Here is a 224619-nt window from a genome sequence, read left to right as displayed (position 1 = left end):
CCGGCGGCGATCATCGGTACCACCGCCGCCGGAATGCCGATGGTGGTGCCGGTGAGCCAGAAGGTAAACGGAATGATGGCCGCCATCAGCACCAGAAACGGTAACGAGCGCCCCATATTGACGATCCAGCTCAGCACCCGATGCACACCGCGCTGCGGAAACAGTCCGCGCGGCGAGGTGTTAAACAGCACCACGCCAACCACGCCACCGAGGCTCACCACAAACAGCATCACGATGCCGACCATCAACGCGGTTTCACCCAGCGCCGGCAACATCAGTGCCGGAATTTCAGGCCAGGGCGTGTCCTGGCTTATCACGGATACGCTCATACCGCCTCCCGTAACGGCGGCACGCTGACAGCAACGCTGGCCGCCAGGCCATACTGTTCCAGCTGCGTCAGCAACCGTGCCAGCGGCACCTGCTCCTGCTGAAAATGAATGCCCACCTGCAACCGTCCGGCCTGGATGCCATTGACCCGCTCGACATGCGCACCCAGCAGATCCACCTTTAAAGCGAACTGCTGGCTGATGCGCGAAATCCAGTCGCTGGCCACCGCGACATCGGTACGGTAGCTAAGCTGCAGCACCAGTCCGGCATCACTGACTTGTGCCGTCAGCGGCAGCAGCCGCTGGCCGAGCGCGCTGTCCGGCTGTGCCAGCAGCGCACTGACGGTGCCATACTGCACTATCTCTCCATCGCGAATCTCGGCAACCGCATCCGCCGCCTGACGTACGGCATCCATTTCATGGGTGATCAGCACGATTGCCAGCCGGTAGTCGTCACGCAGTTTTTTCAGCAGCTCAAGGATGGTGACCGTCGCTTCCGGATCGAGACCGGAGGTGGCTTCGTCGGCCAGCAATACAGACGGACGCAGCGCCAGCGCGCGGGCAATACCGATGCGCTGCCGCTGCCCACCGGAGAGCTGGGCGGGAAAGGCGCTGGCTTTGTGGCTCAGCCCGACACTCTCCAGCAGCTCGCCGACGCGGGCGCGGATATCGCGCTCTACCACACCGAGATAGCGCAGCGGCAGCGCGATATTTTCCCAGGCACTTTTACGCTGCAGCAGCGCGGAAGACTGAAATACCGTGCCGATAGCGCGACGCGCGCGGCGCAGCGCTTCGCCATCCAGCCGGGATAAATCGCTGCCGTTGACCCGGATGCTGCCGCCACTCGGCTGCTCCAGCAGGCTGATGCATTTCGCCAGCGTAGATTTTCCGGCACCGCTCGGTCCGACCACCGCGGTGATGCTGGCTTCCGGCACCTGCAGCGTGATGTTTTTCAGCACGTCGGTGACGCGACCGTCCGGCGCACGGTAGTGCTTACTCAGGCGCTCGATTTCGATCATATGACCTCCTGCTGCTGCGCGCTGCGTACGCGATAGCCAGCACCCGGATGCGGCGCACTGAGCTGCGGCCCGGCGGCAAACAGCTTTTCGCGTAGCGTGCCCGCGGCGTAATCCTGTTTGTAAACGCCGCGTTTTTGCAGCTCCGGAATCAGCAGCTCGACCACATCCTCAAAGATTTCATGGGTCAGCGCATACGCCAGGTTGAAACCATCCACGTCGGTCTCTTCTACCCAGCTCTGCAACTCATCCGCCACCGTTGCCGCACTGCCCACCAGCAGCGGGCCAAAACCGCCGATGCCCACCCAGTCGGCCAGCGCTTTCACCGTCCATTGACGATCGGGATCGGCAGTAGAGAAAGTTTCAACCGCTGACTGAATGGCATTGGTGTGCAGGTATTTCAGCACCTGGTCCGGCTGATATTGTCCAAAGTCGATGCCGGTCCAGCCAGAGACCAGCGCCAGCGCGCCTTCGTAGCTGACCCAGTTTTTATACTCCTGCCACTTCGCCTGCGCCGCCCGATCGGTTTCACCGACAATCACCGTCTGCAGGTTGAAGATCAAAATACTGCGGGGATCGCGACCGGCTTCGGCTGCACGACGCCGGATGTCGGCCACGGTTTTCTTTAACAGCACTTTGGACGGCGCGGCGACAAATACACATTCTGCGTGCTCAGCGGCAAACTGTTTGCCGCGGCTCGATGCACCGGCCTGATACAGCACCGGCGTGCGCTGCGGCGAGGGTTCACACAGATGGATGCCCGGTACGTTAAAGAAGGTACCCTGATGGTTAATCGGATGGATTTTGCCGGGATCGCTGAAAATACGACGCTGACGATCGCGCAGCACCGCATCCTGCTCCCAGCTGCCTTCCAGCAGTTTATAGACCACCTGCAGGTACTCATCGGCATAGTCATAGCGGCTGTCATGATCGGTTTGCGCTTTATGACCAATGTTGCGCGCGCCGCTCTCCAGATAGGAGGTAACGATGTTCCAGCCAATGCGGCCTTTGGTCAGATGGTCCAGCGTCGACAAACGGCGCGCGAACGGATAAGGATGCTCAAACGACAGCGAGGCGGTTAAACCGAAACCAAGGTGCTCTGTGACCAGCGCCATCGGCGTAATCAACGCCAGCGGATCGTTCACCGGCACCTGAGTGGCCTGGCGTATCGCCGCGTCACCGTTGCCGTTCAGCACATCGTAAATGCCGAGCACATCGGCAATGAACAGGCCGTCAAACTTGCCGCGCTCGAGCAGGCGCGCCAAATCAACCCAGTATTCCAGATCTTTATACTGCCATGAGCGGTCACGGGGATGGGCCCAGAGTCCGGGCGACTGGTGACCAACACAGTTCATATCAAAGGCATTCAGGCGTATTTCGCGTTGCGATGGCATAGCAATCTCCATAGCGAGGCCGTGGTCGTGCAACGACCCGGCGTTCGTCAGTTAATTTTCAGGATGTTGAGTGTTCAGGAGGCGGAAGGGGGACATCGCTCAGCGTGAGCGACAGGCAATACCCTAAGAATTTCATCCGCTACGGCGGCCGCGTGATCGGCTACCTGCGGCAACCCCATCAGCTCACCAAAGCGGGCGCGCGCCGCCGGGCCCACGACAAACAGACGTGCGTTGGGCTGGCCGTACCGGTTGAGGGTGCGCGAGTGGTGATCCACATCAATGCCGAAGCCGAGCGCATCGGCGCGGATCAGGCCCTGCTCGCTGAGCGATTGCAGCAGCGGCTGGCTGGTCGTCAGCGCTTCATGTCCCGGTCCGGTCGTGACAATCAGTTTATCCAGCACATGGTTTTGCCGGGTGCCATCGCGCTGACGCAGGGTGATTTCCAGCTGCTGCGGATGAGCGTGAATCGCCACGAGGCGAGCGGCCAGTACCTGCAAGCTACCCTGCTGCTGTCGCCGGGCGATGACGGCGGCGACCTGTGGGGCAATGCGATAGCGATGCACATCCCACCATGAACGCAGATGACGCGCAAAGCGTCGCTGTTCAGGCAGCGGGAGTGACTGCCAGATGGCTTGTCCCTGCACACGCACCTCATCAAGCACACGCTGCCACGGCAGCTGCTGCGCGGCAGCGCGAGCGACTTCATCACGAATATGCCGCAGCCAGCGGCGCGCGCTGGGCTGAGATTGCGCGCCCAGTGTCCACTCCGGCCATTCGCCGCTGAGATTGGCGCGTGACAGTTGTCCGCGCCGTGAGAACGCCAGCAGCGGCCCCTGATGGTCACGCGTCGCCAGCGAAGCCACCACGTCAGCCATGCTCAGGCCGGTGCCGACAATCGCCACTGATGCGTCAGGCTCAACGCTATCCAGCACGCCTGGCTGCCACGGGTTGGCAATCAGCGCCGGATGGTCGGCAAACGGCTGTAGCATACGTGGCAGCGACGGCGGTGGATGGCTGATCGCCAGCGCCAGGATGTCGCCAGTCAGGGTTTCACCGTTACTCAACAGCAGTTGTTGCCCTTCCCATGCCAGCGCACGCGCCTGAACGTGACGCAGAGTGACATGCGGATGCGCCTCAGCGGCGGTATCAAACTGCCGCGCCAGATAGCGGCCAAACAGCGCGCGCTGCGGATACACCGCGCCATCGGCGCAGTGTGCTGCTGAATCCAGTGAACATTCCGGTTGCTGACGATACCAGCGATCAAAGGCGCCCTGCTCTTCTCCGCTGAGCTGCATACGCGCAGCCGGCACGTTGATGCGGTGTGCCGGTTCCGGCGTGGAATAGGCAACACCGGCGCCGAGGCTGGCGCGCGGTTCGACCACTGTAATCAGTAGCGGCGCGAGCGACGTGCGGGCGAGGTGAATCGCCATCGCTGTGCCGCTGAAGCCCCCGCCGACAATAATGATGTGCGCTGTTGCCATCGCCTTCTCCTGCATCAGCTGGCGCTCGTCTGTTTCGCCGATGGGCGCTTATCGCCGCCGATGGTTTCACCAAACGGGCCAGTGTTAATGGTACGGGCGCGCTGCTGCTGACCGTGAGCCAGCGGTAACAGCGGCAGCAGCAATTCAGCCACGCGATGTGCCTCTTCCAGATGCGGATAGCCCGATAGAATGAAGTTAGTCACGCCGAGCGCCTGGTATTCCCGGATGCGTTCAGCGACCTGCTGCGGGCTGCCCACCAGTGCCGTGCCGGCACCGCCGCGCACCAGTCCGACGCCTGCCCACAGATTCGGCGCAATGTAGAGATTATCGCGCGAACCGTTGTGCAGCGCACTCATGCGCGCCTGACCGGCGGAATCCATGCGGGCAAAAATCTTCTGCGCCTGAGCGATAGTGTCGTCATCCAGATGGGCAATCAGTTTATCCGCCGCCGCTCGGGCTTCTTCTTCGGTTTCACGCACAATCACATGCAGGCGGATACCGTATTCGAGTTTCCGGCCGCGTGACTCAGCGCGCTCACGCACGACCGCCAGTTTTTCTGCTACCTGCGCCGGTGGCTCGCCCCAGGTGAGATAGGTGTCAATCTGCTGCGCCGCCACGTCGATCGCTGCCTCCGATGAGCCACCAAAGTAGAGCGGTGGACCGTTTTCCTGCACCGGTGGAAACAGCACCTCAGCGCCTTCAACCTGAATATGCTCGCCCTGATAATCCACTTTTTCGCCGCGCATCAGCTGGCTATACACATCCAGAAACTCGCGAGTCACTTCATAACGTTCACTGTGGTTGAGGAAGATGCCGTCGCCTTTGTTCTCCACCGGATCGCCGCCGGTGACCACGTTAATCAGCAGACGGCCTTCCGACAGACGATCCAGCGTGGTGGCCATGCGCGCTGCCAGCGTGGGTGGCTGCAATCCCGGACGGACGGCGACCAGATAGCGCAGCCGGCGCGTCATGGGTGCCAGCGCGGAAGCCACCAGCCAGGAATCCTCACAGCTTTTCCCTGTCGGAATGAGGACGCCGTAAAAGCCCAGATTGTCGGCGGCCAGCGCGACCTGCTGTAAATAGGCTAAATCAACCGGGCGTCCGCCTTCTGTGGTACCCAGGTAACGGCCATCGCCGTGCGTCGGCAGGAACCAGAAGACATTTATGCTCTCGTGCGCAGAATCGGCCATTATGCTTATCCTATATAACTTTATGAGAAAACGTTCATTCATTACTTTCTATTTGGTTATATAGGCGTAAGCGAAAAGCATGCCAGGTTTTATCGAAACAGAGATTGTGCATTTTCAGTCAGTTAGGTCATCAGAGCGCGTAATATCTGTTGCAATTGCAACGCAACGCCAACAGCATTTGCTGCATATGCAACTGCTTATGCTTTTTTCCTGCTGTTCATTGCCACTTGCCGGGTTTAGCGTGATGGCAGACCTTTACAGGAGCCATCTCATGCTGACACCTTACAATCAACCGGATTCACCTCGCCTGGTCGACCCGGCATCGCTGGCTTTCCAGTCGCTGCTGGATAAATTCGCCCCCACCGACGCCACGGTGCTGATTGTGGGCGAAACCGGCACCGGCAAAGAGGTGGTCGCGCGGTATCTGCATCACCACAGTCCACGCCGGCATGCCCCGTTTCTGGCCGTCAACTGCGGCGCCCTGACAGAAAGCCTGGCAGAAGCTGAATTGTTTGGACATGAGAAAGGTGCCTTCACCGGCGCGACTCAGGCGCACCCTGGCTGGTTTGAAGCGGCGCAGGGCGGCACGCTGCTGCTGGATGAGATCGGTGAACTGAGCCTGCCGCTGCAGGTTAAACTGCTGCGCGTCCTTCAGGAGCGTGAAATTACGCGCGTCGGTTCACGCAAGGCCATCAAAATAGACGTGCGGGTTATCGCCGCAACCCATGTCGATCTGGCCCAGGCAATTCGCGAACGGCGTTTTCGTGAAGATCTGTTTTATCGCCTGAATATCGCCGTTGTTCCCCTGCCACCGCTGCGCCAGCGTCGCGAGGACATCCCGCTGCTGGCCCAGCATTTCCTCTCCCTTTACGCACGCCGACTTGGCCGTCCGGCGCGTCGCCTTTCTTCTGACGCGCTGGAAGCGCTGCGCGACTACAGCTGGCCCGGCAATATTCGTGAGCTGGAGAATACGCTGCACAATGCGGTGCTGCTCAGTCGCGATGAGACATTGACACCGACGCAGCTGCGGCTGGCAGGTTACAGTGAACGTGGATACAGCGAAACAGACGATTCGACGCTGGATAGTTTTCTGCGCCAGCAGATTACACACGAACCGCAACAGCTGTTTGATCGGGTGATTCAGAGTCTGATCAGTAACGCACTGGAAATAGCGAACAACAATCAGACGCAGGCCGCCACGCTGCTGGGCATTAGCCGACACACGCTGCGCACGCATCTTGCACAGATGGGCATTATTAAAGGGCGGCGTAAGTCTGCCGTCATGACCTTCGCGCACGCCAGCGGGGCCGCGCGCCCTGAACGCGAGTTGCGCATCGGCTTTCAGAAATTTGGCAATCTTGGCGTGTTGAAAGCGCGCCAGACGCTGGAACAGTGCTTCAACCAGCAGGGTATCAGCGTGGTGTGGAGTGAATTCCCTGCCGGTCCGCAACTGTTGTATGCGCTGCAGAATAATGAGATTGATTTTGGCACCACCGGTGAAGTGCCACCTATCTTCGCTCAGGCCAGCGGTAACGCTGTGACTTATATCGCCTGGGAGCCACCGGCACCGGGCAGCGTCGGTATTGTGGTGCCACGCGACAGTACTATCCACAGCCTGGCAGATTTGCGGGGTAAGCGTATCTCGGTCAATAAAGGATCGAATGTTCACTGGCTGCTGTTGCAGCTGCTGGAAGAAGCCGGCATCGGTCTGGATGAAATTAAAGTGGTGTACACGCCGCCGAAATATCCGCTCACAGCCAGCGATTATCTGGCCGTCGATGCCTGGATGATGTGGGATCCGCTGCTGAGTGCCGCAGAAAGTAACGCCGATTTGCGCGTACTGGAGAAGGGCGAAGGCCGGGTGCGCAACCACCAGTTTTATCTGGCGCGCCATGATTATGTGCAGCAGCATGACGATATCGTGCAGCAGCTGGTAACGAGCCTGCAGCAAACCGGGACCTTTATCGATAATCATCGCCATGAAGCCGCCACTATGCTGGCGCAGGAACTGGGGCTGGAGTTCGCAGCCGTGGAACGCGCTTTATCCCGTCGCAGCCACCAGACCCGGGCCATGGTTTTCCACGTCATCAAAGAACAACAAACTATCGCTGACCGCTTTTATGCGCTCGGTTTGATTCATAAACCGGTGCGCGTGCGCGATGCCGTGTGGCAGTCGCCCAGCCAGACGGTGCTTATGGCATAGCGGCTACAGTAAAAGTTATCCACGTTTTCTGTGGATAACACATTGAATATCGTCTGGCTAAATCCCGTTTTTTCTCACAGCAGCATGAGGATTTACTGTGAAATTCGGGCGATTTCAGCCTGAAATCCTGCAGATAAAAACTCTTTTTTCAAACAGTTAGAGGTGAAATCGCCATGGCGAACGTCGCCTGATTCCGGCAAATCTCGTTAAGGATTCTCCCTGCTCGTTTCACTGTTGCTTTCGCATCCAGCAAAGCTTGCCATCATCAAAGCTTCAAACGGCGATGGCGCGGTTTCACCGTATTGCATTGCTGAGCTGGCGATTTCAGCCTGAAATTCCGGCTAAGGTTGATTTGATTTCATGCACTTAGCGCTGAAATCACGCTGGCGAAGGGGGAAATCAGGTGGGTGAGGTAACAATCTGTAGCGGCACGGTACAGGATGTACGGGATTGTGCTGCTACAGATTGCTTATCATCAGAGGTGAAGCGCTATTACTGATTGAGATACTTATTCAGCGTCTCGGTGATAACGCGATCCAGCTCTTCCTGTAACTCTCTGGACTGACGGTTAAACTCGTAGCTAAACATGCGTCCGCGCGTTTTTTTGCGGGCGTAACGGTCTTTATCCGCGAAGGTCCACAGCGGTGTCGCCACCACTTTATCTTTAGCCGGCGCCTGCACCAACGTCTGGCTGCCGTTACGGACCAGCCGCAGGATGCCATTCTTGACTTCATCTTCTGCCAGGCCTTCACGCGCACAGACGCTGTCCACATCCATACCGATGGTTTCAATCAGAGCGTCTACCGTCTGACCGGTTTCCTGCAGTTTTTCGTAGGCCTGCAACAGCGTTTTATAGTCAGGATAGGTCAACTCTGAATGGTTGGGGAACAGGGTGACCAGCTCCAGCGGCACACTGGCAGCCTGCAGCGCGCGGGTCACTTTTGCCTGTGACAGCCCTTCACTCTGCGCAATCTCTTTTTGCGACAGGCCGCTGTCTTTCAGTGACAGCAAACGCATGCCGACTTCACGCAGATTATGCTCACGCGCGGTCTGGATATCCTGCGCCAGACGACGGGCTTCTTCGGCAGAGATGGCAACGTCGGTAACCAGCACATCCAGCCCGGTTTTACAGTGCAGCGCGCCCGCCCGACGACGCGAACCATCGAGGATTTCAATCCGATCGCCACGCTTCACGCCGATGGCCGGGAAGAACTGCTGCAGTTTAATGGTACGGATGATATCGCGCAGTGACTCTGGCGTGAGACCGGACTGGTCACGGCCGTTGGTTTCCATCACTACGTACGTACGTTCTTCTATCTCTTTAGCCGTGATGTGTTCCAGGGTGAACAGGGCGCGTTTACCGGTGGAAAGGATAAACGTCTGGGAGTGGCCATCCTCGCTGGGTTCATTTTGTAACGGGCTCTGGCTGAAGGTGCGGCCAATAGTGATTCTTTTTGCGCTCATAATAACCTCAGTTCAGGCGGATAAATTCAATACGATCAAAGACGGCTTTGGCAAAGTCTTCTGCCGCCGAACGCGCGTTTTTCAGGGCTTCGCTGCTGCCGACATAGGTAGATGGGTTAGCGGAGATAACCGTATCGAACGATTCACCGCAGCGTTCAAAGCCATCCAGCCGAGGTAGCGCCGCATCCAGCATATCGCCGCCAAATATCTCTTTCGCCAGGCTGTGGCACATCTTGTGGTCCGCTTTATTGGACAGCTTGGACATAAAGCCAATGTTGCCCTGCAACCGGCAGGTGGCTCCCGACTCTTCGATGATGTCGATAAGCTCGGGCAGGCGCGTCAGATACTTCAGCGTGGAGTGGAAATCAACCTGTGCCGGCGGCACCGGCGTCATCAGCAAATCGGAAGCGGCAATGGCGTTTTTCAGGAAGGCATCCAGATGTGGGCCGCTGTCAATAAAGATGAAGTCGTAATCTTTTTTCAGCTTAGCCACCACGTTTTCATACAGCACCGCATGCACGTTTTGCTGCGGCAGATGCTCTGCACACAGCTCTTCCCAGCGTGAAGCAATGAAAGCGTCATCGATTGAGGCGGGCAGTACGTCAACGCCAGGAATAATCGACGGCACAATAAATTCGCTTTTCAGCTCTTCGCGGCTGACGTTTTGCAGCATCGCCTGAGCTGCGGTGGCTTCAACCAAACCGACCGAACGTTCATGATTCAGGAACATGGTGGCCGAAGACTGCGGATCGAGATCGATAACCAGGATGCGTAAATCTTCGAACAGCAGGTGCGGATGCGCGCGCAGCGCGTGCGCCAGCGATACTGTTGAAACGGTTTTAGACACGCCGCCTTTCAGGTTACCGACAAAAAGCGTAAACGCTTCAGTATGGCGATCGCGGTATTTCGGGACGCCGCGATGATGGTAGATGTCGATAATATTTTGGATCGACATCGCGTACTTGGTGGAACTGCCGGCCGCACGCTTATCAAACGGATAGCCGTTTTCTTCCATCTCGTTAACCGCGTAATCGACACTGGCGCGCGTTAGCTTGGGCAACTTGGCTAACGCCGCTTTGGCATAAACCTGGTAAAAAGTATTCTCGTGCAACTCTTCTTTTTGCGCCTGAATCTGCTCCGTCAGGCTCATCAGCATTCTTTCTGAGCGTTGAGCGACTTTCAGAACTTGCTTCTCATCGTTAGCCATACTTGCTCCACACATGTAGGATTTATGACTTTATACCGAAATCCTGCACATGAGGCAAATCTATCTCATCTGTTCATCATCAGCTCGCGTTACAAAAAGGCCTTTTGCGTGAGGGGCTTAATGCAGAGATTCACTGCATTCAGTAAGTCGCATTGTCTGATTGATAATCAACTGGTGAAAATGTGATCGGCGTTACGTCTGCGAAAGCGCGACATTCACTGTAATCAGTGGTCGTGTCCTGCAGGTAAATGGAAAGGTTGCGCTCACAGTTTGCGCATAGTAATCCTCAGGTCGCGCTGCTGGTGTTCACTGTAATCAGCAATTCGACGTTGTTAATGATCACTGTTCACTGTATTCAGCGTAACATTCACTGTAATCAGCAGCGTTGAACAAGGATTCACTGTAATCAGTAAACCTATGGGTCAGCCAGACAACGCGTCAGAGCAGGGCAGGGAAGGGAAGGAGCGGTTGAAAGATTCACTGTAGTCAGTAAACGCATGAGTTTTGCAGCGCAACACGACTAACGTTCACTGTAGTCAGTAGTCGTTCTCCTGGTTAACGTTGCGTAGCTTAACGTCGCCGTGGCGGATTAGGGCTTTGCAGCCATCCGTTCTGTCGGACAAACCGTTAGCGCAGAGCATTGCTATAGTTTGCGGTATGGCACTACAAAGCAATGCGTATAGCAGCAGTGGTATCAGTGGTCATGAGTGGCCGCAACGCGGTAAACGCCTGCCAGCCAACGGTCAGCAGCCCGCATAAGATTCACTGTAATCAGTAAGCCTGCACCTCGTCACACCTGCCATTCACTGTAGTCAGTAAACCACGTCCCCCTTTTCGTCAATGTTTACTGTAATCAGTAATGTGATCGCTGTCAGGTAATGGTAATAACAACATCCGGCTGTTCACTGAGCAACATTCACTGTAATCAGTACTAAAAACGACCTGGTTGCACAGTGATTGAGCTGCCCGGCAAAGCATTCACTGTAATCAGCAAAGACGCGATTCGCTTCTGCGCGGGTAATCATAATCGAAGGTTCAGGGCAGGGAAGGGCGATGGATTAAAACATTCACTGCAATCAGTAACCGATACCGCTCTATACCATCTGGTAAAGCCGGATCATCACAGGCTCGTTCACTGTAATCAGCACCCACCGGCTGCGCTTCATGACCTATGGTGTTCACTGTAGTCAGCATTCGTCATCCAAAGATCACTCCGTCATCCTTTGCACTGCAGGCGGAGAAGCACTCTTGATGTTCACTGTAATCAGCAGTTGCATTGGTGTAAGCGCAGCCAAAGAACAGGGCCGCCGGCGTTCACTACAATCAGTAAATCATGGCCGGCATTCACTGTAATCAGTGGGCGTGACCAACCCTGTCACTTTTACTGGTTGTTTTCACAGCATAATTACTGATTACAGTGGGCACTTACCCGTTTAACTATTATTAATATTATTAATCATGAACTTAGGTAACAGCGTTCACTATAATCAGCTCTGTTAGGCCATCTGATATTCACTATAGTCAGCAAGACCACCTGGCAGACAGAACATTCACTGTAAACAGCCAGCCGCGGCTCTGGCGGGGATTTAAAGACGATTTATACCCACCTGGTAAGTACCCACTATCGTTACAGGCGGCATATACTGCGAAAACGGGTAGCGTAGCGATACAGGGCGCAAAGCGAGAGCGTCAGCCTTTACTGATTGCAGTGAACGTTACCGATTACAGTGAACAACAGCGGCTGTGCTGATTACAGTGAACGGGGGAGAATGCTGCCGTGTCACTTTTGCAGCTCAGTGACACGGCGGGCGGAGGGCTTACTGATTACAGTGAATGGGGGAAATCAGTCTTCAAAATCGAGGTCTTCCAGCGAATCGATACTTTCGAGATTGCTGATTCCATCGAGTTTCGGCGTGCGACTGTGGATGATGAAAAACACCGAACGGCCGCGTTTCACTTCGGAATAGTCGAGGTAGCCGATCTCTTTCAGTTGCTCCATGGCGCGCCGCACCACATGGTTTTGCGTGGTGGTTTTTGAGCCGAGATTAAGACGCATGCGTAAGCGCGCCAGGGAGATAGGCGCCGGATTAGTGGGCAGGCTTTCCAGGTAGGTATACAGCGCCTGCGCCGACTCCTTACGCTTGAGGCGCGAGATAGCACGCAGCTGCAGCAGCACCTTGTGGTCGAAGTTATACAGCTCAAACAGCTTAGGATCGGCCTGAATACGCACCAGATCTTTCTCACGATCGTAGTAAGCCGACTGTACCAGGTGCGTGTGGTAGGCCTTACCATTCCCCTCAAACGACAGGGTATTGGTCGCGATGCGTCGCAGCGAGGCGTCAAGACGCTTACGCAGTGCTGCGGACGAGTTGGCTGAAGGAATACCGCACATCTTAACGAAGTCGATAAACGGCAGCGTGACGGTGTCGCCCTTCGATGGATAACGCGAGAAAGACTGAATGATGCCGGCCCAGGTTTTGAAATCATTATCCATATCCAGCCGTGCGCCGGTGATGGTAATCTTTTCATAGCCTTCCGCTTTCACCAGCGACAGGTTCTTGAGTTCTTTGGTGGCATCAGTTGAAGCCATGGCGCCGGATTTGCCGCGAGCCGTCGACTTCAGGGTAGGAACAAACAGACCCAGGCGCATCAACGCGACCGGTTGTACGGTGTTATTTTTATTGGGATGAAGCTGAATAACTTCACCGCTGTTTTTTGTCACCGACAGAAAAGGTTCAAGTAACGCCTTGTTTTCACTCTCTTTATCTGCCATAGCCTGAGATCTTCATTCTGTGGATGAAAAGGATCGGTATCTGATTACAGTGAACATTAACACTGTTTATAGTGAACATTCTACTGTCTATAGTGAATAAAGTACTGACTATAGTGGACACTTTACTGATTATAGTGAACACGATCACCTTCTCAGCCCTTGTCTGGTGCGGCCTGCCGCGATCGGGGATCTCTTAGGATCTCTTTTAGATCTCTTTATGATCTTTCTTTAAGATCTAATCACTGTATAAGTGAATAACCCGTTGAGACGACTCACGCTGATAAGCGTAACCTGCAGAAAATTCGCTTACGTCGACGAATCCTCATGTGACGCTAGAAACTGAAAATCTTCAGGCCAGTTCACTCCCTCAATTCATTCCAGGTGAACAACTTGCTCTCATCTATTCATTTTTCATCACCTGATAGCTGGCGTAAGGTAGATCCCAATCTGATCAACCCGATTATCTGACGAAGGCATCTTATGACTGAGCACGTTATTTCACGTAATCCCACCAGCGGCGAAATCATTGGTACGTATCCACTGCAAAATGCCGCTGAACTGGAAACAGCTTTACAGCAGAGCGCCAGCGCCTTTGCGCAGTGGCGTAACACAGAGATGGCACAGCGCGTAAAGGTGCTGCGTCAGCTGGGTGAACAGCTGCGCCAGCGTCAGGATCAACTGGCCACGCTCGCTACGCTGGAAATGGGTAAGCCGATTGCCCAGGCGCGCGCCGAAGTCCTGAAATGCGCCAGCCTGTGTGACTGGTACGCTGAACACGGACCGGCGATGCTGGCGGATCAGCCCACGCTGGTGGAAAACCAGCAGGCATGGCAATCCTTCCGTCCACTCGGTGTGATCCTGGCGGTGATGCCATGGAATTTTCCTTACTGGCAGGTGCTGCGCGGCGCGGTCAGCATGCTGCTGGCTGGCAACACCTACCTGCTGAAGCACGCTCCGAGCGTCATGGGCTGCGCTTACCTGATGGAAGAGCTATTTGCCGCAACCGATCTGCCGCGCCGCGCATTTAACGTGATCAACGTGGATAACGACGGTGTTTCTGCCGCTATCAACGATCCACGCGTTGCGGCCATCGCGGTTACCGGCAGCGTGCGCGCAGGTGGCGCAATCGCGGCACAGGCCGGTGCGGTATTGAAAAAAACCGTGCTGGAACTGGGCGGCGCCGATCCTTTTATCGTGCTGGCCGATGCCGATCTGGATGCAGCTGTGGCCTCAGCGGTCGCAGGACGCTACCAGAACAGCGGACAGGTGTGTATGGCGGCCAAGCGCTTCATCATTGAAGAAAGCATCGCAGACGCGTTTGAGGCGCGTTTCAGCGCAGCCGTGCAGGCGCTGAAAGTCGGCGATCCATTGCTGGAAGAGACCTATATCGGTCCAATGGCACGCTACGACCTGCGCGATGAACTGGATCATCAGGTGCAGGAAACACTGCAGCAGGGTGCTCGTCTGGTACTGGGCGGCTACAAGATCGACGGAGTTGGCAACTATTATGCGCCGACCATCCTCGCGGACATCACGCCAGCGATGACGGCCTTTCGCCAGGAGATCTTTGGACCGGTTGCGGCGATCAGCGTGGCTCGCGATGCGCAACATGCGCTGCAGCTGGCAAATGACAGCGAGTTTGGCTTGAGCGCCACCGTGTGGAGCGGTAATGAAGCGCTGGCCCAGCAACTGGCGGAGCAACTGGAAACCGGCGCGGTGTTTATCAACGGCAACGGTGCCTCGGATCCGCGCGTCGCTATCGGTGGCGTGAAGAAAAGCGGCTATGGCCGCGAACTCTCCAGCTTCGGTGTTCACGAGTTCTGTAACATCCAGACGGTGTGGAAAAACCGTCGCTAACCACACCGGGGCGCGCGATACTGTGCGCCCCGATTTCCGGAAGCCATCTTTTATGCAGACGCCAGGCATTCTCATCCTTGCTGCCGGTCTTGGCAGCCGTTTTCGTCAGGCCGGCGGTACCGGGCACAAACTGCTGGCACCGTATCCTGATGATAATGGCGTGCCTCAGCCGCTGCTGAAGCTGACGCTGCAGCAGGCGCAGCGCAGCGGTTTGCCGCTTCTGCTTGTGCACCGACCGGACGATCATCCCCTTCAGCAGCTGGCACAGCAGTGCGGTGTGGCGAGCTGCTCTATTGCCAGCGCCGGCAGCGGTGAAAGCATTGCCGCTGGCGTGCGGGCCACCGCGCACTGGCATGGCTGGCTGATACTGCCGGGCGATATGGCATGGGTGAGGGCGGAGGATCATCAGCGTGTGGCACAGGCGCTGCGCCAGGGCGCGCGACAGGTGCGGCTCAGCTGGCAAAACCAGCCGGGCCACCCGGTGGGTTTTGCCGCGCACTATGGCGCGGCGCTCGCTCAACTGCAGGGCGACAGCGGTGCCCGCGCGCTGCTTGACCCGGCTATTCTCATCACTCTGCCGGCCCATCAGGGCACGATCCGCGACGCGGATCTGCCGCGATCCGATGCAAGCCGCTGACCTGCAGCGCGCCTGAATGGGTCAGTGGCTGCCGGGATTAGCGCGCACCTGCGCCACTTTTTCGCTCAGATTCTGCCACGCCGGTTGGTCAGGTGCGTAGCGCTGGCGCAGCCAGGCAGCAATATCCGCAACCTGCTTATCCGACAAACTGGCGGCAAAGCCGGGCATATAACCGAGCGCATCGGTTGCCGGTTTGTCGATACCGTGCAGCACCACCTGTAACAGATTATCCGGCGTCGCGCTGGTTATGCTGCTGCTGTTGGCCATCGATGGGCTGACGCCAAACAACTGCGGTCCGCCCTCGCTGGCGCTATGGCAGGCCTGACAGGCGCCTTTAAACAGCCGTTCCCCCGCGGCAGTGTTCCATGCCGGTTTTGCCGCCGGCACAGCGACAGGGCGCGCTGCCTGACCGTTGATATCCGCCAGATAGCTGGCCATGGCGCGCACGTCGGCTTCCGGCAGGGTGGCGAGATGGCTTACCACCGGTGCCATCGGTCCGGCGGCAACGCCGTGCTGCGCATCGTAACCACTGCGCAGATAGTTATACAGCGACTGCGCGGTCCACGGCTGCGGGGCTTTATTCAGCTGATTGAGCGCGGGCGCTTCCCAGCCGTCGACCCAGCCACCGGCGAGGAAATTATCCCCGCTTTTTTCCGCGCCCAGCAAATTACGGGGCGAGTGGCAGGCACCGCAGTGTCCGGCCCCGTTCACCAGATAGGCACCGCGATTCCATTCGGCGCTTTTGCGGGGGGCAGGCTGGTATTCGCCGCGCCCGAGGTAGAGCGCGTTCCAGCCCGCCATCAGGAAGCGCAGGTTATAGGGAAAGCGCATCTGGTTTTCTGCTGGTGCCTGCTGTACCGCCGGCTGCGACATCAGCCAGGCGTACAGCGCCTGCATATCGCCTTCGCTCAGCTGGCGAAAGCTGGTGTAGGGAAACGCCGGATAGAGATGATGGCCGTCGCGGCTGATGCCCTGGCGCATGGCGCGATCGAAGGCGTTAAATGACCAGCTGCCGATGCCGGTCTGCTTATCCGGCGTGATGTTGGTGGTGTACAGCGTGCCAAACGGTGTCTCCATCTTCAGGCCGCCAGCATTGGTCGCGCCGCCTTCCGTGGTATGGCATACCGCGCAGTCACCGGCGGCGGCCACCTGACGGCCACGTTCCAGCATCTCTGCCGACCAGCTTCCGGCGGCCGGGGGTGTCACGGGCGCAATCGGTGCGCGCCACGGCAGCGCGTTAATCGCCACGCCAGCGGCGAGACCGAGCAATCCTGTTACGCCACCCAGCGCCCATTTTCGGCTGCGGCGGCGGGCGGTGCTGACCGGTGCGGCCAGCTGTGGCTCCGGCTGCGGATCGGGGCCGTTCTGCGCCTGACGCAGTTTGTCAGCGGTAATGGGCAATTCGCGAAAACGGATACCGGTGGCATCAAACACCGCGTTAGCGATGGCCGCGGCGCTGGGCACCGACGCGGATTCCCCCGCGCCCAGCGGCGGTTCGTGCGGGCGCGGCACCATCATCACGTCGATATCCGGCACTTCCGGAAACGTCAGGATCGGGTAGCTGCCCCATTCCTGGCTGGCGATCAGGTTGCTTTCAATCGTCACCTGTTCTTTGAGCACCCGGCTGGTGGACTGAATGACATTGCCGTGAATCTGATGCTTTACCCCTTCCGGGTTGATCATCATGCCGGCATCATGGCCCACGGTGATGCGCGTAACGGCGATCTCGCCGCTCTGCTTATCAATCGCGACATCCGCGACCCAGGCAGCCCAGGCGGCACCGAAGCCGGGAAATTTGCTGTGAATGTAGCGTGCGTAGGCAAAACCGCGTCCGCGCAAAATGCCGGGTTCGCTTGCGGTCTGCTGAATGGCGGTGCGCGGCGTCCAGTCTGCGCGCGCAGCGGTGGCGCGCATTAGCTCGGCGGCGCGATCGTCCTGAATGTAGCGCAGCCGGTACTCCACCGGATCGACGCCTGCCGCGTGGGCCAGCTCATCCATATAGGATTCATGGGCAAAGGTGTTGGGCAGGGCTGAAACGCCGCGCATCCACGAGGCGCGCACAATCGGCGCCATGTCCTCAATGGTGACGCGCAGATGGGGAAAATCGTAAGGTGGAATGGAGGTGCGATCGCCCATTTCATACGCCAGCGCCACCGGATCGACGCGGCCGGTCAGCAGCAGCGCAAGGGTGGGTGCGCCGTTGGACGGATAAGATGTAGTGAAATCATACACCTGAGGATTGCCCTGCGCGTCCAGCCCGCCATCCACCTCCATCAGCTGTGCAGTGCCTTTCGGCTCCCAGACGTGTTCCTGGGCGCGCGTCAGCTGTACCCGCACAGGCTGGCCTACTGCGCGTGACAGTAGCGCCGCATCGGCGGCCACGTCATCGGCGCAGTTGCGACCGTAGCAACCGGCAGCTTCCATGCGGTTCACTTCAATCGTCTCTTCCGGCCTCTCCAGCAGCCATGCCAGATCGGCGCGCAGCAGGTGCGGGTTCTGCGTGCCGCTCCACACCTGCAGCGAATCGGGCTGATAGTCGGCCACCGCGCAGGAAGGGCCAATCGACGCATGCAGCTGATAGGGCCAGACATAGCTGCGGGTAAAACGCTGCGCGACATTCGCCAGCGCGGCATCCACTTCACCGCTGTCATGCACCACGCGCGAAGTGCGGGGATTATCACGAATAGCCTGTTCGATATCGCGCAGGTCTGGCAGGCTGTGTTCCCACGGCTTCCAGCGCACCTGTAATGCGTCCATCGCGGCGATGGCCTGCTCCTCGCGCTCGGCCACCACGCCGACAAAATCCGCGATCTGCACCACTTTCACGATGCCTTCGAGATGCGCGATCGAACTTTCGTCAATGCTGAGCAATGAGGTGCCGACAAAGCTGCCGGTGTCATAGCCCGCATACGGTGGACGAATGACCCGGCCGTGCAGCATACCGGGCACGCGCAGGTCATGCACCCACGTCAGTTCGCCGGTGGCTTTGGCGGGAATATCTACCCGCGCCGAGCTGGTACCAACTAAGCGATATTCACTGGCGGGCTTGAGTGTTACCTGATGATCAATCGGCACGATGCTGCGCTGCTGCTGCACCAGTTCGGCAAATGACAATTGCTTACCGCCGGGGTGCTGCAGGAAACCGCTGTCCAGCGTGATGCTCTCCACCGGCAGCTGCCAGCGCGCGGCGGCCTGCTGTAGCAGCCACTGGCGCGCCGTTGCAGCCGCTTTACGTAGTGGTACGGCAGAAATTTGCAACGTGGCGCTGGCGATGGTGGCACCCTGGTTGGGCACGCGCAGCGTATCGCCCAGCACCATTTGTACCTGATCCATGCGCAGACTGAGCTCTTCGGCGACGATTTGCGTCAGCGCGGTTTTCACCCCGGTACCGAGATCGACATGGCCATTGAAGGCCCAGACGCTGCCGGAACCGTCAATAGCCAGAAACAGTGCGCGCTCTTTGGCTTTCAGCGTCGGCGTCTGGCCTTTGGGTACCAGCCCTGGCGGTGGCTGAATCTCATCGACAATCAACAGGATGTCGCTGGCTGCCAGCAACTGCTGCTGCGTGGGGACGTTAGCCGCACTCATGATGCCGCCTCCGCCTGCTGCAGGCATAAGGTGATGGCGCGCTTCACCGCGCACAGGATCTCCTGATGGGTGCCACAGCGGCACAGATTACCGCTCAGCGCCGCACGTATCTGCCGGTCATTAGGGCAGGGCTGAGCGCGCAGCAGCGCGGCGGTGGTCATGATCATGCCGTTAAGGCAGTAACCGCATTGTGCGGCCTGCGCCTCGATAAACGCCTGCTGCACCGGGTGCAGTGCTTCGCGGTTGCCCAGCCCTTCCAGCGTGGTGATAGCGCGCTGACGCACGCCATACGCCGGGATGACGCAGGCGCGCGCGGCAACGCCATCGATCAGCACGGTGCAGGCGCCGCATTCGCCCAGGCCGCAGCCATATTTGGGTCCGTTAAGCTGGAGTTGATTACGCAGCACCAGCAGCAGCGAGGTATCGCGATAGCTGCTGATGGAGTGAGTCGCGCCGTTCACCTCAAGGGCGTAATGGCACGTGGATGCAGGTGAAACAGGTGTGGCAGTCTGATGTGCCAGCATTTTCATTATTAACCGCCTTAGCGAGGCGGCTAAGCGCCCCGGGTTAGGGCTGGCTCGTATCGTCCAGCATTTTCTTCAGCAGATAAATCAGCGCGACCCGTTCGGCCGGATTCAGCTGCCCGTAAGTCATTTCGGTGATGCGCATCGCGTTGTCAGTCGTGCTGTCAATCAGGCGGAGGCCTGCATCGGTCAGCATGACAATCACTTTGCGTTTGTCGGTGGGATCGGGACCCAGACTGACCAGATCGCGCGCCTTAAGACGCTCAACCACACCGCGAATGGTGGCCTGATCGACGGCGGTATAACGCACTAAATCGTTCTGTGCGCTCGGACCGCGATCGCGCAGCGCACAGAGGGTAATAAATTGCACGGCGGTTATCTGTGAATCACCGACGTGTTGCTGAAAAATCGCCGCATGGCGTTGATACACCTTGCGCAACAGATGGCCAACCTGCTCGGTATAGTCATAGCGCTGGTCTGCGCGCGGATCCTGCTGGTGCGACATGCCTTTATCCTTTTTCCCGGAAACTGTCAGGCAGTGTAATGCATTGTCACTGCGCTGACAGCCGTTCCCTGCGCACGATTAACGCGCGCGTGAGGCCTCCGGTGCCACCACTTCACCTTCCGCCACCACCAGCAAATCGTCCACTTTGATGTCGCAGCGGCGCAGAGCAATGTCCATATGGCACGGCGTTTTGCGCTTACCGCCCACTTCGGTGTTCGGTCCGGTCGAAAACAGGAAGTTGCCGTAAAAGGCGCGCGCGTCCATACACATGCCGTCGTTTTTGTCGTGTAATCCCATCGCTGTCCACTGCGCGCGCGGCTGCAGCCCCCAGCCGATGTGGGAAATACCGTACACTTCCGGATCGTTGAAGTAGCGCATGTAATCGCGCAGATACTCGGCTTCAAAGCCACCGTGAATGCGGGTGACAAAACCTTTCTCGATCTCCAGCGTGATGCGTTCACGCGCGTAAGATTTAAACGGCAGCAGGATGTCGCCGACGTCCAGCACCAGCACGCCTTCAGCCTGATCTTCATTCGGCCAGGTAAACAGGAAGCCACTCGGCCAGTGATCCCAGCGGCCCGGCTCATCCGCGTAGCCATATTCCGTTACCGTGGGGTACTGGCCGAGCGGGGCGCGAAAATCACTGCCGGCCGGCGACTTCACCGTCATCATGCGCGCTTTTTCCAGCACTGCCGCCGCGGCCAGCACGCGCGACTTGTCCTCTTCAGTGGGCAACATTCGTGCCAATACTTCCGGCGGCTCAACCGCCAGCAAAATTCGCGTCCCGGTTTTCAGGATTTGCTCCTGCTCCGGCGAATGCAGCAGCATCATGGTATCGACGATCAGGTCCGCCGCTTCCAGCGCGCGCTGTGCGGCAATGTTGCCGGTAAGCGCGGTATCACCGCAGTAGGCGGTCATGTCGTTACCCATTGCCGTCGGGTGATTGAAGGCCGGCAGCTCAATGCAGTACACCTTCGCGCCCAATCGTAGTGCAGCATCAGTGGCGGCCTGCACGGTGCGTGCATCGGAATAGTGACTTTTCAGGATGGCGACACTCTGGCTGGCGTCGACTTTCGACAGCCGTAAAACCTGCTCGAACATCTGGCCTAACTGGCTCTGATTTACTGCCATAGCGGTTTCCTCTCAGGGTTAGATGTCAGACAATTTGCTGCGCAAAACTTCAGCTATTTATAGCGAATACGCTTTATGTGTTTGTTATAGACGTGTTGCGAAGAACAGTGCAAGCATTTCTTTTTGACATAAGAAAAGCCTATTTAACCTTATCATCAGGCTGTGATTAACATCATGTTATCGAGTTTTCACTGTAAATACGGTTGCTTTTAACAGTGTCATAACCTCAATAATTAAAGTGTATGCACTATAAATTCAGCGTCGGGTTTGATCGTTTATCCGCGTGCATACCTTCAAATCAGCGTCAGTGTGAGAGGAAAATATGAGCAATATGAAACGCATCGCGGTGATCGGCGCCGGGCTGGGCGGGCTTGCCGCCGGCTCGCTGTTACAGAAAGCGGGATTTCATGTCACGGTTTATGAACAAAGCCCGGCTTTCTCCCGTCTGGGTGCCGGCATCCACATGGGGCCGAACGTGCTCAAGGTGTTTCGCCGCATGGGCATCGAACAGCAGCTGGAGGATCTGGCTTCGCACCCCGATTTCTGGTTCAGCCGCGACGGCGAGACCGGGGAGTATTTGTCACGTATTCCGCTGGGCGCTTATGCGCGCAAAGAGTACGGTGCGGCTTATGTCACGGTGCACCGGGGCGATTTGCAGGCCATGCAGATGACCAGTCTGCAGCCGGGCAGTGTCCAGTTCGGCAAGTGCCTGAGCAGCGTCGAGGACAGCGGCAGCGATGTGGTGCTGCGTTTTCAGGACGGCAGCGAAGCGCGCGCGGATATCGTGATTGGCGCGGATGGCATCAACTCAAAACTGCGTGAGCATCTGCTGGGGGTGGAAGCGCCCACTTACAGCGGCTGGGTGGCGCACCGTGCGCTAATCCGTGGCGAACAACTGCGCAAATACAACCTTAGCTTTGAAGATTGCGTCAAGTGGTGGTCTGAAGATCGTCATCTGATGGTTTATTACACCACCAAAGCGCGCGACGAATATTATTACGTCTCCGGGGTGCCGCACCCGGCGTGGGATATCAAAGGCAGCTTCGTTGAAAGTAGTCAGCAGGAGATGCTGGAAACCTTTGGTCACTACCATCCGGTGGTACAGGCGCTGATCGAGTGCAGCGAATCGGTCACCAAATGGCCGCTGCTCAACCGTCAGCCATTGCCGGTATGGAGCGAAGGGCGCATTGTGCTGCTGGGTGATGCCTGCCATCCGATGAAACCGCACATGGCGCAGGGCGCTGCGATGGCCATCGAAGATGCCGCCATGCTGTCGCGCTGCCTGACGGAGACCGGTCTTGATGATTATCGCACCGCGTTCCGCCTGTATGAAGCCAACCGCAAAGAACGCGCGTCGCGCGTGCAGGCCGTCTCTAACGCCAATACTTTCCTGCGTACCCAGGAAGATCCGGCCTGGGTTTACGGCTACGACGTGTTTGCCGCGCCGCTGAAAAGCGAGGTGACCTCATGAGCCGTTTTATGCACGGCGGTCAGGTACAGGCCAACGGCATTCGCCAGCACTATCTGCGCTACGGCGGCAGCGGGCCCGCGCTGATCCTCGTACCGGGTATCACCAGCCCGGCGATCACCTGGGGTTTTGTGGCGGAAGTTTTTGCGCAGCATTTTGATACCTGGGTACTGGACGTGCGCGGTCGCGGGCTCTCCAGCAGCGGTGAAGGGCTGGATTACGGCATGGAGAGCTGCGCCGATGACATCAACGCCTTCGCGGATGCGCTGGGGCTGACGCGCTATCACCTGGTTGGCCATTCGATGGGCGCGCGCTTCATCATGCGTGCGGCGGTGAAACAGCCGGCCGGCGTGCTGTCGTTGTCGCTGATCGATCCGCCGGTTTCCGGACCGGGCCGGCGTCTCTATCCGGGTCAGTGGCCGTGGTATGAAGATTCCATTCGCGACGCGCAGCGCGGCATGGATGCTGAAGCCATGAAGCAATACTGCCCGGCCTGGAGCGATGACCAGCGTCAGCTGCGCGCCGAGTGGCTGCATACCTGCTATACGCCGGCCATCCGTCGCGCCTATGACGATTTTCACCAGCTCGATATCCATCAATATTTCCCTCAGCTGCCGGCAAAAACCCTGCTGATGGTGGCAGGCAAGGGCGGCGTCATTCAGGCGGAAGATGAAGCCGAAATCCGCGAGCTGCTCCCGACCATTGAGATCAGCCGGGTAGCCGGCGCTGGTCACATGATCCCGTGGGATGATTTTCACGGTTTCTTCAATGCCTTTGGCACCTTCCTTGGCCCCTCACTGACTCCGGAGACGCAGCCATGACGCGTTCGTATCGTATCGGCCAGATTGTGCCGAGTTCCAACATCACCATGGAAACCGAAATTCCCGCCATGCTGCAGGCGCGCCAGCTGATTCGCCCGGAGCGGTTTACCTTCCACTCCAGCCGTATGCGCATGAAACATGTCAATAAAGATGAGCTGGCGGCGATGGATAAAGAGTCCGACCGCTGTGCGCTGGAGCTGTCCGACGCGCGCGTTGACGTGCTTGGCTATGCCTGTCTGGTAGCGATCATGGCGATGGGCCCGGGCTATCATCGCCAGTCTCAGCAGCGTCTGACGCAGGTCACGCGTGACAACGAGGCGCTGGCACCGGTGATCACCAGTGCCGGCGCGCTGGTCGATGCGCTGCATATTATGGGCGCGAAGAAGATCGCGCTGGTGGCCCCCTACATGAAGCCGCTGACCGAGCTGGTGGTGGATTACATCCAGCGCGAAGGGATTGAGGTAAAGCAGTGGCGCGCACTGGAAATTGCCGATAACCTCGCCGTCGCCCGCCACGACCCGGCCAATTTACCCGGCATCGTGGCGGACATGACGCTGACGGATGTTGATGTGGTGGTGCTGTCGGCCTGCGTGCAGATGCCATCGCTGCCGGCGGTGGCAAAAGTGGAGGCGCAGACCGGCAAGCCGGTAATTACGGCCGCCATTGCCACCACGTATGCTCTGCTGAAGGCGCTGGAGCTGGAGCCGGTGGTACCGGGCGCGGGCGCACTGCTGTCCGGTGCGTGGTAAGGAGAAACCATGAGCCAGAGTGTCAGTGATAACTACGCCGGTGTCTGGGGCAACCGCATCGGTTTTGGTCAGCGTCCGGCGCTGCTGATGATCGACTTTCTGCAGGGTTACACCACCCCGGGCGCCGCGCTGTTTGCCCCGGGCGTGGTAGAGGCGGTGGCCGCCGCACAGGGCCTGCTGGCGGCGGCGCGCCAGTGCGCGATTCCGGTGATCCATACGCAGATTCGCTACCATCCGCAGCATCAGCAGGACGGCGGGATCTGGGTGCAGAAAGCTCCGGTAATGCGTGACATGGTGGAGGGCAATCCGCTCGCCGCGTTTTGTCCGGCGGTGCAGCCGCTTGCCGCAGAAGTGGTGATCACAAAACAGTATGCCAGCGCGTTTTTTGGCACGTCTCTGGCATCGATGCTGGTGGCGCAGGGCATCGATACGCTGCTGATCGCCGGCTGCTCCACCAGCGGCTGCATCCGTGCCAGCGCAGTGGATGCGTTGCAATACGGTTTTCGCGCCATGGTGGTGCGCGAATGCGTGGGCGATCGCCATGATGCGCCGCATCAGGCCAATTTGTTTGATATCGACAGTAAATATGGCGACGTGGTAAGTAAAGCCGCGGCGCTGGAGTATCTCGGGAAGTTCAGCGCCCGTTAAGGGCGCGTTTCACCTGCACGGAGTGCGCACAAACAGTCCGTTTCGGCTGCGGCTGAGACGCATAACAACATCTCCCCGACGACGGGGTTATTGCGCCCGGAGAACACCATGACTGACGTTTCAACCCGTCCTGCTGCGCTGGCAGCCGAAGACACCGCTTCGATTTATCGCAAAATCACCTGGAAGCTGATTCCGTTTCTCTGCCTGTGTTATCTCGCGGCCTACCTAGATCGCATCAATATCGGCCTGGCCAAACTACAGATGGCGAGCGATCTGGCGCTGAGCGAGACCGCGTTTGGTCTGGGTGCCGGGCTGTTTTTTGTCGGCTATATCCTGTTTGAAGTGCCGAGCAACCTGATCCTGCAGCGGGTCGGCGCAAAGATCTGGATCGCGCGCATTATGATTACCTGGGGTTTGCTCTCGACCGCCACGCTGCTGGTGCAAACGCCGACCCAGTTCTACATCATCCGCTTTTTCCTCGGCGCGGCCGAAGCCGGTTTTCTGCCTGGCGTGCTGTTCTATCTCACCAAATGGTTTCCCTCGTGGCGCCGCAGCCGCATCATTGCGCTGTTTATGATTGGCCTGCCGCTCTCCAGCCTGATTGGCGGACCGCTTTCCGGCTGGATCATGGGGCATTTTCATGAGGTTTACGGCATGCGCGGCTGGCAGTGGCTGTTTCTGCTGGAAGGTCTGCCCAGCGTATTACTGGGTGTGCTGACGTTCTGGCTGCTGCCGAACAGCGTCGAGAGCGCCAGCTGGCTCAGCAGCAGTGAGAAGCAGGCGGTGCTGCGCGAACTGGCGCGCGACGAAGGTGACGCCAAAGGGCTGAAACACAGCCTGCGCGATGGTCTGCTGAATATTCGCGTGGTGATGCTCGGCGGCATCGATTTCTCGATTCTGCTCAGCGCTTACGCCATGGGTTTCTGGATGCCGACCTTTATCAAGAATGCCGGCACCACCGATATCACCACCATTGGCTATCTGACGGCGATCCCCAGCCTGGCGGCGTTGATTGGTATGCTAGCGATTGGTGCCAGCTCAGACCGCCTGCGTGAACGCCGCTGGCATATTATTGTTCCGTTTATTATTGGCGCGGCAGCGATGGGCACCAGCACCTTCTTTGCTCATAACGTGGCGATGACCGTGCTGCTGTTCTCAATTGCACAGGCGATGATTATCGGGGCGGTGCCGGTGTTTTTCAGTCTGCCCGCTACGTTCCTGAAAGGCACGGCAGCGGCAGCGGGTTTTGCTCTGGCCTGTTCGATCGCCAATATCGCCGGACTGGTGAGTAATTCGGTGATGGGTGTGGCGCTGGACCTCACCGGCAGCAGCAACGGCGCGCTGTGGTTCTTCGCCGTGTGTCTGCTGCTCAGCTCGCTGTTGGTGGTCGCGCTGCCAGCGAAGCTGGTGAACCGGTAGCGAATACCTTACCTATTTGAACGATCGCTGATGGATTGCCATCGATGGCGTAATGCCGAATAGTTCAGAAACTGCAATACGCACAAATTCGTAGCGGCGCGATTCATCGCGCAATAAATTGCGCCGCTACGATAAGTGCAATCATTTATGTACAAATTCAAAAATAACTGACAAGGATTACGCCATTCATGGCGACCGCCTCACAGCCGCAGAATGCAGCTCCACACCCCGCCAGACCGTAACCCCCACCCGCACTCAATCCTCCTCGCTAATCGGTTATCCATAAGGTAAAAATCTTGTGGGATAGCTCAAACTATCAGCTAAAGGTATTATAAAGGTATCTATTCTGGTGCTAGATTGGTTCTACCAACACCGGGGAGTCTATTTCGATGAAAACTACAATTCCAAAGCTGTCGTTCATGATGTTCTTAGAGTGGTTTATCTGGGGGGCATGGTTCGTGCCGCTGTGGGCGTTTCTCAGCAAAAACGGCTTTTCGCCGGTTGAGATCGCCTGGTGCTACGCCTGTACCTCCATCGCTGCCATCCTGTCACCGATTCTGGTCGGCTCGCTAGCTGACCGTTTCTTCCAGGCACAGAAAGTGTTATCGCTGCTGACCATCGCCGGCGCGATTCTGATGTTCTTTGCCGCACAGCAGACGCACTTCAGCAGCTTCTTTCCGCTGCTGCTGCTGTATGCGCTCACCTATATGCCGACCATTGCGCTGACCAACAGTATTGCGTTTTCCCACGTCGGTGATGTGGAGCGCGACTATCCGCGCATCCGCGTGATGGGCACTATCGGCTGGATCGCCTCCGGCATCGCCTGCGGTTTCCTGCCGCCGCTGCTCGGCTTTGGCGATATCTCCGCCAGCAATGTACCGTTGCTGATCACCGCGGCCAGTTCGCTGCTGCTTGGCCTGTTCGCCCTGACCCTGCCAGCCACCGAACCCAAAAGCACCGGCAAGTTCAGCCTGCGCGTGGCGCTCGGCCTGGATGCGCTGCATCTGCTGAAAGATCGCAGCTTCCTCGTATTTTTCGTCTGTTCATTTCTGTTCAGTATGCCGCTGGCGTTCTACTACATCTTCGCTGAGGGATATCTGACCGAAGTCGGTCTGCCACACGCCACCGGCTGGATGACGCTCGGCCAGGTATCAGAAATCTTCTTCCTGCTGGCGCTGCCGTTTTTTATCAAACGCTTTGGCATCGGCAAAGTGCTGCTGCTCGGCCTGGTCACCGCCGCGCTGCGCTACGTGTTCTTTGTCTTCGGCGGCGATCAAAACCTGCTGACCTTCGGCCTGCTGTTTTTGGGCATTCTGCTGCACGGCGTCAGCTACGACTTCTACTTCATCACCGCCTACATTTATGTGGATAAGAAAGCGCCAGTGGCGATGCGTAACGCTGCGCAGGGCCTGATCACCCTGGCCTGTCAGGGTATCGGCAGCCTGCTCGGTTATCGCCTGGGCGGCTATCTGATGCAGGAGATGTTTGCGTATGACCAGCCGCGCAACGGTCAGACCTTCAACTGGGCGGGAATGTGGATGTTTGGCAGCGTGATGATAGTCATCATCACCATCGCCTTTATCGTTCTGTTCCGCGACGGCAAAAAACGCAGTGATGAATTAACCGCTTTTGAACACTCAGCAACCGCTGACAGCCATAAATAAGAGATGTAACCATGACGATGACACACCAGGAAAAACGGATTTTGGGCGCATTTTACGGCCAGGCATTGGGCGATGCGATGGGCATGCCATCGGAACTGTGGCCGCGCAGCCGCGTGAAACAGCACTTCGGCTGGATCGATCGCTTCCTGCCCGGCCCGGCAGAAAACAATGCCGCCTGCTACTTTGGCCGGGCGGCTTTCACTGACGACACTTCAATGGCGCTGGCGCTGGCCGATGCCATTATCAGTCACGACGGCGAAATTAATGCGGAAACCATCGGCGCCAATATTCTGCGCTGGGCGGAAGCGTTTGATGCCTTTAACAAAAATGTGCTTGGGCCGACCTCCAAAATCGCGCTTAACGCGCTGAAAAACGGTACGCCGGTGGCGCAGCTGGAAAATAACGGCCTGACCAACGGCGCGGCGATGCGTGTCTCGCCGCTGGGCTGTCTGCTGCCGGCGCGTGACCTGCCGGCTTTTATTGATGCTGTCGCGCTGGCCTCCAGTCCGACACACAAATCCGACGTGGCGATTGCCGGTGCCACCGCGATCGCCTGGGCAATCTCCCGCGCGATTGACGGTAGCGACTGGGCAACGATTCGTGACGAACTGCCGGCGATTGCCCGCGCGGCGCAGGAGCGGCGCGTCACCACTTTCAGTGCGGCGATGGCGGCCCGCATCGAACTGGCGTTGCAGGTGGTGGCGCAGGGCAGGGGCACTGAGTCGACCATGCAGCAGATCTACGATCTGGTCGGTACCGGCACTAGCACCATTGAATCGGTACCGGCGGCGATTGCCATGGTCGAACTGGCGGCGACCGATCCCAATCGCTGCGCCATTCTGTGCGCCAATCTGGGCGGCGATACGGACACCATCGGCGCGATGGCGGTTGCCATTTGCGGCGCGCTGCACGGTATCGACGCGATCGATGCGCAGCTAAAAGCGGAACTGGATGCCGCTAACGCGCTGGATTTCACCCATTACAGCCGCGCGTTTGTCCGTTTCCGCCAGCAGCGCGAGGCCGCCTATGCTGACGCCTGACGATCTGTCCCGACTGGCGGGCCGGTTGCCGGTGTGCGTGGTGGGGGCGGCGGTAGTGGATGTGATTGCCGATGCCTGGACGTTGCCGTATCGCGGCAGCGACATCGAACTGCATCAGCAGGGCGTGAACGTTGGCGGCTGTGCGCTTAACGTCGCCATTGCGCTGCATCGTCTCGGCATTCCATCCATCAACGCGCTGCCGCTGGGGAACGGCATCTGGGCCAGTATCGTGCGACAGAAGCTGGCGGAATACGGTGTGCAGAGCGTACTGGAAAATGCGCACGGTGATAATGGCTGGTGTCTGGCGCTGGTCGAGCCGGATGGCGAGCGCACCTTTCTTTCCGTCAGTGGCGTGGAAAACCAATGGGACGCCGCGCTGTTGCGCACATTGCCGCAGCCGGCGCAGCGCTGGATCTATCTCTCCGGTTATCAGCTCACCAGCAAAAGCGGCGAGGTGCTGATCGACTGGCTGGAGCAGCAGGCACAGCCGTATCAGCTGCTGGTGGATTTTGGCCCGCGGCTGGCGGATATCGGCGAGGCGCAGTTTGCGCGCATCATGGCGCTGCAGCCACTGATTACAGTGAACAGGCAGGAAGCGGAGCTGCTGTGGCATGAGCGTCTGCGCGCATCTGAACCTTTCGACGCCCATCAGCTGATGGCGCGCTGGCAGCAGCAGTTTGGCGGCGCAATGGTGTTAAGGCTGGACAGCGAAGGTGCCGGATACATCGACGCTGAGGCGCAGGGCTGGGTGCCCGCACTGGCGACTACGGTGGTCGATACTATCGGCGCGGGCGACAGCCATGCTGGCGGATTACTGGCGGGATTAGCGTCCGGCTGGTCACTGGCGGAGAGCGTTGCGCTGGGCAACGCAGTGGCGTCGTATGTGGTTTCCCGGCGCGGCGGCGACTGTGCGCCCGATCGTGCCACACTGCGCGCTTACTGGCAGCAACGCCTTACTCAGCAATAAACACGTACATATCGCTGCGGCAGTAGCTGATGCTGTACTCCAGCGGATTGCCCTGTGCGTCGAGTGCCAGCTGCTTAATCACCAGCACCGGCACATTGGCGGGCAGGGCAATTTGCTGCTGCAGGGCTTCGTCCGGCATACGCGCACTGACCCGGCTCTGGGATTTCACCGGCAGGATCTGCTGGCGATGAAAATAGTCATACAGCGAAATACCAATCTCATCGGCATCGGCAATGTAGCGCGCCGGCACCCATGACTCTTCAACCGAGACCGCCTGGCGGTCAACATAGCGAATACGTTTCAGCAGATAGACATCGCTGCCCGTGCTCAGCCCCAGCTTTTCGGCGATCTCTGCGCTACAGGCAATTTTGCTTTTATTGATCCACACGGTGTCCGGCGTTTTACCGCGCAGCACCGCCTGCTGCGACAATCCTTTTGGCTCTTTGAGTGAATATTCAAACTGGCTGCAAATCTGCGTGCCGTAGCCGCGGGAACGGAACACGACGCCCTCTTTTTCCAGCTTGTCCATGGCTTTACGCACGGTGATGCGTGAAATGTTCAGCGACTGGCTGAACTCGCGCTCGCCCGGCAGGATCTCCTCGTGCACCAGCGTGCCATCGCGCACCGCATCTTTAATCGCACTGGCAAAGCGTTTATACAGCGGCGTGCGACTCTCTGTCGCCAGCGTGGTGGTCAACCGCGCCAACAGCGCATTGTGGTCAGTCATAGCGGGCAGGGCACTCACTCGGGTCAGCGGCAGGAACCGCTATAATACTGAATTTTAATGCGGCGCGCAGCCAGCGGCGTTTTGACCAGCCATCATGTCTCTTTATCCTGCTGATACTGAGGCACATCGTCGCGTTCTGTTAGCCACGGCACGGTGTGCGAGCACCAGATATAGGAAACCGGCGTCTGAGCGGGATCGTCGTCCAGCGTGGCCACACGCAGAATCACGTGGCTCTGATGAGGTCTTTCAGCCATCAGATGAGATCCGCAGACTGAACAGAAATAACGCAACTTATCCGGGGAAGAATTAAATGCCGTCAGAAATTTTTCTCCCTGGGTCCACCTGAAATCCTCACGCCGCACGCGCGCTGTGGAGGTATAAGCGGCGGCGTGCGCTTTCCTGCAGGTATGACAGCAGCAATGCGTAATGCTGCCCGCCAGGCGATCGCATTCGTAGCGCACACGTTTACAGAGACAACTTCCGTTCATTTTTTCTCCTGATTCCTGTGCCGGATTATTGCATCAGCTTCAGATGGAGGAGGGGAAACGGTTTCCCCTCACCATCAACGGAAGACCGTCCAGTCACCTGAAAGCCCAGATGCTGATAAAACCCGAGCGCAGCGGTATTTTGTTCGTTAACGTCCACTTTCTTCGCTGAAAGATGACGGATAGCGTAATGGACTAACCGTGCACCGATCCCTTTTTTGTGATGAGCGGGCGAGACGAAAAGCATCTCGATATTCTCATCCTGCACGCCGATGAATCCGACAATGTCATGGTTTTCATCGCTCACTTTTCTTAAAACAACAGCATCAAAATAATTTTCCAGAATAAGCTTTCTGAGCCGCAGGATATCCTGTTCATTCAGGAAATGATGCGTTGCCCGGACGGCAGCCTCCCAGACCTGAATCAGTAAGTGATACTCTTCCTTGCTTACTTCGCTAATTGTCACAACGCCTCCTTAACATGCCTACGCGATGGCTTAACGCAATATCTGCGCTAATCGCTGGCCAGCCGCGCATAAAGATATTCATCGCCCCACATCCCTTTGAAAAAAATATTCTGCCGGTAGTGCGCTTCACGGCGAAAATTCAGCTTTTCCAGCAGGTTTATGGCGCGAATATTACGTGTGTCTACTACGGCTGTAAGCCGGTGTTTTGCAAACTGCGTGAAAAGCAGAGTAACGATGGCACTCATTGCTTCAAGCGCAAAACCCTGTTTCTGATATCCGGCATCAAATGTCATGCCGAGTTCAGCTTGTCTTCCTTCATCAAAAAAATGAATTCCGATGTCCCCTATCAGCCGGTTGTCTTCCTGGTGTGCTACGGCAAGCTGAAACCAGGTGTTATCGCTGTTGAACGGCAGCGCATCCTGCTGCGCATATAATTTCTCAGCGTCCTGCCGGGTAAATTCTTCCCAGCTTTGATAACGAGCAACGTCTGGCAGATTGCGATAGCGCGACAGATGCGGCAAATCAGCCACTGTCAGCTTGCGCAACAGCAGGCGTTGAGTATAAATCGGCAACGTCAGCGCCATATGTTCTCCGCTGCTTGCGTGCAGGCGGGTTAAACTAAACCGGGAGCGGTGCGTATCGCTTCAAGCCCGACGCGCTGCCCGAAAGACAGCTCCAGCGTATTGCCATCAGGATCGGCAAAAAATACGTAATATCCCACCGGTTCGCCAGCCTCTTCAGGGGCTTTACGTAACACGCCTTCGGCGACGGCCATCGCTGTTTTACGATCGATCTCTTCGCGTGACGCACAGGCAATGCCTAAGTGTCCAAATTTACCCAGTGGCGTATCTGACACGTCATCCGCCTGCACCAGAACCAGTGCGAAAGGGCGGGTATGATCGCTCAGCCATGCCACCTTGCGGGCAGCCGGGACGTCAGGTTCACGGGTGTGTATCACCTTCATTCCTGCATAGCGGCGGTAGAAATCCATGCTCTTCTCCAGATCCCTCACCATAAACGCAACGTGGGTAAATCCAACATCGATATCCTTCATCTGCATCCTGTCTCCATTTATTGCCTCCCTGACACGATAAAAACTCAAGCCTGCTTAAGGTTAATCGCCTAAAGGGCCTGGTCGCTGCTCATTTTTCCGTGTGGAGGTGTGGTGCGTGAAACGGTACTCTCTCTGAAAATTTCAATATAACTCAACAGTTTTTAAATAAAAACGACACGGCATCGCGTGCTATATGCCTATTAATAACGTTGACGGAGCGGAAATAAAAACGATTTAATTTCTGCCTGTTTTTTAGGAAAACTAAACGATGCGAAACAGCCTGCCTTCTCTTAACGCCCTGAAGGCGTTCGAATCCGTTGCCCGGCATCTCAGCATGACCCTTGCAGGCCAGGAGTTGCACGTCACGCCCGGCGCGATCAGCCTGCACATCAGGGAACTGGAACGGCAACTGGGCCTGCCCCTGTTTCAGCGAAATGGACGCAAGCTGGCGCTGACGGCATCCGGTCAGGGCTATTACTACTCGATTGCTTCGGCTTTCAGCCTGATTCGTGAAGCCACTGAAACGCTGGTGCAGGAGACACAAAAAAATACCATCACGCTGGCCTGCACCACCGGATTTGCGACTCACTGGTTGCTGCCGCGACTGGCTGATTTTGAACGTGCCTGTCCGGATATCGACCTGCGCATCAGTGCCACTTCCCGCATTCAGTCTTTCGCCACGGATGGTATCGACCTGGCCGTACGGCATGGTAATGGTTTCTGTGAAGGTTGCGTGAGTGAGAAGCTGATCGACGACGACTACCTTGCAGTCTGCATTCCTGCTGTGGCGCAGCAGCTGGGGGAACCGCCGGCACTTGCCGCACTCGGTCGCGTCACGTTACTGCATGATATGCACCGGGAAGACTGGCAGCGCTGGCTCGCTGAAGCCGGTGTCGGGCATATTGATTCCGGTAAAGGGCCCTTGTATAGCGATGGCAGCGGGGCGTGGCTGGCGATGCTTGCCGGCATGGGCGTAGCGCTGATGCGCAGGCGATTTGTTCAGGCGAATCTGGCATCCGGTGAAGTGGTGGCACCGTTTCCAAATACGCTGAATACCGGACACGCGTACTGGCTTATTACGCCCCACGAAGCGCTGCTGCGTTCTGCCGTGGTAAAAGTAAGAGCCTGGCTCATGCAGCAGTCCACAGAATAGAACAGCGTCCGGCATTTCTTCATATCAACAAGACATAGTAAATTCCTGAGCAAGCCGATATAACAGGTTCAGGACATTTCACCTGCAGAGGATTTCATGGCGCTTTCACACGAATTAATGCTGATTTACACCACTTATTTTGTGGCAACGGCCAGCCCTGGTCCGAGTAATATGGCGATTATGGGAACGGCGATGAATAAAGGGCGCGGTGCCGCCTTAGCGCTTGCGGGCGGGGTAATTGGCGGCTCAATGCTGTGGGCGCTGCTGGCGGCCTGCGGGGTATTAACCGTGCTGGCGATGTTTGCCCAATTGCTGCTGGTGTTGAAAATCGGCGGCGGGTTATATCTGTTGTGGCTGTCATACAAAGCCGGTAAATCTGCGTTAACCCGCACCGCTGCCGATAAAACCGTTATCAGCGATCACCGTGTTGCGTATGGCGCGTTATTTCGTCAGGGAATTTTGATGCACGTCGGTAATCCGAAAGCCATTTTAACCTGGGTCGCGATCATGTCCGTCGCGCTCAAACCGGACGCTGCAGCCTCGACATTACCGCTGATTATTCTCGGCTGTGCGGCGATTTGCGTCGCGGTATTTTGCGGCTATGCGCTGATATTTTCCACTGCAGCAATGAACGCGTTTTACCGTCGTATCCGCCGGGGATTAGATGCGCTATTAGCCTGCTGTTTCGCCATTGCCGGACTGAAACTGGTGTTGAGTCGTCAATAAAGTAAATTTTTAACCTCAGGTTCGCCCTCAATAACAACAGGCCGCTTAGTTAAATAAACCACCATGAGCAGCCTGATTGTCGCGGCGCGACGCATCGCGCCCTGCTTCAGGCCGTCACTCCGGTGTGATATCCGCGCCTAGAGTCTTGATCTCAAATGTGTTTAGATACCTGAACGTCAAAGCCTGTGAATCGTTGCCATGAATCTAAAGGAAACTATCGTCCGCGAGTTCAGTGAATTATCGCCAGAACTACAGCGGGCTGCCGAATTCTCACTGCAGAATGCCAATCAACTGGTGGTGCAATCCATGCGCACCTTTGCGCAGCAGGCCGGGGTGAAACCGGCAACGCTGCTGCGCCTGGCGAAACGGCTGGGCTATAACGGCTGGAGTGAACTCAAAGACGCATTTATTGATGACATCGGCCTGCGCAATGATACCTATGTCTCGAAAGCGGAAAAGCTGGTGGCTGCCGGCACGCAGCCGCAGCTGTATGATGCGATGTTTCAGGCCCACCAGACCAACCTGGCCTTTACGCAGGAGGAAAACCGCCAGGCAATGGAACAGGCCGTGACCTTACTCGATGCGGCTGACAATGTTTACATCTGCGGTTTCCGCGCCAGCTTTCCGATCGCCTGGTCATTATTTTATGTGTATCGGCTGTTCAATCGTCAGGTATCACTAATGGATGGTCTGGCGAGCAATATCGAAGTTTTCACACGTGAACTGACCGCCGCGGATTGCCTGTTGCTTACCAGCTTTGCCCCTTATTCACGCGAATCACTTGATGTACTGCGCGCAGCGCAGCAGGCGGGTGCAAAGATCATCGCCATCACCGACTCACCGGTCTCGCCGCTGGCGCAGGCCGCTGATTGCTCGCTCCGGTTTTCACTGGACAGCCCATCGTTCTTCCCGTCTGTCGTCTCTGGCATGGGCCTGGCAGAGTGTCTGCTGGCGATGCTGGTGGCCCGTCATGGACGTGATGCGGTCAGTAAAATTGAAAATGCCGAACGCTATTTAATCGATTCCGGCGCTTACGTGCATGCCGGCAAATCCTGACAGATGATTCATTTGTATCTGTCATAAGAATATTGAATGCGATTGAATCATTATTGCGTTGACGTGATTCAAATGGATCCTGCAAGATACGTTTCAACAACGAAGCGTATTCAGGAGCAGGACCAGCATGAGCCGTATCATTCACCGCAGTCTGCGCAGCGTGCCCGCCGTGGCCACGCGCGCACACGGGGCCTACATTTTTGATGCACAGGGAAAGCAGTATCTTGATGCCTGCGGTGGCGCCGCCGTTTCCTGCCTGGGCCACGCCCATCCTGACGTCCTCGCAGCTATGCATCGTCAAATCGATCAACTGGCTTATGCGCATACCAGTTTCTTCACCAGCGATACCGTTGAACAGCTCGCCGAACAGTTAACGCGCACCGCACCGGGCGATCTTAACTATGCCTATTTCGTATCGGGCGGTTCTGAGGCGGTGGAAACCGCGCTGAAACTGGCCCGGCAATACTTTGTTGAGATCGGACAGCCCGCGCGTACCCGTTTCATCGCCCGCAAACAGAGCTACCACGGCAATACGCTGGGCGCGCTGGCGGTGGGTGGCAACGAATGGCGCCGGCGTCAGTTCGCACCCCTGTTAATCGACGTGATTCGCGTTTCCGCCTGCAATGAGTATCGCGATCGCCGTGCCGATGAAACCCAGCAGCAGTATACCCAGCGGCTATTGAGCGAGCTGGAGCAGGCGATTGTCGATGCGGGCCCGGAAACGATTATTGGCTTCTGCGCGGAGACGGTGGTCGGTGCGACCAGCGGTGCCACGCCGCCGACGCCGGGCTATCTGCAGGGTGTACGTCGCCTGTGCGACAAGTATGGCATTTTGTTTATCGCCGATGAGGTGATGTGCGGAATGGGGCGTACCGGCACACTGCACGCGTTCGAACAGGATGGCGTGGTACCTGATTTGGTCACCATCGCCAAAGGACTGGGTGGCGGTTATCAACCCATCGGCGCGGTGCTGGCCAGTGAGAAGATCGTGTCTGCGCTGCAGGCTGGCAGCGGTCTGTTCCAGCATGGACACACTTATATTTGTCATGCGACAGCCGCTGTGGCGGCGTTAGCAGTACAGCAGGTGATTGAGCGCGACCATCTGCTGGAGGCGGTTCAGCAGCAGGGCGCTTATCTGCACAAGGCGCTTCGCGACGTGCTGGGGGAGTTACCGCACGTCGGTGATACACGCGGCCGCGGCCTGTTTGCCGGTGTGGAGCTGGTGCGTGATAAAGCCACAAAAACCCCGTTCGATTCGGCGATGAAACTTCACGCAGCCATCAAGGCCAACTGTATGGCGCGCGGTTTGCTGGTCTATCCGATGGGCGGCACGCTGGACGGGCAATATGGCGACCACATTTTAATTGCGCCACCGTTTATCGTCACCCCGCAACAACTGGATTTTGTCGTGGATACGCTGAACACCGTGATACGTGAAGAGACCGGCAAATTATGATTAACCGATTACCGCCGCTGGCGGAGCAGGACTGGGATGAGCAGCAACGTCCGCTCGCGGAAGAGATTATCAACGGGCCGCGCGGTGCGCTGCTACCTCCGTTTGAGCCGCTGCTGCGCAGCCCAGAGTTAATGGCACATGCACAGCGTATGGGGGAATATCTGCGCTATCGCAGTGCGCTGGGCCAGCGGTTATCGGAACTGGCGATTTTAATGACGGCAAGGCACTGGTCACAGCCGGTAGAGTGGGCAATCCATGCGCCGATAGCGCGCGAAAAGGGGATTTCTGCTGCAGCAGTGCAGGCCATCAATGAAAAACGTCAGCCCGCGGATTTGCAGCCTGATGAGTGGGTGATTTATCAGTTTTGCCAGCAGTTACATCAGCAACAGAAAATCAGTGATGCCACCTGGCAGCAAGCCATCGAATTATGGGGCGAGAAGGGCGTGGTGGATTTGATAGGCATTAACGGCTATTACAGTTTTCTCTCGATGATCATGAACGGCGCACAGACGCCGGTACCCTTTACGCAGGATCACTTGCTTCCTGCATAAGTTGTCGCATTACTCCGGGCGTACCTGATACGCCCATTATATTAACCACCTTCTTTGACCATGTCCGCCGGGTTATTTCGCTGGATGACAATCATTGCACGCTACATTACTGACGCTGAGGGTTATTATGTCTGCATTTTTAAATAAATTAAAAGTTACACTGGCATTGGTTGCCTGTTCCGCCAGTTTTACCGCTGCGGCGCAGGAGAAATTAACCGTCGGGGTTGATACGGCTTTTGTTCCTTTTGAATTTAAGCAAGGTGATAAATACGTCGGCTTTGACATTGATTTATGGGATGCCATCGCGAAGAAAATGCATATCAGCTATGAATTACACCCAATGGACTTTGGTGGCCTGATTCCGGGGCTGCAATCGCGGAATCTGGATGTCGCGATGGCAGGCATTACCATTACCGATGCGCGTAAGCAGGTGGTGGATTTCAGCAACGGTTATTATGATGCCGACTTATTAATGGCTGTCAAAAGCGATGATAACAGCATTAAGAAATTCAGCGATTTAACCGGCAAGAAAGTGGGTCTGAAACAGGGCACGGCCGCAGCCAGCTTTATGAAAAGTAAATACAAGGCAAATTATGTTGAGTTTCCTAATATCGACAACGCCTATCTGGATTTGCAGGCCGGCAACCTTGATGCGGTGGTCCATGACTCGCCCAATGTGCTGTACTACGTGAAAACGGCGGGCGATGGCAAAGTCAAAGCCAGCGGTGAAAACGACACGATTCTGCCGCAGCAGTATGGCTTTGCCATGCAGAAAAACAGCAGCCTGACGCCTAAGATCAACGCCGCGCTGCAGGCCCTGCGCGCGGATGGGACTTACAGCAAAATCTACGTGAAATGGTTTGCTAAGCAGCCGAAATAATCCTGCCAGGCCGGAGCTCTCCGGCCTTGTTTAGCGTTTACAGGTTAAATTATGAATTTTGACAGTAAATATATTTGGGAATCTCTGCCGCTACTGCTGCAGGGTCTGCAGCTGACCTTGATTATTTCGCTGTCAGGTCTGCTGGGCGGTTTTATTATTGGCTTACTGGCGGGAACCTGCCGTGCTCTGGGTGGCAAAATTGCTAAGACGCTGTCACTTATTTTTGTCGAGCTTATTCGCGGTACGCCCATCATGGTGCAGGTAATGTTTATCTATTTTGCACTGCCGATGGTGTTGCCGATAAGAATTGATCCCGTCACCGCCGCGATCGTGACCATTGTGATTAACTCCAGTGCCTACATTGCTGAAATTACCCGGGGCGCGATCCTCTCAATTAATAAAGGCTTTAAAGAAGCGAGTCTGGCGATGGGCTTATCGCAGCGCAGTACGCTGTGGTATGTCATTATGCCTTTAGCGTTACGCCGCATGATTCCGGCTTTAGGTAACCAGTGGATTATCAGTATTAAAGATACCTCACTGTTTATTGTGATTGGCGTGGCAGAACTGACGCGTCAGGGGCAGGAGATCATTGCGGGTAATTTCCGTGCGCTGGAAGTGTGGACGGCGGTCGCCATGATTTATCTGCTGGTGACGTTATGCCTGAGCTTTTTACTGAAGCAGCTGGAAAAAAGGATCCATATTTTATGAGCATGGTTGAATTTAACGCAGTGTCGAAAAATTTTGGTGCCACGCAGGTCCTGCACAATATCAATTTAAAAATTGAGTCCGGCGAGGTGGTGGTGATTATCGGCCCTTCAGGTTCAGGCAAATCAACGCTGCTACGCTGCATCAACAAACTGGAAGAGATCTCATCCGGGACGCTGCTGGTCGCCGGAATGCATATCACCGATCCGCATGCGAATGAATGTGATATCCGCCGCGAAGCCGGCATGGTGTTTCAGCAGTTCCACCTGTTCCCGCATCTGACTGCGCTGGAAAACGTGATGTTCGGCCCGATTCGCGTGCGTCATCAAACGAAAGCCGCGGCGCGCGAGCAGGCGCTGGCGCTGCTGGAGCGCGTTGGCTTGCGCGATCGCGCCAGCCACTATCCGTCTGAACTTTCCGGGGGCCAGCAGCAGCGCGTGGCGATTGCCCGGGCACTGGCCGTCAGGCCGAAAATGATGCTGTTCGATGAGCCGACCTCCGCGCTGGATCCGGAGTTACGTCATGAAGTGTTGAAAGTGATGCGCTCGCTGGCTGAAGAGGGCATGACCATGGTGATTGTGACGCATGAGATTGGCTTTGCCCGCGATGTGGCTTCGCGGCTGATCTTTATTGATGGCGGTACCATTGCCGAAGATGGGCCACCTGATATGCTGCTGACTGCCAGCCGTAATCCGCGTCTGAAAGAATTTCTGCAACATGTATCCTGAAATGAAGTGAAATAACGCTATGAAAAAATATGACTTCCGTGGTTCGGGTTTTGTTATTGGTCAGCAACTCGGTGACTTTGGCCGTGATGCCTGGCATAACAAACTCAGGCATACCCGTCTCTGGCAAACGGTCACCGCCATGAAAGATACGCAGCAAATCCGCAGTATGCGCGCGCGGGTCCAGCACCAGTTTCCGCTGATCTGGCAGGAGCTGGAAGGGCTGGCTGAAGGATTACAGGCACCGATTGACGAGGTGTTTGCGTGGAACTGCCGGGGCGATCTGGTGCGTTCTACTTCGGATGGCTGCACCACGGTGGCGGGAAAAAGTGCCAGCGGGGAGTTGATCATTGCGCACAACGAAGATGGCTTTCCCCAGCTGCGTGACGACTGTGCGCTGGTCACCGTGACCCCCGATGACGGGCTCGCGTTCACCAGCTTCGCCTATCCGGCATCACTTTGCGGTCACACTTTTGCCGTTAATGAGAAGGGCATCGTTAATACCGTCAATAACATTCGCGCACAGCATCGTCCGGATGGCATGCCGCGCCAGATCATCGCCCGCGCGTCGCTGAACGTGACCACGCTGGATGAAGCGATCGCCATACTCAGCGCCACACCGCGCGCCGGCGCGTTTCACCATACGCTGGGACAGCAGGGCGATAGCCGCCTGATCAGTATTGAAGCGACAGGCTCAGGCTGTTCAGTGATCCCATTGAACGCACCTTTCGGGCACGCTAATCATCTTATTCACCCGCAGCTTGTCGCCGTCGAACAGGTGATCACTGCCAGTTCCGGCTCGCGCCAGCAGCGTCTGGAGACATGGCTGACGACGCAAACGGCGGTAGATGGCGCGGCGGCTAAGGCGATTTTGTCGGATCAGCAGGATGCAGCATTGCCGATTTACCGGCTGTCGCCGCAGGATCCGGATGAGGAAAATACCCTCGCCACGGCTGTTTTTACCCTGAGTGACGACGCGGTGACGTGGCAGATCTTCACGCGCGACCGCCAGCGCGCCGCTTTGCAATCTGCTGGTCGTCAATGAGGTGGTATTTTTAATCTCCACCGCCCATCACTGAAGCCGTACAGTGATTGCTGGCAGCGCGCTAACCCGCGCTGCCAGCAATACTGACTATGTTACTCGTGGAAACGCGCTTCTTCGGACATCAGACATCCGTCGCTGAAACTCCAGTCATCGACGGTGTTAAACTGAATAATCACCATCACATCCTGCGGATCGATATCCAGCGATTGCGAGAGTTGCTGACACAATCTGCGACACAGCTTGTGCTTCTGTTCGCGGCTGCGCGGCTTGCCCGCAGTAATCATGAACTGAACAAAATTCTCTGAACGCCCGCGGCTTTTATAGTGGCGATCAAACACCCTTAGCCGCGCCGGCAGTTCTTCAAATACCTGAAAGCGGTCGCCGGGTGGAACGGCAAACTCGTCCTCCAGACTCTGTTGCAGGATGTCGGAAATCTGCGTTAATTGCGCGTCGCTATAACCCTGACGCAGTATGATGCGGGTAAAAGGCATGAGGGTTACGCCTCTTCCAGACAGCTTAGCGCTGACACTGCCGCCGGCCAGCCGGCATAGAAGGCCAGATGGGTGAACACTTCGACGATCTCTTCTTGTGCCAGGCCATTTTGTTGCGCGAATTCGATATGCCACGGTAGCTGTTGCACTCGCCCCAGCGCCGTCAGTGCGGCCAGCGTAATCACGCTGCGTTCGCGCGGCGTAAGTGCGTCACGTTGCCAGATGTCATCGAAAAGAACCTGCTGACTGAGTTCGGCCAGCTTTGGCGCGATGCGCGCCAGCGTTTTACTATCGAGTGTTTTTGCCATGATGTTTCTCCGTATTGACTCAGCCGCGATTGTGGCGAAACATAACCATCCTGAAAATCAAATAAAACACCGTCATTCATCCCATAAATCAGGACATTTATGCAAAAGTTAGCTCAGACGCTGGATCTCGATGCGCTGCGCAGTTTTGTCACCGGCATGGAGTGTGGCAGTTTTGCGCAGGCCGCCGTGCGGCTCTGTCGATCCACTTCGGCGGTCAGCGCCCAGCTAAAAAAGCTGGAGCAGCAATGTGGCAGCAAGCTGGTGGTGAAAAGCGGGCGTCATCTGGCGTTAACCCGTGAGGGGGAAGTGATGATGGGTTATGCCCGTCGTCTGCTGGCATTGAACGACGAAGCACTGTGCACCTTCAGCGGTGCAGGGCTGCAGGGGGAAGTGCGCCTGGGCATGCAGGAAGATTTTGGTGACACCCTGATGCCCGGTATTCTGGGCGAATTTACACGTCACCATCCCGGGCTGCAGATCATCGCACGCGTGGCGCGTAATCAGGAGCTGCTTGCAGCGCTGGACAGCGATGCTCTTGACATGGCGCTGCTGTGGCAGGCACAACCGCTGCAGCGTAAAGGCGTGTTGATCGGCCAGTTCCCGCTGGAGTGGATCGCCCACCCCGACTGCGACGTCAGCGCGATGATAAGCCAGGGCGAACCGCTGCCGCTGGTGATGTTTGATAATCCCTGCCTGATGCGCTCGCGCGCCATCGACAGTCTGGACCGGGCGGGCATTGCATGGCGAATCGTGTTTGTCAGCCATAGCCTGAGCGGCATCTGGGCGGCGGTGCGGGCCGGTCTGGGGATCACCGTGCGCACGCGGGTCGGCATGCCCGCTAATCTGGTGAGCGCCGGCAATGTTTTGCCGCCGCTGGGCGCGCTGGGCGTTACGCTGGAACAAAAAAGTGGCAGCCAGACTGAACCGAATGCGCAAAACCTGCTGGCCAGACTGATGGAAAATGCGCTGCGCAGCATAGAGCCGTTACCGGGTCTGAGGCCCGCCTGAATTGCTGCGCTAATCCCTGCGACAGTTACTTCGCAATCAGCAGCGCATCGGCGATATCCAGCATGGCGCGCAGGCGATCCATGTGCCGCAGATCCTGATGATAGCCTACCCAGATATCGCGCGAAGGCGGCGGCTGCGGGGTGGGAATCCGCTGCAGTCCATCGGTGGCATCGCCCAGCGGCTGGGGTAACACCGCCACGCCCATGCCGCGCCGGCACATCTGCGCCTGCACCGCCCGGCTGGTGCTGGTAAAAGCCCGCCGTGACTGTGGAAATTGATCGAGCAGCCAGACGACGTCCGGAAAATGCGCTTGCGCGGTATTCATCAGGATCAGCCCCACTGATGCGGGATCGTGTTGCAATGCGCGGGCATTTTCAGGCGTGCCGTATAACGCATAGGGCATGCTCATCAGGCGCCGCTGGACGATATCCGGCTCGGTAAAAGGCACAATGCGAAAAGCCACGTCGGCGTCGCGCCGCGACAGATTGAGCAAACGGTAGCTGGCGATGATTTCCGGCACGATAGCGGGATGGCGCTGTGTCAGCTCGCTCAGTACCGGCGCCAGCACGGCGGTGGCAAACCACTCGGCACAGGAGATGCGTAAAATGCCTTCCAGCCGCGGGTGATTGCCCGCCAGTCGTCTCTCCATCGCCAGCGCAGCATTTTCCATGCTTTCCGCCAGGCCCAGCACGGCGTCACCGGCATCGGTTAACACCAGGCCATCCGGCGTGCGGCGAAACAGCGCCTGATGGGCCTGCGCTTCCAGCACCTTAATGCGACGACCCACGGTCGGATGGCTGACGCCGAGCCGGCGCGCGGCCTCGCCATAGGATCCGCTGCGCATCACCGCCAGAAAGATCCGTACATCGCTCCATTCCATTGCGCTTGCTCCCGTTCAAAAATGAACGTCGAATATACAAAAATGGCAGTTCTCAAACAACTTTGTAGCTATCACCATAACGGCACCATCCAGACTGAACTGATTGAGGATTGCAGAACATGAAGAAGCTTCAGGACAAAGTCGCCCTCGTAACCGGCGCATCTAAAGGCATTGGCGCGGCAATTGCCCGCCAGCTGGCCGCCGACGGCGCAAAGATCGTCGTCAACTATGCCGCGGATAAAAACGGGGCGGATAAGGTGGTCGCCGCTATTGAGGCCGCCGGTGGCACGGCGGTGGCGCTGGCTGCGGATGTCACCGATCAGTCGCAGGTTGAGGCACTCATTCAATCTACCCTCGCGCAGTTTGGCCGGCTGGACATCGTGGTGAACAATGCCGGTGTGTATCAGTTTGCGAAGATCGAAGAGAGCAGCGAAGCGCTGTATCGCAAGCAATTTGACATCAATGTGCTCGGGCCGCTGCTGGTGACAGGCGCCGCCGTGCCACATCTGGGCAAGGGCAGCAGCATTATCAATATCAGCTCATTCGTGACGCGGGTATTTCTGGCGGAGAGCGCTATTTACAGCGGCAGCAAAGGCGCGATTGATGCCATTACCGGCGTGCTGGCGCGCGAACTCGGCCCGCGCGGCATCCGCGTCAACGCGGTCAATCCGGGGTTAATCGAAACCGAAGGCACGCACAGCACCGGCGCGATGGGATCGGAGTTTCAGCGCTGGAACGAAAGCCAGACACCGCTTGGCCGTATTGGCCAGGTGCAGGATATTGCGCCGATTGTGGCTTATCTCGCTTCCGACGATGCCGGATGGGTGACGGGCGAGGTGATGATGGCGTCTGGCGGCATGCGTTAACGGGAGAAAAGGATGCATCAGATGATGGTGGTGTGCGTCGGCGATGAAACCCATCGCTTTGACCGCGACTATTATACCCACACGCACCTGCCGCTGGCGCTGGCGTGCTGGCAGGATTATGGGCTCATTTCGGCGGAAGCGTTCTATCCCGCTTCAGACCGCAGCGGCTGGCTCTCGATCGGTGTTTACACGTTTGCCTGTCAGCAGGATGTCAACCGGGCGCTGGAGTCCGAACAAACCAAAAGGGTGATGGCAGATGTGGTGCATTTTACCGACGCCACCACGGTGATTCGCAGCCATTTCATTCCCTTCTGAACGGCAGCGACGCCGCCGCGCGGTTATGCCTTCCATTCACCGGTTTGACAGCCTGCTTAATGAACGCATTGTGCATTAAGCAGGCATCCCGGCAGCAACAACGGGACGCGCTGGTGCCAAATCAGGACAAACCAATCCCTGAATCTGGTACGTGGCGCTGCCTTTTGCTATTTCATGTGTGAGCTATCACCGCAGCAGCACACAGGACGCAAACATGAATTTTTACAGCAGCAGAGAATTTACGGGTTCCAAAGCCTGGGAGTCTCAGCATATTGCCAGCTTTGATAACACCAGCGTTAAACTGCACTGGACCGATCAACCCTATAAATGGCATATCAATGACGGACAAGAGGTGTTTGCCGTTATGGATGGTTGCGTTGACATGTTCTATAAACAAGCGGGCGAAGTGAGAACCCAACGATTGACCACCGGCGATATTTTCTATGCCAGCGAAGGCACTGAACACGTTGCACATCCGCAGGGCGTAGCCCGGGTGCTGGTGATTGAACAAGCGGGATCGGTTTGATGCGACTTCTCAACCCCGGTTATTTCACGATCGACGAAGCCTGATCGGCGCGATTACCGGCTATGACGCGCCGGCGATGACAGTCGGCGGGATCGAGCCGTTCTCCCCGGGCAGAATACACGGCCAGTTCAGGTAACGGTTCACCGTTGGCGTTATCCAGCAAAACCGAGTGAGTCTCGCCTTTTTCAAACAGATAACGCTCTCCCCACTGGCGCATCGCCACGACGATTGGGAAGACGGCTCGTCCCCGTTCGGTCAGCACATATTTCTTGTAGGCGCTGCCATCTGACGCCGGACAACTCTCAAGCACGCCGACCTCAACCAGCAGTTTCAGCCGTGACGCCAGGATATTTTTTGCCAGTCCAAGGTTTTTCTGGAAATCACTGAAGCGGCGCACATCATCAAACGCTTCACGGATGATCATCAGACACCAGCGTTCGCCAATCACCTCCACGGTCCGGGCGACCGGGCATTCGCTGGTTCTGAGCGCTTCCTGTTTGGCCATCTTCTCTCTCACTCTGCTGATTTACTGACGGCAGCTTAGCCTTCAGCAAAACAAGTTGCAAAAAAAAACCTCCGCTGCTACTTATAGAATAAATCGGTTTCAAATAAAAACCACATAAGGATGCAACATGACTTGCACCAGTGATACCCCTGCAACCGCTGAGGCGCCTCTTTCGCCGGCGACGATCTCAGTGCTGTCGCCTCACATCATTTTTCTGTTCTCACTGACCTGCGCGCTGGCTGTCGGCAATGTCTATTCTGCCCAGCCATTGCTGGAATCCATCTCCGCAGCGCTGCAGGTTTCGCCCGGCACCATCGGCCTGGTCATCACGGCAACGCAGGCGGGTTATGCCATAGGATTGTTTTCGCTGGTGCCGCTCGGCGATCGCTTTGATCGCAAAAAGCTGGTGATCACGCACCTGCTGCTGTCGGTGCTGGCCCTGATCGCGGCGGCGTTAGCAGAGAGTTTGCTGGCGCTGCTGGGGGCGATGCTGCTGGTGGGTTTGATGGCAGTGGTGACGCAAACCGTGGTGGCGTGGGCCGCTATCCTGTCGGCACCGGCTCAGCGTGGCAAGGTGGTAGGCAGCGTCACCAGTGGCATCGTCATGGGCATACTGCTGGCGCGGCTGGTCTCTGGCATCATCGCCGATATCGCCGGCTGGCGGGCGGTGTATATGACCTCAGCCGCGCTGATGCTGCTGATTACCGTGCTGCTGGTCAAAGTGATACCTGCTGCCGGTCCGCAGAACACAGCCACTTCCATGGCCGGGCTGCTGGGGTCTGTCCCGCGTCTTTTCGTCACCGAGCCCTTGTTGCGTCAGCGCGGCGCGCTGGCTCTGCTGATTTTTGCCGCGTTCAGCATGTTGTGGAGTTCCATGGTTTTGCCGCTCACGGCCATGTCGCTTTCCCATACGCAAACAGGGCTGTTTAGTCTGGCCGGGATAGCCGGAGCGCTGGCGGCTTCCAGAAGTGGCGCCTGGGCTGACAGGGGAATCGGCCAGCGCGCCAGCGGATGCGCACTGGTTTTATTAACGCTCTCGTGGCTCCCGATCGCCTTCGCGCAGACCTCTTTATTGTTGCTGGTTATCGGCGTGATCATGCTGGATTTCGCCGTACAGACGGTGCATGTCATCAACCAGAGCATGCTGATTGCTGGCAAACCCGCTATCACCAGCCGGCTTATCGGTGCCTATATGTATTTTTATGCGACAGGCAGCGCGCTGGGCGCTATTACTGCCACTCAACTCTATGCGCACTGGGGATGGTATGCCGTGTGCGGCGGCGGGGCACTGGTCAGTGCCTGCGCACTTATTCTCTGGTATGGAACACGTCAATCATGAGATTATCACACCTGCTGCTGGCCATCGGTATTACCGCCATCTGGGGCATTAATTTTTCGGTGATTAAATTAGGGCTGCACGCCATCGATCCATTTATTCTGGCAGGGCTGCGTTTTACGCTGTGTGCCATCCCGGCGCTCTTCTTTATTAAAAAACCTGACGTTCCGTGGCGCTACCTTATTGGCTACGGACTGGTGTTCGGCATTGGCTTGTGGGGCCTGGTGAATCTGGGGATAAAAACCGGCCTGTCGGCGTGAATCGCCTCGCTGGTGCTGCAGTTCAGTGCCTTTTTCACTCTGCTGCTCGGCAGTTATGTGTTCAAAGAACAGCTCAGCCGCTATCAGATCGCTGGCTTTGTACTGGCGTGCAGCGGATTGATGAGTATTGTGTTTATTACCGACGGCTCGGTGACGTTTGCCGGGTTGCTGCTGGTGCTGGCAGGCGCCATAGCCTGGAGCCTTGCCAATATCATCATGAAAAAAGCCGGCACGAAGCAGGTATTCGCGTTTCTGGTCTGGTCGAGCGCCTTTTCGCCGCTTCCGCTTTTTCTGCTGGACGGATTAATTAATGGCAGCGCGGGCTATAGCGCATTAATCAGCCATATGGATACCCGTGCGATATTGTCCATTCTGTTTCAGGTCTACCCCAATACGTTATTAGGCTACTGGATCTGGAATTCATTGCTTAAGCAGTATCCTGTCACCACCGTCGCGCCATTATCGCTGCTGGTGCCGGTATTCGGCATTCTCGGTTCGATGATGATATTTGGTGAAGCTATTTCTCCGATGAAAATCCTGGCGCTGGTACTGATTATTACCGGGCTGGCGGTTGGGTTGTATGGACAACGCATCAAACGTTATTTCATCCGCAGTCGGATTCGCTGTGATCAGCAGCCCGCTGATGAGCCGTGATCCGACAAGAGCGGGCATCCCGCCCGCTCTCTCTGTCAGTGAAAATCCGCTTACTGCACCACGAAACGCGCGACTGAGCCTTCCAGTGTCGACGCCTGATCGCGCAGTGCGCTGGCGGCGGCCGATGATTCCTGCACCAGCGCGGCGTTCTGCTGCGTCACGCTGTCCATCTGAACGATAGCGACGCCGACCTGCGAAATGCCGCGATTCTGCTCATCGGATGCCTGCGCGATTTCGGCGAGGATGCTGGTTACGTTGCCAACGGAGTGCACAATTTCATCCATGGTTTTACCGGCCTGACCCACCAGCTGTGAACCACTGCTGATACGCGCGACCGATTCGCCAATCAGGGTTTCAATCTCTTTGGCCGCCTGAGCGCTGCGCTGCGCCAGACTGCGCACCTCGCTGGCGACCACGGCAAAGCCGCGTCCCTGCTCACCGGCGCGCGCTGCTTCTACTGCTGCGTTTAACGCCAGGATATTGGTCTGGAAAGCAATGCTGTTAATGACGGTGGTGATTTCGGCGATTTTGCCGGAGCTGGCGCTGATCTGGTCCATGGTTTCAACCACGCCTTTGACCAGCGAGCCGCCCTGATTGGCCTTCTCTGAAGTGGCACGCGCCAGTTCGCTGGAGTGATGAATGTTTTCAACGTTCTGCTTCACGGTAGCGGTTAACTGCTCCATGCTGGCTGCCGTCTGCTCCAGCGCGGCCGCCTGCTCCTCGGTGCGGGCTGACAGATCGTTATTGCCTGCGGCAATTTCTGCGGAAGCGTGGCTGACCTGCATCACGCCGCTGCGAATGTTACCAATGATGCCGCGCAGATCGTTGCTCATCTCACCGACCGCCTGCATCAGCTCGCCCAGTTCGTCCTTACGCGAAGTTTGCAGCTGTACGCTCAAATCTCCCTGTGCAATCTGCCGCGCGACGTTCAGTGTTACCGCTAAAGGACGGGTAATCTGCCGGGTGATAAACACCGCAATCAGAATGCTGATTACCACAGCCGCCGCCAGGATCAGCGACATCCACAGGATTGCCCGGGCGATATCCTGGTGCGTGGCGGCCAGCTGCTGGGTAAATAATTGATTACTGGTATTGGTCAGATGCAGGCCCGCGATGGCAAGCTGGCGGGTCGCTTCCACTTCTTCTTCCGCGGAGGCGTTGTAGTCCTGCACGCTGTCGCGTCTGGCCGCCAGCGTTACGGCAATTTTATCCAGCGCGTTGCTGTCATCAGCACTCAGGCGTGGTCGTGCCTGGTCAATGAGTTGAATCGTTTCAGCTATAAAGCCTGACAAAGCCAGACGGTTTTCTTCACTGTTGTCCAGCGCCATCAGCTTTACACGAATACTTATACCATTCAGATATTTAGCGATTTCATTGAGCGCAATTGCCGTATCCTGCTGTGTGCTGACGTAGTTTCTGGCCAGCGCGGCAACCGCCGTGGTTTCGTCACTGAAGCGCAGCGCCTGCAGAATGCTCTGGCGCTTATGCACTTCGTTCACCGTTTCTGCACGATGCTGACGATAAAGGTTCATCGCAGCCGGCAGAGAGGCAATCAGCGCGGTCTGCGCGCTATCCCATCGCCAGGTTTTCAGCTGGTTGATACTGCCCTCAATCGCCTGCAGTCGCGATTCGTTGTCGGCAATGAATTTTTCATCGTGGGTTTTTACGTATTGCAGGCGGGCATCTTTAGCCTGCGCAAACTGATCGTTAATGCCTTTCAACTGGCTGAGTTTTTCCGCACGTTCCGCGATGTCGTGCAGGTTTTTGATGCCACAGGAAGCTACAGCAATGCTGAGGATAAGCAGCACACCAAACCCGAGCATGAGTTTTCTGCTGACTCTGATATCTTCCAAAAAAACACGTATTTTTTTCATTAAGGTGAATCTCCCTGGTTGTTGTTGTCCACGCTTTTGCCTGATGGCAATGGCGTTATCGGCAGGGAGATGATTAATTTCAATTAAAATAATTAAAAAACATATAATCACCTAAATTTATTAGATGAGCTATGCTGGGGGAAGGGCTGCAACGGTAGGGCAGGCGGGTAGTTCACATTTTCTGTTTTAGGCTGGTACTGATTTTGGCTGATAGCGGTGCGGGGAAAAGTATTGACGCAACCTGCCGGTTTGTCAAAGCGCCGGGATTTCAGGCGAAGGGCCCGATAGCCCTCAGGCCAGGCGTTGCGCCTGAGGACATTCCGCTACGCCTGAAATCCTCAGGACTCCGCTGGCTGGTTCGTCAGCCACTGAGCGGCGCTGGTGGTGGCAATGTGCTCGCGGTAATTAAACGTCTCCTGTTTAGACCATGCCACACCGTCCGGACGGGCAAAGGCCAGCCGGTAGGCCGCGCCAGTGTCATGGGGATGACGCTCTGCATCTTCCCTTAGCCTTTCCCGGCTAAGTAATACTCGCCTGACCGCGCTTTTCCAGTGAGATTGCATCAGGTCAGCCAGCTCTGCGTAAGTCAGCGTATCGCCAGCGATATAAACAATGTCGTTCTGAAAAGCGGGCTGATGAAAGAAGATATCGGCTGTCAGCTGCCCGATGTCGTCTGGCGTGGTGAGTGTCAGGGCATAGTTCCAGTCACCGAGGGCATAAACCGTTTTATTCCCGGCATCGATCACGCCAAAATCGGGTTCAAACAGATAGCTGGTAAAAATACCGGTCGAAACAATTACCCAGTCAGTGTTGCTTTGGGCGCGCAGCAGGTGGCGAACTTCAAGCTGCTCATCCCATACCGGTTGCCCACTCTCTTTGCCGATAACGTCATAATCCACGCCAAACTGCCAGGGAAAATAGCGGGCGACACCCGCCTTCAGCACGGCCTGAGTGATTCTGAGCTGCGTTCCCGGCCCGCCGACAAAACCACTGCAATTAATGATGGCATCATAAGAACGAAATAATGCTGAGAGTTCGCTCAGGCTATTTTTCTGCATGTCGCCTTCCACCACAGTGATATTTAGCTTTTGCAGCGCATCCAGCCGGGTTTTAAGTGGGCCGGACGTGGCATGCGCAGCCTCGCTTCTGAGTAATACACTTATTTTAATCAGAGGATGTTGCTGCACTTTTTTAGCCATGGTGTTTAACACCGCCATGCCTAATTCTCCTGCGCCGAGGATAAGAATATTTTCGACATGTTGATCAACGGGTAGCATGCTTGTCTCCTTAGGTTATATCCGTCATCCTGACAGCGGACAAACCCTGATTCAATCAGGTACACCCGTGATACCGGAGGAGAGATGGAACCTAATCGCGAAGCCCTGCTGCAGTTTTCCAGACAATTTTGTGAGGCGTTGAGTCACGATGATGAAACATTAAAGCGTGAAATTCTTTCACACGCCGGCAATCGCTGGTCGCTGGGTATATTGCATATTCTGGTCACCCATGGACCGTTGCGCCATGCAGAAATGGGTCGTTTACTGCATGGTGTCACACAACGAATGCTGACGCGCACACTGCGTACACTTGAGCGTGACGGCCTTATTTCCCGTTGTGATTATCAGGAAAAAGTACCGCGTGTCGTTTATACGGCCACGGACGCGGGCGAAGAAATGATGATGAAAATGATGCCGCTCTGGGCGTGGATTATTTCGTCGGCCGACTATTTTAAGCAAAGCAGAATTACGTTTGATACTCCTCCTCAGTAATGGCATTAAATTGCGTGATGACGACCTTGCTGAGGATGCGTGATTATTTCCCTGCTGCCAATAGTGCAATTTTTTTGCACTCTTAATCCTGTCCCGGTTTTGACAGGTTGTCTCGTGAGAATTCACGCATTGAGAGCAGCACGGGCATCAGATTATGGCCTGCACGCGTGAGTGCGTATTCAACACGCGGGGGCAGTTCACCAAAATCAGTGCGGGTTATCAGCCCATCACGTTCAAGCTTGCGTAGATGTTGAGTCAGGACTTTATGCGATATCTCCGGCATACTCTTCATGAATTGCGAGTGACGCATCGCAGGCTCCGCAAATAACCTGAATAAAATCTGCAGTGTCCATCTGCCGGAAATAATAGTTAAACATTGCGTGACATAAGCGACCGAACCTTCTGGTCCGAGACAACGTGTTTTCTCATCATCGCCTACAGGCACTTTCAGGTGCGTAATTGATTCATTCATCAGTTTATTTTCCAATAGATTTTTCACGTATCCTGGAGAACAGTAATGGATCTGAAACTCGACGGCAAAATTGCTCTGATAACGGGTAGCACCAAAGGTATTGGAGAAGCGGTAGCCAGAGGGCTTGCCGCTGAAGGCACCCGCGTTATTATACATGGCCGGGATCCGGCTAAAGCTGAAAATATCGCCAGCGATATCATAAAGCAAGGTGGACAAGCGTACGCAGTAACGGGAGATTTAACCCGTGAGGCAGATATTCAACTGCTTTATCAGCAAGTCTGTTCGCTTGTACAATCCGTTGATATTGTTGTTAATAATGCGGGTGGCTCCGGCCCCACAGAGGACTGGACGTCTTCTTTGCCAGAAACCTGGGCGGCTGGGTATGATAAAAACGTCCTTTCAGCCTTACGTGTCATTAATCTTTTTCTTCCTGGGATGCGTGAACAAAAATGGGGCAGAATCATTAATATTTCGAGCCTGGCAGCGTTGATGCCTCCCGCCAGGCGTCCGGATTATGCTGCTGCTAAAGCAGGGATTATTGCCATGACCTCATCGCTGGCAAAAGCGGTCGCACACGATGGCGTAACCGTAAATACTCTCTCACCGGGTACTATTCATAGTGCAAGCCTCGAAAAAGCATTTCGTCAAACGGCCAAAGATGCAGGGCTTTCAGCTGACGCGCCATGGGAAGATATTGAACAGGCCGTATTGCCCCTTTATGCCAATGTGCCCATGGCGCGCGTTGGTACGCTCAAAGAAATAGCGGACGCCATCACCTTTCTGGCCAGCCCGTTGTCGGGTTACATAACGGGTTCCAATTTAAGGCTTGATGGCGGTATGTGGCCCGGACTTTAAAGCCAGCCGCACAATATCCTGAATAAAATCTCTGTTTCAGCTACTACTTCATTCGATGACATCATCACAGCCGATTTAATTATCAGAACTGGGCGGGCTGCTGTTGCAGCCCTGCTTATACCCTAACGTCATCCTCTTCATGATGCGCGCAGTCCCGGTCGGTATGCCCAATCCTCATTATTGACAGTCCACGCCTGGTCATGCATATTGTTATGTTATAACGTAACAATGAAAGTACCATGATGAAAAACTCGCTCTCCCTGCTTATTGCGGCGCTGCTGTCGCTTCCTGTATTCAATGCTAATGCCAGTAACTATCCGCTCACCGTTGATAACTGCGGTGTCAAAGAGACCTTCGCTCATCCGCCTGCGCGCGTCGTCACCGTTGGCCAGCATGAAACGGAACTGCTGCTGGCGCTCGGTCTGGCAGATAAAATTGCCGCAACCTCGGTATGGTTTGGCGCGCTGCCCGCCGATTTGCAAGGGCAGGGCAGCCAGCTTAAACGGCTGGCCGATAACGCCCCAGGCTTTGAAGCGGTGGTGGCGCAGCGCCCTGAACTGGTGCTGGCGCAGTACAGCTGGCACGTCGGGCCGCAGGGTGAAGTCGCCACGCGTGAACAGTTTGAACAGCTCGGCATCCGAACCTGGATTTCGCCTGCCGACTGCATCGGCAAAGCCGTCACCACCACGTCCAATAGCGATGGTGCACGCACAACACCGTATGGGATCGAGGTGATCTTTGCGGAAATCAGCGCGCTGGCGCGCATTTTTGATGTGCCGGCGCGTGGCGAAGCGCTCAAACAGCAGCTGGCCGCTCGTATAGCACAGGTTCAGCAGCAGCTGCACAAATCACCGTCAGCACCGCTGAAGGTGGTTTACTGGTTTTCCAGCCCGCGCCTGAAAGGCGATCCCTGGGTCGCCGGCAATAAAGGGGCACCGGGCTGGATCAGCCAGACGCTCGGTTTGACTAACATTATCGATTCAGACGAAGAGTGGCCGGCGGTCACCTGGGAGCACATTGTCTCCGCGCAGCCGGACATCATCGTTATTGCCAGCATGGCGCGGCGGCTCTATCCCGCCGATGACGTCGCGGTTAAAAAACACTTTCTGCAAAGCGATCCGGTGACGCGTGAAATGCCAGCGGTGAAAAACGGCCACATTGTGGTGGTACCGGCCATGTCACTGAATCCCTCGTTGCGCAACGTAGAGGCCGTGGAGCTGATCGGTCAGCAGATCGCTGCTTTCGCACCTGCCCGATGAGCGCTCATACTGTCTGTTACTGGCGCACCGGCCTGCTGATTGCTGCGGGCGCGCTCAGCCTGCCGGTGATGATGACGCTGGCCGCGGCGACCGGCGATGTCGCGATCAGCTTTACCCTGACCGCGCAGGCCATCACCAATGGTCTTGGCATCACGCATTACGACCTGCCGGCGCTGGAAGCCGGCATCGTCTGGCAATACCGCATGAGCCGCGCGCTGATGGCGGCGAGCAGCGGCGGCGGGCTGGCACTGTGTGGGCTGGTGTTGCAGTCGTTGCTGCGCAATTCGCTGGCCGACCCTTATCTGCTGGGGATTTCCGCCGGCGCATCAACCGGCGCGGTGTGCGTGATGCTGCTTGGCATCGGCGGCGGCGCCATCACCACCGGTGCCGGCGCGTTTGGCGGTGCCTGTCTTGCATTTATGCTGATTGTTCTGCTCTCCGGCGGCATGCGGGAAAACACCGCGCGCATCATTCTGGCCGGTATTGCCGGGACGCAATTATTTAATGCGCTGACCGCTTACATTGTCAGCACGGCGGCCAATGCAGAGCAGTCGCGCGGCGTGATGTTCTGGCTGCTCGGCAGCCTGAGCGGTGTACGCTGGGCAGATGCATTACTGTGTTTTGCCGTAACCCTCGCCGGTCTGCTGACTGTGCTCTACCATGCGCGCGCGCTGGATACCTTCTCATTTGGAGCGGAAGTCTCCGCGACACTCGGCACGCAGGTTTCAGCGGTGCGCATCGTATTACTGCTGACCACTGCGTTAGTGACGGCGGTGATTGTCAGCGCGATTGGTGCGGTCGGTTTTGTCGGGCTGGTGATCCCGCATATCACCCGCATGATTGCCGGGCCGCGTCATCTGGTGACGATTCCGCTCGCATTCCTGGGCGGCTGCCATTTCATGGTGATTGCCGACCTGGTATCGCGCACGTTAATCACCCATCAGGTGCTGCCAATAGGCGTGGTGACGGCGTTAGTCGGCGCCCCGGTGTTCGCCCTGATTCTGTATCGCAACCGGGAGAAATCATGAAGTATGTCGCGGTGGATAAACTGAGCGTGATGCTACAGGCGCGCAGCGTGTTATCTGACATCAGTTTTGCGGCGCAGCGGGGACAAACGGTCGGGTTGCTCGGCCCTAATGGCTCGGGCAAATCGACGCTAATCCGTGCGCTGGCGGGCGTTCAGCCCTGTGCTTATAGCGGGCTGGAGATGGGCGGCACGCGGCTGAACCAACTCAGCCGGCGGCAGCGTGCCCGTTCGCTGGCCTTCGTGCCGCAGCATGCCGAAATGGAAGCTGAGATGTGCGTCAGCGACATCGTGCGTCTGGGGCGGGCGCCGCATCGCAACGCGTTCAGCCCGTGGCGGACGGCAGATGAAACGGCAGTGCAGCACGCGCTGTCGCTGATGAAACTGGATGCGCTGGCCGGGCGGTCGTGGCAGCGGCTGTCCGGTGGTGAACGCCAGCGCTGCCAGATCGCGCGTGCGCTCGCGCAGCAGCCGGATATCCTGTTGCTGGATGAGCCGATTAACCATCTGGATATTCAGTTTCAGCTCGAGCTAATGCGGCTGATTGCCGCACTGCCGGTCACGGTGATTGTGGCCCTGCACGACCTGAATCTGGCGGCAAAATTTTGCCAGCATCTGGTGGTACTGCAGCAAGGGCAAGTGGTGGCGAGCGGTGAGCCCGCCGCCGTGCTGACGCCTGCCCTGATTCAGCGGACGTGGCAGGTCGAGGCCATCGTCAACCGCAGCGAGCGCGGCACCATGAATATTCAGTACGCGTGAACCGGGCTGATCTTAACGTTCGTCGAACGGCACGCCGCCTTTGGATTTATGATGCTTCGGCGTTTCGATAATCGACACGGTGACCACATCAGCATCGATCTCAAACGAATCCACCACCGCCTGGGTGATGGCTTTGAGTAACTTTTTCTTCTGCTCAACGCTACGGCCTTCCGCAGCATAAACGACAATCTCTGGCATAACGGCGTTTCCTCACGGGTTAGAGTTCTTCTCAAGCATACCTCAGCCACGCTGCCGCGCGCAGCGTTAACCTGTCGCGACGGTTAAAAGGCAACAAGCGGCTGACGAATTCCCTGCAAACGCCGTGTGTTAAAGTGTGAATTGTTATGTTATAACGTAATTTATTCGATGATAGTGTAACGATTTATTCGGAAAATTTAATGAAATCAATGCAAAATTTGCTGATCGCTGCGGCGCTCGGCCTGGCTTCCTGCGCCGTTATGGCGGCGAGCACACCCGAAAAACCGGTGCGGATTGCCGCACCGTTTGAAATTAAAGGCAGCGATCCGGCGCTCTCCGGCGACATTCTGTTGCGCATGGATGTGGTTGAAACGCTGGTAGAAGTGAACGAACGCGGTGAGCCGGTGGCGGCGCTGGCGCAGCGCTGGCAGGTCTCTGACGATGGGCTGCGCTGGCAGTTCCAGCTGCGCGACGGCGTGCATTTTCACGATGGCTCGCTGCTGGATGCGGTTGCCGTGGTGAAATCACTCAACACCGCACGCGGCAAAGCGGGCTTACTGGACAAAACGCCAATCGCCGACATCAGCGGGGCAGGGCAGCTTGTCACCATCACGCTGCGTGAACCCTTCACGCCGCTGCTGTCGGTCCTGGCGGAAAGCCGCTCGCAAATCCTCGCACTGGCCAGCTGGGATGCGCAGGGCAACATCACGCGCATTATTGGCAGCGGACCGTTTACGCTCACTTCCTTCCAGCCGCCGCAGTCGCTGACGGTGGCGCGCTTCGCGGATTACTGGGGCGAGAAACCGGCGATTGCCGCCGCCAGCTATCTGGCGACCGGCCGCGCGGAAACGCGTGCGCTGCTGGCAGAAAGCGGTGATGCAGATTACGTGTTTAACCTTGATGCCGCCAGCCGGCAGCGGCTGGCACGCAAAGCGTCGCTACACATTCCGGCGATTCCGGTGCCGCGCACGTTGATGCTGAAGCTTAATCTGGCCGATCCGCTGCTGGCGGAACTGCCGGTGCGTGAGGCGATCAGCATGGCGATCGATCGTAACGCGCTGGCGCAGGCGGTGCTGCGTTATCCGGGCGCAGCCAGCCAGCTGTTTCCCCCTAACATGGCAGAGTGGCACAACCCGGCACTCACGCCGCTGCACTATCAGCCGCAGCAGGCTGCTCAGTTATTACAGTCGGCCGGCTGGCAACGCGGCGCGGATGGCGTACTGACGCGCAACGGCCAGCGCTTTAGTCTGACGCTGCTGACCTATCCCGATCGCCCTGAGCTGCCGCTGATGGCGATGGTGATTCAGCAGCAACTGCGTCAGGTTGGCATAGACGTGCGAATCAACGCGACCAACGCCAGCGAGATCCCGGCGCAGCACCACAACAACCGTCTGCAGCTGGCGCTGTTTGCGCGCAACTTTGCCCTGACGCCCGATCCGACCGGAACGCTGCTGCAGGATTATGGCACCCACGGCGGTGACTGGGGGGCGATGAACTGGCATGCGGCAGGCTTCGACGCGGCGCTCCACACGCTGACGCAATCCACCGATGGCGCAGCCCGCGCCGGGGCGCGCAGCGTCCTCACCCGCGCGCTGCAACAGGATCTGCCGGTGATTCCGCTGGCCTGGTATCAGCAGTCGGCGGCGGTTAACAGCCAGCTGCAGGGCGTTAAGCTCGATGCGTTTGAACGCCACTTCGGCCTGCGCCAGATGCACTGGGGGAGCCATGATTAAACAACTCAGCTGGCGCATGGCGCAGGCGCTGTTCGTGGTGCTGGCGGTAGGATTACTGACCTGGCTGCTGGTGCAGGCGCTGCCGGGCGACATGGCGTGGCGCATCGCCTCGGGGCGCTATGGTTACGATCGCGTCGATGCCGAAGCGGTGGCGCGGGTACAGCAGGAGCTGGATGGAGCGCTTAGCGGCGGCAGTGCGCTGCTGCACTGGCTCTTCGATCTGCTGCAGTTTAACTTTGGCCGCTCGCTGGTTTCCGGTGAGCCGGTGATGGATGAGCTGCGCTGGCAGCTGGGCCAGACGCTGGCGCTGGCGGGCGTTTCGCTGCTGCTGGCGTTGCTGCTGACGCTGCCGCTCGGCATCTGGGCCGGTTGCCACGCCAACGGCCGGCTTGACCGTGCGCTGTTCTGGCTGACCGCCTTGCTGAAATCGGTGCCGCATTTTGCACTCGGCATGTTGCTGATCCTGCTGTTCGCGCTGCAACTCGACTGGCTGCCGAGCGCCGGTCATGGCGAGCTGCGCCATTTCCTGTTGCCGGCACTGACGCTGGCATTGTCGCTGACGGCTGTCGGCGTGCGCGTAGTGCGCGAAGCCACCTGGCAGGTGGTGTCGTCCGGCTACTATCGCTGGGGAGCGCAAAAAGGACTGGCACCCGCGCGCCTGCTGCTGCGTCACGGCCTGCGTAATCTGAGCGCGCCGGTGCTGACGTGGTTTGGCATGCAGTTTGTCTGGCTGGTGGAAGGCGTGGTGGTGGTGGAAACCCTGTTTGCATGGCCGGGAATCGGTCACGCTCTGGTGCACGCCATTTTTGCGCGTGACGTACCGGTGATTCAGGCCAGCGCCATGACGCTCGGCCTGCTGTTTGTCCTGCTGAACATGCTGGTGGATGCCGGTTGTCATCTGCTCGATCCCCGGGGGGCGCGCGCATGAAGATGACGCTTTCACGCTGGGTGGGTCTGGTACTGCTGGCGGTGCTGCTGGCTTACGCGTTTGTGCTGCCGCTGATTCAGCACGGCGATCCGCTACAGCAGGATTTGCTGCAGATGCTGCAGACGCCCAACCGCAGCCATTTGCTCGGTTTCGACCATCTCGGTCGCGATATGTTAACGCGCCTCAGCGCCGCGCTGCGCCTGTCACTCGGGCTGGCAGCCCTGTGCGTGATCAGTGCGCTGATAGCGGGCGTGTTCACCGGTGTGCTCAGTGCACTGTACGGTGGCTGGCCTGAGCGATTGCTGAGCATCGTTGGCGATATGTGCCTCGCGCTGCCGGGATTGCTGCTGGTACTGCTACTGGCCGCCATTGCGCCAGACGCGCCCCAGATGCTGTGGCTGGGCATTTCGCTGGTGCTGTGGGTGGAATTTTTCCGCGTCACGCGTGCCACGCTGCGGCCAATTGTGCAGGCGCCCGGTATGCAGGCCAGCAAACTGCTCGGGTTCTCTGCCTGGTATCGTTTTCGTCATCATCTGTGGCCTGCGCTGGCACCGGTGCTGCTGACGCTAACCTTGTTCTCTTTCAGCAGCGCCATCATGGCGGTGTCGGCGCTCGGGTTTATCAGCGTTGGCGTGCGTCCGCCCACGCCGGAGCTGGGCCTGATGATGACCGAACTGCTGCCGTTTGCGTGGGAAGCGCCGTGGCTGCTGATGCAGCCGGTAGCCGCACTGTTTTTACTGTTGATCAGCCTCAATCTGCTGATGAAAAAGGAGCGATGATGAAGGGATTACAGATCACCGGGCTGAGCGTTGCCACAGCGACTGAAATACTGGTTGAGCCGGTGGATGTGCAGCTACAACCCGGTCAGCCGCTGACGCTGCTCGGCGAAACCGGATCGGGGAAAAGTCTGCTGGCGCAGGCGATCATGGGGATATTGCCGCCATCGCTGCAGGCCAGCGGTGAGTTGATGATCAACGGCAGACGCTTTCAGCTGCCGCAGGATACGGCGCAGCTGCGTCGGCTGTGGGGCAATACGCTGGCTTCGCTGCCGCAGGAGCCGTGGTTGTCGCTCGATCCGACCATGGCGATTCAGCAACAGGTGGCGGAAGGGCATCGCTTCGTGCGCGGTTTGCCGCCCGCCGCCAGCGCTGCAGCGGCGCAGCAGGATCTGCAGCAGCTTGGCCTGGCCGCGGCGGCACGGCGTTATCCGTGGCAGCTTTCCGGCGGCATGGCACAGCGCGCCGCGTTTGCGGCAGCCCGTGCCGGTGGCGCGCAGATTCTGATTGCCGATGAGCCGACCAAAGGGCTGGATGTGGCGCGCCGCGACGAAGTCAGCCAGCTGTTACAGCGCGAAGTGGCCGACGGCGGCATGCTGTTGACCATCACCCACGACATCGCCCTGGCACGCCAGCTGGGCGGCGACGTGCTGGTGATACATAAAGGCAGCGTGATTGAACAGGGCCCGGCGCAGCAGGTGTTGCAGTCACCGCAGCAGCCTTACACGCGCGCGCTGCTGGCTGCCGATCCGGCCGTCTGGCCCGCCCGACAGCAAACGGTGATCGGTGCCAGGCCGGTGATCAGCGCACAGGACATTGTGCTGGCGCGCGGGGGCAAAAGGCTGGGTGTGCCACGCGATTTCACGCTGCACGCCGGTGAAATCGTTGGCCTGCACGGTGCCAGCGGCAGCGGCAAAAGCAGCTTCGGCGACGTGCTGTTGGGGTTGCTCGCGCCGCAGCAGGGCCGCGTAACGCACCACGCTGATGCGGATGCGCTGAAATATCAGAAAATCTATCAGGATCCTTCCGCGCTGTTTCCGCCGCAGCGCACGCTGGGGCAAAGCATCAACGATGTGCTGCGGCGTCACGCTCTCCCGCCGGCACAGCGCGATGCGCTCATGGCGCGGCTGGCCTTGCATCCCGCGCTGCTGACGCGGCGACCAGAGGCGCTCTCCGGCGGCGAACTGCAGCGCTTCGCGCTGCTGCGGGTGATGCTGCTGCGGCCGGTATTTCTGTTTGCCGATGAGCCGACGTCACGCCTCGATCCGCTGGTGCAGCAGCAAACATGGCAGTTGATCGCGGAACTGGCGCGTGAGCAGCAGTGCGCGGTGCTGCTGGTGAGTCATGACCGCGATCTGCTGGACAAAGGCACGCATCGGGTGATCGCCATGGAAGCGGCTTAGCGATCGGGCGGCTGGCTGTCACCGGGCCCGAGACTCCGCTGCATTACCACGGTGTCCAGCCAGCGGCCATGTTTGTAACCCACCGATTTCATCACGCCGGTGTGCTCAAAACCGAGCGCCCGGTGTACTCCCAGCGAGCCCTGGTTGGCGCTATCACCGATAATCGCGATGATCTGGCGAAAGCCAGCGGCTTCGGCCAGCGCCACCGCTTTTTGCAGCAGCGCCTTACCGATGCCACGTCCGGTTTGCTGCGGGTCGAGATAGATAGAGTCTTCCAGCGTGAAGCGGTAGGCGTAACGCGGACGATACGGCGCGAGATAGCAGTAACCCAGCACCTGATCCTGCTCCTCAGCCACCAGCCAGTAACCGCCGCGCTCATGTACATCATTGATGCGCCGCAGCATTTCACTCTCCGCCGGCGGTTCCGTTTCGAAGGTTGCGGTGCCGTGCAGCACGTGCCAGGCGTAGATCTTCTGTATCGCCGCCGCGTGATGCGGCTGCGCGGGAATAATGTCCATATGTTCCTGCTGTTCTGCCAATGATGCTGACAGCATGCCACCGCGCCGCAGCGCAATCATCCGCATTAATCATAGGAAATTGTGATAGTCAGGCGCAGCGAAACTTCTTTAATTCTGCTCTGACAACTGTACCGCCATGGTGTCTGCTTCGAGCGCCTCGAAGATGTGCGGTTCATCGGCGGGATAACAAATATAATCGCCCGGGAACAGTTCGACCGGCGCTTCCATCAGGCCAACCCGCGCGCGGCCGCGAGCCAGGATGATGTGTTCGACGGAACCCGGTGGATGCGGTTTTGACGCGCGCGGTGCGCCGGGCTGGCTGGTAATCAAATACAGATCGCGGCGGCCGCCCGGCGGACAGCTGGCCAGTAGCGCGGCCTGAAAGTCTGCTAACTCTGCTGACACCACCATGCCTTCGCCACGCCGAATCACCTGCATCTTTTTCACTTCCGGCTCCATCAGCCGTGCAAAGGGAATATTCAGCGCCACACACAGTGACCATAACGTCTCAATGCTGGGGTTACCGTTGCCTGCCTCCAGTTGCGACAGCGTTGACTTGGCGATGCCAGCGCGGCGCGCCACTTCCGTCAGCGAAAGTCCGGCGCGCTGGCGTTCGCGCACCAGTCCGGCGGCAATGATAGCAATGGGCGGGGTCACAATTACTCCTGTTCTTTATATCGAACGATTTGTTCATCTTGTAAAACACGTACGGCGCGTTCATTATAACGGCTTTCTTGTTCGTTATGAGATCAAATTGTGATGCGTCTGGGTGCCGTACCGCTTGATCGCGGCGTATTGAAAGCGATCTTCCTTGTTTGTTTGGCCGACGGCATCGTTGGCCTTTCCTATGGTTCTCTTGCCGCTGCCGACGGTTTTCCGCTCTGGGTGCCGATTGCGCTCTCGACGCTGGTGCTGGCGGGAGCGTCCGAGTTTTTGTTTATCGGCATCGTGGCAGGCGGCGGCAGTCCGCTTACCGCTGCCGCTGCTGGTTTACTGGTCAACGCACGTCATCTGCCGTTTGGCATTGCGGTGAAAGACCTGGTCGGGCAGGGCGGACGCAGCCTGCTGGGCTGCCATATCATGAATGACGAGAGCGTGGTGTTCGGTATTTCACAGCCGAAGCTAGCGCAGCGTCGGGCGGCTTACTGGATTTGCGGACTGGGTATTTTTGCCATCTGGCCGCTCACGGTGATTGCCGGTGCGGTGATTGGACGCTTTATTCCTGATGTGTCGGCGATTGGCCTGGACGCGGTGTTTCCGGCCATCCTGATCGCGCTGATTTTCCCGGCGCTGCGCCAGCGTCGCACGCGCATTCCGGCCACTCTCGGGGCACTGCTGTCCGTGCTGGCGACGCCTTTTGTGCCAGCCGGTATGCCGGTGCTGTTTTCTTTACTCGGTTTGCTGAGCTGGCGGGAGCGCAAAGATGCAAAATAGTTTAGTGATTGCCGGCATCGCGCTGCTGGCTGCAGGGACGTATGCGATTCGCTTTGCCGGTTACCGGCTGGGCAGCCGGATGCACATGTCGGAACGTGTGCGCAACATGCTGTCCGACGCGGCAACGGTGCTGCTGCTGGCTGTCGCTGTCACCACCGCGCTGTTTGAGGGCACCGATTTCGCCGGCGTCGCACGACTGACCGGCGTGTTGTTCGCGGTGTTTCTCGCCTGGCGTCGCGCGCCATTGATACTGGTAATCATCGGTGCGGCGGTGATGACGGCGCTGCTGCGCTATTTTGGCGTGCCGTAAGCGGCGGCGTTATCTTTTCATCACGTTTTTTTGCTACTGTGGCAAGTCCGCAGTTAGATCAACAGGAGTAAAGATGACGCCGCGACTAGCCCACATTGATGAAACACCGGCGCTATGGCGAATCCGTAATCTGGCCATTCGGCATGGCTGTCGTGAGGTTTACTCCGCTGAGATCATTGCCGCATGGACGCCGGACGAATTACCGCATGCTTACTACGATGCCGTAAAAAATAATCCTTTTTATGTGATTGATGATGCAAAGCACGGTGTGGCTGCGACCGGCTTTCTCGATCTGCAAAGCGGCAGCGTTGAAGCGATTTTTACTTTGCCAGCCTGCCACGGTAAAGGCTATGCCAGTGCGATTATGCACGCCATTATTGCTGAAGCACGCCGTCGCGCGTTCAGCCACCTGACGCTGGCTGCGACACCGAATGCCAGTGGTTTTTATTTACGTCACGGTTTCAGCACGCTGCGCGAGGCGCTCTATCCCTCTGCGCTGGCCGGTGCGGATTTAGCGTGTATAGAAATGCAGCTCAGGCTTTGCAGCTATGATTAGGGATAGTGAGTACAACAAGGACAACGCGAAAATGGTGATTAACTGCGTGGTGTATCGCCACGGCAAACGCGAAGAGCATGTCGAAGTCGATCAAATCAGCGAAGTGCTGAAAGAGGAAAAATCGTTCGTCTGGCTTGGCCTGTATCAACCCGATCCGGCGTTTATGCAAACGCTGCAGGAAGAGTTTAGCCTGCATGAGCTGGCGATTGAGGATGCGCTGGTGGCGCATCAGCGGCCCAAGATTGAGCAGTACGGCGAATCGGTATTTATCGTGGTGAAAACCGCACACATGGAAGATCGCCAGCGCATCAGCTTTGGCGAAACCCACTTTTTCCTCGGCAAAAATTTTCTGATTACCGTGCGGCACGGTTCGGTTGAGGGCTATAAAGCGATCCGCGCTAAAGCCGAGAAAAATCATGCCATGCTGTGCCAGGGACCCGGCTATGCGCTCTACTGCATCCTCGATTTTATCGTCGACAACTACAGCAAAATCACCGAATCGCTGAGTGAACGTATTGCTGACCTGGAAGACGGCATGTTCACCACCCGCTTTGACAGCGTCACGCTGGAGAATGTCTACCACTTGCGGCGTCAGCTGCTGTCGTTGCGCAATGCGGCGATGCCGGTGACAGAGATCTGCCCGCAGCTGGTGCGCTTCCATGAAGATATCATCCCGAAAAATCTGCGCGCCTATCTGCGCGACGTGCAGGATCACGCGCACCACGTCATGATTGATGCCGAAGACATGCGCGAAACGCTGGCCAGCGCCATGCAGGTGAATCTGGCGCTGGTCTCGGTACAGCAGAGTGAGGTGAATAAAAAGCTGGCCGGTTGGGGGGCAATACTGATTGTGCCGACTATCATCTTCAGTATGTACGGTATGAACTTCTCAGACATGCCAGAGCTGCACAGCCACTTTGGCTATCCGGCGGCGCTGGCGGTCACGCTGGTGATCTGTTTCGTTATGTGGTGGCGACTGAAAAAAGCGGGCTGGCTGTAAGCATGATGGCCTGCGCGCGCTGTCACCAGACGCGCAGGCCAGGGCGATTTCAGCCTGAAATCGCCACGCTCCATTAGCCTCAATGCGCGCTGGCAGTAGGGCGCACCGTGATCTCATTGACATCAACTTCGCCAGGCTGATTAATGGCCCAGCTCACCGCCTGCGCAATGGCTTCGGGTTTTAACGCAATCTGACGATAGCTCTGCATGGCCACGCGTGCGGTCTCGTCAGTGATGGTGTCCGCCAGTTCCGATTCCACCACGCCGGGATTAATGACCGTCACCCGCAGCTGGCGCGATTCCTGACGCAGGCCATCCGAAATGGCGCGAACGGCGAATTTTGTGGCGCAGTACACCGCTGCCGTCGGCGATACCGCCAGCGCACCAATCGAGGCGATATTGATGATATGGCCGCTTTGCTGCGATTCCATGACCGGCAGCACGGCAGCGATGCCGTACAGTACGCCACGCACGTTGACGTCGAGCATACGGTCCCATTCATCCACCTTCAGCGCACTGAGCGGCGACAGCGGCATGACGCCGGCATTGTTGATCATCACATCAACCCGACCATATTTATCGCGGGCAAAATCGGCCAGCTGCTGCGTATCGGCACGCTGCGTCACGTCGGTGGCCAGATAATCCAGTTGCGCGCCGCTGGCACGCAGTTCATCACACAGTATTGCCAGCCGATCGGTACGGCGCGCGCCGAGCACCAGTTTATGCCCCTGACTGGCCAGCAGACGTGCTATCGCTTCGCCGATGCCGCTGCTGGCGCCGGTCAGAATAATCACTTTCGCATTGGAATGAGCCATGATGGTTTCCTCGTGTTGGTTGACGAGGCTATTGTGGAAAACGCCGGCTAAAGCGAACAGACCGGATTGTGGCGCATCATTGCCTGATTCTCTCGTCACTATTGTGAGTAAGAAAGAAACCTGGCTATGCTTTGCCTGAACCTCTCACCGGAATCCGTTATGTCGCAAACCGTACAACAGCAGACCTGCGCGCTGCTGCGCCAGCTGGCACCGCAGGAAGGTTATACCGCTTCACTGCTCGACAGCGTGCGCTTTATGCGTGCCGACCGGCAGTGGGCGCGCACGCCGGTTCTTTATGAGCCGAGCATCATCATTATCTGCCAGGGCTCGAAGCGGGCGTTTCTTGCCGACAAAATGTATCGCTACGACGCACAGCACTATCTGGTGTTGTCGGTGCCGCTGCCGTTCTCCGCTGAGACTGAAGCGACCTCGGCTGAACCGTTGCTGGGACTGGCTATCCGTCTGGATGCGGCCACGCTGGCGCGCCTGGTGACGCAGGTCGCAGCGGCAGACATTCCGCTGGCGGAGACACCAGCCAGCATTATTTCGACGCCGGTAAATGAGACGCTGGCGGACAGCACGCTGCGCCTGTTGCAGGCGCTGAGCGATCCGCTGGAAGCGCAGGTTTTAGGCCCGGCACGGGTAGAAGAGATTTGCTTTCGTGTGCTGCTGGGTGAGCAGGGCGGTGCGGTGCGCGCAGCGCTGACCTATCAGGGGCATTTTGGCCGCATCGCGCGGGCGCTGCAGCGCATTCATGCTGACTGGCAGCAGCCGCTGGATGTGCCGCATCTGGCCAGCGAAGCGGGCATGAGCGTTCCGCGCTTCCATCTGCATTTCAAAAGCGTCACGCAGACCTCGCCGATTCAGTACCTCAAGTCCTTGCGGCTGCATCAGGCGCGTTTGATGATGATTCGCGATAATCTCACCGCCGCCGGTGCCGCCGCACGCGTCGGTTACGAAAGTGATTCACAGTTTAACCGGGAGTTTAAGCGGATGTTTGGTCGCACCCCGGCTGACGAGGCGCGGGTGATGAAACGCGCCTTTGCGCTGCTGCCGCCGGAGCAATTATCCGCGCGGCTACAGGCACATTAAGTCAGTACGCGATGACGATTGCCGCCACCACGCCAATCCAGAACAGCAGGCTGGCAGCCAGTGCCAGCTGGCACAGTAACCGGCGGGAAAAACTCAGCAGCGCACTGAGGCGCGGCGATAACATTAATACCATAATCATCCCTCACAACAGCCAGCAACCGATCAGCGCAGCCCCATCACGGCAACCACCAGCAGAATCCAGAAAAATGCACAACCTGTTAGCAGGAAACGCCAGATTAGATGGCGTTCAGGAGTCAGCAGCGTGTGCAGACGCATACGAAGAAGTAGTGGCATAGCGACCTCAAATCAGAAAGTTTTACCGGGAATATCCGACAGCTGAGAACAGAAAATTCTGTCAGCGAATAAGAACATTCTGACGTGTTATAAGGCCGCGAAACGACAAGACCAGTCTTGAAAACAGGCTGAGAAATTCCTTAGCAGGCAGGCGGCAGCCACAGCGGACATCAGGTGCCGCTGTGACCATCAGGCACAGCAAAGCCGGTTACACGCTGCGCGTGACGCCGCCGTCCACGCGAATATTCTGCCCGGTGATATAAGCCGCGCCGGGCGAAGCAAGAAACGCAATGGTAGCCGCCACTTCTGCTGCCGTGCCGTAGCGCTGCATGGGCACGCTGTCGCGCCGTTCATCCGTTTTCGGCAGGCTATCAATCCAGCCTGGCAGGACGTTGTTGATACGAATATTCTCAGCTGCGTAGGTGTCGGCAAAGATTTTACTGAAAGAAGCCAGACCGGCACGGAACACGGCCGAGGTAGGGAACATGTCGGTGGGTTCAAACGTCCATGCCGATGAGATATTGATGATACTGCCGCCACCCTGCTGCTGCATGATCGGCGTGACCAGACGTACAGCGCGCACCACGTTGAGGAAGTAGGTTTCCATTCCCTGCTGCCACGCATCATCGCTTAATTCAAGGATCGGCGCGCGCGGACCGTGGCCGGCACTGTTAACCAGCACGTCAATACGTCCCCAGCGCGCCAGAGTGGCATCAATCAGGTGCTGCAAATCGTCCACTGACTGATTCGAACCGGTAATGCCGAGCCCGCCCAAACGGTTCGCCAGCGCCTCGCCTTTGCCGGAGGAGGAAAGAATCGCAACCCTGAAACCCTCGCTGGCCAGCTTCTCCGCTGCCGCTGCGCCCATACCGCTGCCACCTGCGACAATCACCGCAACTTTTTCTACTGTCATGTGAGTAACCTCATCAATTAAATATCCTGTGATGCCAGTATAATGGCCGGGAGATGCCGCAGAGAGTCAGCTCAGCTGGCAATTGACGATAGGAAAACTACAGGATGAATCAGGGCTTTCAGGCATTACCGTCGCTGAATGCGCTACGGGTATTTGAAGCCGTGACGCGGCACCTTAATTTTCGCCTCGCCGCTGAAGAGCTCGGCGTGACGCAGGGTGCGGTTGCGCAGCATATTCGCGGTCTCGAGGCCAGCCTGGGCCTGAAACTGTTCGATCGGTTGCCGCGTTCGCTGGCGCTGACCGCTGCCGGTGCAGGCTATGCGGTGCACATTCGACAGGCATTTGAGCTGATTGATGAGGCGACGCGCACGCTACGCCCGGAGCCGGATCGCCTGACGCTGAGCGTAACACCGACCTTTGCCAGCCGCTGGATGCTACCGCGTTTACCGGCATTTACCGCGGCCTGGCCGGATATCGACCTGCGCGTGCTGGCCTCTGAACGGCTGGTGCAGTTTCACCATGAAGGCGTCGATCTGGCGGTGCGCTATGGCCGGCCGCCGTTTGGTAGCGGGCTGGAGGCCACGCTGCTGTTTAGCCAGACGGTGCTGGCGGTGGTCAGCCCGGCGCTGCTGGCACAACACGGTGATGCAGCGCAGCCAGAAAATTGCCTGCGCTATCCGCTGCTGCACGATGGCCATCACCTGTGGCCGGCGTTCCTGGCGTTTATGTTCCCCGGCCAGTCGCTGCAGCATCAGCATCATCTGCGCTTCAACCAGACCGCGCTGGCGCTGGAAGCGGCGCTGAGTGGTCAGGGTATCGCACTGACCAGCCCGCATTTTGTGCAGAACGATCTGGCCAGCGGTCGGCTGGTTCCCGCCTGGCAGCGTGAGATGCCCGTTGATGCCGGCTGGTATCTGGTGGCTCCGCGTCGTCCGCGTGAGCAGGCAACGGTGAGTGCGGTTCGTGCGTGGCTACTCAGTCAGGCGGAGCAGAGCAAAGATTGATGGCTGAGCAACGCGATGCTTTTATGTTCAATAACGAAATCAGTAAAACTGATGATCCGCGCCGGATCATGAATGTTATGACTGACTGAGCATGCATTTTACAGGGTTTATCCTGCCCGGGCAGGGTTTTAGAAAAATATCGCGCAAATTCAGCAGTTAAGGAAAGGAATTGTGCGTTGCAATATGACTGGTGCTGTGAATAAATAAAACGCTGAACTTCATAAAAATGCCATAACGGCCAGGCGACAGCCTGCATAAACGTATTACCCACATGACCGATCATAAAACCATTTTAGCCAGGGATATCAGCGCCAGAAGTGAAAGCATGCAGGCGCACCTCATCGCCATCCGGCGCGACATTCACGCGCATCCGGAGCTCGGTTTCGACACCGTCCGCACTGCAGCCATCGTGGAACAGGAGTTGCTGCGCCTCGGGCTAACGCCGCAAACCGGCGTGGGCCGCACCGGCGTGATGGTAGACATTACCGGTACGCAGCCGGGCAAAACCGTGCTGCTGCGCGCCGATATGGATGCGCTGCCGATTCATGAGCAAACCGGCCTGCCGTTTAGCAGCATCTGGCCGGGTAAAATGCACGCCTGCGGCCACGATATCCACACGGCTACGCTGCTCGGCGTCGCGGCGATCCTCACGGACCTGCGCAGCCAGCTGCACGGCACGGTGCGGCTGATTTTTCAGCCGGCGGAAGAGACGCCAGAGAGCGGCGCGCAAGCCATGATTGCTGCCGGCGCAGCGGACGGCATTGATGTGGCGATCACGCTGCACAATAAGCCAGAGCTGGCCGCAGGAGAAATTGCCCTGACGCGCGGTGCCAGCACCGCTTCCAGCGATGAATTCGACGTAGTGATTCATGGCAAATCCACCCACGCCGCCCGGCCGCACATGGGTACCGATCCGATCATTGCCGCCGCCAGCCTGGTAACGCAGTTGCAGACCATTGTGTCGCGCGAGCTCGATCCGGCGAACTCTGCTGTGCTGACGATTGGCCATATCCACGGCGGCACCACCCATAACATCATCTCCGACAGCTGCCTGATTCAGGGCACCATCCGCGCTAAATCACCGCAGGCGCGCGCTCACATGGAAGACGCTTTCCGCCGCATCTGTGCCGGAGTGGCGCTGTCGCTCAATACGCGGATTGAGGTCAATTATCAGCGAGGTGTACCGCCGCTGATGAATGATGATGCGCTGATTGATGCACTGGAGCCGATCCTCTCGCACCAGTTCGGCAAGCCGGTGGTGGCAAAACCCAGCAGCAGCTTTGGCGCGGAAGATTTCTCGCTGTTTACCGAGCGTGTGCCGGGCTGTCAGATCCATATCGGCTCTGGCGCGCCGGGGCGCGACGACCATCTGCACAACTCCGACTATCAGCCGGACGAACGCAGCATTCACGCTGGCACACAGGCTCTGGCCCGTATAGCGATCGACTTACTCTACTGATAATAATGAGGTTTTATGATGATGCGTAAAGGGCTGTTCTCCGCCTCCGCGGGCATGTTGCTGCTGGCTGCTGCCGCTGTGGTTCAGGCCAAAGATTTTGGCACGTTAAAATTCGCCACCGAAGCGGCCTATCCGCCGTTTAACCAGTCCACGCCGAGCGGCAAAATTGTCGGCTACGAGCCCGATATGGTGGCCGAACTGGCGAAACGCGCGGGATTCAAATATGAAATCGTCGCGCAAAAGTGGTCCGGACTGATCCCCGGCCTCGCTGATGGCAAATATGATGCAGTGGTCGATGCCGTCACCGTGACGCCAAAACGTCAAGAAGTGGTGGATTTTACCCATCAGTACACCGTGAGCGTTTCGGGCTTCGTCACGCTGAAGGGCAGCGCAGTAGATACTCTGCCGGGCAACGGTGAAGTGGTACAGGCGACCGATGAAGCCGGTATGAACAAAGCCATCGACGCGCTGAAGGCGAAGTTCAAAGGCAAAACCATTGCGGTGCAGGTCGCTACCATTCAGGCCGATTTCCTCAACAAATACCTCGGTGATGTCGCGACTATCCGTACCTATCAGGCCGGCCCGGAAACCTTCGCCGATCTGCTTAACGGCCGGGTTGATGCGGTCATGGCATCGCGCACCAACCTCAATGCATATGTGAAAAAACACGCGGATACGGTAAACAGCACCGGTTACGGCTTTGTGGGTGGTGTACTGGGCCAGGGCTCGGCGATTGCCATTCGTAAAAACAATCCGGAGCTGAAAGCCGCGCTGGATCAGGCGCTGGTGTCGATGATCAAAGACGGCACGCTGAAGCAACTGTCTGAGAAATGGTTCGGCGAGAACGTCGCGCCTGCGGAATAATGCTGAGCGCTTATGACTATTGACTGGCAACTGTTAGGTTTTGGTGACGAAGGCTGGGGCGGCGTGCTGCTGGACGCCGCCACCGTCACGGTAACGGTCTCGCTGTGTGCGTGGCTGCTGGGCGCGATGCTCGGCAGCCTGCTGTGCTGGATGCAGATTGGTGGCGGCCGCTGGCAGCAGCGTGTTGCCAGCGGCTACATCACGCTGTTTCGCGGCGTGCCGGAGCTGCTGGTGATCTACCTGTTCTACTTTGGTGGCCGACAGGTGGTCGGGTTTATCGGTGAAGCTATCGGCCTGCAGGGACCGTTTGACGTTAACGGCTTCGTTGCCGGCGCCATCGCTATCGGGCTGATTTCCGGCGCTTACCAGAGCAGCGTATTTCGCGGTGCGTTTTACGCCATTCCCGCCGGCACGCTGGAAGCCGCTACGGTGACCGGCATGGGCCGCTTTATGCTGTTCCGCCGCATGATTGTGCCGCAGGCGCTGCGCACCGCGCTGCCGGGCATGGGTAATCAGTGGCAATCGGTGATTAAGGAGTCGGCGCTGGTATCGGTAACCGGGCTGGTGGAAACCATGAACCAGATTTCCACCGCGTCGAATTCCACCCAGATGCCGTTTTTCTTCTACAGCGTGGGCGCCGTGATTTATCTGATCATCACCACCTGTTCGGATTTTTTCTTCCGCTATGTGGAAAAAGTGGCCATGCGCGGGCAACAACGCGCGCGGTTGTAAGGAGCCACGATGGATTTCACCTTTTTACAGCATACGCTGGCTGCACTGCTGCGCGGGCTGCCGCTGACGCTCAATCTGGCGGTCTTGTCTCTGCTGGGCGGCGGGGTACTGGCGCTGCTGCTGAATCTGCTGCGGCAGCATCGCCTCGGCAGTTACGTCACGCGTTTTTACGTCTGGCTGTTTCGCGGTACGCCGCTGCTGATTCAGATCTTCATGATTTACTATGGCCTCGGCAGCCTGCCGGCGGTGCGCGAAAGCGTGCTGTGGCCGCTGCTGCGTGAGCCCTACTGGTGCGGGTTAATTGCGCTGATTCTCAACGACGCGGCTTACACCGCCGAGATCCTGCGCGGCGGACTGAATGCGGTTAGCGTGCAGTCACTGGAAGCGGCGAAAGTGTGCGGCATGTCGCGCTTCACCACGCTTCGGCGCATCACGCTGCCACTGGCGGTGCGTCAGGCGCTGCCGGCCTACAGCAATGAGATCATCTCAATGATCAAATCCACGTCGCTGGTGAGCACCATCAGCCTGATGGAGATGACCGGCATCGCAGACTCCATCGTGTCAGAAACCTTCCGCGCGCTGGAGGTGTTTATCAGCGCGGCGATTATCTATCTGCTGCTGACCGTGCTGGTGAGCAAAGCGGTGGCGCTGCTGGAGCGCCGTTTGTCCCCCTATCACGCTGGAGCACGTTAATGAACAAACCCACTATTGCCCTGAGCCATCTCAGAAAAAGTTATAGCGGGCATGAAGTGCTGCATGACATCAGCCTGACGGCGCAGGATGGCGACGTCATTTCGCTGATCGGCGCCAGCGGCTCCGGTAAAAGTACGCTGCTGCGCTGCATCCCGTTTCTTGAAGTGCCACAGGCCGGTGAGATTGCCGTCGGCGATGAAGTGGTCACCCTCGATAACGCGGACGAAAAGCTGAGCCGTGAACAGCGCCGCCGCATTAAGCTGATGCGCATGCAACTCGGCTTTGTGTTTCAGGGCTTCAATCTGTGGCCGCACAAAACCGTGCTGCAGAACATCATTGAGGCGCCGATCCATGTGCAAAAGCGCAGTCATCAGGAGGCCGTTGCTGAGGCCGAAGCGCTGCTGCAAAAAGTCGGGTTATACGAAAAGCGCAACGCGTGGCCGTCGCAGCTCTCCGGTGGCCAGCAGCAGCGCGTGGCGATTGCCCGGGCGCTGGCGCAGCAGCCGAAAGCGATACTGTTTGATGAACCCACTTCCGCGCTCGACCCGGAGCTGGTGGGCGAAGTGCTGCGCGTCATTCGCAGCCTGGCGGAAGAGGGGCGCACCATGATTATCGTCACCCACGAAATGGGGTTTGCGCGCGATGTATCAAACAAAGCGGTGTTTCTGCATCAGGGCAAAATCGAAGAGTCCGGATCGCCGCAGCAGGTGTTTAGCGAACCGATCTCGGCGCGCTGTCGCGCTTTTGTCAGCAGCCACCTGCAGCGCAACAGCTAACCAGATTTGTGCCAATGGTGTTCTAAGCCAAATTATGGAAAAATCGCCCTCCCTCAACGGAGGGCTTTTTTATCGGCGCAGGGAAGGTGCACGTCGTCGCGCACTTCACGTCCATCGATAACCAGCTACCGTCAGGTCTGGCTGCTGTTGCGTTACCGCGCGACAGAGAGGGCCGAAATTTTCCTCATTTTTCTACAGGCGGAGTACGTAATGGGCGCGAAGGTGTGGTTAGTGGATGATGATGTATCCGTGCGTGAGTCGCTGGGATTTCTGCTGCGAACCGTGGACTACGAGGTCGCCGACTTTGCTGACCTGGCATCGTTCGAAACCGCCGCCGCCGGTCAGCAAGCCGTATGCGGCTGTCTGCTGCTTGACGTGCGACAGCCAGAGAGTAGCGGCCTGAGCTGGCTGGCCCGGCAGGGTGCACGCCATCCGCTGCTGCCGGTGATCATCATGACCGGGCACGACACGCTGGAGGCCTGCCGGCGCTTGTTTGCTCAGGGCGCCTTTGCCTTTTTCACCCGGCCGCTGGAGATTGAACCGCTGCTGGAGACGGTCCGGCTGGCGATGCGTGAGAGTGAGCAGCGCGCCAGCCTCTAATGATACCGCGCCGTGTTGCCGCAGAGCGCGCGCCGGGAAGCCAGCGCGCACAGCAGCGGCACCGGCAGGGTAAACAGCAGTAACAGCCACAACAGCACATACACCGCATCCACGCCGTCGTTTTGCAGATTGTTATACAGCTGCGCCGGCATTCCGTGGGGAAACCAGGCGAAAATCATCACAATGCCGAATTCGCCCATCGCCCGCACCCACGCCAGTGCCGTAGCCGACGCCAGGCCCGGTGCGGCCAGGGGCAGCGCCAGCCGCCAGAAGCGCGGCCACGGTGTGGCACCCAGCGTCCGGCCCGCTTCAAGGATCTCCTGCGGCACCGCGATAAACGCCGAGCGTGCGCTGGTGACAAAGTAGGGCAGCGCGCCATACCACTGCGCCAGAATAAAGGCGGCGGGATTGTTCACCAGCGTCCAGCCCAGCTTGCTCAGCAGCTGGCCGGGCAAACTGTACGGACCGTACGCGCTGACCAGCAGGATTCCCATCGCCAGCGGCGGCGTCAGCAGCGGGATCATCACCAGCGTTTCCACCAGCCAGCGCATTTTTCCCCGCGCCTGCGACAGCCACCAGGCCAGCGGTAAGCCGGTCAGAAAAATCAGCACCAGCGCGATCGCTCCCAGACTGAGCGAAGTGGTTACCGCCGCGCCGTCACCCCACGCCAGCCGCAGGTGTTGCCAGTGTGTGACGCCCGTCAGGGTGACAAACGGCACGGCCAGCAGCACCAGGGCGGGCAGCGACAGCCACAGCGCGCCAGCATGGCGGATTTTCATGGGGTGTAAAGCCCATCGCCCTTCGGCGCGGCATAGCCTTGCTGTTTAAACAGCGCCTGTCCTGACGGACTCAGCATGAAATCTACAAAGGCTTTGCCAGCGGCCGTACCGTGCGGCGCATTCCTGAGCACCGCCGCGTAATAGACCAGCGGCTGGGTGTGCAGCACTTTATCTTTACCCTGGCTGTCTTTGACGCTAAAGCTGACCGTGTTGTACCACTTTGTCGCCATCGCCGGATTGCTGAGGTTGATTTCATCGGGCAGCGCGATGTAAGGCAGATGGGTTTGCGCGGGATTCTGGTAACCGCCGAGAATGTTGTCAGCGATGCCGGGCTGCCGGTAATACTTCTGCGCCAGTAGCAGTGTGAAAATGATGTTCTGGCCTTTAGGATCGTTTACCGGATCGGTCCGGCCAAATTTCAGTCCCGGCGCGGCCAGCAGCTGAAGCCAGCGGCCATTATTGTCTTTGGCTGCGGCAAACTGCGGCGCAAACGGCCCTTTTGGGTTATAGGCAATCACCATGCTGGTGCTGGCTACCGGTACTGCGTTGTCGATCAGTCCGGCGTCTTTCAGGATCTGCATCGGACCGGGAGTAATAGTCACGAACACGTCAGCGGTGATTTTTTTGCTCGCCAGCAGGCGCGCCATGCCGTAAGCCCCCTGGCCCTGACCTTCATACTTACCGTCATGCTGTTGTGCAAATGCCGGGCCCAGTGCCTGATCCATCACTTTTCCCATCGAACCGGCATACGTCACGCGGATATCCATGGCGGCCTGCGCCTGTAAACTCAATCCGCCGGCGGCAGTCATTAACAGTAGGGTAAGCGTCTTCACGCGGAGATTCCTTTTCGCTATATAAATAAGTAAATAGCGATTATCGGAATTCTCCGTTTTAGCGCAAGGTAAAATCTGTTGCGAAATCCTGCGGTCGCGCGCCAGTGCCGGGTTTTAGTGCCATTGCAACGCGCGCTGAGAGAAAAAATTCATTTACCGATCCGTGAGCTACCGCAAACACAGGCGGCCGGCCGTCTGCTGGTTAAATAAGCGGCTATAGTTATCCCAGTTGGATTATTTTGCGTGCCGCTGGGCGTGCACCTTTTCCTCATTTGCCTGGAGCCCGTTACTACGTCACGAGGTTTAACGTGTTTGCCGATCTTTCCTGGAAAATCATTCATCAGGTCATCAACCAAACCATCGCTGAGATGGTGGATGAACAGCAAACGCTGGACGTGCTGAGCCTGCGCAGGCGCTTAAGGGAAATGGCGGAGAACGAAACCAACGAGGAGATGGTGCTGTGTTACTGGCAGGCCAGCAAAGTGCTGACGCGTTTGCCGCCCACCGTCACCGCCAGCCAGCTGATAGAAGAGGCGCGCCATGCGTTCCGCAGTCCGCCCAGTCACGATTCGCTTTAACGCGAAATGCTTTTCTTTCCCCGTTGCGCTTAACAGACTCTAATTGGCTGAAATTTAATCATAATCAGGCAATACGCTCTGCTAGACTTCCCGGGTTAACAACGCTGAAAACAGAGGACAGTAATGAAAATCAAAAGTTATGCCGCACACAACGCCGGTGATGCGCTGGTACCGTACGAGTACGAAACCGGTCCGCTGGCGGCGGAAGAAGTGCTGGTTGAGGTCGATTACTGCGGTGTGTGCCATTCTGATTTGTCGATGATTGATAACGAGTGGGGCATTTCCTCTTATCCGGTCATTGCCGGTCACGAAGTGATTGGTCGCATCAGCGCACTCGGCGATGCGGCGCAGGACAAAGGGTTGAAGGTCGGCCAGCGCGTGGGTATCGGCTGGACTGCGAAAAGCTGCCAGCACTGTGATGCCTGCATCAACGGCGAGCAGGTCAACTGTGAGAACGGTTCAGTGCCAACCATCATGAACAAAGGCGGTTTCGCCAGCCATCTGCGCGCCGACTGGCAGTGGGTGATTCCGCTGCCGGAATCCATGGACATTACCTCTGCCGGTCCGCTGCTGTGCGGTGGGATTACCGTGTTTAAACCGCTGCTGATGCACCATGTAACGGCCACCAGCCGCGTCGGCGTTATCGGTATTGGCGGCCTGGGCCATATGGCGATCAAACTGCTGCGCGCCATGGGTGCTGAAGTTACGGCGTTCAGTTCGAATGCCAGCAAAACCGAATCCATCAAAGCCATGGGCGCCGATCGTGTGGTCAACAGCCGCGATCCTCAGGCGCTGAACGCGCTGGCCGGGCAATTTGATTTGATTATCAGCACCGTAGCCGTCGATCTGGACTGGCAGCCGTACTTCCAGGCGCTGGCTCCGCACGGTAAGTTCCACACCGTGGGCGCGGTGATGAAGCCATTTGAAGTGCCGGCGTTCAGTCTGATTCTGGGCGATCGCGCGGTAACGGGTTCTTCTACCGGTTCACCGGGCCAGCTGCGTAAACTGATGCGTCTGGCGTCACGCGCCGATGTGGCACCGCAGGTGGAAGAGTTCCCGATGTCGAAAATCAATGAAGCGCTGGATCACGTACGCGCCGGTAAAGCTAATTACCGCGTGGTGCTGAAGGCCGATTTCTGAGGCGGATAACACGCTGACATTTGTCAGACAAAACGGCGGATGGGGGATCATCCGCCGTTTTTTACGCCTTATCCCTGCGAATCATCCTTTTCGCCGAGGAAGAAATACCACAGCGGAATCGACATCAGCGCGGTGAACACCGTGGTGTAAAGCGCGATCATAAAGCCCTGCGTCAGATACATGGTCAGCGTCCAGTGGCTGAACGGGATGCCGTATTGATCGATCACGCCGCCGATAATCGCATTGCTCATCACCGTACCGACAATCAGCGCCAGAATAAACAGCCCACGCAGGTAGTAACGCATCTCCTTGCGTTTCACCGTGAAGCGCGCCCGCACGATACCGAGCGGTGACTGCTGCGCAGCGAGAATTTCCGCTTCGCTCATCGGCGCACGTTGTTGTCTGCGCCAGCGCAGTACGTCCACCAGCACGAAGGCCAGCAGGCTGACGCCCATCACCGGCAGGGCATAACCGAGCGCCAGCGCCAGCATCAGGCAGACCCCTTTGGCATAGTGCGGCAGCGCCAGCCAGCTTGCGCTCAGGGTTTGCGCCGGGCTGGCCTGATCGAGAGCCGGGCGGCGCAGCCACCACATGCGATAACCCAGCACAATCATACTGCATAAACCCAGGCCAAACAGCGCCAGCAACAGCTGATTAGGCCAGCCAAACAGCACGCCCATGTGCGCATCGACGCCCCAGCGCGTCAGTTTTGCCACCAGCGGGAAGCGATCAAACCAGACGTGATCGACAATCGCGAAGCTGTGCGGATTCACGGACACCGCATCCACCTGGGTGGGCCAGCTGCGATCAATCTCGCTGACAGTCCAGGCTTTGCCCTCGCTCTTCGGCTGGCGCAGCTCCACTTTAGCCGCGCGGATGCCATCCTGACGCGCCGCCGCCAGCACGCGATCCCAGTCAGCGTCGGCGGCATTTGCCGGCAGTGACTTCGCCGGCTGCGCCGCCGGTTTCGCCATCGACGACATTGGCATGCTGGTCATGTCCATGTCCGGCATACTGCGGTGATCGGCGTGAGGATCCGCCGGCGCGGCGGGCGCATCACCGCTGAGCGACGTATTCACCTGTGGCGTCAGCCAGTTAAGCTCGGTGCGCATCTTATCGATATTGCTACCTGCCCATTGTGACCAGGTGAGGCCGGTAACGGAGAAGAACAGCAGCCCGAGCAGCAGCGTCAGCCCCAGCGTGATGTGCCAGTGCCGGTTAAAGGCAAACCCCTTTCGCACGGTTTTCAGCTGGCGTTTTGGCCGCGTGCCCAGCCACAGCAGCACGCCGCCGAGCGCGGCCACCCACAGCCAGCTCGCCGCCAGTTCGCTGTAGTTGCGACCAAAGTCACCGAGTAACAGGCTGCTGTGCAGCAGATCGAGCGTGGTGCGCAGCGGCAACACGCCACTGGTGCCGTACACCGTCATGTCGCCGGTTACTTTGAGGCTGTAGGGATCGATAAATACCGCGCGCGACTGCGACGGACCGAGTGTGGCATCGCTGAACTGTACGCGCGTGGTATCGCGCGCGGCGGGCGCAGGTCGAACCGCATAAATGTGCTGATTTTCGCCCGCATAGGCGCGTGCTGCGGCGATCTGCGCCGAGAGCGGTTGCGCATTGCCCTGCGGCTGCGCGGTGAGCGCATCAGCGTAGATCAGATTTTCCAGCTGCGGCGTCAGCACATAGAGCGTGCCGCTGAGCGCCGCCACGAAGATGAATGGCGCGACAAACAGGCCAATATAAAAATGTAAGCGGCGTAGCAGATTTAGCACCGCGCCGCGCGGTGCTGCAGAGTGAACAGCAGACAAAGCCGTCTTCCTTCCGATAAGAGAATGTCAGGGCACAGCGCAGGCGTTGTACCGATTGATGAGATTCAGCAGGAAAGAAAAACCGGTGGCGCGCGCGGACGATGGGTACCGCTGAAGCGGCGCGGCCGGGGTGCCACCAGCGGCGGCAGCGGTGGGGCGCGCGAGATCACCAGCATCAGCCAGATGAACGGGATAAACACCCACATCATCAGCGGAACATGCACCAGCAAATCACAATAGCCACAGGCAAATTCGCCGTCGTCCATGTTGTGATGCATCATGCCCGGCATCGCCATCTCCATCGGCATATCGTGATGGTGCATTGGCATGGCAGATGAAGGGCTGTGCGACGCCACGGGGTCAATGCGCGTTTGCCGCTCCAGCAGCGTTTTCGACACAATCGGCGCGACGAACAGCAGCAGCACCGCCACAATGGCGACGCAGGCGGTCAGGCGCTGGCGAAAGTGATAGGAAAACGTCATGGCAAATACTGAGTGCTTCAACAAATGAGGCCGAAGTGTAACGCGATTGCCGCACAAGGGTTAATAAAAGTGAGGCTGGGAGCGACATAATTCGCACCTTTTGAAAAGGGTCACTTAATGTGGTGTGTTTGTTAACTTAATTGCAACCTGATGAGTACATTAGAGAAACACTATTTCTCATTGCTGAAGGATGAGCGGTGTCTGATGGCATAACCTGTCATTGCTCAGAATTTGTGGTCGCCATTAATGGCGACCCTACAAGGTATTGGCACTATTTGCACAGGGTGCGCATTGATCCGCACCGATATAAACAGTCACTTGCAACTCTATTGCAAGGTGTCACGTCATTTACTGCGGCCTGTAGGCAGTTGCACGATTTACACATGACGGCGCATTGATACGCACCGTTCTAATCAGGTCATTTTCAACTTAATTGCAAGGCATAACGGCATCGATCGCAATCAGCAAGGAATTACACGATTTTCGTAAGGTGCGCATTTATGCGCACCGATATAAACGGGCGGCTCGTTGTTTAACTCTTTTCATTTACAGGGAAGCCTCTCAGTACGAGCCGGGCCTTAAAATATCGATCGCCCCAGCCGCTCCGTGAGTTTCTCCAGCATGGCGGTGCCGGCCAGCGAGTTACCGGAATGATCCAGCGCCGGTGACCAGACGGCAATACTCATCTCACCGGGAATCACTGCGACAATCCCGCCGCCGACGCCGGATTTAGCCGGCATGCCCACGCGCCAGGCAAACTCTCCGGCGCCGTCGTACATGCCGCTGGTCATCATCAGTGCGTTCACCTGCCGCGCCTGGCGTGCAGAGATCACCGCCCACTCATCATCCAGCGTGCGACCGTGATTGGCGAGATAGAGAAACGTGCGCGCCAGTTCGCTGCAGCTCATCGCCAGCGAGCAGTAGTGAAAGTAGGTTTCCATTACTTTACTGACGTCATTATGAAAGTTGCCAAACGACTTCATCAGCCAGGCAATGGCGGCGTTACGCGCCGAGTGCTCATATTCAGAGCGCGCGACCACACGGTCATACTGAATGTCCGGCTGCTGTGCCAGACGACGCACAAACTCCAGCATGCGCTGGCGTGGCGCGGTGAGCCGGCCTTCCAGCAAATCGCACATTACCAGCGCGCCGGCGTTAATGAATGGATTGCGCGGCTTTCCCTGTTCCAGTTCAAGCTGCACCAGTGAATTGAATGCCTGGCCGGATGGCTCTTTGCCTACGCGCTGCCAGATCTCGGCGTCCTCGTACAGCGTCAGCGCGACGGTAAGCGACAGGACTTTGGAGATGGACTGGATCGAGAAGCGCGTGCCCGCATCGCCGGCCTGGTAGCTGCGTCCATCGGCGGTGGCAATGGCGATGCCCAGTTGATCGGCATCCACGCCGGCCAGCGCCGGGATGTAATCTGCCACTTTGCCCTGACGGGTGAGGGGGCGTACGTCCGTGACAATCTCTTCAAGCAATGCATTACTGAGTTCCGACACCTTGTGGCTCCGGGGTGACTAATCCTGGCGCGATCATGGTGATTTGCCGTCGGCGCGTCAATCCACCGCGTAAAATTCTGTGAGCATGCTGCAGCAAGCCTGCACCGGATTGCGGATATTCTGCCCGGTTTGTTGCGCCCGATCGCAACCCAGCCTGGCGCCGACGCCACATCGCGCGGCCTGAGGTAAAATTATGTTGCGAATGATTGAGTTACCGATCAGGCAATTTTGGTTATGCTAAGCCCAAACTCTTTCCGGCGCTGCCAATGCGCTCAACCGTTGTAATTGAGGATGACGATGTCTGCCTTACCTGATGCCTCCGGGCCTGCCAACGCGATGCGCGCCGGGCGATTTATGCTGCTGCAAAAACTGCTGCGACGCGATAAAACCCCGCTGGCATTGCTGCTGCTGGCCGCGCTGGTCGGTATACTCACCGGGCTGGTGGGTGTGGCTTTCGATCGCGCGGTCAATTTTATTCTCCACCTGCGGATCGGCTGGCTGACAGAGCGTGCGGATAACCTGGCCATGGCGTTGCTGAGCGCGTTTTTTATTTCAGCGCTGCTGGGCGGCATCGGCTATTTTCTGGTGCGCCGCTTCGCGCCAGAGGCGGGAGGCTCGGGCATTCCGGAAATCGAGGGCGCGCTGGAAGAGCTGCGCCCGGTGCGCTGGTGGCGCGTGCTGCCGGTTAAATTTATCGGCGGCATGGGCGCGCTGGGCTCTGGCATGGTGCTGGGACGCGAAGGACCCACGGTGCAGATTGGCGGCAACATCGGTGGTATGTGCCTCGATCTGTTTCGCGTGCGCGATTCTGAATCACGCCATACGCTGCTGGCGACCGGTGCCGCGGCGGGGCTTTCGGCGGCGTTCAACGCGCCGCTGGCCGGCATTTTGTTCATTATCGAAGAGATGCGCCCGCAGTTTCGCTATAGCCTGATATCGATAAAAGCGGTGTTTGTTGGCGTGATCATGTCGAGCATTGTCTTTCGCGTGCTCAACGGTAACGAAGCCATCATTAATATCGGTCAGCTGCGTGACGCGCCCACTGAGACACTGTGGCTCTATCTGGTGCTGGGTGTGCTGTTTGGCGGCTGCGGCGTGGCGTTCAACCGGCTGATATTTCTCGCACAGGACCAGTTTCAGCGCCTGCATCTCGGACGTACCGGGCGCTGGGTGCTGTTCGGCAGCCTGCTGGCCGGACTGTGCGGCGTGCTGGGTTTACTGCTGCCGCAGGCGGTGAGCGGCGGAACGACGCTGATTCCGGATTTCGCTACCGGACACTATGGCGCGCTGGCGCTGTTTGCTCTCTTCACGCTGCGCACGCTGGTCACCATTTGCTGCTTCTCTTCAGGCGCGCCGGGCGGCATTTTTGCGCCCATGCTGACGCTGGGCACGCTGCTGGGCACCTGCTTTGGTCAGCTGAGCGCCGACTGGTTCCCGCATTATCAGCTGGAAGCCGCCACCTTTGCCGTCGCCGGGATGGGCGCGCTGTTCGCCGCCTCGGTGCGCGCGCCGCTTACCGGCATCGTGCTGGTGCTGGAAATGACCAATAATTATCAACTGATTCTGCCGATGATCATCACCTGCCTGGGCGCAACGCTAGCGGCGCAGTTCTTTGGTGGCAAACCGCTCTATTCTTCAATCCTGGCACGCACCCTGGCCAAAGCACAGCTCACTAACCGCGCCAGCGCCCGGACGGAATAGGGATTATCCCGGCTTATCGAAGCGCGACTCAAGCCGGGTGGAAAGATATCCCCTCACGCCCGGCTTTTAACCCATCGGATGCGCTGGCTGAGGCTCCAGAGCATCAGTGCGGCGAGGGCGATGCTGCCGAGCACGGCGAAAGCGACCTGATAAGACCAGGCGGCGGCGATGCTGCCGGTCAGTGCCGGGCTGCATGCTGCGCCCACGCCCTGCATCAGCATGACGAAACTCTGGCCGGCATTGGTGTGTCCGCTGCCGTCAAGCACACTGACTATATAGCCCGGTACTGCCACGCCCAGCAGCCCGGCGGCCAGACCATCAAGAATCTGTACCGGTACCATCGCATAGGTGCCATCGAACAGGGAGGCGATGCCGGCACGCACCGGCAGTACCACCAGCGCGAGGGTGATCAGCAGCGGGAAACCGAGGCGGCTGGCGTTTCGGGCGGCGAATAACGCCACGGGAATCATCACGCATTGCGAAATCACCACGGTTGCAGCGGTATAAACACCGGGGCTGAGCTGTCCGCTGTGCGTTGCCGCCGCGCGAATGCCCAGCATCGGCAACAGCGCGGCGTTGCCGAGGTGAAACAGCAGCAGCGTCAGTCCGGTAATCAGCAGCACCGGATTGCGCAGCAGGGCAGAGAAACCAGGAAGCTCTGCGGCCTGCTGTCCGGCACCGCCGCGCGCCGCGCGGTCATCGATCGCGTTACGCTGAATGGCGGCCACGGCAAAACATGCGCACAGTGCCATCGCGGTCATCAGGATAAAAACCGCATCGGTGCCCCACAGCCAGACGGCAAACCCGGCAAACAGCGCGGCAGTCATATTGCCGCCATGATTGAACGCCTCGTTTCTACCCATCTGCTGGCTGAACCCCTGAGAGCCGGTCAGGCCGAGGGTGACGCCGGTCAGTAACGGGGCAATAAGCGCGGCCGCGAGGCCGGTAACCACCTGCGAGGCAACCACCACTCCACCGTAAGGAAACCACCACAGCATCAGGGTGGCCAGCGTAATGAGCAGCGAGGCCAGAATCAGCAGCCCTTTTTTATGGTGCGTGGCATCGGTTGCCAGACCCGCCGGCAGCGTAGCCAGCAGACCGGCTAAACCGCCGGCAGTCATCGCCCAGCCAATATCATCCGCTCTCCAGCCATGCTCGGTAAGAAAGATCCCCAGGAAAGGGCCCAGTCCATCCCGCACGTCGGCCATGAAAAAATTGACCAGACACAACGCCTGGAGGGACCGCAAAGCAGCGGGATGCGCTATCGGATTTGCATTCATGTTGTGATGAAGAAAGAGTGGAAGATGGTGACAAGCATAGAGCAGCAATGTGACATCGTAAATTAGCGCAGCGCGATTGGCGCACCGCTCGTACTGCGCTATACATCGCCCGCCGACTCACGGATAATTTGCTGTCTTACGCCCTTACAGAGATAAGCAATGCTGGAAAATCATCCGTCGCGTGACGCCATCAGGCTGGAGAATGTGCTGGCCGCGCTGGGCAATCCGATGCGCATGGCGGTCGTCGCGCTGCTGGCACAGGGGGAGGCGCGCAGCTGCGGTTCGCTGCTGCAAGGCGTATCCAAATCAACCTTAACCCATCACTGGCGGGTACTGCGTGACAGCGGCGTAATCTGGCAAAAACCCTCTGGCCGCGAGAATCTGCTGTCACTGCGGCGCGACGATCTGGACGCGCGCTTTCCTGGTCTGCTTGATGCGCTGCTCAGTGCCGCCGTTGACGATGCCGCCACCCGAAGCGCGCTGCAGGCTTTTCAGCACGCGGAGTAGCGCCCTTTTCGCCGGAGCGGCTGCAATTGCAACAGCCTGGCGACAGCGGCTGCTGCATCCGCAACAGACATTCCTCATCCTCTCATTCAGTTAGCCCGCAAATCAGGCGTTTAATCTCTGCCAGGAACTGGCACGCTCACTGCATAGCCTCTTATAGCCAAAAGCATTAATGAAGATAATTTTCCGTTAGTCCAGCTATAAGAAGTCTCAGGAGAAACCTATGTCACAGGTAAAACCGCTGCAGTTTGCTTACTGGGTGCCTAATGTTTCAGGGGGTTTAGTTATCAGTCAGATCGAGCAGCGCACGCGCTGGGACGCGGAGTACAACCGTGAACTGGCGAAAATCGCTGAACGCGCTGGCTTCGATTATGCCCTGACGCAGATTCGCTTCACCGCTGGCTATGGCGCTGATAATCAGCACGAATCAGTCACCTTCTCTCAGGATCTGCTGAGCCACACCACAAAACTCAAAGTGATTGCCGCGCTGCTGCCGGGGCCGTGGAACCCGACGCTGGCGGCGAAGCAGATCGCCACCATCAGCCATCTGTACGGTCCGCGCATCGCGGTGAACATTGTCAGCGGCTGGTTTCGCGGCGAGTTCAAAGCGATTGGTGAACCCTGGCTCGATCACGAAGAGCGCTATCTGCGTTCGGAAGAGTTCATTCGCTGCCTGCGCGGCATCTGGCGTGAAAGCAGCTTCAGCTTCGCCGGGGATTTTTATCGCTTCCGCGACTACGCGCTCAAGCCGAAACCACTCGATCCGCTACCGGAAATTTTCCAGGGCGGCAGCTCGCGCGCCGCGCGCGACATGGCGTCACGGGTGTCTGACTGGTACTTCACCAACGGCAACACGCCTCAGGGCGTACGGCAGCAGGTAGACGATATCCGCGCCAAAGCCGCCGTCAATCAGCACGCCGTTAAAATCGGCCTGAATGGTTTTGTCATCGCCCGCGAGAGCGAACAGGAAGCCCAGGCGGTGCTGCAGGAGATCATCGCCAAAGCCAATCCGGATGCAGTGAAAGGCTTCCAGCATGAGGTGAAAAATGCCGGCAGCGCGTCGCCGGAAGGCGAGGGCAACTGGGCCAAATCCTCCTTCGAGGATCTGGTGCAATACAACGACGGTTTCAAAACCAATCTGATTGGCACGCCGCAGCAAATTGCTGAGCGCATCATGGAGCAGAAACGCGCTGGCGTGGATTTACTGCTGCTGGCGTTTCTGCATTTCCATGAAGAGGTGGAGTTCTTTGGGCGTGAAGTGATCCCACGCGTGCGCGAACTGGAACGGCAGGAGGCGCTTAACGCCGTCACGGTCTGAGGTCAGATAGCGCGGTCGCGTCCGGCCAGCAGCGCCATCGCCATTTGCAGCGCGCTTACCGCCAACAGCATCAGCAGCGGGAGCTGCCAGCTACCGCTGACATCATGCAGCATGCCGAAGCACAGCGGTCCCAGCGCCGCCAGCCCGTACCCCACGCACTGCGCCATGCCGGAGAGTTTCGAGGCCTGGCGATGGTCCCGGGTGCGTAAATTAAACAGTGACAGGCTGATCAGCAGCGAGGCGCCCGCACCGAGGCCTGCCAGAATCAGCCACAATAGCGACCATGCGGGTGCCAGTAGCAGGCCGGTCACCGCGAGGAAGATCGACAGCGAGGCCAGTAGCCCGATCAGACGCTGATCGCGCAGCTGCTTCAGCGCCCGCATACAGGCCAGATTGGAGGCGATCGCCACAATTTGATAGACGAACAACATGCCGCCCGCCTGGAGCTGACTGATGCCATTATCCTGTGCGAACGGGGTAAACCAGCCAATCAGGGTATAAAACAGCAGCGACTGGCTGGCCATGAACAACGACACCTGCCAGCCGATCGCGGAACGCCACGGCGAACGCGTTACGGTGACCTCTGTCGCGCGCTGCTCACGCGTCGCGGGATTTTTCAGCTGCGGCAGCCACGCCAGCAGCGCGACCAGCGCCGGAATCAGCCAGACCGCCAGCGACAGACGCCAGCCGGCGCTGCTGAGTTCGGCCAGCGGCACGGCCACGCCGGAAGCGATGCTGGCGGTGATGCCCATGGTCATGGCATACAGCCCGATATAACGCGCGGTGTGCGCGGTGTAATCCCGCTTAATCAGCGGCGGCAGCAGGACGTTGGCCGCCGCGATCCCGCTGCTGAGAATCAGCGTACCCAGCCACAGTGCCGTTTCGCTGCCGCTGATTCGCAGCAGTGAACCCAGGACGATCAGGAGTAACGCCCCCCACAGACTGCGCTCCAGGCCAAAGCGATTGCCAAACCAGGCGGCTGGAGGAGCCAGCGTGGCGAACATCAGCAGCGGTAAAAAGTTAATCACGCCGGCAGCGCTGGCGCTCAGGCCAAATGTCAGGCGAATATTTTCCAGCACCGGCCCGGTGGCGGTGATGGGCGTGCGTAAGTTGGCGGCGGTGAGTAACAGCAGCAGCAGGAAAAAGCCGGAGCGACGCAGGGCAGAATCAGCAGATAAAGCGGTATGGGACATGTTTGCGCACCATAGAAATGAGGCAGAAAGTCTCTGCATATGGTGCGTTGATTGACGTTAACGCGTACGCAGCAGCCTGGACCGCTGAACCGCTGGCTATACTAACCAGCTGTTAAATCGATGTAAAGCAGACCCACCCGGCCGCCATTCAGGATAACCTCCTTGCCGCTTTGCTTGTCTGACGGTGACAGCACGCATCTGTGACCTGGCTGGTATTTACGCTGCCGGTGCGTTTTTTTGCCGGGGACTTGCGCCTTTCGCTATCCACGTCCACCTTTATACTCTCACTCTTCGCAAATGGACCAATGATGCTCTGGTTATGGAATGCGCTTATCCTGCTGGCTACCGTGATACTGATGGAGATCGTCGCGGCGCTGTCGCATAAATACATTATGCATGGCTGGGGATGGGGCTGGCATTTGTCGCATCATGAACCGCATGAGAGCAAATTTGAGCTCAACGACCTGTATGCCGTGGTGTTTGCGCTGCTGTCGATTGGCCTGATTTGGCTGGGTGTCAACGGTGTCTGGCCGCTGCAATGGATTGGCGCTGGCATGACGACCTATGGCGCGCTCTATTTTATGGTGCATGACGGCCTGGTCCATCAGCGCTGGCCGTTCCGCTACATTCCGCGCAAAGGCTATCTGAAGCGGTTGTATATGGCGCACCGCATGCATCATGCGGTGCGGGGACGGGAGGGCTGCGTTTCCTTTGGCTTTCTTTACGCCCCGCCGCTGCACAAGCTGCAGGCGACGCTGCGCCAGCGCCATGGGCGTCGTGTCAACGCGGACGCTGCCACAGACCGGCAGGACGCGGCTGGGGATGAGCAAGGCGTGAAGTAAGCGCGACGCCGGCACCTTTTACCAGCAGCGCCAGCTTTTCGCCTTTACTGGTGCGCTGGCGCGCATCCCACGCCCGGGCACCGGCGTGCTGCACTTTTACGCCAATTTCCCGGTAAACGCCGCGCGCGGTGGCGATCGCCCACGCCGAACGGAGCGGCAGTCCGGGCAGCCCGCTGCGCGCTGACTGATAGTAAGGTTCAGCCTCGTGCACCAGACGCGCTGCCAGCGGGGCCAGCGCTGCGCGGTGTTGCGGATCGGCAAGCTGGGCGGCGCTCAGTCCGGCCTCATCCAGCCAGCTTTGTGGCAGATAGCAGCGGCCATTCTCCGCGTCCTCAACGATATCCCGTGCGATATTGGTCAGCTGAAACGCCAGACCCAAATCACAGGCGTGATCGAGTACGCGCTCATCACGTACGCCCATCACGCGCGCCATCATTAACCCCACCACTCCGGCCACGTGATAGCAGTAACGCAGCGTGTCCCCGAAACACGCGTAACGTTCTTCACGCGCATCCATCGCAAACCCTTCCAGATGATCAAACGCCAGCTGCTGGGGAAGCTGATGCGTCAGCGCCACTTCCTGAAAGGCACGAAACGCCGGTTCATCCATGTGGGCACCGCTGTAGGCGCGGCGGGTTTCGATTTGCAGGTGGCGCATCCGCGCCTGTGCATCCGCCACCGCGTGCTGCGTGCCGCCTTCGCCCAGCGTCTGACCATCTATCACATCGTCACAGTGACGACACCATGCGTACAGCATCAGCGTACTGCGGCGCGTTGGAGGATCAAACAGCCGGGTAGCGCTGGCGAAACTTTTGGAGCCCTGCGCCATGGTTTGCGTGACCTGCTCAATCAGCGGCGGTTGGTTCATCCGGTCAGATCCTCCACCATCAGCTGGGCGGTCGCTTTCGCGGAGCCGATCACGCCTGGCACACCGGCACCGGGATGCGTGCCAGCCCCCACCAGATAAAGGTTAGTAATGTCGGCATCGCGGTTATGCGGCCGGAACCAGGCGCTTTGCGTCAAAATGGGTTCGAGCGAAAACGCTGAGCCCTGATGCGCGTGCAGCGTGTCGCGAAAATCAAACGGCGTAAACATACGGTGTGTCACTAACTGCTGTCGCAGACCCGGCATATAGTGCTCCTCCAGATAAGCAAAAATGCGATCGCGCAAGCGCGGTCCTTCCTGTTGCCAGTCAATTGCGGCGGTACCGAGATGCGGCACCGGCGCCAGCACGTAAAAACTGCCGCAGCCCGCCGGTGCCAGCGACGGATCGCTGGAGCAGGGCGCATGCAGATACAGCGAGAAATCTTCCGCCAGCTGGCTGCTATTGAAGATCTCATCGATCAATTCACGATAGCGCGGACCAAAGCACACGGTATGGTGCGCCAGCTGCGGGTGTGCATGATTAAGACCAAAATAAAGTACAAACAGCGAGTTACTCATCCGCTTGCGCTTCAGCGTCGCCGCGTGTTTACGCGCAGCAGGGTGCTGGCTTAACAGGCGATCGTAGGTATGCACCACGTCAGCATTTGACGCAACGGCGGCGGCGGCAAAACGGCGCCCATCCTTCAGCTGGACACCGCTGATGCGGTTACCCTCGGTCTCCAGCTGGCTGACTTCGGCGTTGAGCAGCAGTTCACCGCCCAAATCGCGAAACAGCCGCGCCATGCCATCAACCAGCGCGCCGGTACCGCCGCGCGGAAACCATACGCCCCATTCGCGCTCCAGCGCGTGAATTAAGGTATAGATCGAAGACGTTGCAAAAGGATTACCGCCGACCAGCAACGAGTGAAAGGAAAAAGCCTGGCGCAGATGATCGTCCTGAATAAATTTCGCCACCATGCTGTAGACACTGCGCCAGGCCTGCAGCCTACCCAGCTGTGGCCCGGCACGCAGCATGTCGCGGAAATGCAGAAAAGGCACTGTGCCCAGTTTCAGATAGCCCTCACGAAACACATCCTGTGAATAGGCCAGAAACTGGCGGTAACCGGCGACATCCTGCGGGTTAAAAGTAGCAATCTGCTGCTCCAGCTGCGTCTGGTTGTTGTCGTAGTCCAGCTGCCTGCCGTCTTGCCAGCACAGGCGATAAAACGGCGTCACCGGCATCAGTTCGACATAATCACTGAGTTGCTTGCCTGCCAGCGTAAACAGCGCCTCGATAGCGCTGGGATCGGTAATCACCGTCGGACCGGCATCAAAGGTAAAACCCTGATCCTGATACACATAGGCGCGCCCGCCAGGCTTATCGCGCTGTTCCAGCAGCGTGACCGGCACGCCGGCCGCTTGCAGACGAATCGCCAGCGCCAGGCCACCGAAGCCTGCGCCAATCACATAGGTGCGTTTCATTATTTCTTCCCTGGTAACGGAGAGGTCATCATCAATGCGCGCAGCGCTTCGCCGAGAGGGACCGGCGGTTTGCCGCACAGAATGCGTGCTTTATCGCTGAGGCGCAGTTGCCCGGCGTAAAAGCGGCTAATCAATCCGGCGTCAAGCCGGTAAAAACGCTGCATCACGCGCCAGCGCTGTTCAGGCCGTCCGGCAAGAAACAGCATGCGATTCAACAGACGGAAAAAGCGCTGCTCGCGCCAGTGCTGACGGGCAAAGGATTCGATGCAGTGGCTCAGAGTGTGGGCATCGGCGGGCAGCGTGCTGGCAATCTTCTCCGCCAGCGCCACCGCGGCGGGCAGCGAGTAACCGGTTGTGGCGTGAAACAGTCCGGCGCGCAGCCCGCTGCACGGTTGTCCGTGCTGCTGTTGCCAGAACTGATCGATATCGCCGCTGAGCGTGATCGGCAGCGAGCCGTGCTCCTCGCGCAGCAGCTGGCGCAAATTCCAGCCGCGCTGGTGGGCATAGTCCGTAATGTGCCGGCGCGCCTGTGCAGCATCCAGCGTGGCATGATTAATGTAATGGGTATCTTCAATCAGTAAACGGCTGGCGCTGAGCGGCAGGGTGTAAACAAAGCGATAACCCTGCTGCTGATCGACACTGGCGTCCATCAATATTGGCTGCTGCAGGCCATGCGGCGCGGCCAGTTGCCACTCCTGACCGACAAATGCCTGATAGCCGAGCTGCAGATGCGGTGTCGGCTGCAGCCCGCGTCCGTCAATCACCGCCTGTGCCTGTAACATCCCGCCATCCGCCAGTCTGACTCCGGTGGGTGAGACGTCGCTGACCGGCGCTGCGGTGCGTAGCGCGGCACCGAGCACCTGCTGCAAGTGCCGGGCAAAATCCTCCGAGGCAATGGAGCAATATTCACCATCCAGCTGGCGACGCAGGGTGGGGAAGCGTACCTGATAACCGGGCCAGCGTGCCGAAAGCAGCGGCTCGAGCCAGCGAAACTGCGCTTCGCTGACGTCCTCGCGGTGAAATGACCATGTATGATTGCCGGCCGGCTGCGCCTGACTCTCCAGCAGCAAAACCTTAAGTGCGGGCTGCAGCTGGCGTAAACGCAGCGCAATCAGCCCGTTAGCCAGGCCGGCACCGACCAGAATGACATCATAGGGTGCGCGCATCAGGTGGCCTCCGCCAGCACGATTTGCTGCTGACACAGCGCCTGCTCGACAATATCCGCCGCGCGCGTACAGCCACCGGCCCGCTGCAGCTGCGCCTGAATGGCTGACATGCGCAGACGATAGCGATCGTCACTCAGCAACTGTTGCAGGTGTTGCTCCAGCTGTGCGACGCGGCTGAAACGTGAGGCGCGCCGGCCGACGCCGTGCCATTCAATACGTGCCGCCACGCCGGGCTGATCGAAGGCGATCGGCAGCGCCAGCATCGGCGTGCCGCATTCCAGCGCTTCCAGCGCACTGTTAAGACCGGCGTGAGTGATAAACAGCTGCGCATGCTGCAGTGCCGCCCGCTGATCCACAAAATTGGTCACCCACGCAGCACCGGCCAGTCTGAGCTGATGTGCCTGGCTGGCAGTCAACCCGCCACAGTGTGCCACTACCAGCGACAGCTGCTGATTGCGGCAGGCCTGGGCCAGATGCAGAAACAGGCGAAAACGATGCCCCTGTAGCGTGCCTAGCGAGGCATATACCACTGGCTGGCGCAGCGCTGGCCAGGGTGCGGCGAGCGCGCCGCTAGCGACTGGAGTCCGCAGCGGGCCCACGCTGTGATAGCAGGCTGGCAGTTGCTGACGCGGAAAATCAAAAGCGGGCACCAGCTGACTGATTTGCGCCAGCGGCGACAGACACTGATGTAAGCCATGGCGTTCGGGCAGGCCGAAGGCGCGCGCATGACGAGCGATAATAGCGACATGACGACGCATGATGCGGTCATAGATGTCGCTGCTGGCCTGATAGCGCTGCAGCGCTTTCTCATCCTGAGCAAAGCGAAAGGGCATTACCGCCAGCGGAATGGCCGCTTCACGATTGACCGGCAGCGCGCAGGCCACCGACACGAACGGCAGCTGTAACGCCTCTGCCACCACACCGCCAGCCGCTTCCATTTGGTCGGCAATCACGCCATCGACCTGCAGCCGTTTCAGCACCGCGGGCAGTTCGCGGCACAGCATATCGGTGGTGCTGGCCAGATCGTGAATCACGCGAAACAGCGACAGCCCGCCCGGTGCGGCCAGCCGCCTGAGTTCGCTGGAGAGCGATCCGGCAGGATGCGTGCGCTCGCCGACGGCCACAAAGGCAATACGCTCGTCGCTCAGCAAGGTGCGTGCATCGCTTTGCTGGATAAAGGTGATGCGGTGTCCGCGCGCCAGCAGCGTTTGCGCCAGCGCCTGCAATGCGTGAAAGTGGCTGTAGAGCGGTGGCGCAATAACGGCAAAATGCCCCATAGGTATGACCGGCTTCAGTTGAACATCGCCAGCTGTTGTTTAAACAGGGCGTGCATATATTGGCGGGTGGCGACACCGCGATGGCAGGCGCAGGCAAGGTGTGCATCGGCACTGCTTAAATGGTCGCGCAGACGACGTTCAGCCCCTTCCGGGCCCAGCATCTGCACTAGCGTGGATTTGCCCTGATCCTGATGACAGTCCTTGCCGGTGTGCTTAGAGCCATCCGCCAGGTCGTCCAGTAACTGGAAAGCCTGACCTAAATCCTGCGCAAAATAGCTTAGACGCTGACGCACCTGCACTGACGCATCGGCCGCAATCGCCGCCATCTGCAGCGTAGCGCGAAACAGGACGCTGGTTTTCAGTTCGTTGGTCAGGGTGATGGCTTCCGGACTGCGGCTGTGTGCGCCGTCATGCAGATCCTGGAACTGACCCTGAACCAGTCCCTGCAGGCCCACGGCAGAGGAGAGCTCGGCAATGGCTTCGGCTTTGTGCGTTGCCGGCAGACCCGGCGCGAGTGCAATTACCTCAAAGGCGCGGCTGAGTAGCGCGACCGCTGCCAGGATCGCCACGTTTTCCCCATATTCACAGTGGATTGCCGGGCGTCCACGTCGCATCCGGGCGTTATCCATTGATGGAATGTCGTCAAGGATCAGTGAGGCGGCGTGCACCATTTCGACCGCACAGGCAAGATCAAGGATACCCTGCTGCGCCAGGTCACAGCCCATATCGCGTGCTGCCAGCAGCAGCAAGAGCGGACGAATACGTTTGCCCGGTGCCAGCGTGCCGGCACGCATGGCGGCCCGAACGCGATCGGCCTGCTGCCCGGCAGGCAATAAATGTTCAAGATGAGCCTGCAATGCGTGATGCAACTGAAGGAGATCGCTTTCCTGGCTTGCTGTGGTATCGACATGGGCGGTCATAGCGGCTTTCCATGGTTAGTTAAATTCTTGTGCTTTTTCAATTAACCGTAGACCCGGTAAGGGGAGTGCGCCAGCGAGCGAAGCGACTTTAACGCACCGTCACGCTTTTTTTATTTATTGAATAATCTGAGAAGTAATTCCTATGACCCTCAGGCCAGTTTTCGCTGCGGTGACTGCTATGATGACGGGCAATCAGAGGAGACAGCTATGACGACGCAAAAAGTGGCGGTAATCGGTGCGGGTGTGATCGGCCTCGCCGTGGCGTGGGCGCTGGCGCGGCAGGGGGCGCAGGTGACCCTCTTTGACCGGCAACACATGGGCGCGGGCACCAGCAGCACCACATTTGCCTGGGTGAACTCCAACGGCAAACAGCCTGCCAGCTACCACCGCCTCAATGCGCTGGCGATGGAGGAGCATATCCGGCTGCAGCTGACGCAGACCAATGGCGTGCGCTGGCTGGAACCTTGTGGCACCTGGGAGTGGGCCGGCGCGGGTGAAGCCGAACAGCAACTGCAGCAGCGTGCCACCGCCTTGCAGGCCGCTGGCTATGCGGCACGGCAAAGGACGCTGGCCGAGCTGCAGCAGGAAATTCCTGAACTGCGCGCGTCTGCGGTACACGGCAGCATCTGGCATTTTCCAACGGAATCGGTGCTCTATCCAGCGCTGTATCTGGCACGGCTGTGGTCAGAGGCGCAGGCGCACGGCGCGGTACTGCATCAGCATCAGGCGATTCAGCACATCAGTGAAAATGCGGAAGGCGTGACGGTGCAGCTGGAGCAGGGTGAGCAGTGGCAGGGTGATCGTCTGGTGCTGGCGACCGGACGCTGGGCCAATCAGCTGCTGCATACGCTTGGTCTGGAACTGGCGCTGATTGACACCAGCAAGCCTGATGCGGTGGCCTGCAGCTTTCTGGCGCGCACTGCACCGCAGCCGTTATCGCTTGGCACCAACCTGATTTCTCCGCAGCTGAACGTGCGGCCGGACGGCGGCGGGCGGTTACTGTTACAGGCGCTGGATCTCGATCATCTGGCCGATCCGGGCGCTCCGCCGTCGACTCATGGCGCCATCGCCGATCAGTTTCGTGAGCGCTACCGTGCGCTGTTTGCCACGGCTGGTGCGTTGCAGATCGAGCAGATTGTCGTCGGGCAGCGGGCGCGTTCGGCTGATGGTTTGCCGGCACTGGGCTTTGTCACCCCGCATCAGCGCGTGTATGTCGCGGTGACGCACAGCGGCATCACGTTATCACCGCTGATTGGCCGGCTGGTGGCGGAAGAACTGATCGGCGACAGTCCCAGCGATCTGCTGAAAGAGTTCCGGCCACAACGGCTGATCGGCAAAACCGCCAGCGCGTTTGCACCGATTCAGCGAAACTTTCCGGCGGCACAGTGAGCGAAGCGATGGCGCAGACCACAGGGTAGCGGGTCGATTAATTTTTAACCTGAATTAAGGCGTAGGCTGATCGCGATCAAAAAAACATCTGCCGGGCTGCTCAACCATGGAAGGCGAAACATAAGCCAGATGGAGGTGAGTATGCGTACCACCCTGATGACGCTGCCGCAGATGGCGCAATACCTTGATATCCCCTGTAACACGCTGGCGCGTGCTATGTGTAATCGTGGCACGCTGGAAAAATTGCCGCTGCCGGCGGCGGTTGATGACAGCCTGCCGCTCTCCTCTCGCTGCTGGTCACGCGAAGAGGTCAGGCAGTTTCGCCATCGGCTCCAGCGCCGCCGCCATCAGCGCTAAGCGAATCCAGCCGGTCGTCCTGACCGGCTGAATATCAGGCAGCGACACCATTCGGCCGTGCAGCGACATGACCGGCCCACAGGCTGGCAACCCATTTCACGCCTTTCGCGGTAAACCGTGCCTGCGAAAAAGCATGCTGGTTTTCACCCATTCCGCTGCGCAGTGCAAAATAGCCAGCCTGCAGATGGTGCTGCTGTGGTGTCAGCGCACCTTTGTCACGGTACATAATGTTGCGCTCAAGCAGAAACTGCCGAAACTCCGGCTCTTTCACCTTGAGCATTTTGCACAGCTGGCGAAAACCCAGCGACTCATGCACATCCACAAAGCGATCAAAGAATTCTGCCTTTGGGGCCGTCAGCGCCAGTTGCTGTTCCGCCGCACGGCGTTGCTCAAACTGTTCTGCCCAGGCACGGGCCGCTTCCGCCGGATTGGTGAAGTCGGGCAGATGGGTGAATTTTTCCCGCTCCTGCCAGCGGTCCAGCAGTTCGGCGGTAAAGCCGGGGGAAAGACGAGCAACCGCCAGCAGCGAGTCACGTTTATTCAGCTGAAACTCCTGACGTGTCTCACCTTCATGCTCGTAATGATTCACCGTGACAGGCTGGGAAAGGCGCTGCGCGGTTTCCAGGCTTTTAATCAGGCGCTTCACTTCGCCATGCGTGATGCCGGTTATTCTGGCAATTTCACGGCTGCTCATCAGCAGAGTTGCGTTGAGAGCAGCAAGACTTTCCGTTGAGATCATCATCAGTATCACCTCTTACAAACGTGGAACAGTCCTTCAGACTGCTGGATAAGTATACAATATACTGTTTGCATATCCAGTATTATTTTTAGCCGTTGCTGTAAGAAATGCCTGTCTGCGAGATATCGCACAAAGCGCAACTGCGCCGGACCCCGCTCTGCACCCGATACCGATACGCTTGCCTATTCGACTATTACTACCAGGCTTAAGCGATTCAGGTTAAATAAAGACAGCCTTTCGTTACGCTTATTTATGAGGAGCTGATTATGAAAGCGTTAACTTATCATGGCCCGCATCGGGTGCGTGTTGAAACTGTTCCTGACCCGATTTTAGAGCAGCCGGACGACATTATTTTACGCGTCACCGCGACGGCAATTTGCGGCTCCGACTTACATCTTTATCGCGGAAAAATTCCCGGTACCGATCACGGTGATATATTTGGTCACGAATTTATGGGTGAAGTGGTCGAAGCGGGAAGTGAGGTTACCAACGTAAAAATTGGCGATCGCGTTGTGGTGCCCTTTGTTATTGCCTGTGGCGACTGTTTCTTTTGTCATCTGCATCAGTATGCGGCCTGTGAAAATACCAATAGCGGGCGCGGTGCTATTTTAAACAAGAAAAATATTACCCCGCCTGCAGCGTTATTTGGCTACAGCAAACTGTACGGTGGCGTGCCGGGCGGCCAGGCGGAATATGTGCGGGTGCCAAAAGCCAATGTCGGGCCGTTTAAAGTGCCGTTGGCGCTACCGGATGAGAAAGTGCTGTTTCTCTCCGATATCCTGCCCACCGCCTGGCAGGCAGTGCAAAATGCCGGGCTGGATAAAGGCTCCAGCGTCGCCATTTTTGGCGCCGGCCCGGTCGGGTTACTGAGCGCCGCCTGCGCGCGCCTGGTTGGGGCGGAAGAGATCTTTATGATTGACCACAACGCTTATCGACTGGAGTTTGCCCGCCAGCGTTATGGGGTTACGCCGATCAATTTTGACGAAATCGACGATCCTGCTGGCTGGATCATTGATCATACCCAGGGCCACCGGGGCGTTGATGCGGTAATCGATGCGGTAGGTTTTGAAGCCAAGGGCAGCCTGACGGAAACGGTGATGAGTAATCTGAAGCTGGAGGGCAGCAGCGGGAAGGCGCTGCGGCAGTGCATTGCGGCGGTGCGCCGTGGAGGTGTGGTCAGCGTGCCGGGCGTGTATGCCGGCTTTATCCACGGCTTCCTGTTTGGCGATGCATTCGATAAAGGACTGACGTTTAAAATGGGCCAGACGCATGTGCAGGCTTATTTACCGCGCCTGCTGTCGCTGATTGAGCAAGGGCTGCTGACGCCGGAAGAGATTGTGACGCACCATATGCCGCTGGAAGAGGCCGCGCGCGGCTATGAAATCTTTGAAAAACGCAAAGAGGATTGCCGCAAAGTGATTCTGGTGCCCGGTATGGCCAGTACCACACCGGCGGCCTGAGTGCTGACAGGCTGCCTGACGGCAGCCTGCTTCTGTGGCTTAACGCACGATATCTTCATCGCGGTCGTTGAGCTCGGGTAGTGCAATTTGCCGTGAGGGCGCGTTATCCAGCCGATCGCCATAATCAGCACTGACATCGGGCAGGCTGGTAAACTGGCCATCGACGAACAAAAAGCTCAGGTGTTTTTCCACCTCGGCCAGTAATTCGTCCACTTCCTGCTCCGTTTCTCCCCCGGCATCTTTACCATCCAGCTGCCAGCGATAACGATCGCCCACTCTTTCCGCACCGCCAATATCAACGATATGGCCGTCGATATTTTCCACCAGTAAACGCTGACGGGAAAAATAGAGTAAATAGGGCATCCGATCGCGATTGTTTTCTGACATAACATAACTCCTTCATGACGTTACCACGGTTAGCGCAGAAAATAATAGCGAAACGCAAATACTGCCCAATATACCGCGTTCAGACCTAAATAAGCCCAGCACCCCCAATAAGCCACAGGCTCGCGACGGGTGCGCAGTTTAGGTAAGAAAGCCAGTAAATAACCGGCTGCAGCAATAAGCGAAACGAAATAAAGTAGTTTCATGCGCTCTCCTGAATTTATTATCGTCTGATAAGCATAGTCAGGATAAATAAGGTTGGGGATAGCGCAGGACATTCTTATCGGTGGCGATGGCAAAGATAACGGACGTCAGCCAATCAGCGCTTTAGCTTTAGCGCGAATCTCACTCAGTTCCTCGGCGGTCACATGGCTTTTTTTCACCACTTTTCTGGCGCGCCAGTCGATGGAGGTGACCTGATCGGCCAGCGCCACACTATCACGGCTACCGACAAGGGAAACTTCGAAAGGATAGCCTTTGACCTGGGTGGTACACGGGACGCACAACAACATGCCGACCTTGTTGTTATAGGCAAAGGGACTCAGCACAACCGCAGGACGATGGCCGCCCTGTTCATGGCCAAGGGTGGGATCAAAATCCAGCCAGATGAGATCGCCTGCATCGGGAACAAAACGTGACACCATCAGATTCTTTCCTTGCCCACTGAAGGTCCAAAATCAATTTTATCATGGACGTTATCGTCGGTGATCTCGTCCAGCAGCGCGTCCAGTGAATACACCTTTTCCCTGAGCGGCACAAGGATCAGCTTGCCATCTTCAACGCTGAGTTCCAGTTTATCGTCCACGCTGAGCGACGCGGATTGCATCACGCTGGATGGGATGCGAATCGAGGGACTGTTGCCCCATTTCTTTAAGGTGACGGTCGTCATAACAGGCCTCCGAAGGATGTGTATACATTGTATAGCCGTGATGATGTCGATACAACGTATAAACACCTTCAGCCTGACATGCTAAGAAAGCGGCAGGATTCAGCGCGCCGTTAACTGCTGCAGCGCCGCTGCGCTGGCGGCATCATCCGGCACATACACCAGCAGGCGGTCGCCGTTGCGTGACGCCGACCACCAGTTGTTCTGGCGCAGGGTCATTTCACCCACTTCGGCACGGTAAAAGCGTTTCACGCGGTTTTCTACCTTGCCCAGTTCGTAGCGCTGCCAGGTGTGCGCGAACTCATCGGAACTGTTCAGCAATCGCGCCAGGAAGCTCTCCCAGTGCGGATCGCCCAGATGCTCGCCCATCTGACCGCGAAACATCGCCACCATCTGTGGCATTACTTCGTCCCAGTCGGTCATCACGTTGCGCCAGCCGGCATGGTTGAACGCCAGCCAGATACAGTTGCGATCTTCCGGCGCGATCTGGGCTAAATCGACGCCCATCAGTGCACACCACGCCTGGTTATAGCCGAGGATATCGAAGCGCGGCGTTTCGATGATCGCCGGCAGCTGAATGGCATCCAGCATTTGCTGATTATGTCCGGCGAGTTTGCAGCAGGCAGCGGCGACGCGCGTCGATGGCAGGGTGTGTCCGGCCAGCGAGAAAAGATGCTGCGTCTCAACATCATTGCATTGCAGGGCGCTGGCGATGGCCGTCAGCGTTTTGGTGGAGGCTTTGATATCGCGCCCCTGTTCCAGCCAGGTGTACCAGGTGACGCCGACATCCGCCAGCTGCGCCACCTCTTCACGGCGTAAACCCGGCGTGCGGCGCTGACGCATACGCGGTAAACCGAGGCGGTTAGGATCAAGGCTCTCACGGCGCGTACGTAAAAAGGTACCGAGTAATTTACGGTTGTTCAGCTCAGCGGGGGTAAGGGTTTGCGCGGTGCTCATCAGCAGCTCTCCAGACGAGACGGGTAGAATTTATACCATGATAATCAAGAACTGGTACCCGTTTAACGGTTAGGTGATGCTATGCCGTAGTGAAACTAAAAACAAGGTTAACGCTATGCAGACATCGCAACTTCAACGTGCAGGACTGGTGGTCCTGCTGGCCGGGCAGCTATTGCCGATGATCGACTTTTCCATAGTCAACGTCGCGCTGGATGCGATGGCGCAATCGCTGCGTGCCTCGCCGATCGCGCTGGCGCTGATCGTGGCGGTGTACGGTATCGCCTTTGCTATTTGTCTGGCGATGGGCGGACGCCTGGGCGATAACTTTGGCCGCCGTCGCGTGTTTCTGGCTGGCGTGTGGATCTTTGGCATTGCGTCATTATTGTGCGGCATCGCTAACAGCGTCGGCATGCTGATGTTTGCCCGCGCGCTGCAGGGCGTCGGCGCCGCTTTTATGGTGCCGCAGATTCTTGCCACGCTGCACGTTACGCTGCAGGGCAGGGCGCATGCGCGGGCCATTGGCCTGTACGGCGGTATCGGCGGGCTGGCTTTTATTATTGGCCAGGTGCTGGGCGGTTTTTTGATCAAAGCCGATATTGGCGGCTACGGCTGGCGCAGCGTGTTTCTCATCAACCTGCCGATCTGCCTGTTCGTCCTGCTGACCGCGCGCCGCTTCGTGCCGGAAACGCATAACCTCAAGCGCGTGCCGGTGGATGTGAGCGGTACGCTGCTGCTGGCTGGCGCGATCGGCTGTCTGATGCTGGCACTCGCGCTGGGGCCGCTGCTGCACTGGTCGTGGCCGTGCCTGTTACTACTGGCGCTGTTTCCGTTGTTTCTGCATCGGCTGCGTCATAGCGCGCTGCGACTGGAAGCCGCTGGCGGATCGCCGCTGCTGCCGCCCTCGCTGCTGCGTCTTTCCAGCGTGCGTTTTGGTCTGACGCTGGCGGTGCTGTTCTTCTCCTGCTGGAGCGGCTTTATGTTCGCAGTGGCGCTGACGCTGCAATCCGGCATCGGCATGACCGCTTTTCAGTCCGGCAACGCGTTTATTGCCCTGGGCGCGGCCTATTTTATCGGCTCAATGCGTACTACCCGCATGGTCGAGCGCTATGGTAAACGTGCCACGTTACTGTCTGGCTGTGCGATTCAAATGGTCGGGCTGGTGGCGCTGATCGCGACGCTGCAGCTGAAGTGGCCGCAGGTGGGCATTGCTACGTTGATTCCGGCTACCGCGCTGATTGGCTTTGGCCAGTCGTTTATTGTCAGCACCTTCTACCGGATTGGCATGAGCGGGGTGCCGCATCATCAGGCCGGCGCAGGCAGTGCGGTGCTGTCTACCGTGCAGCAATCGGCGCTGGGACTGGGACCGATGCTGCTCGGCGGCGTGTTCACCCAGATCAATCAGCATGGTAATCATCTGGCAGCCATCAGCGGTACGCTGGCGGTGGAGTTGCTGATGATGGCACTGCTGGTGGTGCTGACCAGCGTCAACCGCCGGACGTTCCAGCCGGCGACGGCTGAAGGCTGACGCCGGAGGGAAAAAGTCAGCCCGTCTGGTCACCGTAGACCGTGACCCTGCAAGGTAATAACAGGTTTTTGGGCCGGGTGCGCATTGATGCGCCCCGGCACCTGAAAACCGCGCCGCGCTTACTTTTCCGCCAGGCGTAAACCACTTTCGGCATCGAACAGATGAATTTTTTGCGGATTGAAACCGATGCGCAGCGTCGCGCCACTGCTGGCCGCATGCCGTCCGGCCATCTGCATATGCAGCGCATGACCGTGCCAGTCAAGGTGCAGCAGAGTTGATTCCCCGGTAATCTCCACCACATTCACCCCCGCAGGCGCGCCGTCCTGCACTTCGCACAGATCGTGCGGGCGCACCCCCAGCGTCACGGCAGCGCCTTCACGTTCCCGCGCCACCGCCTGCCACTGCGCGGGCAGCGGTTGCCACCAGTCCTGACACTGCACGCCCGTCACGCCATCGTGCGTCAGCAATTGTGCCGGTAACAGGTTCATGGGCGGCGAACCAATAAAACGCGCCACAAAGGTATCTGCCGGACGATCGTAGATCGCCAGCGGTGCGCCCTGTTGCACGATGCGTCCCTCTTTCATCACCACAATCTGATCGGCCAGCGTCATCGCTTCTACCTGATCGTGCGTGACATACACCATGGTGGTTTTGAAACGCTGATGCAGCGATTTGATCTCGGCGCGCAGCTCCATGCGCAGCTGGGCATCAAGGTTAGAGAGCGGTTCGTCAAACAGAAACACCTGCGGATTACGCACCATGGCGCGGCCCATCGCCACGCGCTGACGCTGCCCACCCGATAGCGCGCGCGGGTAGCGTTGCAGCAGCTTATCAATGCCAAGAATCGCGGCGATGCGCGCGATTTTCTGCTGCTGCTCATCGCGGCGTACCTTCTTCACCTGCATGTGAAACGCCAGGTTTTCGGCCACCGTCAGATGCGGATAGAGCGCATAACTCTGAAACACCATCGCAATGTCGCGATCGGCGGGATCGCGATCGTTAATCTGCACCTTATCCATCAGAATCGCGCCGTCGGACAGGCTCTCCAGTCCGGCGAGCAGGCGCAGCAGCGTCGATTTGCCGCAGCCGGACGGGCCGACCAGCACGGTAAAGCTGCCGTCGGGAATGGTCAGGTCGAGCGGATGCAGCACCGACTGTTTACCGTAGCGCTTGGCCACTTTAACGAGTTCAACACCGGCCATAATTTAAAACTCCTGTGCGCATAGTTGCAGTTGTTGCCAGTCGGGATAGCGACGTGGCTGCGTGCTGATTGCCAGTGAGGCCACCGCAATGCCCCATTGCAGCGCGGTGGCAAGATCCTGCTGATGCAGCATCGCGGTGAGAAAGCCGGCGTTAAAGCTGTCGCCGGCACCGATGGTGTCGACCACCGCGACCGCGCGACCAGGCTGTTGCAGGCTATGCTGACGCTGCCAGCAGCCCGCGCCCTGCGCACCGCATTTCACCACGCAGCCGCCGCGCCCGCTGAGCCGTTGCGCCAGCTGGTGCGCGCCGGTGTGCAGATCATCTGCGCCACTCAGCCCGAGCGTTTCGACTTCATTGAGCAGCAGCCAGTCGCACTGCGGCAGCCAGCGGGCGATCTGCGCGCGTACCTCATCGCTCCAGCCCTGCGGCGGCCAGCCGGTATCGACGGCGATGATAAACCCGCGCTGCTGCAGTTCGGCCAGCAACTGCGGATAGTCGTCATACAGTTGCAGGCAGAGAAACGTGCCGCACAACAGCACGATATCGCCGCTGCTGGCTTGCACCGGGAGCTGGCTCAGCACGTCCTGCGCGCTGAGCCGCACAATGTGACCGAGATTGCTGAGGAACGATCGCTCGTGATCGGAGTGCGTAACGCCAACGGTGAGCGAGGTTTCGCAGGGGTAGCGTGTCCAGTGCGCCGCGCTGTGCGGAAAATGGCTCGCCAGCCATGCGCTGAGGCCGTCATCGCCCTGATTAGCGACGGCGCGATGGCGCACCTGCATCGCTTCCAGCGCCAGCGCGCAGTTGCCCGCCGAACCGCCCGGACGCAGCTCACTGTGCTGCAGCATCACTTCGGTGCCGCGCTGCGGCCAGCTGTCCAGCGTACCCATGATGACATCGACATTGATATTGCCCACCACGTAGAGCGTGGCGCGGGCTTCCTTGTTGCTCATCATCCTTTGCTCCCGCCACTGGCAAGGCCGCTGACCAGCGTTTTTTGCAGCCAGATAGCGATAAAGAGAGGAGGAACCGACGCCAGAATACCGACGGCGGCAATCAGCCCATCGTCGGTGGCGCGGCCTGCGGTAAAGCCGGCAATGGTGACCGGCAGGGTTTGCGCGGCGATGTTACTGGTGAACAGCAGGGCGTAGAAAAATTCATCCCACGCCAGCAGCCAGCCAAACAGCGCCGCCGCGCCCAGCACCGGTTTCGCCAGCGGCAGCGTAATGCGCAGCAGCACCTGCCAGACGCGCAGCCCATCAAGACGCGCGGCCTGTTCGATATCCTGCGGCAGGGCATCAAACTGGTTTTTCAGCATCCAGGTGAGAAACGGCAAAATCAGCGAGCAGTACACGATGATCAAACCGGGTCGGGTGTTGAGCAGATCGAACTGCTGCAGCAGAAAGTAGAGCGGCAGCACAAACGCCACCGGCGGCACCATATAGATGGCCAGAGACGCGAACAGCCAGCCGTCGCGACCGCGATAGCGCGAGAAGCTGAACGCCGCCGGAATCGCCAGCAGCAGGCACACCAGCGTCGCGCCGGTTGCCACCAGCAGGCTATTACCCAGGGCATGCAGAAACAGCGCGCCGGGCTGGCCGGGTTCCAGCAAGATCAGCCTGCCGTAGCGGCTGAAATCCCACTGGCGCGGCAGCCATTCCAGCGGCACGCGAGTCAGATCGCTGGTGGCGCTGACGCTCATCAGAAACAGCCAGCCCATCGGTGCCACGACAGAGAGCGCCACCAGCAGCGCCGCCGCGTATTTAGCGCAGGTACGCAGTTTAACCTTCATAGGCACTTCCCCGACGGCGCTGCCGCCACAGTAATAGCATGTAAAGGGTGATCAGCACCGCGCACAGCAGCGTCATTAACATGGCATAAGCCGCACCGCTGCCGGCGCGCAGGTAGCTGAAGGATTCCTGATAGACGTAAAAGCTCAGTGTTTTGGTGCTGTCGACCGGACCGCCGCGCGTCATCACATAGATGATGTCGAAGATCTTAAAGGCGTCGATGGTGCGTAACACCAGCGCCACGCTGAGCGATCCGACAATCGCCGGAAAGGTGACGGCACGAAAACGCCGCCATGCCGATGCGCCATCCAGCCGTGCCGCTTCGTAAAGATCCTCCGGCACCGACTGCAGCGCCGCCAGCACCAGCAGCGTCACCAGCGGATAGTTTTTCCAGATGTCGGCAAACATTACTGCGTTGAGCGCGGAAGCCGGCGACCCCAGCCAGCTGCGGTAGCCATCAATGATACCGAGCTGCGTCAGCAGGGCGTTGATACTGCCGTAGTCCGGATTGAAATTGAGGCGCCACATCATGGCGTTCACAATGGTTGGCAGCGCCCACGGCAGAATCACCAGCACGCGCAGCACGTTACGTCCGGCGAATTTCTGGTTGAGCAGCAGCGCAACCAGCACGCCGATGACGCCTTCAATCGCTACCGACACCACGGTGAAGTAGAGCGTGCGCCACAGCGAGGTTTGAAAATCCGCATCGGTAATGGCGTAGAGATAGTTCTCCAGGCCAATCCATTGCGGCGCTTCCCCGCCGCTGCCAATCAGCGCGGCGTCGGTAAAACTCAGCCAGATAGTGCGCAGCAGCGGCCAGGCGGTGAGCAACAGCATCACCAGTAGCATGGGTGCCAGCAGCACCCACGCCTGCCGTTGTTCGCGTTGACGCAAACTCAGCATACTGACCCCTTAACGCAGACGCGCCGCACTTTTGTCTACCGCCTGCATGGCTGCTTCCGGTGTCGCGCTGCCGACCAGAACCTGTTGCAGCTGCTGCTGCAGGGTGTTGGAGAGACGTGAATAATCAGCGGTTTCCGGACGCGACAGCATGACATTCAGCGATTTGTCTGCAGCAGCGATCAGGCTCTCCTGATTCTTACTGACCGCGGGATCCTGGTAGGAGCTTTTCCAGATCGGCAGACTGAGCGTGGCGTATTTATTCTGTACCGGCTGCGAAGTCATGTAACTGATGTACTGCCACGCCTGATCCGGATGGCTGCTGCCTTTGGCAATGCCCAGACCCATCGAACCGTTGACCGCGCCGAAACGATTGGGCGCATCGCCGGGTGCGGGCATGATGCCAACCTGGCCGGCGACTTTACTCTGTTTGGCATCGTTGGCCATGTTGTACATGTAGGTCCAGTTGAGCGCGAAAGCCGCATCGCCGTTGGAGAAGGCTTTGCGCACGTCCTCTTCCAGATATTCGCGCGAAGCCGGGTTGGTCAGGCCCTCATCGAGCGAGCTTTTCATCAGCTTCACCGCCTGCAGCGAGGCTGGCGTAGAGAAATCGAGCTTACCGTTGTTATAGAATTTGCCGCCGAAGCCGGAGACCAGCGTGGTGTAGTCACACACCAGCGCTTCCGCCTGTGACCAGCTCCATACCAGCGGATATTTAACGATATTTTTCTGCTTAATGATGCGCGCATCATCCAGCACCTGCTGCCAGGTTTGCGGCAGATCTTTGATGCCGGCTTTTTCCAGCATCGCTTTGTTATAGTAGAGATATTTGGTGTCGAGGATCCACGGCATGCCCAGTGTTTTGCCTTTGAACACCACGGTGTTCATTGCGCCGGGGAAGATTTTCTCTTTTTCATCTGCGCTGATGCGGCTGCTGACATCCTGCAACAGGTCGAACTTGCTGAATTCCGCCGGCCAGATGGCATCAAACAGCACCACATCGTAACCGTTGCCGCCCGCGCCGCGTGCCGCGACAATCTTATCGTGCAGCGCTTCGTAAGGAACAAACTCCAGATTGACCTGCACGTCCGGGTGCGCTGTCTGAAACGCCTGCGTCATAGCGCGGATATCGTTTTCACTGTAGGCCGCCTGCGTCATAAACAGGGCGTTAAGCGTAGTGGTAGCCGCTGCCGCGCTGCCCGCGCAGGCGAACAGTACGGCGGCAAAACAACCTTTCATCTGATTTTTCATTGCGTTCTCGCCTTCATGCAGTAGAGGGGGTTTAATTAAATCAATTTGATTGATTTAATATCGCGCACAGATTGCCAGCGCGCAGTGGCTGACAGCAGTGAGCTAAAGCAAGGGACGTGCCAGGGCAGAAAACAACGCTGCCATCCGACACTACTTTGCACAGATTTTTGCCGCTGTCAGGTAAACAGGTTGTAAAATGTGTGGCCGATCATAGATATTGAGGCGGCGGTCCGCAGCGGTGGTTAAAAGAGGGAAGCGAGCAGGATGAAAACGTCGGGAACCAATCTGGAACATGCGCGCGCGCACAATCGCCGGGTGATTATCGAAGCGATACGCCTGCACGGTGAGCTGACCCGTGCCGAGCTGGCGCGACTGACCGCGTTAACGCCGCAAACCGTCTCGAATATTGTCGCTGAACTGGAGCAGGCGGAACTGCTCACCAGCCGTCAGCCGCGTAAGCAGGGCCGCGGTCAGCCGGCGATTCCGGTCACCCTGAATCCGGCCAGTGCGTTTTCCATCGGCATCCATCTCGACCATCAGACGCTACTGATTGTGCTGGTGGACCTGACCGGTGAAATCCACTTTCGCCGCCTTATTATGGTGCAAAAACCGCAGCCGGATGCCACATTAGCGCGCATTGCCGGGGTGCTGGCGGAGATCAAACAGCAGACCGGGCCGCGCTGGCAAAAAGTGCTGGGTATTGGCGTAGTGATGCCGGGGCCGTTTGGTGTGGAAGGTATCTCGTCAATGGGGCCGACCACGCTGCACGGCTGGGAGGATGTCGATATCGCCGCGCGTCTTGCTGAGATGAGCGGCCTGCCGGTGACGCTGGAAAATGATGCCACCGTCGCGGCGATTGGCGAACGCTTTCACGGCGTGGCGCGTCATCTTAATTCCTTTATTTATTTGTATATTGGCACGGGCCTGGGCGCGGGCATCATCATGGATGGCCATGTGTACAGCGGTCATGCGCACAACGCCGGTGAAGTGGGGCACGTGGTGGTTGAACCCGGTGGACGTGAGTGTTACTGCGGCAATCACGGCTGCCTGGAGCGGTATGTTTCGCTGCAGGCCGCTTACGAATTCTGCGGGCTCGACCCGATGAGCGCGCTGCCGGAAGATTTACTGCAGGTTGATCCGGCGCTGTTTGATCGCTGGATTGATACTGTGCTTACGCCGCTGCGCCAGGGTATAAACATGCTGGAGTGTATCTTTGATGCCGAGAGCGTGATTATCGGCGGCATGATGCCAGCGGTGTTGCTGGATAAAATTATCCAGCGCCTGCCGCCGCTCTACCAATCGGTGCGCGGTCGCTATCTGACCGGCACGCGACTCAAGACCGGCATGACCGGCAGCGACACCGCCGCCCTGGGCGCAGCGGCTCTGCCAATTTTTGATGAGTTTAATCCGCAGTTCCAGGTGCTGATGAAGTGAAAAACGCGGCCAGCGTTTTACCGCATCACCCAGTGTCCGGCGCTCACTTCCTGATAATGCCGTGTTTCCGGCACAAATCCATTGGCACGCACCGGGCTCTTCAGCTCGCTGACGTCCACGTGCCGTTTTAAATGGCGGCGCGCCGGATCGGGCACCGGCACCGACGCGAGCAGTTTTTGTGTGTAAGGGTGCTGCGGATTCTCAAAAATAGCCGCGCGCGGACCAATCTCAACAATCTCTCCCAGTAGCATCACCGCCACACGATGGCTGATGCGCTCCACTACCGCCATATCGTGTGAGATAAACAGATACGACAGATTCAGGCTGTGTTGCAGATCGAGCAGCAGATTGATGATCTGCGCTTTCACGGTGACATCAAGGGCGGAAACCGACTCGTCGGCAATGATCATTTTCGGATCGAGCATCAGCGCACGGGCAATGCAGATGCGCTGACGCTGGCCGCCGGAAAATTCGTGCGGATAGCGTTTCAGCATGGTTGCGGGCAGGCCAACGCGCGTCATCAGTTCGGCCGCTTTGCTCTGTGCAGCGGCCTTACTGCCCAGCCGATGCTGTAAAAAAGGTTCGGTGAGGGCTTCAAGGACCGACATACGCGGGTTAAGGCTGGCAAACGGATCCTGAAAAATCATCTGCATGGCGCAGCGCAGCTTGCGCAGTTCTTGCCGGGAAAGGGTGAGCACGTCGCTGCCATCAAAAGCAATCTGCCCGCAGGCCGGCTGCACCAGCCGCGTTAGCGAGCGGCCGGTGGTGGATTTGCCACAGCCGGATTCGCCGACCAGCGACAAGGTTTCACCCGGCAGCAGATCAAACGAGATATTCTCCACGGCGTGCACCGCACCGGTTTTACGGCTGAACAGCCCTTCGTGAATGCTGAAGCGCGTGCTGAGGTTCTTCACCGACAGCAGCGGCGTTTGCCCTTGTGGCGTCTGCCGCGCCTGCGCCACCGGCGCTTCGCCGTTGAGCGCAAACTTACGCGGTCCATCGATGCCGCGCATGGCACCGAGCTGCGGCACGGTCGCAATCAGCGTGCGGGTATACTCTGCCGCCGGGGCAGAAAAAATCGCGGCGGTGCTGCCGGTTTCCACCATCGCGCCCTGATACATCACCAGCGTGCGGTCGGCGACTTCTGCCACCACGCCCATATCGTGGGTGATGAACAGCACGGCGGTGCCTTCCTCCTCCTGCAGGGTCTTGATCAGGTCAAGGATTTGACCCTGAATCGTGACGTCGAGCGCGGTGGTCGGCTCGTCAGCAATCAGCAATTTTGGACGCAGCGCCAGCGCCATGGCGATCATCACGCGCTGACGCATGCCGCCGGAAAAGTGGTGCGGGTAATCACTGAAGCGTTTGGCCGCGTTGGGAATACGCACTTTCTCCAGCAGCCGGATGGTCTCCTCGCGGGCAGCGCGTGCGCTGATTTTGCGGTGCGCGATCAGCGCCTCAGCAATCTGGTGACCGATAGTGAACGACGGATTAAGGCTGGTCATCGGCTCCTGGAATATCATCGCGATGGCATTGCCACGGATATCGCGCATTGCACGTTCGCTCAGCGTGAGCAAATCCACGCCGTTCAGCAGCACTTTGCCGCTGATACGTGCGTGACGACTATTCAGCAGACGCATGATCGCCATCGAGGTAACGCTTTTGCCTGAGCCCGACTCACCCACAATCGCCAGCGTTTCACCGGCCCCGAGGGTAAAAGAGACGTTTTTCACCACCTCACGCCAGCGGTCATCGCTGCGAAACGCGACGGTGAGATTTTCGATGCTCAGCACCGGCGGGTCAGCGCGATTCATTGTGCCGCCACAAAGCGCGCCGAGCGGGTGCTGACCGGCACAAAGGTAAAATCGGTATCGAACGGATAAGCCGGCTGCAACTTGCGCTTGCGCACCAGCCGTTCAACATACTGATCGACCACACCTTCCGACAGCGCCATCAGGTTGGGATTGGCAATCGGCGCCAGCTCGGGCGACAGGTAACCGGATTTTACCACCACAATTTTTGCCTGGCGCGGATCGAGTCCGAGCAGGGCGAAATCCGCCAGGTTGTGATAAGGACGACGCCGATCGGCAACTACCACGGTAATGCCTGCAATCTTCAGCAGCGCCTGACGGGCAACCGAACGGGCATCATCACTCAGCAGCAGCACGTCAAACTCGCCGCTGACTTTGCCGCCGGCAGGATCCAGCGTGGCACCGATAGTCAGGGAGAGCCGGGCCCCGACGCCTGCGGCGAAGGCCGCCTCCGTGGCCGGTTTATCGGTAATGCCTGCAACGATGACATCCTGCGCATTTTGCCGCAGCAGCTCGGCCAGTACATCGGCCCGATCGCCCACGCCGCCGCCGGTCGGGTTATCACCGGAGTCGGCGAGAATCACCGGTCCTCCAGGGCTGGAAATCGCCATGCGTACGCACTCTTCAGTACTGCCGGTCACGCAGCCAAATACAAATTGCTCACGCGCCTGCCAGTAAGCCAGCGCCAGTTTGGCCGCCTGCTCAGACAGCACATCGGCATCGGTACCGGTCATGATGGCGGCCGCCGTGGCGCGTGGCTCATCCGCCCAGACATAGCCAACCATCAGCGAAGCATCCCAGATATGTTCAAGTGCGTTAATCCCGGGCAGGCTGGCGTAAAGGCTTTTGGTCGGTTCATCTTCCGTGCTGGTGCGCTCGCCTGGCAGCACCACGGGGATCGGTGCCCACACCACGCCCGGTCGGATGCCGCTTTGCAGGCTATTGACCAGCATTGAGACGGAACGGCGCATGGTCTCCTCCACATCGATATGCGGTGCTGTGCGGTAGGTCGAAAACATATCGATCGCGTCGATGATGCGCTGCGAGACATTGCCGTGCAGATCGTAGCTGACGCTAATCGGACAATCGGGCCCGACCAGCTCGCGCGTCGCGCTAATCCAGTCGCCTTCCGCGTCTTCCATCCCTTCGACATATACCGCGCCGTGCATCGCCAGGTAAACGCCATCCACGGGCAAATACGCCTCGAGCCGACGGAGAAACTCCTGTTTGAAGGCATCATAGGTCACACGTGCCACCGGCCCACCGGCAATGGCGCGGGCGTGAAAGGTCGGCAGAAATTCGGCCGCGTAATCCTGCAGAAAGGCGAAATAGGGATTGGACGTCATCGTTTCACCCCGCACGATGCGGAAGTCGTCGGCGTAATTGAGCACCGGATTCCAGGTACTGCATTCAGTATGAATTCCACCATAGGCAATGCGCATAACAGACTCCGCTAGTCGGGTAAGTGAACGATAAAACGGTAAGCCGCCACACTGGCTGCGGCGCGGGCCCAGCTCAACTGATCAATCGCCATGCTGGCGATGGGCGTCTTGCCCATGATTGAAGGCAACACGTGACTATCTACCGCCTGCATCACCACGGTTCTGAGCAGGCCGTCGAACGCATCCGGCTGATGGGCGATGACAATCATCTCCGGATCGTTCATCTGAATGATATTGGCGATGGCGAGGCCAAGTGCGTCACCTGCCTCGTGCAGAATGGCGATCGCGGCGCTATTGCCTTTTACCGCCAGCGTTTCCAGTCCGGCAACGCTGGTGCACGGCAGTTGTTTTTCGCGCATGCTTTCTCGCATCGCGGTGAGCGACGCCAGCGTGTCGAGGCAGCCGCGCTTGCCGCAGCGGCACGGACGCCCGCCGGGCTCTACGGTACAGTGAGCAATTTCACCGGCCCCACCGTGCGCGCCGCGGTGCAGCTGCCCCTGAAAGAAGTGCGCGGAGCCAATGCCGTCGCCGTGGGAAATCAGGGTGAAATTCCGTGCCTTTTTCGCCACGCCGAAAATCTTTTCGCTGACCGCCAGAGCTTTGGCATCGTTTTCCAGTGACACCTCCAGACCGGTTTGCGCGTTAAGCAGTGCCGCCAGCGGGACGTTTTTCCAGCCCAGCAGGGCAGACTGAACGCACACCGCCTGGTTTTCATCCACAAAGCCGGAAAGCGTGACGCCCAGCCCGATAAGCTGGTCGGCGGAGATGCCTTTTTGTGCAAGCAGACCGGGGATGGCGGCGGCCAGCGCACCAGCCAGCAGCGCAGGATCGGGATTCAGCGGCATGTGGGTACTGGCCAGGATGCGGCCGTGCATATCCGTCAGCACCAGATACACATCGTCACCGAGCAACGACGCACCGAGAAAATAGGCACTGTCGGCACGCATTTTTAATAACACCGAAGGCCGACCCTGACCGTTACTTTCCGGAATGCTCTCTTCAAGCAGTCCTGCGCTAAGCATCTCTTTGATTAAAGTGCTGATTGCGGCTTTACTCAGCTTCATTTTTTCCGCAATTGCCGTGCGGCTCATGCCATGCGAAGCAATTAATAAACGCAGAATTTGTTGCTGATGAGCATTAAGCATCAGAGTTCTCACGGCACAGGCTGTATTTGGCCGACATTAATCAGCCTTGAAAACAAATTCAAGCGTATTTAGTTTATTTTCTGAATGCAGATCGAATTATAAGTAAAATATATGAACTGACATCTTGGCTTTTGTTTGCAGAGTGTGCCTTATATAGCGTCGAGCCCGTTCATCTGCTGCCGTTAACACAACCAAAGCGTATGGCAGGCGATGGCGCGCATTGACGGTCAGCTGCCTGCCGGGCAATGACTCTTCACTCTTTGTCACTGATTCACTGAGGCCTTCATGCAAAGCACACTCAAGCATTTCAGGGTACTGACACTTGCCGCGGGTATTCTGGCGTCGTTTTCCAGCGCATCGGTTTTGGCTGCTCAGCTGGTCATTATGCAAAACGAACCGCCGCGCAGCATGGACCCGGGCAATCAGACCGCGACCTTTACCGGCACGGTGCTGGACCCGATGTATGAAGGCCTGACGCGGCTCGGTGACGATGGCAAAATCATGCCGGCCCTTGCGCTCTCATGGCATGCCGACGACAGCGGACTGCACTGGGAATTTACGCTGCGTCCCAACGTTAAATTCCACGATGGCACGCCATTTAATGCCGATGCGGTCGTTGAAAACTTTCAGCGTCATCTGGATACGAAGCGCGGTCTTGCCGGAAGTGGGAAAATTCGCACCTTTATTCAGGACGTGCAGAAAAAAGATGACTTAACCGTCACCTTTACACTGAAGAAAATTAATCCGGCGTTTTTAACCGTGCTGGCCTCCGGTCCGGGATTAATGGTGAGTCCACAAGCTGACAAAGCCGGCACGATCAATAATAAAGCCGACGGTACCGGACCCTATAAACTGGCGCAGTATAAATCCGGTGAATTTGTCCTGGAGCAGAAGAATCCGGACTATTGGGGCAAGTCTGCCGGGCCGGACGAAATAAAATGGACCTGGAGCAGTGAGCCGTCAGTCATGAATATGGCGCTGCAATCCGGTCAGGTCGATATTATTAACCCGGTGCCGCCGCAATTTGCCGGCATGTTAAAAAATAATCCCGGCGTGCAGTTAAAACAGTCGCCGGGCGCGGCGGTATTCTGGATCGATCTCAATACGCAGAGTAAAGCCCTCAGCGATGTCAGAGTACGCCAGGCGCTGAACTTCGCGACCGACCAGCAGGCGCTGGTAAAAGCGGTGATGTTTGGTTATGCGCAGCCGGCCAATTCCCCACTGGCGCCGGTCGATGCCAACTACGACAAAGCGTTGCATGACTATCCATATGATGTGCAGAAAGCCAAAGATCTGCTTAAGGCAGCGGGCTATGCCGACGGCTTCGCCATGTCGATTGCCGTGCAGGCACCTGACGCACGTACCGCGCAGGTTCTGCAGGGTATGTGGAGCAAAATTGGCGTCAAACTCAGCGTGCGCCAGATGGAGAGCGGCGTATGGGCCAAAGCGGCGTTTGCCGATGCCAAAGAGAAAGCCGCGCAGGGTACGGACGCGGTGCTGGCGTCCTGGTCCTCGGGGCTGTACGGCTCGGATCTGCAGTTGCGTCCGCTGTATCACAGCAGCAGCTTTGCGCCCGGCGGGGCTAACCTCGGCTTCTTCAGCGACAAACGTACCGATGAGCTAATCGACAGCGCCGCCTCCACGCTCGACGATGCCCAGCGCAAAGCGCTCTATTTCCAGGCACAGCAGCGGATCAGCGGACTCGCCCCGCAGGTGCTGCTCTACTATCAGGACGATCTGTATGCGACGCGCAAAAATATCAGTGGCGTGACAATGCAACCGGGCGGCCAGATTGTGGTCCGTGATGCCGTGAAGAAATAGTGCTGATGGCTGATTGATATGAAAGCGTATGTCGCAAAAAAGGTGCTCTCGCTGCCGTTGATTATCTTCGGTGTGTCGATCATCGTGTTTATCGCCATCCGCGCGTTGCCGGGCGATCCGGCACGCCTGATGGCCGGCCCGGAAGCGCCGCAGGAAGCGGTGGACAGTATGCGCGTGCGCCTCGGGCTGGATCAGCCTTTGCCGCTGCAATACGTCAGGTTTGCCGGTGAAGCGCTGCATGGCAATCTCGGGCTGTCGCTGCAGTCGCAGCGTCCGGTGATGACCGAAATCAGCGAACGCCTGCCGTACACGCTGTCGCTGGCGGCGCTGGCGTACCTGCTGGCGATTGCCATCGGCGTGCCGGCGGGCATGACCGGGGCCATTTACCGGCAGCGCATTCCCGATCAGATCGTCATGGTACTGACCATTGCCGGTGCCTCGATTGCGAACTTCTGGCTGGCGTTGCTGGCGATGAACTACTTTGCGGTACAGCTCGGCTGGCTGCCGCTACTCGGTGCTGATTCGTGGCGCAACTATGTGATGCCGACCGTTACGCTGGCGATTCTCCCGATGGCGATGATTGCGCGGATGACGCGCTCCAGCATGCTGGATGTGCTCAGTCAGGATTACATCCGTACCGCCAGAGCCAAAGGGTTATCGTCGGCCAGCGTTAACTGGAAACACGCGCTGCGCAATGCGCTGATACCGATTGTCACCATCGTCGCGCTGAATTTTGGCAGCCTGATCGGAGGTGCAGTGGTGACAGAGTCGGTGTTTAACTGGCCGGGTATTGGCCGCCTGCTGGTGGATTCGGTGAAATACCGCGACTATCCGGTGATTCAGGGCGTAACGTTAGTGGCGGTAACCGGCGTGGTGTTGATGAATCTGGTCGGTGAGATAGTGATTGGCTTGCTCAACCCGAAAATAAGGTTCGACTGATGAACAGTTTCGACACGTCTCTCCAGCCGCCGCCCGCGCGCCGCCGCCAGATCGTGAGGTTTTTGCTTGGCAACCCTTCCATCACGACCGGAGGCGGGCTGGTGCTGCTGGTGGTGCTGGCTGCCCTTTTTGCACCGCTGATCACTCACTGGGATCCCATCGAGCAGGATCTGTTGAACACGTTGCAGGCACCTTCCGTTGCCCACTGGTTCGGCACCGATGATTACGGCCGCGATATTTTTGCCCGCGTCATCTATGGCGCGCGCATCACGCTATTTGAGGTGAGTCTCAGCGTGGCCATCTCAATGGCGATCGGCATTCCTCTGGGCATCATCTCGGGGCTGGCTGGACGCAAAATTGATGCGCTGATCATGTGGCTGATGGATATTATTTTCGCCTTCCCCGGCATCGTACTGGCGATTCTGATTGTCAGCGTGCTCGGCGAGGGGCTGACAAACATGCTGATCGCCATTTCGTTGTTCTCGATCCCGGTGTATGCACGTCTGAGTCGCAACCTGACGCTGGGACTGAAAAATATGGAGTATATCGAAGCGGCGCATATGCTTGGCGTGCGATACCCGCGCATTATCACGCACTATATTCTGCGCAACGCCATTGGCCCGCTGATTGTACAGTCGACGCTGACGGCTGGTGCGGTGGTGCTTTCTGCCGCCAGTCTGTCGTTTCTCGGGCTCGGCGTGCAGCCGCCGATGCCGGAGTGGGGCACCATGATGAGCGATGGCCGCAACTTTCTCGGGCTAAATATTTACGTCTCCCTATTTCCCGGACTGGCGATTTTGATTACCGTGCTCGGTTTTAATGTGCTGGGCGACGGCCTGCGCGATGTAATGGATAAACGTTTATGACTCACCCGCACTCAACCGTGATCTGCCTCGATTTGGGCGGCTCCTTTATTAAGCTTGGCGTGATGGATACACAGGATCGGCTTACCCTGCTCGATCAGCAAAAAATCCCGGCGACGGACTGGCAGGCTTTTTGCGCCAGAGTCAGCGAGATGATCGCCGGGCAGCATAACCATTTCAGCAGCCAGGCGGCTGTCGCCATCTCTACGGCGGGCATTGTGGCACCGCAAACCGGCGAAATGTTTGCCAGCAACATCCCGGCTTTTCACCGGCGTAATCTGGCGCGGGAACTGGGTGAGGTGCTGCAGCGGCCGGTGATCGCGCACAACGATGCCGACTGCTTTGCCCTGGCCGAAGCGCTGGCCGGCAGCGGCAAAGGGCACAAAGTGGTGTTTGGCGCGATTCTCGGTTCCGGCGTGGGCGGTGGTCTGGTGGCGGACGGCCGCATTATCACCGGACAAAACGGCCTGACCGGCGAATGGGGCCACGGGCCGATTACCCTCACGGAAGTGACGCTGGCACATGGTCGCGTGCGCGTGCCGCGCCAGGCGTGCCCGTGCGGCCAGACAGGATGTCTGGACACCTACGGCGGCGCGCGCGGGCTGGAAACGCTGCATCAGGTGCTGCACGCTGAAAGCGCCAGCAGCGTGGAAATCATTGCCCGCTGGCAGCAGGCAGAAGCGCGGGCGCAGCAGACGATAGAAGCCTGGCTGCAACTGGTGAGCGAGCCGCTCGCCTACACCATTAACATTACCGGCGCGTCGCGGGTGGCGGTAGGCGGCGGACTGGCTTCGGTCACCCCGCTGATTGCTGCGCTTAATGATGCGGTGCAGCGCTGTGTGTTGCGCAGCACAGCGCATGCGCTGGTGGTGCCGGGCGAGTTTGCCCATCAGGGCGGCATGGTGGGCGCGGCGCTGCTGGCGCGGCAGGCGCTCAGCGCGTCCTGAGCTTTTGCCCTTTCGCCCGTTGCTCGCGCTTTTCGGTTACCGTGTTGCGCTCAAGACTTCGTTGAACCCGATTCAACCTTAAATGCGCTAAGCTTGACGCGCTAAAACCCGCAGCAAAGAGGCTGGTGAACAGACACTGTCGCCAGCCTCTTTGCTGTTTTTTTCACCTGCGGTACGGAAAAAAACATGTCATCAGTACAACCTCAACTCTCTCAGCTCCCGGACGAGGCCTCGCTGCCGCGTCACAGCGTGCCAAAAGCGCTGTTCGCGCTGGGCACCGGTGGATTTGCCATCGGCACCGGTGAATTTGTCATCATGGGCCTGCTGCCCGATGCGGCGAAAGGCCTGAACGTCACGATTCCTGAGGCCGGCCATCTCATCAGCATTTATGCCCTCGGCGTAGTGATTGGCGCGCCGCTGCTGGCTATTCTCGGCGCGCGGGCTTCACGGCGTAATTTCCTGATGACGCTGATGGGCCTGTTTGCGCTGGGTAATCTGCTGAGCGCTGTCGTGCCGGGCTACCCTGCGATGCTGGTAGCCCGCTTTCTGGCGGGCTTTCCGCACGGCACCTTCTTTGGCGTTGCGGCGCTGGTGGCGGCAGGACTGGTGGAGCGCGCGCGGCGCGCGCAGGCGGTGTCGATGGTGTTGCTGGGATTAACCATCGCCAATCTGATTGGCGTACCTGCCGTTACCGCCATCGGCCAGTGGTTTGGCTGGCGTGATGCGTTTGCCATCGTCGGCGGACTGGCGCTGCTGACGCTGCTACTGGTGTGGCTTTGGGTACCCAATGTGGCCGGTGACAAGCAGGCCAGTCCACTGCGCGAGCTCTCGGCGCTGACGCGCAAGCAGGTTTTGCTGACGCTGGCAATTGGCGCGATTGGCAGCGGCGGCATGTTCTCGGTATTCAGTTACGTTAAACCCACCATGATGGAACTGGCCCACCTGCCGGAGAATCTGGTGCCGGCGATACTGGCGCTGTTTGGTCTTGGCATGATTATCGGCAACCTTGTCGGGGGACGTCTGGCCGATCGCGGGCTGGAGAAAACCATCCGCATTGTGCTGGTGTGGTCGCTGCTGGTATTGAGCGCGTTTGTCTTTGCCGCGCATTATGCGCTGGCGGGCGCGCTTAACGTGATGCTGGTCGGTACCATGGTGGCGCTGGGAAGCGTGCTACAGATCCGCCTGATGGACGTGGCCGGTGATGCACAAACCCTGGCGGCCGCGCTTAATCACTCCGCGTTTAACATTGCCAACGCGCTGGGGGCGTGGCTCGGCGGCATCACCATTTCCGCCGGGCTGGGCTGGCAGTCTACCGGCTGGGTTGGGGCCATTCTGTCCGTGCTGGGGCTGCTGATTCATGCCGTTGCGGTGCGTGATGCGCGCCGGACGCCGGCGCTCGCCATAAAATAATTTTTACCGCGCGGGAATAAACGCCGCGCTGGTTCGTCTTATGCCCACTTTTCCTTACTGAGTTGGCTAAGATGAACTTTAAACCTACGGTCAGACATCTGCCGTTGTTACTGCTGGTCGTCATTATTCCCGGATTACTGCTGGTGCTGTTTCTTGCTGCAGGCGGCTGGCTGACGCCGCAGCGCCTCAGTGCGCAAAGTCTGGTGCAGTCGCTGCAGCAAAACAGCGGTGTGCATCCGGGATACCGGCGCAATCATGCCAAGGGCGTGTGCGTTACCGGTGATTTTACCTCCAGCGGCAATGCGGCGTTTCTGTCACGCGCCAGCGTTTTCCAGCCGGGTACGGTGCCGGTGATTGGCCGCTTTGCCATTGCCGGCGGTAATCCGCACGCGCCGGATTATGGCGTGCCGGTGCGCAGCCTGGCGCTGGAATTTCAGCTGGCGCACGGCGAGCAGTGGCGTACCGGCATGAACGCGCTGCCGTTTTTCCCGGTCAGTACGCCGCAGGCTTTTTACGATCAGCAGCAGGCCAGCCGACCGCTGCCGCAGACCGGCAAGCCTGATGCGCAAAAGCTGATGGCGTTTACCGTTGCCCATCCCGAAGTTAAACCGTTCTTTGCCTGGGTAAAAACCCACGTACTGGCCGCCAGCTGGGCACAGGAGCAGTACAACAGCCTGAATGCCTTCCGCTTTACCAATGCGCAGGGGGAAACGCGCTTTGTGCGCTGGAGTCTGGTGCCGCGTACGCCATGGCAGCCGATTAGCGCCGCTCAGCAGCAGCCGGATTATCTGCAGAGCGACCTGCACGACCGGCTGGCGACCGCACCGCTGAAGTGGGATCTGGTGATCAGCGTGGCTCACCCCGGCGATGCGGTGAACGATGCCAGCAAGGTGTGGCCAGCCGATCGGCAGCAGGTTGTCGCCGGTACGCTAACGCTGCGCGACAGCAGCCCGCAACAGGGCGGCAGCTGCAATGACATCAATTACGATCCGCTGATCCTGCCGCAGGGCATCAGCGGTTCGGACGATCCGCTGCTCAACGCGCGCTCCGCCGCTTACGCGAAATCTTTCAATCTGCGCACGGCTGAACAGGCGCGCCAGCAGGAGAAAAAATCATGAGTCACCAGACAACCCTGTTTCATCCGCTGCTGCGCATCGTACACTGGTTGATGGCGCTGGCCGTGCTGACCATGCTATTTATCGGCGTGGCGATGGTGGCGGATATCTCGGCTGCCCATTCGCTGCTGCTGGCGATACACAAACCGCTCGGCGTGGTGATCGCGTTGCTGGTAGTCGTGCGTATCGGGCTGCGGCGTTACTATGGTGTGCCCGCCATGCCCGCGTCGGTGCCTGGCTGGCAGCAAACGGTGGCACATTTGACCCATCTGGCGCTCTATTTTCTGATGCTGGCGCAACCGCTGGTAGGCTGGGCAATGCTGTCGGCAGGCGGGTTTCCGGTGACGATTGGCGAGGGACTGGTGCTGCCGCCGCTGCTGCCGGTTAGCGTGGAAAGTTATGCCGTGCTGCGCCCGTTACACTCGCTGCTGGCGTTTAGTCTGTTCGCGCTGATCCTGGCCCATCTGGCTGCCGCGCTGCTGCATGGTCTGATTTTACGTGATGGCGTGCTGAGTAGCATGACCGGCCTGCGCCGGGTGCGAGAGCAAAAATAATGTCTGCATTGAGCGATGACGAAATCCGCGCATTACTGCCGCATTTGCAGCGTTTTGCGCTGGGGCTGACGCGTGAGCGCATGGCCGCTGAGGATTTGGTACAAAACACGCTGGTCAAAGCACTGGACGCGGCGCGCGATGACACGCGCAGTCTGCGTGCCTGGCTATTTTCCATTCTCTGGCATCAGTTCATTGATGGCGAACGGCGCCGCAAGCGCTGGCAGGCGATTATGACGCTGTTCAGCCGCGCCGAGCCCTTTGCCGAGTCGGCTGAGCATCACGCCATCGCCGATGAGATGCTGGCGCTGTTCGCCCGTCTGCCGGCTGACAGTCGCGCATTGCTGCTCCTGGTTAACGTGGAAGGCATGCGTTATCAGGAAGCAGCTGACACGCTGGACATTCCGCTGGGCACCGTGATGTCACGGTTGTCGCGGGCGAGAAAACAGTTGCAGCACATGACCGAAGGCCTGCCGGCCCCGGTGACGTTGAGGAGATTAAAATGAATATCCCGCCCGATGAGAACCAGCTGCACGCCTGGCTGGATGGTGAACTGGATAGTGCCAGCCATCAGGCCGTCAGCGACTGGTTGGTGCAGCATCCTGACATCGCCGCCCAGGTTGAGGGCTGGCGTCAGGACAAGCTGCGCTTGCAACAAAGCCTGCAGCGCAATATGGCGCGAACCACCTTTACGCCACTGCAGCCGGCACAGCTGCGCCAGCGGCGTGCGCGGCAGCGTTATCAGCGGCTGGCGCTGGCCTGCTCGCTGGTGCTGGCGTTGGGGATCGGCAGCCTGTCCGGCTGGCAGATGACTGAACGCTTACAGAATCATCCGTTACCGATGGAGGATGCGGTACAGGCTTACCGGTTATTCGGCGATGGCGCGCAGCAGGCGACGATGGACATTAGCACCCACCAGACGACACAGCTGGCCAGCTGGCTGGGCCGCTATTTTATCAACGGTACGCTGCCGCCCAATCTGGAGCGCTTTGGCTATCAGCTCATCGGCGCGCGCCTGATGGCGAATGAGCATGGCGCCTCGGCGCTGGTGCTGTATCAGACCGCCAGCGGCACGCGCGTTGGCTGGTACATCCGCCCGCAGACCGTGCGGCTGGAAAAGGGATCGCGCCAGGCGGACAACCTGGTGGCGCAATACTGGAGCGATCGCCACTATAACTATGCGCTGGTGAGCCCGATGAGCGGCGAAGCCGCACCGGCGCTGCGTGCTGCGATAGGCAGCGAAGTGGGCTAATTCATTTGCCTGCCAGCTTGGCCTGCAGGAACGTCATAAATACCCGATTGATCTCGCTGCGCTGGCGATGCTGCGGATACAGCGCATTCAGGTGCAGCGAGGCCGGATGCCAGTCATCCAGTACCGTCACCAGCTCACCTCGCGCCAGCGCCGGAGCCACGATAAACTCCGGCAGCAGGATCATCCCCAGCCCGGCGACGGCCGCATCACGCAACATTTCTCCGTTATTGCTGACCATCGGTCCCTGGACCGCCAGCACTTTACGCGTGTCGCCCTGAAACAGCTCCCAGCCGGTCTGGCTTTCACGCCCATAGCGCAGACAGAGATGGTGCAGCAGATCCTCCGGCTCACGCGGTGCGCCGGCGCCCTGCAGGTAGGCCGGGCTGGCGCAGATCACGCGGCGGAATTCCCCCAGCCGTTTGGCGATCAGGCTGGAGTCCGGCAGCGTGCCGATGCGAATCGCCATATCAAAACCTTCACCCACCATATCCACATGCCGATCGGCCAGTTCCACCTGGAACTGGATACCGGGATGCTGGCTCAGGAATTCGGCGATATAAGGGGAAAGATGGCTGATGCCGAACGACATCGGCACGCTGAGACGAAAACTGCCGCGCAGCACCTGACGACGACCGGACACCGCCAGTTCGGCTTCCTGCACATCATCCAGAATGCGCTGCGCATGCTGGGCAAACAGCTGGCCGTTGTCGGTAACGGACAGTTTGCGCGTGTTGCGATTCAGCAAACGCGCCCCGAGCGACTCTTCCAGCGCGGCGATGCGTCGGCTGACGTATTGCTTCGAGAGCATCAGCTGTTCAGCCGCAGCGGTAAAGTTGCCCGCTTTGATTACGGCGACGTAAATCCGGAGATCTTCAATCTGCATATTGTCCACTTATCTGTGACAGTCATTGTCATACAGGCGCATTGTTGGGCAAATCAGTTTACGTATACTGGTCAGCAACGGGAAGGGCCTTCGCCCTCCAGCTAAAAATTTAAGGAGCAGACCATGATTGAACAACGACTGTCCGAACAACGTGGCTTAGGCGATCACGGCTGGCTGCATTCACGCCATACCTTTTCGTTTGCCAGCTACTGGGACCCACAACAGACCGGTTTCTCCGATCTGCTGGTGATTAACGATGATCAGGTAGCACCGGGTCGCGGTTTCGGTGCGCATCCGCACAACAACATGGAGATTATCTCCTACGTGCTGGAAGGCGCGCTGGAGCATAAAGATTCCATGGGTACCGGTTCGGTTATCGTGCCCGGTGACGTGCAGCTGATGAGCGCCGGCAGCGGTGTGACGCACAGCGAGTTTAACCACTCGAAACAGGACAATGTGCACTTCCTGCAGATCTGGATTGTGCCGGCAGAACGCGGTACTGAGCCAGGTTACCAGCAGGTGTCAGTGGCAGAGGCCGACAAACGCGGCCAGTTGCGCCTGATTGTTTCGCCACAAGGCGACAACGGCTCGCTGCGCGTACGTCAGGATATGCGTATTTACGCGGGACTGTTTGACGGTGCTGAGCAGCAGACGCTGGAACTGGCTAACGATCGCTATGCTTATATTCATGTGGCGCGCGGCAGCATTGAAGTGAATGGCGTGAGCTTTAAAGCCGGCGATGGCGCGCGCGTACGCAATGAGACGGCGCTGCAGTTCGCTAACGGTAACAATGCTGAAGTGCTGGTGTTTGATTTACGACCAGTAGAAGTTAATCATCCGCAGCGTTAATTCATTGCACGGTAAGTCATCGAGGCATGGCGTGAACCTTCACGCCATGCCTTTTTATTTGGCTTAAGGTACGAATAATAACCAGCGCCTGGCAGGTCCGGCATAAAATAGGAATTTTTACCTTCCACAAAAATGCAAAGCCCCTTAAATTTGCCTCCAGGATAAGCACGCTACGCCAGGTATTTGGCGGCTAAACAACAAACAAAGTTAACACTATTACATTCCATTAGAATTAATGGTAATGAGGATTTTGATGGTTTTAAAACGCAGCTTTAATATCGCAGTGGTATTGGTTTTAGCCTTTTCTGTAACGGCTTGTGGTATGTCTCATCGTGGCCGCAACACCGCCATTGGCGCCGGTGTGGGTGCGGTGGGCGGCGCCGTTCTGACCGGCGGCAGCACCTTCGGTACCCTCGGCGGCGCGGCTATCGGCGGCCTGATTGGTCACGAAGTCAGCCGTTAATTTTACCGGTACTCAGGATTTCGCCAGCGGGAATGCTGGCGAAATCATTTCACTTCATAACCCGCCGTCAATAGCCCCGCGTTGAAATATTCATCGGCCAGAAATTTCTTTATTTAATCCGGCCATCAATTATTACCGCTACCGCTTAAAAAATATTAATCGATCTGTAGCTGATGAATCATCAGAGCGGCGCGTGCGGCTTCTTTGCCTTTTTTAATAAAATGTTCGGTATAAAACGCTTCAATCGCATCGACCGGCTGAAAATTGTGCGGAGTGAGTGATACCGAAAACACCGGAACATTGGTGGCGAGCTGTACATTCATCAGGCCATCGACGACGGCCTGCGCGACAAAGTCATGGCGATAGATGCCACCGTCGACCACCAGCGCGGCGCAGACAATCGCATCAAATTTGCCGGTTTCGGCCAGGCGTTTAGCCAGCAGCGGCATTTCAAACGCGCCGGGTACGTCATAGCTTTTTAATGTATTTTCGACGCCTTGTTCGGTCAGTTCCTGCTCAAATCCCACCAGCGCGTTGTTCACGATCGCCTGATGCCATCCTGCTTTAATAAAAGCCACACGAAACTTATTCATAATGCTTCCATGATTAGCTGAAAAATTTATAAGTGAATAATAAAAAAGTCTTTTTTATCATCTGCCCGCTATCCGTCTGGTATACCATATGTTGCAATTTTGATCCACAACGCGGGCAGCGCAGTTAACGTGCTGCTTGACGCCAGCCAGCGCCTGCAATACAAATAGACGCGTCGGGGGAGTCTCGCCTGAGAGACTGAGAGGCTAATAGCGCACTGCGCGGCTTAGCGACCCTTTGAACCTGACCCAGTTGATACTGGCGTAGGAAGACTGACGGCTCATGTGCAAAGCCGTCTGGCGCAAAGGCGAGCCCGATCGCTGGCGTCGATTCCCTTCACCTGTATCTGCGGGTCTCAGTTATCACTGAGAGGCCGATGTGAATTTCCCAGATTATTTACCGGAACGTGATTCATGAGCCGCTGGAGCGTGCTCGGTAGCGGCGTGTCCGGGCTTTGTGTTGCCACGCTACTGGCTGAGCGCGGCGAAACCGTCGAGGTCATTGATGATGAAGCGCGTCAGCCTGCCTCGTGGTTTGCCGGTGGCATGCTGGCGCCGTGGTGTGAAGCTGAAAGCGCGCCAGCCGACGTAATTACCCTCGGCCAGCATGCTGCGGCATGGTGGCAAACGCGCGTCAGCAGCGTGGTGCATCAGGGTACGTTAGTGCTGGCACCGCCGCGTGATAACCCGGAGTTAAACCGCTTCGCGCGCATGACGACGGCGCATCAATGGGTTGATCCGGCGTCGCTTGAACCGGCGCTGGAAAACCGGTTTGCGCGCGGACTGTTTTTCCCGCGCGAAGCACATCTCGATCCGCGCCGTGCGCTGGCTGAACTGCGTGACAAACTGCTGCAGCGCGGCGTCCGCTTTGATGCGCGCCAGCCATCGGGCCGGATCATCGACTGTCGCGGTATCCATGCCAGAGCGCAGCTCTCCGGCCTGCGCGCGGTGCGTGGGGAAATGCTGATCCTGCAGAGTCATGAGGTGTCATTTTCCCGGCCGATTCGTCTGCTCCATCCGCGTTTTCCCTGTTATCTGGTGCCGCGTCGCGACGGCCACTTCATGCTCGGCGCCACCATGATCGAAAGCGACGATGCCAGCGCTATCAGCGCGCGCGCCATGATGGAACTGCTCAGCGCGGCCTACACCCTGCACCCGGCGCTGGCGGAAGCGCGCGTCATCGAAAGCGGCAGCGGTCTGCGTCCGGCATGGCCGGCTAATCTGCCGGAAATCCACTATCACAACGGTATTTTTTATCTTAACGGCATGTATCGTCACGGTTTTCTGCTGGCACCAATGATGGCAGAACAGCTGATGCAGCGCCTGTCCGGGGAGGTTAGCCATGAATATTCAGCTTAACGGCCGCACCATCAGCACTGAGGCCAGCAGCCTCAGCGAATTGCTGATCGAACAGCAAATCGATGCGGTCTGTGTTGCCACCGCCTGCAATGGCGATTTTGTGCCGAAAAGTCAGTATGCCAGCCTGCAGTTGCAGGAAGGCTGGCAGCTGGAAGTCCTGTCACCGATGCAGGGAGGCTGAGCGATGTTTTACGATTTTACACCGCAGTCACGCTTGCTGCTCGGCACCGCAGGCTACCCTTCACCGGCGATTTTGCAGCAGGCGATCGCCGCATCCGGCAGTGAAATTATCACTGTCAGCCTGCGCCGCGAAGGCACGGCGGGCGCGGCTTTTCGCGAGCTGCTGACAGGCCTGAATGTGCACGTGCTGCCCAATACCGCTGGCTGCCACACGGTCAAAGAGGCCGTCACTACCGCGCACATGGCGCGCGAGCTGTTTAACACGCCGTGGATCAAGCTGGAAGTGATTGGTCATGCCGACACGCTGCAGCCCGATCCGTTCGCGCTGGTCGAAGCGGCACGCATTCTGTGCGCCGACGGCTTCCAGGTGTTTCCCTACACCACGGAGGATCTGATTGTCGGTGAAAAACTGCTGGCCGCCGGCTGTGAACTGCTGATGCCGTGGGGCGCGCCCATCGGCTCCGGCCAGGGACTGCGAAATATTGACGGGCTGCGGGCGATGCGAGCCTGGTTCAGCGATATTCCACTGATCATTGATGCCGGCATCGGCGCACCGTCACAGGCAGCGCAGGCTATGGAGATGGGCTTCGATGCCATCCTGCTCAATACCGCCGTGGCGAAAGCGGGCGATCCGGTGGCGATGGCGCGCGCGTTCAGCCAGGCGATCGCCGCCGGGCAGGGCGCGCGCGATGCCGGGCTGATGGAGAAGCGTGATATGGCCGTGGCCTCAACGCCGATCTTCGGCCTCGCTAACCTGAACTAAGGAGCGCGCAATGGAACGCTACCAACGCCAGATGATGCTGCCGGAAATTGGCGTCGTCGGGCAGCAGAAACTGGCTCGCGCCCGCGTGCTGGTAGCCGGTGCCGGTGGGCTGGCCGCCACGCTGCTGCCTCAGCTGACGGGCGCGGGCGTCGGTCAGCTGTGCCTGTACGATGATGATCAGGTCGCGCTGCATAACCTGCATCGCCAGACGCTGTTCACCCTGCAGGATGTGGGTCGCAGCAAAGCTGTGGCGGCGCAGCAGGCTTTGCAGCAGCGCAATCCTGAGGTGCAAATCGAAGCGGTGCCCGAGGCGCTGAGCGCCAGCAATATCGCGCAGGCGCTGACGGGGTGCGATCTGGTGATTGATGCCGCCGATAACTTCGCGGTGACTTACCAACTGTCTGATGCCTGTTTCCAGGCAGGCATACCGCTGATCAGCGCCTCGGTGCTGGGTCGTCAGGGCTATGCTGGCGGTTTTTGCGGCGGCGCGCCGAGCTATCGTGCGCTGTTTCCGCAGCTGCCTGCTTCCGCGGCTAACTGTAACACCGCTGGCGTGATGGGCCCGGCCGTGGCGGCGCTGGGGGCGATGCAGGCGCAGATGGCGCTCAGCGTACTGCTCGGGCTGCAACCCTCACCGCTCGGCTGCATGGTCAACTGTGACTTCGTCAGCTGGCACTTTCGTTCGTTCCGCTTTGATGCGGCACAGGAACCGGCCCAGCCCGGCGTGCCGTTTATTGATGCTCACCTGTTACAACCCGGAGACTGCATTGTGGAGCTGCGCAGCTGCGAAGAGGCGCCTGCCAGCGTGGCCGATCGGGTTGAGCGCGTATTGCCGCACGAACTGGACGCCTGGCAGCCACCGGCGGATCGCCGCATCGTACTGGTCTGCGCCAGCGGCATCCGGGCGGCGCAGGCGGCCAGCGCGCTGGCGCAGCGCGGCTTTAATCAGCTGGCGATTCTGGCGGCGCGCCGGCCATGACGCAGGACATCCGCTTTGACCAGGTGAGCTTTGCCTGGGGCGAAAAACAGCTATGCGATCGGCTCAATTTGCAACTGCGCGGCGGCAAAACCACGGTGCTGCTGGGCTGCAGCGGCATTGGTAAAAGCACGCTGCTGCGTCTGGTGGCCGGCTTAGTGCAGCCGCAGCAGGGCAGCCTGAGCGGTATTGCGCAGCACGTGGCATGGATGGGGCAGCAGGATCTGCTCTATCCGTGGCTGACGGTGCTGGAGAACGTGATGTTGACGGCGCGTCTAAGCGGTGCGAAGCCGGACCGCGTGCGGGCGCACCATTTGCTGGCGCAGGTGGGACTGGAAGACGAGGCGCAAGCCGCGCCCTCACAGCTCTCGGGTGGTATGCGGCAGCGGGTCGCGCTGGCGCGCACGCTGTATGCGCAGCGCGAGCTGGTGCTGATGGATGAGCCGTTCGCCACGCTGGATGTGATGACTAAACACCAGCTGCAAACGCTGACCGCGACGCTGCTGCGCGGCAAAACGGTGCTGCTGGTGACGCACGATCCGCTGGAAGCCTGCCGCATGGCTGATGACATCCTGCTGTTGCACGGCCAGCCGCTGCAGGTGACGCACTGGCCTGTGCCGGCCGGTACGGTGCCGCGCGCGCTCAATGATGCCCGACTGCTGCAGGCGCAGGCCGAACTCTTTTCCCGACTGAATTCCTATGAAAAAACTGAGTAGTGCTGTCTACCTGTTCGCGGTAGTGCTGGGCGTGTGGCTGCTGGCGCGGCACAACGGCGTTCCGGCATTTCTGCTGCCCGCGCCGCAATCGGTGCTGGAGGCTCTGTGGCAAAAGCGCCAACTGCTCGCGCATCACGCGCTGTTCACGCTGGCAGAAATCGTGCTGGCGCTGCTGCTGGGCGGCGGCGGTGGCGTGGTGCTGGCGGTGCTGATGGCCTCCAGCCCGCTACTGCGTCGGATGCTGTTTCCGCTGGTGACGGCCAGCCAGACCATCCCGGTATTTGCGCTGGCCCCGCTGCTGGTGTTGTGGCTGGGTTTTGGCATCGCGTCAAAAGTCGTGGTGGCGGCGCTGATTTTGTTTTTCCCGCTGTGCCTGTCGCTGTTCGACGGTTTATGCCGTACGCCTGCCGGCTGGCTGGAGCTGGCGCAAACGCTGTATCCCTCGCGCTGGCGAATTTTCTGGCGCGTGCGCTGGCCGGCTGCGCTGCCGCAGTTTTTCGCCGGCCTGCAGATGGCGGTGGTGCTGGCACCCATTGGGGTGGTGATCGGCGAGTGGGTCGGTGCCAGCGAAGGGTTGGGCTACCTGATGATGCAATCCAACGCGCGGCTGGAAACGGCCACCAGTTTTGCCGCACTGCTGCTGTTAATGAGCCTGGCGCTGCTGCTCTCAGCGGCCGTGGCGCTGGTGCGTAAAAAATTTCTCTGGCAATCATACTAAGGAACTTGAGTGAATAGACTTCTTCGTGCCATCGCTTCGTTACTGCTGCTGGCCACCATCAACGCGCAGGCAGCCGAAAAGGTGCGGCTGCTGCTCGACTGGTTCATTAACCCCAACCACGCGGCGATCTTTGCCGCTCAGTACAGCGGGGCGTTTAAACAACAGGGGCTGGATGTCGAGATGATCGCACCGGCGGATTCCGCATCAGTGCCGCTGTTACTGGCGGCAGGCAAAGCGGATCTGGCGATTAGCTATCAGCCTCAACTCTATACGCTGGTGGACAAGCAGGTGCCGGTGATCCGGGTTGGTACCCTGATTAACCAGCCGCTGAACACCCTGACAGCGGTATCGGGCGATATCCACAGTATTAAAGACTTCGCCGGTAAATCGATTGGCTATGCGATTCCCGGCGCGGAAGATGTGGCTATCCGCAATATGCTGAAATCGCAGGGCGTCGACGTTAACAGTGTGAAGCTGGTAAATCTGAATATGGACGCCGTCTCCGCGCTGCTGACGCATAAAATTGACGGCGCGTTGACCATCTTCCGTAACTACGAGCTGCTGGATTTGCAGGACAAAGGCGCAAAGCCGGTGTCGTTTAAACCGGAAGATTACGGCGTGCCGGCCTACGATGAGTTGATTATTCTGGCCAACAGCAACACGGCGGCAAACGATCCTCGCATCCCGGCATTTCTGCGTGGGCTGGATGCGGGCATCGCCTGGCTGCGCGCTCATCCGCAACAAGCGTGGCAGGCGTTCATTAAGCGTTATCCTGAACTGGATACGCCACTCAATCATCAGGCCTGGCAGGCGACGCTGCCTTATTTTGCAACGCACAGTGCGGAATTCAATCAGGCGCGTTATCAGGCATTTGGTGAATATATGAAAGCCAACGGGCTGATCACCACCGTGGCGCCGCTGGCGCGCTATTCACTGTAATTCGTCCGCTTGCGCCGTTTTCCCTGGCCGGGAGAACGGCGCGCGTTGACATTGCGTGCGGCCGGGGGACAAACGGAGACCCGCATCCCCGGTTTTCGGAAAATACTGGATTTCTGTGACTGTTATCACTGCGCGGGTAACGCTAAAATAAATACTTCTCATTTAGCAGAAGGTTTTTCGTCACGATGTTTTCGCGTTTCACACTGGCCACGTTAACGGCCACACTCCTGCTCACCGGCTGCGCGCGTCATGCTGCCAGCGACAGCAGCGCTGATGCTGCCGCCGCAGAAGCCCCGGCTACCGCTTCCGCTCCGGTCGAAAACAACGACAGCGCTTCGCCGTTTGCCAGCGGACCGACCGTCATCAATGTCTCCCATCTGGTGACGCGCACCGACGATGGCTCATCCGTGTACGTGACGGTGGATGGGCAGGAAGCCGGACTGCTGCAAAAGGGCGAGAGTAAAGAGCTCCGCGTTCCGGCCGGTAAACACCAGATTGGCGGCTACGTGCAAACACTGTTTGGTTTTGGCAAAGTGACCATTCCTGCGGTCGATGTCACCACAGACACCAATGGCCCGAAAAACGTGGTCTATTCCGTTACGCGGCAAAAACCGCAGTTCAGCGAAAGCGCTGCCACGCCAAACAACTCCTGATTGACTGCGGTGCGGGCCAGATGTCGGCACCGTTGATCGAAGTCTGGGGCAGGGCGTAATGCGCTCTGCCTGAACGGTCAGATAATTAAGTCGACATGCTGGCCACCCGGCATCTTTACACCCAGCGTCAGCTCTCCACCCAGCGCCTCAATGTAGCGCTTCAGCGTGGAGATTTTTAACTCTGCGCCACGCGCTTCCATCGCCGCCACAGATGACTGGGCAATGTGCATGGCCTGCGCTTGCTGACGCTGAGTCCGCTGCATCTGCTCACGTAATTGATAAAGCTGGTATTCCAGACGCATCTGGCTGACGCGTTCATCGACCTGATGTTGCTGTTCGGGCGTCAGCGCCGCCAGCATCTCATCCAAGGTTTTCATTATGAGTTTCCCCGATTGCGTTCAGATGATGATGGTATTCGGTTTCGGCAATGTGAAGCATCTGCTGATAGAAACGCTTCTGATTTTTACCCTGTTTGTTGCCGGCACACAGCACAATCGCATGGCGGCGCGGATCGAAAACAAAAAAGCTGCGGATGGGACGACCTTTACTTTGCACGCGTAGCTCTTTCATATTGGGCACCCGCGATAACATCAGAGTATCAACGAAAGGGCGACCGAGATGCGGACCGTCCTGCGCCAGAAGCTTCAGGGCGGCAAGCACGTCGAGACGCAACGCTTCATCCTGAGCCTGCAACCATTTCCAAAACCGATCTGTTGCTTCAACCTGCCACACGATGCCATCCTTGATAGTCTGTAGTCTATTTTATCGTCTGCAGTCTATCAAGGCTCGCGGATTAAAAAATCCGTGACGGGGAATTTATCTCATCTTTCGAGTCTGGCTCGCAAAAAACAGCGGTAAAGCGCAGCGCAATAAGCCATCAGTGCATCAACGCATACACGACATCAATCGCGTTGATGACCAGGAAGAACAGGATAATGTGGGTGAGGGCATTAACGGACATCGCTTTGGGTTGAGACATCATCAGTCCTGAATAATTAACGTGAATACAGTGAAGTAACGTTAAATATTACCTGTTAAGAATAAGATTACTATGCTGTGCCACGGTTATCAGAGGTGCCGGACGGCTGCGTTCTCATGCGCGGATTCAGAAGGCACAGCATTTCATTTGCTTGCGGCCGCGCGTCCTTAATTTTAAAGATAAATCGCAGGGGCATTCGCCTGATGGCTGGCCCGGATTGAGTGGCTAATGGCGTCGAGGCGCAGCGGTGAGATTAAATCGCCGGTAAGATTTGCGCCGTCAGAGTGCGTAAATGTTCACGCAGTAATTGATGTAAAGCGCGAATCGCCGGCGAGAATTGTTTGCGATGCGGGCAGATTAAATGCAGCGGCGTGCTTTCGCCTGGCAGCTGCGGCAGCACCCGTTCCAGCCGGCCGTGTCTGATATCGTCGCAGACATCAAGCCAGGATTTATAAGCAATCCCCATCCCGGCAATCGCCCAGCGGCGCGCCACTTCAGCGTCGTCGCACAGCAGCCGGCTTTTCACCGTAATCTGTCGCCGCATCCCTTCCTGCGGAAAAGTCCATTTATCATACACGTGACCGCCCATGACAAACGGCAGACAGTGATGCTGTGCCAGATCCTCGAGTTTTTCCGGACGGCCATGTCGATCGAGATAATCGGGTGCGGCGACCATCACACGGCGGTTTTCTTCCGCCAGCGGTAGCGCGACATAGCTGCTGTCCTCCAGCTTACCGTAGCGAATGGCGATATCCACCGGATCGCGGAACACGTCACTCACCTGATCGGAAAACGAGAGACGCAGCCCGAGCGCCGGATGCGCCCGGCAAAAGTCTGTCAGCAGCGGCAGAATAATATGGCGGCCGATGTCAGATGGCAGGGCGATTTTCAGCTCGCCGCTCAGGGCATCGTCGTGGCTTTGCAGGCTTTCTGCACCGGCGTGCATCAGCGCCAGCATCTCCTGCGCGAACGGCAGATACTTTTCGCCTTCCGCCGTTAAACGCAGGCTGCGCGTCGATCGCGCAAACAGGCGGCGATCGAGATCGCGCTCCAGCCGCTGAATGGCGGCGCTGACCTGACCGGGCAGCAGGTTGGCTTCGCGCGCTGCGCGGGAAAAGCTGCCCAGCGCGGCAGAGCGCACAAACAGGGTGACATCTTCTAAACGAATCATCGACGTTCTCGCCATTATCGGGATTTTCACTCTACGAGTGAAAGTGTTGTCCTGCAACAGGCATTTTTCCCGGCGCGATGTCTGGCTATGCTGCTGTCAACACCCTGAAAATATTCACTCACCTGGAGCCTGTTGCATGAAAGCGATTGTTTATAGCCAAAACGGTTTACCGATTTCAGATGAAAATGCGTTGTATGAACTGGACGTGGCGAAACCGCAGCCAGGCGCACGCGATCTGCTGGTGAAAATCAGCGCGATTGCGGTTAACCCGGTTGATACCAAAGTGCGTGCTGGCGCCCCGACGGACACGCCGCGTATTCTCGGCTGGGATGCCGTGGGCGTGGTCGAGGCGGTGGGCAGCGATGTCACGCTGTTTCAGCCCGGCGATGAAGTTTACTACGCCGGCGACATCACGCGCGCTGGCAGCTATGCCGAGTACGGACTGGTGGATGAACGCATCGCCGGACTCAAGCCGCGCACGCTGAGCGACGCCGATGCCGCCGCGCTGCCGCTGACGTCGCTCACCGCGTGGGAACTGCTGTTCGATCGCCTGGAAATTGATGCTGCCGACGAAGGCACATTGCTGATCATCGGCGCGGGCGGCGGCGTGGGTTCGATGCTGACGCAGCTGGCGCGCAAACTGACCCGACTGACGGTCATTGGTACCGCCTCTCGCCCGGAAACCGCCGACTGGGTGCGCTCGCTGGGTGCCCATCATGTTATCGATCATCAGCGTCCGCTGGGCGAGCAGCTGGCAACGATTGGCCATAAAGAGGTGCGCTACGTGGCCTCACTGACCCATACCGACAGCTACTATCCGCAGTTGATCGATGTGCTGGCTCCGCAGGGCAAACTGGCGCTGATTGACGATCCGGAAACACTGGATGCGGTACCGCTGAAGCGCAAAGCCATCTCGTTGCACTGGGAACTGATGTTTACCCGCTCGCTGTTCCATACCGCCGATATGCAGCGCCAGCATCAGATTCTGCAGCAGGTGAGTCAGCTGATTGACGATCAAACCCTGCAGACCACCGCTGGCGAGCATCACGGCAGCATCAGCGCGGCCAACCTGCGTAAAGCGCATGCGCTGATTGAAAGCGGTCGCGCACGCGGCAAGATTGTCCTCAGCGGCTTTTAAGTCATTAAAACACTTAAGGTTAACCGTCCGTCAGCCCGGGCGGTTATGGTAGCGACTTTGCTATTTATCTGCGCTCTGGCGCAATCTTCAATCAGGAGACTCTCATGACCCTTAATGATGCGGTTGCCCGCCGTCACACCGTAAAAGCTTTCTCTGCGGGCAAAACGCTGCCGCAGCAGGAGATCGACACGCTGCTTAACCTGCTGCGCAACAGCCCGTCATCGGTTAACTCGCAGCCGTGGCACTTTGTTGTCGCATCGACTGCAGAAGGGCGGGAAAAGATGGCGCAATCCACCAGCGGCGCGTTCATTTACAACAACCCTAAGGTGCTGAACGCCTCACACGTGATTGCGCTGTGCATGCGCACCGATCTGGATGAAGCGCACCTGCAAAATGTGCTGGCGCAGGAAGAGAAGGACGGGCGTTTTGCCAAACCCGAAGCCAAAGCCGGTCAGGATAAGAGCCGCCGCAGCTATGTGGATATGCACCGTTATGAGCTGCGCGACGTGCCGCAGTGGATGGAGAAACAGGTCTATCTGGCGCTGGGCGGACTGTTACTGGGCGCCGCGATGCTCGGCATTGATGCCACCCCGATGGAAGGCTTTGATGCGCGCGCACTTGACCAGGCGCTGGGCCTGCGTGAACAGGGCTTTACCAGCGTGGTGCTGGTTTCGCTTGGCTATCGCAGTGAGGAAGATTTCAACGCCACGCTGCCGAAATCGCGTCTGTCGCAGGACGAAATTTTCACGTTTATCTAAGGGACTTAACCAGGTGCGCACCTGCGCACCTGCGCGCTTAACGTGGGAACCGCAGGCAGAAACGGGTAATGCCGTGTTCGCTGCTCACCGTGCAACTGCCCTGATGCAGTTGCATGATCCCGCGCACGATTGACAGACCCAGTCCGCTGCCGCCCTGCTGGCGTGACGCATCGGCGCGCCAGAAGCGGTCAAACAGGCGTGCCTGCTGCGCCTGACTTAGCGTCGGCCCCTGATTCTCCACCACCAAAAGCACGGCGTCTGGCTGCGGAATGCTGGAGACGTGAATGGTGCCGTCGCGCGTGCCGTAATGCAGCGCGTTAGCGATCAGATTCGCCAGCGCGCGCTGTAACAACTGCGGATCGGCGTGCAACTCGCCGTGCAGCGAGATGACAAGCTGCATGCCATGCTCTTCCGCCATGCCCTCAAAATAGTCACTCAACCGCTCACCCAGCGGTGTCAGATCGATGCGTTGCCTGTCCAGCGCCTGGCTGGCGTCTGCGGCTTTGGCGAGAAACAGCATGTTATCAATCATCTTCGCCAGCCGCTCCAGCTCCGCATAATTGGAACCCAGCAGCGTTTGATACTCGCTGACGCTGCGCGGCTGGTTCAGCGCCACTTCCGTCTGGCCAAGCAGCGTGCCAATCGGCGTGCGCAGATCGTGTGCCATGTCCGCTGAGACCTGGCTAAGTTGCTGATAACCTTGCTCTAGTCGGCTCAGCATCTGGTTGAGCGCCGCCAGCAGCGGTTGCAGCTCGCCTGGCGCGCTGGTCAGTTCAATGCGATGCGACAGCCGCCGCACGTCGATCACCCCGGCTTCCGCTGCCAGCCGGCGCAGCGGCGTCAGGCCGCGGCGCACCAGCAGCACACTGATCGCGGCGACCAGCAGCGCCGCCAGCGCGGTGCACAGGATAATCTGGTGGCGATAGCCGGTGAGGGTCTGCGTGCGGTCGCTCATCAGGCGACCGGTGATGATTTCGATCTGGCCGCTGCCATCGCGCGTTGGTGTTAACGCGGCGGCGGCGATAAACGGCGTGCCGTCCGCCGCCTGCTGATGGTGGACCGATTGCAGGGTTAACGGCTGATCGGCGGCGACCGGCGTAATGGCTGGCACCGGACGCGCGCCAGGATTGATCACGATCAGCGGCGGCTGGCCGGGAAAGCGCAGCACCAGCAACGATTCGGTATTGCCCAGCATGTTGGCGAACAGCCGCGGCTTCTGCTGAATCAGCGTCAGCGCATCTTCATCGCGCAGCAGCGTGCGCATTTGATCGATGCGCGTCAGCAGGGCTGCGTCATCGCGCACGCCGATCTGCTTCGCCAGTGCGTGATACAGCGCCATGCCGCTGAGTGTAAAAATGACCACCACCGTAGCACTGAGCAGTAGCGAAAGGCGGACGGCGAGCGAGCGGGGTTTCATGTTTCAGCTTCGCAGCGATAACCGACACCGTGCACGGTATGAATTAATGGTCGGGTAAAAGGGCCGTCAATTTTCTGCCGCAGCCGTTTTACCGCCACATCCACTACGTTGGTGTCGCTGTCAAAATTCATATCCCAGACGCGCGACGCAATCACCGTGCGTGTCAGTACCTCGCCGGGATGCAGCAGAAACAGATGCAGCAGATTGAACTCTTTGTTGGTCAGGTCGATGCGCTGTCCGGCGCGCTCGACCCGGCGACGGGCAATATCCAGCTGCAGATCGGCCAGCGTCAGGATGTCGGGCAGCTTCTGCTGGCTACCGCGCCGCAATTGGGTGCGCACGCGCGCCAGCAGTTCGGCGAAGGAGAAGGGTTTGACCAGATAGTCATCGGCACCCAGCTCCAGCCCTTTGATGCGATCTTCCACCGTGCCTTTGGCAGTCAGGAAAATCACCGGCGTTTGCAATTGCTTATCCAGCTGCGCCATCACCTCCCAGCCATTGATGCCGGGCATCATCACATCCAGCAGAATCAGATCGTAATGGTGCTCCTGCGCATAAAACAGGCCATCCTGACCGTTTTCCGCCACGTCGACGATAAAACCGGCCTCGGTCAATCCTTTGCGCATGTAATCACGCGCCCCGGCTTCATCTTCTATCACCAAAATTTTCATGCGATCTCCCGGTAGTGGCGGCCGCTTGCTGATGGCGGGCAGTATAACGCGGGTTAGCATAGAAAACCGAGGCTGACAGCGGCATGAGCCCCTGATGACAAAATCATGACAGAGCGTTAAGTAAAACTTAATGGCGCGACAAATTTCGCTAACTCATTAACATATATAAGAATTTGCTCTGCATTTTTGCGCGCTTTTGATGGTGGCGTCAGCGGCATCGTGTTATTACAAGGTTAAAACCTGTGAGATAGCCTGCCGGAGAGCATCATGAAAAAGCGTTGGTCTTTTGCCTTACTGTTGTCACTCAGCGCCCTCAGCCAACTGGCTGCGGCGCAGCAGACGCTGCGTTTTGGCGTCGATCCCACTTTTCCACCGTTCGAATCCAAAGCCAGCGATGGCTCGCTGCAGGGTTTTGATATTGATCTGGGCAATGCCATCTGTGCGCAGGCCAAAGTGAAATGTCAGTGGGTGCAGATTGGCTTTGACGGCAGCATTCCGGCGCTGCAGGCGAAGAAATTTGACGCCATTCTGTCGGCGATGTCGATGACGGAGAAGCGCCGCGAGCAGGTGGCGTTCAGCGATATGCTATACATCACGCCCAGCGCGCTGCTGACGCCTGCCAACAGCACGCTGACGGCGGATATCAGCACGCTGCGCGGGAAGAATATCGGCGTCGCGCAGGGCACCATCCAGGAAACCTACGCCAAAACGAAGTGGGCACCGCAGGGCGTCAACGTGGTCTCGTATCCGAATCAGATGGAGATCTATCCGGATCTGGTAGCGGGTCGACTCGATGCCAGCCTGGCGAATGCGGTTTCGGCCGAGCAGGGCTTTCTCAACACGCCGGAAGGCAAGGGTTATGTCAATAAAGCCACGCTGGTGGATAAAGCATTATTGGGGAACGGCGTAGGTATCGGGCTGCGTAAAGGCGATACGGCCAATCTTACTTTAATCAACAATGCGCTGGCTGCGCTGCACAGCAACGGCACTTACGACCGGCTGGCGCAGAAGTACTTTAAAGTTAAGGTTTATCCCTAATCGCAGGGCGATTTGCCTTCATTACGCACAGGAAAATCATGTCTTTACTCCCTGATTATACCCAGCAGCGGGCGCGATTCCTGGCCGCCGTCACGCGCCAGCACGGCGCGCTGACTGCCTATCGCCATCCGCTGACCGCGCCCGACGGGGCCGCGCTGTACACCGACGTTGCGGTGATCGGCGATCCGGCGGCTCCCAAACGCATGCTGATTCTCTCCGGCACACATGGTGTGGAGGGCTATTACGGTTCAGACAGCCAGATCGCCTGGCTTGATAGCTTCGATGTCGCCGCGTTACCGCCCGACTGCGCCCTTGTGCTGGTCCATCTGCTAAATCCATGGGGCGCTGCGCATCTGCGGCGCGTCAATGAAGACAATATCGATCTCAACCGGAATTTCATCGATTTCAGCCAGCCCGCACCCGCTAATCCGCACTATGCGCTATGGCACGATCTGTACCACGGCGACCGCGCACATGCCGATCGGCTGCTGGCGGAGACACTGCAGCAGTCAGGCTGGCCGGCGCTAAAACGGGTAGTGGAAGCGGGACAATATCAGGCAGCAGATGGCCTGTTTTATGGCGGGCAGCAGCCGGCCTGGTCGCACCGCACGCTGCACTCCATCGTTGAACAGCATCTGCGTCAGGCGCAGGTCATCCTGAGTTTCGACCTGCACACCGGTGCCGGCGCGTGGGGCCATCCGATGCTGCTGGCGATTGCTGAACAGCGCTATCCGGCGCATGACTGGGGCAAGTCGTTATACGATGAGTGGCTGACGCTGCTGTTTACCGGCGCCGGGCGCGACAGCGACACCGGGGTGACTGCCACGGCAACGGGCTATGTCTCGCAGTTTCTGCTGACGTCGCTGCCTGACACGCAGCTGCTGCCATTGGTGGTGGAGTGCGGCACTTATCCGGGTGAGGAGATGCACCGCCGGGTGCGCGACGATCACTGGCTGCATCTGCAGGGCGATCCGGCAAGCCACGCCGGACGCGCGCTGAAGCAGCAGCTGGTGGAGGGGTTCTGGCCCGCCGATGAAGACTGGCGCGCCTTAACTGCGTTTCGTACCCGGCAGATTTTCCTGCGCGGCTGGCGCGGGCTGGTGGCTTATAACCGGCCGTAAAAGGTCATGCGCGCGGTTTCGGACAGCGCGATACCGGGCTGGGTGTTGTAGGCCAGTACCGCCAGCATACGCGTGACATCGCCTTCGGTGGGCGTCACGCGGTGCAGCGAATTACGCCCGCGAAACAGCACCAGGTCACCGGCATCAATCTCCAGCGCCTCGACCGGCTGGCGCTGATCGAGCACGGCGGCGACGCCGTCGTAGTTCATCTCGCCGGCATCCGCATCGCGCAAATCTTTTACATACTCAAATACCCCGCCGCCGCGCGGTTTTTGCACCAGCAGCGTGATGGCGAAAGAGGAGTTGTCAAAATGCCAGCCGAGTTCCTGGCCGTCAGGTGCATAATGCAGATTAATCGACGACAGCGGGTCGGCATACGGATACAGCGCGTCTTCGTCCAGCACATCACACAGAAAGCGTTTAAACAGTTCGTCATTGTACAGCTGACGCAGCGGCGATTCCGCTGCAATCACATCGTCGGTGATGCAGCCTTTGGTGCTGATTACGTCACGATTGCGCGGATGATCGGCACGGTACGCCTCGTCCGGCTTCAGCAGATAGACGTTGTGCTTGCTGACGGTGTGGTAAGCCAGATGGCGCTGGGCCAGCCCGTCAGTCACGATCGCCTGCAGCGCAGCCGGTTGCAAAAACTGACGCAGCACCAGCGCGCCGTGTTGCTCCAGCTGCTGGCGACAGTGCCGACGCCAGTCGGCGTCGGCCAGTGGGTGCAAATCAAATCGAATCAAAGCAGACATCGCGGTGGTTCTCTGAGTTGGCAGGTGTAGAGACTGTAACGGCCTGATATGTTGATGCCTAACGATAAATATTTAACGCCTTGCTAAGGAAACCTTAATGCCTGCACCCGCGTCGCGTTTGCCGAAAATCAGCGTGATTCAGTCGTTCAAAGTGGCGGCGGAACTTGGTAGCCTGGCGAAAGCCGCCGCACAGCTGGCGCTGACGCCGGCTGCCGTCAGCCAGCAAATTCGTCAGCTGGAAGCGCAGCTGGGCAGCGCACTGTTTGTGCGTACCCAGAGCGGCGTGATGCTGACGGAAACCGGCAAAGAGTATCTGCGCTACGTCAGTGAAGCGTTCGACATTCTGCATCTGGGGCAGCAAAATTTGCGCCATGCGGCCAGCATGCCAAAGCTGACGCTCTATTCATTGCCGGCACTGGCGTCGAAATGGCTGCTGCCGAATATCACCGCCTGGCGGGCTCACTGCCCGGGCTGCGATCTCAGCCTGCACGGCACTCATGCGCCGGTGGATTTCAGCGCCACACCGGCAGATTTTGTCATCTGCTTTGGTGAGGATCGCTACCCGCAACTCGACAAACAACGGCTGTTCTGTGACGAGGTGCTGCCGGTCGCCAGTCCGGCGCTGATCCAGCGTTACCCGGGCGAATCGTTGCTCAGCCAGGCGCCGTTGATCCATCTGGACTGGGGCAATGAAGGGCGCTTTCTGCCCGACTGGCGCAGCTGGTTTCAGGCCAAAGGCAGCATGGAGCCGGCGGTCCAGCCGGCATTCAGTTTTAATCTCACCTCCCTGGCCATCGACGCGGCGGTAGCCGGGGTCGGCGTGCTGCTGGGACAGCGTCGTCTGATTGCCGGCGAACTGGCGCGCGGCGCGCTACAGGTGGTGGATCCGCTCAGCCTGCCGCTGAGCAAACCCTATTTCCTCGCCTGGCCACAGCGCTCCCGCAGTCAGCCCGGCAGCGAGGCGCTGATTCAGTGGCTAACGCAGCTGGCGAGTTAACAAACTGTTAACTGCCGCAGCGTTCTGCGACAGGGATTGCCCTATGCTGATGCGCTTTGTGCGCAGTTGCGAAGAAAGGGAGTTCAGGCACGATGATTGATACCTCATTCTGGCTGACCACGCTGGTGGTCAGCATCACAATTTTGCTGTGGGCGCTGGCGCGGTTGCCGGAATACCTTACCGCGCTGCTGTTTTTTGCGGCGGCGATGCTGCTGTCCATAGCGCCAGCCAGCAGCGTATTCAGCGGTTTTGCCTCCTCAGCGTTCTGGCTGGTGCTGAGCGGTTTTGTGCTGGGCGCGGCGATCCGCAAAGTGGGCCTTGCCCAACGCTGGGCCAACTGGCTGGTGGTGCCGTTCAGCCAGAGCTGGCCGCGGATGGTGGCGGGCACGGTGCTGCTGAGTTATCTGCTGGCGCTGGTGATGCCGTCGAACATGGGACGCATCGCGCTGCTGATGCCGGTGGTGCTGGCACTGGGCGAGCGGGCCGGTATCCGGCCGGGCAGTCGCGGCAGCATTGGGCTGGCGCTGGCGGTGGGCTTCGGCACCTTTCAACTCTCTGCCAGTATTCTGCCCGCCAACGTACCAAACCTGGTGCTGAGCGGCGCGGCGGAAAGCGCGTACCAGCTGCATTTGCAATGGCTGCCGTGGTGGCTGCTGCACATGCCGGTGGTGGGGCTGGGCAAAGGTATTCTGCTGGTTGCCTGCATTACGCTGCTGTTCCGCGCTCAGCCGCAGCCGGTGGCAACGCGGGAAGCATTGCCGGCGCTCAGCGGGCGCGAATGGCGGCTGATTGCCCTACTGGCCGTCACTCTACTGTTGTGGATGACCGACAGTCTGCACGGCTTATCCGCTGCGTGGGTCGGGCTGGCCGCGGCGTGTCTGTGTTTGTTACCGCGCGTGGGCTTCCTTTCGGGCGACGATTTTGCCAGCGGCGTCAATTTTCGCACCTGCATCTATATCGCCGGCATTCTCGGCGTCGCCACGGTGGTGGTGGACTCTGGCCTGGGGCGGCTCATCGCCAATGCACTGCTTCACCTGCTGCCGCTGCATGACTCGCCGTCATTCAGTAATTTTGCCGTGCTCAATGCGCTGGTGACGCTGCTGAATTTTGTGCTCACCGCCAACGGCGTGCCGGCGATGGTCACGCCGATGGCGCAGGAGCTGGCTGCCGCTTCGGGCTTTCCGCTACTGAGCGTGGTGATGTTGCAGGTTTTTGCCTACGCCACACCGCTGCTGCCATATCAGGCGTCGCCCATCGTGGTGGCAATGGGGCTGGGGAATGTGCCTGCCAGAGCCGGTCTGCAGCTGTGCCTGCTGGTGTTTGTGCTGAGCGCGCTGCTGCTGTTACCGCTGGATTATCTGTGGTTCCGGCTGCTAGGCTATGCCTGATACGCCGTCAGAGGTCACGAATTCGCTATGTCAGCTACTAACGATTGGGTAGATTTCCGTCGCGATGAGGAGACGGGCATCGAAAGTGTTAACGCGCACTTCTGCGGCCACGCTTACGATCCGCATGACCACGACGAATTGCTGGTCGGCGTGACGCAGCAGGGGCTGCAGCGCTTTAACTGTCACCGCGCGCTGCACACCAGCACGCCTGGTCGCGCTATTCTGATTGAGCCGGGCGCGGTACACGATGGTCACGCGCCTGATGCCGCCGGTTTTACCTATGTGATGCTTTATCTGCCGCAACCCTGGGTGGCGGAGATGATGCAGCGCCGCGGGCTGGGCGATGTGGCGAATATTCAGGGGGCGTTTCGCTCCACGCTCACCGATGATGCGCAGCTGGCCAGTGCGATTCAGCAGGCATGGTTTGCAGTGCATCAGCGGGAAGGGCGACTGGCGCGCGATCAGAGCCTGGATCATCTGCTCACACTGCTGTCCCGGCATCTGGAAAATAAACCCGGCGTGCAGCTCAGTGACGCCCAGCGGCAGATGCATCTGCTGCGTGACTATCTGCACGATTTTATGTCGCAGGACATCGGGCTGGACGATCTGTCGCGCTTGTCCGGCATCGATCGTTTCCGCCTGACGCGCCAGTTTAAGCAGGCTTTTGGCCAGTCGCCGCACGCTTATCTGGTACGGCTGCGGCTGCGTAGCGCGCGTGCGCTGCTGGCACAGGGCGTTGAGCCAGTGCAGGTCGCAGCGCAGGTGGGCTTTGCCGACCAAAGCCACCTTGGCCGCTGGTTCCAGCGTGCTTATCGCCTGACGCCCGCCGCCTATCAGCGCCAGTGCACAAACGTTCTATACCGCTCTCTGCCGGCTATCCGATGATGGGATTTTTAATCCTCAGCGGAGAGTTCTGACAGATGTTTGATACCAAAATTGCCCTGATCGTACGTGATGATTTAGCCACCTGGCAGCGCCTGAATGTGGTGGCTTTTCTGGCGACCGGCATAGCGGCGGCCGCGCCGGAGATGATGGGTGAACCCTACGTCGACGCGCTCGGTCGTCAGTACGGCAACATGGCCGGCCAGCCGATGCTGGTGTTTGCCGCCGATCTGGCCGGCCTGCAACGGGCGCATCGCCAGGGCGTGGAGCGCGAGCTAACGCTGATTCCTTACGTTGAAGCGATGTTTTCCACCGGCCACGATGCCGCCAACCGCGCGGTGTTTCTGGCCGAGGATGCTGATAATCTCAACCTGGTTGGCATCGCGCTGCGCGGCCCGAAAAAGGCGGTGGATAAAGCCATCAAAGGGCTGGCGCTGCACGGTTGAACGGCGGGTGCGCCTGTTCAATCTGTTCTGCCGCCATTAACAGCACATCTTCCCGGTCGCGCAGCGCCAGAAGCTCCAGGCCGATGGGTAACCCTTCCGTACTCAGGCCGACCGGAATGCTGATTGCCGGTGCGCCGGTGACGGCTGAGATCAGCGCGTTGCTGCCAGGCTGCAACTCGCCATGCTTCACTGGCGGATGGCGGACTACCGGATAAGCGAGCAGGTCGATCTGCTGCTGCTGAAAAAACTGCGCCAGCTGCTGATACAGCCTCTGCTGGCGCAGCTGCACCTCGCGATAGCCGTCACTCTGCATGCCGGCATGCTGCGCGCGGGTTTTGAAGGTGGCCTCCAGCTGGGGATGATAGCGCCCTGACGCGGCAATCGCCGCCAGCGTGCGCAGCGGTGCCTGCGGTTTATCCGCCAGCCAGGCGGCCAGCGCGTCGGCAAATTCATAGGCAATGATATTGGCTTCCGTCGCCAGCATCTCCAGCTGCGGCCAGCTCAGCATGCGCGGCTGAAACGGTGCCACAGCATCCTGCACCGCCTGGTTAATCTCCGTTTCCTCTGCGGCAAATCCTTCCTGCCAGATACCGATGCGCAACGGCCGGTCGGGACGGGAAAAGCGCTGGCCCGTGAGTATTTCACTGATCAGCCGCAAATCAGCCGCGTAGCGCACCAGCGGTCCGGGGATATCCTGGGTGGGCGACAGCGGCACGATGCCAGCGCTGCTCAGTGCACCGCGCGTCATACGTAAGCCGAACAGGCCATTGAATGCGGCCGGAATGCGCACCGATCCGGCGGTATCACTGCCTATCGCCAGCGGCACGAAGCCTGCGGCCACCGCCACGGCTGAACCGCTGCTTGAACCTCCCGAAGAACGGCCTTGCTGCCAGGCATTATGGGTGAAGCCGCTCAGCGACGACGCGCCGGTGATGCCTGCCGCCAGTTCATGCATGGTGGTTTTGCCGATGAGGATTGCGCCAGCCTGACGCAGAGCAGTAACCAGCGGTGCATCCTCGCTGGCAATCACGTCGCGCAGCAGCGCCGAACCGGCACTGGTCGGCCAGCCTTTGACTTCAATGTTGTCTTTAATCAGCAGCGGAATACCGGCCAGTGGGCCAACTGGCGCATTCTGCTGCCGTGCGGCATCGCTGGCAGCGGCCGCAGCCAGCGCGTCATCGGCAAACAGCCAGCTGATGGCGTTGTAGCGCGGCTGATCTACGTCAGCAATGCGCTGCAACGCAAACGTGGTGAGCTGGCGTGCGCTCACCCGGCGCTGGGCCAGCGCCTGTTGCATATCCCCCAGCGACGCGGTGAGGTAATCAGCGTATTGCATGGTTCAGGCCTCCACAGGAATCCATAGCCGCTCTGGCGAAACCTGGCCGCACGAACTGCCGGCAAAGTGTGAGCTGCACCAGAGTGCCTGATGGCGGATGCACCAGTCTATCAGTAACTGACGTGACGTTACGGCGCGTGGTAAATCCTCACAAAAAACTGAGTTCCATTGCGGATGTGCAAACTGAACTGGATGATGCATCACATCACCGCTAAATACCGCGTGGGCACCGGCGCTTTGCAGCACAATTGAAGCATGATCGACGCTGTGGCCCGGCGTCGGCATATAGCGCAGCACACCGGCAAACAGCGGGGAGTGCTGCACATCAATAGTTTCCAGCTGGCCGCTCGCCAGCAGCGGCGCAAGGCTGTCGTGATACAGCGCCTGCATTGACGGCATGCTGCGGCACTGTGCCAGTTCACGCGCTGAACAGATGTAACGCGCATGACGAAACATCGGCTGCCAGCGGCCAGCGCGCCAGCAGGTATTCCAGCCGACGTGATCGGTGTGGATATGCGTCATCAGCACCAGCGTCACTTCATCAGGGTTGACGCCCGCTTCGGCCAGACGTTGCGGCCACGCGGTTTGTAGCTGGTGAAACAGCGGCTTGTTATCGCGGTTACGGCCATTGCCCGTTGCGGTATCAATCACGATGGTGTCGCGAGCGGTGCGCACCACCCAGCTATGGATGGATATCTCTGCCGGCTGCTGTGCCAGCGTGTCGCTCATCGTCTCGCGGTGTGCCGGAAACAGCGCAGCGAAGGGGAGTGAGCTGGTCTGCTCGATCACTTTATCAATGCTGCATTCACCTATGTGCAGGGTCATATTGCCTCCTAAAGCGTGGTGCCTGTTACTGCAGGTCACTATACTGAGGGCTATTTCATTATTTAAATCGATTAAAATCATGAAAAGCATCAATGAAAATGATTTCAGTAGAATCGATCTTAACTTATTGATTGTGCTACTGGTCATGTATGACGTGCGTAGCGTAACGCAGGCGGCAAACCGGCTTTATCTGGGGCAGCCGGCGGTCAGCGCGGCATTAAAAAGACTGCGGGCAATGTTTGACGATGCGCTGTTCGTGCGTTCCTCGCAAGGCATGACGCCCACGCCGCGCGCAGAGCAGCTGGTGCGGCAGATCGCACCGCTGCTGCAGAGCGTCCATCGCGTTATTTTCACTGCCGATCGCTTTGATGCCGCGCACGATAGCCGCAGTTTTACGCTCGGCATGAGCGACTGGCTCGAGCACTGGCTGATGCCCGATTTACTGCTGCAGCTGGCCGACTCGGCTCCGAATATTGATATCCGGGTGGTGGCTGCCGATCCGTGGCAGGCCATTCCGCTGATGGAGCAGCAGCAGGCTGACGTGGTGGTGACCGTCGGAGAGGAAACCAGTCGCGATCTCACGCGGGAGCACATTGCGCGCGGCGGCTTCCGCACGGTATGGCATCGTGGACAAATTGACCTTGCACCACCGCTGACGCTGGCGCAGTTCGTGCAGTATCAGCATGCGCTGGTCTCCTATCGCGGCGTGAGTGAAAGTGCGCTGGACGCTGCGTTAGCCCGCGAGGGACTGACGCGCCGCGTGCGTTATGTCACGCCGCACTTCTCGGTGTTACCGCTAATGTTGCAGCGTCTGCCGCTGTTCGCGACCGTTCCGCAGGGACTGGTGCAGGCATGGCAACAGCGCTATGGGCTGAGTACGGCGGCGGTGCCAATCGGCATGCCGGATTATGCGCTTTCGCTGCTGTGGCATAACGCCCGGGCCGAAGACCCGGCGCACCGCTGGCTGCGCGCCACGCTGCGTCAGCTGATCGAACGCAAGCTGGCGTGAAACGCTTACCACGGCACTACGCGGCCGAGGTAATCGAGATAGTGCAGGCCGCCGCGTCCGGTCTGGCTTTCCACCGTGTTGAGCAGATTCGGGATGCTCTCCTCAATGCTTAGTCGCGCCCCGGCGCCACCCATGTCGGTGCGCACCCAGCCTGGGGCCAGCAGCAGTAGCGTGCGCGCATCGTCGTGACGCGCGGCAAAGCTGCGCATAAACATATTCAGCGCCGCTTTACTGCCGCGATACACCTCGTAGTTGCCATGGGTGTTGTTGGTGAGACTGCCCTGGCCGGAGGACATCACCGCCAGCGTGCCATGCGCGCTGACGTTGTTTCTGAAGGTTTCCAGCACGCGCAGCGGGCTCAGCGCGTTGGTTACCATTACGCGAATAAACTCTTCCGTCGACACATCGGCAAGGGTTTCGCGGTCGTCATTTTTCACGCCCGCGTTGACCAGCAGCAGGTCGAACTGCTGGCCGCTTAGCCGCAGATGCAGGGCGTTGACCTCTGCTGGCACGGTGATGTCCACGCTCTCCACCGTCAGCTGCTGTGGGTAGCGCTGCGCCAGCTGTTGCAGCGCGTGAAGGGAGTGCTGGCGTCCGGTCGCCACCACCTGATAGCCACGCTGCAGCATATTCTCCGCCAGCGCGAAGCCGAGGCCGCGTGAAGCACCAATCAATAAAGCACGGGAAGCTTTGTTCATGACCCTCTCCTGGGTTTGGGGTGAGTGAAAAGTCTACCCTTGCATGACAACAGGCGGAACGCGCAGCATCTGCATAGATAACCTGCAGCAAACGCCTTGCCAGATGGCGCTCAATCAATAAGGATGATGCGATGAATACCGTCGATTTGAATTTACTTCCTGCGCTGGATGCGCTGCTCAGTGAAGGCAGCGTAGTGGGCGCTGCGCGTCGCCTGGGGCTGAGCGAGTCAGCAATGAGCCGCACGCTGGGGCGACTGCGTGCTGCCACCGGCGATGCGCTGCTGGTGCGCGCCGGGCGCGTGATGGTGCTGACGCCACACGCCGAAGCGCTGCGCAGCCAGGTGCATGCCACTTTGCAGGACACGCAGGCGCTGCTGAGTCCACCCGCGCAACGCTTTGCCGCCGCTGAACTGCAGCGCCACTTCACGCTGCGTACCAACGAAGGATTTGTCGAAGCGTTTGGCAGCGCGCTGATCGCCGCAGTCCGCGCACAGGCGCCTGGCGTGCAGCTGCGCTTCATGCCGAAAGCAGAGAAAAATGATCGACCGCTGCGCAGCGGCGACGTCGATCTGGAGATTGGTGTTCTGGGCAATATGGGACCGGAGATTCGGCTGCAGGCGCTGTTTCGCGATCGCTTCGTCGGCGTGGTGCGCGCCGGGCATCCGTTACTCGCGGACGTGACGTTGGCGCAGCTGGCCGCATATGGTCACATCGTGGCGTCAAGGCGTGGTGAGCTGGGCGGGCCGGTGCATGAGGCGCTGCTCGCCGCCGGTTTTACCCGCCAGGTGGCCGCCGTGGTACCCGCTTTTTCCACTGCCGTCGCGCTCACGCTGCACAGCGACTGGCTGGCGCTGGTGCCGCATACGCTGTGCCTGCACCATCCGCTAATCAAAGATAACCCGGCGTTCGCGATGTTTGAATTACCGTTTGCCACGCCAGAGGTGACGGTGTCACAGCTATGGCATCCGCGGCTGGAGCAGGATGCCGCACACCGCTGGTTGCGTGACACGGTGCGGCAGGTGTGCCGCGCTTAGATCAGCCGCCGCGCACCGATCCGCGCCATACCACATCAGCCTGATACAGTAGCGTGTCGTGCTGCTGCTCACTCTGCGGCGTAAAACCACTCTCCGCCTGCTCGGTCTGCGTCAGCCACGCGATGGCGTCGCGGGCAAAGCGCTCCACCGGCTGGGCGAAGGTGGTGAGATTGTAAGAGGACCAGCCAGCCTGCGCGATGTTGTCGTAGCCGATCAGGCACAAATCCTCCGGTACGCGCAGCTGGAAACGGTGGCGCGCTTCATCCATGAAACCGCAGGCCATCAGGTCGGTGACGCAGAACACCGCGTCCGGGCGCTGATGACGCGTCAGCAGGCGATGCGCCAGAATCTGACCGCTCTCATACGAGGTGGTGCCGAATCGCTCCACGCTGACCGTCAGTCCGGCGCGCTCCGCCACAGCGATAAACGCCGCTTCGCGTTTGATCAGGCTCGGCGTACCGGCCAGCGAATTGGCGAACGCCAGCTGACGACAGCCGGCGCGCTGAAACGCCATCACCGCCGTTTCGGCCGCCGCCTGCGCGTCGAGGTTGATGCTGAGCGAGCCCGGCAGCGCTTCGTCGCGGTTGATCAGGATGATGCGCTGACCGTGCTGATAGCACTGGCGGGTGATGGTGCGATCCGGCATGCCGGAAAGGATGATGGAGGCGTCGGCGCGAAAATTGATCGCCTGCAGCAGCGCGGCGGAGACGCTGTTGTCGGAACGATCGGTATTAATCAGCATCGCCACTTTGCCCGCTTCCTGTAAAAACTGTGTCAGCCAGCGCACCAGCGTTGCGCGGTAAGGCGTGGCGATTTCCGAGACGATCAGACAGACGATGCCGCTGCGGTTGCGCACCAGCCCGCGCGCCAGGTGGTTAACGTGATAGCCCAGCTCCTGCGCCGCTTTCATCACCCGGGCACGCGTGGCTGCAGAAACGCTGGCACCGGGCGTAAAGGCGCGCGAGACCGCCGATCGCGACACGCCCGCCCGATCCGCCACATCCTGTGCGCTCACCCCGGCTTTGTCATTCTGCATCTTCAACTCCTCACAATTACGGCTGAAAAGCAGTCTGCCGTAAATTGCAAAGCTGTGCAATTTGTCTGCGATCACATTTGTTGCATTTTTGTGACACAGCCTGTCAATTGCAGATTGCGCTATTTGACAGGCTATTTTCTGTTCATTACTAATTTGCACACACGTGCAAATAAAAACCTCTGTTAAGCACGGAACCCTGCCAACCAAGGAGAACATCATGCGCTACACCTCACTGGCCATCGCGCTGTCCCTCAGTTGCACCGCGCTGCCGTTTGCCGCGACGGCCGCTGGCAATCTCAATATGGTCTGCTCGGCGGACGTGGTGGTGTGCGAACATATGACGCGCATTTTCAGCCAGGCACATCCGGATATTAAAGTCAGTATGGTGCGCCTGTCGGCGGGTGAAGCCTATGCCCGCCTGCGCAGCGAAGCGCGTAACCCGCGCACCGACATCTGGTGGGCCGGTACCGGCGATCCGCATATGCAGGCGGCGGAAGAGGGGCTGACGCAGCCGTATAAATCGCCGCTGCTCGATCAGCAGCAGGACTGAGCGCAGAAGCAGGCGGAAAACTCAGGTTACCGTACGGTAGGGATTTATGCCGGTGCGCTCGGCTGGGGCTACAACACCAAACTGCTGGCGGATAAAAAGCTCAAAGCGCCAGCCTGCTGGGCTGATTTGCTCGATCCGGCCTTCAAAGGCGAAATTCAGATTGCCAATCCGAACTCGTCCGGCACCGCCTATAACACCCTGGCGACGCTGGTGCAGATCATGGGCGAGGACAAAGCGTTCGATTACCTGAAAAAGCTCAACGCCAATATTTCCCAGTACACCAAATCCGGCTCGGCACCGGTGAAGGCGGCGGCGCGCGGCGAAACCACCGTGGGCATCGTGTTTATGCACGACGCGGTGGCGATGGAAGTCGACGGCTTCCCGATCAAAACCGTCGCGCCCTGTGAAGGCACTGGCTACGAGATTGGCTCAATGTCGATCGTCAAAGGGGCACGCAATCTGGCCAATGCCAAAGTGTGGTACGACTGGGCGCTTAGCGCCGAAGCGCAGTCGCACATGAAAGAGGCCAAATCCTTCCAGCTGCCGTCAAACCGCAGTGCAGAGATCTCCGAATACGCGCCGCGCTTCGAAAACATCAAACTAATTGATTATGACTTCAAAACCTACGGCGATTCCGCCAAACGTAAAGCGCTGCTGAGCCGCTGGGATAAAGAGATCGGCGCCAGCGCGCAGTAATGCCGCATCGCCGGACGCTGCCGCTCACGGCGGCATACCGATTCCGACAGCGCTAAGGATGGCGCGATGATCCCGCATTGAGGTAACACATGAACGCAAATAATCGCCGTCTGACAGGCGCGCTGCTGCTGGGCGCCGTCGCGCTGTTGCTGCTGCCGTGGTACAGCCTGGAAGCAGGCTTTTTCGATAGCGGCTGGCTGCTTAACCTGTGGCGTGATGAAGCCAGCGCGCCGGCACTGTGGCAGATCGGCAGCCATCCATGGCTGGCGATCGCCGTGGCGTTGCTGGCGCTGTGCGCCGCCTGCGCCTTATTGCCCGGCAGCGCGCGCAGCCGGTTGCTGCTGCTGTTCAGCGCGCTGGGCGTGATCTTCCTGATTGTGGAAGGGCACGCGATTGGCTACAGCGGCTGGAGCTGGCTGTGGCTGGAAAACCGCTTCGGCGCGCTGCCGCAGGGACAGCCAGCGATGGGCGCTGGCGCGCTCCTGCTGCTGACCGTGTTTTTGCTGCTGTTCTCGTTTGCGCTGGCCGAACGCGGCGTGCTGAAAGGCGATGCCTTTGTGGTGGCGTCGCTGGTGCTGCTGACTGCGCTGGTCAGCATCTTCGTACTCTATCCGGTGCTCAGCATGTTTGTGGTGTCGGTGCAGGACGTTGACGGCAGTTTCAAACCGGACGATTTGATCAGCAATTTACAGGATCCGTCGATCTGGAGCCTTGCCTGTCTGAAAGGCGGCACCTGCGGCACCGCGTGGCGCACGCTGTGGCTGGCGCTGATGACTGCCAGCGGTTCGACGCTGCTGGGTCTGGCCTTTGCCCTGGCGGCAACGCGCACGCCGCTGCCCTGCAAAAAAGCGCTGCGCATGCTGACCATTTTGCCAATCATCACGCCACCGTTCGTGATTGGTCTGGCGCTGATTTTGCTGTTCGGTCGCTCGGGCGTAGTGACGGAGCATCTGGCGGCGCTGTTTGGCATCGAGCCCGGCCGCTGGCTGTATGGCCTGACCGGTATCTGGATTGCTCAGGTGCTGTCGTTCACGCCGATTGCCTTTCTGGTGCTGATTGGCGTGGTGGAGGGCGTCAGTCCGTCGCTGGAAGAGGCGTCGCAAACGCTGCGCGCCAACCGCTGGCGCACCTTCAGCCGCGTTTCGCTGCCGCTGATGGCGCCGGGTCTGGCTAATGCCTTTTTGATCAGCTTCATCGAAAGCATGGCCGATTTTGGTAATCCGATGGTACTGGGCGGCAGTCACGGCGTACTTTCGACCGAAATTTTCTTCTCGGTGGTAGGCGCGCAAAACGATCCGAGTCGCGCCGCGGTGCTGGCGATGATCCTGCTGTGCTTCACGCTGGCCGCCTTTGTGCTGCAGCGGCTGTGGCTGGGTGGCAAAAACTTCGCCACGGTGACCGGCAAGGGCGACGGCGGCAAACATGGTCAGCTGCCGCGTCTGCTGCGCTACGGCGTATACGGCATGGTGATTCCGTGGGGTCTGTTTACCCTGGTGATCTACGGCATGATTGTGGTCGGCGGCTTTGTGCAGTCGTGGGGCCTGAACGATGCGCTGACCATCGAGCACTATGTGCGCGCTTTCCGCGTCAGCGTCAGTGACGGTCATCTGCTGTGGAGCGGCGTGGCGTGGAACTCGTTCTGGACCACGCTGGAAATTGCCCTGATTGCCGCACCGCTCACCGCCGTGGTGGGCCTGCTGACCGCCTGGCTCATCGTGCGGCAGAAATTTGCCGGTCGTCAGACGTTTGAGTTTCTGCTGATGCTGAGCTTTGCCATTCCCGGCACGGTGATCGGCGTCAGTTATGTGATGGCCTATAACCTGCCGCCGCTGGAGATTACCGGCACGGCGATGATCCTGATTGCCTGCTTTGTGTTCCGCAATATGCCAGTCGGCGTGCGCGGCGGTATCGCGGCGATGAGCCAGCTGGATAAGAGCCTTGATGAAGCGTCACTGACGCTGGGCGCCAGCAGTTTCCGCACGCTGCGCAAAGTGGTGCTGCCACTGCTGAAACCGGCGATCAGCGCGGCGCTGGTGTACGCCTTTGTCCGCGCCATTACCTCGATCAGCGCGGTGATCTTCCTTGTCAGCGCCCAGTACAACATGGCGACGTCCTACATCGTCGGGCTGGTAGAGAATGGCGAATACGGCGTCGCCATTGCTTATTCGACAGTACTGATTGTGGTGATGCTGCTGATCATTGGCGTGTTCCAGTGGCTGGTGGGCGAACGTCGCCTGCGCCGCGTGGCGCGCCCGGTGGACGTCGCCGCGCCACCAGCTTCCCCTTCGTTAACTCAGGAGAGTGCCGTATGACCACGATTACTGCTGGTTCCGTGGTGTTTGAACACGTCGAAAAACGCTTTGCCGGTTTTACCGCGCTGCCGGATTTATCGCTGACGGTGGAGCCAGGTACGCTGGTGACACTACTGGGGCCTTCCGGCTGCGGCAAAACCACCACGCTGCGCCTGCTGGCCGGCCTGGAGCATCCGACTTCGGGGCGCATTTTAATTGGTGGCAAAGACGTAACGCATCTGCCAGCCAACGAGCGCGACGTGGCGATGGTGTTTCAATCCTACGCGCTTTTTCCGCATATGAGTGCGCTCGACAACATCATGTACGGCCTGCAATCGTCCGGCATGAGCAAAAAGGAAGCGCAGGATCGTGCGCGCGAAGGGCTGAAACTGGTCGGGCTGGAGAGTCAGGGGCAGCGGCTGCCGTCCGAACTCTCCGGCGGGCAGCAGCAGCGCATTGCGGTGGCGCGCGCGCTGGTGCTGGAGCCGCAGGTACTGCTGCTGGATGAGCCGCTCTCTAATCTCGACGAGCGCCTGCGCCGCCGGGTGCGCACGGATATTCGTGATTTGCAGCAGCGGCTGGGCTTCACGGCGGTGTATGTCACGCACGACCAGGAAGAGGCGCTGGCGGTGTCGGATAAAATTATTGTCATGAAAGAGGGCGATATTGCTCAGCAGGGCGCGCCGGAAAGCCTGTATCACGCGCCCAATTCGGTGTTCATCGCTGACTTTATGGGCGAAGCCAATATTCTGCCGTGCGAAGTCGAACAGGTAGAAGGCAGTGAAGCGCTGGTGCGACTCGGCAGGCAGCGCTATCGCGTGCGTGGTAACGGCGTCGCGACCGGCTCCGCGCAGCTGTCGGTCAGACCGCAGTTCATTACCCTGCACAGCGGTGCTGAAGGCGCACTACGCGGCGAGGTGACACACGCCACCTGGCTGGGCAATCACATCGAATACGAGGTCAACACGGAACTGGGCTCGCTGTTTATCGTCGATGCGCAGATGGAGCAGCAGCTGCCGCTGGCCGCCCGGGTGGCGATTGATTTTAAACCTCAGGGTCTGGCCCTGATTGCCGGTTAATTTAAGGATAACGCATGAGTGATACGAAAAATGACGCGCTGCAATCGCGTCTGCTGCTGGCCGAACGCGTCGCGCGGGCGGGCGGGGAGAAGGCGCTGGCCTACTTCAATCAGCGTGACACGCTGGTAGTCGAAACCAAGCACGACCTGCAGGATGTGGTATCACGCGCTGACCGCGAGGTGGAACAGATGATCGACCAGCAGATTCGCGCCAGCTTCCCGGACGACGGTTTTCTTGGCGAGGAGTACGGCCTGCAACCGGGCACGTCAGGCTATACCTGGGTGGTCGATCCGATTGACGGCACCAGCCCGTTCCTCAACGGTATGCCAAACTGGTGTGTTTCCGTTGCGGTGCTGCATGACGGCGTACCGGTGATTGGCGTGATCTTTGCGCCGACCTATCAGGAGTGCTACGTCGCCGCGCTCGGCCAGGGCGCAACGCTGAATGGCCGCCGTTTGCAGGTGGATCCGTCACGTACGCTGCAAAATCACGTGACCGGCTTTGGCGCTAATAGCTATGTCAGCCCGGAAGAGGTGGGCCGCCTGCTGGCGTCACTGCTGGCAGCGGGTGGCAACTTTATCCGTATCGGATCTGGTGCGCTGATGCTGGCGTGGGTGGCAGCCGGACGCGTGGTGGGCTATTTCGAACCCTATATGCACGCGTGGGATTGCCTGGCCGGTTACTGTCTGGTGAAAGAGGCCGGCGGCTGGTATCACCCGTTTAACACCGAGGGCGATCGGCTGTTGAAAGGCGCGCAGGTGCTGGCGGTGGCGCCGGGTGCACAGGCGGAGCTAAGGCGGATTGCCGGCGTTTAAATGGTGCATTTCACGGCCGCGCGGCGTTTTCCAGGTCGCCATCCATGGCGACCTTACAACGCTTTGCGCTGTATTAACTGGATAATCGCATGATTTTAAACGATTACGCTGTGAATCAAACCGCCACGAACTCGCGGTATCCCGACCAAATCACATACACCGCGAAATAACAAAAAATCAGCGCTGAGGCGAGATACGAATATTTCAGCAGGCGCTCGCCTAACAGCTTTCCGCCCATGCTGCCGATCAGGCAGATCACACAGGTCCACACCACCCCGGCGAGGAAAAATCCGCTGAGAAAACATGAGGTTGCAGCGGCATCGCTGTGGCCGATGCGGGCTATCAGCGCGCCGCCCACGCTGGCGAACCACAGAATCGCCGTCGGTGACGACATCGCCAGCACGATGCCGCGCCGAAATTCGCGCAGCAGTGAACGATAAGGCTGGGTTTCAGCTGCGGGGATGTCGATTTTTTTGGCCAGCGCGGCGTAAAGCATTTTAGCGGCAAACCACAACAGCAAGATGCCGCCGCCAGTCCATAGCAACCAGCGCACCGGCGTAAACTGCAGTACCACAGCCATGCCAGCCATCGCCAGCAAGGCGTAAATTAAATCGCCCACGCAGGTGCCCATGCCCAGCCAGAAACCGTGCAGATAACCGCGCTGCATCGCCAGCGTCAGCATGGCGATGTTGGCGAGTCCGATATCCAGACACAGCGATAAACTCAATAAAAAACCATTAGAAAACGGCAGCATAACGTCGTGACCATCCCTGAGTTCGGTAAAGGAAAGATTAAAGCATGCGTGCCGGGGCTTTTTACACTGCTTCCTGCTATCCATAACCAAACGCTATGACCCGTAAGCAAAGGCACAATTAAATAAACCGATTTGTGAAGCCGATCGGCCTGCGCAGCTTTGCGCGCAGGGAATGCCACTATAGTCGTTAACGAGACGTTAACAACGTCCGTTTCAATACAAAAAAATCAACCTGGTTTGGGCGCAGGCCCGTGAAAATTCCGATTATGGTGGAAAGACAATGAGTGGATACCCAAAACCGGCAACTGGCGGTTTAGCAACAAACTTAACCGTGGCAATATCACTGGCTCTATTGACGCTGGCGGGGAGTGCTATGGCGCAGAACACGGAACATCATCAAACAGCATTAGTCGGCACCTGGACCAGTATTCCGGATGCCCCTGCGGTACAAAAGCCGGATCGACCCAGTGAAGGTTTATATCGCATGCAGGTCAACAGCGACGGGACGCTCAAGCCGCTGGAGGTGATCAGGATGAAAAGCCCGTCGTGGATCGTTAAATCACGCGACGGGCGGTTTGCTTATACCACCAATGAAGAGAATGCCGGTGCCGTTACCGCGCTGGCGATCGATAAACAGGGCGCAGTGCGGGTGCTGAATCAGGTCGACAGCCACGGCGAGCAGCCGACGCACGCCACTCTTAGCCCGGACGGCAAATTCCTGTTTGTCGCCAACTATTCGGTGGCGAAAGGCGGAGCAGGGGTAACGGTGTTCCCGATTGCGTCGGACGGCAAGCTGGGCGAACAGGTCCAGCATTTCGCGTTCAGCGAAGGCAGCGGCGTGGTAAAAGATCGGCAGGATGGCGGCCATGCGCACTCCACCACCTTTACCCATGATGGCCGCTATCTGTATGCGGCCGATCTCGGTGACGATAAACTGCACGCCTATCGCTACCACGCGGATCGGCGAGAGCCGCTGCAGGCGGATACCAGCCGTGATGTGAGCTTTGCGCCAGGTGCGGGTCCGCGCCACATGGTGTTCTCCGCCGACGGTAAACACGCTTATGTGATTACTGAAATGGCGGGCGAAATCGTGGTGTTCCGCGTCACTGATGACCGGCTGGAACGGCAGGCACAGGTGGCGCTGAATACGCAAAACAGCAGCGCCGCCTACAAAAGCGGCGGCGGCATCATTCTCAGCCCGCAGGGTAAATTCCTGATTGCCGCTAACCGCGGATCTGACAATCATCTGCTGGTGTTTAAGATTGCCGCCGATGGCAGCCTGACAGATCCACAGCGCTATGCCGCCGACGGTATTGAGCCGCGCGCGCTGGCGTTTGATAACAGCGGTAAACACCTCTATGTCACCAACGTGTTTACCAACACCATTACGCTGTTTGATTTTGATGCGCACAGCGGCAAGCTGAGCGCGCGCGGTGTGGCGGCGAAGCTGGCAACGCCAACCGACATCAAATTCTTTAACTAACTGCCCTTTCACTCATCCGGTGCGCGTGACGGCGCACCGTCTTTCGCCATGGCCGACAGCGCGCTTTCCAGCGAGGCCGGAAACATCTGGCCGTGACTGAGCCCGGGAAACAGCTGGAAGCGAGCCGCCAGGCCGTTCTCCTGCATGCCGTCGAGGGTGGTGCGAATCCGGCTCAGCACATCGCTGACGCCAGAACGGGATTCGCCGTTGCCTTCCATCAGCACCAGCTGCTTCTGCTTAAACGATGCGGGCGTCACCGCTGCCATTTGCTGCAACAGCGTTGCGTCGCCGCGCAGGGAAGGACTGGCGGCAAAATAGCGCTGGAAAAATCCGGAGGTTAAATAGCTGTCCAGCACAAACAGCCCACCGTAAGAGTGGCCCCACAGCGCACGCTGCTGCGCATTGATCGGCAGATTTCGTTCGGCACGCGGCGCGATAGTCTGTTCCAGCAGCTGGCGGAATGCGGCGCTGCCGCCGGCTGGCCGGCCTCGACGATCCTGCACCTGCTGTGGCGGGGTGTAATCCAGCGTGCGCGCAGCGAGATCGAACGGCAGCGGGGTCTGATAGCCTACCGCCACCAGCACCGGCGGGTTGCCTGCCGCCAGCTTCTGCAACAGCGCTTCGCTGAGATGGTTCATCACCGCGTTGCCATCCAGCATATACAGCGCCGCGTAACCTGCGGCCGGTGCCGGTTTACGTGGCACCGCCGTCCACACTTTGTAGTGGCGCTGGCCGTCAGCGGAATCAAACGTGTTAACAGTGAAGCGATACCAGGCAGAGCCTTTGTCGGCAATGTTGGGTCCGAGCGGCGTCATATCAGGCCGGGCGAAACCGACAGCGGGGTCGAGCAGCAGGCTCAGCAGGGTGAACAGCGGAATGATAAGGCGATAAACCATGGCGCTTCCTTACTAGCTGGCGAGTCAATTACTTCCGTGTCACAGCGAAAGCGCCAGACAGATTAGTGATAATGATTATTAATTTCAACAACCATTTTGCACCGTCACGCGCCGTGCGGAAGTGTAAGGATTTCGTCAGGATCGCCGATAACGTAGCGGTATAATACCAGCGAGGATAGTCAGGATGATTAACGGTATCGGACCGGGTAGTTTCTCACAGCTCCATCTCAGCAGCGCCAGTGCACGCGTGACCAGCAGCACGGCAAGCAATGCGACCCGGCAAAATAGTCTGACGGCAGACGCCTCAGCGAAAGTCACCTTTAGCGAAGCCACCGACACCATCTCTGCGGTGTACCAGATGACGCCGGCGCGCGTCACCGCCAGCACGCCTCTTTCGCCTGATATGCAGACGCAGGCGATGGGTGCGCTGCGCAGCTCGGGCGTCAGCATGAACGGCATTGGCAGCGCGTTGCTGAGCGCACTGACGCAGCAGCGTGACGATGTCACCATCAGCGTACCGGCCAGCGGCGGCGCGCAAACTGACACGCAGAGCGCGGTGGCGCTGGAGATTACCACTCAGTCCGGCGTGAGCCTGACTCTGCAGATGACGCGGCAGCAGGATGGCGTAGCGGTGGCACTGAAAACCACTCACGGTAAGCTGAGCGATGACGAAGCTGCGGCAATCGCCAAACTTTCCGGCGCGCTGGAGAAAACCCTGAGCGGGCTGGATAACGGCAACGGTAAACTGGATGTCGGTGACCTGCTCAGTTTTGACAGTAACCAGCTGGCCAGCGTTGATCTGAAAACCGACCTGCGTCGCAGCGGCGAAGTGATGCAGTCGCTGAATCTGCATGCCGACCCGGGTTCACGCTGGCTGGGTTTCCATAATGCCGACGCCAGTTTCAAACTGACGACGGACATGCGCAGCCTGGCGCAGGCCAGCAACGCCGGTCAGCAGCAGAGCGCCCTGGCGCAGTGGAGCACGAAATTTGATCAGGCCGCTTCGCGCGGTCACGGCGATCGCGCGGCGCTGGCACTGTTTAAGCAGGGTTTCGAGACCTTAAACAGCACCAGCGCGGCGGCCGGCGTGGCGATGCGCACCCCGCAGGCGATCACCGTAGGCGCGCATGCGGCGCAGGCCGGTGCCATCAGCGGCCTGGCAGATTTCTCGGCCAGCTATCACCAGACGGCGCGCTCCAGCAATCCGCTGAAGCCGGAAGAAGAAGATACTTTCGCTCTGGATGTGGCGCAGCGCAGCAGCCAGCAGAAGAACGGCGATACGCAGCGCATGACGCAGGAAACCCTGTTTAAGCTGAACGCCAGTTTTCATACCGCGCTGAGCGCCAGTTCACCGCTGGCGCTCAATGAAACCAAAGAGTCACAAAACTATCACTACCACCAGATTCACGATGAAACGCGCAGCACCACTGAGGTGACGCAGGATGCGCAGGTTAACCTCACCGCCCGTTTCGCCCGGCAGCTGACGCAGCAGGAAACGGTGAAGACCTATCAGCTGGCGAAGCTGATTGACAGCACCAGCACACCGCACAGTGAGAAGAGTGAATCGACGCGCCACTATTCCCCGGCGATGTATCTGGCGCAGGCGTAATACCAGGATAACGTAATGCCCACTTTATTGCGCCAGCCCATGGCGCAATAAAACAATAATGCCATTTATCACTATCGATAGCGGAATTAATACTTAAGATTATTCACCCGTGTCACTCAGCGTAATAACCTTGTATCTCCGCGCCCGCTAACGCCTTCTTATCCCTGATAAATTCTTTATTCTCTTTCTGCATGCCGTTTGCCGGATATAGCATAACCGCGCTCTTTACCGCTGTTATTCCCGCTGATTATCATCGCGCTCAATCTGTTATTAAGTTACGGCTCTCTGCCCTGGCAGAATGAGCCTGTGAATCAGAGCAAAATAAAAAGTGAATCCAGCGATGACGCAAATCAGGGCTCAACAACTTCAGCGCGCGGCGGTGATCACGTCTGACGCGGCGGCAATCGACGCCGCCCGCCACCTGGCGGAACAGGCGAAAGCCGGGGCAGCCGAACGCGACCAACAGCGTATCTATCCGCGTGAACTGCTCGATCAGTTCACCCAACTCGGGCTGGGCAGTATCAGCGTACCGCGCCAGTTTGGCGGCGGCGGTTTGTCGTTTGGTACTGTGGCGGAGGTGTTCCGCCTGATCTCCGCCAGCGATCCGTCGCTTGGCCAGATTCCGCAAAACCACTTCGGGCTGATTCAGTTCATCCTGGGTGAAGGCAGCGCGCAACAGCAGCAGCGCCTGCTCAGCGCGGTGGTACAGGGCCAGCGGCTCGGCAATGGCGGTCCGGAAAAGAACAGCAAACACACGCGTGATGTGCAGGCGCAGCTGGTGTCAGGCCCGGAGGGGTTAAGGCTCAGCGGTGAAAAATTTTATTCAACCGGTGCACTGTTTGCCGACATTCTGGTGACCACCGCGCAGCAGGAGGGCCAGCCGGTGATGGCGTTCATTCCGCTGCCGGCGGCAGGGGTGGAGATTATCGATGACTGGTCGGGTATCGGTCAGCGCACCACCGCCAGCGGCACGGTGAAGCTCCAGCAGGTGGCGGTCGATGCCGGTTTGACCATCGCGCTACCGTCGCCCGATAAGCCAACGCTGCGCGGTGCCGTATCGCAGCTGATCCAGGCCGCGATTGACGCCGGGATCGCCCAGGGCGCGCTGGACGAGGCGCTGGCGTTTATTCACAGCAGCTCGCGTCCGTGGGTGGACGCGGGCGTGAGCCGCAACGCAGAAGATCCTTACATTCTCGCCGATGTCGGGCGTATCAGCACCGAACTGAGCGCCGCTAACGCGCTGCTGGTGCGTGCGGCGCGTGTACTGGACAGCATTGACCCGCACGCGCTTACCGCTGCGCACTGCGCGCGCGCCTCCATCGCGGTTGCAGAAGCCAAAGTGCTGACCACCGAAATTGCGCTGAAAGCCAGTGAAAAGCTGCTGGAGTGGAGCGGCAGCCGCGGCACATTGCTGAAGCATGGGCTGGATCGCCACTGGCGCAACGCGCGCACCCATACGCTGCACGATCCGGTGCGCTGGAAAACGCACGCCATCGGCAACTATTACCTCAATGATGTTCTGCCCGCGCGTCATGCGTGGATTTAAGGAGCGATGATGACGCAGGTTTTCGCTAAACAGCCGGCAGCACGTATCCGCAGCGCGCAGCAGGCCATGCAGGTGGCAGAAGAGCTGGCTGAACGCTTTCGCAGCGGCGCAGCGCAGCGCGATCGGCAGCGTGAGCTGCCACATGCTGAACTTCAGCACTATTTCCAGTCCGGCCTGGGCGCCATTACCGTGCCGCGTGCGTGGGGCGGCATTGAGATTTCCAGCGCAGAACTGGCGCAGATTTTTGTCATTCTCAGCGCTGCCGATGCATCGATCGGTCAGGTGCCACAAAACCACTTCTACGCGCTGGAAGTGCTGCGCGTTAACGGCAGCGATGCCCAGCAGCAGCGGCTGTACAACGAAGTGCTGGCGGGCGTTCACTATGGCAACGCGCTGGCGGAGTTCGGCTCTGCGGCGGCGCATCAGCGCACCACCGCCTTCAGCCAGACCGCCAGCGGGCTGCACCTCAACGGCGACAAATTTTACTGCACCGGGGCGCTGTTTGCCGACCGCATCCCGACGCTGGCCATCGCCGATGACGGCAAAGAACAGCTGGTGTTTGTGCCGCGCCATCAGCCGGGCGTGACGGTGATTGATGACTGGAGCGGTTTCGGCCAGCGCACCACCGGCAGCGGCAGCGTGCAGTTTCGTGATGTGGCGATCGCGCCGGACGATGTGGTGCCGTTTCACAGCGCGTTTGAGCGGCCGACCACCGTCGGACCGTTTGCCCAGATTATGCATGCGGCCATCGACCAGGGCATTGCCCGCGCGGCCTTCAACGACATGCTGGCTTTTGTGCAGCAGCGCGCGCGGCCGTGGCCGGACAGCGGCGTCGAGCGAGCCTGTGACGATCCGCTGACGCTGGATCGCACCGGGCGGCTCGCCGCACGACTCAGCGCCGGTGATGCGTTGCTGGATGTTGCCGGAGAGGCGGTCGATGTCGCCCAACGCAACCCGAGTGCTGAGCACGTCGCGCTGGCATCGGTTGAAGTGGCGAAAGCGCGTGCCTGGACCACTGAGGTGGCGCTGGAAGCCGGCAATCTGTTGTTTGAGCTGGGCGGATCGCGCGCCAGCCTGCGCGAGCACAACCTCGATCGCCACTGGCGCAACGCGCGTACCCACACGCTGCATGACCCGGTACGCTGGAAATATCCGGTCATCGGCAACTATCTGCTTAACGGCGTGCTGCCACCGCGACGGGGAACACTATGAGCCGCAAACAGATTCTGCTCAATGCTTTTAACATGAACTGCGTGGGGCATATTCACCATGGCATGTGGACCCATCCGCAGGACCGCTCAGTGGAGTTCAATTCACTGGCGTACTGGCTGGATTTAGCGCGTCTGCTGGAGCGCGGCCTGTTCGACGGACTGTTCATTGCCGATATTCTCGGCGTTTACGATGTGTATCAGCAGGGTATCGGCCTGACGGCGCGCGAGTCCATTCAGCTGCCGGTGAACGATCCGCTGATGCTGATTTCCGGCATGGCCAGCGTGACGCAGCACCTGGGCTTTGGCGTGACCGCCAATCTGAGCTACGAAGCCCCTTATCCTTTTGCCCGCCGCCTGTCGACGCTCGACCATCTGACCAATGGCCGCATCGGCTGGAACATCGTGACCGGCTATCTCGACAGCGCGGCGCGCGCCATGGGGCAGCAGCAACTGCTGGCGCACGATCGGCGCTACGACCAGGCCGATGAGTTTCTTGATGTCACTTATCAGCTGTGGGAAGGCAGCTGGCAGGACGATGCGTTGCTGGCCGACAAACAGCGCCGGCTGTATGCCGATGCGCAGAAGATTCACGCGATCAATCATCAGGGCGAATTTTATCAGGTGCAGGGCTATCACCTGAGCAGCCCTTCGCCGCAGCGCACGCCGCTGCTGTTCCAGGCAGGTTCATCCGCGCGCGGCGTGGCGTTTGCTGCGCGGCACGCCGAGTGCAGTTTCGTGAATGCCAGCTCGCCGGCGGCGCTGCGCGAGCAGGCGCAGCGTCTGCGCCACGCGGCGGTGGCGGCGGGTCGCCAGGCGGACGACTTACGCATCTTAATGGGTGTCAGCGTGATCGTCGCCGCCAGCGAACGCGAAGCGCAGGAGAAGCACCGCAGCTATCTGGAATACGCCAGTGCCGAAGCTGGCATTGCGCACTTCTCCAGCTCAATTGGCGTCGATCTCGCCGCGTTTGGCCTCGATGAACCGATTCACAGCGGCGACACGCGCGCCATTGAATCGGTGAGCAAAGCCTATAACGGCTGGACGCGCCGCCAGCTGCTGGAGCAGCACGCGCTTGGCAGCCGCTACCCGGTGATTGTCGGCAACCCGTCTCAGGTCGCCGACCAGTTGATCCGCTGGATTGATGAAGGTGACATCGACGGCTTCAATCTGACGCGCATCCTGAATCCGCAAAGCTACCGCGATTTTATTGAGCTGGTGGTGCCGGAACTTCAGCAGCGCGGCCGCTTCAAAACCGCCTATCAGCCGGGATCGCTCCGGCAAAAAATTTTTCAGCAGCAGGATCGTCTGCCCGCGCGCCACCCGGCCGCGCGCTGGCGGCCTGCGGCTGACGTTCGTTAATTTAACCTCAGGGAGTCAGGATGAAATTTGCCTCATTAGTGGCGTTGAGCGCCGCAATATTAACCGCCAGCGCGTTTGCCGCCGGTGACTACAGCGGTGCCCTCAAAGTCGGTACCACGGCGGCTTTCGCGCCGCCGCTGGAAACCGCCGTGGCTGAAGCGAAAAAGCAGGGACTGCAGGTGGAGCTGGTGGAGTTCACCGACTGGACTGCGCCGAACGTGAGCGTGGAAAATGGCGACATTGACGTCAACCTGTTCCAGCACAAGCCGTTTCTTGACAATGCCAACCGCGAGGGCGGTTTCCATCTGGTGCCGTATGCGCCCGCCATCATCAATAACATCGGGCTCTATTCGAAGAAGCACACGGCAATCGATCAGATTCCGGACGGCGGCACGGTGGCGATTGCCAATGACCCGATTAACGGTGCGCGCGGATTGCTGCTGTTGCAAAAAGCGCAGCTGATTACGTTAAAACCGGGCAGCGGGCTGAAATCCACCGTGGATGATATCGCCAGCAATCCCAAACACCTGAAAATCATCGAAGTGGAGGCGGTGCAGCTGTCGCGCTCGCTGGATGAGGTCGACCTGGCGCAGGGGTATCCGCACTATCTGCGTTTGTCGAAGACCATCGACCCCAACAAGGCCCTGTTATTTGATGGCCTTGAGCATCCGGAATATGTGATTCAGTTCGTGATTCGTGACGGACATCAGGACGATCCGCGACTGAAACAGTTTGTTGATATCTATCAGCACTCGCCGGTGGTGCGCGCGAAGCTGGATGAGTTCTACGGCAAGCTGTATCAGCCGGGCTGGAGCCAGTAATCATGGTCAGCCTGACTCTTCCTGGCGAGCAGGCGGCGCTGCACACCACGACGCCGGTCGCGGGCCGTGCGCATGTGCAGATCCGCGGGCTGAGTAAACGTTATGACGGTCAGTCGCAGGATGCGCTGAAGCACATCGACCTGCAGGTTAAACGCGGCGAAATTTTTGGCATCATTGGCCGCAGCGGCGCGGGCAAATCGACGCTGATCCGCTGTCTGAACCGGCTGGAAAATCCGACGCAGGGTGCGGTGGTGATTGACGGTATCGATCTCAGTTCACTGAGCGCCAGCCAGCTGGTGCAGTGGCGGCGTCGCACCGGCATGATTTTCCAGCACTTCAATTTACTGTCCGCTAAAACGGTGCGGCAAAACATTGAGCTGCCGATGAAGGTGGCCGGCATACCGGCGGCGCAACGGCGGCAAAAAGTGGATGAGCTGCTGGCGCTGGTTGGGCTGGAAGCGCGCCAGCATGCCTGGCCGGCGCAACTCTCCGGTGGGCAGAAGCAGCGCGTCGGCATTGCGCGCGCGCTGGTGCACGATCCGGAACTGCTGCTGTGCGACGAGGCAACCTCGGCGCTGGATCCGGAAACCACGCGCGCCATCCTCGCGCTGCTGAAAAAAATCAATCAGCAGCGTCATATCACTATTGTGCTGATCACCCATGAGATGGACGTGGTGCACGACCTGTGTCACCAGGTGGCGGTGATCGATCAGGGTGAAATCATTGAGCGCGGTCCGGTGTGGCAGGTGTACAGCGATCCGCAGCATGAGACGACGCGGCAGTTGCTCAATTCGCAATTCGGCGCGCTACCGGAGGCTATCCAGCCGCTACTTACGCCGCAACGTCAGAACGTGGACTCGCGTTTGCTGGTGCGGCTGCGCTACAGCGGGCAGGGCGCGCAACCGGATCTGGCGGCGATCAGCGCACAGGTCAGCGGCGAGCTGACGCTACTGTATAGTGCGGTTGAATGGGTCGATCGCAAACCCACCGGCCAGCTGTTACTGCTGCTGGATGCCCGGCACGACGCGCCGGCAGCCCTTGCCACGCTTCATCCGCTGGCGGACCAACTGGAGGTCGCAGGTTATGTCACTGGCTATTGATCGTTTATGGCAGGGGTTGCTGGATACGCTGCTGATGGTCGGCGTGTCGTCGCTGCTGGCACTGCTGATCGGTTTACCGATGGCGGTGATTCTGGTGGTGACCGGGCGCGGCGATCTGTTCCCCAATCCGCTGCTCAACCGGCTGCTGGGCTGGCTGGTAAACCTGTTCCGCTCGATTCCGTTTTTGATTCTGATGGTGGCGCTGATCCCGTTTACCCGCTGGATTGTCGGCACTACCTACGGCGTCTGGGCGGCCGTGGTGCCGCTGACGCTGGCGGCGACGCCGTTTTTTGCCCGCATCGCGGAGGTGAGCCTGCGTGAAGTGGATAAAGGGCTGACGGAAGCGGCGCAGGCGATGGGCTTTCAGCGCTGGCATATTGTCTGGCACGTGCTGCTGCCGGAAGCGCGGCCTGGCATCGTCAGCGGTTTTACCATTACGCTGGTAACGATGATTAATGCCTCGGCGATGGCCGGTGCGATCGGCGCCGGCGGGCTGGGCGATCTGGCTTATCGTTACGGCTACCAGCGTTTCGATATGCAGGTCATGCTCACGGTGATCGTGGTGCTGGTGGCACTGGTCACGCTGCTGCAGCTGTGTGGCGACCGGCTGTCGCGCCGGCTGAGCCATCGCTAAAGGCATTTCACCTGATCTGCAGGCCGTCAAGCGCCGCCAGCAGCGCGTCGACCTTCGGCAGCAGCTGTTTGCGCCGCGGCCAAATCACCGACAGCGGCAGACCGTCCGGCTGCTGCTGCGGCACAATCACTTCCAGCGCGCCGCTCGCCAGCGCGTCACGCACCAGCCATGACGGCATCTGCGCCACCCCAAGGCCAGCGCACAGCGCCTGCATTTGGGCATCCACGTCGCCCAGCGCCATGCGAGACGGCACCTGACGCCAGTGCGGATGTCCATCCGCCGTGGTGAACAGCCACGGCTTGGTGCTGCCGTCAACGCGCTCGTACAGAATCGCCCGATGCTGCAGCAACTCACTCTCGCTGGTCGGTCTGCCTGCGCGCGCCAGATAGTCCGGCGCGGCGCAAAACACCATACGCTCGCGGCCCATCGGCCGGCAGCCGAGCGAGGCGGGCAGATCGGGCGAACCGCCGATGCGTACCGCGACATCAATGCCCTCATCAAACAGATCAATAAAGCGATCCGAGAAGGTCAGGCTGAGTTCCACATCCGGATGCTGCTGACAGAACGGAATCAGCAGCGGCATGACGCCGAGGCGGCCATAGGTATTCGGCACCGCCAGCCGCAATCGCCCGGAAGGAATGGTGCGCTGCGCCGCCAGTACCGCTTCGGCTTCCGCCAGCTCCTCCATAATGCGCAGGCAGGTCTGATAATAGGCGCTGCCGGCGTCGGTGAGCGTCAGGCTGCGGGTGGTGCGCTCCAGCAGGCGAGAGCCGAGCCGCGCTTCCAGCCGCGTCACGCTTTTGCTGATGGCGGAACCGGTCAGGTGCAGACGCTCAGCGGCAGCGGCAAAACTGCCGCTTTCAACACTGGCGACAAAAGGAACGATGTCTTTCAGACGCTGATCGTGCATGTATTAGTGAATCCAGTTCATGAATGATGTGAATTAATGCCACGGCTAAGAATTTAATTCTCTATTACGCTAAGGATAACTGCAACAGAGGAGATTCGACATGCAAAAACAGGCGTTAATCGTGGGAATCAGCGGGGTTATTGGTCGTGCGCTGGCGGAAAGGCTGCAAAGTGAGGGCTGGCAGGTAACCGGTTTGTCGCGCGGACGCGGTGCCATTCCGGAAGGTTGCCGCAGTCTGACGGCCGATCTGACCGATGCAGAAGCGGTGCGCAATGCGCTGGCGCAGGAAAAACCGGATGCGCTGTTCTTTAGCGTCTGGTCACGCCAGGCGAATGAAAAAGAGAACATTCGCGTTAACGGCGGCATGGTGCATAACGTCATTGCTGCGCTCGGTGAGCGGCTGAACGGTGCGCATGTGGCACTGGTGACCGGGCTGAAGCACTATCTTGGTCCGTTCGAAGCGTATGGCAAGGGCGCGGTGCCGGTGACGCCGTTCCGCGAAGAGCAGGGACGTCAGCCGGTCGATAACTTTTACTATGCGCAGGAAGATGAAGTGTTTGCCGGCGCAGAGCAATATGGCTACAGCTGGAGCGTGCACCGTCCGCACACCATCATCGGTTATGCATTGGGTAACGCCATGAACATGGGGCAGACGCTGGCCGTTTACGCCACGCTGTGCCGTGAAAAAGGCTGGCCGTTCATCTTTCCCGGCTCGCCGCAGCAGTGGAACGGTCTGGCCGATGTTACCGAAGCCGGTTTACTGGCGGAACAGCTGCTGTGGGCGACCCGTGCTGAAGAGGCTGCCAATCAGGATTTCAACGCGGTGAACGGCGATGTGTTCCGCTGGAACTGGCTGTGGCCGCGTCTGGCAGACTATTTCGGTATTGAAGCTGCAGACTATCCGGCGCAGATGATGCCGCTGGAAGGACGCATGCAGGAAGCCGCAGCGGCCTGGCGTGAAATCGCTGCGCGCTATCAGCTGCGTGAAGCGGACATCGATAAACTGGCGTCGTGGTGGCACACCGATGCGGATTTGGGCCGGCCGATGGAGGCGTTTACCGATATGAGCAAGAGCCGTAAAGCCGGCTTTACCGGCTATCGCGCCACGCTGGATTCCTTCACCCAGCTGTTCGACCGGCTGCGTGCGGAGCGCATCATTCCCTGATAGCGTTACTGCCCGGCGTCGTCAGGCGATCTGCACCCAGCGCCGGCCAAGCAATACGGTCAGCACGATGATGCTCACGATGGCCGCCAGGTGCTGCAGCAAATCCAGCGCATGCAGGTGCACCGGATGACAGAACGCCAGCAGGCTTACCGCCATGCAGGCGACGCCCAGGCCCGCCATGGCCAGACTGCGGGCCGGATAGAGCGCCCGCGTCCGGCGCAGACTGATGATGGTCAGCAGCAGCATCGGCAGACTCACCACCAGCAGGAAAACAAAGCACGGCAGCGTGTCGTGCTGCTGCAGCGGCGTGGCCGTCTGCAGCAGACTGCTGGCGCTCAATCCCAGCCACAGCAGGCCCGGCGGCAACAGCAGCTTTGCGCTGATGCCGCGCCGCCCTGCAATGCTGAGTTCAAAGGCGCTGCGCATCGCCAGCAGCCCGAGGATAAACGCAAGCATCAGTTGCAGCGCGGCCTGCATCGCGCCGGTCTGCGACCAGTCGGTCAGAGTGCGCGGCACCAGCAAACTGGCCGCGATGCCCGCCGGTAGCGCCAGCGCCAGCCAGCCCAGCACGCGTTTTCCGGTCGCCGGCGGGCGTTTCACCGGGCGCAGATCGCGCCCCAGTTTTTCAATCAGCAAATGATGGTCAGTCATGGTTTGCTCCAAAGCGGCGCAGATTGATGAGCGCGCGGTGCAACAGCGATTTCACGGCCGACACGCTCAGATTATGGTGTGCCGCCGCCTCGTTCAGGCTCATTTCATGCAAATGAACATGCTCAACGATTTCACGCTGACGCAGCGGCAGCTGGCTGAGATAGCCCGCCAGCTCCTGCCGGGTGTCCAGCTGCTGCTGTTCTGCCGTGCTGGCGGGATCGGCGGCCTGGGCGTCGTCAAGCGCACAGTGCTGCTGGCGGCCGCGGCGGCGCAGGGCATCAATCGCGCGCGCCGAGACTATCGCCGTCAGCCAGGGCAGAAAAGGGTAAGCGGGATCGTAGGTGTGGCGCACGCGATGCAGCGTGAGCAGCACATCCTGAATCACATCTTCCGTTAAGGCTTCATCGCTCAGCCTGCGCCGCACCTGCGCGCGTATCACCGGCACCAGCGCCCGCAGCAGCCGGGTATAGGCACACTGATCCCCGGCCTGCGCGCGTTCCATCAGTCCGGGCCAGTTTTCACGTGCGCTATCGCCTGTGTGCATACGCTGCCTTGTTGCCGTTACGTCTTTTTCGCTGCCGCCTGGTTTAACGCATCCACTACGATGTCGGGTGTCAGCACCTGCGGCAGTACTTTCGGTGGTCCGCCATCAGCCGGATACACCAGGTACATTGGTAAACCACCCTGACCAAACTCACTCATCACGTCATCAACGTCCGGGTTAAATTTAGTCGAGTCTGCCACCATGTACAGCGTACCGGTTTTCGCCAGTGCGGTTTTCACCGCCTGGGTCGACAGCGAGGTCTTCTCGTTCACCTGACAGGTGATGCACCATGATGCGGTAAAATCGACAAAGATCGCTTTGCCATGCCCGCGTTGAGCGGCCACCGCCTGCGGCGTCCACGTCTGTTTGCTGACCTGCGCCTGCATATCGCCTTGCAGCGCCGCGCCTGGCTTGATCAGCCCCGGCAGTGGCGCGATCACCGCAATCAGCAATATCGCCGTGACGCTGAACAGCGCTTTGTGCCCTTTTCCGGCAAAGCGGCGCTGCTGCGCCATGCCATACAGCCAGCCGGCAAACGCCAGCACCACCGAGGCGGCCAGCACAACAGCCAGCGCGCTGCTGCCCGCCTGCTGGGCCAGAATCCACACCAGCCAGGCCCAGGCACCGAGCATGGGAAAGGCCAGCCCGCGCTTAAGGATATCCATCCAGACGCCAGGGCGCGGTAAAAATCGCGCCAGCGGCGGGAACAGCGACAGCAGGGTAAAGGGCGCGGCGAAGCCGAGCGCCAGCGCAAAGAAAATGACCAGCGCAACCGCAGGGGGCTGCACCAGCGCGTAGCCGATGGCGCTGGCCATAAAGGGCGCGGCGCAGGGTGTGGCTACGATGATCGCCAGTGCCCCGGTCAGCGCAGAACGCAAAAAAGCGCCGCGCTGGATGTCGATGGCCCCGACGCGCTGCACCGTTAGTCCCACCTCAAAGACGCCAAGCAGGTTAAGCGCGGCAGCCAGCATCACCAGCGACAGCAGGGCGATCACCAGCGGTGACTGCAGCTGAAAGCCCCAGCCGACCGCGGCGCCACCCGCGCGTGCGGCCAGCAGAATGCCAGCCAGCGCCATCATGGTCACCAGCACGCCGAGCAGGAATCCCAGGCCTTCATGGCGCGCGCTGGCAGCCTGGCTTTGATGGCGTAGCAGGCCAAGCGCTTTCAGCGAAATCACCGGAAAGACGCACGGCATGAGGTTGAGGATGATGCCGCCTAAAAAGGCGGCCAGCATCGCGGTTAACATGGCTGGCCTCTCACTTACTGCGCTTGCGGATGTGCAGCGTCATACTCTTTCACTGCCGCCAGCGCTTTTTCGATGTGGGTATCCGGGTTTCTGTCGGTATAACTCAGCAGAATATTGCCGTTGGGGGCAATCACATAAGAGGTGCGGTCAGACAGCGTTTTGCCTTTTATCTGCATCAGCGTTTTATATTCGGCGGCCACTTTGGCACCCGGATCGGCAGCCACGGCGAATTTGTCACGACACTCCAGCTTAGAAAAATCGCTGATCTGCTCGGTGTTACCGGCAGTGACGCCAATCACCGTGGCGCCCATTTTTTTGAAATCATCCGTGGCTTCGGCGAAGTCGTGCGCCTCAATGGTACAACCCGCGCTGAAGGCCGCCGGGAAGAAGTAGAGCACCACCGGCCCTTTTTGCAGCGCCTGCTGCAGCGAGAAGGTGAGCGGCTTACCGGCCAGCGCGCCCTGAAGTTCAAAGTCAGGTGCTTTGGCCCCGACGGGCAGCGCCGCGCCAGCAGCAAAGGCGGCGAGGCTCAGCGTGGTGCCGAGGGTGAGGGTAGCGATGAGATGCCTGATAGTTGTCATGATCTGCTCCTGCGGTGAAAGAGGTCCGGTTAGGGGGGTTCAGTCAGACAGTTCGCCGCAGTCGGTAAAAAGTTGCGCGAAGGGCAAAAAAAAGCAGGGCAGATCCCTTTTTCCCGTCTCGTTTATTTATTCTTTGCGTGAAATCCTTACAATAATCGCCTGATGTTTTTTTAGGTTTTAGATATGTCTTCAACGTCTTGCGATAAACAGAACAGTGAAACCCAGCAGCTGCTGGCCTCCCTTGAACAGCACATTGCCGAGCCGCCACCCCGGGTGCAGCCGGTGCCGGAAGATTTCTGGCAGCAGCTGGAGACGCTGACCCACGGCGACGACGCCTGACTCAGTTGCGCGGCTGTATACCGTGGCACACCATGCTCAGGGTGTGCTGCAGAATCATTTCGGTATCAAAGCCCGGCTCGTGGGCAAAGCGGGTAAAGGGCACCAGTACCATGCTGAGAATTGAGGTCATCAGCACATCGACATTCAGCTGGTTGTTCAGTAATCCCTGCTGCTGCCATTGAATCAGCAACGCGCGAATCCGTTCGCGTCCGGCATGACCGTGACGCTGTTTCAGCGTGCCGCCCAGCCCCTGACCACTGGCGACTTCCTGCAGCCACAGCGGTGCGAACCAGTCATGACTCAGCACGATATCCGCAAACTCTTTAATAAATCCGCTGATCGCAGCGACAGGGTCATTACTCTCTTCGACAAAATGCGCTTCCAGCCGTTGCCGTAACGGCACAAAACGTTCCGCGACCACGGTATCCAGCAGTGACTCGCGCGACTGAAAATAGTAATTCAGCATGGCAGGGCTGACGCCGGCTTTACGGGCTATGGCGTTGAGCGAGGTTTCCGCGATGCCGTTTTGCGCATACAGCGTGAGCGTAATGTCGAGCAGATGCTCGCGCTGCTGGGCATTGATTGCGCCGCCGCGTGGACGGCCCGGCCGGCGGGGTTTATCAGAAGGCGTTGTCTCGCTCTCCATCACTTTTTGTGCGGTCATCTTTACGTACTCACGGGTTTCGTGTCAGACTTTGGTTAATATTAATTGTGCATTTAATTAATTTCAAACGGTGTCGTTATGAAACCTCAATCTATCACATCGCAGCGCGACAGCGGGGCAACCCGCCCGCCTTCCATTCGCCTGCTGATGGGCGCGCTGATGCTGGTGATGCTGCTGTCCGCGCTTGATCAGACCATCGTCTCGACCGCGCTGCCGACTATCGTCGGCGAACTGGGCGGGCTGGATCGCCTGTCGTGGATCGTCACTGCTTACATGCTGGCCTCAACCCTGGTTGTGCCGCTGTACGGCAAATTTGGCGATCTGTTTGGCCGCCGAACGGTGCTGCAAATCTCGGTGGTGCTGTTTTTGCTGGGCTCGGCGCTGTGCGGGCTGGCGCAAAACATGCCGCAGCTGATTTTTACCCGCGCGCTGCAGGGACTGGGCGGCGGCGGATTGATGGTGGTGAGCATGGCGGCGGTCGCGGATGTCATTCCGCCCGCCGATCGCGGCCGGTACCAGGGCCTGTTTGGCGGCGTGTTTGGTCTGGCGACGGTGATTGGGCCGCTGCTGGGCGGTTTTATCGTGCAGCACATGTCCTGGCGCTGGATTTTCTACATTAATCTGCCGCTCGGCCTGCTGGCTCTGCTGATCATTAATGCGGTGTTTAAAGCGGATAGCCGACGCAAACCCCATGAAATCGATTATCCGGGTGCGGTGTTTCTCAGCCTGGCGCTGGTGGGCGTGACGCTGTTTACCAGTGAAGGCGGCACGCTGCGCGAATGGTCAGATCCCCAGCTATGGTGCATTCTGGCCATGGGGCTGGTTGGCGTGTTGGGGTTTATTTATGAGGAGCGACGCGCATGGGAACCCATCATTCCGCTGGATCTGTTCCGCAATCGCAGTTTTTCCCTCGCCAGTCTGATGGCGTTTATTATCGGCATGGCGCTGTTTGGCAGCGTGACGTTTTTGCCGCTTTATCTGCAGGTGGTAAAAAACGCCACGCCCACCGAGGCCGGACTACAGCTGTTACCGCTGATGGGCGGGCTGCTGGTCACCTCGATCATTAGTGGTCGCATGATTAGCCGCAGCGGGAAATACCGTTTGTTCCCCATCGCCGGGACGCTACTGGCCACAACCGGGATGGCGCTGATGACCACGCTGACGCTGGATGCGCCGCTCTGGCACATTTATCTGTTCTCCAGCGTGCTCGGCATGGGAATGGGCATGACTATGCAGGTGCTGGTGCTGGCGGTGCAAAATGCGGTGACGCCCGATCGCATCGGCGTAGCGACCTCATCGGTTACGCTGTTTCGCTCGGTGGGCGGTTCGATCGGCGTTGCGCTGTTTGGCGCCGTGTTCAGTCACGTGCTGAAATCCGGAGCGACCCGACTGATAGAGCAGGGTAACGTGCTGCCGCCTTCGCTGGATCCGGTCGCCGTGAACCATTTGCCTGCAGCGCTGCGTCAGGCTTATTTGCAGGTGTTCAGTGATGCGGTGCATGCCGCATTTCAGATGGCCGCCGGCGTTATGCTGCTGGCGTTTATACTTTCGCTGCTGCTGCCGGAGTCGCCGCTGCGCGATAACGTGCGCAAATAAGCTTTCCGGTTATTTCGCAGCAGGTCAGTCGGACAGGCTGCGGAATAGAATTTAAACGCAATTTGCCGGATAAATATGCGCTGTCGGCGCAAAGCAGCAAAAGATATAGATTTTTATCCTAAATACATAGCGTTACCTTTCTGTAAACTTAGGTAAAAATAGTGAAGACAGCGAGAATTCGGGCGGAGACGCTTTATTTCTGCAACTTCTTTACGGTATAAATCTGCTATCCCTGTTATCCACTGTGAAACGTCACCCTATGATTGCTACTGCGGCCCGCAACCTGATTGCCTGCCTGATGTTATTAACCCTGGCTGGCTGCTCGTCTCACTCCTCGCCAGCACCGGAGCAGGAAAATGTTGATACCTCGCAGGACGGTGGTAAACAGCCCGATTTAATTCCGGTAATAGCCGCTTTGCACGATCAAATGCATTCGTGGGAAGGCACCAAATATCAGTGGGGCGGAACGCAATTATCCGGCGTTGACTGTTCCGGATTTGTCTGGCGCACCTTAAAAGATCGTTTCAATATTCCCATGGATCGCGTCACAACGCGTGAATTGATCGCCATGGGTAAGCCGGTCGATCAGGCGCATTTACAGCCAGGCGACTTAGTGTTCTTCCGCATTAAGCATGAGCTGCACGTCGGCTTTTACGACACCGATCGCCAGTTCCTGCATGCCTCAGTCAGCCAGGGCGTGATGCGCTCGTCACTGAATAATCCGTACTGGAAATCGGTATATTTAGAAGCCAGAAGACTCCCGCGCGAGCAAAATTCGCAGATCAGTTTCAATTATAAAAATAAAGTCTGAAGTCAGACATCCTTCCACAAAGCCGCGGCGCGACGTTTTCGCGCCCGTGCTCAGACCCATCCCGCCGTCAACCATTCGTCTCCTGTTTCAGTGGCAATTCGCCTTAAATATGATGGCTGCTTTAACGCTCTGTGCCGCTTTATGGGCATCGAAATACATTCAACCTGTTGATTATAAGTAAATAATTTAAATATCACGCATTAACAATTAGTGCGATCATAGTATTCGCACTAATTATCAATTTTGTAATAGTAAACATGGTTATTATTATCTCCATCGAAGGCGCAGCGCCTTCTCATCAAACGCTAAGGAATATGACCATGAAAACTATCAAAACACTGACCATTGCCGCCGCCGCCGCGCTTTCCCTGATGTCTGCTGCCAGCTTCGCGCAAACCGTTTCAGCCACCTCCACCACACTGGATGGTGCCGAAGCGAAAATTGCCGCTCAGGCTCAGCAGCAGGGTGCGCAATATAAAATTCTGGAAGCCAGCACCAACAACCTGGTGCATATGACCGCTGAACTCTACAAATAACGGATGGTTGCACAGGGATGTGCCAGAACGGGTCGCCTGACGGGCGGCCTTTTTTGTCGTGCAGTCAGGCTCGCAGCGTATCAAGCATTCTGGCGATATTGCTGAATTTGCAGCGCAGACTGTCTGGCAGGAGAACGCAATATGCTGAACAACGTGGATATCAACCGGCAGGCGCTGGCTTTTGCAGATGCATTACGCACGCAACGCCATGCTCACGTTCCGGTGATTCGTTTTGCCCACTGGCCGCAATTTATCGCGACGGTGCGCGCTGAGCTGGCGCAACCGGGCGATCAGAAATAATTAGCACGATCACGATAACCGCACTAATTATCAATTGCAATATAGTAACCTGAGTTATTATTAGTTCCATCGAAGGCACACAGCCTTCAGACACAACCATTAAGGAATAAGACCATGAAAACCATTAAAGCTATGTCAATCGCCGCTGTTGCCGCTCTTTCACTGATGTCAGCTGCCAGCTTTGCCCAGAGCGTAACCGTGACTTCCTCTACGCTGGACGGTGCTGAAGCTAAAATCGCCGCGCAGGCGCAAGAGCAGGGCGCTCAGTATAAAATTACTGAAGCCAACACCAACAACCGCGTGCACATGACGGCTGAACTGTATAACTAAGTTCAGACTGGTTCACTGCGTTAAGGCCGCCTTCGGGCGGCTTTGCTGTTTCCGGAAGGCTTGAAACGAACAAAAGCAGCAGGCTGGCGTTCGAAATTTGACCAATCCTGCTCAGCGGGCGCAACAGGCGGAGCCCAGGCGTTTATCCACAGGATAAGCCAGCCTCTTTGCACGTCAGTTGTGGATAACTGCTTTAATATCAAACCGTCAGGCGATAAACGCTGAGTTGATTTCCCGACTTACACGTCGGTTATTTTGTCAGAAATGAATCCGGTTGCGGCTAAATAAACGCGAAGCGGGTGAGTTTATTTCACCATTTCAAAACACATTAGGTTTGCGTAATCTGCACCGTTATTTTTTCTGATCGTCGTCAAAATGGCGAGAGGGAATCAGATTTTTCTCTTTATTAACCGGCGTTCTTTTCGACCGGCCTTTGTCCAGCAGGCAGTCGCGGCAACAGGCTATTTGCGGATGGTGGATACGCGCTACCGTCAGCGCCTGATGCACGGTATACAAAGAGCCGATAAAGCGCTTCTCTTCCTCAAATTCCAGTACGTAACAGCCTTTTTTATGCAATACCCAGCCGGCGTCCGGATCGTGACATAAATAAAAATAGTGCGGTTCTAACATAACTTACTCTCGGGCGAGTGATAGCCATCGAATAGATAATCGGTGATGTGTCTAAATTAGAGACGCGTTCAGTCTACGCCGATGATGACCTGCGGGGCTAATTGATTTAATGACTTTCGGATTAGACCTGAAATGGCCGGACCAGCATGAATAATGTGCCGGTCCGGTTGCTGATTTTATTCGCTGGCGAGCGCGGCGACCGGATCCATTCGTGCGGCTTTGCGCGCGGGCAGATAACCAAATATCATGCCGATAATGGTTGAGCAGGCAAACGCTGCACCAGCCGATTGCCATGAGTAGATGGCGGTCAGCACGCCGCCAGCCAGCAGTGAAATGACCGGACCTATCACCAGAGACAGCGCCACACCGAGCGATCCGCCCACCAGGCACACCAGCACGGCTTCAATCATAAATTGCTGCATAATGTCGCCGCGTCGCGCACCCACCGCCATGCGCACACCAATCTCGTGGGTGCGTTCGGTCACCGACACCAGCATGATGTTCATTACGCCAATACTGCCGATCATGAGCGCAATCGAAGCCACCAGTAAAATCAGCAGCGTCAGCGTGGCCGCCGCACCTTCTATCGCTTTACGATACTTGTCCCGGTTGAACATCAGGAAATCTTTGGTACCGTGGCGCGCCGTCAGCAACTGGGTGAGCGATTCCACCGCCGCACCGCTCACCACATCATCTTTGAGTTTAATACTGATACTGGTGAGCGCGGTCTGGCCGCTGATGCGATACATCACTGTGCTCCACGGCAGCCAGACGCTGAGGCGGTTGGGCGACAGACCATCTTCATTATTGGCCACGCCAATAACCCGCACCGGCACCGATCCCAGCACAATCATTTTGCCAATCGGGCTCGGGCCCTGTTCGCCAAATAATTTATTGCGCGTGTTGATATCAATGATGATTTCCTGGGGCGCGTGCCGCTCATCGCTGAAGTTGCTGCCTTCCACCAGCTTAATGCCCTGAATGCGAAAATAGTCGACGCCCACGCCGGAAACTGAAGTTTTGGAGGCGTTGGCCATGTAGCGAATGGGCTGCGTGGCGATGATTTCCGGACTGACGGCGGCGACAAACTGCTGGCGCGCAATCACATCGGCATCGGCCATCACCAGGGTTTGTACCGGATGCGCATCGTCCTCGACATAATCGCCCCCGGCATAGATAGAAACCACATTGGTACCCAGTCCGGAAATGCTCTCCAGCGTTTTTTCCCGCGCGCCCTGGCCCAGCGCCACCACGGTGACGACGGCGGCAATGCCAAAGATAATGCCGGTCATAGTCAGTGCGGTGCGCAGGCGGTGGGCGTTCATGGCATTCAGCGCCATGCGCAATGATTCGCGCAGCCGGTCAAGCAGACCGCGGAATCGGCTCTGCCGCTTGCGTGGCGCTGGCGTAAAGCGCGTTTTTGCGGCCGTGGCAGCGCTGCCGCTGTCGGCAAAAATCTCGCCGTCCTGAATTTCGATGATGCGTTCCGCGTGCTGCGCCACTTTCATATCGTGGGTAACGATAATCACCGTGTGACCTTCGCGGTTCAGTTCGCTGAGGATGCGCAGCACTTCTTCACCGGAGTGCGAATCGAGCGCGCCGGTGGGCTCATCGGCGAGGATAATTTCGGCACCGTTGATCAGTGCACGCGCAATACTGACACGCTGCTGCTGGCCGCCTGACAGCTCGCCCGGCTTATGCTGTTCGCGCCCCTGTAATCCGAGCCGTGCCAGCAGTTGTGCGGCGCGCTGACGGCGTGCGGTGCCGGATAAATTGGCGTAAATCGCCGGTATTTCAACGTTGCTCAGCGCGCTGAGATCCGGCATCAGGTGATAGCGCTGAAAGATAAAGCCGATGTGCTCGCGCCGCACTTGCGCCAGCGCATCGGGCGAGAGCGTGGCGGTATTTTTGCCGCCAATCAGGTAATCACCGCTGTCCGGCGCATCAAGGCAGCCAAGAATGTTAAGCAACGTGGATTTGCCTGAGCCCGAGGGCCCGATGATCGCCACCATTTCGCCGCTGGCAATCTGCAGATTAATGTTTTTCAGCACCTGCAGGGATTGGGAACCATTGACGTAGCTGCGCTGAATGTTGTGCAGTTCGATGATATTCACATCACCACCTTGTCCGCGCCCGGCTGCTGCGTGGCAAGGATCACTTTTTCCCCTAAGCGCAGCCCGCTCAGCACCTGGATGTCAACGCTGTCGCTGATGCCGGTGGTGATGTAGCGCTTCTCAGGCTGATTATTTTGATCCGCGATTTCGACGTAAGTACGACCATCGCTGGCCTTTTTCGTGGCCTGCACCGGCACCAGCAGCGCGTTTTTCGCCTGGTCACGCAGCAGATTAACCTGCGCCGTCATGGAGATGCGCAGCGCATTATCCGGGTTCGGCACATCAAGCAGGGCGTTATAATACACCGCCGCGTTCGTGCTGCTCACGGTATTGCTTTCGCTGTTGCCCATCAGCGCATCATCTTTCATCACCGACTCAGGAGCCAGTTCGATGCTGCGCAGCGTGGCGTTATAACGTTTATCCGGATTGGCGAAAGTGGTAAACCACGCCTGCTGGCCGGGCTGAATATTGGTAATGTCCGCCTCGGAGATTTGCACTTTGATGGTCATGGTGCCGAGCTGCGCCAGTTTGGCGATGGTCGGGGCGCTCTGCACGGCGTTTACGGTCTGGCCCTGCTTCGTGACGATCGCCACCACCGTGCCGTCAATGGGTGCCATGATGCGCGTGTAGCCGAGATCGAGTTGCTTTTTATCCACTTCGATCTGCGCCTGAATCACCCGCGCCTGCTGCGCCGTCAGCTCTGCCTGGGCGATGCGCCACGCTTCGGCGGCGGTATCAAAATCCTGGCGGGAAACGGCATTGGTTTTAACCATCTGTTGGAGGCGCTGAAACTGTGCCTGCTGGCGTACCAGCGTAGCCTGACGGGTCTGTAAATCCGCCTGCGCCACGCTCAGCGCCGCCTGCGCATTGCGCAGATCGCTGCGCTGCGGCTGATCATCGATCTCCGCGATCAGCTGGCCCTTGCGCACGTTGTCGCCAGCTTTGATATACAGCTTTTTCACCTGACCGGAGACCTGCGCACCGACGTTAACGCGCTCAATCGCGTCCATTTTGCCGGTGGCGGCAATCACGTTTTCGATGTCGCCCTGGCGCACCGCGGCGGTCATCAGCGGATTGGGTTTACTGCGTGATGCCGAATACGCCCAGAGAACCAGAATCATCACCAGCGCGGATAGCGCGGCAAACAGCCATTTTTTCGTCATTGTGTGCATCATCGTCCCTTAAATTTAGCGAGAATAATAATCACTAAGCGGGACAAACTGGAGAAAAATTCTGCGGAATTTTGTCAGCCGCAGGGGAGTGCGCCATCCCTGGCGCAGGTTGTGGGTTAGCGATACCCCGTCAGTCAATCCGTTCAGAGCAGATTCAGCTGTTGCTTCAGCTGCGCAATCTCCCTGCGCCACTGCTGCTGTTGTGCCGGTTTCTGATGCTTTGCCTTACGCGCTTCGTCCTGCTGCAGCTTTTCTTCCAGCACCAGCAGCGCCTGCAACAGCGCATCTTCATCGCCCGGGTGGTCATCGACGGCGGCAGCGGCAAGCGGGTGATCGGCTGGCACATGGGCGGTGGCCAGCCTGGCGGTCACCTGCGGCCAGTCGTGCCACTCGCTCAGCTGCTGCTGTTCAATCAGCCAGAAGCGATTGCAGCTGCTGGCGATCAGGCTGCGGTCGTGAGACACCAGCAGCACCGCGCCGGCGAACTGCTGCAGCGCCTGCGCCAGCTCCTCTTTGCCTGTCATATCCAGATGGTTGGTCGGTTCATCCAGCAGCAGCAGCGAATAGCGCGCCAGCGTCAGGCCGACAAACAGCAGGCGCGAGCGCTCACCACCGCTGAGGGAGGCAACTTTCTGCTGGTGGCGCAGCCAGGGAAAGCCTGCGCTAATCAGCGCCATTTTGCACTGCTCATCGCTCAGCGCAGCGAAACCGTGTAGCGCCGCGCTTAACGTCTGGTCGTCACGCAACTGTTGCAGGCTCTGATCGTAATAGCCGACGCGGGCGCGCGGATGAAACAGCGGGCTGTCGCCTTGCTGCCAGCTGTGCCACAGCTGGCGCAGCAGTGAGGATTTGCCGCAGCCGTTGTGGCCGACAATCGCGATGCGATCGCCACTTTTCACCTGCAGCGCCGGCAGGGAAAAAAGGGTCGGCGCCCCGGCAGCAGGCTGAATCGACATCGGCGGCAGCGCCAGCACGCGATCCGCCTGCAGCGCTTCGCCCTGTAACTGCAGCTGCCACGGACTGCCGGCGCTGAGCGTGGTCTGCGCGGCTTTCAGCCAGTCGATGCGCTTCTCCATCTGTTTTGCTTTACGCGCCAGACCTTCGTTGTCATAGGTCCGACCCCAGATCGCCAGCCGTTTTGCGCTGCTCTCAACCCGGGCGATCTCCTGCTGCTGTGCCTGATGGCGCTGCGCATCGGCCTCATCCTGCTGCGCCAGCGCCTCGCGGGCGGCCGTGCAGGGCAGACGGAAAACATGCAGCGTGCGATCGCGCAGGATTGCGCTGCAGTTGGTGACGCGGTCCAGCAGCGCGCTGTCGTGGGACACCAGCACAAAGCTGCCCTGCCAGCCGATCAGAAAATTCTCCAGCCACAGCAGGGTCGGCAGGTCGAGATGGTTACCCGGTTCGTCCAGCAACAGTAAATCGGGCTGCAGAATCAGCGCGCGCGCCAGCAACAGCCGCATATGCTGTCCGCCGCTCAGCGTCGCCGCGGTTTGTGACTGCTGCGCTGTGCTGAAACCCAGCGTATGCAGCAGCGCCTCGGCACGCCAGCGCTCGCTGCTGCGCTGTGCTGCGGGCAGCCGGGCGATAACGCCATCCAGCAATGAGGCCTCAAGTAACGTTTCCGGCAGGTGTTGTTCGATGCGCGCCAGCAGACAGTGGCTGGCGGGTGTGACGCTGCCGTGACTGGCGGCCAGTTCACCGCTGAGAATTTTCAGCAGGGTACTTTTACCGCTGCCGTTGTCGCCAATCAGGCCGATGCGGTCGCCTTTTTTCAGGCTGAAATCCAGGGAATGGAAAAGCGGGCCAAAGGCATTGTCGAAGCCGACGGCGTGTGCGGAAAGGAGTGTGCTCATCTACTTACTCTCAAGTTGCAGGCGCAAAAAAGCCTGACGTCAGAATTTCGCTGACGACAACCCGGTAAGCCGGAGAGAAGGGATTAGATTGTCAGAACTTCGCTCAGGCGGATTATCGCAGCACGAGTGCGGTAAAACCTGAGCGGGTCCAGTCACCATAGAAGTGTGAGTAAACAAACAGTTCACACGACGGCATAGAGATCCTCCTTAGTTATCAGCAGGTGAATAAGTCAGCCGATAATAGTGGCGGTGTGCGGCTTTTTCCAGCGATTTGTATCGGCGTTGGTATAGTATGGCGTCAGAGCCTGATTGATGTCACAGGAGATTGAATATGTTGATTTATGACGTTTTTGGCCGGCACATTGGCGTTCTGCGCAAGGATGATAGCTGGCAGGTATTTCGCGCCGACGTGACAGAAAGAAAATTTTCACGAATGTTTGATATCGCTATTCCAGATGATATGCCAGAAGACGAAATTGCAGGCTGGCTGGGTGATATCTTTCATGAAGCTGCAACTGAGCATCATCCCGATGTGAAACGCATCGAATAAAACCTGGTTATGTTGAGATGTTTGCCTTTGGCATAAAGCGGACGGTGCACAAGTCCATGTCCGTTATGAGCGAGGAGCAGACATTTAAAAACTGATCTTTGTTAGATTGATTACAGGGAACTAAATGATTAGCATCTGCTCTTTCGGACAAAGAAAATGACTGTTAACGATTCTCTCTTCGCATTCTCTCTCGCAGCATTGTTACTTACCCTGACCCCCGGCCTTGATACGGCACTTATTTTGCGCACTGCTTGTGCAGAGGGCGGCAAAAAGGCTTTTCACGCTGCGCTTGGCATTGATGCTGGCTGTTTTTTATGGGGGGCGTTGGTCGCATTAGGCCTTGGTGCTCTTCTGGCGGTTTCAGAAATGGCTTATACGGTGCTTAAAGTTTGTGGCGCGGTCTACCTGAGCTGGCTGGGTTTACAACTGCTGATACGTCCCCGATCATCTTTCAGTGATGGCGATGATGACAATGGTTCTCAGGGGAACTGGTTTATCAGAGGAATGTTGGGGAATGTGCTAAACCCAAAAATGGGCATTTTCTATGTCTCCTTTTTGCCGCAGTTTATACCTGCCGGTCACTCTCCTTTGATATGGACTTTTATCCTGGTCAGCATCCACGTGGCGATTGGGACTATATGGTCAGTCACACTCATTTTATGCACGCATTTTGCGTCAGCCATTTTGAAGAAAAATCGCGTTGTCCAGATGATGGACAGAGCAACAGGGGGCTTATTTTTATGCTTCGCGGCTAAACTTGCTATGAGCACAAGATAGCCCGCTGGACTGGCTGAAAACGTCCGCTTCTGGCACGGAGCGGACGTTCATAGCAATTCCAGCTGTCCAGAGGCATTTGACACTGACAGGCAGTATGCAGCCAGTGCATTGTGTGCCATGTATTGGAATGCGTAGGTTGAGCATACTTACCGGCGGCGACGCAATAGAGAATAGGTTGGCTACTGGCCTTTGGCGGCGCCAGCCTGCTGCTGTCACTTAAAGGGTGACTGAAACCGTACATGACGGGGAAATAACTCACACCCTGGCCCGAACATGCACTTACCTCGGCAACAGGCTAGCGAATTAAGCACCGGTTACCGTCGGCTGATGTACCTTCATCGAATCATGCTTGCCTGGATTGCACTCCTGAGTGGTACCAGGGAGATAAAATTTTCCGTCCGCATCAGGATCGGTGCCGCCGGGACATCCTGGCCTGCCGGCAGAGCCATCAGTATTACCCCCATCGGAGCCGTTTCCACCGTCAGCGCCGGATTCTCCCGCATAGCCGCCGTTTCCTCCCTGACCTCCGGCTCCTCCCTGTCCAGCGCTGACAGAGCATGCAAACAGTGCCAAAAAGCAGGCCAGAAAATACTTACTCATTGGTTAGCCTCTCGATTCGTAACGGGCAGCTCAGGCTGCCGCTGCAGGTAATGCTCACGAAGAGATACACTAACATCCGTTTTATCTCTGCTGACTTAGCAGGTCATCAACACCCGTTTTTCAATAAAAAGTAAGGCCGTCAATTTACGCAATGCCTGCTGCTGACCTTACTCTGATTACTGCAAGCGTAATCACTGAAGCCCGCGCGGGCGTCACTGGCGCTGCACCCTCTTATCGTGACTGGTTCACCCAAATCAGTTGATCGGTTGCGAAGCCCAGTCGCTGGGCATAGGCGAGATAGCGTTGTTTGACTTCAGCCGGAATGGTGGGCTGACGCGACAGAATCCACAGATACCCCCGGTTCGGCCCGGCGACCAGTGCATACTGATAATCTTCATCCAGTGCAATCACGTTATAACCGCCATAAAAAGGTCCGAAGAACGAGACCTTCAGCGCGGCGACGTCAGGTTTGCCGGTGAAGTAAGCTTTGCCTTCGCTCTCGCTCCACGCTTTTTTCTCCGGATCGTAACCGCGATTCAGCACGCTGATACCGCCGTCGCTGCGTTTGCCGTAGGTGGCGGTCACATGATCTTTACCGCGTTCGAAACGGTGATCGAGGCGGGCAATTTCATACCAGGTACCGAGATAGCGATCGGCATTGAAGTGGGTGATGGGCTGCACCCCTTTAGGTGGCGTCGGGGATTTACAGGCGACCAGGGTAACAGACAGCGCCGTAATGGCGACTAACGGCCAGATTTTCATCGCAACTCCTTTATATCTCTCAAAATCCTGTCTGAAGTATAGATAAGGATAGCGAAACCGGCGCGGCGCAAAACCTTACGCCGCTGCCGGTCTGTCGATTAACGGCGTTTCTCAACCTCATCTTCTGGCGGAATCACCGGCTCATCGATAGCGATTGATTTGCCGGATTTCAGCAGCTGAATATCCAGAATCACGTAGGTCATGGTGGTGATAAACAGTGAGATCACACTGCCAATCACGCCGCTGGTGGTGAAGGTGAAGTAGTTGTACATCACCACCCAGGTGAGGCAGATAAACATCGCCAGCGCCACGGTAATCGCCGACTGCGAGTAATGCGTGGTACGCGCCCCCATTTCATTAATCTGCAGACTCAGGTTGCAGCCGCTGTATTTTTCCAGCAGCACGATAGTGTGATCCCAGTTGTGCAGGCGGCGGGCGCTGCCGCGCGCGGCGAACAGAAACAGCAGCGACAGGAACAGACCAGAGAAGGCGATCAGGACCGGTACCGCTTCCAGCGCATAAGCAATGCTTTTATGGCTCGACGCTTGTGCGACCGCGCTCAAATCCAGCGTCAGCGAGCAGCCCAGTGCGCCATACAGGAACACAAACAGCAGCAGGTAGAGCGCGTTGCGTTTCCAGTCGAGCTCTGCTTCATGATTTTTCTGTAACCGCGCATCCTGCAACGCCTGTTGCAGGCGCAGTTGTTCGTCAGACGTGGAATCGATACTGGCGATCTCTTCGCCCAGTAAGCGGTGAATAAAAGGCTGATCGGCCTGATCGAGGGTGATGCGCATAAATTTTCCGCTAGCAAAATATTCGTGGCGTCAGTGTAACGTAAAACGAAGCTCACCGGGCGTCCGGTGTAGCGGCTGCGCATTTTGCCGCCATCAACACGCACCGGGTGAAGGGGGAGAGCAGCAATCCTTCGCATCTACCAATTGGCGATATCTGATTATTCGGGTAACGTGGAATTTCATACTAATACGTCAAAATTATTCCCGTACCCTACGTAGCAGGAGAGGTCAGTTATGTCCGTCCATTCGCCGCTCATCGGCATCGTCAGCGATGATGTCAGCCATCAGCACAGTATGCACATGCTCAAAGAAGTCACGCGTCAGCTCAGTGCGCGTGATCGGCTGCCGGTACTGCTGTGCGCCACCACGCGCGAGGATCTTCAGGCCGCGCTGCGGAACGCGGCGTCGCTGCCGCTGGGTGGACTGCTGTTCCTGAGCTCGCCGTGTCAGGATGCGCAGGAGATGGTCGCGCACCTGCTGCCATCGCTGCGCGCGGTGCATCTGTGCCCGAACGACAGCGCGGGCGCTGATGTGGTGGTTGCCGATGCGTATCACGCCGGGCAGCAGCTTGGCGCACTGCTGCTGTCGCAGGGACACCAGCGTTTGGGCGCTATGCAGGTGCAGGCAAGTGACACGCCGCCGCGCCAGGTGCAGGGGTTTATTGCCAGCCTGCAGGCGGAAGATAAGACGCTGCACGCAGTACTGCACGCCGGTGCCCTTCACCGTGAGCAGGCTTATCAGGCGATGATGGCTTATCTGAAGAAAACCCGTGCGGCAGAACGCATCAATGCATTGATGTGCGAATACGACGAGCTGGCCTTTGGCGCACTGCAGGCCGTGCGCGACTTCGGTCAGGGCGCGCATATCGCCGTAGTGGGCTTTGATGATGCTGACGAGGCGCGCGGCTCCACATGGCACCTGAGCAGCTGGGCACCGCGCCGTGATTTACTGGTGACGGAAGCCCTGAACCGGCTGCTGGATCAGCGTCCCGACCACAGCTGCGCCTGGCAGCAGGGTGAGCTGCAGGTGCGCCATTCGCATCACGGCAAATATGTGCCTGGCGAAATGTCGCAGTGCGGCTGCGCCATCCGTCACTGATCGCTGCAAGCCTTCCCCCAGGGCGCCGGGCTGATTTCCACACACTGGCGCTGATCTTTGCCGGATTTTTATATCCGCGCAGGTTTTCTTTACGCCTTTTTTATATCGCCGGCGGTTAAATCAGCGCAGCAGGCGGCACTGTGGCGCGCCTTAACCTCAAAGGGAAATATCATGCCCGGCACTATTCTGGTCACACATAATCAGCATCAGTCTTCCACGCTGGCAGCCATTTACGATCGCCTGATGGCGCGACGCGGTGGCCTCTGGGTCTGCTGGGATGGACAACGTACGGTCGCTGCGCAGGAAGCGGCGCGCACGCTTAGCTTTCAGCAGGGTAATGAATACGACAGGCTGCAGTTTGCGCTGACGCGCGCAGAATACGAAGAGGGCTATCACGGCTACGTCCATCAGGGCTTGTGGCCGGTGTTTCACCAGCGTCCGGACCTGGCACGTTTCACCAGCGCCAGCTTCCAGGCCTATCGCCAGCTGAATGCGGCTTATGCCCACGCCATCGCCGAATATGCCATGCCGGACGATGTTATCTGGCTGCAGGATTATCACTTCATCCCATCGGTGAAAATGCTGCGTGATACCGGCTTAACTAACCGCATCGGTTTGTTTTTACATCAGCCGTTTCCGTCCGGTCAGCTGTTTGAAGCGATCCCTGACTGGCGCAGCCTGGCAGAATCGCTGCTGTGCTGTGACCTGATTGGCTTCCAGACCGGGCAGGATATGAATAACTTTCTGCTGTGGCTGGAGAGCGAGTTTCGCGCTGAACGCTTAGGCAGGAACCGTCTGCGCGTACACGGTCACATTATCACCACCGGCGTGTTTCCGGTCGGGATCGATCTGGCTGAGGTGCAGGCGTTACTTGATAGCAACAGCTGCCAGTACATGGAACAGCAGAGCCGCGAACATTTGCCGGCCAACACGGTGCTGAGCGGCGGTCATCTCGATGACAGCGCAGGTCTGCCGTATCGCATCAGCGCGCTGGAAGTGCTGCTGCGCCATCATCCCGACTATGCGGGCAACATGATGTTATTGCAGCTGGCTTCTGCTGCCAGCGGACACCCGCACCGGCAGCAGGCGATCAGCCACAATCTGGAAAATCTGTGCGGTGAGGTTAATGGCGTGCACGGTATGCTCAACTGGTATCCGGTCAGCTATCTCAACCACGATTATCGCCGTGAGGAGCTGGCCGGGCTGTATCGCGCGGCGCGGGTGGCGCTGGTGACGCCACTGATGGCGGGCATGACCCTGATGGCAAAAATGTATGCTGCGCTGCAGGATCCGGCGAATCCCGGCGTGCTGATTCTGTCACAGTTCGCGGGTGCGGCCGAACAGATGGATGGCGCGCTGATCGTTAATCCTTACGATCCTGATGCAATGGCGGATGCCATCCATACGGCGTTGCGGCTGCCACTCAGCGACCGTCAGAACCGTCATGCGCGATTGCTGAATAACCTGCACCGCTACGATTGTCACTGGTGGGCCGACAGCTTCCTCGCCCTGTTAATGGATGAGCCGCAGCCGGAGAGTGTGCAGCTGTGTAGCCGTCACCTGTCGGGCGCAGGCATAAGCGGGCGGTTACGTTATTGATAAGCAGACAGGGGGCAGAGCGGGGCTAATGTCGGGTGTTTTTGCCCGTATTATCACGGTTGCGAAAAATATGGGTCACGTTATCGCTACCTTTTAACGCCACCGCTTCGCCCTGAGGCGCACTTTTGCTGTTCTGCACTTCAGCAATCGCATAGCGAAACGCGCGCTGGCGTACCGGATCGGTTTCTGATGCCGCCATCGCGCGCAGTTTTTCCAGCAGCGCGAGAGTGGTTACCGGTCCGGCTTGTTTTAACAATTGCAGCACGGCATCGCCCATGACAATGTCGGCCAGTTTTTCATCTTCACTTCTATACATAAAAGCTCTCAGTATCCGCGTTGCGTTTAGCATTGCCTGGTGCAGGTAAACCAAAGCCTAATCAACGACTGATAGTGTCGCTCTTCCTCTGTCGGAAATGTGTGACCTGCTGAGCGAAATGTTTCCCCGACAGCACCCTTAAACTTATACAACAAAAGCGCTTCTGTACAGGCGGGAGTGCGAGTGGCACGGGTTTTTAGCCACATAATCCCTGACAAACAGTGGCTTGAATCAGATATTAATAGCGGTGCGCATTAATGCGCACCCTACAGTGAGGGTGCAATTTCCCGGTAGGGTCGCCATTGATGGCGACCGAATCATGGCTGACTGTCGATTCGTTAAAACATAACAAGCGCTGCCGCCGTCATCCTGCACCGATACCCGCCCCGGCGCTAATCGCTGCTGCCCAGAATATCCATAAACTCCTGCACTGGCCGGTCGTAGACGTTCATACTGCCGGGACGATCGCTGAGCCAGGCCACAGCCAGTTCCCAGCACACATCAACGTCGCTGATGCGGCAATAATGCAGCGTCGTGCTGCGCGCTTTCACTACTTGTTCGGGCAGCAGGGCAATCCCCATATTGCGCTCAACCAGACTCAGCAGGGTTTCCAGATCGCTGACTTCAAACGTCACTTTGCGGCTCAGCCCCTGCAGGGCAAAACTGTTGTCATTCACCTTGCGCGTGCCCTGGCCGGCTTCGAAATCGATAAACGACTGCTGTGCCAGTTGTGCCATGGTGACGTCCGGCTGCATCGCGGTGAATCCGGCATAATCGGCGGCGAACGCTACCACGATTTCATCGCAGGCGATGATGCGCGACGACAGCCGGTCGGAGACTTCCTCCACCGGCATAATCGCCAGATCGATCTGCTGATCGTGCACTTTTGCGTTGAGCTTCGCCGATGATCCCTGGCACAGCTTGACGTCAAAATCCGGAAAGCGACGAATAAAGGTTTCCAGTAATTGCGGCAGATCGATAAACGGCGGCACGCTTTGCACCGTGCCAATCGACAGGGTTCCGGTCTTAAGCGCCACGATCGCCGCCACTTCCTGTGACGCTTTTTCGACAAAGGCGCCGATGGTTCTGGCGTAATCAAGAAACACTTTCCCGGCCATGGTCAGGCGCACCTGGCGAGTGGAGCGGATAAAAAGCGGCGTGCCCAGTTCCTCCTCCAGCTGTTTGATCGAGGTGGACAAGGCCGATTGCACAATATGCATACTTTGAGCGGCGCGGGTGAAATTTTCATGTTCCGCCACGGCGATGAAGTGCCGCATCTGGCGCAATTCCATCAGTTATCTCCATAAAAGATGAATTTAATCACAATAATGAATTTTACAGATTAACGATACGCGGTAAAAATTTGTCCGGCAATCGCCTGTTCGCCGCGCGGTTTTGCAGGAAGGCAGGGTACGTCTTCTGCCCACTAGCACGGCGGCATTTAATGAGAGGAATCTGTTATGAGTTATGTTGCATCGCCAGCGCGTTATCAGACCAACATGCAGTACCGTAAAACCGGCAAAAGTGGCCTGGTGCTGCCGCTGATCTCGCTGGGGCTATGGCAGAATTTTGGCGGCGTTGACGTGTTTGAGACCGGCAGAGCGATCCTGCGCCACGCGTTTGATAACGGCATTACCCATTTCGACCTGGCTAATAACTACGGTCCGCCAGCGGGATCGGCTGAAGAGAACTTTGGCCGCTGGCTGGCGCAGGATTTTGCCCCGTATCGTGATGAACTGATCATCTCCAGCAAAGCCGGCTGGGATATGTGGCCGGGTCCGTACGGTGGCCCGACCGGCACCCGCAAACATCTGATTGCCAGCTGTGATAACAGCCTGCGCCGCATGGGGCTGGATTATGTCGATATCTTCTACAGCCATCGCGTCGATCCGAATACGCCGCTGGAAGAAACCATGGGCGCGCTGGTACAGCTGCATCGTCAGGGTAAGGCGCTGTATGTCGGCATCTCTTCCCATTCGCCAGAGCTGACGCGTCAGGCCGCTGCGATTCTGGCCGATGAGAAAGTGCCGCTGTTTATTCATCAGCCCAATTACTCGATGCTAAACCGCACTATTGAGCACGGGCTGCTCGATACGCTTTTGGAGCTCGGCAGCGGTTGCATTGCTTTTTCACCGCTGGCACAGGGCATGCTGACCAGTAAATACCTCAACGGCGTACCGCAGGGCGCGCGCGCCGGCGGCAGCGATCCGCGTCTTTCTGCCATGCTCAGCGAAGAGAACCTGGCAAAAATTCGCGCGCTCAACGCGATTGCTGAAGCGCGCGGTCAGACGCTGGCGCAGATGGCGATCGCCTGGGCGCTGCGTGATGAGCGGGTCACTTCTGCGCTGATTGGTGCCCGCACGGTTGATCAGTTGAGTGATTCCCTGCGCGCGCTGGACAACCTGACCTTTACGGCACAGGAGCTGGCGGACATTGATCGCTACGCCACCGAAGGCGGGGTGGATATGTGGCGCGTCTCTTCTCAACTTAAATAATGCCCGGCGCCGCTCAACGCGGCGCGCTTTATCGCTGCGCCTGCTGTAACCGCACGGCGCGGCGAAATGCATTGGGTGACTGACCCGTTTCACGCTTAAAAGCATGGCTGAAGGCGCTCTCTGAGGCGTAACCCAGCGTCTGCGCTACCACGGCCACCGCCTCATTTTCCTCCTGCAACGCACGCTCTGCCAGCCGCATGCGCCACGCCGTCAGATAGGCTATCGGCGTGATGCCCACCACCTGGCGAAAATACTGGGCAAAACGGGTGCGCGACATGGCACAGGCACGCGCCAGTTCGTCCAGATGCCAGTTGCGCGCCGGATCGCCATGCAGCCGCTGTAAAGCCGGTGCCAATCGCGCATCGCTCAGCGCCCGCAGCCAGCTGGCGGGCAGTGCGCTGCTGGTTTGCAAATGCGCCCGCAGAATCTGGATGAACAGCAGTTGTGCCAGCTGGGCCGTTGCCAGCTGCGATCCCGGCTGGACATGCTGGCCTTCCTGCACCAGTTGATCCAGCACCCAGCGGAATGATGCCGCCTGCGGTGACGCCGCCGGTACCTGAATCCAGGGAGGTAATACGTGAGTCAGTAAACGCCCACTGGCAGGATCAAGCAGTACATGGCCACCGATATGGACAAAGTCATCACCGCTGCCAATCGGCGCATGACCTTTCCCTGCGCCATAAAACACGCTCATGGCGTCAACCGGCGGCTCGTCCGGATGGCTGGCCAGCACGAAGGCGCGTTTAGCGCTCAGCAAGCCGACGTCGCCGGTGGCAAAGTGGAATGGTTCAGGTTCGCCCTCCAGTATGACCCAGCAACTGCCTTTGATAATGGCGAAGAATTTAATTTTATCGGGCGCAGGGAAACGCAGCGCCCAGCGTCCGCCTGCGGTAAAACCACCGGTCAGCAATGATTCAGCGCGAACGAATCGCAGAATGTCGGAAAAGGGATCAAGGCTCATTTCTGTACTATCACGCAAGTAAAATGCATTTACAAGCATTCAAAATCCGCCCTCCGACGCTTAACGTAGAGCGCATCGAATGAACGATGATTGTGATGAGGAAGAAAAATGAGTAATGACAAAGTTCTGGTTACCGGTGGCAGCGGGTTTATCGCGCAGTACTGCATTATTGCGCTGCTGCAGCAGGGCTATCAGGTGCGAACCACCTTACGTGATGCCAATCGTGAAGCTGAAGTCAGGGCGCATCTGTTGCAGGCCGGGGTGGCCGCAGGCGAGGCGCTGCAATTTGTCGTTGCCGATTTAACGGCAGACGCCGGCTGGGAAGACGCGGTAGCAGGCTGTCGCTTTGTGCTGCATGGCGCTTCACCCACCCCGACCGGCAGCCAGGTAAGCGAAGCTGACTGGGTGAATCCGGCGATTGAAGGAAATCTGCGCGTATTGCGCGCCGCGCGCGATGCAGGCGTTAAACGTGTGGTACTGACCTCGGCGTTCGGCGCGGTCGGTATCGGACATCCAGCGGACTATCCGCGCCCCTTTACCGAGCGCGACTGGAGCGATGTCAGCGGCGATGTGTGGCCGTATCAGAAATCGAAAACCCTGGCGGAACGCGCCGCCTGGCAGTTTATCGCTGAGCAGGGTAACGGTCTGGAACTGGCCACGGTGAACCCCGTGTCGGTGCTGGGGCCGGTGCTGGGTGCCGACTATTCACATTCGATTCGCATTGTGAAGGAGCTACTGGAGGGGCAGCCAGGCTGTCCTGACATCAACTCATGTTTTGTTGATGTGCGTGACGTGGCCAGTCTGCACGTGCTGGCGATGACCCACGCCGCCGCGCAGGGTCAGCGCTTCCTTGCCAGTTCGGGGCACAGCCTGCCGCTTATTGAGGTGGCGCGCACGCTCAAAACCCATCTGGCAGCAGAAGCAGAGAAAGTTTCGCTGCAGCCAATGAGTGACGCCATGGTGCGGGCGGCGGCAGCGCAAAATCCGCTGATGACGGGAATGGTAAAACTGCTGGGCGTTGATATGAACGTCAGCGCCGCTAAAGCTGGCTGGCTGCTGAACTGGCACCCGCGCAGTCCGCAGGAGGCCATTCTTGCCACCGCGCGCAGCCTGATTGCGCTGGGGCTGGTGGCAAACCACTAGTCTGACTGCGGCATTTATCATCACCCTGGTGACGCGCAGATGCTATATAAATGATAACAATTATCATATATAGCAATTGATGAGGATATCATGCCGTCTCCACAGGTGATAAACGCCGACTGCTGTATCGTCGGCGGCGGTCCGGCCGGCTTAATGCTGGCCTATTTACTGACGCGCGCCGGCCTGCGCGCGGTCGTGATTGAGAAGCACGCCGATTTTCTGCGCGATTTTCGCGGCGACACCATTCATCCCTCAACCCTGGAGATCATGCACCAGCTGGGTCTGCTCGACGCGCTGCTGGCGCTGCCGCATCAGCGCGCGGAAAAGTTACAGGCGGAAGTGGGCGGGCAGGAGATCACCATGGCCGATTTCTCCCGTCTGCCGTTGCGCTGCCGTTTTATCGCCTTCATGCCGCAGTGGGATTTCCTCACTTTCCTCGCCGCCCAGGCGGCGCACTATCCCGGTTTCACGCTGCTGCAATCCACCGGTTTTGACGATTTTCTCTATCAGGATGGCGTAATCGCAGGCGTGAAAACGTTACAAGGTCACGAAATTCACGCGCCGCTGGTGATAGGCGCTGATGGCCGTCGCTCGGCGGTGCGGCAGAAAGCCGGGCTGGTGGGTAAAAGCTTCGGTGCTCCACGCGATGTGGTGTGGTTCCGGCTGGATAAACAGCCGGACGACCCCGTGCTGGGGATGGGCCACAAGGGGCCGAAGCAAAACTTCATTGTCATTGACCGCGGCGAATACTGGCAGTGTGGATTCACCATTCAGAAAGGCGAATTCGAGGCGCTGAAGCAGGCCGGGCTCGACGCGCTGAAAAACCGCATGGCAGAGGTTGCGCCGTTCAGCGTGGCGCGCATGGCGCAGCTGCAGGAGTGGCAGCAGCTGAGTCTGTTATCCATCCGTATCGATCGGCTGGACAAATGGATGAAGCCCGGCGTGCTGTGCATTGGCGATGCCGCACATGCGATGTCACCGATTGGCGGCGTGGGCGTGAACCTGGCGATTCAGGACGCGGTGGCCAGCGCCAATTATCTGACGCGGCCGTTGCAAAACGGCACGCTCACGCTGCGCGATTTGGAGAACGTGCAGCGGCGGCGGCAGTTTCCGACGGTGGCGACGCAATTCCTGCAGATCAAGATGAGCAGCGGCAAGCGCCCGCGCACCACGCCCAGTAAGGTTCCGCAGCTCATCAGCCGCTATCCGTTTTTACGCCATCTGTTTGGCCGATTGATTGGCATGGGTTTCCGCCCGGAACGGCCAAGTCTCGCCGGAGAAAAAACGTAGCCGGGTAATTATTGCAATTGCGATGCTTTTGTAACATTAAATTAACTTTTGCGGCGAGCTATCATTAAAAAAATTGCTTAATCAGGGAGGGGGTTTAATCACTTTGTGCCTTATTTGTCGGCTGATATAACCTGAACGTCAACGCGATCTCAACGAAGCGTAAATGGCGTGAGGCGGGTGAAGAGCGGGATTACGCGATGATAAAGGTTTTCTATTGATTTCAGCGGTGACACAAGGTTGGCGGAAGCCACAGTTTGATTATGGTTAAGGGGCATGACACAAACCATAAGAAACTGAGGAAAACAGCAGGTATGAAACTGGAAAACTTATCTCGCAGAAGCTTTATGGCCTTCGCGGCTGGTGGCACCGTGGCGCTGGCAGCCGGCAAGGTCCATGCCCACGACGGCAAGGTGGCGACTTATCCGGCGAATGATCCCAACCATCCGCGCGATCCTGGCCCGCACGATCCGGTGCGCGAAGCGCTGAATCCGGATCTGGTCGATCCGCCAGCAACCGACAGCGGCACATTACCCAACCTGCGTTTTTCGTTTAGCGATGCGCACGTGCGCAAGGGCAGCGGCGGCTGGACGCGCCAGGTGACGCAGCGCGAACTGGGCATTTCCACCACCATTGCTGGCGTCGATATGCGGCTGGATAAGGGGGGTATCCGCGAACTGCACTGGCACAAAGAGGGCGAGTGGGCCTACATGCTGTACGGCAATGCGCGCATCACCGCGCTGGATACCGCAGGTGGCTGGTTTGTCGATGACGTCGGCGTGGGCGATTTATGGTATTTCCCGCCGGGCGTGCCGCACTCAATTCAGGGCCTTGGGCCGGACGGCTGCGAATTCCTGCTGGCCTTCGACAATGGCAATTTCGATGAAGACAGTACCTTTCTGCTCAGCGACTGGTTCAAACATATCCCGCCCGAAGTGCTGGCAAAAAACTTTGGCGTGCCGGCTGAGGTGTTTAACGCGCTGCCCTCGCCGGAAGAGGAGTACATCTTTGCCGGGCAGGCACCGGACGGCGCGCCGGCTTCGGCGGTGAACGGCGGGGTGAAATCGAAACAGGTCTTCTCGCATAAAATGCTGGCGCAGAAGCCGTTGACGCTGCCGGGCGGCACGGTACGCATTACTGATTCCAGTAATTTTACGGTATCGAAAACCATCGCCGCCGCGCTGGTGGAACTGGCTCCCGGCGCGATGCGCGAACTGCACTGGCATCCCAATAACGACGAATGGCAATACTATCTGGAAGGTCAGGGGCGGATGGGCGTGTTTGCCTCGTCGGGTCAGGCGCGTACGTTTGACTTCCGCGCCGGTGATGTCGGCTATGTGCCCTTTGCCATGGGTCACTATATCGAAAACACGGGTGATAAACCGCTGCGCTTTCTGGAACTGTTTAAAAGCGATTATTACGCGGATATTTCGCTCAACCAGTGGCTGGCCAGCACGCCGCCGGCGCTGGTGCGTCAGCATCTGCATCTCAGCGACACCTTTATGAATGCGCTGCAGCAGGAGAAGCATCCGGTAGTGAAATAGCCCGTGACCACGCGCAGCCGGTGCTGCGCGTTCTCTCCTGATACTGTCCACATCTGGCGTGCATATCCCGCCCGGAACCCTGTGGATAAACCTTTCGTTGCCCCGTGCCAGCAGGGCTGACCAGCAGGCGGTTATTTTCTGAACGGCCGCCAGCGCAGCGATTTCAGTTTGTCACGACGGGCTGCTGCCTGCATCACCAGACTCATCGCCGCGGGTAAAACCGTGAGCGTCACCAGCGTCGCCACTAACAGCCCACCGATAATCGCCAGCGCCATCGGTCCCCAGAAAACCTGACGCGAGATGGGGATCATACCGAGAATCGCGGCGCTGGCGGTGAGCACGATCGGCCGTGCGCGGTGTTCGGCGGCAGCCGCAATGGCAGCGTCCGGCGGCATACCTGCATCAACGTTGTTATCCGCCTCGCTGATCAGGATCACCGCGTTGCGGATGATCATGCCAGCCAGAGCAATAACGCCCAGCAGCGCCACAAAGCCCATCGGTGTGCCGGTCGGCAGCATGGCCAGCACAATGCCCGGCAGACCAAAGGGCGCCATCAGCAGGGCCAGCAGCATGCGGGAAATCCGCCGCAGTTGTAACATCAGCAATACCAGCATGCAGAGCAGCGTGACCGGCAGGATAGCGATCACCGACTGGTTGCCCTTGTCAGACTCTGCTACCGCCCCGTCCTCGCTCAGGCGGTAACCGGCCGGCAAGCTGGCCCTGAAGGTGGCAATCAGCGGCGTGAGGGCGGCTGAGACGGCTTCCGCGCGCAAACCCGGCGCCGTATCGGTCTGGACGGTGATAAACGGCAGGCGCTGGCGTCGCCAGATAACGGGATCCTCCAGCCCCCACTGCGGTGTTGCGACCTGCGTCAGCGGAATTTTTGCGCCCGACGGCGCAGTTAGCAGCAATCCGGACAGGCTGCTCAGGTCATGGCGCGCCGCAGCGTTGCCCTGTAGCACCACATCAATCAGCCGGTTGCGATCGCGTACCGTGGTGATCAGCGTTCCTGACCAGAGCGTATGCAGATACTGAGCAATCAGGTCAGAAGAGAGGCCGGCTGCGCGCGCTGCCGTCTGATTCACCTGCAAGGTGATAACGCGTTCGGGCTCACCGGCGGTTTGATTGACGTCACGCGTCAGCGCTGAGCTGCCGAGCGCGGCGGCCAGCCGCTCTGCCAGCTGCTGCACCTGGCGATAATCCGGACCGCTGATGCGATAACGAATCGGCCAGCCTACCGGCGGACCGAGCTCGAGCGGCGCGACGCGGGTGGTGATGTCGCTGAAATCCCGGGCAAGCACCGCATCCAGTGAGCGCTGCAGTCGTTCACGGGCGGCCAGGCTTTTGGCCACGACCACCAGCTGAGCGCTGTTTTCATCGTCCAGCAGCACATCCATGGGCAGGTAGAAGCGTATCGCACCGGTGCCGACGTAAGACGAGTAGTGGTCAACATCCCGGCTGGCGGAGACAATCTGCTCAAGGCGTTGCACCTGACGCAGGGTGGCCTGCTGCGACGCGCTGGCAGGTAGCGCCAGGCTCACCAGCAGCTCCGGCCGATCGGAGGCCGGGAAAAACTCGCCCTGCATATACGTGGTGCCGACGCCGGCCAGCAATAGCGCCAGCAACGCCATCGCCAGCGTCAGCATGCGGTGGCGCAGCACGCTGCTCAGCAGGCGGCGATAGAACTGGCTGAGGCGCCCGTTTCCGGCGCGGTGCTGCTTTAGCGTGGCCGGCAACAGCCAGCTGCCGGTCAGCGGTGAAAACAGCACCGCCACCAGCCATGAGCTGATGAGCGCCATCAGCACCACCGCAAACAGGGTATAGCAATATTCGCCCGCGCTGGATGCGGCAAAGCCGACCGGAATAAAACCGGCAATCATCACCAGCGTACCGGTCAGCATCGGGAAGGCGGTGGTACTGAACGCCCAGGTCGCTGCGCCAGTGCGGGAATCGCCGGCCTCCAGCCGCGCCACCATGGTTTCCACCGTGATCATCGCATCGTCTACCAGCAGGCCCAGCGCTACGATCAGTGCGCCCAGCGAGATGCGCTGCAGGCCGATACCGGCCAGATGCATGCCGATAAACGTCATGGCGAGCACCAGCGGGATCGCCGCCGCGACCACCAGGCCGGCGCGCAGTCCGAGCGAGACAAACGAAACTGCCAGCACGATGATCACTGCCTCGCCCAGCACATCGACAAATCCGCTCACCGCCTGTTGTACTACCGCTGACTGATCGGCGATGCGCGTCATCTCAATGCCGTGCGGCAGCTGGCTGGCTTCGCTCTCCATGCGCGTCCGCAGTGCCTGGCCAAAATCCAGCATGTTGCCGGTGGCGGCCATCGACACGGCCAGTCCGATGGCCGGCTGGCCGTTAACGCGAAAAAGCGGGGCAGGCGGTTCGGCGGGGCGGCGCGTGATGGTGGCGATCGCCGTCAGCGGAACATAGCGATCGTTAACGCGCAGCGTAACCGCCCGCAGGCTCGCCTCGCTGTTGAACGCGCCGCTCACGCGCAGGGCGATGTTATCGGTGGCGGTGCGTACACTGCCCGCCGGCTCGACGATGTTCTGCGCCCGCAGCGCCTCTGCTACCTGCTGCAAATCCAGCCCCATGGCGGATAGCTGGCGCGGGGAAAAGGCCACCACCAGCTGCTCTTCCTGCTCGCCCAGTAGCTGGATCTTACCCACATCCGGCAGACTCATCAGATCGCGGCGAATGTCGTCCACCCGGTCCCGCAGCTCGCGCGGGGAAAAACCGTCAGCAGTGAAGCCGTAAATCGTGCCAAAGGTATCGTCAAACTCATCGTTGACCGCCGGGCCCTGCACGCCCTGCGGCAAAGCCGGGGTCACATCCTGCATTTTTTTACGCACCTGGTACCAGATTCCGGCCACCTGCGCAGGCGGGGTGTCGTCACGCAGATTGACGAAAATGACCGTGCGGCCAGCGTGCGTTTCACTCTGCACATAATCCAGCCAGGGAATTTCCTGCAGCTTTTTCTCCAGCGGATCGGTGACCAGTCTGACCGTATCGTTGATGTCGGCACCTGGCCACTGCGCAGACACCACCGCAGTTTTGATGGTGAACGCCGGATCTTCGTTGCGCGAGAGTTTTTCATAGCTGACGATGCCTGCTGCCACGATCAGCAACATAAGAAAGGCCATCAGCTGCTGCTGCTTCAGCGCCCAGGCAGAAAGATTAAACGCCGGTTTCATGCTGGTCCTCCTGGCTGCCGGCAACGCGTTCACCGTCACGCAGGCTTCTGACGCCCGCCGTGATCACCCGATCGCCTGGCCTGATGCCGGCGCGAATCCATACCGCATCTGCCGTGTAGCCGGCAATCGCAACCGTGCGCCGGATAACGCAGTTTTTCACCGGGTCAAGAATAAACACCGCCGGCTGGCCTGCCTGGCGGGTGAGCGCGGTGGCCGGAATCGCCATCACCGCATCCGCCGTCGTGTCGGCCAGCGGCAGGGTGACGGCGACGCTGGCACCCAGCACCATCTCTGCGGGAGGATTGTCCAGTGTGATGCGCACCCGCCAGCTGCGTGTCTGGGCGTCGGCCTGTGGACTGACGTCACGCAGGTGCGCTTCGGCCATCACGGACGGATTCTGCAATAGCGCAACGCGGAAGCGGGCACTGGCCCGGCGATCGAGGGTTTCAGGTGTGGTAACGTCAAATACCACGTCACGGCCTGTGCCGGTCGCAACGGTAAACACCGTCTGACCAGCGCTAACCACCTGACCGGCTGCGGCGCTGACGCCCGTCACCATGCCATCGTCAGGCGCGGTGAGGTGGGTCCAGCGCAGGCTATCCTGCGCATTTTTCAATGCCGCTTCACTGCTCTGCCGCCGCGCCAGCGCAGCCTGCCAGTCGGCGCTGGCGCTATCGAGCTGAGCACGGGCAATTGCCCCGGACGGCATCAGAAGGCGCATGCGGTGCAGATTGAGGGCCGCCACCTTTTCGGCCGCGCGGCTGCTGTTCAGCTCCGCCTGTGCGCTCGCCAGCTGATTCAGCGCGCCGGGACTGTCAAGCACGGCGAGCGTCTCTCCCTGCCTGAAGCGGCTGCCGACATCGGCGCTGCGCGTCAGAATCCGCCCCTCCAGCCTGAAACTGAGCGAGGTTTCATCGTGCGCGCGGATCTCGCCGGTCAGGGTTTGCTGCCCGGCGGGCGCGGGCGGGCCAACCGTAATGAACTTTACCGGACGCGGTGGCGGCGGCGTGGGTGAACGCTTGCGGTCACAGCCGGTCAGCAGCAGGGCCGTCAGCAGCAGACAGGGCAGCAGCGGCAGCAGGGAAACCAGGTGGCGCGGATTAAGCAGGTGGCGCACACCCTGTTTGATCAGGCAGGGAAGCTCGTCGGTCATGGCGCAATTCCTTTATCAGTATTTGCGCCATTACACCGTGCGATTATCAAGAATCCGGCGATGTTCCATCAAGAGCGTGTCAAGAAGGGCAACAACGTCAGGCGTTGCGCGGCAACAAAATCTGTACCTGCAAGCCTCCCGTTGCCGGCAGCGTGGCATTAATCGTGCCGCCGTGCGCCTGGCAAATCGCCCGCGCAATCGACAGGCCCAGCCCGCTGCCGCCCGAGTGGCGGGCGCGTGACGCCTCACCGCGCGCAAAGCGCTCAAACATCAACGCCAGAAACGCCGCAGGAACGCCCGGGCCGCTGTCCTGCACGATGATTTCGTAATGATCAACGGTGTTGCGCGTGCGCAGCTGCAGCTGGCTGCCGCTTCCGGCATAGCGCAGGGCGTTTTCCAGCAGGATGGTGAAAACCTGCCCGAGACGGAACGGATCGACCGGCAGCAATGTCTCTTCAGCCAGCGCTACCCCGGTGCTGATGCGCGCTTCATCCAGCTGCGGTTTGATCCACTGCAGGCGCTCGCGCAGGATATCGGCCGGGTTACATCGGACTTTCTCCAACGTGAGCTGGCCGGCATCCGCCAGTGACAGCAGATGCAGCTCATCGATCAGCCGGTGCAGACAACTGAGCTGCGCCATGATCAGGGCGAGCTGACGTGAGTCAGCGCTGAATACGCCATCAAGCAGCGCCTGCAGACGCACCATGGCGGCGTTGAGCGGCGACCGCAGCTCATGCGCCATGGCGACATGCGACGTACGCAGCTCTTTGTCGTAACGCGCCAGCTGGCGCGTCATCGCGTTGAAGTTGTGCGCGAACTGCGCCAGTTCGGCGGGCGCTGCCGGCGTTAACGCCGCCTGCGCACCGAAATCGCCTGCGGTCACCTGGTCTGCCGCTCGTCTGAGCTGGCTGAACTGTGCAGAAAGCGGGCGCGCGTGACGCAGCCCGAAATAGGCAATAAACGGAATGGTCACCAGCACCAGGATGCCGACGGTGATCCAGTCCGAGGAAGCAATGGACGGGTCGGAGTAGCGTATGCCCCACCAGCTATCGATGATCTGGTGAAAGCGCGCGGGATCGCGTTCCGGATGCGCACGCAGGGCGAGAAATTCATGCAGAACCGCCGGCGGCATATGGTGCGTGATCCACAGGTACTGCACCGTGAAGCGCAGCCACATGCACAAAGCAATCAGTACCACGGTACCGATAGCCAGCGTCAGAATGCGCAGACAAAGCCAGCGCCAGAGCGTTTGTGGGGATTTTTCTGTCATGGCTGGCGGAACCGGTAGCCTACGCCGCGCACGTTGAGCAGCACGCCCGCCATACCGGCCGCTTCCAGCTTTTTGCGCAGGTTATATACGTGGGTATCAATCACCCGCTCCAGCGCGTCGCTGTCCGGCATACACTGCTCCAGCAAAAACGGGCGGCTCAGCGCGCGCACCGGTGCGCGCATCAGCGTGACCAGCAGCGTGAATTCGGTTGGCGTGGTATCAACGCAAAGCACGTTACCCGAGGCCTGCGTGACGGTAACCGTCATCGCGCCGCTGTTCACCTCCAGCCCCTGCCAGCGCAGGATCTCTTCCTGCGGCGTTTTTACCGCGCTGCGCCGCAGCACTGCCTGCACGCGTGCCACTACTTCGCCGGGATGATAAGGCTTGACCACATAATCATCCGCGCCGTAGCGCAGGGCACCGATGCGATCGGGCGTATCGCCCATGGCCGTGACCATAATCACCGGCACCTCGCTGCTGCGCCGGAGTTTTGCCAGCACCTCGGTGCCGTTCAGGCCGGGCAGCATCACATCAAGCAAAATCAGATCGGGCTGCCAGCGCAGGGCCAGCTCAAGTCCGCTCAGGCCATCCGCGGCAACACGCACCGCATAATTTTCCCGTAGCAGATACGCCTCCAGCACCTCAGCCGCGTCAGCGTCGTCCTCAATAATCAGGATATTTTTGGTCTGCATAACTCACCTTGACAGTTTCTTCATAAATCCCTGGCTGTTTGTTGACACAGCCCCGGGATACTTCGGCTTCGCGCTGCGGCTGCCCGGGCAAGGGGCGGTAAACGGACCGATAAAGAGGTGACACGATGATAACCAGAAAAACGCTGATGTACATTACCCATCTGCTACTCATGATTTCCGCTGCCGCCAGGGCGGATGGTGACGCACAGACCAGCCTGACGCTCGGCGCGGGGGCGCAATTCGCGCCACGCTACAGCGGATCGAATAAAACACGGGTGCAGCCGGTACCGATTTTCCAGGCCAGAGATGGCGCATTTTTTGCTGATGCCCAGAAAGGCATCGGGTACGACCTGCAGAGCGACAGCGGGTTTTATCTGGAACACACGCTGGGTTACGGCCTCGGCCGAAGCGATAAAGATTCAACGTGGCGGGACAGCGCCAGCCGGCTGCAAGGCATGGGAAACATCAGTGCGACGGTGAACACTGCACTGGCGCTGGGCTGGCAGCCCACGCCGTGGCTGAGTGCAGAGGGCAAAGCGGTGCTGCCGCTCAGCGATGATCAGGGCGTGAACTATCAGGCATCCGTTACGCTGGTGCCTCTTCAGCGCGACAGCGATACCGTTGCACTGCAGACGGCGGCGCTGTTTGGCGATGCGCGTTATATGAATACCTGGTATGGCGTGAGCGATGTCCAGAGCAGCCGCAGCCGGTTTTCACGCTACGATGCCGGCGGCGGCTTCTATGGTGTTGCGACTACGCTCACCTGGAGCCACCAGTTTGATGCTCACTGGGGCACGCTGGTCAGCGCCGGTTACAGCTGGCTGGGCGATCGCGCTGCGGACAGCCCGATCGTGTCCCGGCGCGATCAGGTCACCGGCACGGTCGGCTTTAGCTACACCTTCTGAGAAACGTTTTCGGTGGCTGCACAACGCCCGGCCGGCGCGCTGTGCAGCACGACAACCATTACGCGGACATGCCGCCATCAATCACCAGTTCGCTGCCGGTGACATAGACACTTTCGTCCGATGCGAGGAACAGGGCAGCCGCCGCAACTTCGTCAGGATGGCCAAGGCGTTTGGCCGGTATCTGCGCGCTGAATGTCTGTCGTACCTCGTCGCTGACCTGGTCAAACATCGGCGTGTCCGTCGGGCCGGGACTGAGCGTATTGACGCGAATGCCGCGCGGTGCCAGTTCGCTGCTCCAGGTGCGGGCATAGGCGCGCACCGCGGCTTTGCTGGCCGAGTAAGCGCCATAGCCGGGATTGGCCATGCTGCCCGCAATCGATCCCACCAGCACGATGGCACCGCCTTCCATCATGTGCTTCACCGCATGCTGTACGGTGAATACCATGGCACGCACGTTGAGGCCGAACGTGCGGTCAAAGTGCTCTGCGCTGGTCTCTTCGAGGCTGGCGGGTTCAGCCACGCCAGAGGAGTTCACCAGAATATCGAGACGTCCGGCGCGGGCCTGCACGGTGTCAAACAGACGGGCAACATCGTCTGCGCTGGTGAGGTCGCCTGCTATCGCCTCAATGCGGCCGCCAGTCAGCGTGACGGCTTCGGCCAGCAGCGCTTCGCGTCGCCCGGTGATGAAAACGTGGGCACCTTCCTGCACAAAACGGCGCGCGATGGCGAGGCCGATACCACTGCCGCCGCCGGTCACCAGCGCGACTTTTCCTTCGAGTTTCATGATGGCTGCTCCAGAATGAGAGGGGTGGACGGCTGATGATACATTTCGTATATTTAGTGTCAATTACGCACCTTATCTACATTAGATATACATAAGGAAACCCCATGCCGACTGATATCGCGGCGCTGCTGGCAGAGATCAACAGCACCCGTCCAATCCTGGAACAGGTCGCCAATAAGTGGTCGGTATTAATTCTGACCGTGCTGTGCACTGAACCCGCGCGCTTTAACGCGATCAAGCGCCGTCTTGATCCGATTACCCACAAGGCACTGACGGAGGCGTTGCGCCGGCTGGAGCGTAACGGCCTGATCAGCCGCCGCGTAATCGCCTCGTCCCCGGTGGCGGTGGAATATGCCATTACGCCGCTGGGCCAGACGTTGCAGGATCCGTTTGTTGCGCTGGTGAAGTGGGCCAGAGAGCAGGGCGACGCGATTGAAAAGGCACAGGTTGTCTATGATCAACGTCGTGCCAGCGAAGAATAAAGCGTGGCGGCCGCCGGCTATTCAGGCGGTCTGTTAATCGCATGCTCAACATGGTTTGCCGTTATTCTCCTCGCCGCTAAATTAGTCCACATAAAAATGAACTTATTAAATTCTACTCGCCTGAATTTGATTACGTCATTTCCGTAAATTTCACGCTGCGTTATTATTTGCGTGCGGGAAAAAACGGTTAAAAATTTTGAATGGGTAAAGCAAATGATTTCAATAACACCTCAGCAGGTTTGCGCTACAGTATTAGCACTTGATTATTTGAGGATGTTTCCATGAAATTTTTGAAAAAAACGGCGCTGATTTCTCTGGTGGCATTATATGTTCCCCTGTCACATGCCGCAGCGACGGAATATAACCTTGACCCGCAACATACTTCCGTGGTGATCGCATGGAATCACTTTGGTTTCTCTCATCCGACTGCTGATATTTCTGATGTTTCCGGTCAGCTGGCTTTTGATAAAGAAAACCCGGAAAAGTCACAGGTTAATGTGACCCTGCCGTTAAAAACGATTGACACGCATGTGCCAGCGCTGACCAAAGAGTTTTTGGGTAATGAGTATTTTGACGTTAAAAAATATCCTCAGGCCACCTTCCACAGCACCCATGTGGAAAGTAAAGGCGATAATAAATATGATGTGCAGGGTAATTTAACCATCAAAGGGATCACTAAGCCGGTTGTGCTGCATGCCACGCTGAACAAGCAGGATATGCATCCTATGGTTAAAAAGCAGGCGATCGGTTTTGATGCCACCGGCGTCATCAAACGCTCGGATTTTAAAATCGATAAATATGTTCCGGCCGTGGGCGACGAAGTGACGATTACGCTCTCTACCGAGGCGTACGCCAAATAAGGCATTGCGCGCTTAATCGCGCGCTTTTTCTCTGCATCAACCTGCTGCGCTATGCGCGTGGTCAGCGCGAGCTGGCGCAACAGGTTGTCTGTACTTCTTCCCCGGGCGCAGCATCACTGCCTGTCAGCGCATTTCTCGTCAGCACCCTCTGACGCTTTGCCTTATCACCTGCCTGAAATTTCAGACCTTTAGCAATAAAGCCGAAAAAAACCACCAATTCATAACCTTGCGATGATCGCCAGCAGAACACCCGATGACCTGAAGGGTTTTTACCCTGCTAACAGCGGCCAGTGAACTATATTTTTACCCACTGAAGTGCGAAATCATGGGTTTAGCAGATAACCGGCACGATAACGGTTACTGATTTTGGTGACTTATCTGACAACCACGGTTGTTAGCTGAACAGAAGGGAATATCATGCCATTACTTCTAGGTGAGTTATCTGGTGCGCCGACATGGGTACCTGCTGTATTGCTCGTCACACTCTCGCTACTGCTGGGTTTTCTGGCCCGCTTTATTCTTCTCAGGTTTATTCGCTACTGGCAAAGCCGCGATCGCAAGCTGTTTAAATCGCTGGAAAAGCATCTGCGGGGATCGTTATTTTTATTCATTCCATTACTGCTGATTAATATGGGGATGAATTATGTGCATCTTGATCCTGGCTCACTGAGCTTTATCGCCACCACGCTTAATATCTTTATCATCTTATCGTTTTGTTCCATTTTGATTCGCCTGATTAACGTAGCGCAGGATATGTTATTTATTCGCTATGATATCAACCTGTCGAACAACCTGCGCGCGCGTAAAATTCGTACGCAATTAATCTATGTTAAAAAAGTAGCTATCGTCATCCTGGTACTGTTTTGCCTGAGTTTAATTCTGCTCAACTTCCCTGGTGTACGTAAATTCGGCACCACCATCCTCGCGGGTGCCGGTGTCGCCGGTATCATTATTGGTTTCGCTTTGCAAAAGTCGCTGGTGAATCTGTTTGCCGGCATTCAGATTGCTTTCACCCAACCGATAAAAATTGACGATGCGGTGGTGGTCGAAAAGGAGTGGGGCTGGATTGAGGAAATCAATCTGACTTATGTTGTGGTGCGCATCTGGGATTTACGCCGTCTGGTGCTGCCCATCACCTATTTTACCGAGAACGCATTTCAGAACTGGACGCGAAATAATGCGCAAATATTGGGGTCTGTGTTTCTGTATGTTGATTACTCGATGCCGCTGGCGCCGCTGCGTGAGCATTTTGAAAAAATCCTCAATGAGACGCGGCTCTGGGATCGCGAAACTCAGGTACTGCAGGTGACCGATACCACGGAAAAAACCATGACCATCCGTTTACTGATGACCGCGCAGAACTCACCCACGGCATGGGATCTGCGCTGCTATGTACGCGAGAAAATGATTGAATTCATTCAGCAGAATTACCCGCAGAGTCTGCCGCAGGTAAGAGCCACCCTGACCGACGCCGACAAAACATAGTTAAGGCTGGCGATGGGGCATTGCGCGGTAACTGATCAGGATGCCATTGCTATCCGGCGTCATTATCAGGGCCCTTGTCGGGGCCCTGAACAGGGCGTTTTCTCCGTCCGTTTTTACTGACTCTTTTCCTTATCCGCCTCCGCTGCCTTCGGCAGATCTTTACGCAGTTTTGCCACCTGATCCGCGCTTACCGCAGGTGCCTGATTGCCCCAGCCGTTACGAATGAATGTCACCAGATCCGCCACTTATTCTTACATTCACAATGACCTGACGTATCATCATCAGGTCATATCATGGCTCAAAAATATTATGCAACAATCAACTCTTCGCTTTCTTTTAACGCTGTGTTGCGTTCATTTTCGATGGCTAAAGACTCTCTGTACTCTTTAGCTTCTGCAGAAATTGTCCAATGCACATCAATGCTCATTTCCTGAATCGTGGATTTGATTTCTTTAATACCTACATTAAAGAACTCTTTGCGGGAGTTAACTTTGTTTACCTGTTTATCGTTAAACACCTTGTGAAGGTGATTTTCAAGCGAAGGAGCATCATCACTGTAGATCATTGCATGTACATCGAATGAAAACGGGACGCTGGCATCGCCAAGTTCACGAACCCGGTCGAGCGGTTCGAGCCTGCGTGTCATCCCAATTTTATACACGTTTTCTCCAAACGAGCCGATATTACTGATCACATACACATGACCTGAACGTGTTTGCTGTGCCATCGAAATGGCTCGTTGGTTTTTGGCTTCAGCTTCTTCGTATTTAATTTGTAGCTCAGCCAGTCTTTGTTCGAGGGCTATACGTTGTTCTTCGCCTGCGAGCATCAGTTCTTTAGTCGCTTTATCAATCGCCTGCTGAATTGTTTTTTCTTCTTTTTCAGCTTCTTTTATCGCTTTTTCATACTCGCGACGCGCCTTTTCTTCTTCACGCAACTGTTCTTTGATTCGTCTTTGTTCTTCTCTTTCTTCGAGCATAATTTCATTTACAGCTACTCCCCATTTAAGCTCGTTGAGTCGGGCCTGCAAGCAGATATCAGTGATCCTGGCTGACCTAAAGGCTGAACCGTTAAAATTAACAAGCTCAAAGGCATCTTTTATTTCCTGGGATAATTTGCCGTAATTGTTGTGTTTAATTTTTGAGAGGGTACTGTCGACTTTTCCATTGAAAGCATCCAGTACAAATTTGATGGCGGTGTTTCTTCTGTTTGGTTCGACGTAATCACAGCTTGCCGCTTTGTTCGTTTTGATAAGAGACTTAGTTAACTCTCTGGCTTTTTGCAGTTCTTTTCCTGCATCCGTAAATTCATAATTCTCTGCCAGTTCGTCCAAAACGCTTCGGTTTGGCACTATCCATTCATCGCCGTACCCTTCAATTTTATTTTTCATTGACCTGGCGACAGCCTGATAGGTCTCTGCAAACTCTTTCGCTTCATATGCGGAGCCAGCTATTTCCATTGCACGTATCTCTGCATCCGCGATTATTTTCATCGCATTATCATTTGCGTTGGAGATCAGCTCATCCGCTTTACTATTCGCGTTATCGAGTCGTTCTTTGGCTTTCAGGCGTGCATCACGCGCATCCTGGGTGATAGCGACAGCTTCGCTATTGGCGTTGCTTATTGTTAATGCAGCCTGATCGTGAGCTTCGCTTACCGCTCTTGCCGCTTGTTTTTGCGCGTCATCCAGCTTTTCTCTGGCAATAGCGTCAGCGGTTTTAATCTTTTTTTTCGCATCTAATACTGCATCGTGTAATTCCTGATACTGCCACAAAGGAGTGGCTTTTCCTTCAAGTTCTGCGTGGTCACGTACAGCCTGAGCTAATTTTTTCTGCGTTTCACCTAATTCTTCGCCAAGCGTATTTTTGCCGGAGATTAAAAGAGCTATTTCCTCTCGGTATTTTTTGCTTTTTTTGAAAAGTACGACAGATAAAACCGGAGCCAGAAGTGCTAATAAGAGTACTACTACTAAAAATAATTCCATTTCAAAGTCCTTTTACTCTATCAATTTGTAACAGCTGTGCTTCCTAACTATGTTATCACTTCTATATCTGAAAAAGCACATTCAAAAATATCATTTACAGTGGAAAGTTTGAACCTGCCTCTGGGCGCCCGGGTGATAAGTCTCATGAAATTGTAATGAAGAAATACCTATAGCATGGTCGAATTGTTATGAATTGATTGCTTTGGTTAACACCGTGTCCGTGCATGACCCTCTGTTAGCTGAACGTACAAGGACGACCGCAAAGGTATTGCTGGAAGCAGGGGAATCAAGCCGTTTGAAACCTGCGGCGTAAGAGGTTTGGCAGCAGCGCGATGGTGCATTTTTCGGAAAAAAATGCCCGCAGAGCGGGCATAACAAAAAACTACAGGAAAAATTCTCGTCGCAACGCTTGAGCTGTGTGTTGCGTCACTATAGTAGCAACGAAAATTCTCTCCTGCTGACAATGTTCGATGAGTTAATTTTGTTGCCGGGATTCACAGCGCACGCTTCTGTCGCCATTTCTCCCGTTCGCGATGAGCTATCTCCGCTGTCCATGTTAACCCGCCCAGCGCGACTGGCGGATAATCCGGCAAAAATTCATCGGGCGAAATGCCGGTTGCTTATCAGCGATGACATCAGCTTTCACGTTGCCGAAAGTCGTCGCCGGTTTGTGTTGAATGCCTTCATAAAATGCCTGGATAATTTCTTCTTTAAACTGTGCCGGACGGGGATGCTGCTGCACCACGGCTTCACGTTGCTCATCGCTGAAGTGGTCATAGTCAATACCCAGCACATCCATCTCAACGCCGGCCGTCACCAGGGCGATTTCCCCGGCCATAAATTGCGGAATGCCGGGCGTCGTGTGCAGGGCAATCGCCGTCCACACTTTATCAATATCCGCCTGGGCAACCCCGTGATGTTGCAGAAAATCGCGCGCCGCATTGGCGCCATCGACTTCAAAGCGCTTATCGCAGCTGCAATGCTGTTGCGTCAGGCCCACATCATGAAACATGCAGCCAACGTAAAGCAGCTCGGCATCCACTTTGACGCCCAGTCGCTGACCTGCCAAAGCGCCCCAGTAAAAAACGCGGCTGGAGTGATGAAATAACAGATCCGATTCGATGTCACGTACCAGCGCGGTAGCATCGCGCGCCATTTTGCTGTCTGGAATACGAATGCCGTTAATCGTAAAACTCATGGTGATGTCTCCGCTTAGTGAAGTTGCGTTCAGCATAAAGCCGCGCGACAATGTCATGAATCTCTGTTTAACGATGATTCCAGACATTGCGATTTAAGCGGACAGCCAGACAATGACTCACCATCACATTACCCTTTTGGCCGTTCCCGGCGCCCAGTTGCTGGATATTTCCGGGCCGCTGGATGTGTTTGCCGAGGCAAATCGGCTGCTACATCGTCAGGTGTATCAGCTCAGCGTGATGTCGCTGCAGCACACCAGCATCCGCTGCTCGTCTGGTGTCCGGCTGGAAGCCGACGTTGCGCTAACTGCGGCGACACTGCATCGCGCCGATACCTTTCTGGTTGCCGGAGCACCTGACGCCAGCCAGATGCAGCTTTCCGCCAGTGAGCGCCAGCAGATTATCGCGCTCTGTCAGCGCAGCCAGCGTTACGGCTCGGTGTGTACGGGGGCGCTGCTGCTGGCGCAAACGGGTTTGCTGAACGGCAGGAAAGTCACTACTCACTGGGCGTGTGCGGAACGGCTGGCATTACTGCTACCCGATGCGCAGGTCGAAGCCGATGCGCTGTATGTGGCGGATGGTGCATTACGCACTGCGGCGGGCGTGACGTCCGGATTGGATCTGGCGCTGCGGCTGGTGGAAGAGGATCTCGGGCGCGAGCTGGCGCAGGAGGTGGCCGCCAGCCTGGTGATGTTCTTCCAGCGCCCGGTGACACAGGGACATTTCGTGCGTAAACAGCAGGTGTCACTGGCCGGACGCAGCGCCTTTCAGGAGATGCAGCGCTGGGCAATCGCGCATCTGGCACAGATTCGCGGTCTGGAAGACCTGGCGGCGCACATGCACCTCAGTACGCGGCATTTAGCGCGTCTGTTTCAGCAGGAGATGCAGATCCAGCCTGGCGCATGGCTGGAGCAGGCACGCATCAGCCACGCGCGGGCTTTGCTGGATGCCGGTGAGCTGCCGCTCAAAGCGATCCCGGCGGCCTGCGGTTATCACAGTGCCGATGTGATGCGCCGCGCGTTTGTCAAAGTGACCGGCATGACGCCGTCGCTGTATCGCAAAATGTTCCCGCCGCCGCGCTGAGTCTGCACCACTGTCTGTATTCTCGTCCGGCTGCGCCATCCAGCCGGTTATTCCAGCGTGTTGCTTTCCAGCTTATGCGTTGCAGTCCCGCGCGTTGACCACCAGCAGAGCAGCGAACCGAGACAAACCATCGCCGTGCCTTGCCAGAAGGAGAAGGTCAGGCTGGAATTAAGGATAAAAGCGGCTATCAGCGACGAAATGATAGGGATAAAGTAGGAGGCTGCGGCTAACAGCGTGACATTGCCGTGCAAAATGCCGACGTTCCACGCCGCATAGCCGAGCCCCATCGCCATCGCTGCCAGCGCCAGGCTGATGCACGCCTGCAGCGAAAACACCACGGGCGGCTGCGGTGATAGCAGCGATTTCAGCCACAGCGTCAGCGCAGTTAAGATGAAAAACAGCGTGATGCCGTTACTGCCTTTCGCGCTATTTTTTGTCACCACACAATAAACCGCCCAAATCATCGCACCGCCAAATGCCAGACCATAACTGAGCGGATTATCCATCACATTGTCGATCATTTCGCCCAATGAAAATCCCCGATCGCCGCTCAGTACCCGACAAATACCGGCGACGGCAAGCAGGAGGCCGGGAATAATCAACGGGCTGGTCTTTTGCCGGTTAACCATCACCGTTAAAACGATGGTCATCGCCGGCCACAGGTAATTAACCATGCCGACTTCAATCGCCTGATGGCCGCTATGAGTAAAACCCAGCGACAGCGACAGGCAGAGCTCATAGCAGACAAACAGCAGGCTGCCGATCAGCAAATAGCGGCGGGGAAACTGGCGCAGGTCAGGAAAACCCACGGTGAGCAGCAACAGCAGGGCGCTGGCGCTGTAAATCAGCGCGGCACCGGTTACCGGACCAAAACTTTCACTGACGCTTTTTATTAATCCTACAATCGTGCTCCACAGCAGAATGGCCAGCAGACCAGTCAGGGTAGCTTTACTCTGTGGCATTACCCGTTACCTCAATGTGTGAAAAATCGCGGCGTGCTCGCCAGTGTGGCGGCTGGCGGGGACGCAGACAAGATGAATCTGCAGGTTGCCAATGTGACTGGCCGGAAAACGAACCCGTCTGCAGACAAAAAGTTAAAAAAATATCCTGATTAAAATCAGTGCAATAGAGTAGTGATGTAAATCTTCGCTAAAAAATATCTTGCTATTAAATAGCGCGCTATATAAATTCAGTCTCAGTTCAGAACACGACCATCGAGTCATTATCATTTAAATAGTGTGCGATATAATCGCAAAAAATATTAAAGGAGTAACACCATGAAATTACAACACTCTCTGCTTGCCATGGCGATGGCTACTGCGTCGGTAAATAGCTTTGCTGACGCACCACAACCTGAACGTCACGTGCAGCAGTTTTTACAGGCGCTGAACAGCAGCGGCGGCAAACCGATTGAGCAACTGTCACCGCAGGCAGCGCGTCAGGTGCTGATTGATGCGCAGAAGGGCGTAACGCTGCCGCCGGCTGACGTCACTGAAAAAACCATTCAGGTAAACGGCCAGCCCATTAAGCTGAATATCGTAAAACCGCAAGGCGCACAGGGTACGCTGCCGGTATTTATGTTCTTCCACGGCGGCGGCTGGATCCTCGGTGATTTCCCGACCCACGAACGTCTGGTGCGCGATCTGGTGGTGGAATCTGGCGCTGCGGCCGTGTTTGTGAACTATACGCCGTCACCCGAAGCGCATTATCCGCTGGCCATCAATCAGGCTTATGCGGCGACACGCTGGGTGGCGGAACACGGTAGCGAGATTGGTGTCGATGGCAAGCGCCTGGCGCTGGTTGGTAACAGCGTCGGCGGTAACATGGTAGCGGCGGTCGCGCTGCAGGCTAAACAGCAGCAAACGCCAGCAATTCGTTATGACATCATGCTGTGGCCGGTAACCGATGCGCGCTTTGATACCGCTTCGTATCACCAGTTTGCCAACGGATATTTCCTGTCGCGTAACATGATGAAATGGTTCTGGGACGCCTACACCACCAAACAGAGCGAGCGCGACAATATTCTCGCTTCGCCGCTGCGCGCCACAAAAGAGCAGCTGCAGGGCTTACCGCCAACGCTGATTCAGACGGCAGAACTGGATGTGCTGCGTGATGAGGGTGAAGCCTTTGGTCGCAAACTGGATGCCGCCGGTGTGGATGTCACCGTGACGCGCTATAACGGTCTGATTCATGACTACGGCCTGCTCAATCCGCTGAGCGAGGTGCCGGCAGTCCGCACTGCTATTCGCCAGGCGGCGGAAGAGCTGAAAACCCATCTGCAGTAAGCTTCAGGCCAGGCGCGGCGGCGTCTGGCCCGTTCATTATCCTCGCGTCACTTCCACTTCATCTCACCGGTATTCACCTTCGCGCTCAGCTCCAGCGAGCTGACATCCGCTAAGGTTGGCCACGCCTGTTTCATCGCCTGAATCACCGCCGCGGAGCCTTTGTGCTGTTGCAGCGCCCGCTCAAAACTTTGCAGATAATCCAGCGTAAAGGTGACCGCTTTATCGCCCGCCGGACGCGCACCCAGATAGTGGCCGGGGATCACCACCTGCGGCTTCAACTGCTGCATTTCTCGCAATACCTGACGCCACTCTGCGCGGCTGGCTGCGGTCTGGGTGTCCGCGGTCCAGACGTGAATGCCGGAATCCACCACTGTGCCACCGAGTATTGCCTTACTGGAGGGAATCCACACGTAGGCTGATTTTTCTGCCGCGTGGCGCAGCTCGATGCGCTCACCATCGACGCTAAACCGCGTCTGGTGGGTAATCTGCGGTACATACAGCTGGTGTGGCGCAGCGCCGTTCATCTGCGGTCCCCAGTACTGCAGCTTGGCATCTTTAGTCGCTTCGATATGTTCCACTACCAGCGGCGAGGCGACAATTTTGGCCTGCGGGAACGCCTGCACCAGCGGCTCAAGACCGAAGTAGAAATCCGGATCGCCTGAGGTGATCACGATGTGGGTCAGCTGCTTGCCGCGCGCTTTAATCAGTTCCACCAGCTTTTCACCATCTTTGGGGCTGAACTGCGCATCAAACAGAATCGCTTCATGCGGACCGGAGACCAGCGTCGACGAGACCGGAAAAATTCCCTGTTCCTGTGGGTTATACACGTCTAACTGCAACGGAGCGGCAAAAGCCGGCGCGGCGGCTAAGGTGACCAGCAGCGCGAGTGATTTCATCTTCATGGCATCTTCCTTTTTACGGCAACGTGCCGTCACTGAAAGACGCTATTGTAAGCAAATCGCCAGCTGGCAGAATTCCCGCAATCAGATATGATCAGTTGCATAAAACGATCAGATGGAGCCTGCATGGACAGAGTGACGGCAGCGCGGGTGTTTAACCGGATTTGTGAACTGGGAAGCCTGAGCGCGGCGGCGCGCGCGCTGGATATTTCGCGCCCGATGGTCAGTCGCTATCTTGATGAAATGGAGAAGTGGGCAGGCGCACGCCTGCTGCACCGTTCTTCACGGCGGCTGACCATTACCCCGGCGGGTGAGCAGATTTTGCATAAGACACGCGCACTGGCCCGGCTGGCCGACGAGATTGAACAGCAGGGCGATGAGGGCAAACCGCAGGGCACGTTGCGCGTGGCCTGTGCACATTCAACCGCCACCCACATTCTTGGACCGATGATTCCGGCGTTCCTCGCGCGTTACCCGGCGGTGCGTATTGAGCTGGAGATCAATAATCAGCCGGTTAGCCTGGTGGGTGAGCGCATCGATGTGGCCATTCGCATTACCGACGATCCGGAGCCCGGCGCGATTGCCCGCAGGCTGGGTGAATGTGCCTCGGTAGTCTGCGCCGCGCCGGCCTATTTAACGCAGCAGGGCGAGCCTCAGACGCCAGCGGATCTGGCACAACATAATTGCCTGCACTACAGCCGCTTCGCCGGGCAGCGCTGGCAGTTTCACGATGCGCAAGGCGAGGCGGTTTCCGTGGTGGTGAGCGGCAATTTCAGCGCTGGTATTTCATCCGTGTTATGTGATGCCGCTATCGTTGGATGTGGGGTTGCCATGGTGCCGGCAATGGAGGCACAGGCTGCACTGGCCAGCGGTCAGTTACGTTGCGTGCTGCCCGGCTTTCAACCGCGCACCTTAGGCATTTATGGCCTGTATATGTCGCGCGAACGCCAGCCTGCGGTATTACGGGTATTTCTGGATGCGGTGATGCAGCAGTTGCGAAACCTCTGAATCATCACTGTGACAACGTCACTGGTGCCTGTCACGCGCTGTATATGTTACGTAACACCGTTTCGACCACCTGAACCGTGGCGTGAAGCGACAAATCCACCGCACAACTGCTACTATGCGCCGCGCCGCGGCAGTTGAGCAGCGCGCCGGGTTCCACTTTCACTCTTTTTTACCTGCTTAACGGCATGGGGTAGCATCGTAATGTTTCACGATTTAGGCATCATCAATCTCTGGACTTTCCTGGCGGGCGCGCTGGTGATCATTCTATTACCCGGACCCAACAGTCTGTATGTGCTGCGCACCGGGATGAGTCGTGGGGCAAAGCCGGCCTGTCAGGCGATAGCCGGGGTGATGGCGGGCGATTTGATTTTGATTTTTCTCGCCTGGGCGGGCGTCGCGACGCTGATCCGTACCAGTCCGCATATTTTTATGGTGGTGCGTTATCTTGGTGCCATGTTCCTGCTGTATCTCGGCGTGAAGATTATCATCGGCGCGCTGCGCAAACGCAGCGGCGATCAACCGGCTGAAGCGGTAAAACAGGAAAACTATTTCCTGCGTGCGCTGCTGCTTGGCGTAACCAATCCCAAGGCGATTCTGTTTTACGTTTCGTTCTTCATTCAGTTTATCGATCCGCGCGTAACCCATACCGCGCCGGCGTTTGCCACGCTGGGTGCGCTGATTCAGGTGATCAGTTTCAGCTACTATTCCCTGTTGCTGGTGGCTGGCGCGGTGATGGTGCGCTATCTGCGCAGCCGCACCCGCCTGGTCAAGCTGGCGAACATGCTGACCGGCATGCTGTTTTTTGGCTTCGCCGTGCGGTTAGTCAGCGCGCAAAGCTAACCCTTCTGACGCACGCCACGGCAGCAACGCCGCCTCCGCCGGCTGCACCCTAAAATGGCAACGCCATGATGCAGCGGTGCGCACAGTTTGTGCGTATTGCCTGCATCCGTATGACTGCCGCATCCATAAGTATTCCATCTTGTATCCCAGACCGTATCCCATCTGGCCCGGTGCATAACGGCCGCGCACACCACACTATTCTGGCACGCAAACTGCACTCCTCCCGGTAGCCAATTAACCCGGGAGAACGATCATGTTTGATGCACTGCTGGATGAAGATGCCACCCAGCTGGGGGCGCGGGTGCGCGACGGCGAGGTTTCCGCGCGCGAGTTAACCCAGGCGACGCTGGATCGCCTGGAACAGCGGGAGCCGCTGATTCAGGCGTTTTGTACCCTGACGCCGGAGCGGGCGCTGGCACAGGCAGAGCAGATCGACCGCCGTCGTGCGCGCGGCGAGCCGCTGGGCGCACTGGCGGGTGTGCCGCTGGCGGTAAAAGATTTGATCTGTACCGCCGGTGTGCGAACCACATCAGGATCGGCCGCCTACGCCGATTTTATTCCCGAAGAAGATGACATCACCGTTGAGCGCCTGCTGGCGGCGGATGCCATCCTGCTGGGCAAGACCACCGCGCCGGAATTTGGCTACAGCGGTGTCGGCCATAATCCCCTGTTTCCCTCACCGCGTAATCCCTGGGATGTGAGCAAAACGCCGGGCGGATCGAGTGCGGGTTCCGGCGCGGCGCTGGCGGCGCGGCTGTGTCCGATTGCGCTCGGCAGTGATGGCGGAGGATCGGTGCGCATCCCGGCGGCGCATTGCGGTGTTTATGGATTCAAGGCTTCGATGGGACGGGTGCCGCTATGGCCGGGCTGTCGCGATGAGCGTTATCCTGGCGTCTCCAGCTGGGAATCGCTTGAGCATATCGGTCCGATGACGCGCACCGTGCGCGACAGCGCGCTGATGATGTCGGTGATGGCCGGTCCGGACATGCGCGATCGGCACTCCATCCCATGCAGCGATGTTGACTGGCTGGCCAGTCTGCATCGGCCACTGCAGGGGTTGCGCATCGCTTTCAGCGCCGACTTTGGCTATATCGCCGTCGATGCGGAAGTGCGCGCCGTGGTCACCGCGGCCGCGCGTCGTTTCGCTGCAGCGCTGGGCGCAGAGCTGGAGGAGGTGGATCCCGGCATCGCTGACGAAAGCGCCAGCTTTGCTGCGCTGGTGGCGTTCGAAAGCGATCTGAGCGGCATGCGCCAGATGCAGAACCAACTGGGAACAGCGATGTCACCGCACCTGAGCGCCATGCTGCAGCGCGACTGGCGTGCAGAGCATTTCACTGACGCCAACACCACGCGCAAAAAGCTCTGCAACCAGCTGTGGCGCTTTATGCAGCGCTACGACCTGCTGCTGTCGCCGACGCTGGCGGTGCCGCCGTTTGCGCTGCACATGCAGGGCCCGGAAGTCATTGATGGCCGCATGGTGCGCAGCGATCACTGGCTGTCGTTCTGCTTCCCGTTCAATTTTACCGGTCAGCCTGCCGCCTCGGTGCCTGCCGGCTTCACGGCCAGTGGTCTGCCGATCGGTATGCAAATTGTGGGTCGTCATCTGGACGATGGCCTGGTGCTGGCGGCCAGTGCCGCTTTTGAGCGCATCCAACCATGGAATCATCACTATCCTGCTGCTATTGGAGTTCTCCATGAGTAACAAATCTTCCCCTGCGCTGGAGCAGGAGTTCGAGCATGAGCCGGTGCCGCTTAGCCATCGCCACTCGACGGGCTCGGTGTCGGCGGTGTGGTCTGGCTTTCCGATGATCCTTACCAATGCGCTGTTCGGCGGCATTATCACCTGGCATCTTGGCTTCTGGCCGGCACTGCTGGCGATTTTGCTGGGTAACCTGGTGCTGTTTGCCTATGTCGGCGCACTTAGCTGGTTCGCCGGGCATACCGGTATGAACTTCGCGCTGCAGGCGAAGCGGACCTTTGGCACCAAAGGCTATATCCTGGTGTCCGGCTTTCTTTCTACCGTGGTGATAGGCTGGTACGCCTTCCAGACCGGCCTGACCGGGACGGTGATCAACCAGACTTTTGGCTGGAACGCGCTGGCGGTCACCGCGTTTGCCATGGTGCTGTATACCGGCGTCACCTTTCTCGGGGTGCGGGCGCTGTCGGTGCTGGGAATGATTGCCGCTCCGCTGTTTGTGGTGCTGGGGCTGGTGGCGCTGTGGCTGGTGAGCAAGGATCATGATTTCACCACGCTGACCCAGTGGCAGGGCAGTCCGGCAGCCGCTGGCGCCATGAGCATGGGCACGGCGGTCACCATGGTGATTGCCGGCTTTGCGGATTCCGGCACCATGACAGCGGATTTCACCCGCTGGTCGAAGGACGGCAAATCAGCGGTGATCGCCGCGTTTTCCGCGTTCCCGCTGGCGAATGTGATTTCCTATCTGTTTGGCGTGGTGATTGTCGCCGTCGGCGCGGCGGTCGATCCGCTCAGCAACGGCGGTAACTTCCTGCCGCTGCTGATGGGGCACGGCATGCTGCTCTCCGTCATTGCCTTTCTGTTTGTGTTTATCAACCTCGGTTCGGTGTGCACGCACTGCCTGTATAACGGCGCGGTCGGTTTCAGCCATCTGTTCAGTAGCAAAATGCGCCTGTGGACGCTGATCCTCGGGGCCATCGGTGGCGTGCTGGCGCTGGCCGGCGTGTGGTCCTGGTTCCTCGAATGGCTCAGCCTGCTTGGCATGGTGGTGCCGCCGTTTGGCGCAGTGATGATTGTTGATCTGATCTTTATGGCAAAAATCAGCGAACAGCGTCAAACCCGGCGCCTGCGCGGCAGCGCGTTCGCCGCCTGGGCCATCGGCAGCCTGTGTGCGGTGATGGCCCACCTCGAATTCCCGCAGTTTGGTGAAGCGGTTATCGGCCTGGTCACCGCGGCACTGAGCTATACGCTGATTGTGAAATGGAAACCGGAAAGCAGCACGGCGGTAATGGAGAAAAGCAATGCCTGATTATATCGTAGATTCAACCCCCTATCCGTGGCCGTTTGACGGCAACTGCACGGTGCAAAACACCGCGCTGCTGGTGATTGATATGCAAACCGACTTTTGCGGCAAGGGCGGTTATGTTGACACTATGGGTTACGACATCTCCCTGACACGCGCCCCCATCAAACCGCTGCAGCAGGTGTTAGCGCGCATGCGCGAATCCGGCTTCCCGATCATCCATACCCGTGAAGGCCATCGTCCGGACCTGAGCGATCTGCCGGCTAACAAGCGCTGGCGCTCGCGGCGCATGCAGGCGGAGATTGGTGCACCTGGGCCCTGTGGTCGCATTCTGGTGCGCGGTGAGCCAGGCTGGGAAATCATTCCCGAGCTGGCGCCGCTACCGGATGAAGTGATTATTGATAAACCCGGCAAGGGCTCTTTTTACGCCACCGACCTTGAGTTGATTCTGCACAGTCGCGGTATCCGCAACTTAATCATCAGCGGCATCACCACCGACGTTTGCGTGCATACCACACTGCGCGAAGCCAACGATCGCGGCTTTGAATGTCTGGTGCTGAGCGACTGCTGCGCGGCGACGGAGTTGAAGCATCATGAGGCGGCGCTCAGCATGATTCATATGCAGGGCGGTATTTTTGGCGCAGTGGCGGACTCGGCAACGCTGCTGGCCGCGCTGAACAGCCCGGCAGCGGCGCGGGTGAGCTAATCCGGCAACGGACGCGAATGGCGGGCTGGCCAGACGTTGAGGTGCCGGGCCAGCCACAACCGCACACCAACCCTGCGCGGGCGTGATGATGCAGTCTGACCGGCCTCCGCCGGTCATGGCCAACCTCAGCCGACGTTGCCGGCAATCGTCAGATAGTCGGTATACATTTGCGGTGCGCCGGAGAACGAGGCCATGGTGCGCCATTCATCATACATACGCTCGCTCTCCTGATGGTTTTTCACAAACGTCAGCGATTTTTCGGTTGAGACGTCCATCGCCGGATGGAAGCTATTGAGCGAGTCGAGACTTTCGATCACCAGCATCACTGCATATTGCTCACTTCGATTGCCGCCGGTGCCCTTCAGCATGTGAAACTTCCAGCCGGGATAGTCATCAATGCGCGCGACGTTCTCAATCATAAAGCGATCAAAGTCGGCAGCCGTCACGCCCGCGCGTAGCGCCAGATGATGAAAACCGACCACGCGTGCCACCGCAGGTTGGGCATCAGGCTGAAAATTCGGGCCGGGCGGCAGTGAACTGTGGCGGTTTTCTGCCAGCAGCGAGAAGGTGGAGAAGAGCGTTGGTAACTCCCCATAGGTGGCAAAGTTTTTCCACTCCTCAAGCAGCGCGCACGCCTCGGGCCGCTGTTGCCAGAAGGCGATGGCCTCAGCCGTGAGTGCTCCTGTGGGGGTGATATAGCGGTCATATTCTGCCTGGCTGGGAGCCTGATACAGCATCAGGTATTGTTCCTGGCGTTCGCCGCGCAGGCCTTTTAACAGCGACCATTGCCAGCCCGGATAAGCAGGAATCTGCGTGCCGCGCGCCTTGAGAAAGGCTTCGAACGTCGCGGCATTAACGCCTTTCTTCAGATTGAGCCCGACGTAGTGCAGGCTGAACACCGGTTGCGTTGAGGTTGTCATAGAAACTCCTTGTGAATATGACAGGGCAGAGGCGCTACTTCGCTGTCAGAGCGAAACGCGCCGCGAAAGTCACCAGCAGCAACATCACGATGCCGGCGCTGAGCGTGGTGGTCAGGGACGTGAGCTGGGCGCTAAAGCCAATCAGCGCCGGGCCCAGCAGTAGCCCGGAGTAACCGCACAGCGTGACGGCCGGTATGGCGTAATGCGCGGCGACAGTGCGCTGGTTACCCGCCGCGTTGAATAAAATCGGCACGATATTGGCCAGACCAATACCCACCAGCACGAAGCCGAGCAGGGCGCTCCACAGCGAGACGGAGAAAATCGCTAATGCCAGCCCCCCGCTGGCGACGAGACCGCCCCAGGTGAGCACGCGGCGACTGCCATAATGATTAATCAGCCGATCGCCAAACAGGCGCAGCGTGGCGACAGCCGTGGCGTACAGCGTGAAGCTGAAACCGGCCAGCTGCATCGACATGGCGCGTTCACTGTTCATAAACACCGCTGACCAGTCGAGCATGGCGCCTTCGGTGAGGAACAGCAGGAAACACAGCAGGGCAATCAGCACCACGTTACGGTGCGTCAGGGCGCGCAGCGTACCGCGCGCTGGTTTTGCATCCGTGCGACGACGGGGCAACAGGGCGGTATGGCTCATCAGCAGCAGCAATACAATCAACGCACACAGCGGCAGCAGCGCCAGCAGGGGCGCAACCTGCAGCCACAGCAGCAGACTCACCGCGCCGGCGCCAGCAATGCTGCCAAGACTGTAAAAGCCGTGAAAGCCCGACATCTTGCTGACCCCGGCCTCGCGCTCCACGATCACCGCCTGATAATTCATGCTGACATCCATCAGTCCGTTGATCGCGCCGAAGAGCAACAGCGCGCCCGCCATCGGCAGCGGTGCGTTCAGCAGCATCAGCAGCGGCAGATCCAGGGCCAGTCCGGCACCGCACAGCAGCAGCAGCGTGCGACAGCCAAAATGGGCAATCAGCGCGCCGGTAAAGGGCATAACTGACATGGAGCCTGCGGCGATACAGAACAGCAGCAGCCCCAGCATGCCGTCATTGATCGCCAGTTGCGCTTTGGCGAAGGGAATAAGCGGCGCCCAGGCGGCCATGCCCAGTCCGGCGATAAAAAATAGCGTGCGCGTCGCGCGCTGCTGGCGCAGGTTAAGCAGATTACTGGTCATCATCACATCCCGGTGTAGTACGGCGTTTCATTGCCTGGCCTTCTCCATGGTCGGGCTACAGGTACAATGCAGCCTGTGCAGAGGCCCATAAAAACGTAATTAATATTTAACAGTAACAAGACTTGTCCTGGAAATGACGTAGCGTGTTCAGGTGGCTGTATTCAGTAGATTTTATTTATGGCATACACGGAAGGCATTTTAAAAAAGCGCGATGTGGGATGGGAGCGGTAATGACGGGTAAAGTAAACGATGACAAGAATTACTTTAATGAACTGAAATATATGGTAATTATCCTGAGGTAATACAAGCATCTCGCGCACTGTGTAGCGGTGCAACTTATTGCGCGATAAATCGCACCGCTATCTACCTGGATGAATTACCTGCACGTTGCTTAACTGAACAGCAGCGTTGATGTCATTAATCGGCAATTAAGAATATAAATATATTTAATGATTTCTCAGCACATTTAACAACCTGCAACCGTCAGCGCCAGGTCTCTTCACTTACTCATCCAGCTGTAAATAGCAGACACGCAGGCGGTGCCCGTCCGGGTCCAGCGCGGTAAAGGTGTAGCCAAAGTCCATGCGCACCGGTGACTGAATGATGGTGATTTCGCGCAGCACGCCCCATTCGTGATAAAGAAAATCGACATCGTCTTTGCGCGCGGTTTTAAACACAATTTCGCTACGCGCTGCACTGGCGGGCAGGGAGAGTGCGGGTTCAACGGTATACTGCGACCAGATACCCAGTTTAAAGCCGCTCTCAAACACAAACATGGCAAAGGTCGGGCTGAGTTCTGCGGGTTTGATGTCGAACAGCGCGGCATAAAAGTCAGCACTTTTCACGACGTTGGGCACATAAATAATGGTCATGTTAGCGGTAAGCATGGTGATCTCCTTGTGTGTTTACCGCTGCATAGTAGGGGGAGGCTGTGACAGATTTTGTCAGGAGTCGATGGGTTAACTGATAATTTTCAGATCGGCTTTACGGTGCTTTTTCTGTTCCTGATAGAAATTCTCATGGGGTCCGATATCCAGCAGATACAGTTCCAGTTTATTTTCCACCCAGCTATAGCCCAACAGCGTCAGGCGGTTATTCAGCTGAAATTTGTGCACGCGTAAAAAGTTTAAGTCACCTCTCTTGAGCTCACCGATTTCAGGCGCATCAACAATCCTGTCGATCTCATCCTCGACGATGGCACGCTGTGTATCGGGCAATTTATCGAGCGTTTTTTCAAAGCGGCGTGTTTGATAAACCTCGATGCTATTTTGTGGTTTTGGATCGGGGTGTTCGGCGGACATACGGCGAAACCTTCTGATTATCGACTTCAGCCTGGGCGATCAATACTTCAGCGATGAAGCTATACGGTAAGTCCGGATTATCCTCAGCAATCCGGCCGATCTTCGCCCAATGCTCAATCTGCTTTGGAATGCTGCGGCTGGCGGCTTCAGCGTGAATTTTTACGTCGCTCACGAAGTCATCGTCTAAACGAATACTTGTGGCCATGAATATTACCTCGCGGATGAAAGCGGTGATGGACTGACTGTTGTAATGTTGAGTTGCGATTACTGCTGCACGCGGCTAAGTATGCGACATTTTGTCGCTTATGGCAACTTTATGTCGCTAGCGTGTCGCGCTGTCCACCGGGTGACGCAAATGGTGATAATCCCGCCAGCGTTTCAGCAACTGATGACGCGTGCCGGGATAGAGTTCGCTGGTGACGCTGATCGCTTCAATGCGGTCGACGCGGAAATTGCGGAACTCCTGGCGCAGTTCGCACCAGCCGCACAGCAGGCGCACGCGTTCAAAGTAGCCAATCACCACCGGCCAGATGGTGCGCGTGGAGAGGTTATCCTGCAGATCTTTGTAGCGCAGGCTGATCTTGCTGCGCTGATGGATTGCCTGGCGAATCTGCGGCAGATGGGTTTCGAATAATGCTTCGCCCTGGGAGGCGATCAGCAGCGACTGGTGATCGATACTCTGCGTAAGATGGGACGGAATCACAGCCTGGACTTTGGCCAGCGCATGGCGCGCGGCGGACTTAAGCTCATCGTCGGTGTGTCGGGTGACCCAGTTGAGCCCGAGCACCAGCGCATCAATCTCCTGCCGGGAAAACATCAGCGGCGGCAAATGGCCGTCGGATTTGAGTAAATAACCAACGCCCGCGCTGCCCTCAATCTCCACGCCCTGCTGCTGCAAACTAAGAATGTCACGATAGACGGTGCGCACGCTGATGTGCAGCTGTTCGGCGATACGCTGCGCGGTCAGCGGATAGCGATGACAGCGCAGCAATTGCAGCAGTTCGGGAAGCCGCTGAGTTTTAGACATGATACGCCAGCCTTAAGCGAAGAACGCGCGCCGGCAGGATTCAGGCGCGCAACAGTTGGCTTAATGTAGCCAAATCCGCCGTGCTTTGCAGCTGACTGATAGCCAGCAACTGCTGCTGACGCGCCGGCACTTCATGGCGCAGCGCCTGACACAGTTTGCCAGATACGTTTACACCATCCGCCAGCGACTGCTGCCGCGTGCGGCGCTGCTGCAGCTGACGACCCTCTTTCAGCGTCAGCGTGACGAGATGAAAACGCCGCGCCGGGTTGAGCGCATCGGGCGGCGCGGACGCATCCGGCGTGCGACGCACTTTGGCCGCCAGCGGCATAACCGCCGGATTGAGCGCGTCTTCGGCAAAATCTTCCAGCCGTAAATTATCGTACATCAGCATGGCGGCAATCACGTACTCCAGGCTAAATCGTGCTTCGATGCCGTTAGCCGGCACGCGAACTGCCGCCGCGATGTCACCACCAGGCGGGAAGGCGACCGTGATGTCATCAATATTTTCCAGCAGCGAGTCCAGCGAGTGACCTTCTGCCAGCCAGGCGCGCCGCAGCAGACGTGCCGCTTCGGCAGCGCTGTGAGTCCCGGCGCAGGTGGGGAAGGGTTTGAACTCCAGACCGGGGGTACTGATGCGCCACGGCGCGCCCCAGTTTTCCACCAGCCGATGCGGCTGCGCCTCGCCGTTACTGCTGGCGGCGAGAAACGCGTCGATCACGCCTTCATGCCGGCCATCGAA

Annotated in this window: 225 protein-coding genes, 2 pseudogenes and 1 riboswitch (2 of these 228 cut by a window edge); of the genes and pseudogenes, 125 read left to right on the top strand and 102 right to left on the bottom strand. The window is 58.3% G+C overall.

Annotation, left to right across the window (positions count from 1 at the left end; all coding sequences use genetic code 11):
- The 5 genes from F3J41_RS08240 to ssuD all read right to left on the bottom strand — a co-directional run.
- On the bottom strand, nt 1–329 hold the beginning of the coding sequence (locus tag F3J41_RS08240) for a methionine ABC transporter permease (RefSeq protein WP_166710624.1). The gene continues 370 nt to the left of window position 1, outside the view; the window shows 329 of its 699 coding nt (coding positions 1–329); the start codon lies at nt 327–329; the stop codon falls past the left edge of the window.
- A complete protein-coding gene (locus tag F3J41_RS08235) occupies nt 326–1345 on the bottom strand; it encodes a methionine ABC transporter ATP-binding protein (protein ID WP_166710622.1) in 1020 nt (339 codons plus the stop codon). The genes F3J41_RS08240 and F3J41_RS08235 overlap by 4 nt, the downstream gene beginning before the upstream one ends.
- A complete protein-coding gene (locus F3J41_RS08230) occupies nt 1342–2736 on the bottom strand; it encodes an LLM class flavin-dependent oxidoreductase (protein WP_166710620.1) in 1395 nt (464 codons plus the stop codon). Before F3J41_RS08230 ends, F3J41_RS08235 begins: the two co-directional genes overlap by 4 nt.
- A gap of 74 nt (nt 2737–2810) precedes the next feature.
- Nucleotides 2811–4217, bottom strand: coding sequence for an FAD/NAD(P)-binding protein (locus F3J41_RS08225; RefSeq protein ID WP_166710617.1), 1407 nt, complete (start codon nt 4215–4217; stop codon nt 2811–2813).
- Nucleotides 4218–4231: 14 nt separating this feature from the next.
- Nucleotides 4232–5407: an FMNH2-dependent alkanesulfonate monooxygenase gene (gene ssuD, locus F3J41_RS08220; protein WP_166710615.1), complete on the bottom strand. Its 1176-nt coding sequence runs from the start codon at nt 5405–5407 to the stop codon at nt 4232–4234.
- Nucleotides 5408–5678: 271 nt separating this feature from the next.
- Here ssuD and F3J41_RS08215 point away from each other — a divergent pair, with 271 nt between their 5' ends.
- Complete coding sequence (locus F3J41_RS08215; RefSeq protein WP_166710613.1) at nt 5679–7610, top strand: sigma-54-dependent Fis family transcriptional regulator; 1932 nt, start codon at nt 5679–5681, stop codon at nt 7608–7610.
- A 492-nt stretch (nt 7611–8102) separates the two neighbouring features.
- Here F3J41_RS08215 and F3J41_RS08210 read toward each other — a convergent pair whose 3' ends face one another.
- The 3 genes from F3J41_RS08210 to F3J41_RS08200 form a co-directional block, all read right to left on the bottom strand.
- A complete protein-coding gene (locus tag F3J41_RS08210) occupies nt 8103–9074 on the bottom strand; it encodes a ParB family protein (RefSeq protein ID WP_166710611.1) in 972 nt (323 codons plus the stop codon).
- Nucleotides 9075–9081: 7 nt separating this feature from the next.
- Nucleotides 9082–10281 carry an AAA family ATPase gene (locus F3J41_RS08205; protein ID WP_166710609.1) on the bottom strand — a complete coding sequence of 400 codons (1200 nt, stop codon included), beginning with the start codon at nt 10279–10281 and terminating at the stop codon, nt 9082–9084.
- 1843 nt (nt 10282–12124) lie between these two features.
- Nucleotides 12125–13054, bottom strand: a complete 930-nt coding sequence (locus tag F3J41_RS08200; protein WP_021508802.1) for a RepB family plasmid replication initiator protein — start codon at nt 13052–13054, stop codon at nt 12125–12127.
- Between the two features lie 480 nt (nt 13055–13534).
- Here F3J41_RS08200 and F3J41_RS08195 point away from each other — a divergent pair, with 480 nt between their 5' ends.
- Nucleotides 13535–14911 carry an aldehyde dehydrogenase family protein gene (locus tag F3J41_RS08195; RefSeq protein ID WP_166710607.1) on the top strand — a complete coding sequence of 459 codons (1377 nt, stop codon included), beginning with the start codon at nt 13535–13537 and terminating at the stop codon, nt 14909–14911.
- A 52-nt stretch (nt 14912–14963) separates the two neighbouring features.
- Complete coding sequence (locus F3J41_RS08190; protein ID WP_166710605.1) at nt 14964–15548, top strand: NTP transferase domain-containing protein; 585 nt, start codon at nt 14964–14966, stop codon at nt 15546–15548.
- Nucleotides 15549–15569: 21 nt separating this feature from the next.
- Here the strand turns inward: F3J41_RS08190 and F3J41_RS08185 are convergent, their stop codons facing one another.
- The 4 genes from F3J41_RS08185 to F3J41_RS08170 all read right to left on the bottom strand — a co-directional run bounded on the left by F3J41_RS08185 (nt 15570) and on the right by F3J41_RS08170 (nt 21296).
- Nucleotides 15570–19136, bottom strand: coding sequence for a molybdopterin cofactor-binding domain-containing protein (locus tag F3J41_RS08185; RefSeq protein ID WP_166710603.1), 3567 nt, complete (start codon nt 19134–19136; stop codon nt 15570–15572).
- A complete protein-coding gene (locus F3J41_RS08180) occupies nt 19133–19660 on the bottom strand; it encodes a (2Fe-2S)-binding protein (protein ID WP_371815457.1) in 528 nt (175 codons plus the stop codon). Before F3J41_RS08180 ends, F3J41_RS08185 begins: the two co-directional genes overlap by 4 nt.
- 43 nt (nt 19661–19703) lie before the next feature.
- Nucleotides 19704–20165 carry a MarR family winged helix-turn-helix transcriptional regulator gene (locus F3J41_RS08175; RefSeq protein WP_166710598.1) on the bottom strand — a complete coding sequence of 154 codons (462 nt, stop codon included), beginning with the start codon at nt 20163–20165 and terminating at the stop codon, nt 19704–19706.
- A gap of 78 nt (nt 20166–20243) precedes the next feature.
- Nucleotides 20244–21296, bottom strand: a complete 1053-nt coding sequence (locus tag F3J41_RS08170; RefSeq protein ID WP_136546994.1) for a 2,5-dihydroxypyridine 5,6-dioxygenase — start codon at nt 21294–21296, stop codon at nt 20244–20246.
- Between the two features lie 322 nt (nt 21297–21618).
- Here F3J41_RS08170 and F3J41_RS08165 point away from each other — a divergent pair, with 322 nt between their 5' ends.
- The 8 genes from F3J41_RS08165 to F3J41_RS08130 all read left to right on the top strand — a co-directional run bounded on the left by F3J41_RS08165 (nt 21619) and on the right by F3J41_RS08130 (nt 30072).
- The gene (locus F3J41_RS08165; RefSeq protein WP_058780991.1) at nt 21619–22767 is read left to right on the top strand and encodes an FAD-dependent monooxygenase; all 1149 of its coding nucleotides are present in this window, start codon (nt 21619–21621) and stop codon (nt 22765–22767) included.
- The gene (locus F3J41_RS08160) at nt 22764–23585 is read left to right on the top strand and encodes an alpha/beta fold hydrolase (RefSeq protein ID WP_021508810.1); all 822 of its coding nucleotides are present in this window, start codon (nt 22764–22766) and stop codon (nt 23583–23585) included. Before F3J41_RS08165 ends, F3J41_RS08160 begins: the two co-directional genes overlap by 4 nt.
- A gap of 47 nt (nt 23586–23632) precedes the next feature.
- Nucleotides 23633–24334 carry an Asp/Glu racemase gene (locus tag F3J41_RS08155; protein ID WP_199188990.1) on the top strand — a complete coding sequence of 234 codons (702 nt, stop codon included), beginning with the start codon at nt 23633–23635 and terminating at the stop codon, nt 24332–24334.
- Nucleotides 24335–24343: 9 nt separating this feature from the next.
- Nucleotides 24344–24982, top strand: coding sequence for an isochorismatase family protein (locus F3J41_RS08150; RefSeq protein ID WP_021508812.1), 639 nt, complete (start codon nt 24344–24346; stop codon nt 24980–24982).
- A 108-nt stretch (nt 24983–25090) separates the two neighbouring features.
- Nucleotides 25091–26401, top strand: a complete 1311-nt coding sequence (locus tag F3J41_RS08145) for an MFS transporter (RefSeq protein ID WP_021508813.1) — start codon at nt 25091–25093, stop codon at nt 26399–26401.
- Nucleotides 26402–26790: 389 nt separating this feature from the next.
- The gene (locus tag F3J41_RS08140; protein ID WP_166710596.1) at nt 26791–28065 is read left to right on the top strand and encodes a nucleoside permease; all 1275 of its coding nucleotides are present in this window, start codon (nt 26791–26793) and stop codon (nt 28063–28065) included.
- Between the two features lie 17 nt (nt 28066–28082).
- Entirely contained in the window at nt 28083–29105 is a 1023-nt protein-coding gene (locus tag F3J41_RS08135) for an ADP-ribosylglycohydrolase family protein (protein ID WP_193752263.1), read from the top strand.
- Complete coding sequence (locus F3J41_RS08130) at nt 29092–30072, top strand: PfkB family carbohydrate kinase (protein WP_166710594.1); 981 nt, start codon at nt 29092–29094, stop codon at nt 30070–30072. The genes F3J41_RS08135 and F3J41_RS08130 overlap by 14 nt, the downstream gene beginning before the upstream one ends.
- Here F3J41_RS08130 and F3J41_RS08125 read toward each other — a convergent pair.
- The 5 genes from F3J41_RS08125 to F3J41_RS08105 form a co-directional block, all read right to left on the bottom strand.
- Nucleotides 30059–30799, bottom strand: coding sequence for a GntR family transcriptional regulator (locus F3J41_RS08125; protein ID WP_166710592.1), 741 nt, complete (start codon nt 30797–30799; stop codon nt 30059–30061). The two genes, F3J41_RS08130 and F3J41_RS08125, sit on opposite strands and share 14 nt — an antisense overlap.
- Nucleotides 30800–30891: 92 nt before the next feature.
- Complete coding sequence (locus F3J41_RS08120) at nt 30892–31287, bottom strand: GFA family protein (RefSeq protein WP_104187643.1); 396 nt, start codon at nt 31285–31287, stop codon at nt 30892–30894.
- Nucleotides 31288–31312: 25 nt separating this feature from the next.
- Nucleotides 31313–31750, bottom strand: coding sequence for an acetyltransferase (locus tag F3J41_RS08115; RefSeq protein WP_166710590.1), 438 nt, complete (start codon nt 31748–31750; stop codon nt 31313–31315).
- Nucleotides 31751–31797: 47 nt separating this feature from the next.
- Complete coding sequence (locus F3J41_RS08110) at nt 31798–32328, bottom strand: GNAT family N-acetyltransferase (RefSeq protein ID WP_166710830.1); 531 nt, start codon at nt 32326–32328, stop codon at nt 31798–31800.
- A 35-nt stretch (nt 32329–32363) separates the two neighbouring features.
- Nucleotides 32364–32804, bottom strand: a complete 441-nt coding sequence (locus F3J41_RS08105) for a VOC family protein (protein WP_166710588.1) — start codon at nt 32802–32804, stop codon at nt 32364–32366.
- A gap of 268 nt (nt 32805–33072) precedes the next feature.
- On the opposite strand from F3J41_RS08105, the gene gcvA reads away from it, so the two are divergent.
- The 9 genes from gcvA to F3J41_RS08060 all read left to right on the top strand — a co-directional run bounded on the left by gcvA (nt 33073) and on the right by F3J41_RS08060 (nt 41101).
- Nucleotides 33073–33957 (top strand): transcriptional regulator GcvA, encoded by an 885-nt coding sequence (gcvA, locus tag F3J41_RS08100; RefSeq protein WP_058770406.1) that lies wholly within the window; start codon nt 33073–33075, stop codon nt 33955–33957.
- A gap of 96 nt (nt 33958–34053) precedes the next feature.
- Nucleotides 34054–34683 carry a LysE family translocator gene (locus F3J41_RS08095; RefSeq protein ID WP_166710586.1) on the top strand — a complete coding sequence of 210 codons (630 nt, stop codon included), beginning with the start codon at nt 34054–34056 and terminating at the stop codon, nt 34681–34683.
- Nucleotides 34684–34881: 198 nt separating this feature from the next.
- Nucleotides 34882–35739: a MurR/RpiR family transcriptional regulator gene (locus F3J41_RS08090; protein ID WP_166710584.1), complete on the top strand. Its 858-nt coding sequence runs from the start codon at nt 34882–34884 to the stop codon at nt 35737–35739.
- Between the two features lie 127 nt (nt 35740–35866).
- A complete protein-coding gene (locus tag F3J41_RS08085; RefSeq protein ID WP_166710582.1) occupies nt 35867–37195 on the top strand; it encodes an aspartate aminotransferase family protein in 1329 nt (442 codons plus the stop codon).
- Nucleotides 37192–37746: a carboxymuconolactone decarboxylase family protein gene (locus tag F3J41_RS08080; protein WP_176428143.1), complete on the top strand. Its 555-nt coding sequence runs from the start codon at nt 37192–37194 to the stop codon at nt 37744–37746. The genes F3J41_RS08085 and F3J41_RS08080 overlap by 4 nt, the downstream gene beginning before the upstream one ends.
- A 127-nt stretch (nt 37747–37873) precedes the next feature.
- A complete protein-coding gene (gene glnH, locus F3J41_RS08075) occupies nt 37874–38626 on the top strand; it encodes a glutamine ABC transporter substrate-binding protein GlnH (RefSeq protein ID WP_058781013.1) in 753 nt (250 codons plus the stop codon).
- Nucleotides 38627–38677: 51 nt separating this feature from the next.
- Complete coding sequence (gene glnP, locus F3J41_RS08070) at nt 38678–39334, top strand: glutamine ABC transporter permease GlnP (protein ID WP_166710580.1); 657 nt, start codon at nt 38678–38680, stop codon at nt 39332–39334.
- A 2-nt stretch (nt 39335–39336) separates the two neighbouring features.
- Complete coding sequence (glnQ, locus tag F3J41_RS08065; protein ID WP_058759243.1) at nt 39337–40059, top strand: glutamine ABC transporter ATP-binding protein GlnQ; 723 nt, start codon at nt 39337–39339, stop codon at nt 40057–40059.
- Nucleotides 40060–40078: 19 nt separating this feature from the next.
- Nucleotides 40079–41101, top strand: a complete 1023-nt coding sequence (locus F3J41_RS08060; protein ID WP_166710578.1) for a C45 family peptidase — start codon at nt 40079–40081, stop codon at nt 41099–41101.
- A gap of 92 nt (nt 41102–41193) precedes the next feature.
- On the opposite strand, the gene F3J41_RS08055 is transcribed toward F3J41_RS08060, so the two are convergent.
- On the bottom strand, nt 41194–41592 hold the full coding sequence (locus tag F3J41_RS08055; protein WP_021508831.1) for a tautomerase family protein: 399 nt from the start codon (nt 41590–41592) through the stop codon (nt 41194–41196).
- A gap of 5 nt (nt 41593–41597) precedes the next feature.
- The gene (locus tag F3J41_RS08050; RefSeq protein WP_166710576.1) at nt 41598–41900 is read right to left on the bottom strand and encodes a carboxymuconolactone decarboxylase family protein; all 303 of its coding nucleotides are present in this window, start codon (nt 41898–41900) and stop codon (nt 41598–41600) included.
- An 87-nt stretch (nt 41901–41987) separates the two neighbouring features.
- Between F3J41_RS08050 and F3J41_RS08045 the strand changes: the two genes are divergently transcribed.
- Nucleotides 41988–42908, top strand: a complete 921-nt coding sequence (locus tag F3J41_RS08045) for a LysR substrate-binding domain-containing protein (RefSeq protein WP_371815456.1) — start codon at nt 41988–41990, stop codon at nt 42906–42908.
- A gap of 25 nt (nt 42909–42933) precedes the next feature.
- Here F3J41_RS08045 and F3J41_RS08040 read toward each other — a convergent pair whose 3' ends face one another.
- Nucleotides 42934–43788 (bottom strand): LysR family transcriptional regulator, encoded by an 855-nt coding sequence (locus F3J41_RS08040; RefSeq protein ID WP_021508834.1) that lies wholly within the window; start codon nt 43786–43788, stop codon nt 42934–42936.
- A 119-nt stretch (nt 43789–43907) separates the two neighbouring features.
- On the opposite strand from F3J41_RS08040, the gene F3J41_RS08035 reads away from it, so the two are divergent.
- The 3 genes from F3J41_RS08035 (at nt 43908) to F3J41_RS08025 (ending at nt 45495) form a co-directional block, all read left to right on the top strand.
- Nucleotides 43908–44654, top strand: a complete 747-nt coding sequence (locus F3J41_RS08035) for an SDR family NAD(P)-dependent oxidoreductase (RefSeq protein ID WP_058758956.1) — start codon at nt 43908–43910, stop codon at nt 44652–44654.
- A gap of 12 nt (nt 44655–44666) precedes the next feature.
- A complete protein-coding gene (locus F3J41_RS08030) occupies nt 44667–44969 on the top strand; it encodes an EthD family reductase (RefSeq protein ID WP_021508836.1) in 303 nt (100 codons plus the stop codon).
- A gap of 214 nt (nt 44970–45183) precedes the next feature.
- Nucleotides 45184–45495: a hypothetical protein gene (locus F3J41_RS08025; RefSeq protein WP_058758957.1), complete on the top strand. Its 312-nt coding sequence runs from the start codon at nt 45184–45186 to the stop codon at nt 45493–45495.
- A 19-nt stretch (nt 45496–45514) separates the two neighbouring features.
- Here the strand turns inward: F3J41_RS08025 and F3J41_RS08020 are convergent, their stop codons facing one another.
- Nucleotides 45515–46000, bottom strand: coding sequence for a helix-turn-helix domain-containing protein (locus F3J41_RS08020; RefSeq protein WP_058758958.1), 486 nt, complete (start codon nt 45998–46000; stop codon nt 45515–45517).
- Nucleotides 46001–46127: 127 nt separating this feature from the next.
- Between F3J41_RS08020 and F3J41_RS08015 the strand changes: the two genes are divergently transcribed.
- Both F3J41_RS08015 and F3J41_RS08010 read left to right on the top strand, forming a co-directional pair.
- Entirely contained in the window at nt 46128–47339 is a 1212-nt protein-coding gene (locus F3J41_RS08015) for an MFS transporter (protein ID WP_166710574.1), read from the top strand.
- Nucleotides 47336–48250: pseudogene (locus tag F3J41_RS08010) on the top strand (EamA family transporter). The gene F3J41_RS08015 and the pseudogene F3J41_RS08010 overlap by 4 nt, the downstream one beginning before the upstream one ends.
- Nucleotides 48251–48300: 50 nt before the next feature.
- On the opposite strand, the gene F3J41_RS08005 reads toward F3J41_RS08010, so the two are convergent.
- Together F3J41_RS08005 and F3J41_RS08000 are read right to left on the bottom strand one after the other, a co-directional pair.
- A complete protein-coding gene (locus tag F3J41_RS08005) occupies nt 48301–50073 on the bottom strand; it encodes a methyl-accepting chemotaxis protein (protein WP_195910904.1) in 1773 nt (590 codons plus the stop codon).
- Nucleotides 50074–50462: 389 nt separating this feature from the next.
- Nucleotides 50463–51401, bottom strand: coding sequence for an aromatic alcohol reductase (locus F3J41_RS08000; protein ID WP_166710570.1), 939 nt, complete (start codon nt 51399–51401; stop codon nt 50463–50465).
- 84 nt (nt 51402–51485) lie between these two features.
- Between F3J41_RS08000 and F3J41_RS07995 the strand changes: the two genes are divergently transcribed.
- Complete coding sequence (locus tag F3J41_RS07995; RefSeq protein WP_166710567.1) at nt 51486–51893, top strand: helix-turn-helix domain-containing protein; 408 nt, start codon at nt 51486–51488, stop codon at nt 51891–51893.
- 82 nt (nt 51894–51975) lie between these two features.
- On the opposite strand, the gene F3J41_RS23550 is transcribed toward F3J41_RS07995, so the two are convergent.
- Nucleotides 51976–52392, bottom strand: a complete 417-nt coding sequence (locus tag F3J41_RS23550; protein ID WP_211075115.1) for a helix-turn-helix domain-containing protein — start codon at nt 52390–52392, stop codon at nt 51976–51978.
- An 18-nt stretch (nt 52393–52410) separates the two neighbouring features.
- Between F3J41_RS23550 and F3J41_RS07985 the strand changes: the two genes are divergently transcribed.
- The 4 genes from F3J41_RS07985 to F3J41_RS07970 all read left to right on the top strand — a co-directional run bounded on the left by F3J41_RS07985 (nt 52411) and on the right by F3J41_RS07970 (nt 56262).
- Nucleotides 52411–53220, top strand: a complete 810-nt coding sequence (locus F3J41_RS07985; RefSeq protein WP_058758964.1) for an SDR family NAD(P)-dependent oxidoreductase — start codon at nt 52411–52413, stop codon at nt 53218–53220.
- Between the two features lie 242 nt (nt 53221–53462).
- Nucleotides 53463–54479, top strand: a complete 1017-nt coding sequence (locus F3J41_RS07980) for an ABC transporter substrate-binding protein (RefSeq protein ID WP_166710824.1) — start codon at nt 53463–53465, stop codon at nt 54477–54479.
- Nucleotides 54476–55507 carry an iron ABC transporter permease gene (locus F3J41_RS07975; RefSeq protein WP_166710565.1) on the top strand — a complete coding sequence of 344 codons (1032 nt, stop codon included), beginning with the start codon at nt 54476–54478 and terminating at the stop codon, nt 55505–55507. Before F3J41_RS07980 ends, F3J41_RS07975 begins: the two co-directional genes overlap by 4 nt.
- A gap of 29 nt (nt 55508–55536) precedes the next feature.
- Entirely contained in the window at nt 55537–56262 is a 726-nt protein-coding gene (locus tag F3J41_RS07970; RefSeq protein WP_371815455.1) for an ABC transporter ATP-binding protein, read from the top strand.
- Nucleotides 56263–56274: 12 nt separating this feature from the next.
- Here the strand turns inward: F3J41_RS07970 and F3J41_RS07965 are convergent, their stop codons facing one another.
- Nucleotides 56275–56460 carry a tautomerase family protein gene (locus tag F3J41_RS07965; RefSeq protein ID WP_021508848.1) on the bottom strand — a complete coding sequence of 62 codons (186 nt, stop codon included), beginning with the start codon at nt 56458–56460 and terminating at the stop codon, nt 56275–56277.
- Nucleotides 56461–56660: 200 nt separating this feature from the next.
- Between F3J41_RS07965 and F3J41_RS07960 the strand changes: the two genes are divergently transcribed.
- Genes F3J41_RS07960 through F3J41_RS07945 form a run of 4 tightly spaced genes read left to right on the top strand, consistent with a single transcriptional unit; the run spans nt 56661 to nt 61300 of the window.
- On the top strand, nt 56661–58193 hold the full coding sequence (locus F3J41_RS07960; RefSeq protein ID WP_166710561.1) for an ABC transporter substrate-binding protein: 1533 nt from the start codon (nt 56661–56663) through the stop codon (nt 58191–58193).
- Entirely contained in the window at nt 58186–59121 is a 936-nt protein-coding gene (locus F3J41_RS07955; RefSeq protein WP_021508850.1) for an ABC transporter permease, read from the top strand. Before F3J41_RS07960 ends, F3J41_RS07955 begins: the two co-directional genes overlap by 8 nt.
- A gap of 2 nt (nt 59122–59123) precedes the next feature.
- Entirely contained in the window at nt 59124–59900 is a 777-nt protein-coding gene (locus tag F3J41_RS07950) for an ABC transporter permease (protein ID WP_166710822.1), read from the top strand.
- Nucleotides 59900–61300, top strand: coding sequence for an ABC transporter ATP-binding protein (locus tag F3J41_RS07945; protein ID WP_166710820.1), 1401 nt, complete (start codon nt 59900–59902; stop codon nt 61298–61300). The genes F3J41_RS07950 and F3J41_RS07945 overlap by 1 nt, the downstream gene beginning before the upstream one ends.
- Here the strand turns inward: F3J41_RS07945 and F3J41_RS07940 are convergent.
- On the bottom strand, nt 61297–61818 hold the full coding sequence (locus tag F3J41_RS07940; protein WP_058776198.1) for a GNAT family N-acetyltransferase: 522 nt from the start codon (nt 61816–61818) through the stop codon (nt 61297–61299). The genes F3J41_RS07945 and F3J41_RS07940 overlap by 4 nt on opposite strands.
- Before the next feature lie 108 nt (nt 61819–61926).
- Nucleotides 61927–62475 (bottom strand): helix-turn-helix domain-containing protein, encoded by a 549-nt coding sequence (locus F3J41_RS07935; RefSeq protein ID WP_058758972.1) that lies wholly within the window; start codon nt 62473–62475, stop codon nt 61927–61929.
- A gap of 102 nt (nt 62476–62577) precedes the next feature.
- On the opposite strand from F3J41_RS07935, the gene F3J41_RS07930 reads away from it, so the two are divergent.
- The 4 genes from F3J41_RS07930 (at nt 62578) to corA (ending at nt 65118) form a co-directional block, all read left to right on the top strand.
- Nucleotides 62578–63252, top strand: a complete 675-nt coding sequence (locus tag F3J41_RS07930; protein ID WP_021508855.1) for an AzlC family ABC transporter permease — start codon at nt 62578–62580, stop codon at nt 63250–63252.
- On the top strand, nt 63242–63562 hold the full coding sequence (locus F3J41_RS07925) for an AzlD domain-containing protein (RefSeq protein WP_021508856.1): 321 nt from the start codon (nt 63242–63244) through the stop codon (nt 63560–63562). Before F3J41_RS07930 ends, F3J41_RS07925 begins: the two co-directional genes overlap by 11 nt.
- Nucleotides 63563–63635: 73 nt before the next feature.
- Nucleotides 63636–64118 carry a GNAT family N-acetyltransferase gene (locus F3J41_RS07920; RefSeq protein WP_141495822.1) on the top strand — a complete coding sequence of 161 codons (483 nt, stop codon included), beginning with the start codon at nt 63636–63638 and terminating at the stop codon, nt 64116–64118.
- A 31-nt stretch (nt 64119–64149) separates the two neighbouring features.
- Nucleotides 64150–65118: a magnesium/cobalt transporter CorA gene (corA, locus tag F3J41_RS07915; protein WP_021508858.1), complete on the top strand. Its 969-nt coding sequence runs from the start codon at nt 64150–64152 to the stop codon at nt 65116–65118.
- A gap of 79 nt (nt 65119–65197) precedes the next feature.
- On the opposite strand, the gene F3J41_RS07910 is transcribed toward corA, so the two are convergent.
- The gene (locus F3J41_RS07910) at nt 65198–65932 is read right to left on the bottom strand and encodes an SDR family oxidoreductase (protein ID WP_166710559.1); all 735 of its coding nucleotides are present in this window, start codon (nt 65930–65932) and stop codon (nt 65198–65200) included.
- 159 nt (nt 65933–66091) lie between these two features.
- Between F3J41_RS07910 and F3J41_RS07905 the strand changes: the two genes are divergently transcribed.
- The gene (locus F3J41_RS07905) at nt 66092–67024 is read left to right on the top strand and encodes an AraC family transcriptional regulator (protein ID WP_021508860.1); all 933 of its coding nucleotides are present in this window, start codon (nt 66092–66094) and stop codon (nt 67022–67024) included.
- A gap of 1 nt (nt 67025) precedes the next feature.
- On the opposite strand, the gene F3J41_RS23545 is transcribed toward F3J41_RS07905, so the two are convergent.
- The 3 genes from F3J41_RS23545 to F3J41_RS07900 form a co-directional block, all read right to left on the bottom strand.
- Complete coding sequence (locus F3J41_RS23545) at nt 67026–67157, bottom strand: hypothetical protein (protein WP_254919538.1); 132 nt, start codon at nt 67155–67157, stop codon at nt 67026–67028.
- 29 nt (nt 67158–67186) lie between these two features.
- Nucleotides 67187–67318 (bottom strand): hypothetical protein, encoded by a 132-nt coding sequence (locus F3J41_RS23540; protein WP_256378117.1) that lies wholly within the window; start codon nt 67316–67318, stop codon nt 67187–67189.
- Between the two features lie 208 nt (nt 67319–67526).
- Nucleotides 67527–68231, bottom strand: coding sequence for an SDR family oxidoreductase (locus F3J41_RS07900; RefSeq protein WP_166710557.1), 705 nt, complete (start codon nt 68229–68231; stop codon nt 67527–67529).
- Nucleotides 68232–68335: 104 nt separating this feature from the next.
- On the opposite strand from F3J41_RS07900, the gene F3J41_RS07895 reads away from it, so the two are divergent.
- The 7 genes from F3J41_RS07895 to F3J41_RS07865 all read left to right on the top strand — a co-directional run bounded on the left by F3J41_RS07895 (nt 68336) and on the right by F3J41_RS07865 (nt 74359).
- Nucleotides 68336–69235, top strand: coding sequence for a LysR substrate-binding domain-containing protein (locus F3J41_RS07895; protein WP_021508864.1), 900 nt, complete (start codon nt 68336–68338; stop codon nt 69233–69235).
- Nucleotides 69236–69506: 271 nt separating this feature from the next.
- Nucleotides 69507–70694 (top strand): M20 family metallopeptidase, encoded by a 1188-nt coding sequence (locus F3J41_RS07890; protein ID WP_166710555.1) that lies wholly within the window; start codon nt 69507–69509, stop codon nt 70692–70694.
- Nucleotides 70695–70709: 15 nt separating this feature from the next.
- A complete protein-coding gene (locus tag F3J41_RS07885) occupies nt 70710–71558 on the top strand; it encodes a transporter substrate-binding domain-containing protein (protein WP_241493834.1) in 849 nt (282 codons plus the stop codon).
- Nucleotides 71559–71570: 12 nt separating this feature from the next.
- Nucleotides 71571–72290, top strand: coding sequence for an ABC transporter permease (locus F3J41_RS07880; RefSeq protein WP_058758979.1), 720 nt, complete (start codon nt 71571–71573; stop codon nt 72288–72290).
- A gap of 9 nt (nt 72291–72299) precedes the next feature.
- Entirely contained in the window at nt 72300–72983 is a 684-nt protein-coding gene (locus F3J41_RS07875) for an ABC transporter permease (protein WP_159377600.1), read from the top strand.
- Nucleotides 72983–73759 carry an ABC transporter ATP-binding protein gene (locus F3J41_RS07870; protein ID WP_058758981.1) on the top strand — a complete coding sequence of 259 codons (777 nt, stop codon included), beginning with the start codon at nt 72983–72985 and terminating at the stop codon, nt 73757–73759. Before F3J41_RS07875 ends, F3J41_RS07870 begins: the two co-directional genes overlap by 1 nt.
- Nucleotides 73760–73969: 210 nt before the next feature.
- Nucleotides 73970–74359: a response regulator transcription factor gene (locus tag F3J41_RS07865; protein ID WP_021508870.1), complete on the top strand. Its 390-nt coding sequence runs from the start codon at nt 73970–73972 to the stop codon at nt 74357–74359.
- On the opposite strand, the gene F3J41_RS07860 is transcribed toward F3J41_RS07865, so the two are convergent.
- Both F3J41_RS07860 and F3J41_RS07855 read right to left on the bottom strand, forming a co-directional pair.
- Entirely contained in the window at nt 74356–75138 is a 783-nt protein-coding gene (locus F3J41_RS07860) for a molybdenum ABC transporter permease (protein WP_166710553.1), read from the bottom strand. The genes F3J41_RS07865 and F3J41_RS07860 overlap by 4 nt on opposite strands.
- Entirely contained in the window at nt 75135–75947 is an 813-nt protein-coding gene (locus F3J41_RS07855; RefSeq protein ID WP_166710818.1) for an extracellular solute-binding protein, read from the bottom strand. Before F3J41_RS07855 ends, F3J41_RS07860 begins: the two co-directional genes overlap by 4 nt.
- Nucleotides 75948–76279: 332 nt before the next feature.
- Here F3J41_RS07855 and F3J41_RS07850 point away from each other — a divergent pair, with 332 nt between their 5' ends.
- Nucleotides 76280–76549 (top strand): hypothetical protein, encoded by a 270-nt coding sequence (locus F3J41_RS07850; RefSeq protein ID WP_010616678.1) that lies wholly within the window; start codon nt 76280–76282, stop codon nt 76547–76549.
- Between the two features lie 123 nt (nt 76550–76672).
- On the top strand, nt 76673–77689 hold the full coding sequence (locus tag F3J41_RS07845; protein ID WP_021508873.1) for an NAD(P)-dependent alcohol dehydrogenase: 1017 nt from the start codon (nt 76673–76675) through the stop codon (nt 77687–77689).
- Between the two features lie 68 nt (nt 77690–77757).
- Here the strand turns inward: F3J41_RS07845 and F3J41_RS07840 are convergent, their stop codons facing one another.
- From F3J41_RS07840 to glsB, 3 genes are all read right to left on the bottom strand, one after another.
- Nucleotides 77758–79497: a DUF2534 family protein gene (locus F3J41_RS07840; protein ID WP_166710551.1), complete on the bottom strand. Its 1740-nt coding sequence runs from the start codon at nt 79495–79497 to the stop codon at nt 77758–77760.
- 65 nt (nt 79498–79562) lie between these two features.
- Nucleotides 79563–79979 carry a DUF2946 domain-containing protein gene (locus F3J41_RS07835; RefSeq protein WP_021508875.1) on the bottom strand — a complete coding sequence of 139 codons (417 nt, stop codon included), beginning with the start codon at nt 79977–79979 and terminating at the stop codon, nt 79563–79565.
- Between the two features lie 578 nt (nt 79980–80557).
- A complete protein-coding gene (gene glsB / locus F3J41_RS07830; protein WP_058781037.1) occupies nt 80558–81481 on the bottom strand; it encodes a glutaminase B in 924 nt (307 codons plus the stop codon).
- 336 nt (nt 81482–81817) lie between these two features.
- Between glsB and clcA the strand changes: the two genes are divergently transcribed.
- Complete coding sequence (clcA, locus tag F3J41_RS07825; RefSeq protein ID WP_247656264.1) at nt 81818–83182, top strand: H(+)/Cl(-) exchange transporter ClcA; 1365 nt, start codon at nt 81818–81820, stop codon at nt 83180–83182.
- Between the two features lie 53 nt (nt 83183–83235).
- Here clcA and F3J41_RS07820 read toward each other — a convergent pair whose 3' ends face one another.
- Complete coding sequence (locus tag F3J41_RS07820) at nt 83236–84462, bottom strand: MFS transporter (RefSeq protein WP_104187590.1); 1227 nt, start codon at nt 84460–84462, stop codon at nt 83236–83238.
- Between the two features lie 159 nt (nt 84463–84621).
- Here F3J41_RS07820 and F3J41_RS07815 point away from each other — a divergent pair, with 159 nt between their 5' ends.
- Both F3J41_RS07815 and sfnG read left to right on the top strand, forming a co-directional pair.
- Entirely contained in the window at nt 84622–84969 is a 348-nt protein-coding gene (locus F3J41_RS07815; RefSeq protein WP_021508880.1) for a helix-turn-helix transcriptional regulator, read from the top strand.
- 220 nt (nt 84970–85189) lie between these two features.
- Nucleotides 85190–86284: a dimethylsulfone monooxygenase SfnG gene (gene sfnG, locus F3J41_RS07810; protein ID WP_021508881.1), complete on the top strand. Its 1095-nt coding sequence runs from the start codon at nt 85190–85192 to the stop codon at nt 86282–86284.
- A gap of 2 nt (nt 86285–86286) precedes the next feature.
- Here sfnG and F3J41_RS07805 read toward each other — a convergent pair whose 3' ends face one another.
- Nucleotides 86287–87477: an MFS transporter gene (locus F3J41_RS07805; RefSeq protein WP_166710547.1), complete on the bottom strand. Its 1191-nt coding sequence runs from the start codon at nt 87475–87477 to the stop codon at nt 86287–86289.
- 308 nt (nt 87478–87785) lie between these two features.
- Between F3J41_RS07805 and F3J41_RS07800 the strand changes: the two genes are divergently transcribed.
- On the top strand, nt 87786–88319 hold the full coding sequence (locus F3J41_RS07800) for a sterol desaturase family protein (RefSeq protein ID WP_166710816.1): 534 nt from the start codon (nt 87786–87788) through the stop codon (nt 88317–88319).
- Here F3J41_RS07800 and crtB read toward each other — a convergent pair.
- The 5 genes from crtB to F3J41_RS07775 are packed head-to-tail and all read right to left on the bottom strand — an operon-like array spanning nt 88258 to nt 94028.
- Entirely contained in the window at nt 88258–89187 is a 930-nt protein-coding gene (gene crtB, locus F3J41_RS07795; protein WP_166710545.1) for a 15-cis-phytoene synthase CrtB, read from the bottom strand. The two genes, F3J41_RS07800 and crtB, sit on opposite strands and share 62 nt — an antisense overlap.
- Nucleotides 89184–90665: a phytoene desaturase gene (locus tag F3J41_RS07790; protein ID WP_166710543.1), complete on the bottom strand. Its 1482-nt coding sequence runs from the start codon at nt 90663–90665 to the stop codon at nt 89184–89186. Before F3J41_RS07790 ends, crtB begins: the two co-directional genes overlap by 4 nt.
- Nucleotides 90665–91831, bottom strand: coding sequence for a lycopene beta-cyclase CrtY (gene crtY, locus F3J41_RS07785; RefSeq protein WP_166710541.1), 1167 nt, complete (start codon nt 91829–91831; stop codon nt 90665–90667). The genes F3J41_RS07790 and crtY overlap by 1 nt, the downstream gene beginning before the upstream one ends.
- The gene (locus F3J41_RS07780) at nt 91831–93108 is read right to left on the bottom strand and encodes a glycosyltransferase (protein WP_166710539.1); all 1278 of its coding nucleotides are present in this window, start codon (nt 93106–93108) and stop codon (nt 91831–91833) included. Before F3J41_RS07780 ends, crtY begins: the two co-directional genes overlap by 1 nt.
- Before the next feature lie 14 nt (nt 93109–93122).
- Nucleotides 93123–94028, bottom strand: a complete 906-nt coding sequence (locus F3J41_RS07775) for a polyprenyl synthetase family protein (protein WP_166710537.1) — start codon at nt 94026–94028, stop codon at nt 93123–93125.
- 117 nt (nt 94029–94145) lie between these two features.
- Here F3J41_RS07775 and F3J41_RS07770 point away from each other — a divergent pair, with 117 nt between their 5' ends.
- Nucleotides 94146–95417, top strand: a complete 1272-nt coding sequence (locus F3J41_RS07770) for an FAD-binding oxidoreductase (RefSeq protein ID WP_349844640.1) — start codon at nt 94146–94148, stop codon at nt 95415–95417.
- Nucleotides 95418–95558: 141 nt separating this feature from the next.
- Nucleotides 95559–95774, top strand: a complete 216-nt coding sequence (locus F3J41_RS07765) for a hypothetical protein (protein ID WP_164861080.1) — start codon at nt 95559–95561, stop codon at nt 95772–95774.
- A 34-nt stretch (nt 95775–95808) separates the two neighbouring features.
- Here the strand turns inward: F3J41_RS07765 and F3J41_RS07760 are convergent, their stop codons facing one another.
- Complete coding sequence (locus tag F3J41_RS07760; protein WP_021508892.1) at nt 95809–96516, bottom strand: phage antirepressor KilAC domain-containing protein; 708 nt, start codon at nt 96514–96516, stop codon at nt 95809–95811.
- A gap of 263 nt (nt 96517–96779) precedes the next feature.
- Here F3J41_RS07760 and F3J41_RS07755 point away from each other — a divergent pair, with 263 nt between their 5' ends.
- A complete protein-coding gene (locus tag F3J41_RS07755) occupies nt 96780–97973 on the top strand; it encodes a zinc-dependent alcohol dehydrogenase (RefSeq protein WP_058781047.1) in 1194 nt (397 codons plus the stop codon).
- Between the two features lie 39 nt (nt 97974–98012).
- Here the strand turns inward: F3J41_RS07755 and F3J41_RS07750 are convergent, their stop codons facing one another.
- From F3J41_RS07750 to F3J41_RS07730, 5 genes are all read right to left on the bottom strand, one after another.
- The gene (locus tag F3J41_RS07750; RefSeq protein WP_021508894.1) at nt 98013–98360 is read right to left on the bottom strand and encodes a hypothetical protein; all 348 of its coding nucleotides are present in this window, start codon (nt 98358–98360) and stop codon (nt 98013–98015) included.
- Between the two features lie 29 nt (nt 98361–98389).
- Nucleotides 98390–98563, bottom strand: a complete 174-nt coding sequence (locus F3J41_RS07745; protein WP_021508895.1) for a hypothetical protein — start codon at nt 98561–98563, stop codon at nt 98390–98392.
- Nucleotides 98564–98668: 105 nt separating this feature from the next.
- The gene (gene mazF, locus F3J41_RS07740) at nt 98669–99001 is read right to left on the bottom strand and encodes an endoribonuclease MazF (RefSeq protein WP_166710532.1); all 333 of its coding nucleotides are present in this window, start codon (nt 98999–99001) and stop codon (nt 98669–98671) included.
- Entirely contained in the window at nt 99001–99246 is a 246-nt protein-coding gene (locus F3J41_RS07735) for an AbrB/MazE/SpoVT family DNA-binding domain-containing protein (protein ID WP_058770344.1), read from the bottom strand. Before F3J41_RS07735 ends, mazF begins: the two co-directional genes overlap by 1 nt.
- Nucleotides 99247–99345: 99 nt before the next feature.
- Entirely contained in the window at nt 99346–100200 is an 855-nt protein-coding gene (locus F3J41_RS07730) for a helix-turn-helix transcriptional regulator (protein ID WP_058770343.1), read from the bottom strand.
- A 115-nt stretch (nt 100201–100315) separates the two neighbouring features.
- On the opposite strand from F3J41_RS07730, the gene F3J41_RS07725 reads away from it, so the two are divergent.
- Nucleotides 100316–101725 carry an MFS transporter gene (locus F3J41_RS07725; RefSeq protein ID WP_058770342.1) on the top strand — a complete coding sequence of 470 codons (1410 nt, stop codon included), beginning with the start codon at nt 100316–100318 and terminating at the stop codon, nt 101723–101725.
- A gap of 119 nt (nt 101726–101844) precedes the next feature.
- Here the strand turns inward: F3J41_RS07725 and F3J41_RS07720 are convergent, their stop codons facing one another.
- The 5 genes from F3J41_RS07720 to F3J41_RS07700 are packed head-to-tail and all read right to left on the bottom strand — an operon-like array spanning nt 101845 to nt 106869.
- Nucleotides 101845–102927, bottom strand: coding sequence for an ABC transporter ATP-binding protein (locus F3J41_RS07720; protein WP_058770341.1), 1083 nt, complete (start codon nt 102925–102927; stop codon nt 101845–101847).
- A gap of 3 nt (nt 102928–102930) precedes the next feature.
- A complete protein-coding gene (locus F3J41_RS07715) occupies nt 102931–103881 on the bottom strand; it encodes a carbohydrate kinase family protein (protein WP_371815454.1) in 951 nt (316 codons plus the stop codon).
- Nucleotides 103881–104720 (bottom strand): carbohydrate ABC transporter permease, encoded by an 840-nt coding sequence (locus tag F3J41_RS07710; RefSeq protein WP_125310204.1) that lies wholly within the window; start codon nt 104718–104720, stop codon nt 103881–103883. The genes F3J41_RS07715 and F3J41_RS07710 overlap by 1 nt, the downstream gene beginning before the upstream one ends.
- A complete protein-coding gene (locus F3J41_RS07705; protein ID WP_166710528.1) occupies nt 104710–105621 on the bottom strand; it encodes a carbohydrate ABC transporter permease in 912 nt (303 codons plus the stop codon). The genes F3J41_RS07710 and F3J41_RS07705 overlap by 11 nt, the downstream gene beginning before the upstream one ends.
- A gap of 9 nt (nt 105622–105630) precedes the next feature.
- On the bottom strand, nt 105631–106869 hold the full coding sequence (locus F3J41_RS07700) for an extracellular solute-binding protein (protein WP_127835007.1): 1239 nt from the start codon (nt 106867–106869) through the stop codon (nt 105631–105633).
- 264 nt (nt 106870–107133) lie between these two features.
- Here F3J41_RS07700 and F3J41_RS07695 point away from each other — a divergent pair, with 264 nt between their 5' ends.
- Nucleotides 107134–108303, top strand: coding sequence for an ROK family transcriptional regulator (locus tag F3J41_RS07695; protein ID WP_058759002.1), 1170 nt, complete (start codon nt 107134–107136; stop codon nt 108301–108303).
- A gap of 17 nt (nt 108304–108320) precedes the next feature.
- On the opposite strand, the gene F3J41_RS07690 is transcribed toward F3J41_RS07695, so the two are convergent.
- From F3J41_RS07690 to F3J41_RS07680, 3 genes are read right to left on the bottom strand one after another with little or no spacing between them, the layout of a single operon-like run.
- Complete coding sequence (locus F3J41_RS07690) at nt 108321–110117, bottom strand: ABC transporter ATP-binding protein (protein ID WP_058759003.1); 1797 nt, start codon at nt 110115–110117, stop codon at nt 108321–108323.
- Complete coding sequence (locus tag F3J41_RS07685) at nt 110114–111556, bottom strand: M81 family metallopeptidase (RefSeq protein WP_166710526.1); 1443 nt, start codon at nt 111554–111556, stop codon at nt 110114–110116. The genes F3J41_RS07690 and F3J41_RS07685 overlap by 4 nt, the downstream gene beginning before the upstream one ends.
- 11 nt (nt 111557–111567) lie before the next feature.
- Nucleotides 111568–112701, bottom strand: a complete 1134-nt coding sequence (locus tag F3J41_RS07680) for an ROK family transcriptional regulator (RefSeq protein ID WP_136545479.1) — start codon at nt 112699–112701, stop codon at nt 111568–111570.
- A gap of 285 nt (nt 112702–112986) precedes the next feature.
- On the opposite strand from F3J41_RS07680, the gene F3J41_RS07675 reads away from it, so the two are divergent.
- The 9 genes from F3J41_RS07675 to F3J41_RS07635 all read left to right on the top strand — a co-directional run bounded on the left by F3J41_RS07675 (nt 112987) and on the right by F3J41_RS07635 (nt 121599).
- A complete protein-coding gene (locus F3J41_RS07675; RefSeq protein WP_059009281.1) occupies nt 112987–114522 on the top strand; it encodes an ABC transporter substrate-binding protein in 1536 nt (511 codons plus the stop codon).
- A gap of 18 nt (nt 114523–114540) precedes the next feature.
- A complete protein-coding gene (locus tag F3J41_RS07670; protein WP_021508908.1) occupies nt 114541–115461 on the top strand; it encodes an ABC transporter permease in 921 nt (306 codons plus the stop codon).
- Nucleotides 115461–116327 carry an ABC transporter permease gene (locus tag F3J41_RS07665; RefSeq protein ID WP_021508909.1) on the top strand — a complete coding sequence of 289 codons (867 nt, stop codon included), beginning with the start codon at nt 115461–115463 and terminating at the stop codon, nt 116325–116327. Before F3J41_RS07670 ends, F3J41_RS07665 begins: the two co-directional genes overlap by 1 nt.
- Nucleotides 116324–117271, top strand: coding sequence for an ROK family protein (locus F3J41_RS07660; RefSeq protein ID WP_166710524.1), 948 nt, complete (start codon nt 116324–116326; stop codon nt 117269–117271). The genes F3J41_RS07665 and F3J41_RS07660 overlap by 4 nt, the downstream gene beginning before the upstream one ends.
- A 186-nt stretch (nt 117272–117457) precedes the next feature.
- Entirely contained in the window at nt 117458–118681 is a 1224-nt protein-coding gene (locus F3J41_RS07655; protein ID WP_059009278.1) for an MFS transporter, read from the top strand.
- Nucleotides 118682–118752: 71 nt separating this feature from the next.
- Nucleotides 118753–119799, top strand: a complete 1047-nt coding sequence (locus F3J41_RS07650) for a catalase family peroxidase (protein WP_058770331.1) — start codon at nt 118753–118755, stop codon at nt 119797–119799.
- Nucleotides 119796–120350 (top strand): cytochrome b, encoded by a 555-nt coding sequence (locus tag F3J41_RS07645; protein WP_104187562.1) that lies wholly within the window; start codon nt 119796–119798, stop codon nt 120348–120350. The genes F3J41_RS07650 and F3J41_RS07645 overlap by 4 nt, the downstream gene beginning before the upstream one ends.
- Complete coding sequence (locus tag F3J41_RS07640; protein ID WP_058781060.1) at nt 120350–120853, top strand: sigma-70 family RNA polymerase sigma factor; 504 nt, start codon at nt 120350–120352, stop codon at nt 120851–120853. Before F3J41_RS07645 ends, F3J41_RS07640 begins: the two co-directional genes overlap by 1 nt.
- Nucleotides 120850–121599, top strand: coding sequence for an anti-sigma factor (locus F3J41_RS07635; RefSeq protein WP_021508915.1), 750 nt, complete (start codon nt 120850–120852; stop codon nt 121597–121599). Before F3J41_RS07640 ends, F3J41_RS07635 begins: the two co-directional genes overlap by 4 nt.
- Nucleotide 121600: 1 nt before the next feature.
- Here the strand turns inward: F3J41_RS07635 and F3J41_RS07630 are convergent, their stop codons facing one another.
- Nucleotides 121601–122482, bottom strand: a complete 882-nt coding sequence (locus F3J41_RS07630; protein WP_127835000.1) for a LysR family transcriptional regulator — start codon at nt 122480–122482, stop codon at nt 121601–121603.
- 123 nt (nt 122483–122605) lie between these two features.
- On the opposite strand from F3J41_RS07630, the gene F3J41_RS07625 reads away from it, so the two are divergent.
- Both F3J41_RS07625 and F3J41_RS07620 read left to right on the top strand, forming a co-directional pair.
- Complete coding sequence (locus F3J41_RS07625) at nt 122606–123331, top strand: pirin family protein (RefSeq protein WP_021508917.1); 726 nt, start codon at nt 122606–122608, stop codon at nt 123329–123331.
- 253 nt (nt 123332–123584) lie between these two features.
- Complete coding sequence (locus F3J41_RS07620) at nt 123585–123794, top strand: glycine zipper 2TM domain-containing protein (RefSeq protein ID WP_031279978.1); 210 nt, start codon at nt 123585–123587, stop codon at nt 123792–123794.
- A gap of 155 nt (nt 123795–123949) precedes the next feature.
- On the opposite strand, the gene F3J41_RS07615 is transcribed toward F3J41_RS07620, so the two are convergent.
- Nucleotides 123950–124387, bottom strand: a complete 438-nt coding sequence (locus F3J41_RS07615; RefSeq protein WP_104093410.1) for a 6,7-dimethyl-8-ribityllumazine synthase — start codon at nt 124385–124387, stop codon at nt 123950–123952.
- A 165-nt stretch (nt 124388–124552) separates the two neighbouring features.
- A riboswitch (TPP riboswitch) is annotated at nt 124553–124672 on the top strand.
- A 126-nt stretch (nt 124673–124798) separates the two neighbouring features.
- On the opposite strand from F3J41_RS07615, the gene F3J41_RS07610 reads away from it, so the two are divergent.
- From F3J41_RS07610 to F3J41_RS07575, 8 genes are all read left to right on the top strand, one after another.
- Nucleotides 124799–125743 carry an FAD-dependent oxidoreductase gene (locus F3J41_RS07610; RefSeq protein WP_058770326.1) on the top strand — a complete coding sequence of 315 codons (945 nt, stop codon included), beginning with the start codon at nt 124799–124801 and terminating at the stop codon, nt 125741–125743.
- On the top strand, nt 125727–125924 hold the full coding sequence (thiS, locus tag F3J41_RS07605; protein ID WP_127834999.1) for a sulfur carrier protein ThiS: 198 nt from the start codon (nt 125727–125729) through the stop codon (nt 125922–125924). The genes F3J41_RS07610 and thiS overlap by 17 nt, the downstream gene beginning before the upstream one ends.
- 3 nt (nt 125925–125927) lie before the next feature.
- Nucleotides 125928–126686: a thiazole synthase gene (locus tag F3J41_RS07600; RefSeq protein ID WP_166710522.1), complete on the top strand. Its 759-nt coding sequence runs from the start codon at nt 125928–125930 to the stop codon at nt 126684–126686.
- 10 nt (nt 126687–126696) lie between these two features.
- Complete coding sequence (locus F3J41_RS07595; protein ID WP_021508921.1) at nt 126697–127665, top strand: HesA/MoeB/ThiF family protein; 969 nt, start codon at nt 126697–126699, stop codon at nt 127663–127665.
- Nucleotides 127662–128378, top strand: a complete 717-nt coding sequence (locus F3J41_RS07590; protein ID WP_166710520.1) for an ABC transporter ATP-binding protein — start codon at nt 127662–127664, stop codon at nt 128376–128378. Before F3J41_RS07595 ends, F3J41_RS07590 begins: the two co-directional genes overlap by 4 nt.
- Nucleotides 128362–129096, top strand: a complete 735-nt coding sequence (locus F3J41_RS07585) for an ABC transporter permease (RefSeq protein ID WP_166710518.1) — start codon at nt 128362–128364, stop codon at nt 129094–129096. The genes F3J41_RS07590 and F3J41_RS07585 overlap by 17 nt, the downstream gene beginning before the upstream one ends.
- Before the next feature lie 9 nt (nt 129097–129105).
- Nucleotides 129106–130035: an ABC transporter substrate-binding protein gene (locus F3J41_RS07580; protein WP_059009262.1), complete on the top strand. Its 930-nt coding sequence runs from the start codon at nt 129106–129108 to the stop codon at nt 130033–130035.
- A gap of 185 nt (nt 130036–130220) precedes the next feature.
- Complete coding sequence (locus tag F3J41_RS07575) at nt 130221–130688, top strand: hypothetical protein (RefSeq protein WP_058759022.1); 468 nt, start codon at nt 130221–130223, stop codon at nt 130686–130688.
- A gap of 77 nt (nt 130689–130765) precedes the next feature.
- On the opposite strand, the gene F3J41_RS07570 is transcribed toward F3J41_RS07575, so the two are convergent.
- The 3 genes from F3J41_RS07570 to F3J41_RS07560 form a co-directional block, all read right to left on the bottom strand.
- Complete coding sequence (locus F3J41_RS07570; protein WP_021508926.1) at nt 130766–131065, bottom strand: helix-turn-helix domain-containing protein; 300 nt, start codon at nt 131063–131065, stop codon at nt 130766–130768.
- The gene (locus F3J41_RS07565) at nt 131049–131420 is read right to left on the bottom strand and encodes a type II toxin-antitoxin system RelE/ParE family toxin (RefSeq protein ID WP_058781070.1); all 372 of its coding nucleotides are present in this window, start codon (nt 131418–131420) and stop codon (nt 131049–131051) included. Before F3J41_RS07565 ends, F3J41_RS07570 begins: the two co-directional genes overlap by 17 nt.
- A 500-nt stretch (nt 131421–131920) precedes the next feature.
- A complete protein-coding gene (locus F3J41_RS07560) occupies nt 131921–132838 on the bottom strand; it encodes a LysR family transcriptional regulator (protein ID WP_166710516.1) in 918 nt (305 codons plus the stop codon).
- A 136-nt stretch (nt 132839–132974) separates the two neighbouring features.
- Here F3J41_RS07560 and F3J41_RS07555 point away from each other — a divergent pair, with 136 nt between their 5' ends.
- Together F3J41_RS07555 and F3J41_RS07550 are read left to right on the top strand one after the other, a co-directional pair.
- Nucleotides 132975–133976: a zinc-binding alcohol dehydrogenase family protein gene (locus tag F3J41_RS07555; protein WP_166710514.1), complete on the top strand. Its 1002-nt coding sequence runs from the start codon at nt 132975–132977 to the stop codon at nt 133974–133976.
- Nucleotides 133977–134080: 104 nt separating this feature from the next.
- Entirely contained in the window at nt 134081–134734 is a 654-nt protein-coding gene (locus tag F3J41_RS07550) for an oxygen-insensitive NAD(P)H-dependent nitroreductase NfsB (RefSeq protein ID WP_021508932.1), read from the top strand.
- A gap of 37 nt (nt 134735–134771) precedes the next feature.
- Here the strand turns inward: F3J41_RS07550 and F3J41_RS07545 are convergent, their stop codons facing one another.
- Nucleotides 134772–136151: a heavy metal sensor histidine kinase gene (locus F3J41_RS07545; protein WP_166710512.1), complete on the bottom strand. Its 1380-nt coding sequence runs from the start codon at nt 136149–136151 to the stop codon at nt 134772–134774.
- A complete protein-coding gene (locus F3J41_RS07540; protein ID WP_021508934.1) occupies nt 136148–136822 on the bottom strand; it encodes a heavy metal response regulator transcription factor in 675 nt (224 codons plus the stop codon). The genes F3J41_RS07545 and F3J41_RS07540 overlap by 4 nt, the downstream gene beginning before the upstream one ends.
- Before the next feature lie 267 nt (nt 136823–137089).
- On the opposite strand from F3J41_RS07540, the gene F3J41_RS07535 reads away from it, so the two are divergent.
- Both F3J41_RS07535 and F3J41_RS07530 read left to right on the top strand, forming a co-directional pair.
- Nucleotides 137090–137860: a transporter substrate-binding domain-containing protein gene (locus tag F3J41_RS07535; RefSeq protein WP_021508935.1), complete on the top strand. Its 771-nt coding sequence runs from the start codon at nt 137090–137092 to the stop codon at nt 137858–137860.
- A gap of 38 nt (nt 137861–137898) precedes the next feature.
- Entirely contained in the window at nt 137899–138981 is a 1083-nt protein-coding gene (locus F3J41_RS07530) for a DUF2817 domain-containing protein (protein WP_166710510.1), read from the top strand.
- Here F3J41_RS07530 and F3J41_RS07525 read toward each other — a convergent pair.
- Nucleotides 138966–139736: a 2OG-Fe(II) oxygenase gene (locus F3J41_RS07525; RefSeq protein ID WP_166710508.1), complete on the bottom strand. Its 771-nt coding sequence runs from the start codon at nt 139734–139736 to the stop codon at nt 138966–138968. The two genes, F3J41_RS07530 and F3J41_RS07525, sit on opposite strands and share 16 nt — an antisense overlap.
- A gap of 97 nt (nt 139737–139833) precedes the next feature.
- On the opposite strand from F3J41_RS07525, the gene F3J41_RS07520 reads away from it, so the two are divergent.
- The 4 genes from F3J41_RS07520 to F3J41_RS07505 all read left to right on the top strand — a co-directional run bounded on the left by F3J41_RS07520 (nt 139834) and on the right by F3J41_RS07505 (nt 143449).
- Nucleotides 139834–140733 carry a LysR substrate-binding domain-containing protein gene (locus F3J41_RS07520; protein ID WP_152390913.1) on the top strand — a complete coding sequence of 300 codons (900 nt, stop codon included), beginning with the start codon at nt 139834–139836 and terminating at the stop codon, nt 140731–140733.
- A 92-nt stretch (nt 140734–140825) separates the two neighbouring features.
- On the top strand, nt 140826–142121 hold the full coding sequence (locus tag F3J41_RS07515) for an SLC13 family permease (protein WP_132463227.1): 1296 nt from the start codon (nt 140826–140828) through the stop codon (nt 142119–142121).
- 27 nt (nt 142122–142148) lie between these two features.
- Nucleotides 142149–143006 (top strand): AraC family transcriptional regulator, encoded by an 858-nt coding sequence (locus F3J41_RS07510; protein WP_021508940.1) that lies wholly within the window; start codon nt 142149–142151, stop codon nt 143004–143006.
- Between the two features lie 35 nt (nt 143007–143041).
- On the top strand, nt 143042–143449 hold the full coding sequence (locus F3J41_RS07505; protein ID WP_058770312.1) for a DUF2000 family protein: 408 nt from the start codon (nt 143042–143044) through the stop codon (nt 143447–143449).
- Here the strand turns inward: F3J41_RS07505 and F3J41_RS07500 are convergent.
- The gene (locus tag F3J41_RS07500) at nt 143424–144785 is read right to left on the bottom strand and encodes an amidase (RefSeq protein WP_166710506.1); all 1362 of its coding nucleotides are present in this window, start codon (nt 144783–144785) and stop codon (nt 143424–143426) included. The two genes, F3J41_RS07505 and F3J41_RS07500, sit on opposite strands and share 26 nt — an antisense overlap.
- A 3-nt stretch (nt 144786–144788) precedes the next feature.
- Nucleotides 144789–145610 carry an MBL fold metallo-hydrolase gene (locus F3J41_RS07495; protein ID WP_166710504.1) on the bottom strand — a complete coding sequence of 274 codons (822 nt, stop codon included), beginning with the start codon at nt 145608–145610 and terminating at the stop codon, nt 144789–144791.
- Nucleotides 145611–145689: 79 nt separating this feature from the next.
- On the opposite strand from F3J41_RS07495, the gene F3J41_RS07490 reads away from it, so the two are divergent.
- The gene (locus F3J41_RS07490) at nt 145690–146619 is read left to right on the top strand and encodes a LysR family transcriptional regulator (RefSeq protein WP_166710502.1); all 930 of its coding nucleotides are present in this window, start codon (nt 145690–145692) and stop codon (nt 146617–146619) included.
- Between the two features lie 5 nt (nt 146620–146624).
- Here the strand turns inward: F3J41_RS07490 and F3J41_RS07485 are convergent, their stop codons facing one another.
- Complete coding sequence (locus F3J41_RS07485) at nt 146625–147317, bottom strand: SDR family NAD(P)-dependent oxidoreductase (RefSeq protein WP_058770308.1); 693 nt, start codon at nt 147315–147317, stop codon at nt 146625–146627.
- A 131-nt stretch (nt 147318–147448) separates the two neighbouring features.
- Between F3J41_RS07485 and F3J41_RS07480 the strand changes: the two genes are divergently transcribed.
- Nucleotides 147449–148351: a LysR family transcriptional regulator gene (locus tag F3J41_RS07480; protein WP_166710500.1), complete on the top strand. Its 903-nt coding sequence runs from the start codon at nt 147449–147451 to the stop codon at nt 148349–148351.
- Nucleotide 148352: 1 nt separating this feature from the next.
- Here F3J41_RS07480 and F3J41_RS07475 read toward each other — a convergent pair whose 3' ends face one another.
- Nucleotides 148353–149387: a LacI family DNA-binding transcriptional regulator gene (locus F3J41_RS07475; RefSeq protein ID WP_058759034.1), complete on the bottom strand. Its 1035-nt coding sequence runs from the start codon at nt 149385–149387 to the stop codon at nt 148353–148355.
- Nucleotides 149388–149604: 217 nt separating this feature from the next.
- Here F3J41_RS07475 and F3J41_RS07470 point away from each other — a divergent pair.
- The 4 genes and pseudogenes from F3J41_RS07470 (at nt 149605) to F3J41_RS07455 (ending at nt 154818) form a co-directional block, all read left to right on the top strand.
- Nucleotides 149605–150633 (top strand): annotated as a pseudogene (locus tag F3J41_RS07470) (ABC transporter substrate-binding protein).
- Between the two features lie 89 nt (nt 150634–150722).
- Nucleotides 150723–152945 carry an iron ABC transporter permease gene (locus F3J41_RS07465; RefSeq protein ID WP_166710498.1) on the top strand — a complete coding sequence of 741 codons (2223 nt, stop codon included), beginning with the start codon at nt 150723–150725 and terminating at the stop codon, nt 152943–152945.
- A complete protein-coding gene (locus F3J41_RS07460) occupies nt 152942–154003 on the top strand; it encodes an ABC transporter ATP-binding protein (RefSeq protein ID WP_166710496.1) in 1062 nt (353 codons plus the stop codon). The genes F3J41_RS07465 and F3J41_RS07460 overlap by 4 nt, the downstream gene beginning before the upstream one ends.
- Nucleotides 154004–154017: 14 nt before the next feature.
- A complete protein-coding gene (locus tag F3J41_RS07455; RefSeq protein ID WP_021508951.1) occupies nt 154018–154818 on the top strand; it encodes an inositol monophosphatase in 801 nt (266 codons plus the stop codon).
- Between the two features lie 115 nt (nt 154819–154933).
- Here F3J41_RS07455 and F3J41_RS07450 read toward each other — a convergent pair whose 3' ends face one another.
- Nucleotides 154934–155572 (bottom strand): LysE family translocator, encoded by a 639-nt coding sequence (locus tag F3J41_RS07450; protein ID WP_166710494.1) that lies wholly within the window; start codon nt 155570–155572, stop codon nt 154934–154936.
- Between the two features lie 373 nt (nt 155573–155945).
- Between F3J41_RS07450 and F3J41_RS07445 the strand changes: the two genes are divergently transcribed.
- On the top strand, nt 155946–157055 hold the full coding sequence (locus F3J41_RS07445) for a lactonase family protein (RefSeq protein ID WP_031279983.1): 1110 nt from the start codon (nt 155946–155948) through the stop codon (nt 157053–157055).
- An 8-nt stretch (nt 157056–157063) separates the two neighbouring features.
- On the opposite strand, the gene F3J41_RS07440 is transcribed toward F3J41_RS07445, so the two are convergent.
- Nucleotides 157064–157951 (bottom strand): alpha/beta hydrolase, encoded by an 888-nt coding sequence (locus F3J41_RS07440; protein WP_211075114.1) that lies wholly within the window; start codon nt 157949–157951, stop codon nt 157064–157066.
- 184 nt (nt 157952–158135) lie between these two features.
- Here F3J41_RS07440 and F3J41_RS07435 point away from each other — a divergent pair, with 184 nt between their 5' ends.
- The 7 genes from F3J41_RS07435 to F3J41_RS07405 all read left to right on the top strand — a co-directional run bounded on the left by F3J41_RS07435 (nt 158136) and on the right by F3J41_RS07405 (nt 166231).
- Nucleotides 158136–159560, top strand: coding sequence for a hypothetical protein (locus tag F3J41_RS07435; RefSeq protein WP_166710492.1), 1425 nt, complete (start codon nt 158136–158138; stop codon nt 159558–159560).
- 340 nt (nt 159561–159900) lie between these two features.
- The gene (locus F3J41_RS07430; protein WP_166710490.1) at nt 159901–161106 is read left to right on the top strand and encodes an SfnB family sulfur acquisition oxidoreductase; all 1206 of its coding nucleotides are present in this window, start codon (nt 159901–159903) and stop codon (nt 161104–161106) included.
- Between the two features lie 9 nt (nt 161107–161115).
- Nucleotides 161116–162318: an SfnB family sulfur acquisition oxidoreductase gene (locus F3J41_RS07425; protein ID WP_166710812.1), complete on the top strand. Its 1203-nt coding sequence runs from the start codon at nt 161116–161118 to the stop codon at nt 162316–162318.
- The gene (locus tag F3J41_RS07420) at nt 162315–163676 is read left to right on the top strand and encodes an LLM class flavin-dependent oxidoreductase (RefSeq protein ID WP_166710488.1); all 1362 of its coding nucleotides are present in this window, start codon (nt 162315–162317) and stop codon (nt 163674–163676) included. The genes F3J41_RS07425 and F3J41_RS07420 overlap by 4 nt, the downstream gene beginning before the upstream one ends.
- Before the next feature lie 20 nt (nt 163677–163696).
- Nucleotides 163697–164497 (top strand): MetQ/NlpA family ABC transporter substrate-binding protein, encoded by an 801-nt coding sequence (locus F3J41_RS07415; protein WP_088517370.1) that lies wholly within the window; start codon nt 163697–163699, stop codon nt 164495–164497.
- 2 nt (nt 164498–164499) lie between these two features.
- Complete coding sequence (locus F3J41_RS07410; protein ID WP_166710486.1) at nt 164500–165597, top strand: methionine ABC transporter ATP-binding protein; 1098 nt, start codon at nt 164500–164502, stop codon at nt 165595–165597.
- Entirely contained in the window at nt 165581–166231 is a 651-nt protein-coding gene (locus F3J41_RS07405; protein WP_166710483.1) for a methionine ABC transporter permease, read from the top strand. The genes F3J41_RS07410 and F3J41_RS07405 overlap by 17 nt, the downstream gene beginning before the upstream one ends.
- A gap of 7 nt (nt 166232–166238) precedes the next feature.
- On the opposite strand, the gene F3J41_RS07400 is transcribed toward F3J41_RS07405, so the two are convergent.
- A complete protein-coding gene (locus F3J41_RS07400; RefSeq protein WP_166710482.1) occupies nt 166239–167141 on the bottom strand; it encodes a LysR family transcriptional regulator in 903 nt (300 codons plus the stop codon).
- 100 nt (nt 167142–167241) lie between these two features.
- Between F3J41_RS07400 and F3J41_RS07395 the strand changes: the two genes are divergently transcribed.
- Nucleotides 167242–168306 carry an SDR family oxidoreductase gene (locus tag F3J41_RS07395; protein ID WP_166710480.1) on the top strand — a complete coding sequence of 355 codons (1065 nt, stop codon included), beginning with the start codon at nt 167242–167244 and terminating at the stop codon, nt 168304–168306.
- 21 nt (nt 168307–168327) lie between these two features.
- Here the strand turns inward: F3J41_RS07395 and F3J41_RS07390 are convergent, their stop codons facing one another.
- Genes F3J41_RS07390 through F3J41_RS07375 form a run of 4 tightly spaced genes read right to left on the bottom strand, consistent with a single transcriptional unit; the run spans nt 168328 to nt 171329 of the window.
- Nucleotides 168328–168957, bottom strand: a complete 630-nt coding sequence (locus F3J41_RS07390) for an NrsF family protein (RefSeq protein WP_141495885.1) — start codon at nt 168955–168957, stop codon at nt 168328–168330.
- A complete protein-coding gene (locus F3J41_RS07385) occupies nt 168950–169501 on the bottom strand; it encodes a sigma-70 family RNA polymerase sigma factor (protein ID WP_058759048.1) in 552 nt (183 codons plus the stop codon). Before F3J41_RS07385 ends, F3J41_RS07390 begins: the two co-directional genes overlap by 8 nt.
- 17 nt (nt 169502–169518) lie before the next feature.
- Entirely contained in the window at nt 169519–170748 is a 1230-nt protein-coding gene (locus tag F3J41_RS07380) for a protein-disulfide reductase DsbD (protein ID WP_166710478.1), read from the bottom strand.
- A 14-nt stretch (nt 170749–170762) separates the two neighbouring features.
- On the bottom strand, nt 170763–171329 hold the full coding sequence (locus F3J41_RS07375) for a peroxiredoxin (RefSeq protein ID WP_125310836.1): 567 nt from the start codon (nt 171327–171329) through the stop codon (nt 170763–170765).
- A gap of 183 nt (nt 171330–171512) precedes the next feature.
- On the opposite strand from F3J41_RS07375, the gene F3J41_RS07370 reads away from it, so the two are divergent.
- Nucleotides 171513–171668: a hypothetical protein gene (locus F3J41_RS07370; RefSeq protein ID WP_021508969.1), complete on the top strand. Its 156-nt coding sequence runs from the start codon at nt 171513–171515 to the stop codon at nt 171666–171668.
- A gap of 1 nt (nt 171669) precedes the next feature.
- Here the strand turns inward: F3J41_RS07370 and F3J41_RS07365 are convergent, their stop codons facing one another.
- Complete coding sequence (locus F3J41_RS07365; RefSeq protein ID WP_058781097.1) at nt 171670–172332, bottom strand: TetR/AcrR family transcriptional regulator; 663 nt, start codon at nt 172330–172332, stop codon at nt 171670–171672.
- 78 nt (nt 172333–172410) lie between these two features.
- Here F3J41_RS07365 and F3J41_RS07360 point away from each other — a divergent pair, with 78 nt between their 5' ends.
- The 5 genes from F3J41_RS07360 (at nt 172411) to F3J41_RS07340 (ending at nt 175905) form a co-directional block, all read left to right on the top strand.
- The gene (locus tag F3J41_RS07360; protein ID WP_166710476.1) at nt 172411–173928 is read left to right on the top strand and encodes an MDR family MFS transporter; all 1518 of its coding nucleotides are present in this window, start codon (nt 172411–172413) and stop codon (nt 173926–173928) included.
- Nucleotides 173929–174187: 259 nt separating this feature from the next.
- Nucleotides 174188–174739, top strand: coding sequence for a C40 family peptidase (locus tag F3J41_RS07355; protein ID WP_166710474.1), 552 nt, complete (start codon nt 174188–174190; stop codon nt 174737–174739).
- Nucleotides 174740–175059: 320 nt separating this feature from the next.
- Nucleotides 175060–175275, top strand: a complete 216-nt coding sequence (locus tag F3J41_RS07350; RefSeq protein ID WP_058759052.1) for a YdgH/BhsA/McbA-like domain containing protein — start codon at nt 175060–175062, stop codon at nt 175273–175275.
- A gap of 141 nt (nt 175276–175416) precedes the next feature.
- A complete protein-coding gene (locus F3J41_RS07345) occupies nt 175417–175575 on the top strand; it encodes a hypothetical protein (RefSeq protein WP_165899342.1) in 159 nt (52 codons plus the stop codon).
- 114 nt (nt 175576–175689) lie between these two features.
- Nucleotides 175690–175905: a YdgH/BhsA/McbA-like domain containing protein gene (locus F3J41_RS07340; RefSeq protein WP_058770290.1), complete on the top strand. Its 216-nt coding sequence runs from the start codon at nt 175690–175692 to the stop codon at nt 175903–175905.
- Nucleotides 175906–176256: 351 nt separating this feature from the next.
- Here F3J41_RS07340 and F3J41_RS07335 read toward each other — a convergent pair whose 3' ends face one another.
- From F3J41_RS07335 to F3J41_RS07320, 4 genes are all read right to left on the bottom strand, one after another.
- Nucleotides 176257–176535: a hypothetical protein gene (locus tag F3J41_RS07335; protein WP_021508976.1), complete on the bottom strand. Its 279-nt coding sequence runs from the start codon at nt 176533–176535 to the stop codon at nt 176257–176259.
- A gap of 176 nt (nt 176536–176711) precedes the next feature.
- Nucleotides 176712–178649 (bottom strand): MacB family efflux pump subunit, encoded by a 1938-nt coding sequence (locus F3J41_RS07330; RefSeq protein ID WP_166710472.1) that lies wholly within the window; start codon nt 178647–178649, stop codon nt 176712–176714.
- The gene (locus F3J41_RS07325) at nt 178646–179821 is read right to left on the bottom strand and encodes an efflux RND transporter periplasmic adaptor subunit (protein ID WP_166710810.1); all 1176 of its coding nucleotides are present in this window, start codon (nt 179819–179821) and stop codon (nt 178646–178648) included. The genes F3J41_RS07330 and F3J41_RS07325 overlap by 4 nt, the downstream gene beginning before the upstream one ends.
- 143 nt (nt 179822–179964) lie before the next feature.
- Nucleotides 179965–181677 (bottom strand): ABC-F family ATP-binding cassette domain-containing protein, encoded by a 1713-nt coding sequence (locus tag F3J41_RS07320; RefSeq protein WP_166710470.1) that lies wholly within the window; start codon nt 181675–181677, stop codon nt 179965–179967.
- Between the two features lie 331 nt (nt 181678–182008).
- On the opposite strand from F3J41_RS07320, the gene F3J41_RS07315 reads away from it, so the two are divergent.
- On the top strand, nt 182009–182227 hold the full coding sequence (locus F3J41_RS07315; protein ID WP_058759057.1) for a hypothetical protein: 219 nt from the start codon (nt 182009–182011) through the stop codon (nt 182225–182227).
- Between the two features lie 156 nt (nt 182228–182383).
- Complete coding sequence (locus tag F3J41_RS07310) at nt 182384–183004, top strand: LysE family translocator (protein WP_104093374.1); 621 nt, start codon at nt 182384–182386, stop codon at nt 183002–183004.
- An 831-nt stretch (nt 183005–183835) separates the two neighbouring features.
- Here the strand turns inward: F3J41_RS07310 and blc are convergent.
- A complete protein-coding gene (blc, locus tag F3J41_RS07305; protein ID WP_021508986.1) occupies nt 183836–184366 on the bottom strand; it encodes an outer membrane lipoprotein Blc in 531 nt (176 codons plus the stop codon).
- Nucleotides 184367–184464: 98 nt separating this feature from the next.
- Entirely contained in the window at nt 184465–185160 is a 696-nt protein-coding gene (locus tag F3J41_RS07300; RefSeq protein WP_150360054.1) for a hypothetical protein, read from the bottom strand.
- Nucleotides 185161–185394: 234 nt separating this feature from the next.
- Here F3J41_RS07300 and F3J41_RS07295 point away from each other — a divergent pair, with 234 nt between their 5' ends.
- Both F3J41_RS07295 and F3J41_RS07290 read left to right on the top strand, forming a co-directional pair.
- The gene (locus tag F3J41_RS07295) at nt 185395–186258 is read left to right on the top strand and encodes a substrate-binding domain-containing protein (protein WP_166710468.1); all 864 of its coding nucleotides are present in this window, start codon (nt 185395–185397) and stop codon (nt 186256–186258) included.
- Between the two features lie 171 nt (nt 186259–186429).
- Complete coding sequence (locus F3J41_RS07290) at nt 186430–187857, top strand: trehalose-6-phosphate synthase (RefSeq protein WP_166710466.1); 1428 nt, start codon at nt 186430–186432, stop codon at nt 187855–187857.
- Nucleotides 187858–187882: 25 nt separating this feature from the next.
- Here F3J41_RS07290 and F3J41_RS07285 read toward each other — a convergent pair whose 3' ends face one another.
- Both F3J41_RS07285 and F3J41_RS07280 read right to left on the bottom strand, forming a co-directional pair.
- Nucleotides 187883–188173, bottom strand: coding sequence for a hypothetical protein (locus F3J41_RS07285; RefSeq protein ID WP_059012839.1), 291 nt, complete (start codon nt 188171–188173; stop codon nt 187883–187885).
- Between the two features lie 392 nt (nt 188174–188565).
- On the bottom strand, nt 188566–189465 hold the full coding sequence (locus tag F3J41_RS07280; protein WP_125311491.1) for a LysR family transcriptional regulator: 900 nt from the start codon (nt 189463–189465) through the stop codon (nt 188566–188568).
- A gap of 168 nt (nt 189466–189633) precedes the next feature.
- On the opposite strand from F3J41_RS07280, the gene mgrA reads away from it, so the two are divergent.
- Nucleotides 189634–190668: an L-glyceraldehyde 3-phosphate reductase gene (gene mgrA / locus F3J41_RS07275; protein WP_166710464.1), complete on the top strand. Its 1035-nt coding sequence runs from the start codon at nt 189634–189636 to the stop codon at nt 190666–190668.
- A gap of 28 nt (nt 190669–190696) precedes the next feature.
- On the opposite strand, the gene F3J41_RS07270 is transcribed toward mgrA, so the two are convergent.
- Nucleotides 190697–191629 carry an AraC family transcriptional regulator gene (locus tag F3J41_RS07270; RefSeq protein ID WP_241798185.1) on the bottom strand — a complete coding sequence of 311 codons (933 nt, stop codon included), beginning with the start codon at nt 191627–191629 and terminating at the stop codon, nt 190697–190699.
- A gap of 108 nt (nt 191630–191737) precedes the next feature.
- Between F3J41_RS07270 and F3J41_RS07265 the strand changes: the two genes are divergently transcribed.
- The 3 genes from F3J41_RS07265 to F3J41_RS07255 all read left to right on the top strand — a co-directional run bounded on the left by F3J41_RS07265 (nt 191738) and on the right by F3J41_RS07255 (nt 195603).
- Nucleotides 191738–192772 (top strand): aldehyde reductase, encoded by a 1035-nt coding sequence (locus F3J41_RS07265; RefSeq protein ID WP_058781556.1) that lies wholly within the window; start codon nt 191738–191740, stop codon nt 192770–192772.
- 90 nt (nt 192773–192862) lie between these two features.
- The gene (locus tag F3J41_RS07260) at nt 192863–194062 is read left to right on the top strand and encodes an FAD-dependent oxidoreductase (protein ID WP_058759065.1); all 1200 of its coding nucleotides are present in this window, start codon (nt 192863–192865) and stop codon (nt 194060–194062) included.
- Nucleotides 194063–194406: 344 nt separating this feature from the next.
- A complete protein-coding gene (locus tag F3J41_RS07255; RefSeq protein WP_058775975.1) occupies nt 194407–195603 on the top strand; it encodes a cupin domain-containing protein in 1197 nt (398 codons plus the stop codon).
- Between the two features lie 131 nt (nt 195604–195734).
- Here the strand turns inward: F3J41_RS07255 and F3J41_RS07250 are convergent, their stop codons facing one another.
- The 4 genes from F3J41_RS07250 to F3J41_RS07235 all read right to left on the bottom strand — a co-directional run bounded on the left by F3J41_RS07250 (nt 195735) and on the right by F3J41_RS07235 (nt 201930).
- Nucleotides 195735–198815 carry an efflux RND transporter permease subunit gene (locus tag F3J41_RS07250; RefSeq protein ID WP_166710458.1) on the bottom strand — a complete coding sequence of 1027 codons (3081 nt, stop codon included), beginning with the start codon at nt 198813–198815 and terminating at the stop codon, nt 195735–195737.
- A complete protein-coding gene (locus F3J41_RS07245; protein WP_166710457.1) occupies nt 198799–199968 on the bottom strand; it encodes an efflux RND transporter periplasmic adaptor subunit in 1170 nt (389 codons plus the stop codon). Before F3J41_RS07245 ends, F3J41_RS07250 begins: the two co-directional genes overlap by 17 nt.
- 97 nt (nt 199969–200065) lie before the next feature.
- On the bottom strand, nt 200066–201238 hold the full coding sequence (locus tag F3J41_RS07240) for a cell wall metabolism sensor histidine kinase WalK (RefSeq protein ID WP_058775958.1): 1173 nt from the start codon (nt 201236–201238) through the stop codon (nt 200066–200068).
- On the bottom strand, nt 201235–201930 hold the full coding sequence (locus F3J41_RS07235) for a response regulator transcription factor (protein ID WP_021509002.1): 696 nt from the start codon (nt 201928–201930) through the stop codon (nt 201235–201237). The genes F3J41_RS07240 and F3J41_RS07235 overlap by 4 nt, the downstream gene beginning before the upstream one ends.
- Nucleotides 201931–202055: 125 nt before the next feature.
- On the opposite strand from F3J41_RS07235, the gene F3J41_RS07230 reads away from it, so the two are divergent.
- Nucleotides 202056–202835 (top strand): MipA/OmpV family protein, encoded by a 780-nt coding sequence (locus F3J41_RS07230; protein WP_166710455.1) that lies wholly within the window; start codon nt 202056–202058, stop codon nt 202833–202835.
- A 58-nt stretch (nt 202836–202893) separates the two neighbouring features.
- Here F3J41_RS07230 and F3J41_RS07225 read toward each other — a convergent pair whose 3' ends face one another.
- The gene (locus F3J41_RS07225; RefSeq protein WP_166710808.1) at nt 202894–203622 is read right to left on the bottom strand and encodes a 3-oxoacyl-ACP reductase family protein; all 729 of its coding nucleotides are present in this window, start codon (nt 203620–203622) and stop codon (nt 202894–202896) included.
- 101 nt (nt 203623–203723) lie between these two features.
- Between F3J41_RS07225 and F3J41_RS07220 the strand changes: the two genes are divergently transcribed.
- The 3 genes from F3J41_RS07220 (at nt 203724) to F3J41_RS07210 (ending at nt 206446) form a co-directional block, all read left to right on the top strand.
- Nucleotides 203724–204101 carry a helix-turn-helix domain-containing protein gene (locus tag F3J41_RS07220; RefSeq protein WP_021509005.1) on the top strand — a complete coding sequence of 126 codons (378 nt, stop codon included), beginning with the start codon at nt 203724–203726 and terminating at the stop codon, nt 204099–204101.
- A gap of 281 nt (nt 204102–204382) precedes the next feature.
- Nucleotides 204383–204961 carry a YceI family protein gene (locus F3J41_RS07215; RefSeq protein WP_166710453.1) on the top strand — a complete coding sequence of 193 codons (579 nt, stop codon included), beginning with the start codon at nt 204383–204385 and terminating at the stop codon, nt 204959–204961.
- A gap of 417 nt (nt 204962–205378) precedes the next feature.
- Nucleotides 205379–206446, top strand: a complete 1068-nt coding sequence (locus F3J41_RS07210) for a mechanosensitive ion channel family protein (protein ID WP_058775956.1) — start codon at nt 205379–205381, stop codon at nt 206444–206446.
- A 307-nt stretch (nt 206447–206753) separates the two neighbouring features.
- Here the strand turns inward: F3J41_RS07210 and F3J41_RS07200 are convergent, their stop codons facing one another.
- Together F3J41_RS07200 and F3J41_RS07195 are read right to left on the bottom strand one after the other, a co-directional pair.
- On the bottom strand, nt 206754–208430 hold the full coding sequence (locus F3J41_RS07200; protein ID WP_166710451.1) for a DUF4041 domain-containing protein: 1677 nt from the start codon (nt 208428–208430) through the stop codon (nt 206754–206756).
- A gap of 556 nt (nt 208431–208986) precedes the next feature.
- Entirely contained in the window at nt 208987–209628 is a 642-nt protein-coding gene (locus F3J41_RS07195; protein WP_104093358.1) for an HD domain-containing protein, read from the bottom strand.
- Nucleotides 209629–209740: 112 nt separating this feature from the next.
- On the opposite strand from F3J41_RS07195, the gene F3J41_RS07190 reads away from it, so the two are divergent.
- Nucleotides 209741–210709, top strand: coding sequence for a GlxA family transcriptional regulator (locus F3J41_RS07190; RefSeq protein WP_166710449.1), 969 nt, complete (start codon nt 209741–209743; stop codon nt 210707–210709).
- A 47-nt stretch (nt 210710–210756) separates the two neighbouring features.
- Here F3J41_RS07190 and yddG read toward each other — a convergent pair whose 3' ends face one another.
- On the bottom strand, nt 210757–211671 hold the full coding sequence (yddG, locus tag F3J41_RS07185; protein WP_058775950.1) for an aromatic amino acid DMT transporter YddG: 915 nt from the start codon (nt 211669–211671) through the stop codon (nt 210757–210759).
- A gap of 342 nt (nt 211672–212013) precedes the next feature.
- On the opposite strand from yddG, the gene F3J41_RS07180 reads away from it, so the two are divergent.
- A complete protein-coding gene (locus tag F3J41_RS07180; RefSeq protein ID WP_369974302.1) occupies nt 212014–212994 on the top strand; it encodes an alpha/beta hydrolase in 981 nt (326 codons plus the stop codon).
- 47 nt (nt 212995–213041) lie between these two features.
- Here F3J41_RS07180 and F3J41_RS07175 read toward each other — a convergent pair whose 3' ends face one another.
- A complete protein-coding gene (locus F3J41_RS07175; RefSeq protein WP_058759080.1) occupies nt 213042–213896 on the bottom strand; it encodes a Vmh family MBL fold metallo-hydrolase in 855 nt (284 codons plus the stop codon).
- A gap of 123 nt (nt 213897–214019) precedes the next feature.
- Between F3J41_RS07175 and F3J41_RS07170 the strand changes: the two genes are divergently transcribed.
- From F3J41_RS07170 to F3J41_RS07150, 5 genes are all read left to right on the top strand, one after another.
- Nucleotides 214020–214901 carry a LysR family transcriptional regulator gene (locus tag F3J41_RS07170; protein WP_059012485.1) on the top strand — a complete coding sequence of 294 codons (882 nt, stop codon included), beginning with the start codon at nt 214020–214022 and terminating at the stop codon, nt 214899–214901.
- Nucleotides 214902–215102: 201 nt separating this feature from the next.
- Complete coding sequence (gene leuE, locus F3J41_RS07165) at nt 215103–215741, top strand: leucine efflux protein LeuE (protein WP_058770263.1); 639 nt, start codon at nt 215103–215105, stop codon at nt 215739–215741.
- Between the two features lie 253 nt (nt 215742–215994).
- The gene (locus F3J41_RS07160) at nt 215995–217443 is read left to right on the top strand and encodes an amidase (RefSeq protein WP_166710447.1); all 1449 of its coding nucleotides are present in this window, start codon (nt 215995–215997) and stop codon (nt 217441–217443) included.
- Nucleotides 217436–218746, top strand: a complete 1311-nt coding sequence (locus F3J41_RS07155; RefSeq protein ID WP_166710445.1) for a cytosine permease — start codon at nt 217436–217438, stop codon at nt 218744–218746. Before F3J41_RS07160 ends, F3J41_RS07155 begins: the two co-directional genes overlap by 8 nt.
- Nucleotides 218739–219446, top strand: a complete 708-nt coding sequence (locus F3J41_RS07150) for a cysteine hydrolase family protein (RefSeq protein ID WP_021509020.1) — start codon at nt 218739–218741, stop codon at nt 219444–219446. Before F3J41_RS07155 ends, F3J41_RS07150 begins: the two co-directional genes overlap by 8 nt.
- A 125-nt stretch (nt 219447–219571) precedes the next feature.
- Here the strand turns inward: F3J41_RS07150 and F3J41_RS07145 are convergent, their stop codons facing one another.
- The 7 genes from F3J41_RS07145 to F3J41_RS07115 all read right to left on the bottom strand — a co-directional run.
- Nucleotides 219572–220366 carry a hypothetical protein gene (locus F3J41_RS07145; RefSeq protein ID WP_166710443.1) on the bottom strand — a complete coding sequence of 265 codons (795 nt, stop codon included), beginning with the start codon at nt 220364–220366 and terminating at the stop codon, nt 219572–219574.
- A gap of 34 nt (nt 220367–220400) precedes the next feature.
- The gene (locus F3J41_RS07140; protein ID WP_211075130.1) at nt 220401–221552 is read right to left on the bottom strand and encodes an MFS transporter; all 1152 of its coding nucleotides are present in this window, start codon (nt 221550–221552) and stop codon (nt 220401–220403) included.
- Between the two features lie 503 nt (nt 221553–222055).
- On the bottom strand, nt 222056–222439 hold the full coding sequence (locus F3J41_RS07135; RefSeq protein ID WP_058759086.1) for a VOC family protein: 384 nt from the start codon (nt 222437–222439) through the stop codon (nt 222056–222058).
- A 72-nt stretch (nt 222440–222511) separates the two neighbouring features.
- A complete protein-coding gene (locus F3J41_RS07130; RefSeq protein WP_021313439.1) occupies nt 222512–222853 on the bottom strand; it encodes a type II toxin-antitoxin system RelE/ParE family toxin in 342 nt (113 codons plus the stop codon).
- Complete coding sequence (locus F3J41_RS07125; protein ID WP_071813632.1) at nt 222816–223058, bottom strand: ParD-like family protein; 243 nt, start codon at nt 223056–223058, stop codon at nt 222816–222818. The genes F3J41_RS07130 and F3J41_RS07125 overlap by 38 nt, the downstream gene beginning before the upstream one ends.
- Nucleotides 223059–223175: 117 nt before the next feature.
- A complete protein-coding gene (locus F3J41_RS07120; RefSeq protein ID WP_166710439.1) occupies nt 223176–223880 on the bottom strand; it encodes a YafY family protein in 705 nt (234 codons plus the stop codon).
- 40 nt (nt 223881–223920) lie between these two features.
- On the bottom strand, nt 223921–224619 hold the 3' portion of the coding sequence (locus F3J41_RS07115) for an MmgE/PrpD family protein (RefSeq protein ID WP_166710437.1). 618 nt of this gene lie beyond the right edge of the window; 699 of the gene's 1317 nt are visible here — the last part of the coding sequence; its start codon lies beyond the right edge, outside the window — the gene reads right to left on this strand; it ends in the stop codon at nt 223921–223923.

The sequence above is a fragment of the Pantoea sp. Ap-870 genome, from assembly GCF_011752515.1.
GTDB lineage: Bacteria > Pseudomonadota > Gammaproteobacteria > Enterobacterales > Enterobacteriaceae > Pantoea > Pantoea dispersa.
This window is presented reverse-complemented; position numbering and strand designations above follow the sequence as displayed.

Coding starts and splice junctions, on each gene's coding strand:
- F3J41_RS07640 (WP_058781060.1), top strand. CDS start 120,350: ATGTCTGCATTGAGCGATGACGAAATCCGCGCATTACTGCCGCATTTG.
- F3J41_RS08185 (WP_166710603.1), bottom strand. CDS start 19,136: ATGAGTGCGGCTAACGTCCCCACGCAGCAGCAGTTGCTGGCAGCCAGC.
- F3J41_RS08095 (WP_166710586.1), top strand. CDS start 34,054: ATGGCGCTTTCACACGAATTAATGCTGATTTACACCACTTATTTTGTG.
- F3J41_RS07145 (WP_166710443.1), bottom strand. CDS start 220,366: ATGACAACCTCAACGCAACCGGTGTTCAGCCTGCACTACGTCGGGCTC.
- F3J41_RS07635 (WP_021508915.1), top strand. CDS start 120,850: ATGAATATCCCGCCCGATGAGAACCAGCTGCACGCCTGGCTGGATGGT.
- F3J41_RS07345 (WP_165899342.1), top strand. CDS start 175,417: ATGCTGAACAACGTGGATATCAACCGGCAGGCGCTGGCTTTTGCAGAT.
- F3J41_RS07885 (WP_241493834.1), top strand. CDS start 70,710: ATGATGATGCGTAAAGGGCTGTTCTCCGCCTCCGCGGGCATGTTGCTG.
- F3J41_RS07135 (WP_058759086.1), bottom strand. CDS start 222,439: ATGCTTACCGCTAACATGACCATTATTTATGTGCCCAACGTCGTGAAA.
- F3J41_RS08140 (WP_166710596.1), top strand. CDS start 26,791: ATGAAAACTACAATTCCAAAGCTGTCGTTCATGATGTTCTTAGAGTGG.
- F3J41_RS07215 (WP_166710453.1), top strand. CDS start 204,383: ATGAAATTTTTGAAAAAAACGGCGCTGATTTCTCTGGTGGCATTATAT.
- F3J41_RS07140 (WP_211075130.1), bottom strand. CDS start 221,552: ATGACCAGTAATCTGCTTAACCTGCGCCAGCAGCGCGCGACGCGCACG.
- F3J41_RS07525 (WP_166710508.1), bottom strand. CDS start 139,736: ATGTCTGCTTTGATTCGATTTGATTTGCACCCACTGGCCGACGCCGAC.
- F3J41_RS07465 (WP_166710498.1), top strand. CDS start 150,723: ATGAACGCAAATAATCGCCGTCTGACAGGCGCGCTGCTGCTGGGCGCC.
- F3J41_RS07585 (WP_166710518.1), top strand. CDS start 128,362: ATGAAAAAACTGAGTAGTGCTGTCTACCTGTTCGCGGTAGTGCTGGGC.
- F3J41_RS07190 (WP_166710449.1), top strand. CDS start 209,741: ATGACTCACCATCACATTACCCTTTTGGCCGTTCCCGGCGCCCAGTTG.
- gcvA (WP_058770406.1), top strand. CDS start 33,073: ATGCGAAACAGCCTGCCTTCTCTTAACGCCCTGAAGGCGTTCGAATCC.
- F3J41_RS07545 (WP_166710512.1), bottom strand. CDS start 136,151: ATGAAACCCCGCTCGCTCGCCGTCCGCCTTTCGCTACTGCTCAGTGCT.
- F3J41_RS07250 (WP_166710458.1), bottom strand. CDS start 198,815: ATGAAACCGGCGTTTAATCTTTCTGCCTGGGCGCTGAAGCAGCAGCAG.
- F3J41_RS07150 (WP_021509020.1), top strand. CDS start 218,739: ATGCCTGATTATATCGTAGATTCAACCCCCTATCCGTGGCCGTTTGAC.
- F3J41_RS08020 (WP_058758958.1), bottom strand. CDS start 46,000: ATGGCCAAACAGGAAGCGCTCAGAACCAGCGAATGCCCGGTCGCCCGG.
- F3J41_RS07660 (WP_166710524.1), top strand. CDS start 116,324: ATGACTCACCCGCACTCAACCGTGATCTGCCTCGATTTGGGCGGCTCC.
- F3J41_RS08050 (WP_166710576.1), bottom strand. CDS start 41,900: ATGGCAAAAACACTCGATAGTAAAACGCTGGCGCGCATCGCGCCAAAG.
- F3J41_RS07860 (WP_166710553.1), bottom strand. CDS start 75,138: ATGAAAATCCGCCATGCTGGCGCGCTGTGGCTGTCGCTGCCCGCCCTG.
- F3J41_RS07520 (WP_152390913.1), top strand. CDS start 139,834: ATGCCTGCACCCGCGTCGCGTTTGCCGAAAATCAGCGTGATTCAGTCG.
- F3J41_RS07320 (WP_166710470.1), bottom strand. CDS start 181,677: ATGAGCACACTCCTTTCCGCACACGCCGTCGGCTTCGACAATGCCTTT.
- F3J41_RS07300 (WP_150360054.1), bottom strand. CDS start 185,160: ATGCGCATCACCCTCGATCAGGCCGATCAGCCTTTTATTCACCGCTTA.
- F3J41_RS07295 (WP_166710468.1), top strand. CDS start 185,395: ATGTCCGTCCATTCGCCGCTCATCGGCATCGTCAGCGATGATGTCAGC.
- F3J41_RS08230 (WP_166710620.1), bottom strand. CDS start 2,736: ATGCCATCGCAACGCGAAATACGCCTGAATGCCTTTGATATGAACTGT.
- F3J41_RS08150 (WP_021508812.1), top strand. CDS start 24,344: ATGAGCCAGAGTGTCAGTGATAACTACGCCGGTGTCTGGGGCAACCGC.
- F3J41_RS07575 (WP_058759022.1), top strand. CDS start 130,221: ATGTTTTCGCGTTTCACACTGGCCACGTTAACGGCCACACTCCTGCTC.
- F3J41_RS07630 (WP_127835000.1), bottom strand. CDS start 122,482: ATGCAGATTGAAGATCTCCGGATTTACGTCGCCGTAATCAAAGCGGGC.
- F3J41_RS07260 (WP_058759065.1), top strand. CDS start 192,863: ATGCCGTCTCCACAGGTGATAAACGCCGACTGCTGTATCGTCGGCGGC.
- F3J41_RS07540 (WP_021508934.1), bottom strand. CDS start 136,822: ATGAAAATTTTGGTGATAGAAGATGAAGCCGGGGCGCGTGATTACATG.
- F3J41_RS07960 (WP_166710561.1), top strand. CDS start 56,661: ATGAAATCAATGCAAAATTTGCTGATCGCTGCGGCGCTCGGCCTGGCT.
- F3J41_RS07945 (WP_166710820.1), top strand. CDS start 59,900: ATGAAGGGATTACAGATCACCGGGCTGAGCGTTGCCACAGCGACTGAA.
- F3J41_RS07495 (WP_166710504.1), bottom strand. CDS start 145,610: ATGACCCTGCACATAGGTGAATGCAGCATTGATAAAGTGATCGAGCAG.
- F3J41_RS07595 (WP_021508921.1), top strand. CDS start 126,697: ATGGAACGCTACCAACGCCAGATGATGCTGCCGGAAATTGGCGTCGTC.
- F3J41_RS07480 (WP_166710500.1), top strand. CDS start 147,449: ATGAATACCGTCGATTTGAATTTACTTCCTGCGCTGGATGCGCTGCTC.
- F3J41_RS07125 (WP_071813632.1), bottom strand. CDS start 223,058: ATGGCCACAAGTATTCGTTTAGACGATGACTTCGTGAGCGACGTAAAA.
- F3J41_RS07690 (WP_058759003.1), bottom strand. CDS start 110,117: ATGAATCGCGCTGACCCGCCGGTGCTGAGCATCGAAAATCTCACCGTC.
- F3J41_RS07535 (WP_021508935.1), top strand. CDS start 137,090: ATGAAAAAGCGTTGGTCTTTTGCCTTACTGTTGTCACTCAGCGCCCTC.
- F3J41_RS07475 (WP_058759034.1), bottom strand. CDS start 149,387: ATGCAGAATGACAAAGCCGGGGTGAGCGCACAGGATGTGGCGGATCGG.
- F3J41_RS07175 (WP_058759080.1), bottom strand. CDS start 213,896: ATGAAGATGAAATCACTCGCGCTGCTGGTCACCTTAGCCGCCGCGCCG.
- leuE (WP_058770263.1), top strand. CDS start 215,103: ATGTTTCACGATTTAGGCATCATCAATCTCTGGACTTTCCTGGCGGGC.
- F3J41_RS07350 (WP_058759052.1), top strand. CDS start 175,060: ATGAAAACTATCAAAACACTGACCATTGCCGCCGCCGCCGCGCTTTCC.
- F3J41_RS07725 (WP_058770342.1), top strand. CDS start 100,316: ATGCAGACATCGCAACTTCAACGTGCAGGACTGGTGGTCCTGCTGGCC.
- F3J41_RS07155 (WP_166710445.1), top strand. CDS start 217,436: ATGAGTAACAAATCTTCCCCTGCGCTGGAGCAGGAGTTCGAGCATGAG.
- F3J41_RS08155 (WP_199188990.1), top strand. CDS start 23,633: ATGGAAACCGAAATTCCCGCCATGCTGCAGGCGCGCCAGCTGATTCGC.
- F3J41_RS08195 (WP_166710607.1), top strand. CDS start 13,535: ATGACTGAGCACGTTATTTCACGTAATCCCACCAGCGGCGAAATCATT.
- F3J41_RS07325 (WP_166710810.1), bottom strand. CDS start 179,821: ATGCACACAATGACGAAAAAATGGCTGTTTGCCGCGCTATCCGCGCTG.
- F3J41_RS07195 (WP_104093358.1), bottom strand. CDS start 209,628: ATGAGTTTTACGATTAACGGCATTCGTATTCCAGACAGCAAAATGGCG.
- F3J41_RS07395 (WP_166710480.1), top strand. CDS start 167,242: ATGCAAAAACAGGCGTTAATCGTGGGAATCAGCGGGGTTATTGGTCGT.
- F3J41_RS07375 (WP_125310836.1), bottom strand. CDS start 171,329: ATGACAACTATCAGGCATCTCATCGCTACCCTCACCCTCGGCACCACG.
- F3J41_RS07550 (WP_021508932.1), top strand. CDS start 134,081: ATGACCCTTAATGATGCGGTTGCCCGCCGTCACACCGTAAAAGCTTTC.
- F3J41_RS07735 (WP_058770344.1), bottom strand. CDS start 99,246: ATGACGACCGTCACCTTAAAGAAATGGGGCAACAGTCCCTCGATTCGC.
- crtY (WP_166710541.1), bottom strand. CDS start 91,831: ATGCGCGCACCCTATGATGTCATTCTGGTCGGTGCCGGCCTGGCTAAC.
- F3J41_RS07775 (WP_166710537.1), bottom strand. CDS start 94,028: ATGACCGCCCATGTCGATACCACAGCAAGCCAGGAAAGCGATCTCCTT.
- F3J41_RS08210 (WP_166710611.1), bottom strand. CDS start 9,074: ATGAGCGCAAAAAGAATCACTATTGGCCGCACCTTCAGCCAGAGCCCG.
- F3J41_RS07940 (WP_058776198.1), bottom strand. CDS start 61,818: ATGGACATTATTCCCGCGCAGCCGCATCACGCGGCGGCGATACAGAAG.
- F3J41_RS07845 (WP_021508873.1), top strand. CDS start 76,673: ATGAAAATCAAAAGTTATGCCGCACACAACGCCGGTGATGCGCTGGTA.
- F3J41_RS08055 (WP_021508831.1), bottom strand. CDS start 41,592: ATGCCTTTTACCCGCATCATACTGCGTCAGGGTTATAGCGACGCGCAA.
- F3J41_RS07440 (WP_211075114.1), bottom strand. CDS start 157,951: ATGGTTTATCGCCTTATCATTCCGCTGTTCACCCTGCTGAGCCTGCTG.
- clcA (WP_247656264.1), top strand. CDS start 81,818: ATGCGCGCCGGGCGATTTATGCTGCTGCAAAAACTGCTGCGACGCGAT.
- F3J41_RS07905 (WP_021508860.1), top strand. CDS start 66,092: ATGTCGCAAACCGTACAACAGCAGACCTGCGCGCTGCTGCGCCAGCTG.
- F3J41_RS07245 (WP_166710457.1), bottom strand. CDS start 199,968: ATGACCGACGAGCTTCCCTGCCTGATCAAACAGGGTGTGCGCCACCTG.
- F3J41_RS07745 (WP_021508895.1), bottom strand. CDS start 98,563: ATGAAACTACTTTATTTCGTTTCGCTTATTGCTGCAGCCGGTTATTTA.
- F3J41_RS08165 (WP_058780991.1), top strand. CDS start 21,619: ATGAGCAATATGAAACGCATCGCGGTGATCGGCGCCGGGCTGGGCGGG.
- F3J41_RS08090 (WP_166710584.1), top strand. CDS start 34,882: ATGAATCTAAAGGAAACTATCGTCCGCGAGTTCAGTGAATTATCGCCA.
- F3J41_RS07865 (WP_021508870.1), top strand. CDS start 73,970: ATGGGCGCGAAGGTGTGGTTAGTGGATGATGATGTATCCGTGCGTGAG.
- F3J41_RS07820 (WP_104187590.1), bottom strand. CDS start 84,462: ATGAATGCAAATCCGATAGCGCATCCCGCTGCTTTGCGGTCCCTCCAG.
- F3J41_RS07760 (WP_021508892.1), bottom strand. CDS start 96,516: ATGATGATCTCAACGGAAAGTCTTGCTGCTCTCAACGCAACTCTGCTG.
- F3J41_RS07170 (WP_059012485.1), top strand. CDS start 214,020: ATGGACAGAGTGACGGCAGCGCGGGTGTTTAACCGGATTTGTGAACTG.
- F3J41_RS07280 (WP_125311491.1), bottom strand. CDS start 189,465: ATGGAATTGCGCCAGATGCGGCACTTCATCGCCGTGGCGGAACATGAA.
- F3J41_RS07720 (WP_058770341.1), bottom strand. CDS start 102,927: ATGGCCGGTGTTGAACTCGTTAAAGTGGCCAAGCGCTACGGTAAACAG.
- F3J41_RS07515 (WP_132463227.1), top strand. CDS start 140,826: ATGATTGATACCTCATTCTGGCTGACCACGCTGGTGGTCAGCATCACA.
- F3J41_RS07505 (WP_058770312.1), top strand. CDS start 143,042: ATGTTTGATACCAAAATTGCCCTGATCGTACGTGATGATTTAGCCACC.
- glnH (WP_058781013.1), top strand. CDS start 37,874: ATGTCTGCATTTTTAAATAAATTAAAAGTTACACTGGCATTGGTTGCC.
- F3J41_RS07455 (WP_021508951.1), top strand. CDS start 154,018: ATGAGTGATACGAAAAATGACGCGCTGCAATCGCGTCTGCTGCTGGCC.
- sfnG (WP_021508881.1), top strand. CDS start 85,190: ATGTCACAGGTAAAACCGCTGCAGTTTGCTTACTGGGTGCCTAATGTT.
- F3J41_RS08080 (WP_176428143.1), top strand. CDS start 37,192: ATGATTAACCGATTACCGCCGCTGGCGGAGCAGGACTGGGATGAGCAG.
- F3J41_RS07270 (WP_241798185.1), bottom strand. CDS start 191,629: ATGAGCCTTGATCCCTTTTCCGACATTCTGCGATTCGTTCGCGCTGAA.
- F3J41_RS07210 (WP_058775956.1), top strand. CDS start 205,379: ATGCCATTACTTCTAGGTGAGTTATCTGGTGCGCCGACATGGGTACCT.
- F3J41_RS07160 (WP_166710447.1), top strand. CDS start 215,995: ATGTTTGATGCACTGCTGGATGAAGATGCCACCCAGCTGGGGGCGCGG.
- F3J41_RS07530 (WP_166710510.1), top strand. CDS start 137,899: ATGTCTTTACTCCCTGATTATACCCAGCAGCGGGCGCGATTCCTGGCC.
- F3J41_RS07230 (WP_166710455.1), top strand. CDS start 202,056: ATGATAACCAGAAAAACGCTGATGTACATTACCCATCTGCTACTCATG.
- F3J41_RS07360 (WP_166710476.1), top strand. CDS start 172,411: ATGAAACCTCAATCTATCACATCGCAGCGCGACAGCGGGGCAACCCGC.
- F3J41_RS07800 (WP_166710816.1), top strand. CDS start 87,786: ATGCTCTGGTTATGGAATGCGCTTATCCTGCTGGCTACCGTGATACTG.
- F3J41_RS07700 (WP_127835007.1), bottom strand. CDS start 106,869: ATGAAAAATCAGATGAAAGGTTGTTTTGCCGCCGTACTGTTCGCCTGC.
- F3J41_RS07995 (WP_166710567.1), top strand. CDS start 51,486: ATGGAACCTAATCGCGAAGCCCTGCTGCAGTTTTCCAGACAATTTTGT.
- F3J41_RS07685 (WP_166710526.1), bottom strand. CDS start 111,556: ATGCGCATTGCCTATGGTGGAATTCATACTGAATGCAGTACCTGGAAT.
- F3J41_RS07435 (WP_166710492.1), top strand. CDS start 158,136: ATGATTAACGGTATCGGACCGGGTAGTTTCTCACAGCTCCATCTCAGC.
- F3J41_RS07430 (WP_166710490.1), top strand. CDS start 159,901: ATGACGCAAATCAGGGCTCAACAACTTCAGCGCGCGGCGGTGATCACG.
- F3J41_RS08225 (WP_166710617.1), bottom strand. CDS start 4,217: ATGGCAACAGCGCACATCATTATTGTCGGCGGGGGCTTCAGCGGCACA.
- F3J41_RS07910 (WP_166710559.1), bottom strand. CDS start 65,932: ATGGCTCATTCCAATGCGAAAGTGATTATTCTGACCGGCGCCAGCAGC.
- F3J41_RS07715 (WP_371815454.1), bottom strand. CDS start 103,881: ATGAGCAACAAGGAAGCCCGCGCCACGCTCTACGTGGTGGGCAATATC.
- ssuD (WP_166710615.1), bottom strand. CDS start 5,407: ATGGCCGATTCTGCGCACGAGAGCATAAATGTCTTCTGGTTCCTGCCG.
- thiS (WP_127834999.1), top strand. CDS start 125,727: ATGAATATTCAGCTTAACGGCCGCACCATCAGCACTGAGGCCAGCAGC.
- F3J41_RS07790 (WP_166710543.1), bottom strand. CDS start 90,665: ATGAAACGCACCTATGTGATTGGCGCAGGCTTCGGTGGCCTGGCGCTG.
- F3J41_RS07645 (WP_104187562.1), top strand. CDS start 119,796: ATGAGTCACCAGACAACCCTGTTTCATCCGCTGCTGCGCATCGTACAC.
- F3J41_RS07670 (WP_021508908.1), top strand. CDS start 114,541: ATGAAAGCGTATGTCGCAAAAAAGGTGCTCTCGCTGCCGTTGATTATC.
- F3J41_RS07590 (WP_166710520.1), top strand. CDS start 127,662: ATGACGCAGGACATCCGCTTTGACCAGGTGAGCTTTGCCTGGGGCGAA.
- F3J41_RS07235 (WP_021509002.1), bottom strand. CDS start 201,930: ATGCAGACCAAAAATATCCTGATTATTGAGGACGACGCTGACGCGGCT.
- F3J41_RS23545 (WP_254919538.1), bottom strand. CDS start 67,157: ATGGTATTAATGTTATCGCCGCGCCTCAGTGCGCTGCTGAGTTTTTCC.
- F3J41_RS07665 (WP_021508909.1), top strand. CDS start 115,461: ATGAACAGTTTCGACACGTCTCTCCAGCCGCCGCCCGCGCGCCGCCGC.
- F3J41_RS07290 (WP_166710466.1), top strand. CDS start 186,430: ATGCCCGGCACTATTCTGGTCACACATAATCAGCATCAGTCTTCCACG.
- F3J41_RS08175 (WP_166710598.1), bottom strand. CDS start 20,165: ATGTCGCACCAGCAGGATCCGCGCGCAGACCAGCGCTATGACTATACC.
- F3J41_RS08125 (WP_166710592.1), bottom strand. CDS start 30,799: ATGACTGACCACAATGCGCTGTTGGCGCGGTTGACCACCACGCTGGCG.
- F3J41_RS07655 (WP_059009278.1), top strand. CDS start 117,458: ATGTCATCAGTACAACCTCAACTCTCTCAGCTCCCGGACGAGGCCTCG.
- F3J41_RS07490 (WP_166710502.1), top strand. CDS start 145,690: ATGAAAAGCATCAATGAAAATGATTTCAGTAGAATCGATCTTAACTTA.
- F3J41_RS07815 (WP_021508880.1), top strand. CDS start 84,622: ATGCTGGAAAATCATCCGTCGCGTGACGCCATCAGGCTGGAGAATGTG.
- F3J41_RS08105 (WP_166710588.1), bottom strand. CDS start 32,804: ATGAAGGATATCGATGTTGGATTTACCCACGTTGCGTTTATGGTGAGG.
- F3J41_RS07710 (WP_125310204.1), bottom strand. CDS start 104,720: ATGAAGGTTAAACTGCGTACCTGCGCTAAATACGCGGCGGCGCTGCTG.
- F3J41_RS07570 (WP_021508926.1), bottom strand. CDS start 131,065: ATGAAAACCTTGGATGAGATGCTGGCGGCGCTGACGCCCGAACAGCAA.
- F3J41_RS07855 (WP_166710818.1), bottom strand. CDS start 75,947: ATGACTGCCGCCGGCGGATTGAGTTTACAGGCGCAGGCCGCCATGGAT.
- F3J41_RS08215 (WP_166710613.1), top strand. CDS start 5,679: ATGCTGACACCTTACAATCAACCGGATTCACCTCGCCTGGTCGACCCG.
- F3J41_RS08015 (WP_166710574.1), top strand. CDS start 46,128: ATGACTTGCACCAGTGATACCCCTGCAACCGCTGAGGCGCCTCTTTCG.
- F3J41_RS07675 (WP_059009281.1), top strand. CDS start 112,987: ATGCAAAGCACACTCAAGCATTTCAGGGTACTGACACTTGCCGCGGGT.
- yddG (WP_058775950.1), bottom strand. CDS start 211,671: ATGCCACAGAGTAAAGCTACCCTGACTGGTCTGCTGGCCATTCTGCTG.
- F3J41_RS07600 (WP_166710522.1), top strand. CDS start 125,928: ATGTTTTACGATTTTACACCGCAGTCACGCTTGCTGCTCGGCACCGCA.
- F3J41_RS07765 (WP_164861080.1), top strand. CDS start 95,559: ATGCGTACCACCCTGATGACGCTGCCGCAGATGGCGCAATACCTTGAT.
- F3J41_RS07805 (WP_166710547.1), bottom strand. CDS start 87,477: ATGTCCCATACCGCTTTATCTGCTGATTCTGCCCTGCGTCGCTCCGGC.
- F3J41_RS07485 (WP_058770308.1), bottom strand. CDS start 147,317: ATGAACAAAGCTTCCCGTGCTTTATTGATTGGTGCTTCACGCGGCCTC.
- F3J41_RS08180 (WP_371815457.1), bottom strand. CDS start 19,660: ATGCTGGCACATCAGACTGCCACACCTGTTTCACCTGCATCCACGTGC.
- F3J41_RS07285 (WP_059012839.1), bottom strand. CDS start 188,173: ATGTATAGAAGTGAAGATGAAAAACTGGCCGACATTGTCATGGGCGAT.
- F3J41_RS08085 (WP_166710582.1), top strand. CDS start 35,867: ATGAGCCGTATCATTCACCGCAGTCTGCGCAGCGTGCCCGCCGTGGCC.
- F3J41_RS07680 (WP_136545479.1), bottom strand. CDS start 112,701: ATGCTTAATGCTCATCAGCAACAAATTCTGCGTTTATTAATTGCTTCG.
- F3J41_RS07365 (WP_058781097.1), bottom strand. CDS start 172,332: ATGACCGCACAAAAAGTGATGGAGAGCGAGACAACGCCTTCTGATAAA.
- F3J41_RS07510 (WP_021508940.1), top strand. CDS start 142,149: ATGTCAGCTACTAACGATTGGGTAGATTTCCGTCGCGATGAGGAGACG.
- F3J41_RS07610 (WP_058770326.1), top strand. CDS start 124,799: ATGAGCCGCTGGAGCGTGCTCGGTAGCGGCGTGTCCGGGCTTTGTGTT.
- F3J41_RS08035 (WP_058758956.1), top strand. CDS start 43,908: ATGAAGAAGCTTCAGGACAAAGTCGCCCTCGTAACCGGCGCATCTAAA.
- F3J41_RS07340 (WP_058770290.1), top strand. CDS start 175,690: ATGAAAACCATTAAAGCTATGTCAATCGCCGCTGTTGCCGCTCTTTCA.
- F3J41_RS08000 (WP_166710570.1), bottom strand. CDS start 51,401: ATGCTACCCGTTGATCAACATGTCGAAAATATTCTTATCCTCGGCGCA.
- F3J41_RS07400 (WP_166710482.1), bottom strand. CDS start 167,141: ATGCACGATCAGCGTCTGAAAGACATCGTTCCTTTTGTCGCCAGTGTT.
- F3J41_RS07625 (WP_021508917.1), top strand. CDS start 122,606: ATGATTGAACAACGACTGTCCGAACAACGTGGCTTAGGCGATCACGGC.
- F3J41_RS07985 (WP_058758964.1), top strand. CDS start 52,411: ATGGATCTGAAACTCGACGGCAAAATTGCTCTGATAACGGGTAGCACC.
- F3J41_RS07445 (WP_031279983.1), top strand. CDS start 155,946: ATGGCGCAGAACACGGAACATCATCAAACAGCATTAGTCGGCACCTGG.
- F3J41_RS07380 (WP_166710478.1), bottom strand. CDS start 170,748: ATGTTAACCGCGATGCTGGCCGCCTTTTTAGGCGGCATCATCCTCAAC.
- F3J41_RS08130 (WP_166710594.1), top strand. CDS start 29,092: ATGCTGACGCCTGACGATCTGTCCCGACTGGCGGGCCGGTTGCCGGTG.
- F3J41_RS07930 (WP_021508855.1), top strand. CDS start 62,578: ATGCGTCTGGGTGCCGTACCGCTTGATCGCGGCGTATTGAAAGCGATC.
- F3J41_RS07130 (WP_021313439.1), bottom strand. CDS start 222,853: ATGTCCGCCGAACACCCCGATCCAAAACCACAAAATAGCATCGAGGTT.
- F3J41_RS07730 (WP_058770343.1), bottom strand. CDS start 100,200: ATGAGCACCGCGCAAACCCTTACCCCCGCTGAGCTGAACAACCGTAAA.
- F3J41_RS07890 (WP_166710555.1), top strand. CDS start 69,507: ATGACCGATCATAAAACCATTTTAGCCAGGGATATCAGCGCCAGAAGT.
- F3J41_RS08005 (WP_195910904.1), bottom strand. CDS start 50,073: ATGCTCGGGTTTGGTGTGCTGCTTATCCTCAGCATTGCTGTAGCTTCC.
- glnQ (WP_058759243.1), top strand. CDS start 39,337: ATGGTTGAATTTAACGCAGTGTCGAAAAATTTTGGTGCCACGCAGGTC.
- F3J41_RS07870 (WP_058758981.1), top strand. CDS start 72,983: ATGAACAAACCCACTATTGCCCTGAGCCATCTCAGAAAAAGTTATAGC.
- F3J41_RS08235 (WP_166710622.1), bottom strand. CDS start 1,345: ATGATCGAAATCGAGCGCCTGAGTAAGCACTACCGTGCGCCGGACGGT.
- F3J41_RS07255 (WP_058775975.1), top strand. CDS start 194,407: ATGGCCTTCGCGGCTGGTGGCACCGTGGCGCTGGCAGCCGGCAAGGTC.
- F3J41_RS08030 (WP_021508836.1), top strand. CDS start 44,667: ATGCATCAGATGATGGTGGTGTGCGTCGGCGATGAAACCCATCGCTTT.
- glnP (WP_166710580.1), top strand. CDS start 38,678: ATGAATTTTGACAGTAAATATATTTGGGAATCTCTGCCGCTACTGCTG.
- F3J41_RS07315 (WP_058759057.1), top strand. CDS start 182,009: ATGTTGATTTATGACGTTTTTGGCCGGCACATTGGCGTTCTGCGCAAG.
- F3J41_RS08205 (WP_166710609.1), bottom strand. CDS start 10,281: ATGGCTAACGATGAGAAGCAAGTTCTGAAAGTCGCTCAACGCTCAGAA.
- F3J41_RS07405 (WP_166710483.1), top strand. CDS start 165,581: ATGTCACTGGCTATTGATCGTTTATGGCAGGGGTTGCTGGATACGCTG.
- F3J41_RS07555 (WP_166710514.1), top strand. CDS start 132,975: ATGAAAGCGATTGTTTATAGCCAAAACGGTTTACCGATTTCAGATGAA.
- F3J41_RS07180 (WP_369974302.1), top strand. CDS start 212,014: ATGGCGATGGCTACTGCGTCGGTAAATAGCTTTGCTGACGCACCACAA.
- crtB (WP_166710545.1), bottom strand. CDS start 89,187: ATGAACCAACCGCCGCTGATTGAGCAGGTCACGCAAACCATGGCGCAG.
- F3J41_RS07895 (WP_021508864.1), top strand. CDS start 68,336: ATGAATCAGGGCTTTCAGGCATTACCGTCGCTGAATGCGCTACGGGTA.
- F3J41_RS08040 (WP_021508834.1), bottom strand. CDS start 43,788: ATGGAATGGAGCGATGTACGGATCTTTCTGGCGGTGATGCGCAGCGGA.
- F3J41_RS07875 (WP_159377600.1), top strand. CDS start 72,300: ATGGATTTCACCTTTTTACAGCATACGCTGGCTGCACTGCTGCGCGGG.
- F3J41_RS07560 (WP_166710516.1), bottom strand. CDS start 132,838: ATGATTCGTTTAGAAGATGTCACCCTGTTTGTGCGCTCTGCCGCGCTG.
- F3J41_RS07355 (WP_166710474.1), top strand. CDS start 174,188: ATGATTGCTACTGCGGCCCGCAACCTGATTGCCTGCCTGATGTTATTA.
- F3J41_RS07900 (WP_166710557.1), bottom strand. CDS start 68,231: ATGACAGTAGAAAAAGTTGCGGTGATTGTCGCAGGTGGCAGCGGTATG.
- F3J41_RS08120 (WP_104187643.1), bottom strand. CDS start 31,287: ATGAACGGAAGTTGTCTCTGTAAACGTGTGCGCTACGAATGCGATCGC.
- F3J41_RS07220 (WP_021509005.1), top strand. CDS start 203,724: ATGCCGACTGATATCGCGGCGCTGCTGGCAGAGATCAACAGCACCCGT.
- F3J41_RS07975 (WP_166710565.1), top strand. CDS start 54,476: ATGAGCGCTCATACTGTCTGTTACTGGCGCACCGGCCTGCTGATTGCT.
- F3J41_RS07925 (WP_021508856.1), top strand. CDS start 63,242: ATGCAAAATAGTTTAGTGATTGCCGGCATCGCGCTGCTGGCTGCAGGG.
- mazF (WP_166710532.1), bottom strand. CDS start 99,001: ATGGTGTCACGTTTTGTTCCCGATGCAGGCGATCTCATCTGGCTGGAT.
- F3J41_RS07955 (WP_021508850.1), top strand. CDS start 58,186: ATGATTAAACAACTCAGCTGGCGCATGGCGCAGGCGCTGTTCGTGGTG.
- F3J41_RS08200 (WP_021508802.1), bottom strand. CDS start 13,054: ATGGCAGATAAAGAGAGTGAAAACAAGGCGTTACTTGAACCTTTTCTG.
- F3J41_RS07460 (WP_166710496.1), top strand. CDS start 152,942: ATGACCACGATTACTGCTGGTTCCGTGGTGTTTGAACACGTCGAAAAA.
- mgrA (WP_166710464.1), top strand. CDS start 189,634: ATGAGTTATGTTGCATCGCCAGCGCGTTATCAGACCAACATGCAGTAC.
- F3J41_RS08145 (WP_021508813.1), top strand. CDS start 25,091: ATGACTGACGTTTCAACCCGTCCTGCTGCGCTGGCAGCCGAAGACACC.
- F3J41_RS08160 (WP_021508810.1), top strand. CDS start 22,764: ATGAGCCGTTTTATGCACGGCGGTCAGGTACAGGCCAACGGCATTCGC.
- F3J41_RS07335 (WP_021508976.1), bottom strand. CDS start 176,535: ATGTTAGAACCGCACTATTTTTATTTATGTCACGATCCGGACGCCGGC.
- F3J41_RS07880 (WP_058758979.1), top strand. CDS start 71,571: ATGACTATTGACTGGCAACTGTTAGGTTTTGGTGACGAAGGCTGGGGC.
- F3J41_RS07265 (WP_058781556.1), top strand. CDS start 191,738: ATGAGTAATGACAAAGTTCTGGTTACCGGTGGCAGCGGGTTTATCGCG.
- F3J41_RS07200 (WP_166710451.1), bottom strand. CDS start 208,430: ATGGAATTATTTTTAGTAGTAGTACTCTTATTAGCACTTCTGGCTCCG.
- F3J41_RS08190 (WP_166710605.1), top strand. CDS start 14,964: ATGCAGACGCCAGGCATTCTCATCCTTGCTGCCGGTCTTGGCAGCCGT.
- F3J41_RS07410 (WP_166710486.1), top strand. CDS start 164,500: ATGGTCAGCCTGACTCTTCCTGGCGAGCAGGCGGCGCTGCACACCACG.
- F3J41_RS08025 (WP_058758957.1), top strand. CDS start 45,184: ATGAATTTTTACAGCAGCAGAGAATTTACGGGTTCCAAAGCCTGGGAG.
- F3J41_RS07450 (WP_166710494.1), bottom strand. CDS start 155,572: ATGCTGCCGTTTTCTAATGGTTTTTTATTGAGTTTATCGCTGTGTCTG.
- blc (WP_021508986.1), bottom strand. CDS start 184,366: ATGAAAATCTGGCCGTTAGTCGCCATTACGGCGCTGTCTGTTACCCTG.
- F3J41_RS07415 (WP_088517370.1), top strand. CDS start 163,697: ATGAAATTTGCCTCATTAGTGGCGTTGAGCGCCGCAATATTAACCGCC.
- F3J41_RS07240 (WP_058775958.1), bottom strand. CDS start 201,238: ATGACAGAAAAATCCCCACAAACGCTCTGGCGCTGGCTTTGTCTGCGC.
- F3J41_RS07425 (WP_166710812.1), top strand. CDS start 161,116: ATGACGCAGGTTTTCGCTAAACAGCCGGCAGCACGTATCCGCAGCGCG.
- F3J41_RS07120 (WP_166710439.1), bottom strand. CDS start 223,880: ATGTCTAAAACTCAGCGGCTTCCCGAACTGCTGCAATTGCTGCGCTGT.
- F3J41_RS07970 (WP_371815455.1), top strand. CDS start 55,537: ATGCTACAGGCGCGCAGCGTGTTATCTGACATCAGTTTTGCGGCGCAG.
- F3J41_RS07310 (WP_104093374.1), top strand. CDS start 182,384: ATGACTGTTAACGATTCTCTCTTCGCATTCTCTCTCGCAGCATTGTTA.
- F3J41_RS08060 (WP_166710578.1), top strand. CDS start 40,079: ATGAAAAAATATGACTTCCGTGGTTCGGGTTTTGTTATTGGTCAGCAA.
- F3J41_RS07420 (WP_166710488.1), top strand. CDS start 162,315: ATGAGCCGCAAACAGATTCTGCTCAATGCTTTTAACATGAACTGCGTG.
- F3J41_RS07755 (WP_058781047.1), top strand. CDS start 96,780: ATGAAAGCGTTAACTTATCATGGCCCGCATCGGGTGCGTGTTGAAACT.
- F3J41_RS07705 (WP_166710528.1), bottom strand. CDS start 105,621: ATGCTGAGTTTGCGTCAACGCGAACAACGGCAGGCGTGGGTGCTGCTG.
- F3J41_RS07615 (WP_104093410.1), bottom strand. CDS start 124,387: ATGAATAAGTTTCGTGTGGCTTTTATTAAAGCAGGATGGCATCAGGCG.
- F3J41_RS07650 (WP_058770331.1), top strand. CDS start 118,753: ATGAACTTTAAACCTACGGTCAGACATCTGCCGTTGTTACTGCTGGTC.
- F3J41_RS07965 (WP_021508848.1), bottom strand. CDS start 56,460: ATGCCAGAGATTGTCGTTTATGCTGCGGAAGGCCGTAGCGTTGAGCAG.
- F3J41_RS07920 (WP_141495822.1), top strand. CDS start 63,636: ATGACGCCGCGACTAGCCCACATTGATGAAACACCGGCGCTATGGCGA.
- F3J41_RS07370 (WP_021508969.1), top strand. CDS start 171,513: ATGTCTTCAACGTCTTGCGATAAACAGAACAGTGAAACCCAGCAGCTG.
- F3J41_RS07835 (WP_021508875.1), bottom strand. CDS start 79,979: ATGACGTTTTCCTATCACTTTCGCCAGCGCCTGACCGCCTGCGTCGCC.
- F3J41_RS07750 (WP_021508894.1), bottom strand. CDS start 98,360: ATGTCAGAAAACAATCGCGATCGGATGCCCTATTTACTCTATTTTTCC.
- F3J41_RS08170 (WP_136546994.1), bottom strand. CDS start 21,296: ATGGCAGTAAATCAGAGCCAGTTAGGCCAGATGTTCGAGCAGGTTTTA.
- F3J41_RS07390 (WP_141495885.1), bottom strand. CDS start 168,957: ATGACTGACCATCATTTGCTGATTGAAAAACTGGGGCGCGATCTGCGC.
- F3J41_RS07950 (WP_166710822.1), top strand. CDS start 59,124: ATGACGCTTTCACGCTGGGTGGGTCTGGTACTGCTGGCGGTGCTGCTG.
- F3J41_RS07695 (WP_058759002.1), top strand. CDS start 107,134: ATGAAAACGTCGGGAACCAATCTGGAACATGCGCGCGCGCACAATCGC.
- F3J41_RS08135 (WP_193752263.1), top strand. CDS start 28,083: ATGACACACCAGGAAAAACGGATTTTGGGCGCATTTTACGGCCAGGCA.
- F3J41_RS07620 (WP_031279978.1), top strand. CDS start 123,585: ATGGTTTTAAAACGCAGCTTTAATATCGCAGTGGTATTGGTTTTAGCC.
- F3J41_RS07500 (WP_166710506.1), bottom strand. CDS start 144,785: ATGCAATACGCTGATTACCTCACCGCGTCGCTGGGGGATATGCAACAG.
- F3J41_RS07385 (WP_058759048.1), bottom strand. CDS start 169,501: ATGCACACAGGCGATAGCGCACGTGAAAACTGGCCCGGACTGATGGAA.
- F3J41_RS07780 (WP_166710539.1), bottom strand. CDS start 93,108: ATGGGGCATTTTGCCGTTATTGCGCCACCGCTCTACAGCCACTTTCAC.
- corA (WP_021508858.1), top strand. CDS start 64,150: ATGGTGATTAACTGCGTGGTGTATCGCCACGGCAAACGCGAAGAGCAT.
- F3J41_RS07980 (WP_166710824.1), top strand. CDS start 53,463: ATGAAAAACTCGCTCTCCCTGCTTATTGCGGCGCTGCTGTCGCTTCCT.
- F3J41_RS23540 (WP_256378117.1), bottom strand. CDS start 67,318: ATGCCACTACTTCTTCGTATGCGTCTGCACACGCTGCTGACTCCTGAA.